Genomic DNA, 230,686 nt, shown 5'->3' on the forward strand with positions numbered 1-230,686 from the left:
GAATGGCACTTGGAGCAGTCGTCCACTCACCATTGGATACAATACATTCCTCTGATCCATCTGCGTATTTCATATGCAGTTCCAACAACAATGCGGACGTTGAACCAAATATCTCCCGTTCTTTGTTCCAGCCAAGATATCCCCGATACCAGCCATCTCCAAGATATGCGCCCAATATATTCTGTCCATTTTGAAGCAAGTGGGTAACATCATAGGTTTGATATTGTAATCGCTTACGATAAGAAGTCCAGCCAGGTGTAAAATAATCTTCTCCTACTCTTGAGTTGTTGATGTGCAACTCGTATAATCCAAGTGCTGTCACATATATTCTGGCAGACGTAACAAGTTGTTTCACATTAAACTGCTTGCGCATACGCGGGCATGACGTATCTCCATCATCTGATGCTTGAGCTGTGATCCATTCTGCTTGCCACTTGTTATGACGATCCATAAGTCCCATCTCGAAATAAGCCGTTTCGGACCAGTCTGAATCACTTCCTGCATCATCCCATGCGCGAATCCGGTAATAGTATCGCGTTTGCGGAGAAGGCTGAAAATGGTTTAGTTCCACATGTATGGATTGATCACTGCTTATCTCGCCAGAATCCCATGTAATCCCTTCAAAATCTTTCGTTAGGGAGAGTTGTACCTGGTAAGCGGATTGCATACAGTTCCGCCGATCGGACTGCAACTGCCAGCTTAATCTCGGTGATTTTACATCGAGGCCTATCGGGTTGACTCTATATTCACAGCGAAGGTGACTAACGTTGAACATTAGCAGATCGTCCTTTCCATCTTGGCTTCCCATTCGGGGTTACGATATAATTATATCGATCCTGCTGTCGTAAATACCCGGTGATCCGGACTATTTCATCCGGTGATTCAGCCATCTATGCGAGGAGGTTGCCTGTGGATTCATCTGTACAACTTATGAAAAGCGAATACTTTCTGCATAATCATCTGCAACTTTTTGTCAATCGTTGCTCTGAAGATTTTATGCTCCCTTTTCACGCACATGATTTTATTGAGTATAGCTATGTTGCTGAAGGAAAGGGCTTTCATCATATCGGTGAAGATGTCATTCCCGTGAAGAAAGGCATGCTGTTTGTCATTCCTGTTGGCGTTCCTCATGTCTTTCGTCCTGCGAGCACAAACGTGACCGAGCATCCGCTAATTATCTATAATTGTCTGTTTAATGCTGAGTTGATCAACACGCTGACAGCCATCATTCAGGAGAAAGAAATCATTCAACATCTGATGGACTTGGCACAAAATCAGGTTCCTTATATATCCATTGTGGATCGCAACGATCAGATGGAAGAACTAATGGTGAAGCTGTATCGTGAATCCTCCGTTCATGGAATCGGCTCGTCTACCATGTTATACACCTTGGTAAGCCAGTTGGTATTGATGACCTATAGACAACTGTATCAAAAGGATCAGGATGAAGAGAATCATTCCACTGGGTTTGATTACATCCTTCACTATATCAAGGAACACGTAAGCAATCGTATTCGGATGTCTGATCTGGTACGCATATCAGGCTGGAGCGAAAAGCAGATTGGGCGAATGTTTCTGCGGCATACCGGACAGACCTTTAGCGGCCACCTGCAACATCTACGCATACAAAAAAGCTGCGAAATTCTAAAGAATTCACAGCACAAAGTCAGCCTGATTGCCGAGCTGGTCGGATATCGGGATATGGATTCATTCTATGCCGCATTCAAAAAAATAACAGGCGAAACACCTCTCGCCTATCGCAAAAAATCCAGAGCACTTCACTCTGGACGATAAGATTACCTACCTTTTAGACACCAACAACCTGTAACATTTCATCTATGTATGCCTTGGCTTCTTTCCATGAAGACATCAACGGAAAGTTGTATCGCTCACGCTCCTGTATATTCCACGGATGCGGGATACAGATAACCTTTTTGCCATCCTCATGCGCGGGAAACAGATTATGTGCTCCATCATCAATGAGCAGATCGAATCCGAGCAAGTTTTTTCGTTTGCATGTAATAAACTGTTCAGCGGTTATAAAAGGCATGTGCTGCTGAAGCCAGTTCCACTTCTCAACCACTGTTTTTGGCTCTGCTGCTGTCACGACAATGACATCATAGGCATCGTTCAGCTTTCGCATCTCATCTACAACATATTCGTCGTATAATTCCAATTCCTCGAACAGACCCGGCCGACCATAAAATACATCGTGCGTGCTCTCTGGATGACGCAAATGGGACGTATCCCAATGAATCATATCCTCATACCGCAACGGATGGGTCGGGAAGTTAAGGTTGTTGTGATATATAGCCCGCTTGACCAGATGACATATCGTGTCATCCATATCTACAGCAATAATAGGCTTCTTCATGGTTATCCCTCCCCCAATACGATCACAGTATACCATCCAGTATGTTATGAAGTCATCCCTTTTACCTTGAAGTGCCATTAGCGTGGATGAAAATCCTGCGAGATGATATTAAAAAGGCACCCCGATGGCGTAACACTAGCTATGCCTGGGGTGCCTTTTTAGATTAATTTATTCCAAGTTTTCGCCATTGGAGGCAATGACTTTTTGGTACCAACCAAAGCTTTTTTTCTTATACCGATTCAATGTGCCTTGTCCGTTGTCGTCCTGATCCACGTAGATCACGCCATAACGCTTGGACATTTCCGAAGTGGATGCGCTGATGATATCAATCGCTCCCCAGTTGGTATAGCCCATGAGGTCCACACCATCCATAATGGCTTCTTTCATTTGTGTAATGTGTTTTCTCAGATAATCAATCCGGTAATCATCGTTAATGGAACCATCTGCTTCAACGGTATCTTTCGCGCCAAGTCCATTCTCCACCACAAATAATGGCAATTGGTAACGATCATACAACTCTTTCAATGCTACACGCAGACCAATCGGATCAAGCTGCCAGCCCCACTCCGTACGCTCCAAATTTGGGTTCTTAATCGTGCTGTACAGGTTGCCTCCAGTCACTCCATATTCTTCTGGATTTACTGCGGACACCAAGGATGTGTAATAACTGAATGAGATGAAGTCAACTGTGTGCTCACGCAGGATCTGCTCATCCCCCGGTTCCATGGCAATGGTAATCCCGTTCTCTGCCCAGTACCGAGCCATGAATGTTGGGTAACTACCACGAACTTGTACATCCGTATGCAGCAGGTTCAGCTGGTTATCGATCTGTGCTTGCAGCACATCCTCTGGCTTCGATGTCGCCGGGTAGTGAATCATGCGTGCAAGCATACATCCGATCTGGAAGTTCGGGTTAATCTGACGTGCTTTTTCCGTTACCAGGCTGCTGGCTACAAATTGATGATGAAGTGCCTGATAGGAAGCCTGCATCGTGTTCTCCACCCGGTCTTCAATAATACCTCCGCCTGTGAACGGTTCAATAATGGTCGTGTTAATCTCATTAAACGTCAACCAGTATTTTACCTTGTCCTTATACCGATTCATCACGGTTTCTGCATATCTTACAAAATGTCCAATCACTTCGCGGCCTGCCCAGCCGTTATATTTCAGTACAAGTGCCATCGGCATCTCATAGTGCGAGAGTGTTACGAGAGGTTCGATATCGTATTTACGGAGTTCATCGAACACTTCGTCATAGAAGCGCAGTCCCTCTTCATTTGGCTCGGCATCATAACCATTCGGAAAAATGCGCGGCCAGTTGATGGACAGACGAAATGTTTTGAAGCCCAGTTCAGCGAACAGCGCAATATCCTCTTTGAAACGGTGGTAGAAATCAATCCCATAACGCTTCGGATAACCTTCCGCACTGTGATGTGCCATTGCTTTCTCAACCGTTGCACTCGTAACATGCATCAGTTCTCTAAGGTTCGTGTAGTCCTTTTTCTCAAAATAAGGAACCATGTCGGCTGTCGACCAACCTTTGCCGCCAGCGTCGAATCCACCCTCAGCCTGATTAGCGGCAATAGCGCCGCCCCATAGAAAACCTTCCGGAAACCCTTGTCGATGAATCATCCGTATCTCTCCTTCTTTTGTTGAATTTGGCTATTAGTCCCAAGACGATTAGATTTCAGCTTTCAAAACGTCTTCACCCATCGTGATATCGCCCAATTTCACCGGTAGAACCTGCTTGTAATCTGCCGTATTGGTAACAACCATAGCCGTTGTAATGTCGTATTCTTTGGCAATCTCGGCCAGTTCAAATGTGAGTAACTTGTCTCCGGCTTGTACACGTGCTCCTGTAGCCACATGTGCATCGAAGTACTGTCCACGCAGCTTCACCGTGTTGATTCCGACATGAATCAGCAATTCCATTCCGTTATCACTGCGGACAACGATCGCATGTTTCGTTTTGAACACATTCATGATCGTACCCGTCACTGGAGATAGCAATTCGCCCACCGTAGGAACAAATGCCACACCTTTACCCATCAATTCATCACCGAATGTTGGATCATTGACTTCTTTGAGCGGAATGGATTTACCTGTCATTGGTGCAACGGCTACCGCATTACTCGTTGGTGTTGGAGCGCCCATGTCGTCCACGTTTACACTTGCCGCATCGCTCGAAGGTGTTGTCGCTGCCGCAGAAGAAGCGCCTGGTGAGAATTGAGCCAATGCCTCAGCGTCTCCTTCTTCTTCCTTAATACCGAATATCGTAGACATAATCGTACCTACAACAAATGCAAGAATCATACCGCCAAAGGAATACCAGAACGTTTGACCGATCAGGGAAGGAAGTCCTGGGAGACCACCGTTACCTGCAAGTACGTATGCTTTGGCGCCAAAAGCAAGGGCGAAGCCGCCACCAACTGCGCTACCAATCATCGCTGCGGCAAATGGTTTTTTATACTTCATGTTAACCCCGTACATCGCCGGCTCCGTTACACCCATGAGTGCCGTGAAGCTCGTTGATAATGCCACGGTTTTGAGTTTTTTATCTTTTGCCCGGAAGAATACACCAAGAGTTGCACCAGCCTGACCCATATTGGAGATAAAGGTCAATGGCAAGAATTTATCGAAGCCCAGTGTAGCGATATTACTCAAGATGATCGGCACAAGTGCATAGTGCATTCCTGTCATAATAATGAGCGCCATTGCGCCGCCTAGTACGATACCTGCAATCAATCCACCTTCATTCAGCAGCCAGTTGATGCCGCCAGACAATCCGCTACCTACAAATGTACCCAATGGACCGATCGCAATCAGTGTCACCGGAACCATCACAAGCAAGGTAATCAAAGGCACAAGCAATAGCTTGAGTGCAGCAGGGATAACACGGTCAACCCATTTCTCAACATAGGACATCAACCATACAGCGAGTAAAATTGGAATAACCGATGAAGCATAACTTACAGCCGTAACCGGAATTCCCAAGAATCCAACCGATTCACCGCTAGATAGCAATGCTGTCATGTCTGGGTACATTAATGCCGTACCTAGTGCAATGGCAACAAACGGATTACTGCCGAATTTGCGAGCAGCGCTGACTGCAATCAGTAAGGGCAGGTAGTGGAATACGCCGTCACCAATGGCTGAGAGAATACGGTACGTATCTGTTCCAGCGGACATCCAACCTATGGACACGAATAGTGCCAGTAACCCTTTGAGCATACCTGCCGCTGTAATCGCCGGAAGCATAGGGGCGAAGACACCTGCGATGGTCTCAAAAATATTCAGAATGACATTTTTACTTTTTTCCGGCTTAGGCTGTTTACTTTCCGTACTTTGCTGGATCGCTGGATGTTCCTTCACCATGGCGTCGAATACTTTCGACACATCATTACCGATAATGACCTGAAATTGATCACCAGAAATATTCGTACCCATGACTTTATCCAGTTTATTGAGTGAACCGTTATCGACTTTATCGTTGTCTTTCAGATCAAAACGTAAACGTGTAACACAGTGATACACTGAATTAATATTTTTGGTTCCCCCAACGGCTTTGATGATTTCCTGCGCCGCTTCCTGATGTTTCATGATGTTTTCCTCCTCATTTTTCCAATAAAAAATACCCGAATGAATATAGCGCAAAAATGTGGCGCCATCTCATTCGGGTATTGCCTGATTGAACAGTAACAAGCCCATGGGATATCCAGTTGTAATTTCATTCTATTGCGTGGACTTTAAGCATCCCGCTTGGTTTTCATCAGACGTTCCAGATGGAGCGTTAGATATAACTGCTCCGAGTGAGTCATGTCATACTGATAATTCTTATGGATAAAAGTCTCGATCTTGCCAATACATTTGAAAGTCTCCGGATAGTTTTTCCGAACCACTTCATACAGATACTCCTCGGCATCATCATGTGAAGAATGCGTAATGACACGCTGACAAAAATATTTCAAATGGGTGATGAAGCGGAAATAATTGACGCTATCTTCATCCAATTCGATATTGAAGTGATATTTGATGATATTCATAATCTCTTGCAGCAGCTGCATGAGATGAGTGACATCATTCATGGAATCATTCACTTCCGCATTGATGAAATGTAGTGCAATATTACAGATTTCATCTTTGGGGAACTCAATATCCAGTCTTTCCTTCAGTAAGGTCAGTGCTTCTCTGGCCACATCATACTCTGCCTTATAGAAGTGCTGAACTTCCCAAGAAAGTGGATTGCGAGTGATCATTCCTTTTTCCAAGCGTTGAACAGCAAAATGAATGTGATCCGACAGCGAGACATAGATCCCGTCACTGATGGTTTTGTTCAATTGTGTTCGTGCGAGTGTCACAATATCATCTGTTGCCTGCAGAATCTCAATCGGCACTTCAGCTACAATGGATTTAAATTTCTCATAGATCGATGTATCCTGAAGCCGAAATACCTTCTCAATCCGCTCCTCATCAATCTCATCGCCTGCTTTGAACTTGAATCCGATACCCCGGCCGAGGATCAGTAGTTCCTGATTTTTGTCATCCACGGTACTGACAATATTGTTATTAAATATCTGTTTAATAATCATTCTGGACCCACCTGGTTTTTTTTGAGGAATAAAAAAGGGCAAAACCAAAATAGAAATAATAAAATCATTTCCATAGTGGTTTTGCCCGCATTACCGGTAACAAGCCTCGGATCTAATTTATCATAACCTGAAAACGGTGTCAACCACAAATACTGCCAATGCTATGCCACCTCATGATCTTATCGGAGTCATGTCCCTATGATCCATGTTTAAGGTACATATGTCTAATGATTCACATGTTGCTGCACATTCAAACAACGTCACTCAAACCAATCATTGTATTAATTGAACAAACGAAAGGCCCTTCTCTCGAAGGGCCTTTCATCATTACTGGAACGTCACATTAATCTGTACAATCTCCGAACGACTGCTTGTACGAATTGGAGGTCCCCAGAAGCCAAATCCTGAGGTTACGATGGAGTGCATGGAACCCTTTTGCAGATAACCCCAATCATTCTCATAAATCGCTTGAGTGATGAACTGAGCCGGCGCAATCTGTCCACGGTGGGTGTGACCGGATACCACCAGGTCTACATTGTTCTGTTCCGCTATATCCAGATCATACGGCTGATGATCCATCATAAGTACCGGCTGGCTTAAGTCGGTATCTTGCATTAATGTGGCTACTTCTGCACGATCCTTCTCTGTCCGGTCTTTCCGCCCAATGAGGGTGATCTTGTCATCCAGTACAATCTTGTCATCATACAAAACTTGCATATTGCTCTTCTCCAGCGCAGCGATCAGATCTTCAATCGGACCATCGAACTTGTCGTGGTTCCCGAGAGAAGCATAGACACCATATGGAGCCTGAATTTCACTGATAATATCCGCAATTCCGCTATTCAGATACATATCCAGATTATCATCAATAATATCTCCCGGATACAGCACCAGATCCGGCTTCAGCGCATTAATCTCCTCCACCATGCGTTTGGCATGTGCAGGACCAGATAGAAGTCCGAAGTGCATATCGGCAGCCATGACAATGTTAAGCTTGTCTACACCTTCTACTTTTTTGTCAATCTGGATATCATACGTTCTCACTACCGGGCTGTAGGCGTTGAAAATTCCATAACCCATTGTGGAAACTAACAGCACCAGCGTAACAACACCCGCCCATTTCTGTGTGTGATGTCTAGGAATACGGGTTAATTTCAACAACCACATCGTAAGGTGAACGACGGGCAAGATCAGCAATAACAACGAGAAGATCGCCAGCCAGTAAGAACCGATGATACTGAGAAACGAAATACTTCCAAACACACGTGCCAAAATGAAGGAAACCGCAAGGAATACAAGCGCTATAATATAAAACCATCGAAATCTGGCGGACACAACTGGTTTCATCCAACTCCAACCGCTCCAGCCTATGTAGAACACTAATAAACCGTATATTACCAAAAATAATATACCCACTAATACAAACATGCCCGGTCTAACCTCCACGTTAATAAGTTGTATGCTGAATTTTTATTACGGATGTAGTTCCGTCTGAACAAGTATAACGTAGTTGAAGGGTCAGATCATCTGTTTGCCCACCCCAGATTCGTACATTTTATTACAATTTGATGATATTTAATTTTAAGCAATTCATTGTCTACTCGCCTGATTACATTTTTCATGGAATGAGTATCAAAAATGTCTGGTCTGGTTACACAACGTTCAATGTAAGTTTCGTTCAACCATAATCTTTAAAAGACTTCTCAAGCTCTATCTCGACGGTTTTTTTTCAAAGAAATAACACTAATCACTTTCATCATGAAAACCTATTTTTTTGGGCCGAATATAAAACAGCGGAAATTGTAGCATTTACTACGATTCCGCTGTTTAATTCTGCTACAAGAATCTTCTCGTGGCTTATTCTTTTATCTCAGCATGGGCTACAATTACAGCGCGACCAAGGGTGTGTCCAAACATGTTAAATCCCAGAAATGCTGGAGTGGCTTCAGCACCAACGCCGATATCTTCTACATCTAGTGCGTGGACTACGAAATAATAACGATGAGCTCCATGCCCTACAGGAGGAGCTGCACCAATAAATCTCGCAGCACGCGCATCGTTTGGAAGTTGATACGCTCCATTTGGCAAATTCGTTCCGTCAGGCGTACCTGCATTTCTTGGCAAATGGGTTACATTCGCCGGAATATTAACAACTGCCCAGTGCCAAAAACCAGACCCTGTTGGTGCGTCTGGATCATATACAGTTACTGCAAAGCTTTTTGTTCCTTCAGGTGCACCCTCCCAGGACAATTCTGGCGAAACATCCTCACCACCAGGAATACCAAAAATACCGGATAAGTGCATGCTTGAGATCGAATGCTCATTTGTAATATCTGAACTTTTTAAAATAAACTCCTGAGTTTCAGGGATTCTCTCGAACGGATTATTCATAAGAAAAACCTCTCTATCATTAATATATTATTATTTAACTTCTGAAGAAGCTTCGATAACCGCTCTTCCCAAGGTATGACTAAGCATGTTGAATCCAAGAAATGCTGGCGTATCCTCCGCTTTCACTCCAATATCTTCTACGTCCAAAGCATGTACAACAATGTAGTATCGATGAGGGCCATCTCCTGCTGGAGGAGCAGCTCCAATATAACGTGCGGCACGAGCATCGTTCGGCAACTGCATTGCCCCTTTAGGTAACTTTTCTCCACCTTCATCTCCAGCACCCGTTGGAATTGAAGTTACATCCGCTGGAATATTAACTACAGCCCAATGCCAGAATCCTGAACCTGTTGGTGCATCTGGATCATACATCGTCACTGCAAAACTTTTTGTCCCTTCGGGAGCACCCGACCAAGTGAGTTCAGGAGAAGAATCCTTTCCGCCTTCCACTCCAAATATTGCAGACATTTGGTCCCCTTTCAGAACAAGATCATCACCGATATTTGAACTTTTTACATCAAAAGCAGCGACTTGAGGCATCCGGTAAAATGGATCATTTTTAGACTCTGATGCTTGAGCTTGTTCTGCAGTTTGCTTAACTTCACTTGCTGCATTTGTATTCGTTGCGGTCTCAGGCTCTTGCGCCTGACTGCAAGCCGACAGTAATACTACTCCTGTCAGTAACAATAATCCCCATGCTTTCTTCATTAGAATTGCTCCTTTCTTGACACCGTACAATTTTTAAAATTTAAGACACAGTCGATTTTATACTACATAATATAATTTGTAAATATAATCGATTATTACATTTTTGATTATTTCTCTTCTTATTAGTGAATTCCCTTAGATAAATTGCATTTTGTTCAAGTAATTTGGTAATGTTAAAGTATTATCCATAGATCCATGAGCTTTTATCTAAAGAAAGATTAACTGATTTCATAAAGGATGGTTATTATTTATGGCTAGGAGAAACGGCTCTTCCACACTTAGTGAAAATGTTCTACAACAGCTTCGATCAGAGATTCTTTCCGGCAATCTCCCTCCTGGGAAGCCCCTTAAGGCATCAGAATTATCTGGGATCTTCGAAGTTTCTATTGCTGTAATACGCGAAGCTTTAACTAGATTAGCTGAACAAGGATTGATTGTATCCTTACCCAACTTGGGTTTCAGCGTCAAAACGATTTCTACAACAGAACTGCAAAATCTGATTGAGTTTCGTATTCTTAATGAAGGCGCTGCTTTGGCTTCCGCTATTGAACATGGCGACATTCATTGGGAATCCACCATTATTGGGGCTTACCATAAACTGAGTCAAACTCCTCAATATGTATCTGAAAACCCCACCCAAATTAACATGCAGTGGACTGAATTACACCGAGAATTTCACCAAAGCATTTTGTCTGCATGCCCCAATCCTTTTCTTACTGATCTTTGTGTTCGTCTGTGGGATATTAGTGAACTTTACAGGCATTGGTCTATCACAAGGGATCTGAACCGAAACGTTGACGACGAACACAAAGCGTTGATGGATGCCATTATTGCCCGAAATACATCCGAAGCACTAGAGCTTCATAAACAACACATTCATGTAACTGCGGACGTCTTGATCAAAGAACAAAATTAAATCCACAATAAAAAGAAGCTCTTGTCAGAATGGACAAGAGCTTCTTTTTATTCCAACCATTTTTTATACTAATTTGTTCTGAAGAGTCCCCAGACCCTCAATACTCACTTCAACTTCATCACCAGCTTTTAACCAAACCTGTTTATCTTCAGAGTAACCAAGAATAACGCCTTCAGGTGTTCCCGTAAAGATTAAATCTCCCGGTTTCAGAGTCATATACTGAGAAATGTAAGATACTAAGTACGCACAATCAAAAATCATATTCTTGGTATTCGCCAACTGACGAACTTCACCATTGACCTTACAACTGATTTCAAGGTTGGATGGATCTACTTCATCCGCTGTGACAAGGTAGGGACCAACTGGAGCGAACTGATCTAACGATTTTCCGAGGAACCACTGACCCGTAAGTAACTGAAGATCTCTCGCGGACAAATCATTTCCGACACTATATCCAAACACATATGATAATGCTTCTTCTTGGGAAACGTTTTTAGCTTCTTTACCGATGACCAATACCATCTCTGCTTCATAATCATATTTTTGAGCCGTTTCTGGTAGTTTTACAACTTCGTTGTGTGCAGCAAGTGCGTTATTAAATTTACTGAAAAGAACAGGTGACTTAGGGACTTCCATTTTGGCTTCTTGAATATGCGGCATATAGTTCAAACCTACACAGATCAATTTTTCTGGCTGTTCTACCACTGGAAGAATATGAAGGCTGGATTCTTGCAAATAGAAGGAAGCTTCTTTCTGCTCATGTGCCTGATTAACAAGGATTTGCAGAGAATCTAGTGCTCTTTGTCCTTGATTAATCACTTCTTGCATTGTATTAGGAACAGCCACATTCAAGGATTGACTTGCTTTGCTTACATCAAGGACTCCTCGAGAAGTCACTACACCTATTTGGGATTGTTGATCTTGTTGAAAATGAATGAGTTTCATAATTATAACTTCCTCTCGAGATCATTTAATGATTCGTGCACTGACAGACATGTTGTACAGCTCCATCTACTAGCCTTCGGACAATGTCAACTTCAGCGTCATTGCGTGGAGCATAAATCAGCAGATAAGTATCTGGTAAACCCAATATAGGAGAACCTGAAAGGGAATGGCGCTCTCCCCAACCTTTCCTAATCACTTCTGATGCATCAGTAGGACTAAAAACCATATGCATGGAAGAGTCATCTGGATGAATATGAGCTATTTCGCCACATGTGATTTCACTAACGGGATGTCCTTTAACCTCTTCACGTAAAGTAATAGCATCATTACGCTTTTCATAATAACTCTTCACAAAATGAATTGTAGTGGGATGATCTTTTACATAATCATCAAAGGTTCGTTGCAGCAATTGTCTTACCTCTTGATTGGGTCTTTGATCCAACTGTCTGTGTGGTACAGGATGAATTCCGATCTTTGGCCGATTCCCCTCTCGGTATGGCAATTCACCAATACGTATGGAGTCTTCCGAACTTCCAATTCGATCCTGATAAATATCCAGTGTGAATGGATCACGTTTCTTCAATCGGTAGTATGAAACTAACAACCAACCGTACAGATTGTAAGGTACCCCTCCCTTGCCTAAAGCCTTCCATGTTTTGTAGTCTTTCGTGACCCATGCAATTAAAATGATGACCACTGCAACAATGATTAGAATATACATAAAAACGACTAACCTCCCTTCACAAAATCGATTATATATTAAATAATCGATTTTGTGAACGTTAAAATTTTTCATTACTTTTATAAATCATCTCCGTTTGTTGAAATCACATCTTTATACCAGTAATAACTCTCTTTACGCACCCTTTTTAACTCTTTTTCTTCGTGCTCATCACGGTCTACATATACCAGACCGTATCTTTTTTTAAAGCCATTGCTAGAGCTAACAATATCCATAAAAGCCCACATGTTATACCCAATAACAGGAATACCCTCAGAAATTGCTGTTCGCATCTGACCAATATGATCTTTGAGATATTGAATACGGTAAACATCATCAATCTTTCCTTCAGCATCGAGAACATCAGCCGTACCAAGTCCATTCTCAGTCACCATAAGAGGCAAATGATAACGATCATATAAGTCGCGGAATGATTTTCTGAATCCAATTGGATCAATTTGCCAGTTATACTCGGTAGCATCTAAATATTCATTGGGAACATATTCAAAATAACCAGGAAGTACAGGGTTCAAAATACTGGTATAATCAGATTTAGTTTCCGGTGAACAGTAACGAGCTGAGAAGCTGACGTAATAATTGAAACCGATGAAATCTGGAGATCCTGCTTTTAAAATTTCCTCATCGCCGTCTTGAACTTGCGGAAGCCATCCTTGTTGTTTGAGATAATGCTTGTAGTAAGCAGGGTATTCACCAAAGACATACGTGTCTGTTAAATAGTGATTTAGTAAACGATCCGAGTCCTGAGCTGCCAGTACATCTTCCGGACGTGAAGTTGCTGGATAGGCAGGCAAATAGGCAAAGGCTGGTCCAATTTTCGCCTGTGGACACAGCTCATGACATGCAACCACCGCTTTCGCAGAAGCCAAAAACATATGATAATTCATTTGATGACGCAATCTCTCTTTCATATGGCCAGACTCTAGATGTTGCAGACCTAATAATTTGTCTTTTCGAATCATCAGGTTTTGTTCGTTAATTGGAAGCCAGTACTTCACTCGGTCCCCGAATTGATGGAGTAGTGTACGCGCATATCTGTCAAAATCATCAACACTCTTTCGGGACTGCCAGCCGTTATATTGATCAATGAGGGCTTGAGGCATATCAAAATGATACATAGTGACTATAGGCTCAATGCCATTTTCCAAAAGTGTATTAATTACATCATCATAAAATTTAATTCCTTCGGTGTTAGGCAGTTCATCGTTTCCATTGGGAAAAATGCGAGTCCAAGCGATAGAAAATCGATAAGATTTTAGGCCAAGCTCCGCCATAAGCTGAATGTCCTGTTTGTATTTATGATAAAAATCACTTGCAACTTTGGTGTCCGCATACTGATCCGAATGTTTGAATGAGGCAACATCCGCAACAGAAAGTCCTTTTCCGTCATGTGCATAACCTCCCTCAACCTGAAAAGCAGACGTTGCAGCTCCCCACAAAAAATTGGTTGGAAAAGTCTTTTTATCGTTTAAGTCCATTATTGTACGTCCTCCTGCTTTTCATTAGATATTTTGATAAGCGCATCATTCGCTTGCACTTCTCCATGGGAGATCACATCGATTGTGGGATAATTAAAGCTGTTTGTCACAATAAGCATCGTCGTTGTATCGAACCCTGCCTCACTGATCTTCTCCAACTCGCATTGAACCAGCAAATCACCGTGTTTGATGATATCGCCTTCCTTGATATGCACATTGAAATATTTACCTTTTAACTTCACTGTACCAATACCAATATGAATCAGAAGCTCAACACCTTCATTGTTCCTGATTCCAATCGCATGTCCACCAGAATGGACTGAAACAATCTCGCCATCACACGGTGCATATATGGATCCTAAGTTGGGAATAATCGCACCACCTTTACCTAATGCTTCAGAAGCGAATGCTTCGTCATTCACTTCGGTTAGAGGTATAAAAGTACCACTTACAGGAGCATCAATAATGACCTCTTGAAAGGAAATTGTTCCCGCTTCGGCTGGATTTTCGAGCAACTCTTCCGGGATATCGTCATCCATTTTGAATTTCCATAACAAAGTTACCCCGAGTGCCATTAGAAATGCAGCAGCAATTGAAATAATGACGCCTACGAATCCAGGTCCAAAAAAGATAGGTAATGTCATCAGTCCAGGAACTGCAGCCGCATACGCTTTGGAACCTGCAATTCCGACGATAATTCCACCTATAGACCCGCTAACAACTGCGATAAACATAGGTACCTTATACTTTAAGTTAAAGCCATATATAGCGGGTTCAGTTATACCCAGAGAAGCAGCTAAAGATGCTGTCGTTGCAACCGATTTCATTTTCTTGTTTTTAAGCTTCAAAGCTACACCTAAAGCTGCGCCCGATTGAGCTAGATTTGCCGGTGCCGCAAACGCAAAAATGGTTGTGTACCCTAACATGGCAATGTCATTTAAACCAATTGGCACTAGAACTTTGTGCAAACCGAACATAACCAAGATGGTCCACCCACCCCCTACAAACAAACCTGCAATCAGTGGGCTTACCTCGTACATGTAATTATACCCTGACGAAACCACATCACCTACATAAATGCCGAATGGCCCAAATATTAAAAGTGTTAGAGGTACGATGACACTTAAACTAATCGCGGGAATTAGTAAAAGTTTTAGCACATCGGGGATAATCCGAGTTAACAAGCGTTCCAGATAGGACAGCACCCAAATAGCAATAATACTCGGTATAACCGTTGAAGCGTATGTGCCGCTTAATACAGGTATGGAAAGAAAGGTCAGAGGTTCACCACTCGCCATAAAAGTAACTAAACCAGGATAGAGTAGCGACAAACCGATGATGACGGAAACCATCTGATTTGTCCCGAATTTTTTAGATGCTGTAATAGCAAGTACTACAGGAAGAAAATAAAACACACTATCCGAGGCAGCATTCAGAATTTGATAAGTTCCGGTGGTCTTTTGGAGCAGCTCCGTTTGAGTCAGAATTAACAAAATCCCTTTGATAATACCTGCACCAGCTAAAACACCGATAATTGGTGAAAAAATGGAGGAGACCACATCTATTGCTCTCTCTAGAATGGAACCTTTGGAGCTGGAATTTTCAGAAGATCCTGCTCCGTCACCTAGTGAAGTTTGTTCCATAATCTCTTTATAGACTTCTCCAACGACATTACCAACCACAACTTGAAACTGCCCCGCAGTTTCAACCACCGTTAATACTCCAGGAAGCTTAGTTAATTCCGATTTTCTAACAATCGACCGCTCTTTGAGAGTAAAGCGCAATCTTGTTGCACAATGGATCAACGAATTGATGTTAGATTCCCCACCAACCAATTCTATGATTTCTTTTGCCATTTCCTTTTTGTTCTTCAATGTGAGCTCACCCCTGCTTGTCCATGATGTACATTGCAAAAAATATCCGCATTTGAAACCGCTTCCCCCTCTCCAAATTGATTCTATTACAAATAATCGATTATGTAAATAAAAATCGTTTATTTACTAACTTCTATTTTTTTTCTATCTAAAAATGCACACTTTATCTGCTTTTAATCACAATTACTATACATGTTTTCGTCTTCAAAACTCTTCAAAAACAAAAAAAAGCACCTCCGCAACTCCCCCTTAATTAAAGGAAAAGTAACGAAGGTGCTCTTATTTAATTTACTCGTTTGTGTCCATCCACTGGAAGTGGAATGAACCTTCTTTGTCCACACGTTTGAAGGTGTGAGCACCGAAGTAGTCACGTTGTGCTTGCAGCAAGTTTGCTGGCAAACGCTCTGTACGGTAGCTGTCGTAGTAAGAAAGAGCGCTGGAGAAGCCTGGTACCGGAATACCTTGTTTTACAGCAGCTGCTATAACTTCACGCCATGCACCTTGATAAGACTCAACGATGTTTTGGAAATATGGATCAAGCAGCAGGTTTTTCAGAGCTGCATCTTTGTCATATGCTTCTTTGATGTTTTGCAGGAATTGTGAACGGATGATACATCCGCCACGGAAGATCATGGCAATGTTGCCGTATTTCAGATCCCAGCCATACTCGTCGGAAGCTGCACGCATTTGTGCAAATCCTTGTGCGTAAGATACGATTTTACTTGCAAACAATGCTTTACGAACGTTCTCGATGAACGCTTTTTTATCGCCAGAGAATGCTTCAGTTGCTGGTCCACTGAGGATTTTGCTTGCTGCTACTCGCTCGTCTTTCATCGCAGACAGGAAACGGGAGAATACAGATTCTGTGATCATGGACAATGGGACGCCGAGATCCAGCGCGCTTTGGCTCGTCCATTTACCAGTTCCTTTTTGTCCAGCAGCGTCAAGAATAACGTCAACCATCGGTTTGCCGGTTTCTGGATCATATTTGGAGAAGATGTCTGCCGTGATTTCGATCAGGTAGCTGTCCAGCTCCCCTTGATTCCACTCTGTGAAGATTTCATGCAATTCTTCAACGGAAACGTTCAATACGGATTTGAGCAAGTGGTACGCTTCACCAATCAACTGCATATCTCCGTACTCGATACCATTATGCACCATTTTTACATAGTGTCCGGCACCATCTGGTCCGATATATGTGCTACAAGCATCATCGCCCACTTTGGCGGAGATTGCTGTAAGGATCGGTTCTACCAATTGATAAGCACTTTCCTGACCGCCTGGCATGATTGCCGGGCCTTTCAGTGCGCCTTCTTCACCACCGGATACACCTGCTCCGATGAAGCGGAAACCTTTTTCTTCCAGCTCTTTACTGCGACGTTGTGTATCAGGGAAGTAAGCATTACCTCCATCAATAATAATGTCGCCTTGATCCAGATGAGGAAGCAGTTGTTCAATCGTTGCATCTGTTGCTTTACCTGCTTGTACCATAATCAAAATTTTACGCGGAGACTCCAGGGATTCCACGAATTCTTCAATAGTGAACGCACCTGTCAGGTTTTTACCTTCTGCTTCTTTCAGAAGATCATGGGTTTTCTCTGGGGAACGGTTAAATACCGATACCGAGAACCCTTTACTTTCAATATTCAAAGCCAGGTTTTTACCCATTACTGCCAATCCAATAACACCGATCTGTTGTTTACTCATTATGTCCTCCCAATGCTCCATGATTTATATAATTCTATTGTAAGTTGAAACGAATAAATGTTCAGTGATTATTGTACTGTTTTTTTCCAGTCCGCTGCAAATTTGTCCATACCTTGATCTGTAAGTGGGTGTTTGGAGATTTGTTCAATAACGGAGAATGGAACAGTCGCGATATGCGCTCCCGCCATTGCTACACGTGTAACGTGATCCGGATGTCTTACGGAAGCCGCAATAATCTGTGCATCCAGGTTATGTGTACGGAACAACTCAGCAATTTTGGTAACCAATTGTACGCCATCCTCAGAGATATCATCAAGACGTCCCAGGAATGGAGATACATATGTCGCACCAGCACGAGCAGCCAGAAGCGCCTGGTTCACAGTGAAGATCAACGTTACGTTGGTTTTCACGCCTTTTTTGGTCAAGTAACGGCAAGCTTCAAGTCCTGCAAGTGTCATTGGCAATTTGATCGTAATATTTTTGTCGCTATTGTTTATTTTGATCAATTCGTTTGCTTGTGCAATCATATCTTCAGCAGTAAGGGCATCTGGTGTCACTTCCGCAGATACGGACTCCACTTCAGGTACCAAACGCAAGATTTCTTCAATACGATCTTCGAATTTCACGCCTTCTTTGGCTACCAAAGATGGGTTTGTTGTTACACCAGACAATACACCGATTTTGTATGCTTTCTGGATGTCTTCCACGTTAGCTGTATCGATAAAAAATTTCATGATTTAATTACCTCCAGATATATTTTTTATTATGGTTTAGAGATTCGCATTAACCGCCAAGGGCATGCTATTTGTAACTACAGACTCCTGATCCGCCGGCTCATCAAACCACCAGTGGTGACCATCTTCTTCAAGCATAGCATCTGATTCAGCTGGTCCATAGCTTCCTGCAGGATACAGGTGAAGTGGTAGCAGATTTTCCTGGAATGCATCCAGAATGGGTTGCACCCATGCCCATGACAATTCTACTTCATCCCAGTGGGCAAAGAAAGTTGGATCTCCCAGCAAAGCATCACGAATCAGATTCTCGTAAGCTTCCGCAAGGTCACCTTTATCCGGAGAAAGATCGATATGAACCGGTTTGAATTCACCTTTATTCTCTGGATCACTTGCATTCAGTTGCAATGTCATGCTCTGATCTGGACTCATCTCAATGACGAGCAGGTTGGGCTTGGAACCCTTGTTTTTCAGCACATTCGTCTGTCCTGAAGGTTCTTTGAATTCAATGACGATACGTGTTGATTTCTCCTTCATTCTTTTACCCGTACGAATGTAAAACGGAACACCGCGCCAGAAGAAATCATCGATTTGCAATTTGGCAGCAATGAATGTGTCATTCATCGTATTCTCCGCTACACCCGGTTCAGCAGCATAAGCATTGACTGGTTGGCCTTGAATGTTGCCTTCTGCATACTGCCCACGAATGATGCTTGCGCCCACGGTTTGCTTTTGTAACGGCTGGATCGATTCCATGATGTGCTTTTTCTTCAATCCAACTTTTTCGGAAGAACTGTTGTATGGAAGCTGAATCGCCATCATCATAAGCAGTTGCAGCATATGATTCTGGAACATGTCTCGCACTGCGCCTACATGATCATAATAGGATGCACGTTCTTCGACACCTACAGTCTCATTAGCCGTAATTTGCACATTGGAGATGTAACGGTTGTTCCATAACGCCTTCATGATTGGGTTACTCTGATGTAACGTCTCCAGGCGCTGTACCATCGGTTTGCCCAAATAGTGGTCAATCCGATAAATCTCTTCCTCCGTGAACGATTCGCTTAATTTGCGATTGAGGTCTCGGGCCGACGGCAGATCGTGACCAAATGGTTTCTCAATGACGAGACGCTTCCAGCCCTCTGTTGAACCCAGCCCACTTTGTTGAATGTTCTCGGCAATCGGTTCGAAGAATTCCGGACCAACCGAGAGATAAAACAAGCGATTGGACGGAATGCCAAGTTCAGCTTCTCTTTGTTCAACTAATCCCAACAGCTTTATATAATCTTCCTTATGGCTTATATTCAATACACTGTAGCGAAAAGCTTTCACAAATGACTTCACAACTTCAGGATCAGCCTGGCGTCTGGAAAATTCATTTAATGATTTTTCCACTTGTGCCTGAAAGAATTCATCAGACCACTCTCTACGCCCCAGACCAATCAATGAGAAGGTTTCAGGAAGCTTCTGCTCAAGATATAAGTTATATAAGGCAGGATATATTTTTCTTTTGGCTAAATCGCCAGTGGCACCAAATAAAACAATGGTAGTTGGTTCCATCTCACCGTTCTCCTTCCAAGTAACTCTGGTTTCTTTGTTGTAGTTACACTATAATACGTTTTATAGCCATACAAGTAATTAATATATTTCACAGGAGCTATAGACAACATCTATGACAACAAATTATGAACTATATAAAGTCTTTTATTGGGCGGCCAAAACGGGAAGTTTGACACAGGCTGCGAAAGCACTGTATATCACTCAACCCAGCGTCAGTCATGCCATTAAGCAATTGGAAGAGAGCTTTGGTCTTACCCTGTTTTATCGGAACTCCAAGGGTGTAGCCTTGACACAGGAAGGTGCCAGTCTGTACTCCTATATTGAACAATCCCAGATTCTGATCTCGCTTGCGGAAGAAAAAATGGCCGCCCTGAAGAATCTGGACAATGGTGAACTCCGGATTGGTGGCAGTGACTCCCTGTTCAAGCATTACATGCTGGCGTATCTGGAGGAATTCCACACCCTGTATCCTAACATCAAGCTACATCTGAGTCATGGAACCACGCCGGAAGTCATTACCTTTCTAAAAGAAGGCAAGATCGATCTCGGTGTTGTTCGGATGCCCATTGTTGATCCGCAGCTCGAAGTCAGAGAAAGCATTCAGTTGAAAGACTGTTTTGTAGCCGGAGAACGCTATGCTCAGCTGAAGGGTAAAGTCATGACACTTGAGATGCTCCTAGAGCATCAACTGATCCTCTTCTCCCGGAACAGCCGGGTTCGTATGGCTATAACCGAGTTGTTTAACAGCTATAATTACACGTTGAAGCCTGAGATTGAGGTCGGTAGCGTTGATCTGTTGATTGAGTTTGCGCGTCGAGGACTGGGTATTTCCTATGTGACACGAGAATTCATCTCTAAAGAGCTGGAGGAAGGCTCCCTCTTCGAGATTCAGCTTGATGTTCCACTCCCCCCTTCCCATGTGGGGATTATGACCAAGCGCAATATGCCGATTTCTTTGGCTGCCAACCGCTTTATGGATCTTATTTTCCAATCCTGATTAGTTACCATGTCAAAAAGTACAACGAAGAGCCCCACCATCCCGTTATGGATGATGAGGCTCTTTGGCCTGCATAATATTTAGTTTTTCTAACGATTAGTGACTGACCAGATAGGACGCGTCCAATATAAGGGCAACCTTACCATTTCCAAGGATCGTTGCGCCAGAAAGATGGTTCATCGCGCCCAGATACGTACCAAGTGTCTTAATAACGACTTCCTGATTTCCTATGATCTCATCTACTGCGTAAGCTGCAATTTTATCGACAGAGCGCACAATCACCAGAGGAATGGTTTTGGATTTGCGTTCCGTTCGTGGATAGTTCAATTTATCACACAGGCGGTGAAAGGGTACAATGCGTCCATGGTTCAGGATCGCCTGTTGCCCCTGGATCATCTGAATATCTTCAGGTGAAATCCGAACAATCTCGGACACGTTGTACATCGGCACGATCAGAACACGCCCCGATACTTTGACTAACAGACCTTTAATAATCGCCAAAGTGAGCGGTAGACGAATCGTAAACGTAGTACCCACACCAACCTCCGTATCAATATCAATAATGCCGTTCAGTCGCCCGATCTGGCTGCGCACAATGTCCATTCCAACGCCGCGACCTGATACTTCACTAACAGAAGAAGCTGTGGAGAAACCGGGCTCAAATATGAGATGTACAGCCTCCTGTGTTGATAGGCGCGCAGCCTGTTCCTCACTAATAATGCCTTTGCTCAAGGCGGAAGCCTTGATCTTATCCCCATCAATACCTTTGCCGTCATCCGAATACCGGATGACAACATGATTCTCTTCATGGAATGATGTTAAGGTAATACGTCCCTTGGACGGCTTGCCCGACTCTCCACGAACCTCTGCGCTTTCAATACCATGATCTGCACTATTGCGAATGAGATGGATCAGTGGGTCACTCAATTCTTCAATAATCATCCGGTCAAGCTCAGTCTCTCCACCTTGAATAACCAATTCCAGATCTTTACCCAGCTTCTGCGAAAGGTCCCGAACCAACCTCGGGAAGCGACTGAATAGTTGGTCAATGGGTAACATCCGGGTCTTCATTACACCGTCTTGGAGCTCCTTGATAACGCTGCCCATATGATCGGATACACCACTAATACTCTGAATCAGTGAAGAAGACTCCTTACGCGCACCCGACGCACTCAGATCTGCAAGGGATGTCTGATCAATTAACAGTTCACCGACCAAATTCATCAAATGGTCCAGACGTTCAACACTCACACGAACTGTAGGTTGAGCAGCTTTCGCTTTCTCTTCCGGGCCAGATGTAGCCACGGTAGGCAAGCTTGGTTTTGTCTGCTCTGGTTCATTCATTAATTCAGGTTGTGCAGAAGCCGCTGCAACCTCATTGGATTCCAGCATATATGGATGAATCTCCAGCGTATGAATATCCGAGTCTGTAGACAATTCTGTCTCAAGCTGCTGAGCGTCCTTCGAAGTTGCCGTGATGATGATGAACTGACTGTAATGATCATCTTCATTCTGCGCGCCCGGCTGGATCTCCATGAGAGAAGTTGTAACAACCGTCCCACATATGTCTTCAATGCGTTGGCGCAAAATATGATATCTGGCCGCCTTCATCATACACTTATGCTCAAGCACAATGTGAATGGATAACAGGTGCTTTCCTGACTCAACAGCAACCTGTGCAACATTTGCCTCCGCTGGTTGCAATTGAGGTGCTGCAAGTTTCCCAACTACTGCCGGGGTTTGAATTAGATCCTTAATTTCTCGTACGACCGCTCGAAAGTCTGCATAGGCTTCTCCACGGATATACTGATCACGAAGCACCTTCATGGCGTCCAAAGAGCGGAATAACGTATCAATTAACTCGGAAGTCATCTCGGGTTTTTTCTCCCGAACCCATTCAAGGGCATACTCCACCTCATGAGTGAGGTCGCTTAATTCACGAAAATCCATTGTCGATGCCGATCCCTTGATGGTATGCGCTGCCCGGAACAGCGTTTGAACCAGTTCAACAGAAGGCGAAAGCTCCAACGCCAGCAAAGACTGATCCATCCGTTCCAGTTGATCATTCAGTTCTTCGATAAAGATGTCACGGTAGGCAGACAAATCCATCATTCGTATATACCTCCCTAACCGCCCAATATTTCGTCCAGTTTCAAAATGCCCACAAGCTTGTCTTCCTGTTGACCCACGCCATGGAAAAAGTCTTCACGGTTACGACCGTAACCCCCGGTTGGTGGATGTATTTCCGAATATGTGGTTACCTTGTTCACTCGATCCACAATCAGGCCAATATATTCATCCTGATACCGAACTACGATAATTCGTGTTGTTCTGGTATCCGGTTCATCCGTCATACCCAGCAGGTTGCGCAGACTCATCACACATACAACCTTGCCCCGCAGATTAACTACCCCTTTAATCTCCGGACGGCTAAATGGGATATCTGTAATGCTTAGCATTTTAATAATCTCGTGAATCTCTTCGATTCGAATGGCGCAAGTCTCTGAACCTACAGACAGCTCAATATATTGTTCTTTCTGAAGTGAAGACATCGATTCACCCTCAATTCAATTTGTTTTAATGGGTTTTGAAGGCAGCCGCAGATTTCGCCAGCTCTTCCGCCAGTTGTGCCAAAGACTGACAGGTTGCCGCAGTCTCTTCTGATGCAGCCGCGGATTCTTCACTGGAAGCCGAGATGGCTTCAACAGAACTCATTACTTCTGCCGCTTGCGCCGCCTCTTCCTCACATGCAGCTGCAATTTCGTTTACTTTCTGGGAGGAGTTATTGACCATATCAATGATCTGATCAAACGCCTGTCCAGTCATGGAAGACTGCTCAACACTGGCCGCTACTGCCTGCACACTCTGTCTCGTATTTTCCTGCATCGCTTTGATAATGGCTGTAATTTCTTTCGTCGCCTCGCCGCTTCGTTCTGCAAGCTTCCGGACTTCATCTGCTACTACGGCGAATCCTCGTCCTTGTTCTCCCGCACGTGCCGCTTCAATTGCTGCATTCAGCGCAAGCAGGTTGGTCTGCTCAGCAATATCGTCAATCACTTCAATGATGTCGCCAATCTTACGGGAATCATCTTCAAGCTTGGTCATTTTCGTATTAACAGCTTGCATGCCTTCCAGAGAAGTCTGTACAACAAGCCCACCTTCACGGGCAGTCTTCACAGTATCATTGGACAATTCAGCAGCTTCTTCCGCACTAGCAGCAACAGAGTTAATGGCAAGTGAGAGCTCCTTGAACAATTCGGAGATGTTTCCTGCCTCGCTGGATTGGCTTGTGCTGGTACTTGCTATTTCCTGTGTGCTGGCTGAGATCTGTTCCGAAGAAGCAGCAACACTTTGGGAGTTCAACACGATATTGTTGATTAACTCTTTCAGGTTGTCGACCATACGATTCAGTGCTGCTGCCAGTTGACCCACTTCATCTTTACTAGAGATGTCTGACTTAAGTGCCAGATTTCCCCCGGCGACTTCCTTAGCCAGAACCAACATGGACATGAGTGGTTTTGAAATCGAGCGAGAGATCATGTAACCAATGAGGATACTGAAGAGTACAGACAGAATCACAAGAATAATGGTTACTGCAAAAGAAGTTGTATAGGCTTCTTCAGACTTCGTGTTTGCCTGCTCTGCCAGGGTTACATTAAGGTTTACCAAATCAGAGAGTGTTTTTACCACCTCATCACCCGGAGGTTTCAATGTTGATTTGAGGAATGTAATGAAAGCTGCATCATCATTAGATAACGCCATAGTGACGCCTTGATCAAATAGTTTCATATAACTGTCATACTGGGTATCTAACTTACGAAGCAATTCCGTTTCTTCCGGGGTAGTAGCAAGAGGACGATACGTAGCAATTCGCTCCTCCATGGATTGACGAATTGTAGCCATATTTTCCGTAACTCTGGTCTGTTCTGCTGCTACAGTTTCAAAATTCAAATCTCGCACGTTAACTCGCAATCTCTGATAATCAACCTGAGCTGAGGACAGTTCTCTAACCGAGATCAGATTATTGTTATACATCTCTTGCATTCGTTCATTCGTACTTCTCAATGTTACTACCGAGTAGACGCCAAGTGACGCGAGGATTATCGACACAATTAAAAATGCCGAGATAATCTTTGTTGCTGTTTTCAAGTTTCCAAACCACTTCATGTAATCTCCTCCTAGGCATCGTAGTGTCCAGTTATGTATATAACGCTTGGCAAACCCTTCTCTTGGTCGCGCTCCAGACAACTTACGATTTATTTCGACATAAATATAATAAAACTGAATAGAAGATTTTTATTTATATGAATTTGCGTTATTATGAATTTTTATTTAAGATATAAAGAATCTACTTTTTTATGATTTATATACTTTTTACCTATATAATTGTTTTTTAACATTACATATCTACGCATAACAAAACAATTAGCATCAACTTGCATATACATCTACATACAAATTTTCATGTAATATGGTATTCTTAAATTTACATAAGAAACTATATAGTTCTTACGTCTAACACATACATATTTCTTGTAAAAAAATATATGTATCAAAACATTCCACTTCCAAATTACAAGACTTAAGTCTATTAAATACTCACATATAATGAGTCCATTTTCCTACAAAAAAACCAAACCCGAATCAACAAAGTTTGGTTTGAAGCAAAAAAACACACCTCAATTTAACATATAAACCATTTAAAACTAATTTTCATGTGTTATATAATTGTTCCAGTTCCACTAAGCGGTCTTTAATCCTATGCGGAATAATACCAAACAGGTTATCCCACGTCATGAACATCTCCGGTCTTAATATATATTCTTCAAACTCCATGGTAGGAACGAACGCTTTGGTCTTTAGATAACGCTCCACCTGAGCATCGATCTGTTCATTCGTTTCAAAATAACCTTGAAACAACTCATTCACAAGCAGCCCATCACATCCAGCATCTGAACCCGCTGCACTATACAGGTTAGGCAATAACTCAAATACAACCGGAAGCGGTGAGAAAGCATGTTTGCCGGGCTGCGAGTACAGACATACATGATGCCCAACCATATTAACCCGTTCCTTCAATAATCCGCGCAGAACCTTACCATGAAAACTCGCTTCACAGTCTACTACCTCTCCGTTATGACCCACATATATCCATACATGCTCCATTTCGTACAGATGTCCAATCTCATAATCCCACCAAATTGCATATTCAATCACGTATTGAACGACCTCGCTTGGAAACGCAATTTCCCTTCTGAACGATGGTGAAGGCCCGGATTGAAGCAACACAGAAATACCAACAAAATCAGGATAAAAGGGCTCTGCTCTGTCAAACATCAAAATAGGTGCATAACTCATTGCAGTTTCAAGTGTTTCCATCTCTGACATGTTCATTAAGGAGTCCTCCGTTTTCATTGGATATTCATACTATACTAACAGAGAACGCAAGGCACTGACTCAGGTATTTTGAATTTTTTTCTAATATAATGCTACCCCCTCCATGGACTTCATACGATAATGATTACATCGGCACATCAAAAAGCCTGCAACTGTTATTCCCCAGTTACAGGCTCTGTACTTATATAATGATAAATAAGGAATTTTGAATTAAGACTTCTGCTTATCGGATGGTGACACTGGCGTCTTGGAAGGTGAAGTCGATTGATCAGAAACCTCCGTATCACATCCTATTGGAGGGCCCAGAATGGCATCATTTTTAATGGACGCAACGGCTCTGGCATACGCCTCTTCATCCAAGCAGTACGCGCGGTGAGCCACCTCCGGTGGTGTAGCTGCCAAGAAATCCGCTCCAAACACAATATCAGGGGTTGGTTGATCAAAGATCGTTAATACATATACATCATCTGTCTCAGCAACAAACCAGTGAAACCAACCTTTCGGAAATACCACAACTTGACCTGGTTTCAGGCGATATGTCAATCGTTCACGCGTAAACGGATTGAAGACTGACGCTGTAATTTCACCGCTGATAACTACAACCATCTCCGTGACATTGGTGTGCCAGTGTGGCTGTACAATAATTCCTTTGCTTAAGTACACGTTGAAGAAACCATTGGCAATGGTCGGCAGCTGTTCTCCAAACAACTGGGTTACATAGTTGCGTGAATCCCTCTGATAATTGACAACCGCATTGGAATCGGCAGCTAGTGGAGCATTTGGGGCTTGCAAAATCGGATTCATCATACGATCATTTCTCCTCCTTGAGCATACATCTCATTGTTGTACTGTATGCCGGAGAGTAGAAAGATAATACCGTTGACTTGTTATACATTCTTTTCATCCGAAACTGCAGGTTTCATGAATCATGTCTTAAAGAGTTAGACTTGGCCAGGGAATCTGCCTCCAGCTGCGATGCCTTGGGGTGATATGCGATCAATCTGCTTCATCTCATCATCCGTAAGCGAAACTTCTAACGCGCCTAAGTTTTCGTGAACTCTTTCCAGGTTGCGAGTCCCCGGGATCGGAACGATATGCTCTCCCTTTCCAAGTAACCAGGCCAGAGCAAGTTGAGAAACGGTGCATCCTTTTTGCTTAGCCATCTCTTGGATCAATCCAACAACCTCCAGATTTTTCTGAAAGTTCTCACCTTGGAAACGCGGATAGTGACGACGATAATCATCTTCCGCCAAATCGTCTATAGATCGGATCTGACCAGTCAGGAAGCCACGTCCCAATGGGCTGTATGGGACCAAGCCGATGTTCAATTCATGCAGGACAGGCATAATCTCATCCTCAAGTTCCCGACTCCACAATGAATATTCTGTCTGCAACGCTGTAATCGGATGAACAGCATGTGCACGCCGAATGATCTCTACTGGCGCCTCGGACAAACCAATATATCGGATCTTTCCCTGTTGAACCAGATCGGCAAGTGTGCCTACCGTCTCTTCAATGGGGGTGTTCGGATCAGGACGATGTTGATAATATAGATCAATATAATCCATTCCCAGGTTGTAGAGACTCGCATCTACTGACTTTTTAATGTAGGCCGGATCTCCCTTGGGGCCCTGCGTGTGCGTAATACCGAATTTGGTGGCAACAACAACGTCGGATCTTCGACCTTGAAGCGCACGACCAAGCAGTTTTTCATTTCCTCCAAATCGCTGTTTTTCATACTCTCCGTACAGATCCGCCGTATCAAACATGGTGACTCCTGCGTCCAGTGCACCCTGAATGGTATGTACCGATTCGTCATTATCCGGCATCATCATCACACCCAGGCCGAGCCCAGATATACGTAATTTGTCTTTGCCTAACGTTCTTGTCTTGAGCATGTGGCTTCCTCTTTTCATCTTAAAATAGAAACGATAAATAGCTACGAGTGAGCTTAAGTTCATTCTATTTTAATACTGAGACACCAACCACACTCCGTGTATGCTAGTAAAGAAATTACTAGTCTAGTCAACCTTCTACATAAGAACAGGGACGTAAATACAACAATGAATGCCCGATTGGCTGTTCAGATTATTCATGGAAAAGATATCGTACGCATGTACAACACCATCTGCCCGTTCCGTCGTTTCAAGCAGAACACGATTGACTTGTTTTAATTCGACTTGGTGCAGGTTCCAGATCGTTCGGAAGTCCACACTTTCTTCACTCAGTTGTTTCACGATGCTGCCAAATCCGGGGTCACTCGGATACTTATCATAATACGTACGAAAGACAGCTACCGAGTGCCGTGCGAATTCATCCCAATTGTGCATGCGCTCCTTCAGCGTTTCATCCAAGAATAAAATCCGCATCAATAGACGCTCATTCATATTCATCGACGAGAACTTAAAGAGGTTCGTATCCGCTGCTTCATTCCAGGCAAGCACCTCAGAGCGTTCATTGGTAATAAAGGAAGGATGAGTCAACTGACTAATAATACTCTGCCAACCTGGGTCCAGTTGTGAATACGATGCAAGGAATTCATGTTCCGCATTCGGGTCCCATAAGTCAAACAGATGACTCTTCTCTTCCGGGGTTAACCGGAGCGCGTTCGCTATGCTTTGTATTACTTCTCGTGAAGCTGCCAACTCCCTACCTTGTTCAAGCCATGTGTAGTACGTTGCGCTGACACCAGCCAATACCGCTACTTCTTCCCGCCTTAGTCCCGGTGTTCTTCGCTGTCCATAAGATCCTGACAATCCAACTTGTTCCGGTTGAATGCGGCTTCTACGTGATTTCAAAAACTCACCCAGTTTTTTGCTACGGCTCATACCTGCATCCATAGACATCGTTCCTTTTTATAAAAGTATTCAGGCCTATTCGACTCTATCCCAAAATGGTAGTCTCTGAATGACTTGGATATAATCCATTTATTGTTAGTTCTTCAGAATACCTGATTTACAAGTAGCTTAGCATCAAATGGTGCAGAACGAAAATACAAGCAGTGTTTGAAGGAAATTCGTCAATTAAGTCAACTAGAGCAGATGCAGCAGAATTAGGAACTGCGTCAAGATGATTCGGTAGAAGTTAATCACGAGGAATTATATGAGGTATTTGACGTTTGAAAGATTTCTAGGGATTTCACCATTAAACCGTTGTTTACGCAAAAAGGGCCCTGTTATCAAAAGTGCAGGACCCTTTTTTTGTATGAATACAATTTCTTTCACGATATGTCCGCCGGCCTCAAGTGTCATAACTAACCAGATAATGATGAAGTTCCGTGTTATAACACCCGATACTGTGCTCAATTAATCTGCCTTCTCCGTCGAAGGAGTTACGAAGGCGCTTTAGCACATGCGTTCCCAGGGAGATCTTCAGTAGTTGGCATACTTCAGGAGTTGCTGGCTCTACAAAGAAACGGTCTTTGAAGTTCTCCAGCAAAATGTCGTTCTCCTCCAGTGATTCATAGAGCGATTGGATGTCTCCATTGATTTCCTCCTTGCCTCCGCCGGGCAATGCAGCTGCTGCCAAGAAGTGTATCAGATGAATATAAGGTTGTCCGTTAAGAATGTAGAGTCTTTCAATCCGCTGACAATATGGCCCGTAGAGATCATACTCCTCCGTACCAGTATCATTGGTCAGTAACCGGGAATTCAGAACTTTCTTTTCCAGCTTATGACCCTCTTCTACGAGCAGTTCCGTAAACCGTTTGCCCTTTGAGAGCTTCTGATGAGAGGTATTGCGCATTACAATTGTACCGACTCCACTTTTCTTCTGCACATAGCCTTCCTGGGACAGCTCTTGGACCGCACCGCGGACTGTCATTTTACTGACCCCGAATTCCTTCTCCAGCTGTGGTTCGGAGGGAATGATGCTTCCGAGAGGATATACGCCATGTAGAATCCGATCTTTGAGAATTTTTTGGATTTGCTGATATAAAGGACCTTGCTTGCGCTTTAGGGACACTCACTGTTCACTACCTTTCAACATCTGAGGTACGGTCCGACAGCGCTCGGAGTACTTCATTCTCGGTAAAAAGCGCTGTATCACCTTGTGTGGTATGGGCCAGCATCGCTGCCGCCACCGCCATATTAACCGTATGTTCCTGTGGATATCGCTGCAATTCCCCATGGATGATGGCGCTGGCAAACACATCGCCGGCACCAATCCGGTCGTATACCGGGAACGTCAGCTTGCGGGAAAATACGAACGTACCTTGATGATAGATATATCCTGTCAAGGAATGCGTATGGTCCGCGTTGATCTCACGGTGGGTTCCTGCTACCGTTCCGATTCCGAAGCGCTGTGCAACTTCAGGAATCGCTTGCTTCATCCGTGTCATTCTATCATATTCTTCGGTACCGATGCCAAGAATGCCCTTCGCATCCATCTCATTCATCAGCACCAGATCTGCCAACCCCAGCATTTCTTCATAATGCGGGCGGGCCTTGACATAGCCATCCGGCCCCCATAACGCAGGACGGTAATTACAATCAAAGACAACCTTGCCTCCAGCATTCTTCACTTCCTCCGCAAGCTGTTTCATCTGCTTGCGCACGCCATCATTCATAGCCAGCGTAATGCCACATAAATGAAGCACGTCGATCCGGGACGCAAGATCTCTCATATCATAATTGGCCGCACCCGCAGTATTGAAACTGCTGCCCAGCCGGTCTGTGTAAGTGACTCTGCCTGGGCGGGCTCCAAAGCCATTCTCCAGAAAATACATCCCAAGGTGTTTACCGCCCTGTCTAATAAGAGAGGTATCCACCCCAAGCTTGCGCAGATAAGCGATAGCCGCTTCGCCCACCGGAGTTTCCGGCAAAGTCGTAATAAGAGCACCGTTATGGCCGTATCTGGCTAGTGCTGCCGTTACATTCACCCCGCTGCCGGAAAAAGAATACTCCAGCCTGCTGCTCTGGACCAGCGTTTCGTATCCCGGAACCTGCAGCCGCATCATCACTTCGCCAAAAGCAGCAACCCTATGCATACTGGTCCACCAGCGATTTCATTATTTCGAGCAATCTGCGGACATCCTGTACGTTGGTATTCCCGGTCTGTGACTCAATAATTGAAGAATACACATGTGGTATAACTTGAGGTACACCCGCCTGTAGTGCAATCTCTAGAATGGGTCCAAAGTTGTCCAGGTCAATTCCACCTGTGGGCTCCAGAGCAAAACTCGCTTCCCCACAAGCCTTGGCAACCGCACGGTACTCCTCCTCCAACTTCAATCCCTGCATCGGATAATATTTGAGCGCGTTCCCTCCCATGTCACGAACCAGTGCAATGGCGGCATGAACTGGAACAATGGCCTGCGGAGTGGTTACTGAACTAACGGGGCCAGTCGATATATTCACATAGCCTGGTTGCCCGCACGGAGATACCAGGCAGTTAATCCAACTATCTTTAGGTCCCAGATTGGCACGGGTTGCCCCCACTGCCGGGAATACCTGATTGATATGGCTTCCCGGATAGCTCGCGGCAATCTCCGCCACAACTGCAGCCTGACGACTGTCTCCAGCTCCGAGTCCGATGGATACTGCATCTTGAATCGCTTGACCATATTCAGTCATGGCCATTACAGCTTCCTCCAACGTAGCATAGTTTTTGGAGAGCACACCAACAAGTACATAACCTTCCGCAGCCTCGTACACATCTCTAGCGTTCCCGATACTTCCTGCCAGTACATTTATTGCGGCTCTATTCTTATACAGGCACTGCTGAATATGACTCATTCTGGTTTGCCTCCCACGATTTCATGTATTCTGCTGACGATGACCTGCAAATCATCCCCTTGCAGCGACCTTGGATCAATATCGAAATAACCCTGCTTGACGCCATAGTCTCGGGTATATACCGCAATAACACCTTCACGCAGCTGGTCATTCACTTTCTTTGCATCCACCCCAGCAAGAGAGGAATCAATCTGGACACGCCCTCGGAAAATCAATCTGCCGGCTTCATCCTGCACAATGCGGACCGAAACACCAGGAAGTTCACCAAGTGGCTGAAGAGCCTCCAGCTTCTGTTTCTCTCGTTCACTATGGTCCGCTTTGTCCTGGTATTCCTCCAAAGCTTGAAGTAACCCAAAGATGGTCTCTTTGCCAACCTTCATACTGCGGCCGATCCCGTGAAGTTGTACCTGTAACCACTCCACATATTTCTTTTTGCCGGCGACAATACCGGAAGTAGGGCCTTCAATAGCTTTTGACCCACTATAAATGGCCAGATCCGAAAATTGGACATATTTGCGCAGATCCTCTTCCGCTGCCGCATCCACAATCAGCGGCACCCCTCTGCGCTGTGCCACCTCCCAGGCCTCTTCCACTGAAATCATGTTTTTCTGCACAGTGTGATGAGATTTAACATAAAGAATGGCTGCCGTGTTTTCACCGATCGCCTGATCGATATGCTCCTTGCGGCCTTCATTCGCATATCCAACTTCCACTACCCGGCCACCTCCAAGGAATACCATGGTTTCTACTGGCGCTCCATATTGCACATTATGGCCCTTTAGCATAATAATTTCATTTTTCAATACCGGCTCCTGATGCAAACGAAGGCTGATACGCGGATTTCCGGCGGTCACAATGGCCGCTACCGAAAGCGCAATACCGCTGGATGCAGAGTTCACCACAACTGCGCTTTCCGAGCCAAGAAACTGTGTAATATATTCTCCGGATTTGTTCACAAGATCGGCCATTTCCACGTACCGCTGTCCGCCCTGTTTCATCGCATCCATGACTGAATCCGTTGGTGCAGAAACGCCAAGGATGCTCATTCTTCCACTGGCATTAATAACACGCTTCAATCCATATTTAGCCTGTAGTGAGTGACCCATTAGCAAAGACTCCTTTAACCTCAATATAGTGTTGTGTGACCCGGACATCTCCTTCCGAGTCCTCAAGCTGCTTTTCGCCTGCTTCCAGGGAAAACAAAGTCAGGTTTGCCTGCTGTCCAACCCTGATCTTCCCGAGCTCCGGCTTACCGAGCCACTCCGCTGGACTTCTTGTAACCGCGCGAATGACCTCTTCCAGACTGTAGCCGAGGTACAGAAATTTTGTCAGTACATTCGACATACTGTATACCGGACCATTCATACGGTTGCCTCGGTAAATGTCCGTACTGATTGTATTCAGCGTAATGCCTGCAGCCTTGGCCTGTTCTGCAATTCGGAAGGAGAAGCTCGCTGTACCATGTCCCACATCCAGATGAACTCCCCGAGCAGCCGCGTCCAGTAATTCTTGCAGCGGTGTGCCGTCCGGATGAAACAGATTGTTGGACTTGCCGTTAAGGTAATGGGTGATTACATCGCCAGACTGTAATAACTCCAGCACATCCGAGATCGCGGGCGGAGCAGAACCGATGTGAACCATGAGCGGAAGTTTTGTTTCTTCCGAGAGTGTGCGTGCGAGCTTGAGCGGTTGTATCCCGCTGTCTTTGACGACACTTTCGCTGATGCGGGCTTTCAGACCAACAATGAAATCAGGATAAGCCGCTACCGCCTTCAAGACCTTGGCCCGGTCAATCCATTCCAGCTGTGACAGTTCATCCGTCCGTTCGAGTCCGATCCTTGAAATATTCAACAGAGCAAATACTTGTGTAACAGCCTGTAGTCTTGCGGTATAAAAAGCTCCTATTCGGTCTGCACCGCAGCTTCCGGCATCTACAAGCGTTGTTACCCCCTGCTTCACACCAATTTCGTCGATATTATCGCCATAGGGGTCAAGATCCTGGACGGCATGCACATGCAGATCAATCCACCCACTGGACGCATATAACCCTGAACAATCCAACACATTTTCTCCTTCAGCTTGGCCTGGCGGTGTTATGGCGGTGATGATCCCGTCCTGAATGGTGATATCCACGATCCGCCCGTCAACAAGCTGCAAATTGCGCAGCACATTCTCTGTGCCCACTCATCCCATCTCCTTTTTCAACCACGGTATACAGGCAAATTCCAAAAAATGATTCATGACATGAGATCTGTATTTCCAAATCGTTAAAATAAGCCTGATGAGCTACTTCACTTCAAAGATTATAATGTTATAATGTTTATACTAGCACAAGTGTAATCCAGAAGAGAACAGCGATTTTCAATTCAAAATCCGAATATTTTAACACTGGAGGGACTGCTTCATGGCAAATTCCGCATTCAAGCCATCCTTGCTCGACAGATTCAGGCTCAGCTGGAATCATTTCAAATCAAGGCTTCTGCTGAAATATGCCTTTTCTTACATTCTCATATTTCTTATCCCTCTGACAGGTGTAACTATTTTTGTGTATGAAAACGCTGTCAAAGGATTACGTGTTGAGATTGAACAATCAAATGTCAATCAACTTAACCAGGTGAAGAGCACTATAGATAACCGGATGAATGAACTTCAGGAAATAGCGGGGAGAATCGCCTATGACAAACACCTGACCCCTTATATGGTAAAGCACCCCTATTACAGCTTGGAGGCGATTCAAGCGCTGGCCAATTACAAAGCTAGCAGCAGCATTGCAGAGGATCTGCTTCTCTATTTCCATAATGATTCCCACATCTATTCGCACCGCGGTTTGGCTAATCTTGATGTCACCTTTGCTAGCCTTTATCAGTTCGAACATTGGAATCTGCAAGAATTGCGGCAGGACTTAAATGAAACTAGACAGCCGCTGGTCCGTCCCGCTGAGAACGTGAAGGTTAATTCCCGAATGGAGCCGATGCTCGTCATGCTTGTGCCTGTTAAACCTAATGACCCCTTTCCATATGGGACCGTTGTATATTTAATGAAAGAATCCAACCTTACCGGGGTCATGGATTCGATTTTGAGTGATTTTTCAGGAAGCAGTTATATATTCAGTCCCTCCGGACAGGTGTTGACCGCGAACAGCCATGGCATCAGCCTTCCACAGAACGAAATTGAGAACTTAGCTACACTTGCGCCTGGTATCCATAATTTGAAGATGGACGGAGAACAATACTCCGTTGTTTCTGTTCAATCGGAAGAAAATGGCTGGACCTATGTAACCACCATGCCAAGCTTCCAATTCTTCAGCCGTGTCGCCCATGTCCAGACTCTGATCCTGATCGTCTTCTGCATTACTGTCATTACCGGTATAGCTGCTGCGCTGTTGCTAGCCAAACGGCAGTACCATCCAATCAGAGATTTGATGGACAAGATGAGAGGCAACGGCGATGATGCTTCCAAGCTCCACAATGAATGGGAATGGATACGACAGACCCTACACAATTACAGTGCGAAAATTGATTTTCAGGAGCCCTTCGTACGTAATCAGTGCATGCTGCTGTTACTCAAGCACGGCAAGCCGGATGATCCTGAGATCGAACAAATGATTCTGAGCGCCGGATTCCGGCATCCTCAAGGACAAGGCCTCTATTTCTCGGCTATATTGTCTTGGGATGATACTTTGCTTGGCGACAAGTGCTGGCAGGAACGCCTTCTGTTGCAGGATATACTTAGCAATGTATGTCTACCAGGCACCGGTGCTCAGATCTTCGGCGTTGAATTCTCGGTCAAAGAGCAGTTTGCTCTGATAATTTCACTTCCCGGTGATGTGGAGAAGCCGATTCAAAACCAATTGGAAGAGGTAATTGAAGCCATTCAATTGGTAATCCGCGAGCATTCGCAGCTATCTCTGAGTATCGGTGTCGGCACGGCATACGGGGACTTGGCCCGTCTTAACCAATCCTTCATTGAAGCTGCTACAGCTCTGGAGCACCGGATCATCCAACACAGCGGTCAGGTAACTTATTTCGAACAGCTTGCAGAGCTGAACCCTTCTGCTTCCGAGAGCTTCTGGATTCCACGCAAATCCATGCTGAAACTGGAGCAGAGCCTTAAGCAGGGCAACGAATCAGTAACCGTGCAACTGATTACCGAAACCATTCATATGATCAAAAATGAGCCATTACAGGTTCACCTGCTGCGCTGCATCTGTTTCGATCTGCTAAACGCTTTTCTACGCACCGCCTCCGAGCTTGGTATGAACGAGGTGTTCGCCAATATGTCAGAATTGACTGCCTTTGAAACACTCGAAGAGCTGGAGAGTCGTTTGCTCTGTCTGGCTGCTGACATTTGCGCGCAGGTGGAGCTGAATACGAAGACAAGCGAGTCAACATTAATGGATGATATTCTGGTTTACGTGGATCAACAGTTTGCAGACTACACACTCAGCCTAGAGCATGTGGCACTTAAGTTTGCCATTTCAACTTCATATTTAAGCCGGAGCTTCAAAGAGAAGACCGGCCGCAATTTCTCACAATATATCTGGCAGCGGCGTGTAGATGAAGTCATGCGGCTCCTGGAGAACACTAGCGCACCCCTCAAAGAAATTATCGAACAGGTCGGTTACATGGATGCGCCGAATTTCATCCGCAAGTTCAAAAAAGAAATCGGTTTGACACCAGGTCAGTATCGCAAGGAACATGCCCTGAGAGCAGCCACTATTAAAGGACCTGTTTAAGTTAGTGGAGCTTCCGCCTTTTCTGCACTACATTTTTATATTAAAAGATACGCTTCATCTAAGGTTTATTTTGCTTAGCTACTGCCCTTCCTGGAGGATGTGCTCTACCAGTTCGTCCAGCGGAACTGTTGCAAGAGCAATCGCCGTATCTGTTACCCCATAATAGATATAGAGCAGTCCATCTTTGACCACATTTCCAGTCGGAAAGATGACATTTGGGATCTGGAACCCAAATTTCTCATAATACATCTCTGGCTCCATAATAAAATGATGCGTTCGGGCAATGATTTTCTCCGGTTGCTCCAAATCCAGCAGCATGGCTCCCACACGGTAGACAATGTCCTCATCGACGCCATGATAGAGCACCAGCCAGCCCTTGTCCGTACGAATCGGAGGCGTTGAGCCGCCAATCTTCCTTGATTCCCAGGAGAAGTTCTGGGCGGTAGCAAGCAGCTTGGGCTCTTCCCAGTTCACGAGATCCTCGGAGTAGGTAATCCACATGGCCGCCTTATCCGTACCGTAGGCTTCTCCTACATATTCCTCAGGGCGGCGCAACAGTACGAATTTGCCACCTATTTTCTCAGGGAACAGAATGTTGTCCCGGTCATTAATATCAAGAGGTGTCGTGTCCGCCACATACTCCCAATCCAGCAGATTATCTGATTTCAATATGGAGGACCGGGTTAGCCAATGTCCCGCCTCGTCCCCCCACCCGTCCGGATATTCCGGAATAGAGCGAAGGGGGACACCTGCCCCGGTAGGGTAATAACTCATGGCACAGGGACGAAGGGCGTAGTTTAGATAGAAGGTTCCGTCGATTTTGACAATCCGCGGATCCTGCACACTACCATAAGGGAATCCCAGCATGTCTGGCGTCACAATGGGCTCATCCTTCACGTGCGTAAAGTTCACCCCGTCTTCACTTTCTAGCAGACCCAAATAATTTTTGCATGGAGTTAGGGAACCCGCGGTACGCTCAATCATATAAAATTTGTCGTTATCGATGATAACCGCCGGGTTGAAAACCGTAACCTTACGCCATTCATAATCGCCCGGCACAACAATGGGATTATTCGGATGTCTCGTAATTTGCATGTCTATTCCTCCTGCATCTGCATGAACGTTCAGGGACGCGTTTCCGCATGGACCTGATTAGTTGGATTTCCAACGATCATAGGCAGCCTGATTGATTTCAACCATACGCTCTCCGCCCATTTTCTTGACTGTCGCCACATAATTGTCCCAGCCCGTAAGCGGCTCCGCTCCAGTGATGAATTTCGCCTCCATCTGATTCACATATGTCTTCAAATCAGAATTCAGGCCACTGATTTCGGTCTGCTCTTCCACGGTAAGGAACAGGGTCGGAAACGGAATCCGTGCGCCTTTATCGAGAAGCTTCTGCTTGGTCTCCTCTTCTACCCATAGGTCAAAGTCTGTCTTCAGCCCCTTATTAATATCATCCATGGACAGGGTTGGAGCGGGAATGCCGTAGTTAGGTGTCAGAGTTGCCCGATAATCTTCCATTTCCTTACCGTCCGGTACTGGCAAGTAACGTTTGACCCGATTCTCTTTGTCTGTGTACTCCCAGAGAGTGCCCTCTGGACCTTTATTAAAGAACATGGCACCTTCATAGGAATAAAGATAATCCACCCAGCGCATAGAGGCTTCAGGCGCAGGATTACTCTGCGTAATAGCAAAGGCACCGCTTGTAATCCCCCTGTTCTTTGCAATCGCTGGGGCAGCAACTGATTCACTGTGGACAGGTGCAAACATGGGATCTGCCGTCGAAGGCTCTCCACCTTTGCTCATGTAGGCATGCCAGTCCGAAAAGAGGGCGATTTGATTGTTCTGTGCTTTGGCCTTTTTTTGCTCCGCTGTTTGTGAGAAGCTCTCATGATCCAGCAGGTCTTCAGACCACAGTCGGTTCATATAGGTCAAATATTCCTTGTAGCCTTCTTCAAGCGGTGTGTAATGCACCTTGTCCGCATCGTCCACGTAAATTTCTTCTTCATAAATGCCGAAGGCACCCAACAGCCATGTACGGATATCGCGGAGATTCGCAGCGGGTGTAGTCACCGAGGAGATCGGAATTTCATCAGCTATGCCATTACCGTTGGGATCTTCCTCTTTCACACGTTTCAGATAGGTATACAGCTCCTCTGTCGTTTCGGGGAGTTTATCGATATTCAGCGCCTTTAGGAAGTCTCCGTTATACCACATCGGATTGCGGTACCAGTGCTGGCTAAGTTCTACTACTGGCAAGGAATAGATATGCCCGTCCGGTGCAGTTATCGATTTGCGGACATCCGGATTATCCTCCAACAGCGCCTTGAAATTCGGAGCATACTCTTCAATCAGATCCTCCAGTGGAATGAGGATACCCTGCTCTCCGTAATTCATCTGCTCTGCAGTTGTCAAACCGGCAGCATAGAGGATATTCGGGTAATCTCCACTGGCGAGCACCAGATTTTTCTTCGTTTCGAAGCTATCCTTCGGTGCGTTCTTGTATTCCAGTTTAATACCGGTCTTCTCTTGCATCTGCTGAAGCACAGCCATGTTCTCCCAGTTCTGAATCCCTACATCTGGCGCCATAAGCGACAAAGTAACGGGTTCATTAACAATCGGGAAACCTTCATTGTTCACAGCAACTTTTCCGAGATTGTTGTTCGCTTCACCTTCGTTTGTACTGCTGCAGCCTGCCAATAATGTAATAACTAAAGCCGAAGATAACAGAAGCTTCCATGACCTACGTGTGGTTGGCATTTATAATTCCTCCCTTGATTTCATCACATTTTAGCTGTTTAACCTTTAACAGAGCCTATCATGACCCCTTGGACAAAGTAACGCTGCAGGAACGGATAAATTGCCACGATGGGCAGTGTGGAGACAACAATGACTCCATATTTAATCAGGGATGCCGTTTCTGCCTTATTATTCATGGCGGTCGCCACCTCGCCGTTGATGGAAGAGCCCGTCGTTTCCGCTGTCATTTCCTGAAGAACAAGGATCTGACGCAGAACCATCTGCAGCGGATACTTCGCTTCATCATTTAGATAGATCAGAGACGGGAAGTAGCTGTTCCAGTGGCTAACCCCATAGAACAAGGCCATAACGGCTACAATCGGTGCTGACAGCGGTAGAACAATGCGAATGAACAGCTTTAGATTCGTACAGCCGTCAATATGCGCTGCTTCCTGAAGTTCTTTCGGAATGGTCGTCTGGAAAAAGGTACGGGCTACGACGATATTCCAGACCGAAGCGGCCACTGGCAGGACCAATGCCCACATGCTGTTCATGAGTCCAAGATTCTTGACCAGCAGATACGTCGGCACGATTCCGCCGCTGAAGAACATCGTGAATAGAATGAGGCCCATGAACAATTGGCGCCCGACAAAATCAGATCTGCTGAGCGCATACGAGGCTGGAAGAGTGACGGCGAGATTGAGCAGAGTGCCCACCACTGTGTAGATAATGGTGTTCCAGTAACCACTCCATATCTTTGGGTTCTCAAACACAAGCTTGTATCCATCCAGTGTTACATTTTTCGGAAACAACCACATCGCTCCCGAATTGACGTCCTGCGGCGAACTGATTGAAGCGCTGAGAATATAGATGAGCGGATAGAGAACAACCAACATTGCCAGACCCAGATAAATATAAGTGCTGATCAGGAAAAGCTTGTCCCCCCGAGATTCTTTCATCGCAGTAACCAAAGACTTCAACTCCTTTCTACCAGAGGCTGTTCTCACTGGTGCGTTTGGCGATCTGGTTGACCGTAACAAGCAAAATAACGTTGACAACCGAATTGAACAATCCAACAGCCGTTGAGAAGCTATACTGAGCGTTCACCAATCCGGCGCGATATACATAGGTGGAAATTACATCGGATGCTTCCATATTGAGTGAATTCTGCAGCAGCAGAATCTTCTCGAAACCAAGACCCAGTATATTACCCATATTCAAGATCAGCATGATCGTAATCGTGGGTAATATCGTCGGCAGATTGATATGTAGCACCCGTTTCATTCGGCTTGCTCCATCCATAATGGCTGCTTCATGAAGCTGGGGATCTACGCCTGACAAGGCTGCGAGATAAATAATGGTTCCCCACCCGGTGCTCTGCCAGACGCCGGAGAATACATATACCGTCTTAAACCATGCGGGATCAGTCAAAAATTGTGCTGGTTCAAGACCAATGAATTCGATGAACCGGACAATCATTCCGCTTGAGGGTGATAAAAAGGTAATGATCATACCTGCCATGACAACTACAGAAATGAAATGGGGTGCATAGGTGACCGTCTGGACCGATTTCTTGAACGGGCCGTTGCGGACTTCATTAAAGGCCAGCGCCAATATGATAGGCAACGGAAATCCGATGGCAAGTTCATAGAAGCTGATACTGAATGTGTTCCAGAGCAGATCCCAGAAAAAATAAGAATTGAAGAACCGTTCAAAATGGTCAAAACCAACCCATTCGCTGCCTGTAATTCCTTTTGAAGGTACGAAATTCTTAAAAGCAATCTGAATGCCGTACATCGGGCCATAATGAAAAATAAGGAAATACAACAACGCGGGAAGCATGAACAGATAAAGCTCCCAGTTTTTCCAAATTCTCTTGCCAAGGGAGTTCTTCTTCAATGAAGGATTTACGGATACTACTGTGTGACTCTCCTTCACTCTCTCACTCCTTTCTATGTCTTTCATTACCTACGGTTATGTTGCTGCTTTGCATTCTTGCTGACTCTCTTTTGGTAACGCTTACAATCCAAAGTATAGAGAAACGAAGATGACACGGTAAATATGTAGGTTCTGCATTGTCACGATAGGCTGTGTAAAACCGCGCTACTGCGGTACTTTTCGTTTAGCCCTGATGTGGATGGTTGCAGATGGAGCAAGGCTGTAAATATGTGAGTTACGAACCTCCTCCTCGTTGCAAAAGAAACATATTGTGATCACCGAGCAAGAATTCAAACGTTTGTTATGAGTAGCTGATCATACTTTGATAAAAAAAGCTGTTGCGGAGGACGTTACGTCACAATCTACAATGAAAAAAATGTGATAAAGGAGTTTTCATTATGTCTGAGACCCATGCAAAGGAACATTACAAAATACTGTTGATCGCATTACTAACGCAATCAGCTTTTCTATTTATTGGATTTATTTTTATTGGGTTTTTCAAATGGGGAGGAATATTACCATTTATAGCTTCCTTATTCATACCGAACAAGATTAGTTTATTATCCGTAATCATCATTGGTCTTATTGCCAGTTTTTTTATTACTACGATTGTCCTAATTACATTTATCAGAACAAGAACAGAACTCCCTAAAACCGAAGGGTCAGATATGATTAAAAAAATAATGATCCAACCAAGTGGTATAGCTTTAACGGCGATAGGTGGTATATTTGAAGAATTCTTTTTTAGAGGTGTGCTGATCGGATTATTTATTGGATACTCTTTGTTCGTGGATTGGCTCGTCATTCTAATAAGCACTATTTTGTTCTGGATAATACATGTTCCTCAATATAAAGGAGCTACCGGTGTCCTTATCGTTGTGTTTGTAAATGGTTTGATTTTTGCACTGCTCTTTTATTTTACCGGATCGTTAATTCCCCCAATCCTTGCACATGTCCTTTATAATATTTCTATTGGAATTATTCTGGCACGAAAATACAAGAACTGATTATTTGAAGAGAGGGACGTTAGATGCAATTAACAGTGAGTAAATTTGCAAAGCTGGCGGGCACAACAGTTCGTACGTTAAGACATTATCGACAACTTGGCATATTGGTTCCCTCACAAAAGAACGAAAATGATCATCATGTATATATAAATGAGGATTTTAAAAGGCTGCATGAAATTCAATTGTTGCAAAGTCTAGGACTTTCATTAAACGAGATTAAAGCCGGTATGGATAATCCGCAATATTCTTTTGATGAAATCATTAGAGTTCAAGAACAATCGCTTAAACAAAGGAGAAAAGCTATTGATTGTTCTTTAGCATTAATTAAACGAATAAAACGGTTAAAGGAAAAAGATCAATTCAATGAATTAAACTCAGAATTGCTCATGCTACTTATGAACTCGATGCGTGTTGAGGAGGACCAAAAAAAGCTACTTCGAAAGTATGTTTCTGCGGATATTATTGAAAAGGTGTTCCCAGAGGATATCTCTAAGCAAACTTACTTGGATGAACAATTATTCAATTTGGTATTGCTTGTCCATAGAGCTACCCTACACGATCTTAAACCAGATCATCCTTCCATACAGCAACAGTTGAAGGATATCATTACAAATACCCAATTAAATCAACTGATTCTCCATGACGAAGAAAAGAACGAAGAACTTTATATAAACGTAAAACCCTATGAGTCGTTGATCCCTAAGCATACCATGGATTTTTTGACAGAGGCATTTGAGGTATTAAATACGAAGAAAAGTTCTTCTCTATAGGATCTTGATAACGACCAATACAACTCTAATCATTGCATCATTCATGAAGTACCAACTCCTTTCACCCAGCCTAAACATCTCGAGCTGTACCCAGAGACGGTTCGACAAATGCAAATAGAACGAAGCAGAAAACACTCTGCTTCGTCCCGTTCAAACAATCGGTATGGCAAGTTTTCCTCCCGTTCATTGAATAGAAAACACTTCTTTTTTCAACAATTCTTCTGGCGTCTGCCCTATCACATCACTGTGAAAATAATCGCGTATAACGCCGTCTTGAAGATAGTTAGCGATCGACACCATAATCATTCCTTGATCCAGTGCCAGATAAGCTTTTGCGAGTTCTCCCGTTTCAACATTAACTGAGTCATAGAACCCATACTTGCCAAACATTTTGAATTTCTTTAAAGCTTTAATATTCTTTTGAACCGCTTCAGGGGCATAATCGAGGGCAAGGAATGTTGCGTGTGCTGTAACCGTTGCTCCATCTTTATAACCTGAGGTCCCTAACGGCGTTGCTGCAAACTCACTGTAACCTGTCGGCGTTGCAGAAGGTGAAAACCCCCATGCGGCATACCCTTTTTCTTTGGCATATTCGATCTGCAATTCAACATGACGCTGGTTGTTCAATCCCAAAGCTTGAGTACCTAAGTCTTTTTCCTTTATAACCATACCGGGCATAAGAGCTTCAAACATACTGCCTCCCCAACTTGGCACGAACTTTTTATCCTTGTATACATAACTTCCTTCAAACACATCCACTCCATCGTACTTAACGGATTTGCCTTGAGGAATCTGAGCTTGCCAATCCCATTCTTGAGGTAATGTGCGATACATCTTCCACCAATGCTCTTGGGGAACATCACCTTTCCCAATGGCAATATAGCTGCCTACACGTGGTTCCGTGTAAAACATTCCATAATGGTGATCCGTCAGTGCACCTTTAGCCACATCATAGCCTCCGCGGAATTGACCGACTTCAGGATCATATAACGGAGTATAATTCATATTTTCGACCAACTCGCTTGTTGCCCCATGAAGTTCTTCATAGGCTTGCCCAACAACAATTAAACCAGCGGATAACCAGCCATTATCGACTTGGGATATAAATTGTCCCCAATCTTTCTTCACTGTACCGTCATCTGTGTTATACCAGTTATAAAATAGGCCGTTCCACTTTTCTAACTTTTCGAGGGAATTGATAGTCGTTTGCAGGCGATGTACTGCTTCTTTCTTCGAAATGATACCCAATTGTTGCGCTGAAACGGTGCTCATCATATACATGGCGATGTTCGTGGGCGAGGTACGTTTAGCTTCTTCTGTCCCTTTTTCAGTGAGCCGAACTTCATCGTAAGTCAAGCCAGTGTTCTGATCCGTATAATCCTCAAAATACGAATAGGTTTTATATGCAATCGCTTTCAATTCTGCTCGAAATCCAATTAAATTGCTTGATTCACCTGCTGAGGCCATCGGAGTTAAAGCTAGATTAGCGAACAGACAAAAAGTTAAAATGAAGCTGAATAGTTTTACTTTTTTCATGATGTTCTCCCTTCAAATGAATTCGAAACGTTTCGTGTATATGTTATCATAAATTTCCCATTTCCGTAAACAAGAAAATAAAGCGCTTACAAATTCTACATATATTATGGATCAACGATAGATATTAACTCGAAACGTTTCATTATTGATGCAACACGAGAGTAGTACACGCAGGATAATATGACGTATTAGTCCATATGAAGGTCTGTTATATTCTAAATTGAAAAGAAAAAAGCCCGACTCCATAGGAATCAGGCTTAATCCTTTTCTCGTATCCACTCTGAACCGTTCTATGTTGCTACAACCGTTGTTCCACAATACTCGCAGTCCGTTGATTGCTTGGGAAGCACTTTTGCCTTCGCCCCGCACCCCGGGCAACTTACTGAAACTGGCCTTTGTGGCTCTTCTACTTTTTCTTCGACCCTTACTTCAGTGTTTTCCTTGTCTGAAAAATTGATCTCTGTATAGTTAATTGTATTATGACTGCTGTAACTCACAGTGTTGCTATTGTAGCTTGAATACGTATGCGAATTCGCATTCTCGCGATCAAGATGACCCCCATAATCTCCCCCATAAAACTTTCGTTCAGGGACATGCTTTTTCTTAACACGTTTTTTCCTAAGCAATTTAATACCCCAATATAAAAATAAAAATTCAACGATAATAACTCCAGCCATAGCAATGAGATTTTTAGTACCTATGAAATTATTTGCATTAAACATGGCGATCGGGATCGCAATGGCATATAACATGAAAAAGAGTCCAAATAACTTCCTTAACAACACCATTCCTCCTATGCAGTTTACGAGATCCTCATCGTTGTTCCGCAATACTCACAATCCGCAGACGAAGTAAGATATACCCTTACCTTGGCTCCACACCCTGAACAATTCACGGCTACAGTTTCTTGAGGGGCCTCGTCATATTTCTCATGATGCTGATCTTCGTAAAATTGCTTATCATTAGAATTATAATGATCGTAATGCTGGTATGGATCAGTCTTAGACTGAGATTTAGGTCGACCACACATTTTTATGCCCGTAACAAGTACGATAACCCCAGGGATAAAAAGAATAATCGTACTGATAATGGCCGTTTCTGTTCCTTCGGATATTAATATTAAAGATAACAGGATCGTCACGGACGAAAGGATAATGAATAAAATGCCAAAAAATTTCTTCACCGCGTTTCCTCCTGCAATTTATGATTTACTTATCAAGATCTGTTGATTGCGTTCTTTCAGCCGGAACCTTAGCTGGGATAGTTGCGAAGCAATACGTTCACTATTTACCAATTCCCCTGCTTCGTACTGATTTGCAAGTTCACTGTTCATCAATTCAATGTCCATCAAGATCTGGCGGTCATTTTTCTCAAGGGAATCCGGTGTGATCGGGTCACTATACTTCACCAGTTCAATTAATGATTGAACGGTTTTCCGCTCCTCTTCCACAGTTAGAACGGGATGTTGCATCATGGTGTGAAGCAATTGCTGTAACGCTTTTTCGATTAAATGTAAATCTTCGATTTTAGTCTGTTCATTTGCTTCATGACTTCGCAGACTGTGAATGTAGATCATAATGATTCCACATAAAATAGTTGCGATCGCAAACGTTACTGTATGCAACAATACAAACCAGCGAAGCGCATGATCTGCTGAACCTGTCAACAACGTATAGATCATCACACAAATCAAATAACTAACCAACACTACACCTAACGCTGTGTAACCTGGAACAAACCGTTTAAACCGATCCATATTTTGCATGATGAACCGTGCGTAGATCCAAATAGCCGTAATGGCTACATAAGAAGCCACGAGGTTCATCCAAAAAGATAACGATATTAGCGCATGATTAAACAAAGTAAAAGAAACGATTGTCGATACGAGCATGCATATTAAATAGATGACATCCAAAATCAGGAGATTGCTGCGTTTTACCATCACTATGCCTGTCCTCCTTCTTGCAGATTGTTTCCGCAATCAAGACAGAACTTCTGGCCGGGTTTTACTTCGTGTTGGCACCGACTGCATTTCAAGCTTAAACTTGTGCCACAGTTGCCACAGAATTTGGTATGACCGGAATTCATATGGTTACAGTTCGGGCATGGGCTAGGCATCGGTTGATGACATTGAATACATTCCAATGCGTCCTCAGCATTATCCGCTCCACAGGATGGACACGCATGGTATTTGTCACCACAGTTAGGACAGAATTTGGTTCCCTTTGGCAAAGCATGTCCACAATTATTACAATCTGTTGTTACTGCGGATTTTTCGGCTAATGAATTGCCGCATTTGCTGCAAAAAGAGCTGTTCTCCTGGTTCGGATGATTACACTGTTTACATATGCTTACCGCAGGCGTCTCCTTAGTCGACATCACTTTAGACATCTGGGACATCTCGCTACTGAAAGAACCACCCAGTCCAACCCCCATACCCATACCAAGTCCTGCGCCCATGATGTCTGACTGCATGCTTCCTTCATTTTTGGCTGCACCTTCCAGCGTATCAAACGAACGTTCTTGCTGATATGTGTACCCAATAATATCCATCTCAGCTTTGCGCGCCAACGCTTCTCTTAATCGAATAACGGAAGGATCTTCTTCGGGCAGATTGACGTTGTGAATATACAGGTTGATCAGCTCAATACCAAACTCTTCGAAAGTAGAAGCTATTGTGTCTGCGAAATGCCTTGAAATCTCGGCGATATAGGCATTGATCTCCAAAACACTAACTTTTCTATGTATTAGATAGGATGACAACATCGAGTTAATATTCATGATAATTAGCCCGCGGAAGTAATTAATCATATTAGCTTGGTTAAACTCAGGCAGTGTGCCCACAAGCTTGACCAAAAACTTTCGTGAATCCGAAATTTTAATTCCCATTTGTCCAAATGTTCTTACGGGAACTATAATATTATACTTGGGATCCTGGATCTGAATCGGATTCGCTGTTCCCCATTTAACGTCTAATGCGCTAACCTGATTGACATACCAGACTTCTGCTGCAAAAGGTGACTTTCCTCCAAACGGAAGGTTAACGAGTCGGTTCAAGATCGGGATATTCGCAGTACTCAGCGTATGCCTTCCTGGTCCAAACATGTCAAGCGCTCTTCCATCCTTAAAAAGAATTGCTTGTTGAGATTGATTCACAATCAACTGGGTCCATGTTCCCAACTCAGTCTCGGGATGTTTCCAAGCAAACACATCAGGTGAGCCATCATACTTAATTACGTCAATAATCGCCATGTTCAATTCCTCAATTCAGTATTAGATTACTATAATTTGATAAAAACACTCTTGCTAAAACACTGATTCTACACTATTTCCTATATTAAAAAGCTATAATGATCTTTCATTAACTTGTTTTCATGTTTAGGCATTGATATTTTACCATTTCTAACCTTATTACGCACTAGCATAGTTCATTTTTCATACGAAAATTTTCCTATATTAACATGTTCATAATAGTAAAGAACCTCTTCCATTATGATCATAGGAAAGAGGTTCATGGAATTCTCGTGTTACTCCATCTAATTCAGGATATCCTCTATAGCTGTATCTGGATTTAACATGAACTCTTCTAAGGTAGCTATCGTTCCATGTTCTTGATGTTCAATATCCGCATATCCCATCATTTTTTTGCTCGGATTCCAGACAATCAGGATATGTGAGTATTGATCGATATCCGAGGAAATACGCAGTAGCTTCTGTCTGCCCATTTTCATCTCTACGGTATCGATCAGATGAAAGAATTCTATATATCGGATGCCTGATTCACTATCTGGCAAGTCTATTCTTCGGGGTCCACTAGTTAGAAAATCAATAAGTTGCTGCGGAAGTTTATAAGACTTTAATGCATGCAATTTGTTGCTCATATCATGAAATTCTTGAGGTTCATGCCCCTTTAGGTATTCAGCCATTTCTTCATTTTTCTGACTCACTGCAATCGTGTACGCTCGCTCTCCATCCTTCTCCTGAATGGTCACATCTGCTCCCTGGTCCACCAGATAACGAACCATCTTCATGTTATTAAGTCTTGCAGCTACCGTGAGAGGTGTCGCCTTATACGGGTATACCATATCCGGTTCATTGTAATTGACATCCACTCCTTGATTCAGCAAGTACTGAATTGTCTTCATATCGTGATCAGCTACCGCTTTGCGCAACGTTTTGCCTCCATATTTACGAATATCCAACCCCAGTTCATTCAGCACGGTCATATTATTTTTGTTACCATAGTAGGCTTCATCATATGCACTGGATTTGACCCGATTAAGTCCATTTAACTTGGCACCTTGCTGGTACAGGTATCGCACCATTTCTTCTCCACAATATCTAACTGCCTTCAGGATCGCCGAATTATTTTTGACATTCAGATTAACTCCATGCTCGACCAACAACTTAACCACTTCCAGCTGATTGCAGATTAAGGCAAGGTCGAGCGGCGTTAATGCTATGTATTTACTGAGCGTAATCTCTTCCTCAAGATCCATGCCCTGCTTAACGAATTGCTCTACAGTACCGGTGTCTCCCTCATATATTGCCCTAGCTTGATCAGGAAGCGTTTCGAACGATCCTTGATTTCCGATTTTGAACAAAGATGTACCCTCCTTATGTTTAATTACTTTTACATTACAATCAGCCTTGTTTTCATACTCCTAGCTATCAGTATACCTGCAACAATTTGAATAATTAATGACAGAACAGACAATCTCCAATCTAGAAGTATCAAAAGAGGAGAAAAGATCAGGCTGAGTTTAAGAGATGATTCTAATTTCCCTCTAATATATAACTCACCATTCTTCCAGACTACAACAACCGCGAATAAAAACATTACACTTAGCGAAGTTGTTACAAAACTAGTTCCTAAAAATAATCTGTTCCATACACTGTTCTCTAATAAGGCAAGCAATAGGAACCCTATAGTAACAAAGAACAACAAAAAAATAAGTAAAATGGGTTTCAAGGGTCTGTATAAACGAAGAATGGAGTCAAAATCATCGCCCGAAACATCCTGAGATTCTATTTTATTTCTTTGGCTATCTAACTTCCTAATTTCAATTTTCATAAAACTCATAATCGTTACTAGGTTGGCAACATCTTGCCTAGTGTAATACTCTCTTATCAAAGCGCGTATATCTTCGGAAAAGTAAGAACTACACTCACCAAATTTATCGTATAAGTTCTGAAGCACTCCTACATTGGCGGGTTGAGCTAAAATACTAGCTATGGCAGCCTCAACTTTAATGTATGAATCCATCCGCTTCTGAATCCTCGTCAGTTTATTTTGATTATCTCTTTCAATCAAGACTTTAAACTCTTTATAAAGCCAGATAATAGCTGTACAAACAATAGTGGTAACGATTGAGAATTCAGGATTTGCCTTAAAATAAGTCAGTAACTGTTGAAGCATGATATACCACCCTTACTTCTGAAATATACTACTCACATGATGAACTCGCAGCTTTTACAAGCTGATTTTTCAAGCAAAACATTTACGCTTGTTGAGCCCTACCTCAGGAGTATGCTAAGATAATGGACACCTATTTCTACAAAATTCAAAATTCTATTACAAATCAACCGTACAGAAAGGACACTATGAATCCTTCATTACTGTCATCCAAGTTACAACAGATCATTCCACCGCTGGATCTGCGAAGCTGCCTCGTCAGTGTACGCGGTGAGCTTATGTACGAACACTACCGCAACCAAGAGGCTGCGACCGATATTGCAAAAATCAATTCCTGTACCAAGAGTGTGGTATCCGCACTCATCTGTATAGCGATGGATAAAGGCTTGTTGCCAGAGGCATCAGCCCCAATCTCTACCTTTTTCCCACAGTTGACATCCGATCCTGACCCGCGTAAGCCAGCAATCACACTGGAACAACTACTCACCATGACAGCTGGATTCAACTGGGATGAGTTCGGCGGGCAGAATTCATTTCCTCGCATGACCCGCACCGATCATTGGGTGGATTTTGCGTTGGAACAACGGTTAAGTCATGTACCGGGTACACATATGGAGTACAACTCAGGAGTATCACAGATCCTATCCGCTATTCTGATGCAAAATGTAGGTATGAACGTAGCCGCGTTCGCAGAACGTTATCTTTTCGACCCACTGGGAATTAAGGACTATGAATGGGAAAGTGACCCACAAGGTGTTCATACTGGCGGATTCGGTATGAAGATGTTGCCCGCAGATCTGCTGAAATTCGGCCAGCTCTTTTTACAGCAAGGGATGTGGGAGGGTGAATCTCTCATTTCTAGTCATCTCGTTACCCGTTCAACGCAGCCATTCATTACAGTCAGCCCACCTAATTACGGCAGTTATGCTTGGCATTGGTGGGTCGATGTCTATCCGAATGAAAGGTCTGTTGCCGAAGATATTGCTGCTGAGAACGACAGACCCAACCTCCATTATTATTACGCGCGAGGATTTGGTGGTCAGTATGTATATATTGTCCCTGAGCTGGAACTTGTTACGGTGTTAACCAATGACAAACGAAAGAAAGAGAAACCTCCACTGGATGTTTTCCCTCGATTAATCGCCCCTGAGCTATGGAAAATGCTATAAATGCAGGCCGCTCTTGTATGTTGTTCGACCCATGGTTAGACCAATGAACCCCCAACCTATGAAGGCTTAACCAGCCCATAGGCTGAGGGTTTATTCGTCATACGAATGCCTCTTCGATGGCAACCGTGATTGGATACGGACCAGACTCTTGATTCGAGAGCACAACCAGTTGTAGATCATAGTCCGGATACACGGAAGACATGAACGACACTCCTGGATCAAACCCCATGACATGAAATTTGAAAATGTCTTCCTCTTTGAGGTCAATCCAGATACCTTGCCCATAATACTCTTCATCCTCTTGATGAGCATGTGGAGTTAATAACTGCCGTGTTGTGTCAGCATTCAACAATTGGTGACCCAGCAAAGCATCCCAAAATCGAACCATATCCGGCGCTGTAACATAGGCTCCACCATCTGATCCACCTTTGACAGGAATGGAGAACATATTGGTGTTCCAAGAGCCATCTTCATGATCGATATATCCTAAAGCGGTGTTTCGCGGAAGCTGATCTGTTAAGAAATAACCGGAGTCCTTCATGCCACAAGGTTTGAAAATGTGCTCTTCCACATAATCTGTAAACGACAGTCCTGAATGTTGTTCCACAATAAGCCCCAGCACAATGAACCCCGCATTGTTGTAGTGAAAACATTCACCCGGAGCAGACTTCATCGGCAGCTGCTGAAACATGGGCAGAAAGTCACTTAATCGCCGCATCGCGTAGACGGGTCTCTCTTTCCACAATTCCGAAAAGTCTTCCATCACTTCTTCATCAAAATAATCTGGAATACCCGACGTATGTGTTAACAATTGATGAATGGTAATTCCTTCGTCCCACAGCGGAAATTCCACATTCAACACATCTGTAAGCTTGGAATCAGCAGATAACTTACCCGCTTCAATGAGCTGGCATATACTCACTGCCGTGAAGATCTTACATCCTGATGCAATACCGAACCGTGTATCCACCTGATTGGCAAGCTCTTCACTGCGATTCGCATAACCACGTTTCATATTCAAAAGGGTTTTCCCGCCTTGTTGGAGTAATACAACACCCGAAAAATTCACGCGTTCCATGGCTTCTTCTATTTTCGTTGTCAGCTCTAATACATTCAACATTTTGTTGTTCACCTACTTGTCTATGTATTCATTACATTCTCATTCTTAATTCTTCGTTATATCATCCTGCATACCTGCCAAATTTCCATAAAAAAGAAGAGTTACCCCCTTATAAAAGGAAATATCCCTTCTTCATACAAGGTAAGACTAAGTTGAACAAAGTATACCTAAATGCTGTTCAATCACTTGTTCCACTCGTTTTATACCTTGGACTTCCTGCACTACTCTTCATATCACGGAGAGACCTCGTATTTATCAGATAATATAGTGTGGCATAGATTGTGATGATAAACGTGCCAAAGAACAGGCAAAATGCAAGAGACGGGCGGCTTACACTTTCGTGCATCAGCTCAATCAGCGTCTTGCGATTCGTCAGTGCATCCCAGCTATTCAGTCGATATACACGTCCAAGCAATACTCCATAACTTCCCAAAGCACAGCCTGCGAGTACAAAGATCCAAGATGCCCAGCGTCCGATTCGGTGATAGATCACTTCCTGAAGCTGATACATGGACAAGAAGCCAAGCAGGAGCCCCGTCCAGACAAACATTAAAACAACACTCAAGTCGTACCAATAGGTGTAGTCCACTCCATTTCCACCATAATACCGGGAACTTCTCGCTGTCAGATGAACCAAATCCGTAACAATGTAAGAAGAGTTGGGGAAAAATAATAACCACAGCAGCCCACTTGCGACTGCAAGCCATGCGGCACCTTTCCATTTCACATCAGATAGCAGATAGGATGCATAGGAGAACACAAAAGGAATCCAGCCCAAAAACAGATTCCAGATCAGGAAGCGGAAATAACGCTGATCCAGCCAATCTGCGGCTACATAGTACAAGCCCAGCGTTACGGCTGTGACCATACAAAGGAAAATAAATATGCGAATATAGTTCAGTTTTCTCAATGATTCTGACCTCACTTGATAAGATTTCATTTCATTGCCGAAAAGCGATGAATTCTTCCTTATTCTTTTCAACACGTAAATTCAATCCACAGTTATCCTACTACACCCCAATCGGTCTCCTTCAACTTAATCTCGATCAAACCTGTTCCTATTTGTGCTTACGCTTTTATCCATACGTATTACATAATTTCACTACTCTCCAAGCATACTAGAATCATACCATTTACCAAAGGAGAATCAAATTACCAATGAATCCAAATTCGATGAACCCTCAAAATGCAATGCAGCACAGCTTGAATACAAATCCAAATATCAGCCCTAACATGAATCATGGCGGTCATGAGATGTTCGATGTACACGAGATTTTGTCCTCCACCATTAACGTGCTGGATCAATATATGATCTTCCGTTCATTCGTGCAAAGCCAGGAACTGATTGGCATTCTGGACCGGCAGTATAACTTCATTTTATCCCAGTACAATCTGACAGCAGAGTGTTTTGCATCCGGACAGAAGCCTCATCAAGAGACGGCAACCTACATGATCCCCAACATCGTACCGCCAGTATATGGCCTTAAGCCATCAGCACCGAAAAAGCCAAACCAGAGCCTGGCTGATGTAAAGGATGCCGGGATTAGCGGTCATATGCTTGGACTCATTAAATCACATGCGAGTCTGCTCGGCATGTCCTGCAGCGAGATCACGAACGGAACGGTTCGCCGTGTCATCGCTTCACAGATCCAGCATTTTATCGAAATGGCTTATGAAATTTTCATGTTCCAGAATAAAAACGCGTATTATCAAGTGCCTCAACTCACTGCAAGTGATACACAACAGATGCTTCAGGCATACATCCCAGCAACCGGAGCACCTCAGATGCCTAACAGCAATAAACCACTTCATTAAGTTAGAACATAAAGTCTGAAGACCCAGAACAGTCTCTTCAACCCATTTGGGTTTTAGGGGCTGTTTTTTGCTTATTTACAATCATTTTCCTACTGATGACCCTTGATTCGGTTACCAGAAACTGGTTTAATCAATGACAAACCCGTACTTAGTCAACTTACGGATCATACATATAGAATACGGTGAAATGCCGTTATACGAGAATTCAAATGGCTTTTTCTTATTTATAGGGAGGTATACGAATGAGATGGAAGCAACCTGCTAAACTTGGTTTACTGGCTATGGCTCTCGGCTGTACTGCCATCGGCTCAACACTTGTGACCTCAACAACACTGGCTGCACCCGTTCCGGCTTCCAAAGCGGTGTATCATCAATTCCAAACGTATCGAACGGAAGCAGCGAAATCTACAGCAAGTGTGGCTAAAGCACGTAAATACCTGATGAATCATATCGACAAAGTCGGTCCTTGGCAGGCAACATTAATGACGCTGCAACTGGAGAATATGCAGAATATGAAGCTGGCGGATATGGATCACCAAATGTATACGGAACAGTTTCAACAAGCCCTATCTCAAGCCCATGAACAACTTGGTTACGAACAGAAGCTTACATATAGTCGTCTGCTGCAAGAAATTAAAGATCCGTCAGTGAGGAAGGTTCTGCAAGAAGCATCTGATCTCGGATTCAAACTGGAAACCAGTGAAGGCTTGTATTACCCTATCATCAATTATGAGATCTACCAAAAGTTCAAACCGTTTGTTAAGGCTGATATCGCTGCATACATCGATATTATGGCTAGCGAATCCAATCAAATGACAACTGCAGATGCTGGCATTATCATCTCTTGGAATGAATTAATTCAGCGTATATTGGAGAAAGAGGCCTTTCTGAACAACTTCCCGAATTCCAATCGCACCTCAACAGTGAAGCAGTGGTTATTTGTAGAATATCTGTTTTACGGAAGTGACAACACGCCTGTATATGATTGGTACACGGATGAAGAAATCCGCACCATGGACCCTGAGGTGAAAAAAGCTTACGAGAAAGCTTTGGCTAAGCGGGAGCCCAATACGGAGAGTGTTCTTCTCGATACCATGGAAAAGATTTTGCAGGTTCTGAATCAGAACAATGATGAGCTTACACCTGAAGTCCGAGCAATTATTGAAACTGTTCAACAACAATTTGCCCTTGATTAACCAGGATCGAGAAAAGCCAAATACAAATGCAGAAAAGCGGCACACCTTCTGAACGAGGTTGCCGCCTTTTTGCATTACATACCACACCTTACGTTTGGATCAAAGTGTTGAATCGTGTATTGATGTAAGTTTGTTCGGATTAACGACGAGATAAATGCCCTCAATCCGCTCTCCTGAAGGGTCCAACGCCAAACAGAGCACCTCGGACAATTGTCCTTCTTTCATCAATGCAAGTTGAAGTTCACCATTCATCCACATCGGTACCCATTCTCTTTCACGCAATCGTGTAAGGACCCGCCGTGAGGTCAGAAGGGCAAGCACGCCTTTGTGAACGCTCATCGTTCTCATCACAGTATGCACAACGCCACCGCCATCTGCTGTAAATACAGGCTGATCTGCCAGTAACTCGAGCATCGCAGCGACATCATAACGAAGGAAAGCCGTTGTAAAACGGCTGATTAATTCACCCTTCGCTATCATATCGGCATCACTCTGCTCGATTGGTGGAAGTTTTTCCGGCAAGTTCCGTCTGGCGCGGCTAAAGATTTGACGACAGTTACTCTCCGTTTTGCCCAGCCAATCCGCTATTTCAGAATAGTCATACCGGAAAGCTTCACGAAGTACAAAAACAGCCCGTTCAACAGGCGAGAGCCGCTCCAACAAGACCAGATAGGCATAGGAAATCATCTCTTTCTTCTGCATCGTTTCCTCTGGTATGTTTCCCGCCTTACTGTCTGCTATCGGTTCCGGAAGCCACTCTCCAACATAATTTTCCCTCTGGTTGCGGGCAGAATTGAGCAGGTTCAAACTTCGGTTCACCACGAGTCTGGCGATATAAGACTTCGGATTACGAATATCTTGATTAGCATTGCTCTGAATCCCCGCAAAACAATCTTGAACCATATCTTCAGCTTCTACCACACTGCCGAGCATGCGATAAGCGATTGAAAATGCATAATTTTTATACCGTATATACAGCTCACCAACATCCAGAGAAGACACTTCTGGTTCATTGGCGTGGAGATTGGAATTCATAAGAATGGCCTCCTCTGGCATGGTGCATGTATTTTAGTTAAAACAGCCCGGATACATCCCTGTTGTAATCGCAATCCGGTTCCAGTTGTTAATTGTGTTAATGGCCAGGATCAGATCCACCAGTTCGGCTTCACTGAAATGTTCACGAACCTTATTATACAACGCTAGGGGTACACCATGTTCCGAGATACGGGTCACTGCCTCAGCCAGCTCCAGCATAACACGTTCTTGATCCGTGAAGAAAGACACTTCACGCCACACACTCAGCAATAGAATATGATCCGCATAATTACCCAGTTTCATCAGATCTTTGGCATGCATATCTAGACAAAAGGCACAGCCATTGATCTGGGACACACGGATTTTTAACAACTCATACAATACTTTATTTTCGAATTGCCCGGATATATACTGCTCCATCGCCATCATCGCTTTAAAAGCGCCTGGACTCACTGCTCTGTAGTTGGTTCTTAAATTCATTTCATTCGCCTCCATCATTTGGTTTACATACTGTAGACAAACGACGGCCGGGATCTGTGACATACTTTACGAAAATCTTTTTATTCCCACAAGCCTACAGATAACATATGATGTAAAGCAAACTCGAAAATTTCCGTGTTCATGTACGGTTTTTGCTGTACCGTTTGTGATTTCAACCAAAAATAGGTTGGATATATTGATACTTTGACTATAAGAGTAGTAACATACGGCTAATAAAGTTAACTTTTCTAACATAATAAAGAGAAATGTTTATTCATATTGGTAAGGAGTGTTTTTACTATGATAACTTCCAACGCAAACCCTAATACGTCCGAATTGCCTAGAGGTTGTACATTCACCGCTGAAGACTGGCATGTATTATCACAATATTGGTATCCGGTAGCACAAGCTAACGAAGTAACAGACAAACCACTTGCTGCTCAATTACTCGATGTGAAGCTGGTTCTCTATCGTAGTAATGATCAGGTTGTCGTAGCCAAGGATCTTTGTTTCCACCGCGGGGCCCCACTTAGCAAAGGCTGGGTAGAAAATGGTGAGATTGTCTGCCCTTATCACGGCTTCCGTTATAATTGTGAGGGTAAATGTACCGCAGTACCTGCACACCCAAGCTCCAAGATCTCGCCTAAGCTCAAACTTATTGTGTATCCCGCAGTTGAACGTTATGGTTTAATCTGGACCACTTTGGCGGGAACGGAAGAACAGATCCCCTCCTTCCCTGGATGGAATGATCCGGAATATATCAATATTTTGCCACCCAACTTTGATATTGCCGGTTCTTCTGGGCGACAAATGGAGGGATTCCTCGATGTATCCCATTTTGCCTATGTGCATACGGAAACGTTTGGTGACAAAAACAACACAGAAGTCCCTCAATACAAAGTGAAACGTGAAGGTAATGAGTTACTGGCCGAGTATTGGAGTACGGTGAGCAACTATGGCAAAGGGCAAGATCTTGTTGCTCCAGAAGGTTTCCAATGGTTGCGTGAGTTTCGGGTATTCCCGCCTTTTGCGGCTTCGCTGACGGTACATTTCCCAGGAGACGACAAGCTGAATATTCTGAATTGTGCTTCGCCGATCTCTGCTCGGTATACCCGTCTATTCTGTCCAATCACACGCAATTTTGACAAAGACGCTCCTATTGAAGACACAATCAAGTTTAATTTGCAGGTATTCGAAGAAGATCGCGAGATGGTCGAGTCACAGAAACCGGAGGATCTGCCCCTTGATCTGCATGCCGAGGCCCACATTCCCGCTGACCGTACTTCAATTGCTTATCGGCAATTATTAACGGAAATTGGTTTGGGACGAAATTACACATCGTAAGTAGATGTCTCAGATTCTTTAGATTTCTGGGCACGCTTTTAATCCTTGATTAAGACGCTACGATTCGTTAGCGCCTCATGCTTAGCTCTAAACACGGCTTTCCGCAAGTATGAAGACACCCTTTTTCAAGACAAAGAAACGTTCGCCAAGGAACGCTTCTTTGTCTATACCTTATTTAACTGAAGTACCTATGTGTACTATATAAACTTTGCTTAATAAACCGTCATCTTCCCTCTTGATTATTGGTATTCACAGGAAGCTCTCTATAATACGGACAACCCGGTTCGTGGATGATACGTGGATCGACCCAAGTACCCCAGTATGGAAGACGGTTTACGTAAGGTTGCATATTGGGCTGAGTATTTGGCGGCATGTTTGGTTGCATGTTGGGCTGAGCATTGGGCTGCATGTTTGGTTGTACATTAGGCATTACGTACGGCTGATGATTCACATTCGGAGCACTGTTAGAGATAGGGGCAGTGGACGTCATACAATCTGCCGGCGGGCCAATAATCACTGTTTTTTGAATGGGGGCCAGCGCTTCTTGAACTTTTTTCTCGTCCAGACAGTACGTATAAGCCAGAAGTTTGGCAGGTGTAAGTCGCAAGATGTCTGAACCAAATATCGCTTCAGGCACGGGTGCATCGAAGATCGCCAGTAAATGCGTATGATCTGCAGTAGCCACTTCATAATGCCACCAGCCTTGAGGTACATTCGCCACTTGCCCCGGAGTAATTGGGAAATGAAGCAACTCATTGGTGAACGGATTGATGAGGGACACAACGGCAGAACCGCTGATGCAATATACCAGTTCGGTCGCATTCTGATGAATATGTGGTTCAACCACATTGCCTGTGTTAAGGAAAATATCCAGTAAGGAAGTATTGCCCAGTGTGTTTAACTGGTTGATGGAGAGAGAGTTAATATAGTTGTCCTCATCCTTCTTGAATAACGGATTGTTGCTTAAATCGTAAGTAAATTGGGTGGTTGGTAAAGTATAATCCATGGTTGAGGTTGCCAAAATAAAACGCCTGCCCTTCGCTCTCGGTTTAGGTCATAACCTATATATCAGCTTATGCCCAGTGCCCAGAGACGTGAGCCCATTTCTGCCAAGTTTTTATCGCATAACAAATATCCCTGACTCAGATACACGGAGCAGGGATATTTGGCTATTATAATTCTTTTTCGTCGGAGATGTCCTCCCAACTGATCCCTAATGGAGTACTGTCCAGATTTACACTCTGAAGCCATGTCATCCGCTTGACTATGTCCGGCATTCCTTCGATTAAACTATTCGTTATACTCAGATACCGCAGTTTCTTCAACTGCTCCAGTTCGGGTGGGATTTCACGAATGCCAGAGTAACTTATATCCAGACTCACAAGTTCACTCAATTCGCCAATCTCGGCCGGAATATGTTTCAGACCCAGATCCGACTTCTCCTTCGGCTTCCACCCGGTAGGAACATGATAAGAACTACCGCAATAAATTCTAAGCTCTCGAAGTTGTTTCAATTTTCCAATGTCTTGGTGAATGCCTTCCAAATCCGCTGTCATGATCTCCAATTCTTCCAATGATGTCAGTTCAAAAAGGGCTGGAGGAAGCGTATATACATCCTGCTCAAAAATCGTCAAACGTTTCAAATGTGTCAATTCCCGAATTCGTTCCGGAATCTCTTTCAAGAAATGTGAACTAATATTCAGCACATCAGCCTGATGCATGATGGCATCGTCCAACAGTCGATGAATATCTCTCTGACGATCTAACTCGAAGAACAAGCCTGGAATACGCTCCATTAGCTCAATTGCTTCTTCTTGTGTAATGTGCATGCCATACATATGCTCATGAGCAACCGTGTAGAAGTAATCGCTCCCATCCTCTTTCAGAAAACAAAGATCATCCGGCAATGACGGATATAACCAGTCATGAAAGCGATTGGCTTCCTCCTTAAGGACCTGCCCGGAATCAGGCGTGCACCGATATATGTAATAGATGCCCTCTGAGTACATCGCGCCGCTTTGCATCATCATTTCTTCCATCGTACTCTTTTCAATCAGATACGGCTCAAGTCTTTGTAACACTTTGGCAACCCTCTCAGGTGTGTCTCCCTCAACATACTTTCGGTCAACCAACATAAAACGATCTGTCTTCTCGATCAATTCGTCAATCAACAGTTCATAGGCAGTTCCACTTGGATCGGTGTGAAAAGCTACAGCTACCATAGGTTCCTCCTCATGACTCTATATTGATTAATCTTCAATCTTCTGTATCACCTGCAACCATTGTGGCATAGGCTGATATCATCAATCCAGTTATTGGAGGCTTGTTACATGGCATACGGCCCTGGTTCAGTATCATCCCCGCAACCTGCGGGTTATCCTTACCCTTATTATCCACCACCACCGGCACCCTACCCTTACCCTTATCCCTATCCATACCCGCCCGTCGTTCCTGTTCCACTGCCATTTCCGATTGGTGGTCCTTGGTGGCATGGTGGCTATCCCGGCGGTGGTTACCCCGGTGGACACCCTGGTCATTTCCCAGGAGGTGGCTATCCCGGCGGACCTCACGGCGGTCCAGGTGGTCCAGGTGGACACGGAGGACCTCCAGGCGGAGGATTTCACGGACATCGTTTCTTTCAGTGGTAAACATGTGATTCATTCAAAGTCCAGGTTCAGATCAGATGAGAAGCTGCTTCAGCAGCTTCTTTATTCATCTAGAGCTATCCTCTAATCGTTTAGACTTAATATGTGATCTCATCCCTCACCTTCAGATTTCGGTTCGACATGCTGAGGAGATCTGTGAAGGTAGGGGTTAGATAATAGACAAAATCAGGATCATGCACGTACATAATAATCTGCCCATACGTCCCCTCTTCCGTTGGATCGAAATCGAGCATCAGATATAATGAACCTCCTGCGATCGTTGCAAATGGAATCCATGGTTTATGGAACAGGTATGGCTTGATCTCCGGGTCCAACTGACTGATCTCTTCCGCAGAATAATACTCTTCCAGCCTCTCATCCACTTCACAGAAATATTGTTTGGTCTCTCGAATCTCTTCCAATGACATCAGATAAAATGGCGTACAATGCCCAGCCTCAGCATCACCCGGGTACAGCACATGCAACCCGTAGCCACTGCCATCTTTGCCTTTGTAAAAAGCACGAAAATCAGCAGGCAATCTAATTCCATACTCCTTTTCGAACAAATCGAGACTTTCTTCGTATGCCCCATCCCGATGCTGATACTCTTCAAACAATTGGCGAATCTCTTGATCCTGTATTTTTTCATCAAGCAATCGATTCAGCTCGTCCATAAGTACGTTTAATGTTACATTCGACTCCGGTTTCACTAGGCCTCCCCTTTCTTAGCTACGCCATTCCCTTCTTGCACATATTGATGATATTCCCAGAATGCTTCTTCCTCTCCACCACCCTCGATCAGGATCATGACTGCGTAAGATAACAAATTAAGCCATTGTTCCATCAACACTACCTGCTCGTCCGAGATGAGATTGTTTCTGCGGAGCATGCCCTCGGGTTCAACAGCCCAGGCCCGTGCCATGTGAGTAATTCCCCATAGACAAGCCATGACTTCCCGATCCAGTGTAGGCCGCGCAAGTTCTGGTGCCAGAACCCGTAATATCTCCATCAATTCATGAAAATTCTCCTCAATCAAATGTCCGCGAAAGGGACGCAGACTGCCAGTAAAACCGTTCTGCATCTTGGGATGACTCAGATCATCATAGGAAAAAGCATGACATTTTAATAACATTACAGCCTCTTCACGTTCCATACATTCACCCCTAACCAGCTCATCATGCTACCTCACCAGCGCAGAGGTTCTTCTCCACGCCACAATACATACCGCTCTAACTCACGTAGTGTACCTGTGCCGATCCCATACTCGTCCATCTCGTTGGAATGAAGATTGAGCACATGCAACATGCCACCATAGGTACCTACTGCCAACTTGGACTGCTCAGGGGATACAGCCAGAGAATAGATCGTACTGCCCACAAAATGACGCCATACTTCCTCACCCTCGCCATTCACACAGTACAGGTAACCATATGCATCTCCAAGCACCATGCCCGCCTCTATTTCCACTGCCGCATACACACGTGCATTCTCATCCATGACTGGCCAGTCTTCCTTCGTTTCGTTACCTGGTATATCTTCCAGCGGAACCTGTATCGTGACCCCATTATAGAAATGACATGCGTTAAACCACACGCTCTGCTTAGCACTCATGAATGCGGCATAATGAGGGTAACTCGATTCCGGATAGAGGGAGTAAGTTTTGTTCACCTGACGGTCCATCACCATATGATTGCTCCCTTGGCTACCATAGGCAATCCATCGGCCATCCCGAGATACCGCTGCATGTCCCATATCTATCTGTGTATCCTCTAACTCATACTCTTCGATCTCTGCCAGATCGGGATGAAGCAAGGTCACCTCAGCTTGTGTGACCAGATATATCCCATATCGTGATTGTATGAGTAGTGCTCTGCCTGCATCCATAGGGATAAGTCCCTCAAGTGTCCGTTCGGGATGCTCACAGTCCGCAAGCGATTCGATCCGAGGAAAGGAAGACTGTATCCGGGCTTGAATATCCTCCCAACGATATGTTGCCAACTCCTGTCCTTCCAACCTGCGATCAGGCTGACGGATGACGCGAATCCCATCCGGTCCTGCAAGCGCATAGTCCAATCCGTCTGATGAACACCCTGCAAAAGTATACGAAGGAATCAACTGCCATCCGTGCTGATCCATCGTATAGACCTGACCCTTCTCCGTGAAGATACCCGTATTACATACACACGTTTCCTCATTCAGATAACCTACAACTTTGACCGCTTGCATGGAAGACTGAAAGGCCTCGCTCAATGGCCATGTTGCTGCGGGCAGCTCACGTCGGAGCACCTCCAAGTCACCGTGGAGATTGGCTTGTCTCACCATATGGAGCACTTTAGTACTCATTCCGCTTCTGGAGTCTCCCTCCAGCTCGGCTTCGTCTGGTTGCTCTCCCTCCATGCTTCTCCTTACAAATGCATTGACATCCCTTGCATAACGCTTGCCTTCATTGCGCCATTGTTCCGCGATGTCTTCCTTTAACCAACTCATCTGTTCCCCTCCACCCTAACCTATTCATATGCCGTGCAATGATGTGCTTGCAAAAACAGACTGATATCGTTATCTGTGGCCTCTTCAGTACCGCTTTTTTCTTCATAAAATAAGGCAACTTCTCTCCCCGTTGCATAGTTAAAACGTACGTATCCGCCCATTGACGCCATAAACAGCTTGCACATGTATTCATTCTCCAACACAGCGTCCCACTCGTATTCCGTTTTACACTTCTCCGCCAGAGCCTTCATTGAAATTCCCTGTTCCAGACCTGTAAAGTGGTAAAACGTATGTTTCCGCAGCTCATTCCACGGTTCATAGTATCGAGGCGTTATCGGTGTATCCTGATGGTAATACCCACAATAGATCCGATCCAGCGTTTTGCCAAATTCAGTCTCCGAGCATGTCCATAAGGTGATATTCTCATCATGACGCGGTAGCCATAACAGCCCTTCAACTTCCGGATGAACAGCAAGGAAATCTCCATCTACAGAACTACCGATGGTAATGCACTGCTCAAGTTGATGCTGACTTATAGGCGATTCATCCGTATGTATCCAAAAATCATATTCAACAAAAGGCTTCAACACTTCCGGGTCCGGTCTTTGCACATTCATCCAGCCCGTGTATGTGCCTTCCCCATATTGTTCAATCCAGTTACAGTATGACAAAGGTAGTGAGATGGCATGCTGTTGTTCAAAGTGATCCAGTTCCTCTGCTGGAACCGGCTTAAGTGCACGGGATACGATATACATTGTTTTGGCATCTCCCATCTCAATTTGGTTCATTCGTTACAGATCTAAGCCAGTTCTTCCTGTACAATGTCAGTCCAGACCCCTTTACGATTCAGAATACGAATGGCAAAGGCATCATATCCATCACGTTTGACCTGATCAAAATGCATGCGCTCTCCCGTAATCAGTTCATATGCACCATTTTCATCTACATCTTCGCCGAACTCTTCATCCCAAGGCACATTGTAGTAGGCCGTCAATTCCACTTCAAAGATGTCCTCTCCTTCAACATCCAGATAAGGGCGAAGAGGTCTGTCACGTAGTGTTTCTTCCGAATAGGTCTCACATAACATGGCATCATATCCGTGCTTGGCGGCATCAATGAGCAGATAACGTTCACCTGTGACGGTATGCTCCGCATATACAAGAAGCGGTGTCGAATCATGCCAGGTAATCAGATCATCTTCCGTCAAGTCACCATAATAAAAAATATGGAATTTATCATGACCATCACTCGTTAGAAGCTTGCCTTTCCACTCCACTTCCTCGGACTTAACGTCCTCTTCTTTTCTTGTCAAACCTTCCAGATATACAGGTCCGTGTTGTACACCATACTCATTCATCATCTCGCCTCCGATTTGTTCATTCGAATAGTAACTACTTTGTGCTCCTCATCCACCGTCAGTTTCACATCGATGTTTAGCTTGTCACGGAATAGCGCCGTAATATTGATATAAGGATCGCGAGCAGCTTCGCTGCCACTCCCACTGGTACGGCTCATTCCCTGATGAATTATGGACTTCACCAATTCGTTATCCGCTTTGCCAGTATTATCGTAGGTATAGACGATCTGCCCATCCTGATCATACAGATTTAAGACCGTTGAGAAGTCATTGGCATTCTCGTACTTTCTCTCTGTCTGCACGTAGTTATGGTCCGTATGTTCATAGTTCACAGTACCATCCAGATATGGATTGTCCCCACCGGGCTTCACTTCATACTCCCGATAGGCCAGATTAAACAGGTATTGGATATGACTCATATCAATCCGGTAATAAAACTGACGGTTATCCTCTTGTTTATCCATCGCTGCAAAACTGTTAATCAGCGGCCAGGCTGCATAGGACTTGCCATTCACATCAACCGCGAGAGCATAGTCAGATAAAACTGTCTGTTTTTGAAATACACCATAAGTCTGTAAAATAAAATAAGCTGGAATCATCAACATACCCAGAATGATTGCAAAAATAGTTAATTTCAATCGTAGTTTCATGTTTTACTCTCCCTTGCAGCGTTAACGCTTCATCTTCGCTTTCAGTCTCATCCAGTCTTGTGCTGAAGCTTCGACAGTGTACGAACAACCACATCCCTGTTCTTCGCATCCTTAATATAAGCTGGGATACTGTGTGAAGCTGTTTTTAAAGGCATATTTCCAGGTTTTTCACGCAGATCTGCGGAAATATATGCGATGAGATAATTTAAGTGCTCCCGATTCACTGCCCATATTATTTTTCCTCTGAACTCATCCAGGAAGTATAACTCCAACCCGAATACAGGATCTTTCCCTGCACGAATCTCGGAAAAACACCTGCCGTACATCGGCTTCGCATGTAATTCAACCTGATTAACAGAACCACAATGTGGACATTCCACATGCGATGATCGGTGGGACGTCTTCTTCTCGTCTGTGACCTCCACGTTAAACCAACGTTCACATACAGCACAATTCCCCTTGGCTCTATATTGATACACTGGTTCTTCAAGAGCTTGAGCGTAGCATTCAAAACACTTCCATCCCAGTTGATTGTTCCGTTGTTCTATAGATGCGTGCCCACCGCATTGGGGACATTTCACATCAACCTGCTCGCCCCGACGAAGTACCGCATAGAAACTGTACTTATACGCACCTTCATCTTCGAAACGTTTCATTCCGTATCCACCCTTCCTTCTGTAACTAAGATATACACAGCCTGAAAATACGTAACATTTACCAATCCATCTCTCTAAAATTATATGTAACTCCGTTCCTCAGCACAAGAATGGAAGCCAGATTGTTGAAAATGGCTCTAATAAGACATACCCAAGTGTGTGCCCCGTCACACCAGCTCCTGCCTCAATAACGTAATCTATAACTAAATAAATACTGGATTGAAAGTATACCTGCTTTTTATATTGTGAAAAACATCACTTAGCAAAGGTTGTGCACCTATGTTTTCCTTCATTAATGTATATAAATGGTCACTCCTATTCGCCATATTCACTGCAACTCTCTCTCACTGTAGTTCCACCGATACGATTAAACCTGTTCACAACGATGAAGTCTCCTCCTCTGCGGCCAGTCAACCCCCGGTGGACCCAATCATTCGTAGAGAAGGAACTACGGTATATATTGAAATGACGGCTCAGGTTACAGACATCGAAATCTCCGAGGGTGTGATCTACAACGCCTGGACATTTAATGGTACTGTTCCGGGACCCGTCCTGCGAGTGACCGAGGGGGATACCTTGGTGTTCACACTAAAAAATAAAGATTCCAGCTTGCCTCACTCCATGGATTTTCACGCGGTACATGCCGCTCCCAGCAGCAAATTTATAGATGTTATGCCAGGCGAGAAAGGAACGTTCACCTATCCAACCTCCTCGCCCGGTGTATTCATGTATCACTGTGGAACCAAACCAGTGCTGGCCCATATTGCGAACGGCATGTATGGCATGATTATTGTGGAGCCCAAGGCTGGATACCCTTCCGATCACTTGGTTGATCGTGAGTATACCCTGGTTCAAAGTGAATGGTATAAAGAGCATGATTACGAAGCTTTTTTGAACGAAGAACCTGAATATGTCGTATTTAACGGCAATGATTATGGATTGACCAAGCATCCCCTGCTAGCCAAAGTTGGCGATACCGTGCGGATCTATGTCAGCAATGCCGGGCCCAATGAAGTCTCATCCTTCCACGTTGTAGGTACAATTATGGACCGTGTATATACCGATGGGAATCCACGCAATATCCAGTATGGAATACAGACGGTTATGCTTCCTGCAAGTGGTGGAGCTGTCGTGGAGTTTACCGTGACCGAAGAAGGCGATTATGCGATCGTAACCCACCAGTTCAATCATGTAGCCAAAGGAGCTGCTGCTGTTCTGCGTGTGACCAAGGATGGTAAAGATCATGGTGGATTCGCCATGTCTCACTAAAGACATAACAATAGGTAATGGCTGTACCCATCCTGAACATTTCGAGGTGATTATATGATGATCTGTGCGCACGAAGCGAAGGATACCTGTTTCTCCAAAGTATCTCTGTTCCAGCATCTGGATGAATCCGAAGCTGCATTGCTGAGCTCCCTTCTGCATACCCGCCGATATAACAAAGGTGAGATGGTTGTCCAGGAGGGCGAACGCTCAGATACGCTTTATGTGATTCATCAGGGATGTGTAAAGTTATCCAAATATAATGAAAATGGCAAAGAACATATTATCCGGTTTCTGTTTCCTGGAGATTTCTTCGGACAAGATTCCCTGTTACACCAAAAACCACATGCCGCGAACGCCGAAGTTCTGGAGCCTTCAGCCATCTGCTCCATCGCCAAGCATGATTTTGACCGGTTACTTGAACATGATCCAAAGCTTGTTTATCATTTCCTGCTTGCCATTTCCAACCTTCTGCGTGAAACCGATGAATGGAACTGCTCGCTTAGTGCCATGACAACGGAACAGAAGATTGCCAAGCTGCTTCTGTTCTTCCACAACCGAAATCATGCAAGGCATGAGATCCGTTTGCCTGTCTTCAAAAAAGACATGGCTCTATTGCTTGGTATCACACCAGAGACGCTTAGTCGTAAACTCGCCATGATGCAAGCGCAGGGGCTTCTTCAGGTTACAGGGAACTGTATTCTTATTCTTCAATTGGAACAGCTCAGGGAAAGAATTGAACCGCCAGCGTTAAGCCAATGAACGTGGTAAGCAAGCTTGCAGGTGCGAGCAGTCTGTTTATGCCAAAAAGAGTATCCGTACAGAAGGGCTTCTGTTCGGATACTCTTTCGTATGGTCCAGTTATTCAGATATCCAACAACAGCGACACAAGCAGTCCCATGGATGCAATCAATCCCACTACTGGCCCGCCCTCTTCAAAGGCTTCCGGCATCATTGTTGAGCAGATCATGGCAATAATTCCGCCACCTGCAAATGCACCAATCGCTGCACCCATCTCTTTGGGAAGCTGCTCCAGAAACAGATAGCCCCCCAGTGCCGCAAGAGCAGAGATCAACAGGACACTCAGCCACATCAGCATGATTTTACCTCGACTGTACTTGCCCTGTAGCCCAACCGTACTGGACAGACCTTCAGGGATGTTGCTGACAAAGATCGATACCACCAGGACTACACTGACACCGTTGCCAGCTAGCAAGCTGGCTCCAAGCATGATGGATTCCGGGATCGCATCCATTACCGTTCCTGCAAAGATTCCAAGGCCGCTTTGATTGGAGTCTCCCGACTTTGCCGAACGTTTACGCCCTGCCCCTCCCTTTGCAGAGACGAGCAGGTCAAACAGCGTATACACAACAGCCCCCGCTGTAAATCCAATGGCTGTGGGTATAATACCTCCATCATTCAGCGCATCTCCGAGAAGTTCAAAGGTTGCAGCACCAATTAATGTTCCTGTTCCAAATGCCATGATCCAGCCAATGATTCGTTTGGGAATCTTCACAAACAATGCTGCGAGTGCGCCAATGACTACCGCTGAGGCAGAGATGCCGCCCCACATGAATGCAGTCCACATCCGGGTCGACCCCTCTCTTGTTCAATCATATTCTAGCTTCTATCATTCCATTAACCCTGGTTGAACAATCAAAAACAGTGATGTGGCTTTACGGTGATCTATATCACCTGATGTGTTTAAAAATCACGCTATGATAAAATGATGTCGTAGTTCAGAAATATGAGCACAGAGAGGAGAGATTCTCATGAGTAGGGTAAACAAAGATAACACAGCGGAGTTTCTGCAACAGTTCCCCATCTTCCAGGATCTTAGCCCCGAGGAATTAAAGCAAGTCGAAGACATCGCCATTTCCAGAAGCATTCAGAAGAAATCGGTTATTTTCAGCGAAGGAAGCGAAAAAGAAGCTGTTTTTTTCATACGTACCGGCATTGTAAAGGCCTACAAAACCGATGAGAACGGGCATGAACAGATCGTCTCTTTCCTCAAAACAGGAGATATGTTCCCACACACCGGTTTTTTTAACGCGCACCCCTACCCGGCTACTGCGGAAGCAATTACCCCTACCGAGCTACTTGCCATACCTGTGCGGCTTTTCGAACGATTAATGTTGAGTACACCCTCCATTGCGATCAAAATTATGCGTGTGCTCGGTGATAAAATACGAGAATTGCAGGATAAGTTACAGGTGCTCTCTGGTCAGGATGTGCGCAATCGTGTGCTTTCCTTCCTTCTCATGCTCGCAGAGCAGCACGGACACAAACATGAAGAACATATTGTCATCAATCTGCCCATGACCCATCAGGAGTTTGCCAATTCCATTGGTACAACCAGGGAAACAGCAAATCGGCTTTTGAACCAGCTTACAAAAGAGAATCTGCTCGAAGTAGATCGCAACCGGATTATCATTCATGATTTGCAAGCTTTGAAGCAGCAAAGGGATACTTGATCTCCCTGCACCCAGGCTACTTTGTTTTTGGCCCACACTCTAACAATAAAACTGTGTTTGCACAAAACGACCTTAGCGCCCGTAACCCACGTTAAGGTCTCTTTGCGTATGCAGAATCCCGTCATATAAGGCGAGACAATGACATTGCAAATATGTGAGCAGGCTCACACAGATCCCTCTTCACATTTCCTATAATCAAATTGCAACACCACACTATCCCTAATTGGAGGAATGACACATGAACACATACACAGCAACCATTAATGCCACGGAGTATGCACCGCATTTGAAACATAAAGTGATTTTCGAAACGTTTGATCAGTTGCGACCACAGGAATCCATGCTGCTCATTAACGATCACGATCCAAAGCCACTTCGATTCCAGTTCCAGTCCACACATCCGGATGGTTTCAACTGGGAATATATTGAGCAGGGCCCTACAACCTTCCAGGTCAAAATCAGCAAACTATAGATTGGAGCTGAACCGCGATGGCGCACGTTGAAATCATTGATGATACTACACTTCGCATCACGCTACGGCTGGAAGATGCCATAACCATGGTGAAGATGGCACAGCGTGAACAGGCCGAATATGCGCAAGAGATTATTACCATTTACGAAAAAATGCCGGTGTTCGAATATACTCATTTCTGTTTTTACGCCTATGACAGTGCAAGACTATTTGAACAGATGCTCAGCATAGACCCCAAATCTTATCTGTCCTTCTCCCTCAGTGCGCCGGATTCATTCTTCTATGCACTGTACGGTGGGATGGCCGGCCTGTATGAATCATCTCTACAGTTAGTACAGCAGACGGCTGGAACTGGAGCAGGATTGGATGTGAACGCACATGTATCCATCTGATGTTCATGTTGTTGAATTGGATGTGCGTCCTCATCTGAGTAACAAGGTGGAGCCGTTTCAGCTGATTATGGACACGGTCAAAGGCCTTCAGCGTGACGATGTGTTTGTACTGCACGCTCCATTCAAGCCAACACCTCTGCTCGGTATTCTCAAGCTGAAAGGATACTCCAGCACATCGGAACGAAAGGCTTCAGATCACTGGGTCACCACGTTTGTGCACAAAAAAAATAAAACCGGTGCAAAGGCAATTTCTGCAATGGTTTTATCTGGATCAGAAGTTAATTTAGAACCTGATTCAGATGAAGAATCAGCTTCATGCCATGGACATCCAGAGGAGCAACCTGCTGCATTTAAAAACCTAGAATCTCTACAGGCTCCCACCATTATACTGGACAATCGCGGATTGGAACCGCCACAACCCATGGTGAGAACACTCGCAGCTCTGGATCGTTGCAAGTCTGGGGAAGTCGTGCTGATCCACAATGACCGTGTACCTGTATTCCTGATTGAAGAGTTGAATAATCTCGGTTGCACCTACACGGTTGAAGATCAAACCGATGGCACAGCCAAAGTGAGAATTGAAAAAGGGTAAGGAGGCGAAAGCCATGTCCAGGTTGCCGTTTCTTTTTATCATCACGGGCATCTTTGGATTTGTAATGTATCATGTCTTCTCCCTGCTCTCGCTGACAGGCTGGCTTGGTGATGAACTCAGAGGACCCGAAGGCTGGTTTCATGCTCATTTGTTTGTGCTTGGATGGGCAACGATGCTGGCTATGGGTGCGATATATCAGTTGATACATGTTATTTTGCAATCCAATATCTATAGTCTGTTTCTCGGTTATTGTCATTATTTCTTGTTCAGTATCGGTATCTTGGGCATGTTATATGGCTTCATTCATGCTGATGTCATCTGGATTGCCGGTTCTGCTGCACTCGCGCTCTCTGGCATTCTGTTGTTCGGATGGAATATGGCTATTACCCTCTTCCGAGCTTCACAATGGAATCCGGTAACGATCAGCGCAGCTTGTTCCTGTCTTTATCTGGTTCTTACCGGGTTGTCCGGTATGCTGATGGGTCTGAATTTTGCCTTTGGTGATTGGAATGGCTTGCATGAACGCTTGTTCGGCGCACACATCTGGATGGGTACACTCGGCTGGTTTGGCATGTTAATTACCGGTTTTAGTTACAAAATGCTGCCCATGTTCTACCTGTCCCACAATTATTCCATTCGATTACAGAAAGTGGTCCTAGTTCTGTGGAACGCAGCGGTAATCACAGGCGTTGTTGCATTTCTCACTGGGCTCAAGGGAGGTTGGCTCTGGTTCGCGCTACTTCTCCTTACCGCAGCCTTACTCGTCTATGTGTATCACTTGGAGCAAATTCAGGAGAAACGACACAAAAGCAACCCAGGTCCAGGCATTCGCTGGTCTGTGTATGTAAGCCGTGCATTTGCCGCATATGCTGTCGCCCTACTGATCTATTCCGCACAAGGGACTGAACTGCTGCTCCATCCACGTGTTGTTCTGTTGTCTGGATGGATATATCTCGGGGGCTGGGTGTCTCTCACCATACTAGGCTATGCCTCCAAAATCGTGCCTTTTCTGTGGTGGACCCACAAATATGGCAAGCAGGCAGGCAGACCCGGAACACCGCTGATGGCAGGTATGCTGAGTGAACGGTATGTCAATTGGGGTATGCTCGCCATGGTGGCTGGAAGCCTGCTGCTTGTCAGTGGAATTCTGATTAATCTGGCGGAGGTCATGATGGTTGGTGGAACGATTTTGTCTCTTGTCTCCATCGTTTATATCGCAAATATTGCTTTGGTATTCAGACGTTAAAATTATGAAATCGATCGGAGCGTGGAAAAGGTGGAACAAACGACGCATTTACTCGAATGTCTCAAGGAAGTGTATGACCCTGAATTAGGTGTCAATATCGTTGACTTGGGTCTGGTGTATGAAGTAAGAGAAGAACCTGAACGAGTACATGTGCGGATGACACTGACTACACCAGGTTGTCCGCTGCACGATACCATCGTTGGTGCGGTGAAGTGGGTTTTGCAGGAAAATACGGGCAAGACTGATATTGATGTTCAAGTCGTGTGGGAGCCACAGTGGTCTCCACAGCGGATGTCGAATGAAGCCAAGGAAATGCTGGGATACTTCTAGGCCGAATGACGATAGACCGGATGAATGAACAAGTTGCTGACGGAATATGAAAAAGCATACCTGATATCTGATGTTCTCTCAGACCCAGGTATGCTTTTTGTTTTGCGAAGGATTGACTTGCACTGGATCGTCTCCTACGAAATGGCCTTGTCGGACACATGCAGTGATTTTTGGATAAAAAAATAAATAAGGAAACTCCAGAATAGAGTTCCCCCTTATATTCGTGCCGATCAGTGAATCATTGTATCTATTCCATGATTTTGGATCTTAGATGTCCTTTGCATACGATGCTGCTGGCACTTTATTTAACACCACGAACAAACGAACTTCCTGTTCTCCTGTATTACGGAATGCGAACTCTACCTCGCCGCCGCAATGGATTACATCCTCTTGATTCACCACTTGTTCTTCACCATCCAGAATAAGTGTGCCTGTGCCTTCGACCACCAGCAGAATAACGTCTGTGCCCGGATGTTGATGGACGGGAAGCTCTTGTCCTGGCAGAAAATGAAGGACAAAGGTCACTCCCCCACCCTGTTGGAATAATACCCGTTTCGTAAAACGATCCTCGCTGAATGTTTTGACTTCTTGCAATGACGTAATACTCATGATTAATCTTCCTCCTCGATAATATAATCTGTGAATACATTCATCTTATCGCAAGAAAGCCCGCATTTCCTTGATCTGAATCAAGGAATGCAGGCAATGAACAAATCATGGTCGATCCTTACGACCCTTTGTTTTTAAGATGGTTACACCATCATTTTGCGCAGAGAAGCGATATATCTCGAACGTATAACGATGAAATAAAACGTCTGTGCAAGTACAAAGGCACCAAATACAGTCAACACCGGCATCGTATAATTGGTAATACCGAATTCAGTAAGAAATGGCTTAACCACGACCAACGTTTCAATGATAGCTACCCCGATCGGTAAAAAGAACAGAATAGCAATCTGAACGGTGGATGATCGTTTCATCTCCTGGAAACTGAGACCCATTTTCGAAAGAGAATGCACCATCTTTCCATCCGCTTCAAGATCGGTATGCAGTCTGAAATACAGAAAGCTTGCGGAAGAGATGGAGAAGATCAATCCGATAAATATGCCCAAGAAGGTAAATAGTGCTGTCCCCTGTCTGAATCTTTCAAAATCACCGTACCGTGTACTCAGATATCCGGAGTAATTCTCATCCGAAGCATTATCGCTTCGAATGGTATCTGCGGACGAAAGTAACTGATCGCTAACCATGGCTTCCGAGGAGTGCCGGTCAGGTACTGCATGACCCCAGGCAGGAATCTGATACAGAACTTTGCCAGATAACCTATTTTCATGGACCTGTTGTGTGATCTCTTCAAACTTCTCATCCGGGAGGACAACTACACCTGTTGAATAGATTAAGGTTGCAAACCTTGGCTCCACATCTGTAGCTGTAACTCTTGCTTGCATTGGGCCAGCTTCTAGATTCAAGGTCAATGTGTCTCCTTCCGAAAAATTGCGAAACCTGTTGCGATCGATCTGAGCCTGATCCTTCTCATTCCGGGAATCTACGAACAATGCTGAATTTGAATCCAATTGGAATGTCTCTTTTCCTAGAATTGTATTGAATCGGTTGTAGTGACTAAGTGGCATAACCGAGACAGCACTCTGATCCGCATCCGACCAGAAGTACTCCAGATACATTTGCTGATAATCCAAGCCTGCGGCTTCAAGTGCTGAATTAATAGCGCTCATATCCATTTGATCCGTAGGTGTGTACACATTGTACTGGATTGCAAAATCGTTATTGGTAAATTGCTCCCGGTTCTCTTGATCCAGTGACAAAATCACAACTGCACTCATCGAAGCAATCGCAATGACCACGGTCACCATAAAGAGCATGCGAGCATTATCCTTCATTTTGTAACTCATCTCTGAGATCCATAACAGACGAGTACCATGCCATACCGTTTTACGATTACGCTTTAATACCCGTATAATGAGCACGGAAAGTTGTGAGTAGAAAAAATACGTCCCCGCGATGCCTGTTACTGCTGCGAGTAAGATCGTACCGCCGCTCAATTTACTGCGGAGTACTACAAATCCGATTGTAAGTAATGTCAGGCCCAGAAGTGAGAAGAACCACGAAGCTTTGGGTTCTTTTTTAGGTTTGCTGGTCCCTGTCAAAAGCTCTAACGTCCGTTTGTTTCCGATAAATATCAATGTGAAAAGTGAAATGCAGAAAAATAATAACAGAAATGCCCCGATGGTAATCAGAATCGCTTTCACCGGAAAATAGAAGGGCAGATCATCCATCCCGATAAAACGAGTGGTTAACATCAGGAACAGCTTCGACAACAACATGCCTCCGCCGATACCCGCAATAATGGAAAGACAGCCGATCAACATATTTTCCAATATAATTAATTTCCGAATCTGTCCAGGCTCCGCACCAAGTATGGTTAGAATGCCAAACTCCTTGTTCCGTGATTTGAGAAAAGCACTGATGGAATACATGACAAAGAAAAATGCAAACACATATACAATGATCGAAGCCACCTGCATCCCCATAGCAGTTGTGTCACCCATCGGCAACTCTGTCACATACGGATGATAGATGAACACTGCATAAGCGAAGAAAATCATGACCATAAACACACTGCTTAGAAAAAAAGCAATATACGCTCGCCCATTACGGCGAATGTTATTAAACGCGAACTGAGGAAAGCTCATGTGAATTCCCTCCCCAGAAGGATAACGTATCAATGATCCGCTGGAAGAACGTCTGCCGATTATCTCCGCGGTGTACCTCCGCTGCCAGTTTCCCGTCCTTGATAAATACGATTCGATTGCAATAACTTGCTGCAAGGGGATCGTGTGTCACCAGCATAATGGTCGTTTTCTCATGCTGATTAATCTGTTCAAGCGACTCCATGACAGCCTGAGATGAAGTAGAATCCAATGCGCCCGTAGGTTCATCCGCCAATACAATTGAAGGCATATTGATCATGGATCTCGCAATGGCTGTGCGCTGTCGCTGACCGCCCGAGATTTCGTACACTCGTTTGTCCAGAATATGATCAATCCCAAGCTTGGTTGTAATGCGTTGTAGTCTACTCTCCATCTCCTTCAGTTTGACCTTGTCCAGTGTCAATGGAAGTACAATATTCTCGGCAACCGTCAGCGTGTCCAACAGATTGAAATCCTGAAAGACAAACCCGAGTTCCCGACGCCGGAACATGGCAAGTTCTTTCTTTTTCATATCAAACGGGTTCATGCCATTAATCAGCACCTTGCCTGAGCTGGGTTCATCAATGGTTGAGACCATGTTTAACAATGTGGTTTTGCCACTGCCGGACGGGCCCATAATGCCCACAAACTCACCTTGCTTGATTGTCAGATGAATATCACTAAGGGCTTGAGTCTGCACTTTGCCCTGATATACCTTGCTTAGTGCTGATACTTGTAACATTTCCATGTGTATTCCCCTCCGAATCTATTACTCTTTATATGTTAATCCTATTCTTATCCTAACTGACCTTCCGTAACGGTGCTATCGAATTACCTTAAACTTTCCTTACAGTACGTTTAAGGTTCTGTTCCCCTGCCTCCATAACTTTGGTGTCTATATAAAAAAAACACCTCACCCACGGCTGTGGGCAAAGCGCTCTTTACTGCGGAACTTTCGTATGAACCCAGCTGAATCTAACCAATGTTCCCTTATTCAGCTCTGAAAATAACTCTACCCGGTTATCCAGGCGTGCACTAATCTCACGAACCAGATATAATCCCATTCCCGTAGATTCATGGTATTGCCTGCCGCGTTCACCTGTAAAATAGGGATTGAACACACGATGAATATCCTCGGACGAGATGCCGATTCCCTCATCCTGAATATCCAGGATTGTACGCTCTTCCTGTTTATAGCCGGTAATGATCACTTTTTTGCCTGATTTGCTATCGGAATAGTTCACCGCATTGGTCAGGATCTGGGTGAACATGAACCGCAGCCACTTGGAATCACTATAGATCTTAAGATCTTCCTCCATGCGGATATCCGGCTTAATACCTCTGCGTATAAACAAACGTCGGTTCTCTGCAATGCTGCTCCGAAGTACCTCTTGCAGAGACAGCAGCTCCACACGAAAATCTCCTTCGAACTGTTCAAGCCGGGATGAATGTAAGACCATTTCAAGTCCTTTACGCATTTTATCCAGCTCATCCTGAATGCTGCCAGCCGTCTCATCTTCCACGTCTTCCAAGGTCAGTTGGATAATAGACAACGGTGTCTTCATCTGATGAACCCAGCGATTCATAAATACCACCTGCTGTTCCTTGCTAGTACGTAACTGACCCATCTCGTTCTGCCGATTACGCTCCAGTTCGTGTAACAATTCCTGGATAGCCTCAGCCACAACCGAATTTCCAAGGGTCTGAAAAGACTCGTTTACCCATTTACGTGGTTGTTGAAGTAGATGATAATACGCTTGTAGCTGGAAGTAACGTACGACCAGATAGACCAGTAACACAACGGTACTAATCAGCATGCCATAGAGGATAATTTTCATCGGACGATCTTCACCAGAGAGCCAATATACACACGGAACAAGCAGCATCTGCAGCACATAAAATCCAACTAACATCTGGTGGTCTTTCAGAAAAAGTTTCATTTCCCTTGTCCTTGTGCAGAAGCGCCCAGATCCAACACGCGATAACCCGCTCCGCGAACCGTCTCCAAAATCTCTTCTGCTCCCAGTTCCTTCAACTTCCGACGTACACGTGTAATATAGACATTCAACGTATTATCATCAATAAAATGCTGATCTTCCCACATCTGTTCTAGCAATTTTTCCCGGCTGACCACTCGACCTGCCTTCACCATCAGCGCTTGCACCAGTATCGCTTCCTTCTGAGTCAGTTCTGTAGAGCGTTCATCATATTCCAATACGAATCGCTCAGGATAGAGAATCATGGGACCGTTATTCACTTTCACTTCCTGCTGCACAGCAGCGTAAGAACCATAGGCTCTGCGCAGCTGACTGCGGACTTTAGCAAGCACAACTTCATATTGAAAAGGTTTTGTAATATAATCATCCGCTCCATGTTCCAATGCCATAATCTGATCCATGCCGCTATCCCGAGCAGATATGAATAAAATGGGACATATGGAATGTGTACGTATCTGTCTGCACCAATAGTAGCCATCATATTGAGGCAAGTTCACATCCATCAGCACAAGATCCGGTTCCATCTTCACGAACTCATCCAATACATGACGAAAATCACCGGTGACCTGTACCTGGAATCCATTTCGGTTCAGATAAGCCGCCAGCAATCCTGCAAGCTTGGCATCATCTTCAACCAACAATATCGATTGCATCGTTAACCCTCTTTCCGTTTCCTGACGTCAATGTATCACATCTAGTTACCCATTTTAGTTGGAAACGGCTTGGAAATAAAGGGTCAGACTATGAGACGCCCCCTTCTCTCTGCCAAACCAATGATAGCCTCCACCCCTGAGTTGAACTCAAGAAAGTCCTGCTCAACCCCATCGCTGAAAATAACTCCGTCCTCCGGCATCTGGGATACAATGTGCAATGGTTGCTTCGAATGGATCTGTCCAAACACCAGGTTGGCCGCAGTCGTTCGGCTTGGAAAAGGTTCACGTACTGAGAAATACAAGTACGGCGCATCCCAGTTAAAATGATTCAGCTCCTGCCTGCTTCCATGAATGGATGAGGATGCTACAGCAACCTCATCTTCCGAATTCATGTTCTGCCACGCCGCCGATCCTACAATTCCAGTGGCCCCGGCCAGCACACTTTTGAACCAACCTGTCGATCCCATGCCTGTAGATACAATGATACCGCTGGAGGATTGTTGTTCTACGGATGTACCCAAACGCACTTCATAACGTGCCGATACATGTGTCTTCCGACCAATGAACAGATCGTTGACACCATATAGATACTGTCCATCATTGAGTTCCACTTTGGCGAGAGTGACTTCTTTCAAAGTCCGTTGCTTTCGAATGACATCAGGAACAATGAAGCTTAGATCCTCCACAGTAAAAGGTAATAACACCCCGTCCCACCGCATCGGGTCCGGGTTCACGCCAATGAGCGGCTGCTCGGTTACGTATTTGAGGGTATTGGCTACAAGCCCATCCTGTCCAACCACAACCACAATATCCTGCTCTCCAAAAATAAAGTTCGGCACATGTTCCCGATCAATGGTCTGTACACGACCCAATTGCCCCAGTTGCTGCTGCGCCTGCTGCACAGATAACCGATAACGACGGTCTTCCTCCATATAATCACTGAAGTCGGCGCCCAGACGTTCAATATAAAACTGAGCTTGCTGCACCGTATTATATCGAACTACCAACTCTTCCAGTCGGGTCCGACGCTTAACGAGAATGAGCTTGTGCTCGCTCATTCGATCGTCCGGCGCAGCCTGATGACGTACTGATCTCCCTGCTTGCTCTGTCTGCTCTCTTCTTCCTAATCTCATCGCCCTCTACCTCCCTGATCTCTGCCCGGCGCGGGAGACATCAACCCCTGCAACAGATCCGGCGAGATATTAAGCTGTCCGATCTTGCCTGCATTTTCAGCCAGTTCCTGGAATGCAAGTGCGATCAGCTTATCGGAATTCATACCCATGTTTGCCATCGCTTGTAGTACACTCGGCTGTACATGTTGCAACGAATTCATCACGGCAGCGATCTCATACGCTTTGGCATCGGCTTCCGCATTGTGATTGGCAATGGTTAACTCAATTAACTGCTGCTTGCGTTCCTCCATCGCTGTATTGAACTGAAGCTGCTCCTGCTCCATCTCGTTTTGTTTCTGTTTCACCGAGCGTTCTGCATGCAGTTGGGTCTCACGAATTTGCTGTTTCTTTGTCTCCACGGCAATTTCGGTGTTCAGTTCGTTCTCCTTCACTCGTCTCTCCTGTTCAATCGATGCATTGCGACGCACATACAGCGCTTCATCAGCCTGACGCAAAATCTCTTCCCGCGCTTGTGCTTCCAATGCACGCATCGTCTCTTTATTGGGCAGAATGGCCAAGATGGATAGACTCATCAGCTCAACGCCCAGTTTCTCCAACTCTTCACTCTGCACAACTTCGCGTTTCATGCTGCTTGCCAGCCGTTCACTGGATTGAATGGCCTCCTTCAACGGCATTTTCTCCAGATATTTCTTAGTTAGTACTTTCGCTGTGGTGATTACCCGTTGATCCAGTTTGCCGGGGTCGTCGGAAATATACCGATTCTTGCGCAAATTGTACGTGTAATTCAGGCTCTGTGTTATTTTCAAATAATCTACAATGCGATAGCTCAGTTGTCCCTGCACTGTAACGGTCTGATAGTCCGCCGTAATCTCTTCGAACATGAATGGTACATCCACCGAGGACACGGGCAGCACCACTACCGATGTGGTCGGCTCATAATAATAGAAGGACAATCCCACGCCTTGACGTTGTACCTTACCATTTTTCACCTTCATGACATATTCACTGGGTTGAAACTTCGCAAATCGGAATCCAAACATGGCTCATTCCTCATTTCTTAATATTGTCGTTTTGATATTATCGAAATGATAACAAATGAATTTGATATTGTCAATACGACATTAACAAATGATTCATATGCCTATGTGGCGAAAAGCATTAAGTTCTAAACCTCTTCTTTTCCGCAAAACAAAGAGACCGAATCAGTTGATTCGATCTCCTTACCTGCTTTGTTATTTTCTAATACAGTCGTTCCATCAATCTGGCTACCGCAACAGCCCCTTGTGCACGGTTCGCCGTTTCTTTCGGAGCAAACGTGCCATCAGGCATGCCATTCAGCAGTCCAAGTTGCTGCATCAAGTCTACAGCCTCTTTGGCGTATGGCGCGATCTCGTCGTTGTCTGCAAACACCATATTTCCTTGTACAGAATGGGTCGCATGCTCACGCTGCACAACCTGAAGAGCTCTATTCAGCATAACGGCCATATCTTCTCGTGAAATCCGTTCGTTGGCCCCGAAGCTTCCATCCGCTCGGCCTTGAATAATGTTCATTTCAATGCCAAGTCGTACTGAATCCGCATACCACTGCTCTTCCTTCACATCCGTTGGGAGCGAAATGGATGCATCGGACTGGCGTGCATCACCAATGCCTTTAATAATCATTTGCAAAAATTGTGCTCTGGTCAGTTCACCTTGCGGGGCAAAACGAGTTGCGCTCATCCCCGTAATGATTCCCTTACCGTAGAGGTTCTGCACTTCTTGGAGAGCCCAATTATAATTTTGCAAATCATGTAGTGGCACGTCAACTTCTGCTATGACAAAACTGCCGGATTCCAGCGGTTTGAACGTCATCGTTTTTGTCTTGTCATCGTACTTGGAATACGTAACAGGTTTCATTTCTCCACTTGGAGATATGGAATGTACGATCATAACCACATCATTCAGCTTAGGCTGCTCTACACTGGATAGAGCAACTTCAATAGCTCTGTTTGTCCATGATATTGGCTTATTGTTCATTAATAAATTCACATCAACAACCGTATGATGACCGATTGCTGCTTTTTGAGATGTGGATAGTGCATCTGTTGATCCTTTTGCCACTACAATGTCGAACGTTCCCGCAGTCTCTGCAATGGTTAGCTGCAGTGATTTTAGAGGAACACGAACGGTAGTCTGTCCTACGACTACATCCAGAGATTTTACTTCCTCGGAACGAACCCATGCTGCCAATTGACTTGCAGCCAATTGGAATGTAACTGTGTTGGCTGTATTAGGAACATCTGCAATCAACTTCAATGTACGATTTCCTGCATCCGTGGACTGCAGTGCCTGAGTTAATTGGGATGCATCCGGACGAATCGAATACTTGTCATCCCCGGTTGCTGTTCCTTTTATTGTTATTGAACCCTTCTCTGGTGCAGTGCCCGATCCAACGGGTGGGGTTACAACCGGATTACCCGTCGAAGGAGCTGTGCCCGGGTTGGAAGGTTGTGAAGGTACACTTGGTTGGGATGGCTGACCAGGGCCAGGTGTGCTATCTTGACGCACAAGCTTACTCACAGCATCTTGTAACGACCGATCCGCATTGCTTACATCTTGCGTTGAAGATTCAACATCCAGCATGAACGCCTTCGCTTCAGAAAGCGCCTTACTGAATACATTCCAGCTTGAAGTCGTGTAATCCGTTTGTTTTAATTTCTCAGCGTTATCTACAGTAAATTGCAGTGCAGATTTGTCCGCCGGGAACGTACCGTAGGCTTCAAATTCCATGAATCCTACCCATGTAGGACCTGCTGTAATCGTTACGCGAATATAACGTCCCTCCGTGCCTTCTGGAAGAACATGGCTAGGTGCGGTCGATACAACCACATCATTTGTGGTGTCCACTACTTTCACAAAATTTTGGTTATCATTGGACACTTCAATCTTGTATTTGATGCCGCCACTCCACATCGACATCTCGATCTTGCGAAGGTTAGCAACCTGTCCCAAATCCACTTGCCACCAGCGATCAATACTATTATCTGTTCCCCATGAAGTGTTTGGATTGTTGTCAATCGCACCTTCAGGTGAGTTGGCTTGATTGCCTCCAGTTCCTGCACTGCTTGAAGCCGTTGCCGTTTTACCCGTTGTGAGAGCCTCCAGAGAGACCAGATTAGTAAAGGCCTGTTTCAACGTACTCAGTGCTGAATTCACTTCAGACTGGACAACAGCTTGATTATCTCGGACCTGAATCGCTGCCTGCAAAGATTGTTGCAATACAGACCAGCTCCGGCGTGTATAGGAAGATTCGTTCTGCTGCTGCATTTGTTGAATGTACTGGTGAAGTTGTGTTTTGTCCACATTGGATAGACCTTGAATCGCATCATCTAAACGTTTAACCGCTGTATTCGCATCCGTCTGTGTTGCTCTTGGATCATCCAAGACCTGCTCAGCGCCTTCCAGCGCTTTGGTCAACACCGCCCAAGTGGCCGCAGACCAATCAGCCTGCTGATACGTACGCCCTTCTGCTAATTTGGCTCGAAGCTCGTCAAGCTGCGGAGGGATAACCTGCATTTGCTGCATCACATGTTCTAATGCCGTTGTCGCTGCATCTGTATCTGCTTGAGTCACGCCACCCGGCGTGTATGCCTGTTGGTATATTGCATTCGCTGAGGAGATTGCCGGAGCCAGAGTACCCCAGCTTTCAGGAATAAAATCAGTCTCGACTAATGATTCGGCTCGTGCAAGCGCCGCAGCCAGTTGTTGGCGGTCTGCCGGCAGAAGATTTAATCCGCGTTTGTACACATCAAGGGACCATAATGCTCTGCCTTCATACGAATGGCCGCCGTTAGCCGGAAATTCATCGTAGTCAAACATCGCTTGGTTCTCCCATGCATTGCCTTCAGATGCAATCCAGCCTACACCGGCCGGAATCCATGCTGGCTCCCAGTAGAAGAAACCAGCACCATGATTATTCGGCACATTTGCAATCATGTCCATAATGCCGGCGATGGCATCATATTGACCTTGAACGGTTGCGGGGAAGTCTGCTCCCCCTACATGAAGCGCTTCGTCCGACCCGATGATGTTTCCATGCGCGTCCCCGTTTTTGTAGGAAAACGGATAGGACGTCTCGGCGATAATGACATCTTTGCCAAACTCGGCTGACACTTCATTCATCGTATTCTGTACATCCGCAAACGTCCCATGCCAGAATGGGTAATATGACAGTCCGATAATGTCATAGTCCAGTCCGCCTTTACTTAACTCTCCAAAGTACCATTTGAACATATCCGCCTTGCCGCCTTCAGCCAGATGGATCATGATCTTCACCTTATCCGCGTTATTGGTGATCTCTCCTTCTACTGCACGTACAGCATCAATTCCACTTTTAAGCAATGCAACATTTTTCTCGAAATCGACGTCACTGCTCAAGCCGTTCAGAACACCACTGTTGATCTCATTACCGATCTGCACCATATCTGGCATGGCGCCCTTTGCTTTCATCTCTCCCACAACTTCAACCGTATAATTGTATACGGCTTGCTTCAACTCTTCGTGGGAAAGACCTTCCCAAGCTTTGGGACGAAGCTGCTGACCCGGGTGCGCCCACTCATCCGAATAGTGGAAGTCCAACAGGATTTTCATACCTTTTTCCTTCACCCGCGTAGCCAAACGAATGACATCTTCCTTATCGTTGTAGCCCCCTGATTTCTGTGGATCATTCCACAGACGAAGACGCACGTAATTAACACCGCGATCCTTGAGAATATCGAGCAAATCACGCTCTGTTCCGTTGCTGTCCACGTATTTTCCGCCTTTGTCCTCAATGGCAGTCAATGTGGAAATATCGACACCTCTAACATAGTCTTCACGATATCCCTCAACAATTACAGTGGCCTCCGGTTGAACAGGAGCTCCATACACTTCACCCGTTACGGTAAAGCTGCCCGCATGTGCGTACTCTGAAGGGCTGATACTATTCCATTCCACTGGAACAGAACCCGACTTTTCGATCAGATACTGCGCTGTCACTTTTGTCGGTAGAACGGGAGCAACCCCAGCCACTGTTTTGACCTGTATAGCATCATAGGCCGTAATGGTTGACGGATCAATTTCTTCCTCTTCGCCCCAGACTTTAATCTCGGATATCCCTGGCCACCAATTTGGTCCCGCATAGTACGGAATCGTGACCTTCACATACTGAACCGATGTATTGGTCTGGAATTCCTCACTGGCAACAGTCTGTTTTGTTTCGTTAGTCGTTTTGTCTACTAAAGTTGACCAGTTACTTCCGTCAGTTGATACTTCAATCAAATATTTTATAACTTGGTCTTTGTCCTTCCAAGTCAACTCCGCTCCGGAAAGCTCATATGGCGTACCTAGGTCTATGGTCAACCAATGAGGATTGCTTTCAGAAGATGGTGAGCTCGCACTCCAGTGAGTACTCCCATTGCCATCCACCGCCTTTTCTTTTTGCCCCCCATTCAATAGATCTTCCTCACTTACCGTAACTGCCTTGTTAAGTGCCACGTTCACTTTCGCTTCTTCCGCAGCCGCTGGACGAACCATCAGTCCCAGATCACAGAACAGCATCAGTAAGACCAGACAACCACTTATGTACCTTTTGTTCACTCTTGATCTCCCCCTTTTTGTGTTTGATTGTGCATGGATCAATGAATGTGATGAATCCTCCTCATTGTAAGCGCTTAATAGCGGTGGATAACACGGCATTTTCCAAAGGAAACAGCAGTTATTTTAACAATATGATCGCGGATAAGTTACATTTGATCTATGTGTGGTTGTCATAATAGTGAAAAAATCAACAAAGAAGTTTATGTTTCAATACAAATTTTTCGTTATTTTAATCTTAATTATAAAGCAAAAAAACCATTATCTTGTAATAGATAACAGTCAGTTTACCTACTCTATTTTCTTCATTAAAATTATTTTGTCTTCTGCTCTTTTATAGAAACCACATAAAATATTGTCAAAATTAAAACTAGTACATTCACTCGGTCCATTGAACATAAGCATCTTGAAGTTGGTACACAGGAACATACAGTCCACCTGACTCGATCCAATGAGGAACCGTATTATCCTAAAATATAGAACGTTTAAATCTCTTTAAATCTTTCTACATAATAAGTCTATCCAGAATCTACGCCACATCTGAACCACACGGGACTACCATCGTTAATCCACGAGGAATCACTTCAATATCCATTAGCCCAGTAGTATGCATTTCACCATCAATCCCAACTTTTGCTATGTCATCACCAAATTGAGTAATTCTTAAACGCTTTGTCTTAAAATACAACACATCTGAACGGCCAAGATGATTTCCATTTTTAATATCTAACAGAAGTTGCAAGGTATTGAACCATGATTTTTTTTGAATGACAAGCACATGAAGGTGACCGTCATCCATTTTAGCACCCGGAACGATGCCCTCAATTCCGCCAATAATCGCTGATTTTGAAACCAGATAGAGTAGTGCATCATGTTCTTGTTCTGTATGGTCACATTCAATCTTAATATGTGTTCCCGATAATATTTGGGGGAGTTTAGGTAGAGCAGACAAATAATAAGCCTTATCTCCTATCACGTTTTTCAGGGTCTGATTGGTTGTATAGCTAATGGAATTCATTGCACCACCTGCCACAACGTAATGAAAATATTCTTCTCCAGCCAACCCGATATCAATCTTCTTGGTCGCTCCTTTTTCTAGCATTCTCGTGAATCCTTCATAGGATCGTGGTAATTTCAACGCGTTTCCAAAATCATTAACTGTACCTGTCGGCAGGTATGCTAAGGGTATATCTAGACCCAGATTTTTAATCGTGTTTATTGCATAATGCAGGGTTCCATCTCCTCCCGCAACAACTAAAGAATCACATTCTTCAAAAAATGAAGCTCCTAAATTATGATTTTCTTTACTTGTGTAAAAGATATCACGATCATTTAAAGCGTATCTCTTCTTCATATACTCTATAACTGAAGCCTTTGTTTTATATGCTTTATGCTGCCCAGAAACGGGATTTACAATCATTTTTGGTTTCATCACTGGAATGCTCCCTCTCCATGAATTACTTCAATTTATGATTTAATTTTATATTCATTACGAACGGTCAACATCGTACATAAGGGCGGATCTGATCCAGCCCTTTCGGGTATCTGTGGATAGGAGGAGCATGAAGAATGACAAAGTTGGTCTCTCTTTGCTTTTCTTTGAGCTTCCACTCTGTTTCGTTTGCTTAACCACCAAGTTTTGTATAAAAATCTATCGTTAGTGTGAAATTTCATTTTTCTATTTCTTCAATTTTTATATGTAGTAAACAACAGTAAATAATAAATCTTCTTCGGATTTTTTCATTTTGATCTGAGCAAATGATGCAGAGTTCCCTAAAGGGCAGAAATGATCTGCCTCTTCGAACGATGTTACAATTTTTTTTCAATTGTAATATATGTGTAAGCTAATCATTTTAATTTGGTAGTTGGCATAGCGAAGCATGAAAGTAACTTAAGAATTGAGAGGAGAATAATGATGAAGAATACTACGATGAGAATGTTGACGGCGAGTTTGACAGCTTTGACCATTATGACCGTTGCTGTAGGTTGTGGAAATAATACAGATCCAACCCCTGCCCAAGTTGAGGAGAATGTGAGTTCAGACGAATCTGCGGTCAGTATTTCTGATTCCTATGACAATACTGAAGAACTTGCGGTTAAATTCCCAATTATTAACTCAACACCAATTGAGTCTGAGATGGAAAAGAATATACAAAATAGACTCCTAAATGGTTTTGAAAACTGGAATAGAGGATATGAGGCATGGGAAACCTGGGGGGACATTCTTTATACAGAGGGCTCTCTCTATAACGTCCACGGCGTGAAACTCACATTGAAGGAATATCAGGCTGCTATGGATGCACAGCTAAAGTCTACCGATATTCAGATGGGTAACTTCAACAATATGATCATTAACGATGATTGGGCAGCAATTCGATATGACATCTCGTCGACTGCCCGAGGCAGCCAGCAATCTTCCGATGGAAGTGTAATGGAGTTTGTCCATTTCAAAGATTATGGTAATCCGCTCGGAACTCGAGTTGTTGAAGGCTGGGCCGGTACAAAGGGAGCAGATTTTGACGCATTGACCCATTCTCAAACGGATGAAGCGAAGGCGGCACAACAAGCTGCATTAGATGAGATCGTTAACACCAAGATCCCCAACACTACAGATCTCGAAACCAAATATCCTGTTACTTATCCGACAACGGTTGATACCGATATGGGTAAAAAAATTCAAAGCGCCATTTATAGCGATTTTGATAGATGGAACCAAGGTTTTGATGCTTGGAGTGACTGGGCCGATACGTACTATAGTAGCGATCTGAAATATCACACTAATGCAGAGACTATGACTCTCGATGAGTACAAGGATTCCGTCAAGAATTATGCCGCAGCGACCGAGGTCAAACGTATTCGTTTTGATAATATGCTTATCAGCGGTGACTGGGCAGCCATTCACTATAGAATAACGAATGAGGACACGAAGACAGGGGAAAAGACTGCTGGGGACGTCATGCAGTTTTTACACTTTGCCGAAGAGAATAACAGCCTAAAAGTTGTTGAAACCTGGACGAAGTGACTCAGGTGGTTATGAGAGCACTAAACACAGACGAGGAGTATCCAGCAATGGGTGCTCCTATATGTATTTAAGAATGTAGCTGTGATCATCAGCTTACTTGTTTAATCCGATAATGATATGCGTTTATAGAAATACCTAAAGTAAATACATAGGATAAAATGTACATCCACATGATTAACACAATTACATTGGCAAAATCCCCGTATAAATCACTGTATTGGTTATTAAAATGATTAAGGTAATATGAGTAAGCAAATGTTGAAATCACCCATACAATGCTAGTAAAAAGTGCTCCGATATTGGAGTACTTTCCAGGGATTCGATATCTAGGTGTTACCATATACACAATTTTAATCGTGAGAAACAAAAACAGTAAAACGACAGGCCACCTCAAAATAGTGATCAACAGCTTTGTTATTTCATTCATGTCATGAAGTAAATCGAAATGCAAAATAATACTACTATAGCTATACACCAACAAGGTAAATATGATTATAATCACCAACATGATCGTCAGCAGAAGTGCTTTTAATCGACGAAGAAAATAGTTTCGATGTTTAAAACCAAATAAAGTGTCCGAACAGACAAGCACTGCATGCATTCCGTTAGAAGCCAAAATAAATGCAAAGACCATCCAGACGCCACTATGAAGCGTGAGCCCTTTCTCAGTATAAGGAACCAGCATTTCAAATACAGACGTTGGAAGTATTCCTTTTAACGATTCTAGAATATCAATGATCGGAAATTTCAAATAGGATGATGTGTAACTAATCAGAATTAAAATTGGAATTAGGGATAACACGAAAAAAAGTGTAAGATGCCCCGGGAGTAAACGCAACTCAGGGACGACGATCTGCTTGACTTTATTCCAGTATGGAGCGCATTTTTCTTGAATATGTATGTAGGTTTCTTTAATTGCAAATCATCTCCTTTATATACGATTATCATATATCAATATCCCAAGACTTGCATCAACGATAAAATAGGCGCTTTAAAATAAATACCTATAGCAAAATAGGTCATTGTCCAAAGCAGCGCACTTGTATAGGTAAAAAGAGCAAATTTCTTGAAATGAATCTCACTCATTCCAATCAGCAAAGGCATGACATAGCGCACCACCGGGATAAACATTCCAATGAACATTGCTTGATTACCCTTTCTCCTCAACAAAGACTCCGCCTTTAAAAAATAGCGATTGTTTAACCATCTTTTTTTAAATTTATGGCTAAAAAACCTTCCCATGATATAGGAAGTTGTGATTGCAGTCAATAAGCCTGTTAAAATGGCGCTGTACGTCGCCCAATAAATGACTACTCCCGTATGGCTTAAAATGGATCCAGATAAAATAATGACTTCATTAGGTATGGGAATCCCAAAAGGACCCAGTGAAAAAGCCAAGAAGAAAAATACATATCCGTATTGATTAACAAGTTCTAATAAAGTATCACTAATCATTATCGTGTAATACCTTCAATACGAATGTGGATCTGATCTGGAGAAATACCCGTCATATGATTCACCGCTTCAAATATGCTGGACTGTAATTCACGGCTGACATAGTGGATTTTCACTCCGTAAGTGACAACAATTCTAAGCTCAATAATTAACTTTGAGTTCGAGAAGGTAACCGATACTCCCTTATGCATTTTTTTCCCACTCACGTGTTTAATTAGGCTGTCTACGGCTCCTGTTGACAACAATATTATTCGAGATTCTAATCTTGCAACTCCTGAAACAATTGTTGTAATCGCCTGCTCCAAAACATTTATCTTCCCTATATCTGTCTGTATAATCAATTGTAATGTCTCCTTTAAAACAATTTTGTATTGGTATACATTCATTTTATCTTGAATAAGAAATTAACGTAATGTACCTTGGGGCAAAGAGGTATTGTACTTTTGGGCACATGCTCTTCATATCTGAGGAGCAAACACAAAGGCAAAGGGAGACATCGATACTGATGTCTCCCTTTGCCTTTGTCCTGTATCATAAAATAGTTGTTTGCAATCACCCATTTTAACTCTCATTTCTCCTGATTGCTGTAGTCATCAGGTAACTGTAATAAGTAGCTATTCGAGAGGTCAAGTAAACGCTGGGCGGCCAAGAATTGAGATGCAGTAGATCCACCTTCAACGATCCTATTATTGCTTAGTTCATAATGTACTCCATCGGCATATTGATTACCTGGCATATATAATATTTTATCATTAATAAATGAACCATCAGGTAGAAAGTGTCTTAACGGAATCAAATTACGCTCTTGATTGAACAGATCTTCACCTAAAACCAGTTGATCTCCCAGAGGAATTCCCAACAGATTGGCTACCGTTGGTAGAATATCAATTTGTCCACCTATCGTATTAATTACAGGAGGAAGCTGCCCTGAAGGCGAATGCACAATGAAGGGGATGTTCATCATATCTGTGTATCCATAGTTATGACCTAACAAGGAGTTCATCAGTTCTTTTTCTTCTCCTGTAAGATTAGTCATTGGTATCCCCTGGTGATCTCCATAAAATACGACCACACTGTTATTCCATAGTCCAGACTCTATCAGCTCATCAAGAAACTGACCCAGCGCAACATCTGCATAATTTTGAGCCTGAATATAGTCACCAATCAATGTATCCTGGAAACGCTCAGGAAGCTTCATTTTAGCCTTTTCTTCAGGCAAGTGATAGGGATGATGTGCACTCATGGATATGACCATGGCATAGAAAGGTTGATCCTGCTTATCCAACATGGACAATTCAGCAGATGTTTTGGCGTACAAAACTTCATCCGATGCACCAAAAGCAATAGGATCATCTTCTCCGAAAAAAACTTCATCATAATAACGTTCAAAACCAATGGCACGATATAATCGATTACGATTCCAGAAATCCACACTATTGGTGTGGAACGTCGCTGTATCATAACCATTTTCCTTCAGTAAGTGCGGTAGACTTGGAAGCTGTTTATCCATATATTTGGATGAGGTTGCTGGTTCATCCTTAGGTACGTAAAAGGAGGTGTTTACGACGAACTCGGCATCCGAGGTTGTCCCCTGTCCAGCATTCGTATAGAAATAAGGGAAGTACGTATTATTCTTAATCAACTGATTTAGATGAGGTGTAATCTCTTGCCCATCCATTTTGAGGTCGATCAAAAAGTTTTGAAAGGATTCCATCTGTACGAGTATTAAATTCATTCCTTTATTAATTCCATGAAACTTTGGTTCGTCTTGAAGTGGAGGAATTCCCTTGGTTTCATTAATTGCTTCTTGGGAGATATCATCAGGAGCTATAAGCACGTCCTTCTCCATACGATCGGCAACAACCTTATATACTTCATAATTAAGAATCCCCATACTCTTCGCTTTATTGATCTCATTCAGACTAGCATGAACCGGCCAGATATTGAATACACATAAAACGATAGATCCGCTAATCGTACAAGTTAACACCTTATGACTCATACGTGAAGCACGATCCTTCCAGATTGAACCATACTTAGGTAAGATAATTAGAACTAGAAATAAGGCAATATCAACAAACAAAAATAAATAATAGGGTGTAAGTAGAGATAATGCGCTCTCTCCGACATGAGTAACCTTTTTGGCTTGTTTAAGTGAATGATATGTAGCGATAACACCGTAATATTTATAGTACATGATGACTGCAAAATATATTAAAGTCATGCAGAAATTTAAAAGCACATAGTATAAGATCTTCCTCTTGGCTGCAAACCATTCAATTAGGCTGAACACCAGGATAAAAAAAGGAAGCTCTGTTTGAACGATAGTCCAATTCGTTCCATCATGAAATACAACGGACCATGCGACTATACTTTTCAACAGGAGAATAAAACTAAACAAACACAAATTTTCATAGGATCGATGTTGTAAGCTAATGTCCGCGCCTTCATTTCGTTTGTACATACCATTCATCCTCTAAAATTATTAAAAAGGAGAAGGAGCAGCACCTCCCTCCCCTACAACGTAATCAATCTTTTAGAATAGAAAAACGAGATTAACCTCTCGACAAAACATTGGATGGCAGGTTTCATCATGAAACCTGCCATCTTTGATTTACACCTCTGCTCTATTTATAGGCTCTGGAAATAGATCATGCTGATTCGCACGTTTCTGATGACGTTCTTCAACGATTTCCATTACCTTTTCCCCCTCAACATCCAAGTTCGGAAGAAGACGATCTAACCATTTCGGCAAGTACCAAGCCGATTTACCCATAAGCATCATCACACCCGGGACAATAAATAGACGAACAATAAAGGCATCAAACAATACACCAAAGAGTAGGGCAAAACTCATAACCTTAATACTTGGATCATTTGTCATCATAAACCCTGCAAATACGGATATCATGATCAACCCAGCAGTTGTAACTACGCCCCCACTATGCTTAATTCCTGCGAGTACAGATTGTTTGGCATCACCATGCTTTTTGAAGTCCTCACGCATACGACTAACCAAAAACACTTCATAGTCCATAGCCAGTCCAAACAGGATTCCCACAACCATTATTGGTAAGAAGTTAAGCACAAGTGATTGTCCACTGAAACCAAAGAGATTTTGGAAATGTCCATCCTGAACAACGTAGGTAATAAATCCCATCGTAGCTCCGAGTGAGAGAACAAAACCGAGTACTGCTTTAATTGGAACCAAGATGGAGCGAAACACCATGACTAGCAGGATAAAGGCCAAACTAACGATTATGATACAGAACTTAGGTAAGGCTTCGTTCAGTTTTTGAGAGATATCAATATTAATTGCCGTACTGCCCGTTATTTGTAGTTCCACATGGTTCTGACGTTCAATCTCAGGAATATGACTGCGAATTGTTTTTACCAGTTCCACCGTTTCCACATCAGCGTGCCCCGTAGCTGGAATAATGTTAATCAAAGATACCTTTCCGGATGCGCCTGTAACCGGATCGGCAACCACCCCAATGTTCGGATAGGTTTTAAGTTGTTCCACTGTTTTTGCCACATTAGCCTCAGCTTCAGCACTTCCATCCGTTTTGACAAGAATCATCAGAGGATTGTGGTATCCTACGCCATATGCTTCAGATAACAAATCGTATGCTCGTCGTTCCGTCATACTGGTTGATTTTAATCCATCATCCATAGTCCCTGTTTCCATGTGTAGAAAGGGTACCGATATCGTGGAGAGAAGAACCAATCCTAGAATCACTGTGATCCAAGGTCGTCCTGTAACCAATCTACCCCATAGATTTTCTCGGGACTGATTTAATTTCTTAGAATCCTTTATCGGCTTAACTTTGATCTTTCCGCCCATTACGTCAAGAACGGCCGGCACTGTAATTACTGCAATTAGTACAGCTACAAAAATACAAAGTGCAGCAGCTACTCCCATGGCTGTGAGAAAAGGAATCCCAACAACTGCCATACCTGCAAGTCCAATAATTACGGTTACTCCTGCAAAAACAACTGCACTACCTGCTGTACCATTAGCTATAGCAATAGCCTCTCTTTTCTCAAAACCTTTTGCACGTTCTTGACGATATCTTGAAATAATAAATAGTGCATAATCAATACCCACTGCAAGTCCAATCATACTTGCCAATGACAATGCAAAGGAAGGTGTATCCAGGAAATTAGATCCCAGAATGATTAGCATTACACCCGTTCCAAGACCAATGACTGCGGTTAGAATCGGTATGATTCCAGTTAGGACAGATCCGAAAGCAATGGAAAGTATAACTAACGCAATTAGAATACCAATGCCTTCTGTAGCTCCACCAATCTCCATCTTTACATAACCTGAGCCAGTGAGCTCAGCTTGCAGTCCGGCATTCCGTAAATCATCTGCAGCATGAATTACATATTCTTTAGACGTCTCACTAACATCACCATCAGCCTTGTTATAAGAGACTGTCGCATAAGCGATCGTGCCATCGGTGTTCATTGATTCATTATCATATGGGCCAGACACTTCAGTTACAGCAGGATCTTTGGATATGCTCTGAAGTTGTTTTTCAATCAGTTGTTTCACCTTTTCAGATGATAATGTTTCGTTTGCGGGCGCCTTGAGCACCAGCTGAATTGCTTTACTACTATCTATCATTGAAGGAAACTCCTGATACATCTGTCCCATCGTTTCAATTGATTCTAACCCGGGTATCGTAGTTTCTTCAGTAAGCTTTGGCCCCATCCCCATTGCTACCATTGAGGTAATTAACATCACCATTATTGTTCCGATGATTACCTTAATACGGTTCTTGGCAGACCAAAATCCCAGTCTGTATAACATTTTTGCCATGTCAGTATCGTCTCCTCTGCTCTATCTCTTAAATATAATCTTATTTTATAATTAGTTTGGATTAGCAACATCGTCCCAATGGGCATTCAATTCTGCCCTTTGGGGAAAGATGTAACACGCTCATATTTTCTTTTGTGGATACCATCTACATCATATGCAATAAATGTAACTAAATAGATGACAACGTAAAAAGCATGCAGGTAGGTACTCTGCATGCTGGTTAGCGTTGATTAACATTTATAGTTTCAGAATACCTCGATCCAGCGCAGTTGCTACTGCCTGTGATCGAGAATCTACCCCCAATTTATTGTATATATTCGTTAGATGAGCTTTGACTGTTCGTTCTCCAATATTCATATCGAATGCGATTTCTTTGCTTTTATAGCCTTTAGCCACGCATTGCAAAATGTAGCTTTCTTTATCGCTCAACAGTTTGACATCTTCCTTGACCTCTTGTTGCGATTTTAATTTAGCGGCCATCACTCGCTCTAGCATCTCCTCAGATAAAAGCATTTCCCCTCGCATTGCAGAATCAATGCTTCTGAACAAGCTTTCTCTGCTTGTGTCTTTTAACAAATACCCTTTGGCTCCCAAAGCCAACCCGTTAATCATCATTTCATCCTCATTATACGTAGTCAGGATAATAATAGGGATCGTAAGACCTATTTTCTTAAATTCCTTCATCGTTTCAAGTCCACTCAGAACAGGCATATTCAGATCCATTAAAATGATGTCAGGCTGAAGCTTCTCAACGTTCTCAAGCGCATCCTGGCCATTTACGGCTTCCCCTACGACTTGATATTTTTCGCTGGTCTCTAATATGAGCTTCAGCCCTTCACGCACTACAAAATGATCGTCCACCAACATAATTTTATAAGGGCTCATGCTGACCTCCTTCATGAATTGTCATTGACATCGTTATAGTTGTACCTTCTAGTGTGCTTTCGATCTTAATCTGTCCACCAATCAATCTTGCTCGCTCATGGATTCCAAGTAACCCGTAGTGACCTGGTTCCTTTCCGATCCCATCAGGATTGAATCCTTTTCCATTATCTGATATTTCGATCTGAAGTTGATTGTTCGAGACGATAACACTGACTTTTACTACATTTGCTTTGGCATGGCGTGCAACATTCGTCAACACTTCTCTGATGATATGCAGACTATGTTCCATCACAACTCTGGATAGTAGCTGATACAGTTGTACATGGCAGTCTACCTGAATGCCCGTGGAATGTCTGAAGTGTCTCACCTCATCTTCAATCGCTTCCTTAAAATCGATATCAGGTGCTGATTTAGTTCTAAGGTCATCTATTGCCCTACGTGCTTCAGCCAGTGTTCTACGTGCTTGCTGCATGGATTGAATGATAATGTTATGAGCCTTCTCTGTGTTCCCCTGCATTATGTGTGCATTAGAAGCTTCCAATTGCATAATTAGACCCGCGACTCCTTGAGCAAGAGTATCATGTAAGTCCCTAGCCATTCGCTGCCGTTCATTGGACAATGTAAGTTCTTCGACTTTTTGATGAGCCACTTGCAATTCATTCAAAAACTTTTGCAATCTGACTCGTTCATGTACTTGACGAAAAAATAGGATTCCATAAGCGATTACGATAATTAACATCATCACAAACATTGGAATGAATACTATCAGTTCCTTGGTATCTCCCACGGTTAAGGCAGAATCAAAAAATATAATAACACTGATTAAAGCTATAAATATCACCCTGCTAATTCGAAAAGAAAAACCTAAACTTTGAGCAATGAGTACGGGGAGCAACCCAACTAACACTGCCTGATAACTTCCGGGGAAAAGGATAGCGCACAAGTAAATTAAAATCCCTTGTATTCCGAAATAAAACCAAAAATGTCTTTGGTTAACCCGATAAGAAAACCAATGCAATGCGGCGTGGAGAATAAATAGTCCCGTGAATACCAAACTGCTAATCACTCTAGGATCATCCAGAAACTGAAGCGTAACAGATCCTGCGTATACAAAGATTAACCAGATCAAGATGGGCTTTCTTGTTTCAAATAGTTCATGTATAGTCTCAAGTTTATTCTTATTAGTAACAACCATAAAAGTTCACCTCAGTTCCAATATGTACAATGATTTTTTAAAATTTTTCAATAAAAGCTTATATTCCCTTTTTTGGGTATATGGTTAACGACTTATCCGATACTTATGCTAAAGATTTGTAAAAGCGCGAAAGAGAGTTAATTCAGTTATTACCTCATCTTAATGTTATCTCCCCCTCCTTTGCATCGTACAAATGGGTATGTCTGATTGCCCTTTTGGGCAAAAATGCTCACTCGTATCTCACTAAATACAGTGAAGCACTCCAGATATTAGAGTACTTCACATACATTAGCTGACCTCTAGATGAATTCCCGTAACCCCTTCTGTTTTTTTGGCCTGATTCACAATAATCGGCCGCTTCTTGTTGTCATTATACACTAACGTTTCTACGTTAGTTTAATGTGCACTGGTCCAATGTCCCACAAAACTATACTTACATGAGTGTTAGGTTCGTCATCAATAAAATCCAAATCTCGTAGTTTCACAGCATCTTAAATTTTCATTCATATGACAACCATATGACAACGCACACTATAAGAATCACACTTTTTGTAAGAAACAAAAAAATCTGTCCGTGCACCGGAATGCGGATGCAGAACAGATTTTTAGGTATATGATCGTTGCTATACTTATTTGGAGAGTTTTAATTCAAGCTGTACCTGAATATCATTTTCTGTCGAAAGCACAACCGAGTGCGGATTTTCCATTCCGAAATCTTCGAAGGTTACCATCGATGTCGCTGACAACAAAACTTCGTTATTCTCATAAGCCGCTTTTGCATCAAAAGTGACTTCTTTTTCAATACCTCTAACGGTTAAAGTACCCTTCATCTTGATATCAACCGTTTGACCGACAGGCCATTCTGCAGGTACCCCTTCAAATGAAGTCGCTGTAAATGTTGCTTGCGGATATGTAGCAATGTCGAAGAAATCCGCTTGCTTCACGTGACCATCACGCTGTCCATTCCCGGAATCAATTCCATCCATCTCGATCTGTCCTTCTGCTTTCATCTGAGCAGCATCGTCTACATTAATAGTCCAATTGCCTGTTACCTGCTCGTCCACAAAGTTAACGGTCTCCTGCGAAGTAGTTACAGAGAAGTATACTTTGGAACCTTCACTAATGCTCCAGTCTCCGTTCAATTGCTCTGCTCCCGCAGTTTCATTGGCTACAGCCGTTCCTGTGCTGTCTACCGTAGTTGTGGAAGTCGCTGTGCTCGCAGGAATCACCTGCTCAATCTCCACGTTGTTCCCCAAATAGCTATTGCTGAGATAGTATCCACCGCCACCGATTACGACAACAGCCGCTACACCTGTTATGAGCCATGCTTTTGCTTTCTTGTTCATCTCTATTTCCTCCAGTACATCATTGTATAAGTTGGTTGTTGAATGGATCATATCAATTGAATGTGTCAGGAAGAAGTCAAGAAAAGACAAGGCCCATATTTTTTCGAATCCGTAATACAGGATTGGCTTTACGCTCTGGCTCATGTAAAATCAGTACAAGTTTATGAAATGAAAGGAGAACGCTTTTCTTGAAATCCATACTTATCGTCGAGGATGAACAAGCTATTGCACGAGTACTGGCTGCTTATCTGAGAAAAGCAGAATTCGAAGTTCATCATGCAGCAGATGGACCGACTGCACTTAGCCTTTTTGATACCGTAACGCCTTCCCTTGTATTACTTGATGTGATGCTGCCAGGAATGGATGGATGGGATCTGCTGCGGATTATTCGTGAAAAAAGTGCTTGTCCCGTGATCATGCTAACCGCACTGGATGACATTTCAGACCGTCTTAACGGATTGAATGCCGGTGCTGACGATTATATGAGCAAACCTTTTGTACCGGAAGAAGTGGTCGCCAGAGTTAATGCGGTGTTGCGCCGTAATCCACATTGGACCTCAGGCGGCGAAGAGAAACGTTCCTTTGGAAATCTCGTCATTGATCTTGCTGCCAAGCAGGTGCTGCTGAACGGTGCAGAAGTTGCACTCACACCTCGTGACCTCTCATTACTGTTCTTCCTGTCCGATTATCCGAATCGTACGTTTACCAGGGATCACCTTATTGAACAGGTATGGGGGATGGACTATGATGGCAGTGACCGTGCTGTGGATCTATCGATTAAACGACTACGTCAAGCCCTCTCCCACTGGTCGCCAGAGACAGGAGAAATTCGGACGTTGCGAGGAATGGGGTATCAATTTTGGATCGCCAACTGAAGCAGAAGAAACCGAAACGAACGATATCCATTCTGTCACACTGGACACTGCGATATTTTCTGATTTTATGTATTGGTTTCACAATTATTGTGGCTGGGGCACTCTACTGGATTCGAACAACTTCCATTGAGAAAAGCCTCAAAACTGCAGAACTGCTGGGTCTGGAGATCGCAGATCATGTGACCAGTGAAAATAATATGCTACGGGTTCCACCCGATCTGGACAGACTGGTAACCAAGCGAGAGAAACTATTTAATACAGATCATTATTTTTGTGTGATGATCTTGGACAACAACAATCAATTGATTTTTTCCCAGCCTAAAATGGAGCAAAAAGATGTACAATATCGACTGTCAGACGACTATCTTGAACCGCGAAACAACAAATATGCAGGTGTAACGGTCAACATATCCGAGGGCGATCAAACCTTGGGTAAAGTGTGGGTCATGCAGTCCAAACAATCCATTACATTTGGTCCAGAGACCATATGGCTCGTGGCTCTAATCCTCGGAGGACTAATCCTCTGTGGATGGTTCACAATCTATCTCCTGTCCAATAAGTTATCCAGACCTATTCGTCAGGTAGCCTATGCAGCTGAACAGATTCGAGGTGGCAATTATGATGTGAGTCTTGACTTGAATACACGAGAGCGTGAGATCAATGAACTTGTTAATTCATTCCGCGATATGGCCTCTCGTCTCCAACAACTTGAAGAATGGCGCACACTTTCGCTGGCAGGGGTAAGTCATGAACTCAAGACACCGGTAACTTCCATCAAGGGGCTCGTAATGGCAGTACGTGACGATGTTGTAAGTCCACAGGAAGGAAAAGAATTTTTGGATATCGCTTTGAAGGAATCTGAACGCATGGAGCGTATGGTCGCAGATTTGCTGGATTATAACGCCATGGCAGCAGGAAGTGTTACGGTTCGCAAGGAACGGACGGATCTGAAGCTGTTGGTTGGTGAGATCATCTATCAGTGGAAGATTGCGTATGAGGATAAAATGCCAGAGGTTCAGCTGCACACCCCTCCAGTCAACTTCTTTACCATGGGGGATGCTCTCCGCATTCAGCAGATCATTGTTAATTTGCTCAATAATGCACTTCATGCCACAGCTCCTGAACAAAAGGCTGTCTTCGATATTTATCTACGCGCAGAAGAACAGATGTTATACGTTGATGTCAAGGACAACGGCACAGGCATCGCGTCCGAAGATCAACCCAAGATCTTCGAACGCTTCTATCGTGGAGAGCTCAAGAAACGTCGTAACCGCGGCCTGGGTCTAGGCTTAACATATAGCCGGTTACTCGCTCAGGAACAAGGCGGTGAACTGACACTTCTCTCCAGTAGTCCGGAAGGCAGCACGTTCAGATTGAGCCTGCCACGCTGGACTGCAAGTCAAGAAGCCGTGAATACGGAAAAAGCATACGGAGCAGCCGTTAAAGTGTAACGCAGCATGCTAACACTACAAATAGCCCAGGATTCCACTCAGGAGACTGGGCTATTTGAGCGTTTTTACAGTCAACACTCTAATACACGTGGCCTATATTCATCGTAAGCATCCGAGATCAGTTGCTTATGAAGTGTACTGCTGGCAATGATCGCTTTCCGTTTTGCTTTCAAAACGATCTGCTCTATATCCGCATAGCTGCACCCCGCCAAGTGTTCACATATGTAATCTTCCAGCCGGGTCTCCTGTTCAAATGCCCCCACCAACTTGCTGATATACAATCTGCGACTTGAATCATCAGGCATACCATAGGTCATCTTCGTATCAAAACGCCGCCATATGGCATGATCCAGTTGGGTTTCCAGGTTCGTTGCAGCCACCAGAATACTGTCTCCATCGAATTCGTCCAGACACTGCAACAACGTATTGACGACACGAGCCATCTCTTTCACTTCATCATTGCTCTCACGCGTCCGACCTATGGCATCAAATTCATCTAGAAATAACACACAGGGATTCATTCGTGCATATTCGAATAACTTGCGTACATTACTGCCCGTCTCCCCAAGGTGGCTATGAATGATCGCATCTAATCTCACGAGTACCAGTGGCAAATCAAGCCGCTCTGCCAGATGTGATGCCGTTAATGTTTTTCCTGTACCAGGTGGCCCGAACATGACCATTTTATTGGGGATGGACACATCATGCTCTCTGAATTTCTCTTTCATGCCCAGAATGGTGATGAATTCATTAATGATACGCTCATTTTCAGCGGAAAATACAATATGCTGGGCTTTGCGCCTACACTCTTTGGGTGTGTAAAAAGCAGCCATATCGATCCCTTTTGCTCGTGGAATCCGGTTCATATGGTTCATTTTGCTCATGTAACAAATGCTCCTTCACTTATAGTTTCAGTCCGTGATTCAAGTTATATAGAATCCAATAGACTTTAATCGTAATTATTACTATTAAATAATAACATACTAATGCCTTTTTGCAAGTCTAACCAAAGCACGTCCACTATTCTGCCACAGAAGGTAGTCATTGGTTGCAAGCTTCAATAAAATTTGCTATTCTAAATATGCATCGTTGTGTATAACGCAAAAAAAGCCCTCCAATTTTCGTGAGAGCAAAAATTTTCCATATTCGCAAGCGGCAACTTGCTACATCTGGATTCTTTATACCAACGAATGTAATCCAATTAAAGTGAGGTTAACAATCATGGCAAAAGACGTATTGTGTGAAGTTAATTCCTGTCGTCACTGGGCTCAAGAGAACAAATGTAATGCTTCTTCAATCTACATCGTAAGCCACAGTTCCAAAGAAGCAAGTCAGTCTGCTGAAACAGACTGTAAGACTTTTGAAGTAAAATAAGTAATCTCTTGTAATTCCCTAAAGGAGCCCTTACCGGTTCCTTTTTTCTTTGTCTATTGTAACAAGAATGATAATTATTATCAAGCCCTAATCTGTAAAAATCCTTCTCACCTCTTAAATGCACATTGGACAGATCACCTACGTACACTACGTAAGAAGTCAATCTGCCCATGAACGATTAGAACCAAGAGGTGAATAACAATGCCTGTTAAAAGTGGCACACAGTATCGTGAACGAATTGATGCACAATCCGTCCCTTGCTGGTACAAAGGTAACCTTATTACTGGAAAACGCTCTGAACATGTAGCATTTGCTGGTTTAATGGAGACTCAGATGTACATGTATGATCTGCAATCTGACCCTAAATTTACGGAAACGATGACGTATGCCTCTCCGGCCGATGGAAAACCTGTGGGCATATCCTTCCTTCCCCCAACCAGTGCCGACGACCTCCGCAAACGACGGGAAGGGATGAATATCTGGGCAAATGTCCATCATGGCTTTCTTGGACGCTCACCCGATTACATGAATACAGCCATCATGTCCTTTTACACAGGTGCCGATCTTCTGAACGAATTGTCTCCCCAATATGCAGAAAATCTCAAAAATTATTATGCCTACTGCCGTGATCATGATATTACGCTATCTCATGCCTTCATTCAGCCTTATGCCAGCAAAATGTCAGGGCAATTGGATGCCACTGAGGATGCTATTGCCGCAAAAGTCGTAGATCGTACCGAAGAAGGTCTCATTATTAGCGGAGCATTTATGATGGCTACACAAGCGGCCACTTCGGATGAGATTTTTGTCTATCCGTCACCTTCTCCTGCCCCATTTGATGACGAAAATCCATTTGCTTTCTCTTTTGCTGTCCCCAATGATCTTCCAGGAATCAGTCTGGTATGCAGGGATACCTATGCAGCCGAATCTCACACCAACTATCCACTGAGTTCCAGATATGAAGAAATGGACAATATCGTTATCTTTGACCGGGTACTCGTTCCACATGAACGAATATTTTTTGCAGGAAGTGAGGAGATGTCCTCACGTCTCTTCAGTGGTAGTAACTTTCATATTCACGCAGGTCATCAGGTATTGTGTCGTTATATTGCCAAGACGGAATTTGTCCTCGGTACAATTCAGCTTCTCACGGATACTCTCGATCTGAATACGGAAGCACATGTTATTGAGAAAACTGCACGTCTGTTCGCAGGTCTTGAATCATTAAAAGCATTGGCTTTGGCTGCGGAGGCAGGTGCGATACCAGATGGAAGAGGATTTGTATTACCTGCACCCAAACCATTGATGGCAGCCAATCTTCTTTTCCCGAAACTTTATCCTGAGATGATTGAAACTCTGCAACTTTTGGGTTCGAGTGGGGTAATTATGATCCCTCAGGAAGAAGAGTTTCAATCCGATATCGCCCCTTCATTGAATATCTATCTGAAAGGGAACGATATGGCTTCTTATGAACGCAACGCTCTGTTCCGTCTGATCTGGGAACTTGGGGCTGGATCGTTCGGAGGCAGACAGACTCAATTCGAACGATTCTTTTTTGGCAATGTCCTTACCGTATCCAATCGATTATACTCCGTATATAACAAAGATCAGACAAATCGTAAGCTCGTTCGTGATTTTCTAACCAATACCAGCAAATAAGAGAACCAAAGATTCATTTTATACCAGATGGTCATAGACCGTCATCAGTTCAGAGGCCGGTCTGCTTGCATCGACATCCCGCAATCCAGGCTGGTCTCCGTAACCGATATGGAATACACCTAACACCTTCTCTGCACTTGTCAAACCCATCAGATTCATAAATACAGGATGTTGTTGATAATCATTGATCTTCCAGACAGCATTCAACCCCTGTTCCGCAGCCAGAATACTGAAACGTTTGCTCCAGGCTTTAGCCGCCAGAAGATTATCCTCACGGGCATTCACAGGCGCTACCACAACCAGATGGGTAGGGATCGCTTCCGTGTACTGATATGTAGCCCACTCGCCGTAACGATCAGCCAGATGGGGTGGATAGCTCTGTCTGACCGCTTCCAAATATAGCTGTCGCCCTTCGCCTGCAAACAACATAAACCTCCAAGGTTCTGAACTCATCACATATAATGAAGGATCTGCTTCATCAAGCAACTTTCGTATAACCGATTGGGGTACTGGCAACGGACTGAATTCACAAGTTCCTGCACGTCTCTTGCTACTGCTTATATCTTGACTTAGACCAGTAGACATGGCAACTTTCCCTCCTCTATCTGCATGATATATCGTTATCCTTCAACCGCCTTCACATCAACCATGTTTTCTTCGGTTCAACGGCTTCCGTTCTCCAGCGATCTACCTCTTCGTGTATGCGCACTTTATCACGCGTTGTAAACTGTTCTGACTCCACCACTTCTGCTTGCGGCATGCTATCACGTATCAAGTGAATGTAGTCCATGGAACGAATCAGAGACTGGCGTCCAGGGATGTACCTAATTTTGCGTCCTTCCAACAAGCAGTATATCTCGATCATCCCCGGTAATTTTCCGAAAGCTTCCCAGCAGAATGCACTGACCATATGCTGAAACGCCTCAACTACGTTCGGATCATGGACAACCATATATTTCTGAATAAGCAGCGAATCCCATCCTTCTGGTTGCCAGGCCGCCTGAAATATCATCGACAAATGCATGGATAATGAAGGTAACTCCGTTCTCCACTGTTCAAATAGAATGGCTGGATGCTTCAGATCATCGTTCATTGCAATGGCGAGTGACAATTCATCCGTGATCTTGCTCTTCACATCCCAGTAATGGAGTACCGATTCGAAACCATCTGTCTTTCTGGGCCACCACTTCTCAAGTAAATACTGTACGGGTACTTCTTTGCGAACATCGGGGTCCAGGCTATAAAAGGCATTAACCGCATGGCTCACCGCATATTGTACACGGTGCCTCCATTGCAGTGGAGGACGCTGCTCAGACACGGGTTCAGGGCGGATGAACCGGTCTGGGCTGCGCAGCATTTCTTCCAATCTGTAATCTTCAAGCAAGCGGACAGGAAGGTCATTCCTTCCGACCGGCATCGCCGCCTGAATATTATGTCTTAACATGATCTTTAGGACACCTGTAATCCGGCAGCAGCAAAGCGTTTGCCAAAGTCACGGCATGAATCCTTCTCCTGCTCAAGCGGACTGTATTCTATTTTTAACATCTCTGGAGAAACCTCCGCCCCACGCTCTTGCAGCTTGGCAGCAGCGAGATCAACTGCACCACAGAACTGCTCATACGAGGTATCACCACTTCCGAACACCGCGGCTCTCTTCCCGCTCAAGTCAAGCTCATCTAGCTCTTCATAGAAATCCAGGAATTCATCTGGCAACTCCCCGTCTCCCCAAGTGTAGACGCCAATCATGAATCCGTCATAGTCCAATACATCGGATGCATTACAATCCGTTACGGATTTCAGATCTGCCTCGTGTCCTCCCTGTGTAATTCCTTCCACAATCAGTTCTGCAATTTCTTCTGTATTTCCCGTCATGCTCGCATAAGCCACTAACAATTTAGCCATCTATTTTTCCCTCACTTTAATTGGATCATGTTAATATTCTCTCCGAAGAAAGAATGAATTTGAATTAACAAAATCATATGTGATAATGATTATCATTGTCAAATTAAATTTTGATTATCTCTGTTTTTCAATATATGGCGCACATTGGATTTCAACACAGCTAAACATCCTTCACCCTTTTAAGGTCCGATGTCATACCTTCCTCCAATGATCCCGTCCCCCAACTGGCGTACAAGCCCTTTTTTGTTGTACAATAGTATCCAAATGACTTTTGAAGGATGGATAAATCATTATGTACGTAGCTAAGAATTGGAAGGACTATGAAGTAATCGATACAGGAGGCGGCGAGAAACTGGAGCGTTGGGGAGATGTGATTTTACGCAGACCCGATCCACAGATTATTTGGCCCCTTGAGCAAGAAACCAATGAATGGCGTCAAGTGCATGGTCACTATCATCGCAGCTCTTCCGGTGGCGGTAACTGGGATATGAAAAAGCCCATTCCCGAGCGCTGGACGATCGGATACGAAAACCTGAAATTCCACATTAAACCTACTAGCTTCAAGCATACTGGCCTGTTCCCTGAACAAGCTGCCAACTGGAGCTGGATGATGGATAAAATCTCCAATGCAGGCCGTCCGATTTCTGTCTTGAACCTGTTTGCCTATACAGGCGGTGCAACGGTAGCCGCAGCTTACGCAGGCGCTTCTGTCGTGCATGTGGATGCAGCTAAAGGCATGGTTCAATGGGCCAAGGAAAATGTTCAATTATCCGGACTGGCTGATCGCCCTGTTCGTTTTATTACAGATGATGTATTCAAATTCGTACAACGGGAGCAACGACGTGGAAATCGTTATGACGCCATTATCATGGACCCTCCTTCTTATGGCCGTGGCCCGAATGGAGAGACATGGAAACTGGAAGAGAACCTTTATCCATTCTTGAAATCATGTATGACAATCCTGTCGGATAATCCATTATTCATGCTGGTTAACTCCTACACCACGGGTATCTCCTCCACGGTTCTGCGTAACATGTTAACCATGACAATGTCTGCTCAGTACGGTGGTGACATTACTGCAGGTGAAATCGGGCTGCCGATCACACGCAGTGGTCTTGATCTGCCTTGTGGTATTCTGGGCCGTTGGGAGTCCTAATCATGTCAGAACATCGGCGTGATCATGATGCAATTCCGATTCTGTTTGAAGACAACCATCTATTAGGCATTACGAAGCCGGTCAATGTACCTACCCAGGAAGATGCATCAGGTGATCCGGATTTGCTCACATTGCTGAAGCAAGATCTGAAAGAACGATATAATAAACCCGGCAATGTCTATCTCGGGTTAATACACCGACTTGATCGTCCTGTTGGAGGGGCAATGATCTTTGCCAAGACATCCAAGGCAGCTTCGAGATTGTCCGAGACAGTGCGGGGACGTCATTTCCGTAAAATATATGCGGCTGTTGTACATGGCAAGTTGCCTGCACAGCAGGGAACGTTAAAACATACGCTCCTGAAGGATGCACGCACGAATACTGTTACGGTTGTACCTAAGGGTACAGCTGGTGGTAAGGATGCCGTTCTCGATTACCGCGTTATTGGGGAGACAGACCGTTACAGCCTCGTCCATATCGAACTGCACACCGGCAGATCTCATCAGATTCGGGTGCAAATGAAAGAAGTCGGCTGTCCTCTGTACGGGGATCAGAAGTACGGTGCAAGCGTGAATAAACCCGGGCAACAGATTGCGCTATGGTCTGTGATTGCAGCCTTCCCCCATCCAGTTACCAAGGAAGAAGTCATTCTGCAATCCTTGCCTGCAAGAGAATTTCCCTGGGCAGAATGGCCTGCTGCAGTGTACCAAAAAGCTTTTGAACAACCTCTATAAGTACACAGGATAAGGTTAGATCTGTCCATATCACGTGTCGTTCAGATTCTGTATCTGACGACACGTTTTTTAATATTTCCAGCTATATGCCTAACATACAGAGAGGAGACATTTTGATGACCCCGTTTACCAAACAAGTCATTGCGATTATTGCGGCGATTCCTGAAGGTAAAGTGATGACTTACGGTCAGATTGCAGCCCATGCCGGTAGTCCAAGAGCCGCGAGACAAGTCGTACGAATCCTCCACTCGATGAGCCGCAAGGAACGTCTGCCCTGGCACCGTGTCGTCAACGCAAAAGGCGAAATCTCCATACCGGATGAACACTCGCGCATGATGCAGGAAACAGAACTGATTAGCGAAGGTGTGGAGTTCCAACTAAACGGAACCATTAATCTCAAACGGTTCGGACATGAGCCCGATCCTGTATTTCTTATCGATCCAACGATCCAGCCCGAATAAGATTCCTCTCTCCATATTTCAGCACACCAAAAAAGAGAACTCAGGCAGTTAGGGGCTTACCCCTTTTCAACTGCTAGAGTTCTCTTTTTTTAGCTTTTATCTGATATTTGTTATGCGGTAGCCGTCGCTTTTTCCTGTTCTACAGTAACAGGTTCAACAGCTGGTTTCGTTTTACGAATAAAGAACGCCATAATTAAAGCAACCACGGTCATTCCGGTAGCCACGATGAATGCATAGTTAACACCATATATTGTTGCATCTGCTGTAGCAGCTATCATCGCTGTCTTATCAGTAGGATCAACCTGACCCGCAGCCACTGCATCGGCCAGATGTGTTTTGAGCTTGCTGCTCATGATGGTAACGAGAATGGCTGTACCGATCGCTCCGGCAACCGTACGCAATGTGTTGGACATCGCAGTACCATGCGCGTTCAGACGTTGAGGCAGTTGATTCAGACCTGCTGTCTGGATCGGCATCATCAGCATCGACATACCGAACATACGAGCTGTGTAGATAAACATCATGTAACCGTAAGTCGTGTCGATGGCCAGACGACTCAGTCCAAATGTTGTAATCGCCGTAATGGCAAGACCTGCAACTGAAAGCCAGCGAGCGCCTACCTTATCAAATATGCGACCTGTGATCGGAGACATGATCCCCATCAATATCGCACCAGGCATCATCAGAAGTCCCGATTCAATCGGTGAGAAACCACGAATGTTTTGCAGGAAAATTGGAAGCAGGATCATACCTGCAAACATCGCCATCGTCACAAGCATATTAATGATTGTCGTTAAAGAATACATATTGTACTTGAAAATACGGAATTCAAGGAGCGGATGATCTGTTGTCAATTGACGAATAACGAACAGAATCAGGGAAATCGCACCTACGACGAGACATCCAATGACAATTGCACTGCCCCATCCATCAGTACCCGCATCACTAAATCCGTAAAGCAAACTACCAAAACCAAGTGTAGATAAAATAACGCCTGGATAATCCAGTTTAGGTCTGGACTGGCGTGTTACGTTTTTGACAAAAGCAATACCAATTGCCGTTGCAATAATAGAGAATGGCAAGATGATGTAGAACAATAATCTCCAGGAATAGTGCTCAACTACATAACCTGAAAGTGTAGGCCCAATCGCAGGAGCCAGAATCATCGCGATCCCCATGGTTCCCATGGCCTGACCACGTTTCTCAATCGGGAAGATGGTCAGGAATACAACGGTCATCAGAGGCATCAGGATACCTGCACCCGCAGCCTGAATGACACGACCCACCATCAGAATCGTAAAGGTTGGACTAAGACCACAGACTAACGTCCCTATGGTAAAGAGAGTCATGGCTGTAATGAAAATTTGACGAGTTGAAAATTTCGCAATCAGATATGCCGTAACCGGAATAAGTACACCGTTGACGAGCATGTAACCCGTGGTTAACCATTGGGCTTTGTTTGCATTGATCGCGAGGTCTTCCATAATTTTAGGAAGAGCTACGTTCATCAGGGTTTGGTTCAGGAATGCCACAAAGGCACCAATTAACAATGCCGCTACAATCGGGCCTTTCTTGATGTTGTCCATCGCGGAGGATGGAGCTGCAGCAGTAGTCGTGCTCATATGTTGTTCATCTCTCTTCCTTGTAACTTTTCAATCATTTGACTATGAATTCTAAGTAGGTGCTCAAGGTCTTCCTTCGATATATCCAGAATGGGTGACACTCTCTCCATCCAAAGATGGTGGGTTTCCTGTTGGGCCTGCTCCCCTTTATCCGTGATCTGAAGTTTAACGGATCGGCGGTCAGCATCAGAACGTGTCCGAACGATATACTCGCCCTTGACGAGCCGCTCCACAACAGCACTCATGGAACTGCTACCCATATGGCATAGCTCAGCTACTTCGTTGATGCCGATGGAAGGACGCTCCCTCAGGATGGATAACACCATAAACTGAATCGAAGTCAACTCGATCTCCTTGTTTTCATTCCAGAATGCTCGAAAAAGCATTTGATTCACTTGGCGGAACGAATTGATAATATAGAATACTTCATACGTATCAGTCATTGTTTCACCCTTTTACTTATGGAATATAATATTTCGTACACGAAATATCAGGGGAACAATTATTTATTATAACAAAAATATTTACATAGTCAACTCTTTACATATGAAATCACAAAATAATATTGGGGCATACTAAACTATGTGATTTCCTTGCCCCTTCCTCAACTAACCTGGACACAATGTGTATCATATGTAATTTGTAAATAAAATAACCATAGGGCTCCTGCACGAAACGAGCAGGTACTCCTATGGTTACTCAGAAGAATCAGCATTGTATTATACCGAAGTGGATAATGCAGGCTCTTTCGTTTTAGGTGTTGTCATTTTGCCTAACAGATATACCAGCAATTGTTGATTGTGCATCGATATGTTACTGAGAACAGAGTTCATGAATTCATTGCGGATGGTAATCCCCCGCTCTGTTTCCATTCTTCCTTTATCGGAAAGAGAAACCCAGACAATGCGTCGATCCTGATTATCCCGATTCCTGCGAATCAGATCATTCTTTTCCATCCGATCGAGCAGCATGGTTACGGCAGCTGGCGTAGTCGCCAGATAAGGAATCAGATCCGAAGGTTTCATCTTCTGATGATCCTCAAGCACCTCCAGAACAGCTAGCTGAGCCTCCGTCAATGAGGGGGCCAGCTCTTGATCCATATGCAGTTTATAATCTTTGGTTAGTCTGGACCAGCACTTGGCAAAATCGGAATTATACATCTTGCATCGCTCCTCTCTGCAACCGGTTATCACTTCACCTGCTTAAGTTTTCGCCCTCCAAAGCCGCATTCCTGCTGCCTTTTTTCATTTTCCTAGCGATCGACCGTAATCGACGAAGGTTGTTAAACTTCGCATGGATGTGCTCTTCTAATCCGCCTTCGAACAACAAAAAAAGACTCTTCGCATGACAGGATTAGCTGCGCTGCGAAAAGTCTTTTATGCTTACTCTTTATCAAGTTGATGCTGGCTGATTCTCATTGAAGTCCCTCAGAAGTTCAACGATCTCGTCCTGTTTATCCACAGGAACGAGCAGTTTGCCAATATGTTTGCGTTCCGTAATCGGAACACCTTCCGAAGAGATCGGATGCACGTGGCCTTCCTTGGTCATGACAGTGATGTTGCGTTGCTCTTTGCAATAAAAAGCGCCAACAATACGACTGCCATTCGGTTTCACGCGTTTGCCTTCCTTGAACTCGAATGTGGCAAGTCCCTTGCCTCCACGACTCTGCACAGCATAATCCAGCAGTAATGAACGTTTACCATATCCCAAATCGGACAACACGGCAACTTCACCTTCATCTCCTGCAACCCATAGGGCGGATACAACTTCATCTGTATCTCTCAACTGAATGCCACGAACACCACCGGATACACGTCCCATTGGATTGACCTCATCCTCACGGAAACGAATCGCCATGGCTTCTTTTGTAATCAACATAATATCTTGCTCACCCGTACTCAGATGTACAGATAACACTTCATCGTCCTTACCCACTTTACAAGCTGCAACTGCTCCGGAACGTTTGGTAACGTAATCCTTCAGTTCCGTCCGCTTCACCTGTCCTCTTCGTGTAACGAAGACCAGACTGTGATTCGGCTCTTCAAAGGATTTCACAGCAAGCACACTTGCAATACGGTCGTCTTTCGCAAGAGGAATGACGTTCACAATGGCTGTGCCCGGGTCTTTCCACTTGAACTCAGGTACCTGATGAACAGGTAACAGGAAATACTGACCTTTCCTCGTAAAGACAAGCAGATTCTCAAGCGTATTTACTTCCAGAACCTGAGCGATATAATCGCCGTCTTTTACACCACTTCCGCTCCGTTCACCACCAGAACGTGTAAAGGACTGCATGCCTGTACGTTTCACGTATCCTTCTTTGGATAACGTTACAAATACATCTTCTGCATTCACAAGTACTTCGAGATTAACCTTGAGTTCTTCCACTTCACCCTGGATCGCAGAACGACGGTCTATACCGTATTTCTCACGAATCTCCATCAATTCCTTGCGGATGACTCCGATAAGCTTGCGGTCACTATCCAGAATGGATCGTAATTGCGCAATCTTTTTCATCAGATCACCAAGTTCCTTCTCCAGAGAATTAATCTCCAGATTCGTCAAACGGTACAATTGCAAAGTAAGGATGGAATCCGCTTGACGTTCCGTGAATCCAAACATCCACATCAGGTTATTTTGAGCATCCTGCCGATTCTTGGACGCTTTGATTGCTGCAATGACCTCGTCAAGGATGTTAAGAGCTTTAACCAAGCCCTCCAGCACATGTGCACGGTCTTCCGCTTTCTCCAGCTCAAACCGGGTACGGAATGTGACAACTTCCCGCTGATGGGCAATGTAAGCCTCCAGAATTGATTTCAATCCCATTTGCTGTGGTGCTTTATTCACAATCGCAACCATATTGAAGTTATAAGTGACCTGAAGGTCGGTTTTCTTCAGCAAATAAGCCAAAATACCTTGTGCGTCAGCTTCTTTTTTCAGCTCAACCACGATCCGCAGCCCTTCACGTCCGCTCTCATCACGCACTTCGGCAATACCTTCGACCTTTTTCTCAAGTCTAATGTTCTCCATCGCTGTAACCAGACGCGACTTCACGACTTGATAAGGAATTTCGGTAATGACAATTTGCTGTTTGCCACCGCGCATGTTTTCAATCTCGGTTTTGGACCGGATATAGATCCGTCCCTTACCTGTGCGATAAGCATCCAGAATGCCGTCACCGCCCATAATCAATCCGCCTGTTGGAAAGTCAGGACCCTTCATGAACATCATGATCTCGTCCAGCTCAATTGACGGTTTCTCCATCACAGCGATCGAAGCATCAATGACTTCACGCAAATTGTGTGGAGGAATCTCCGTTGCAAATCCGGAGGAAATACCGCTGACACCATTAACCAGCAAGTTCGGATAACGGGATGGCAATACAACCGGTTCTTTGGCCGTATTATCAAAATTATCCTTAAACAGAACCGTCCGTTTCTCGATATCGCGAAGCATCTCCATCGCGATGGGCGACAAACGGGCCTCCGTATACCGCATCGCCGCTGCCGGGTCATCATCCTGTGATCCCCAGTTACCATGACCGTCCACGAGCATATGGCCCATTTTCCATGGTTGAGCCATCCGTACCATTCCCTCATAGATGGAGGAGTCACCATGTGGATGATAATTACCCATTACGTCCCCAACGGTTTTGGCAGACTTGCGGTAAGTCTTGTCAGGCGTATTACCTGAATCGTACATGGCGTACAGAATACGTCGTTGTACTGGCTTCAATCCATCCCGGACGTCCGGAATGGCTCGATCTTGAATAATATATTTGGAGTAGCGACCGAAACGGTCCCCTACGACCTCTTCGAGAAAGGCCGGCATAAATTGTTCTGATGGACTCATTCCAAGCACCTTCTATTCTTCGTACTCTGTAAAGTCGACGTTCTCTACAATCCAGCGTTTCCGCGGATCAACCTTATCACCCATGAGCGTAGATACACGACGTTCTGCTTTTGCTGCATCAACAATCTGTACCTTCAGCATCGCACGAGTTTCCGGATTCATTGTTGTCTCCCACAGTTGATCCGGATTCATCTCACCAAGACCTTTATAACGTTGAAGCTCAACATTATTACCGAATTCCTTCATATAATTCGCCAGTTCTTCATCCGTCCATGCATATCGAACACTCGCGAGCTTACCAGACTTACGAGTAAGTTTGTACAATGGCGGCTGAGCAATATATACTTTGCCTGCATCAATTAAAGGCTTCATATAACGATAAAAGAAGGTCAGCAATAGCACTTGAATATGTGCGCCGTCCGTATCCGCATCGGTCATAATGATAATTTTGGAATAATTGCTGTCTTCAACTGCAAATTCGGTTCCTATGCCCGCCCCGATCGCCGCGGTTATGGCGCGGTACTCTTCATTTTTAAGAATGTCCGCCAGCTTCGATTTTTCCGGATTGAGCGGTTTTCCCTTGAGGGGCAGAATCGCCTGAATCTTCGAGTCGCGTCCCTGTTTGGCAGAACCACCCGCGGAATCACCTTCGACAATAAACAACTCATTTCGGGTAAAATCCTTTGATTGCGCCGGCGTCAACTTGCCGTTCAGGTTGGAACTTTCACTGCGTTTCTTGCCTGTACGCATATCATCACGTGCTTTGCGAGCTGCTTCTCTGGCTCTGGAGGCTTGCACCGCTTTGCGAATTAACGTTTGCGCTACCTGCGGGTTTTCTTCCAGGAACCGCTGGATATTCTCGGACACGACCGAATCCACAGCACTCCGCGCGGTTGCGCTACCAAGCTGATCCTTCGTCTGACCTACGAACTCAACCTCTGACATTTTGACACTGATGACGGCCATCATGCCTTCACGCAGATCATTACCTTCGAGGTTTTTATCTTTTTCCTTGATCATGCTGGTACGCCGTGCGTAATCATTCATTACACGGGTATACGCAGCCCTGAATCCGGTCTCATGAGTACCGCCACCCCGAGTAGGGATCGAGTTCACGAACGAAGCCAGTGTCTCTGTATAACCCGCGTTATACTGGATTGCCACTTCGACTTCAATGTCATCCTTCTCCGCATAGAAGTGAATAACATCATGCAACACATCTTTATTTTCGTTAAGAAAAGCAACAAACTGGCTTGCTCCACCTTCATACATGTATTCATCCTGATTGCCCGAACGTTCGTCCTTGAGCACAATTTTCAAACCTGAATTCAGAAAAGCAATCTCCTGAAGGCGTTCTGCCAATGTATCATAATTAAATTGAATGCCATTCTGGAACACCCGAATATCCGGTTTGAATGTCACTTTCGTACCTGTCCGATTGGTATTGCCCAACACTTCGAGACCGGAGACCGGTTCACCGACATGTTCAATCCCTTTTTTGTCCTTCCAATACTCGAATCGCTGACGATGAATCTTGCCATCACGGAAAATCTCGACTTCAAGCCACTCGGACAATGCGTTTGTAACTGACGCACCTACACCGTGCAAACCGCCTGATTTTTTGTATCCTGATCCACCGAACTTTCCGCCTGCGTGCAAAATCGTAAACACGACCTGGGGAGTAGGAATCCCTGTTTTATGTATACCTGTCGGAATTCCCCTTCCGTTATCCTGAACCGTAATAGAACCGTCCTTATGCAGCGTGATATCGATTTTGGAGCAGAATTTGGCGAGATGTTCGTCGACAGCGTTGTCGACAATTTCCCATACCAAATGATGTAAACCCGAAGTGCTGGTGCTGCCGATGTACATGCCCGGCCGTTTCCGTACTGCTACCAGCCCTTCAAGTACTTGAATGTCGTCCGCGTCGTAGCCTGAAGACCCCTGTCCTCCGCCTGTCGAACCTGCCGACATATCGATTTGCTCGACCATTCATGCTCCCCCTTCTTAACTTGCAACTAAAAAAATGCTTAAAATGCAAACAGATGTTTTCTTATCCTTGTCCATTTTAATTCAAGATATCCCGTTTCGTAAAGACAAGGAATGACACAATGAGTGAAGCAACGCCCCAAACACTAAGCACAATAAGAGAAAAACCTAAATTCATACCCTCGATTGGCGGTAATCCACCTGACAAATAATCAGGAAGTTCGAGGTTAACCATGAACAGATATTTCGCTGTTTGCCAAGATGCAGCCATACTCGTCAAGATAGTTCCTGCAATCAGAGCGGCCATCATAATCACGATACTTGCAGCTGTACTTCGCACAAGTACGGATACCATAAATGCAAGCATAGCCACGATTACACTCACAAACCAGATCAGTCCTGCCTGCATAAGCATATACAGCCACTGGTCTACAGCATGCACTGCCGACATATCTACATCTGTTCCCACAACTTTGAATCCTGTAAAGATTGGCATGTTGAAGCCTTTGTACCCAAAGACCGCACCCGATATGACGTAACATATAATGTAGGCTGATACCACGATGATCGAAACAAACATAATCAGTGTAATTAATTTGCTCAGAAGCACTTTCCAGCGCCTAACCGGACGCGTTAAAAGCATTTTAATCGTACCTGTGGTACGTTCACCTGAAACAAGATCTGAAGCAATGGCCATGATTAACAGTGGAATAAACAATCCTACTGCATTGTTCATGAACTCCCGTGTAAAGGTAACACCACCCGGTTCTTTGGGATTGATGTCATTTTCGAGATAATACTGCATCTGCTGGATATACACGGTTCTATATTTCTTGTACTCTTCTGGCACGCGATCGCTCCCGAGAGAGTTTTGATTGTCTGTAATGGCCTGTTGCAGTTCAAGCCGCCAATCGCCTCCGAATTTGTCACGATTATTCTCCGCAGATTTCATCTGGGCATACGTAAACATCGGTACCAGGATCGCAAGTACAATAAATATAATATAAAGCCGTTTTTTCTTCACCATCTTAATCGTTTCATTGCGAATCAGCGGCATGATATTACTCAATGGATTCACCTTCTGTCATTTTTAAGAATAGTTGTTCGAGCGTAGGCTGAATCCGCTGTACCCCTTCAACCTGTACACCAGCTTGAACCATCTGCTGTACCATATCAGGAATTCGATCTTCGTGCATCTCGGCAACCACAGCGTTGGGACCAAGACCCGCAACAATGGTATCATCCATTACATCCGCAGGTCGACTTACCAGAGCAATGCCTGCATCCAGTAACATCTTTTTGCCTTGCTCCAGTGGTGAAATATGCCATATGGCCAACTTGGAATGGTCTTCAATCAGTTCGCTTACGCCTCCAACAGCAAGCACACGCCCCGCACTGATAATCGCCACTCTGTCACAGAGAAGCTGGATCTCGCTTAACAAGTGACTGCTGACAAATACAGCCATGCCTTCACTCGCAAGTTGTTTAATAAAGACCCGAAGTTCCTTAATTCCTTTTGGATCAAGACCATTCGTCGGTTCATCCAGAATGAGCAGACGAGGCCGCCCAAGTAGCGCTTGTGCAATACCGAGCCGCTGACGCATACCAAGGGAGTAGGTTCTGACTTTATCGTGAATACGCTGATCCAATCGTACAATATCCACAACTTCCTGGATACGATCATTGTCCACTCCCGGTTGCATGCGAGCAAAATGTTCCAGGTTCTCCCATCCGGTCAGATAGGTATATACCTCAGGATTTTCAACAATGGAGCCTACATACTTCAAAGCGCGCTCAGGGTCCCGATTCACATCATAACCACAGACTTTAATTTTCCCTTCTGTCGGTTTGATCAGGTCCACGAGCATCCGTATTGTTGTTGTTTTCCCAGCACCGTTAGGACCGAGAAATCCAAAGATTTCACCGGGTTTCACGTCAAATGTAACGTCTTTAATGATCCACTTGCGCCCGATCCGCTTCTTCAGATGCTGTACAGACAGGACGGAATCATACTGCTGCTCTGCCATTTATTTTCCGCTCCCTTCTGCCGGTGTATCCGCCTGGAATTCCTGTGCAATCCGAACTGCAATTTGCTCATAACCTTGGCCGTTTGGATGAAAATGATCTGACGAGAGATACTCCCCCAGATGATTTTCAAATAAATCGAATGTAGGGACAAGTGTCATCTTATCCTCATTGTTTAAAATAGCCAGTGCAGCATCGTTCCAAGCGGCAACAACCGCATTCCCTGGCTTCTCCAATTCTTTCACATCACCAAATGGATTGTACAACCCTATGTACGCAATCTGTGCATCGGGATTGATTTCTTTGACTTTCTTCAAAATCTCTTGAAGGCGTTTTGACGTTTCCGGTAAAGCCGCTGCCAGCTGCTCTGCTGTTGGCGGATCTTCCCCCTGTAGAACTTGCCCTCCCTGGAACAGATCATTCGCGCCAATGGATAGCAAAATAAAATTGGACTGCTGTAGGACGTAACGCACCCCTTGCTCATCGAGTTTTTCCAATAAAGCATCCGTTCTCAACCCGTTTACACCCAGATTATTTAGAACCTGAACATCATATCCTTTATCTTTAAGCAAGTTCCCTGCACGTCTCACAAAACCAAGTCCCTCATCATCCCCCGTACCTCTTGCCAAGGAATCACCGATGACGGCCATCCGAATCTTGCCATCTTCCACTACGGCCGGTTCACCTTCCTTATCCTTAGATGGAGCAGTTGCCTCCTGGCCTGTAGTTAACGCTGAATCTCCCTCGGGGAAAATCACGTCTTTTATAGCGTATCCAAATCCAAATAACAACAGCAAGGTTGCCAAGATGGATACTGTACTGACGGTTCTCCAGATCCATGGTGCTGAATCAAGGCTTTTTTTCTTTTTCATCATCACATCTCCGCTCATGTACACCAGTCTGGGTGCTTAATAATTTATAATGACTTTACATCAAGGCGTGTCTGAAAATCCGCTTACTTCGGAGTTTTCAAGACACGCCTTGATGATGCTATTCCTAAATAACATAAATGTTCTGTCGTTAATTTGCAAATTTTGCCGCTACATTCGCAGAATTCATTTTCTATATGTCATTTAACGGAAAAAAGGTTATGCCATACACAGATTTCAACTGTGCTGGCATAACCTTTTGATATACAAATTTTTATTTACTTCATTATAATTACTTATTTACCGATAAACTCTTGAGCCCAGTATCCGTTGTAGAACCCTACACCGATATGTGTAAAGTTTTTGCTCAGAATATTGGCACGGTGTCCTGCACTATTCATCCAGGCTGTTACAACTTCCTGAGGTGTTTTTTGTCCTTTGGCAATGTTCTCACCTGCATAGCTGTAAGTTACTCCGAATTGTTTCATCATATCAAACGGAGAACCATACGTCGGTGACTGGTGATCAAAATAGTTATTGTTGCTCATATCTTTTACTTTGGCTACAGCTACTTTGTCCAGAAGAGCATCTGAAGTCAGTGCGCTCAGACCTGCTTTGGCACGCTCAGCGTTCACAAGCTTTACAACTTGCGTAGCAAAGTCGGATTGTGTGCTTTCGCTGCCATTATTACTTGTATTGTTACCGGTATTACCTGTGTTTGAAGAATCTTTAGCTGGCGTGGTTGCCGGTTTTTCTTCTTGTGTTGGTTGTGCTGGTTTAGCCGGTTGCTCAGGCTTAGTTGTCGGCTGAGTTGGCTTTGTAGTCGGCTCAGCAGGTTTGGTTGGTTGATCAGGCTGCGTAGCAGGCTTCTCTACAATTTGTCCCTCGGATACAGTGTATCCGTTTTGTTTGAGCCACTGTTCGATATATGCTTTCAGGCTGTCTGTACTTGTAATTTTATACGTTGTGGTAGTCTTATATGTTGAATCTGCAGCAGACGCGGAAGCAGGAAGCATTACACCTACGGCCAGTACGGCTGTCAGACTACTCGTTACGACAGTTTTCATCCATTTCTTTTTCAAATTCATTCATCTCCTTAAAATTAGTTATTACAACTTTGTAATTAATACTCTAGCAGTATATCAATTCAACAGGAGATTGTGAACCTATAAAATATGGAAAAGTAACTTTTTTGTCATTTTTTAGCCATAAAAAAAAGACATTCAGACTAACAAAGCTAGTCGAATGTCGCTTCACCATTTATTTATCAGTCACTACACCAGAACATGCAGATCAGGATATCATGAGAATTTAATGTTGTAGGAAAGACCTTTTTATACTATAGAAGAACCTTACTGAACCGATAGCCTCTCTTCTGGAAACCAATGTGCTCATAAAAAGAGTACGTTGTTGAAGTCACTTCACGGTTCGCACCCGTGACAAACAGCTGTTTACCACCTTGCTGTCTGCCCCAATCTTCGGCTCGAGCCATCAGACGACGGCCAATACCACCACCACGATGTTCTTGACCTACAATCAGGGAAGTAATTTGTGCGGCAGGTTCTGGATAGGCATGACTTTGCACACATTGCAAGCCAATCACACCAATAATTTGTTCATCCACTTCGGCAACAAGCATGCATGCGTTTGGATTGGTTTCCAAACATTCAATGCGTTCTTTCATGACATTAGCTGTTGTCGGATAGCTGACCTCTCGCATCAATCCTGTTACCGCTTCAGCATCTCGCAGTTCACACTCTCGGATCATCAGTACAGGGGCCTCAACATTATTGGACATGATTTACCTCCACTTTCAGCATATTAGCGGCTTGCACCGCTGTTTTACGAGCTTCTTCCACATCTTGGCCAGCACTTAGCGCTACAGCCATTCGGCGTCCTACCTTCGTCTCAGGTTTGCCAAATACACGAATCTGAGTACGAGGAAGAGCCAGTGCTTCTTCAATCCCGCCTACAGTAAAGTCAGATGTTTCATCATTAGCTTTCAGCGTTGCTGAAGCTCCCGGTGTCAACAGATGTACACCTGTGACCGGAAAACCAAGAATTGCACGTACATGCAGCGCAAACTCGGAACTGTCTTGCGTCACCATTGTAACCATACCTGTGTCGTGCGGACGAGGAGATACCTCGCTGAACACAACACCATCCGATGTTAGGAACAATTCCACTCCAAACAGTCCATAGCCGCCAAGTTCATCCGTAACGGATTTGGCAATATGACAAGCCTGTTTCCATTGCTCAGGCGTCATTGCATGAGGCTGCCACGATTCGACATAATCCCCATCCTTTTGAATATGGCCAATCGGAGGACAAAATACGGTGCCTGATACAGACCTGACGGTAAGTAATGTAATCTCACTATCAAATTGCACAAAGCTCTCCACGATGACACGAAAGGATTTGCCACGAGCTCCCGAAAGAGCAATGTTCCAGCAATCCTCCACATCCCCCGGTGTACGGCATACACTCTGCCCTTTGCCGGAAGAACTCATCAATGGTTTAATGACACAAGGTGTGCCAAGCTCACGTACGGCTTCCTGAAGTTGTTCCAGGTTGTCCGCAAAAAGGTAATCAGCTGTCGGAAGTTTCAATTGTTCGGCTGCAAGACGACGGATGCCTTCGCGATCCATCGTTAGACGTGCAGCACGGGCAGTAGGTACTACACAAAATCCCTCTTCCTCAAGCTCCAGTAAAGCTTCTGTTGCAATAGCTTCAATCTCAGGTACGATGTAATGAGGTTTTTCTTTACGGATCAATTGTTTCAAAGCTTCGGCATCCAGCATGTCGATGCAATAAGACCGGTGCGCGACCTGCATTGCAGGTGCGTTCTCATAACGATCAACAGCGATCGTCTCTACTCCCAGTCGTTGGGCCTCAATAACGACCTCTTTTCCCAATTCTCCACTGCCTAATAGCAGCATTTTTTTGGCTTGAGCCGTAAAAGGAGCACCCCACATGTTCTTTCCAATCCTCCCAAAGAGAAATCTTCTATATATCTGTCTCTCTATTTTCGGGGTTTTGGTTAAAGATTGCAAGAGTGCTCCCTATTTTTCTTGTGAATTTTACAAGATTTTTTGTGTTTTTTCGATCAAATTTTACAATTACCGCTCACAGAATCGATACTCTTTCCATTCCTCCCAGAATTAAGGAAAAGTTAAAAGGGAAGATTTTAATATTTCAGAGAATCGGGGTGCACAAACAAATCCCAAAATTAAAATCTTGGGATTTGTCGATTTTTTTCTCTGAAAATTTCATTATGTGAGGAAACGTAAGCCATCTTGGGTGCGTCTGGAGTCATGTATTGCTTCGCACTATTGACTGCAACAATCGCATCATTAAAGGCTCCGGCAATGAGTCTGACTTTGCTCTCGTGGGTCGAACAGTCCCCTGCTGCAAAAACACCTGGAAGACTCGTCTGTGCATCGTGGCTCATTCGAACCATTCCATCGTCCATCTTCAGCCCACAACTGGCCAGATCACTTAGATTGCTTTTATATCCGTGACTAACAACGACTTCATCCACTTCCAACACGACATTGGCCTGACTTTCCATATGCGTAATCACAACCTGCTGGATTCGCTTACCATTATTATGAAGCTGCGTGATGCTGTATGGTGTTCTCACATCCGTTATATTGTTCATCTCACTGACATTTCGTTCCATTGCACGGAACTCATTATTCCGGTGAATTACAACTACACTGCGAGCAAGTTGAGCAAGTTCAATTGCCCAGTCTACTGCACTGTTGCCTCCACCCGAAATGAGTACACGCTTCCCGGAAAAATGTTCTGGATTTTGCACGGTGTAATGAAGATTCTCTTGCTCATATTCAATCGGCTCCTGAAGCTCCAGCTTCTGAATCTCTGCGATACCACGGCCTACTGCAACAATGATCGTACGAGTATAATGTATCTCTCCTCCAGTGGTATACATCCTCCATATTCCGTTATCCATTCGAGTGAACCTTTCCACTTTACAATTCAATTCTACCGTCGGGTTAAACGTATTGGCCTGCTGAACAAGCCACTCGATCAACTTCGAACATTTCATAGGCGGCAGACCGCCTACATCCCAAATTGTTTTTTCAGAATAGGTGTGCAGAAAACCACCAAGCTGGTCTTTACCTTCAATGATCTTTACTTTCATATCACGCATCCCTGCATAAAAAGCCGCATACATACCGGCAGGTCCGCCTCCAATGATGGTTACATCGTAGATATCTTCTTCATTCATCTTGAACACACCCTGTTAATTTAGTTATGAATTAGAGAGATTCTGGTAACATACGGTTTGCCTTATTTATTTTTTTCTTCAAAAGCAGTTACAATATCATCAATGACATATTCGTCGGCAAGCGGGGACATTCCCAGATTGAACCATTCCTTGCCACCCACCATGTAAACATGGTTCTGCTTAAATGCTTTCAGATTTTTCCATAACGATGACGATAACATATCTTCAAATTTCTTTTTAATTTCCGGATTAGTATCATCATCCAGCTGAACGATCAGATGATCTGCGTCGTATTCAGGCAGTACTTCCAAGGATATGGACATGGCCGTTTGATCTTTCGGGAAATTAGGAAGTGGTTTCATTCCCAATCGTTTGTGGACAAAGTTTCCTCGGTCAAGATTCTCTCCATGCAGTACAATTTCTTTTTCCATCACTCTAATGTAGAGAACAGTCTCTTCACCAATCAACTTATGCAATTTGTCAGCAGCTATCTTCTCCTTAGCGACCAAATCCTGAATAACCTTTTCTGCCTGCTCTTCTTTATCCAGAATTTTGGCCATATCCCGCAGTTCATCACGCCAATCATCACGCTGTGGTAAAAGTACGGTAGGTGCAATCAGCGTAAGCTGATCATAATCCTTTTTGGACCACCAGTCAGGAGCGATAATTAAATCCGGAGCTGCCTCCATGAGGGCTTCAAAATTAGGTGTTCTTCCGATTCCCATTTTCATCGTGTTTGCGAACGGTTCCTGTAAGTAAGAAGGAAACTCCTCATGATAGTTCTGTACAGCAATGGGTACGATCCCAAGTGAATATAAAAATTCTGGATATACCACAGACAGACCCACTATTTTTTGTGGGTTTATCGGGATTTCAATCTCTCCCATTTCCGTGTTCACTTTCTTCACCTGACTTGCTTCTGCCGCTGAAGAATTGGCGGTACCCGCTTCTTGTCCTTCACTCGTGGACGCTCCTTTACCTGCTGCCCCGCAAGCCGAAATAACGAGCATCAACATCATTGCACATATGAAGGTTAACCATCTGAATCTCATTCTGTATGTACCCCCTATAGGTCATTAATATATGACAATGTCTAATCAATAATAATTATCATTATCACTACGATATAGGAGTAGTATAATCAAATATGTTCAGGCATGATATTGACTATTCAGACTTTTTGCCATGGACGATCTTGCCATAACTTTAATATTTCATCCAACATAAGCTCATGGGTAAACGCCGTGTAGTCCAGCAGGACGCTCGACAAAAGGACATCTATTACGCCATTCTGTATCGCCAACAGCTCAAGCCACTCTTCAGACTTACGCACAACAGACCATGTCAGCCTGGATGTCTCATCATCACCGACAATCAGTAATATTCTTTCAATGTTAAGAACAGACAACTCCTTAATGCTCACTGTTCCCCGTTCCCAATAAGTTTCAATTCCTTCGGGACCATCCATTTGCATATCAATGTAAAAAACGGAAGCAATGCTCCTTGGGCCTAACACTCGCAACTCTTCGCCACAAAATTTGAGTACAACTAGCTTGTCTTTTCGTATGGAATCCGCAAGCTGATTCTTTATGACCGTTACTTTCTCTTCATATCTTTGAAGCCATACCTCTGCAATATCAGACCTGTCCAAAAAACTTGCAACAACTCTCAAATGCTCTCTCCAATCCCCTTTTTCCCACGGGAGGTCACACACAGGAGCAATGGAATGAAGCTGACTTTGCAAAACCTCAGACTCCGTCCCAATCGTAATAATATAGTCAGGCTTAACTAATCGAAGCTGTTCCAGCCAGGTGGTCTCACTCTCAGCAAGTGGCATAACTTTGTCCGTTTCATATTTACGTCTATAATAATATGTCCATGGATGACTTGCGGGCGCGGCACATGGAATGATCTGCAATGCAAGCAATATACCAATGCTCAGGGAATGAACCGCTGCAATTTTTTGTTTGCTATTACGTATAAACGCTGCCGGTGGAACGCCGGAGATTTGCTTGAATTTACGCCGGAAATACGTCTCATCCTGGTACCCCACGTACGATGCCACATCCTTGAGTCGATAACTGTGATCATTTCTCATTAAGATCTGGGCTTGTTTCATTCGATATAGCGTTAAATAGTCGACTGGACTGTAGCCATACCTTTTCTTGAATAAACGCATGAAGTGTCGAGGGCTCATTCGTGCCACATTTGCTAATTCCTCAATAGTTAATCTCTTGGAATAATTCTGCTCCATGTAGGCTTTAACATGTTCAATCGGTGAAGCCAGATCCGTCTTTTCTGCACAGGCCACGTCGTAAAACAGGGTATACAACAGTTCCTGAAAACGTATCTGACCATAGTACCTTTGCAAGCCATCCTTCTTCATTGTGTGGTGGTAAATCATCTGACAGATCACGCCAACGGCAATGGGAGAAGATGAGCTGACCTCGCCATTCACTTCATTACGTAAAAGTTGCTTCATCATATCAAGGGCTGTCCCACCCTCCTGCTCCAGTGCGTACATGACATCAAAACTCATGTGATACACGCCTCGTTCATCCAACGAATGCACATTTGCCTCAATCAACTGCCCTGGAAAACCTATGTACAGTCCGCCTGCTTTCAATTCAATGAAAGTCCCATCTATCTTTAACCAACCTTGGCCACTCGCTACAAATAATAACATGTAAGTTTCAATAAAGTGTTTCCTCAGAAGCCACTCCGTCGCAGGATCAGTCGTATAATTCACCTGAATGAGCCTAAAATTCATATGATCCAGGTGATCAAAATGTTTTGAATCTATTTCGTTGTTGTCCATCTGCATTGATCTCCCTCCAGACTTAAACGATTATGCTGATTTGATTCTTTAAAACATAACATACCACACGAACTAAAGATAAAAAAAACACTCCGGCTATCCTTAACCTGTCTTCAATAAATAAAATGCACTTATTATTGAGGATCAGGCTAAAGAACGCCAGAGTATTATACGTTCATATGCGCTCAGACACTTTAAAGGCGTCTGAAGGTCTTATTACAAAAATCTGTATTGAGCTTCTATTAATCCATTATAGACGCCTTGTTTTTGGATAAGCTGCTCATGGTTGCCCTCTTCTTTAATTTCACCATGATCCAGGACAATAATGTTATCTGCATTCCGGATGGTGGAGAGACGGTGAGCGACCATAAAGGACGTTCTTCCCTGCAACAATACCTTCAGTGCTTCCTGGATTTTAAGCTCTGTCTCGGTATCAATGCTGGCAGTAGCTTCATCCAGAATCAATATGCGAGGATCGGCAAGCAGCGCACGGGCAAAGGATAACAATTGCCGTTGTCCCATGGATAATACGTTTCCTCGTTCTTCCACTTCGGTATCATATCCGCCAGGCAGCTTCATAATGAACTCATGCGCATTGACTGCTTTGGCGGCCTCTTCCACTTCTTCATTCGTTGCATCCAATCGTCCAAATCGAATATTGTCACGAATCGTACCCGAGAAGATGAAGGTATCCTGCAAGACAATACTGATCTGGCTGCGCAAACTCTCTACCGTTACATCCCGCACATCCTGTCCGTCAATGGTGAGACGTCCACCGGATATATCATAGAAACGACTGATCAGGTTGATGATCGTACTTTTACCTGAACCGGTATGACCAACGAGTGCAATTGATTGTCCCGCAGCCGCCGAGAAGCTGATTCCTTTCAGCGCCTGTCTGCCCTTCTCGTATTCGAACACCACGTTTTCGAATGCGATATCTCCTTTAATAGAAGGAAGTGGCTTGGCACCTGGTTTATCCGCAATACTTGGTTTTTCATCCATGAATTCGAAGATACGCTCCGATGATGCCATCGCAACCAATAGCTGATTGTACATCTGTCCCAGACGGTTGATCGGGTCCCAGAAGTTGCCGACATAGTTGGCAAAAGCGACAAGTAATCCTACGGTCAACTGACCATCCTGAATCAGATAGGCACCAAACCAGAAGAGGATTAATGTCCCGAATCCGCCGGTAATCTCGATCAGTGGTCCGAAGCCCTGGTTCATCGCTGATGCTTTATCCCATGACTTTTTGCTGGACAGATTCATGTTGTCAAAGTATTTCATGTTCTCTTTTTCCTGTGTATACGCCTGAGTCACTCGAATCCCTTGAATGGATTCATTCAAGTGAGAGTTAATCCGGGAATTCTTCATGCGAACATCCTGCCAGGCACGACGGATCAGCACCCGCAGTTTGGTCGAGATGATAAACATGATCGGCACCGTAATGATTACGGCAAGACCCAGTTTCCAGTTAATCAACAGCAAGATCACAATGATGCCGAGCAGCTGCACGCAGTCGATCATGACGTTAACTGCACCGTTCGTGAACAGATCCTGCAGGGAGTTAATATCATTCGTCACACGCACCAGTACGGAACCTGCCGGTCTTTTGTCAAAAAAGTTAAAGGACAGCTTCTGGATATGCTTGAACAGATCCGAGCGAAGATCATAAATAACGCGCTGTCCAATAATGTTGGTCAATTTGATCCGGTACGTATTGGCAGCCCACTGAATGAGATACAACACGAATATGGAGCCTGCGATAAGATACAGCATCGTCATACTTGGCAGCCCTGTTGCCGGTGCGATGGCCCGGTCAATCGCCAGACTGATCAGAAAAGGTACGGATAATTTCGTAATGGTACCCAGAATCATCATTAGAATAACGAGTGGCAACAGTTGTTTCGCATAAGGTTTCATGTATGCAAATAAACGTCCGAATTCTTTCCAGTTAAACGGTTTTTCAATAATTTCATCATCCTGATACACAAATCGTTCATTCAGTTTCTTCTCGGAGGCCCCTTTGGCCTCGCGCCTGTCTGCTATCGTCTCGGCACTCATGAATTCACCTGCTCCCCAGCCTCCCGCTTACCGCGGGCAATATAATCTGCGTATTGAATCTTATAAACATCCTGGTATGGTCCAGGTACTTCAATAAGTTCGGTATGTTTGCCACGTTGTACCACGCGACCTTCATCCAGCACCAGAATCTCATCTGCATGTCTTAGTGAAGATATCCGGTGTGCAATAATAAATGTCGTTCTGCCGCGCATGACTTCCTGGAAACCGGATTGAATCTCATGTTCCGTCTCCATATCCACGGCGCTGGTTGCATCATCGAGTACCAGGATTTTCGGATTTTTCAGCAAAGCCCTTGCGATCGCAATCCGCTGTTTCTGTCCACCCGATAATCCCATGCCGCGTTCACCAACCACCGTGTCATATCCGTCGGGGAACTCCATAATGAAGTCATGAGCCTTGGCCAGCTTGGCTGCACGGATAATCTCATCCATGGTGACATTCTTAAGTCCGTAGGAAATATTATTGCGAATGCTGGATGAGAACAGGAATGTTTCCTGGAAAACAGAAGCGATCTGACTCCGCAAACTGCGAATGCCTATATCTTTGATGTTTTTGCCATCCAGCTTAATCGTACCCGAGTTGACGTTATATGCACGCATCAGAAGCTGAATGATCGTCGATTTACCTGACCCTGTGCCCCCGAGGAAACCGATTACAGAACCGGGTGCAGCATCAAAATTAATATCGGTTACCGCTGGCATTTTGTTGCCGTAGGCAAAGGTAACGGAATCAAATGTCACATGACCATTCACTTGGTCTGCTTCCACAATGACCGGATCTTGCGTTTCTTCCACATCCACTGGCGTATTAAGCAGTTCGAGCACCCGTTCACCTGAAGCTTTCGATTGCGTATAGTTGTTGATATGGAACCCCAGATTCCACATTGGACCGATTATGTACCAGATCAAACTGAAAAAGGCAACGAGTTCACCAAGTGTCAGCGTATTCTGTATAACCATTCTTCCACCGATTACCAGCAACAGCACGATGCTCACCGAAGCAAGAATCTCCATGATCGGAAAATAGTGACTCCACAATGTTGCGGCATGAATCTGATTCGTCTTGTAACGCTCATTGCGTGTGGAGAACTTCTCCACTTCATAAGGCTCACGTGCAAAGGATTTTACCGTACGCACGCCAGTAATATTCTCCTGTACCGCTGTCGTCAGTGAACTGAGCGCCAGCCGCATCTCCTGAAACGCAGGGTGAATTTTGGATTCGAATCTCAGCGCAACGAAGGCAAGTAATGGGATGCATATGAGCGTGAACAGTGTAAGCTGCCAACTCATGGTCATCATCATGATTGCGCCGAATACGACCATCAATACCATGTTGAGAATCTGGGCGAAACCAAATCCGATAAAGTTACGGATGGCTTCCAAATCTCCCGTGAGGCGGGACATCAGATCACCTGTCTTGGCCGTATCATAATAACGGAAGGATAAAAATTGAAGCTTTTCATAACATGCGTTACGAAGTCTGTACGCCAGGAAGTTACCCAAGCGTCCTCCAAAAAAGCCATGTAAAAACTGCATTCCTGCTTTTAAAATCACTACACCTAACACAGTTAAGGCAATTATGGGAACGTCTTCAAAAGTGCGCGGAACAATAACATCATCAATCAGTATCCTCAGCATGTACGGATACACCAACCCAAGTGCGGTCGCTAAGGCGAGGAACAAGATTGATACAAATAAATACGTTCGCTTTTCCCAAAAAAAGATTTGCAGTTGCCTAAGAACATCCATGTTTCTCCTCCTCTTATGTCGTTCAAAAATACTATGAACATTTATGAAGTTTATCACCGTACCCCATTCGCGGCAAAGCGAATAACAGACCATATTCTGCCTGCTTTCAGCTTATTGACGCATTAATGAAGGTAAATACCCACCTTTCAATCAAATGTTTGAATATTCTCTTTATTTCAGGTTGTTCGTACCAAAAAAAGGCTCCCTATATGCCTTTTCGGCAGGGGCCTTTTTAGGTTGATTTTCGCAACATTTTCAATGTGTTGCTGTATCATTCATTTTGTTTTACAAAGACTTCCAGAGAATACGCGTTATGCCGCGATTCTAACGGTGTTCAATCTGTTCCAGTTGGTTGGACAAGCTGGTCCATTGCTCCGCAGGAATTCCGCTCTCCAGTGTATCTTGAATTCCGCTCACCGCCTCGTCCAGACGTTCTTCCAACTGACGGGATTGGTGTTGCAATGACTGACTGAGCTGGTTGTCATAAAACTGAATCAGTTTGTCTTGCGCAGCAGGAAGAACTTCAATGATCATCTGTTTGAGGACCGGATCAATCGCCTCTTGTAACCGCTGACGCCCATCCCCTTCGAAGAACTGTTTCGGATTGCGGAAATAATTCAAATAGCTTTTCCATCCAGACGGTTCTTCCAGACGGACTTCTTCAAGCACAGGTGTACTCCAGCGTTCGGTCAGTGGCAGTGACACATCCACCCCACCTGATAACTGTCTGACGTCACCTATACAATCTGTAACTTGTTTTGTCAGCCAAGTCTGACCTGTCTGTTCAAGTCTGAGGGTTGTCGCAAGCAGTTCCTGCTCCAGTTCAATGGCAATCATACGCAACAGTTCACGTCCACAGGCTGCAAAAGCCGCCTTCAGATTGCCCCGATCCTCCCGAAGTACGGATGGATGGAAGGCTTCTGCCATGAATAGGCCTAGGCGGTAGGCAAGTCGCTGCCGTACATGGAAGAGCAGTTCTGCTGTTTCCTGTGAAAGTTCTTCCTTCATGGATCGTGCTGCAAGTTGCTGGATACGCTGGCGTGATTGTCCCTGGATCGTCTCCAGTTCATTCCGCCGCTGCTGCAAAGCTTCCTCTCCCTGAGCCGCATCCTCCGCGCGTTTCTTCAGCCGCTGAATGACACGTGCCATCTCTTCGGAAGCTCCACCTACGGCAAGATCCGCTAATTCTCTGCCTGCAAATTGGTTGAACTCTTCTTCAAAACGGATAAAACCGGATTGCTCAAGCAGCTTCGAATCGCCTTCCATTTTGCCTTCCATCGCCAGTATGCTGGATACCGGGAAGAGTCGTGGTGCACGAATTCCGTTACTGCGCAATTGGGTGCTCACATGATCGAGAACCTGCTCCAATTCTTCTTCAGAGGAAGAAAGGTCGCTGGCATTCACAACAAAGAACATCTGATCCATGGCAGAACTATCCTTGACACGTCCCAACTGATTCAGGAACTGCCGATCTCCTTGTGAGAAAGCATGGTTATAATATGTTACAAAAATGAGGGCATCCGCATTCTTCATATAATTGAAGGTTACACCCGTATGACGAGCATTCACGGAGTCCGCTCCTGGTGTGTCTACCAATACAATGCCTTGTTCAGTCACATCGCAACTGTAGTACAGATCAATACTGTCTACAAAACAGGACTTCTTCTCGTTTGCGACAAAATTACGGTAACCCTCCAGATCCACCAGTACATCCTGGCCCAACTGGTCCGCTGTTTCTTCCCAGCCGGCTGCTGCCGCCTGCAAAAAGCTGTAATGCGGGCGCCCCGCCGGATGCACATCCTGTGGCGAGAGGGAACGTACTCGCTTCTGCCACTCGGTTCCAGGCTCACCCAGTCCAAGCAAACGGAAGGAATAGGCGAGGTCTTCCTGGAAGGCGTCCCGGGTCTTCATGCGGACCCGGGCTGTTCCATGCTCCGCGCCCCCGGCAGGAGCCATGATCCGGTTAATCGCCGCTGTTGTTGGATGCGGCGAGACGGGTAGTACAGCTTCGCCCAGCAACGCGTTGGCGAAGGAGGATTTGCCGGCGCTGAACGCTCCGAACAGCGCGAGTGTGAACGTGCCGCCCGCAAGCGAAGCCGCGCGTGCACGCAGATCCCGTACCGCCGACCCCATGGCGGGGTACGGCTCTACCAGCGCAGCAGCGGCTTCAAGCCGTGCAGCTGCTGCGTCCAGGCGTCGGCGGCGTTCAGCGCCAGCCGCCGCCGTTGGCCCTGGCACCGCCGCCGCGACTGCGCGCTGCGCTGGCGGTGCCTCTGGCGTCTGTGGCTGCGCAGCCACAGACGCTGACGTGCCCGCATGCGGACCGGGAGCTTCGCCCGGTCCAGGCACCGCGGGCACGCGCGGGCCCTTCACCTCCGGCAATAGCCCGGAGGGGAGGGGGCCCGCATCAGGCAGCAGGCTGCGCAGCCCTGCTGCCTCTGCGGCGGCGCTGCGCTGGAGCGCCGTGTAGCGCGCCGCCGCCGCGGATTGCGCCAGCAGCGCTGCGCGGCTGGCGTCCAGCGCCTGGAGCGCGGCTTCGCCTCGCGCACCCAGCGCTTCAAGCATGCGGTCGGCCAGCATCATGGCCGACCTGCGATAGCGGGCCTCAATCTCGCCCCGCACATCTTTACTGAACTGAATCACATACTCGGGAGATACCTCTGCACTGGCACTGCGTTTCATCTCCAATAGTGCTTCATCCACAGCAGGAAGCTCCGTATTGAGCGCCTGCTCCCACTCCGCTCCCCATATCTGATGGGATTCACCCAGCTGCCTAAGCATCGTACGAATATGTACTTCCACTTGTCCGGAAGCCTGATCCTGTAATAAACGCACCAGTTCAGAAACACGGCGTTGTTTCTCCTGCTCGGTTTTGCCGCCTGAGAACAATAAGCCTACCCTGAAACCCGGTTTGCGGCTCTCCAAATAGGCAGCAGCCGACGCGCGAATATCCGCAGGAGTAAGATTTGCATTCGCCAGAAGAGGCTCAAGCTCTGCCCGGAATTTCTCACGCACTCGCGAAGGCCCGGTACGAATGTCTTCTGCTTGTTGATCGAGAAGCTCCAGCTCCCGTTCCAAGCGTTCAATTCCTTCCTTACCACCGATCTCATCCAGCAGAGATTGTTCTTCATCCTCACGTTTCTCCGCTTCTCTCGTCAGGTGCTGCTCCGTTACATGACTAGCCGAACTTGCCAAACTGTGCGTAATTAACGCTTCCTTTTCTTGCATCATGTGTCCAATGAGTTCCGGCAGCATATCCCACTGGTTGTAGCGATGCTCCTTGTCGCGGAGGGAAGTAAACAACAGTCCGTCATATCTAACTTCCCAGGCTGCAAATATAGCTTCGACCCCTTCGGTATATTGTTCAAAAGAAAGCTCACGTTCCCGATGCTTGTCGATCTGGTTCACGATCAAAAACAAGGGTTTGCCCCAATCCGACAAACTTTTGGCAAATGAAAGGTTCGTCTCGGACTGGACATGATTATAGTCCATGACATAGAAGACCACATCCGCCAGATGGAGCGCGGAATGGGTCGCAAGACTGTGCCCACGATCTGTAGAATCCACACCGGGTGTATCCAACAGAACAGCATCATCTTTCAGCAAGGGAATATCACCCCATACCTCAATGGAGCTGTACGCTCCCCCATTTTTGCAATACGCCTCCAATTCCTCTGGAGAAACTTCAAGTGTTCCTGCTCCATTGTCAGCGCTTACGTTTGGCGTAGTATAAATCAGCGCTCTCGGCTTACCATTACGTATGGATACCACATTCGCACTTGTTGGCACGGGACTTGAAGGCAGCACCCGCTTACCGCACAAACTGTTGATGAGACTCGATTTGCCTGCAGAGAAATGACCACAGAACGCAATCGTCAGATGTTTCGTTTCCGCCTTGCTGATTAAATCCGTTAAAGCCTGTACAGCCGTATGGTCCCCTGTCTGCTCCATCGCTTCACGCAGCGGAAGCAGAGGTTTGGCCATTTCTTTTGGGTAATCTGTTCTGGACATGACTGGCCTTCCCCCTGGCTCCTCTAATTTGACATCCGTTTCGATGTCTATCTCTTTTACAACATTTATTTTAACATTATCAAGTTTGAATTTGAACGATTGAATGGAATATACCTGAACTATCCTATATATACAAATGCAAATATAAGAAAAACGTTGATCAACGTATTTTCACAGAAGACAGAACGTGTTTAGTGATTGCTATTCTTGCAATTACCGAATTGTTCAGGTGCGCTGTGAACATATAAATCTATAAAAAAATAAAACCGAACAAGTCGGTTTTATCTGTCAGACGTTCTATACTCAGTATTTAGCATACTGCTTACTCTTTAATACAACAGAACCCAATTGTGTAATCACTACTTAGGAAACTGCGTTCTCCATGGAAGGAAGCAAGATTTCAAATACTTGTCCATGCTGAAGAATTGTAATGTCTCTGCCTTTGTCTCTCATAACCACAACTTCTGGTTTAACGGACATACGCTCCAGGTAATGTTCAGGCACGTCGCCAGAATGGCTTACTGTGATGCCTTCTACTTCTTTTTCTTCATTCTCCGCCATTTCCTGTTCAACGATTTGTTCAAAAATATCGGAGAAGGCCTCAAAATTGTCAGTGTACACGGAAATGCATTTCATGATTATTCATCCTTTTCTGCTCATTAATTTATTTTTCGTTTTCGGGTGGTGACACGTTCCTTATCTTTCCTGATTTGGGACGTTTTCATACGTTTTTTCCCTTCCCTGCATATGTCCAACAATGGACAGATATGACACGCAGGGTTCTGTGCCTTGCAATGGTAGCGTCCAAAAAATATAAACCGGTGGTGAGTTAGTGTCCACTCATCCCGGGGTACGCGCTTCATTAGTTTCTTTTCGACTTCAAGTACGGAGTCATCCCAACCTGCAAGTGCCAGCCGCTTGGATACACGTTCAACATGAGTATCTACAGCAATTGCCGGTACTCCAAACGCATTGGAAACAACTACATTCGCGGTTTTCCGCCCGACACCTGGTAGCGTCACAAGCTGATCATGTTCCTGCGGTACATCACCGCCATACTGCTCTATTAAAATTCGGCACATGTTCTGAATATGCTTGGCCTTGTTCCGATACAAACCGATTCGCCGAATATCCTGTTCCAACTCTTCGAGAGGAACCGCCAGATAATCTGCTGGGCTTTTGTACTTCTGAAACAAATCTGCGGTTACCTTGTTCACCGTTTCATCGGTGCACTGGGCAGACAAAAGGACAGCTACCGTCAATTCAAATGCATTGCTGTGATTTAATTCGCAATGTGCATCAGGAAACATTGCTTCCATCGTTTCGAGTATATGCCTAACCGTCGCTGCATTCATGAAGAGCTACCTCCCACAAAATGACTCCACTCTGCGGAGCCTTACTTCGAAGCTTCATCCGAATACTTTGCGGGGACCTCAAAAAGCTTGCAAAAAAAACGTCTTGATGCGGGAAAGATCCCGTATCAAGACGGTCATTCTTTTGATCCTCGAAAAGAAACGATTACTGTTTTTGAATCTCCATAATCACATTGTTCAGGAGATACAATACAATATTATCATTATCTCTGAGAGATTGCACGCTTAAAGTATTGTCACCCTGGTGAACAAATACACTTGATCCGAGTGCAAAACGATAGTTTGTGTCTGCTGTCGTTTCCCGTTTAACCAAAATCTGGTTACCCACACCATCATAAGACCAGAATTGTTTGCTCATGACAGTTAGTACTCTGAAGCGTGTTGAATTATCCGTATCTTTTGTCATTTCAACACGATCACCGACCGTAAGACTAGTCAGCGAAGTTAACGTAGAGCCAGATTTTACGACTTTAACCGAACCGCTAACAGGCACGGTTTCAGTCTGGCCGTTAAACTGCTTGAGTGTTACGGATGAAGCATCCACTGCTGTAACTTCAGCCAGCGTACGCTTCACGACTTGAACCGCTTTTGGCGTAACTCCTTCAAATGTTACATTAATCAGGTTGCCTGCTGTCAGCTGTGAAGGCGTGATCGTCTGACCACTCTCTCCTGTCAGTACCGCTTGATCCACGTAGAACTGACTTGTCAACAGATCTGATTTTACTCGAATACGACTATTTGCTTCCAAGGCAACCACTTCGAATTGAGCCACAGTGTTCAGTGCAATCTTCTGCACTACATCCTGATTTGCTCCAAGTGTTATGGTAACTTTGTCACCAATCTTCAGATCTCCCAGACTTGCGCCGGATTTATTATACATCTCGACTGTAGGAACCGTAGAATAAGGCACTGTAATCGTCTGATTACCGGACAACAAACTGATTTTCTTGCCAGAAGTATCAATGTTACTGATTGTACCTTCATACTTGTAAATCACTTTAACGGACAATGCACGTGTTCCCACATATGTCAGATCCAATTTTCGACCATCGTTTAAGAGTGACTCCAGACCAGCCAGTGTAGGTTTGGTCGTATTATAATCCAGCTTTGTTTTCTCATCCAATGTAAATACAAACGGTTTTTTGTTGTTGTCCAGCACGGTAAGTACCTTTGTTTTACTATTGTAAGACACAACTGTTACCCCGTTCATAGGTTCCATTTGGCGTCCAATGACCTGAATACGCGTTACCTGGTCATCAGCGTTTAATGTCAGCTCCACCTGATCCCCGTTTGTAGCATCCGTGATGAGATCATTCAGCGTTGCATCCTGAATGCCATTGATAATGACTTCCGGCTTTTCAGTCAGCAGTTTCGCCTCCAGTGAACCTCCTTCACGTTTGAACGTTAACGTGGATTGGTTACCACCGATCTCAACCAGTGTTCCGCGCACAGATTGCTCCACACCTTGAGTTAATACGATCGTTTGCAGAACACTGTCCTTAACGGTGTATTTTACAGCACTGCCGGCTTTCAGATCAGCCACTGACAGGATACGGTTCTGATATGTGATAAGCAGATTGTCATTGTAAGCAAACTGCTCGGTAGCACCCGCTGCATTGACAAGTTTAATGGTTTTGCCAGAAGTAGATACTTCAGCAACTACGCCATTGTCACTCTTGTTCACAATGCCGGATTTCACACGGATTGCGACTGTTTTTTTGTCAGCCGAGAACGTCTCACGCTGTACTTCGATGACACTATCTGCCGTAATATCGGACAGTTTGATTGCATTACCATTCTGATCGATGAATGCCGTTGCCTCATCATAACTGTACGTTTCGTAATTCTCGCCCACAAAAATACCAATCTTATTGCCAGACAATGAACGTGCAAATGTACCTTCAACGCTTTCCACCTGTGGTGTAGCATCAACGACTTCCACATAGGAAGCCCCGCCAGCCGAACCCACAACCATAACTTTCGTATATAGTTTCACATCTGTGGATGAAGCACGCGTCTCACTGTCTTTCGTAAAGTAAGGCGTACTGCTGTTCACTGCGAAGTTAACGGCTTTGCCGTCCACAACCAGCGTGATCTGCCCATCTTTCAATCCAGTTACATAACCCGTAGAAGTGTTCGGATACTTCGTATCCGTTAACGATTCGCCACGACTGAAGAAGGTAGCGAGTTGAGCACGGGTTACGGAACCAGTTGGATTGAATTTGTTGCCTTCCACACCTTTGGCCAGATCCAGGCTAACAGCCAGATTGACATAACCTTTACCACTTTCAGAGATATCTGCATTATCAGCAAATCCGGTAGATTGATTGTTTTGTGCCTTTGCTTCCGCATCCTTGTCCAATGAGCGGATTAACAATTTCGTAATCCATTCCCGTGAAGCCGGCTTTTGCCCCCATGATGTCTTGGATACATCCACAGTTGATTCTTCCGTCTTGTCAATCAGTCCCAGTTGAAGTGCCAGCGCGACATATGGCTTGAAATAATTTCCCACTTCCATGTTTGTCGGTAATGCCGCAGCCGTGTCGGTACTCAACTGGCCCTCTTGATTCATAAAACGGATTGCCATTGTTACAGCTTCTTGCTGTGTTACCGCGTCTCCTGGACGGAACAGGCCGTTGTTACCGAGAAGAATGCCTTGATATGCCAGTTTGTACACATGTTTCTCAGCCCAGTATCCGACCTTGATGTCACTGAACAAACCAGTTGGTGCAGCCGTATTCGTTATTGCAGCTGTCTGACCCTGCCCCGTTTCTGTTGATTCTGCTGCCATGGCAGCTCCGCCGGCGCTAAGGGCCATCATGCCTGCAAGCACGGCTGATACTACTTTTTTAGAGTGTGATGGATTGTTATATTTAAAAGTCACCTATGATTCCCCTCTCATGTAAAACGACCCATATTCCGTGGATTCACGGTACAACAGCCTGCTGTACAGCCTATTCGGATCTTGTCATTGGATGTTCAAGATCCACATGGCCCATCAGACTCTCAGTCTGTTGACCATCCACCAGTAAATCAAGTGATTTTACTTCATCAAACTGGAAGAACGTTTGTTTCAGAGCATCCATGGCAAAGACTTCCCCGCCTGCTCCAAGACGTGCCGTATCTGGCATATGAATATCCAGCGTAAGAGCTCCATCCTTGAACTGAACAGATTTCAATTCAATTTCTTTAGACCACAGTGGAACAAGTTTATTGTCTTTGCTCTGTTGCAGTGATTCAAAGGCAGCCTTATATTTGGCATCATCCGATGCGTATGAAATCTCTGCCGAAGCTTTGTGCAACTCCAGTTCTTCTTCATCCGTATAGAATACAGTGATCGTTTTCTTTTCATTAGTTTCGGAAGTTGTTGGCGTGTCCGTAGACGTTTCGCTTGGCGGAGTGGTTGTAGTTGTAGTCGTTCCCTCCGAACTGCCTTCCGTGGATTCTGTTGGTGTTGTGTTCTCTTCTGGTTCAGCAGTTACCGGTTCGGTAATTGTTTCGCCTTCAACCTCGGTCACATTGTTTTCCGTTCCCGCGCCTTGCGTCTGATTCGGAGCAGCTGTTGGCTTGCTTCCACATCCAGCAGCAACTGCCATAACCGTTACCAGCAAGGCTGCAATCCATATTTTCTTGTTCATTCTAACTCCGCCTCCTCAACATAAGGGCTTGTCCCTTATTTAATTCCCAGATACTCCTTGATTCCTGCAACAATCCCTTTGGCAACACTGTTCTGGAAACTTTCCGTGAAGAGGGCTGCTTCGTCGCTCTTATTGCTAAGGAATCCACCTTCCAGCAGAACTGCTGGCATTGTCGTTTCACGGGTAACATGGAGACTTGCCGTTTTCACTCCGCGATCTTTCAGTCCGGAAGACTGTAAGAGATACTTGTGCATCACTGTAGCAAGTGCTTTGCTGTTGGAGCGTGTATAGAATGTCTCTACACCGTTCGCAGCAGCAGGGCCACTGTTAGCATGAATGGAGATGAAGATGTCCGCTTTTATGTCTTGTGCAATCTTCACACGTTCTTTTAATGCCAAAAATGTATCATCGCTGCGCGTTAACACAACGTCAATTTTGGATTCTTTTTTCAACAAGGCTTCCACTTTCAGAGCCATTGCCAGATTGAAGTCTTTTTCACGTTTCCCCGTTACACCAATTGCCCCTGGATCCTGATCTCCGTGACCTGCATCGATAACGACAACTTTTTTGCCATTATTCCCAACGGGAGGAGCAGGTGTACCACTTTGATTGTCGAGGTTAATCATAACCAGTCCGGAATCATTTTGCACACTGTACCCTTTTGAACTGGACAGATCGATTACAAAACGAATTGTAGATGGACTGTTGCTGTATAACGAATAACGAATCTTCGACACATCCGGATAGCCGCTAACGACGAGTTGTCCATTCTGGTTGCTGTCTAGAGCCTGTCCTTCACTGAATGAATCAGCAAATGCGGTATTCGGCAAGTCTATAACGATTCGATCTGGTCCTGTCATCGTGAAGACGTTCGGCTTCGTACTCCCGCTTGTTGCTATCATGAGGCGGTTGTCGCTGAAGCTGATGCCGTTCACCAGTACAAGACCTTCCTGATCCGATCCTCCGCCTTCATTGCCAGAGTTCGGAGGTGTGGTTGTCCCGTTTCCGGAACCTGAATTCTGGGTAACTAATGTTACCGTCTTCGTGGTATTGTTCCAACCCACCTTAAGACCCATTTCCTCACCAATAAATCGGAGAGGTACGAGCGTAGTACCATTTTTAACGAGTGGCGGGGCATCCAGGTTTACGTTACTGCCGTTCACCGTTGCCGTCTTCTGTCCAACAATCATCTGCATGGCAGTGTTGTCTTTGCTGATAGTCACCGTTTGCGTTTGCTGCTTCCACTCCACGCTATATCCAAGATTTTCGGACACAACCCGGATCGGAACCATCACCTTGCTGTTGATAATTTCCGCTTTTGCATCCGATGGCTGTACGATTTCTTTTCCGTCTAGGATAATTTTCGTGTCTGTTGCTGCGTGACTATAGCCCGGGAATACGAGCCCAAAGACAAATAACAGTACCAAAAAACCGAACTTCTTCATCCTTCACCCCTACCATTCTCATATTTTTTTGCCGCATGTTGTCATTTTCCAACTCCGACTGACCGTTTGGGCATTACCAGACACCTATTAGACGCCCCTCGCTCTCAAAAGTTGCGAATATATTCCAACATAACAGAAAAAAAACGTTGTCAGATCAAGCTTTTTTTACATTTTAATGTCTCATTTTTTCCTTATTTATCAAATATACATCTCTAAACAACGTACTAGCCTAACCTGCATAATTACGCACAATTCATTTTAGAGTCCCAAAAATTCAACAATTCCGTCCACAATCGCCTGAGCACATTTCTCCTGGTATTCTTCTGTGAGCATGACTGCTTCATCTGAAGGATTACTTAAAAAACCTAATTCAAGTAACACAGCAGGCATGGTTGTTTCACGGGTCACATGTAGACTAGCCGTTTTAACCCCACGATCCTTGAGTCCTGTTATCGGCAAGACATATTTGTGAAGAGTATCAGCCAAGGTCTTGCTTTCCTTGCGACTGTATAGCGTTTCAACGCCGTTAGGTACGGGTGTTGTGAATTTGTTTCCATGAATGGACACAAAAACATCTGCCTTATTCAATTCAGCAATATCCACTCGCTGTTTGAGTGAAAGCTCTGTATCATCCTGGCGTGTAATGACTGTTTGAATATTTGGGTATTGTTGAAGGATCGCCTGTACCTTCAGCCCTACAACCAAATTGAAATCCTTCTCATAAGTTCCTGACAAACTTACTGCACCTGATTGACGACCACCATGTCCTGGATCAATGACCACAACGGTTTTGCCATCATTCGTAGGTACTGCCGGTTGGCTTGTGGGTTCTCCATTCGTTGCTGTCAGGTCAACAAGCAAGACATTGTTGTCTCCAACAGACCATTTGGCTGTAGCCGTCTGATTCAGATCCAGAACGACACGCACGGTAGAAGGCGATTTACTGAACATGGCATACCTGACTTTGGAAACTAATGATGAATCCGTAACTATAATCTGTCCACTGCCATCCGCGTTAGAGGCTTGTCCCTGAATGAATTCCTGAGAGAATGTAGCTGCAGGTAGATCAACTATAATACGGTCTGGCCCGCCTATACTGGATACTTTGGGACTGATATTCCCGTTTGTTGCTACAATCAACCGATCTCCGCTGAAGGTGATCCCTTGAAGCTCTGTCAGACCATCCGGGACGGGAGCCTCGATGGGGTCACTGTCACCTTCGGTTCCGACTACGGGAGGAACACTAAATAGGCTTACTGTCTTGGTTCCATTGTCCCAACCAACACGCAGACCCATGCCTTCCCCGACAAAGCGTAACGGAACAAGCGTCGTTCCCTGTTTGATCAGTGGAGGCGAATCCAGATTCACCACGTTTCCATTCACTGTAGCTGCATCTTTGCCAGCCGTCATTTGAATTGTGCTGTTTCCTTTTTGAACTTGGACTGACTGAGTTGCCTTCTCCCACTTCACCTTATAACCCAGATTCTCCGATACAATTCGAATCGGAACCATGACCGTCTTTCCGATATTTTCGGCAGGTGCTCCCGTCTGCTGGTTAATGGTTACACCGTCGAGTACAATCGAGGTTGTCGTGTCTGCATGGGCCATGACTGGAAATAAACATAGGAACAGAAGAAAAACGATTGCTGCCGACCATTTTTTCATACCTCATCCACCATTCTTTTTGTCTTTTGAACATCCGACCTGATTCTCTGCAGCGTAACATCAATGGCGCTATGTAACCTTCCATAATCTACTAATCAGTTTATCAGATATTGTCCCTTCATCCGGTTACAACGTTGTCATATTCAGTCGGAAATAAGATAAAAATGCAGATCACAATCAAGAACATCATCTCTTTTACATGAATGTGTATCGATTTCGTATCCATGATGTCATATATTGAAGATATTACGTGTTGAAGTATTCAATCGAGAAAGATCGGGAGTTCTATGTATAGATGATTCATTAAGATATTTTAGCTTCTGAAATTATAAAAAAAGCTTCTGTCTCATCCATAGGAAACAAGGTTCCTTTGGCGAGACAGAAGCTTTCTGCTGTACGCTAATCTAGCGATTAACCGAATAGTTTAGCCGCATGGCGTTGCTCATACGCAGCGATTTCGTCATCATGTTGAAGAGTGAGACCAATATCATCCAGTCCTTGCAAAAGGAATTGACGACGATGCTCATCCAGATCAAAATCGATATGCAGTCCGTATGCATCGGTAATCGTTTTGTTTTCCAGATTTACATTCATCTCATAGCCTTCATGTGTCGCTGTACGTTGGAACAAGTCTTCCACTTGCTCTTCTGACAACTTGATTGGCAAGATCCCGTTCTTAAAGCAGTTATTATAGAAGATATCTGCAAAAGATGGAGCGATGACACAACGGAATCCATAGTCCATAATTGCCCATGGCGCATGCTCACGGGAAGATCCACAGCCAAAGTTGGCACGTGAGATCAGGATGGATGCCCCTTCATAACGAGGTTTGTTCATTTCGAAGGAGGCATTATTGTTACCCTCTTCATCAAAACGCCATTCGTAGAACAAAAATTGTCCAAATCCCGTACGTTCAATCCGTTTCAGGAACTGTTTCGGAATGATTGCGTCTGTATCTACATTGACCCGGTCTACCGGTGCAACGATGCCTTGTAATGTTTTGAATTCTTCCATATTAAACGTTCTCCCTTCTGTCTGTTATAGATTAGATCGCTGCTTCCGTTTTGAAATTCCAATCCCGTACGTCCACAAAGTGACCCTTAACCGCTGCTGCTGCTGCCATTGCTGGAGATACCAGATGTGTACGTCCTCCGCGTCCTTGACGTCCTTCGAAGTTACGGTTGGACGTTGAAGCACAACGTTGTCCTGGCTTCAATACATCCGGGTTCATCGCCAGACACATGCTGCATCCCGCATCACGCCATTCAAATCCGGCTTCCGTAAAGATTTTATCCAAACCTTCTTGTTCTGCTTGGATTTTAACTCGTCCTGAGCCTGGTACAACAATTGCTGTAACCTGACTGGATACCGTGTGACCTTTAGCCACTTTTGCAGCTGCACGCAGATCTTCGATCCGACCATTGGTGCAAGAACCGATAAATACATAATCAATTGGAATCTCGGCAATTGGTGTTCCCGGCTCAAGTCCCATATATTCAAGCGCTTTTTCAGCCGCTTTACGTTCGTTTTCTGTAGGCAATTCAGCCGGAACAGGAACTTTCGAAGAAATGTCTGTTCCCATACCAGGGCTTGTTCCCCAAGTTACTTGTGGAATCAATGTTTCGACATCGATTTCAACCACATGGTCGAACTCCGCACCTTCATCGGTTACAAGCTGTTTCCAACCTTCTACAGCTTCATCGAACTTCGCACCCGCTGGTACGTATTCACGTCCACGCAGATATTCAAATGTTGTTTCATCCGGAGCGATCAATCCTGCTCTTGCTCCACCTTCGATGGACATGTTGCAGACCGTCATACGCTCTTCCATGCTCAATTCACGGATGGATTCACCCGTGTACTCAATAACATAACCTGTTGCAAAGTCTGTACCGTATTTGCTGATGACTGCGAGGATCATATCCTTCGCGGTTACACCCGGGTTACGTTTGCCGACAAAACGAACTTCCATCGTTTTGGCTTTCGCTTGTTGCAAACATTGCGTTGCCATAACGTGTTCAACTTCACTTGTTCCGATTCCGAATGCCAGTGCGCCAAACGCACCGTGTGTGGACGTATGACTGTCACCACATACAATCGTTTTACCTGGGTGAGTCAGACCAAGTTCAGGTCCCATAACGTGCACAACGCCTTGATCAACCGTGTCCAGATCATACAACTTCACGCCGAAATCACGACAGTTTTGCGAAAGGGTATCAATTTGTTGTTTGGAGATTGGATCTGTAATGTTGAAGCGGTCTTTGGTTGGAACGTTGTGGTCCATTGTTGCAAATGTCAGCTCAGGGCGACGAACTTTACGTCCACTCAAACGAAGTCCTTCAAATGCTTGCGGAGAAGTTACTTCGTGCACCAGATGCAGATCGATATACAGAATGCTTGGTTTGCCTTCTTCTTGATGAATTACGTGATTTTCCCAAATTTTCTCAAACATCGTTTTTTTACTCATCATTTTCACCTCATCATAAGTTCGGTCCTTGGAAGAGCCTCTGTTTTTCTTTAAAAAGTGAAGCTCTTGAATGACATAAATATATCACCCCGTCCTTCATTGTTCCAAGATATAATATCTATAGATGTAATAGGTTTAACCTATAATAAAAGAAAGGCAAATAAACCACTGCTCATCGCAGAGGTTTCAATTGATAACAATTATCATTATCATGTAAGTCTTATAGTACGTTCCCGCTTCGTCGCTGTCAATGTTTTTATACAAAATAAAGAAGCCGCCTCTTAATAATTGAGTTTACCAGTAGTTCCGGTAATAAGAATGATTTCTTTATCTGTAGTGATATAATGGTGGCATAACGAAAGGAATGACCAATGACGATGGAATTCAGACAACTTCAATATACGCTGCAAATTGCGGCCGAACGCAATTTCTCCAGGGCAGCAGAAAAACTGCATATTGCTCAACCTTCATTAAGCCAGCAATTATCCAAATTAGAAAAAGAATTGGGAGTACTGCTGTTTCAGCGTAATACGAGTACCGTAGAGTTAACCCATGCAGGTGTTACGTTTGTGGAGCAAGCCCAGAAGATCGTAGATGCTATGGAGTTATTACGTCAGGAAATGTCAGACATCTCCCAGCTTCGCAAAGGTAAAGTCGTTGTGGGCAGCATGCCGATCACCGGCTCACACCTGCTCCCACACGTGCTTCCTGCATTCCAACAAGCGTACCCCGAGATTGAAGTCACCTTGTTGGAAGACTCCGGACTTACGCTTGAGAAATTGACAGCAAGCGGCAAAGCTGATCTTAGCCTCTTATCACTTCCTTTACAAGAACCAAGCTTGTCTTATGTAACTATTGGCGAAGAACGGATTGATCTAGCGGTTCCCCCGAATCACCCTCTGGCACGCAGGGCAGATCCGGATAATCCGCTTCCTGTGCGCATTGAAGAGCTTCGGGATGAGCCATTTGTTGTATTGAAAAAAGGACAAGGTTTCCGCAAACTTACATTTGATCTCTGTGAGCAGGCTGGTTTTGATCCCCAAGTTGTGTTCGAGAGCACAAATATTGAAACCGTTCAGTCACTGGTCGCCACAGGGATGGGGATTACACTTGTTCCACGCTTTATTGCCCGTGCGCCGCGCAGTGAATTCGTACCCGTGTATGTGCCGCTTGCTGAGCCAACGCCCAGCAGAACACTTGTTGTGGCTTACCGGCAAGGCAGAGTACTGTCGAAGGCAGCCGAAGCGTTCATCCATACGTTTCAACAAACGGTGGCCGAATTGTCCAAGGGAGACTAAGGAATTTCTCCTAGGGGTATGGAGACATATAACACAGACCAAAACAAAGGCTTGACCCTAATGGGCCAAGCCTTTGTCATATACTCGTTTCCCGCATAAGCAGGATAGAGTTCTTACAACGCAATCACAGTAACTGGTTAGAGTACAATGTTGCTTGTTAAGTTGTTTAGCTTTCATGATAATTTATAATGTTAATGTAGAAACGTACATAAGAAAACTTCATGTGTGACGGTTTATTTTCGCAAATTATGATCGCTTGTCAGCCTGTTTTGCTGATTCATTACACGGCCTTCGTCCTGAACAGTTGAATCAGGCGGTGATAGCCCTCCTGCTCCATTCTCTAAGAATGCCCTTAAGTGATCTTCCCTTGTGTTATCCTGTTCCAGTCTCCTGAGCGTATCTTTCACATGGTTGTCCATTGATTGATCATCTCCTTGGTAACGGGATAGTTATCATTACCCGCACGCTGGAAGAATAAACACTTTTTCTGCAGAATTTATTTCATTTTTTTATTTATCACCAAAATAAACGCCAGGTCGACGGTCTTCAAACACGGGAATACGTCCGCGAACCTCATCTACCAGGGAAGGGCGAATGATTCCGGTCACGATCTCTTCCCCTTCGCCACCTTCAGCCACAATCTCACCCCATGGATCAATGATGAGGGAATGTCCGAAAAACTCGGTGTCCCCCCCTTTTCCCACACGGTTACAGGCGATCACATACATCTGATTCTCAATCGCTCTTGCCGTAAGCAATGTACGCCAGTGATGCAGACGAGGATTCGGCCATTCGGCCGGTACAATCAATGCCTTGGCACCATTTAAAGCAAGGGTCCGAGCAAGCTCCGGAAACCGGATGTCGTAACAGATCGAAGCACCCGCTGTAAGACCATTTTGCAATTCAAAAATTTCAGGTTCCGCACCAGGCTCTAAATATTTCTCCTCGTCCATCAGACGGAACAAATGTAATTTATCGTATCGCGTTACCTGTTTTCCTTCACGATCATACGCGTACATTGTATTGTATATTTGACCATCCCGTTTCTCGGCAATGGAACCGCCAACGATGGAAATTTGATGTTTTTGAGCAAAAGCGGACAGCCATTCCCGAGATTTCTGGCCTTCCGGGTCAGCGAGTTCATGAATTTGCGTCAACGCGTATCCGGTATTCCACATTTCAGGTAGCACAGCCAGCCCCAGGTCCGGATATTGTTCTACCGCACGTTCAAGCAACGACTGCATATGTTTATGATTAGCCTCAGGGTCTCCGAGCTGGATATCCCCCTGAATCAGAGCTACACGCATTTCTCCCTGTTGTTGTTCTGTCATGACAAGCACTCCTCTGAACCGTAATACCTGCTATCATAGCTTGATCCTCTTGAAGACTGCAAGCCTGTTTTTGTTATGAACTTGCACACAATAACTCAGGCAGCAGGGTCAACAATCGATCGCTTGTGAGCGCATCACCCATGTTCCAGATCGACTCCTCCACAGCATACACCCGTCTATTCTGCACAGCCGGAAGGGCTTGCCAACTGGAACTTTTCATCAGCATCTCGGTAGCCTTTCTTGCCACGACTTCCTCAGGCAGCATAACAAATACATGATCCCCCGCATACTGTCGTACCGCTTCTGCTGAAATTTCCTTATAGGCCCTGCCCGCCGCAAGTGCTTCCTTCACTTTGGTAACCGGCCTGAACCCCATTGGATGGTATAACAATGGCGCCAGCCCGATATTGCCCATAACAAATAATCGTGCACCTCGATGGAATGTAAATACGGATGCTGTTTCCCCTTCTTCAATCGCTGTATGGATCTTCACCCACATCTGCTCAGTACGCTCCGCATAGGAGGTTAGCCACTGTTCAGCCTGAGGTTGTTTGCCAAACCAGTTGCCCAAACCACGCATTCGCTCGTCAACATGGCATGTGAATTGTAAGCGAGTGTTGGTGCAATGTGGGAAAGTTGTTCATACTGCTGTTCATTGTTACTATCAAAAATTATCAGATCCGGATTCATGACAACAGCTGCTTCCACTTTAACCGGAGCAACCGCGTCATAAGTCTGATCTCCCAGCACCGGAATACCCAGCATCAGCAGATCTCCCGCGGAATCTCCGTAATACATAATTCGCTCCGGATTTACAGGAATATTCACTTCATGACCCATCCAGTCCTGTACCAACGTCTGCTGCTGAATAGATCTGTCATATTGACGAGGAGATAATCCAGTCATTTGGCGAAAACGCCTGCTGAAATAATACTCATCCTTAAACCCCACGCGGCTTGCGATATCCCGAAGAGGCTCATCCGATTTGCGGAGCCATTCCTTGGCATGTTTAATGCGTACGTGGTTTACATAATCAAGTGGCTTGTGACCTGTAAGTTGTCTGAATAGAATTGTATACTGCACAGGTCTGATCTCTGCAAGACGGGCCAGTTTCTGTACAGTGATTTCTTCAGTATAATGGTCGTCCACATACTGAATTGTACTGCGTAGCCTTGCTTCCATACTCTGCTCCTTCTTTGGAGAAGTGTACCGGGTAATAATTATCTCCATCCATTTTTGGAACTGTGCATTCAGATGACTGTACTCGGCGTCTGTTTTATAGTTCCGAATGACATACATCTGTTCCAATAGCCCACTTAACGGAGCATATGGATAGCCATTCAACTGGTTTCTGTGTGCAAATACAGGGCGGGTATAGAGCTCTGGATCGCTCGTCAACACATGAATAACATCAAAGCTCATCACGATATATTTCAATTCCGAATCCTTGCGATGTTCAATCTGGTAGCCTTCTCCCGGAGAAAGTGGATAAACAAATCCCGTAGTAAACGGATACTGTTCATCTCCAATATATAACCGTCCCTCTCCTTCTTCGCAGATCAGGAACGCATGTTTCTCGCAATCAACTTCTAGCATCACCTGTTCAGGTGGCTCAATTCGTCGTACCAGATGATCCAGCCGAAACATGAATGCTGAAAAGAACAACGCTCCCCCATCGGCATCCAGCGCCTGCATGTCGGTTCACCTCGTCTTTCTAAAATGAGAATGATTATCAATCGTTCTGTATGGTCTGATTATAAGCGAGTGATGGTTAATAATCCAGCTATGACTTTAATCAGCAAAAAAGAGCGCTCAACGAAAAGTTGAAGGCTCCTTTTACTTTTTAATCAACATACTTAAAGGTATTACTGGTGCCTTACTGGCTCATCACCAATTATTGGATCATCTGTTTAGGCAGCTCTTGTAACAGCCACTCCCTGGAAAGGGCATCACTTGAAGCTTTTACGATATCAAAACGATATACTTTTCCTTCCTTCACCGCAGGCAGGTTCTTCCAGATTGAACTATCCAGCAATTCCTTGGTGGATTGCTTGGCATCATCGGTCACAGGGTCCAGAATAAATATCCGATCACCGGCAATTTCAGATAATTTTTCGGTCGAAATCTCTACGAATCCCATGTCTTGATCCAATACTTTCTGAATTTCCGCGGTTGGCTTCAGTCCGTCCTTACCATATAACAACTGTGGCAATCCTGCACCTGCCATGACAAACATACGATTCCCGGGATACATGGTGAATACCGAAGCCGTCTCCCCTTCTTTCAAGCCGTTCTCATGCAGTTGCTTCCACATCGCATCTGTTGCTTGTTGATGCTTCGTAATCCAATCCTCCGCTTCTTGCTTCTTGTTCAACAAGTCGCCAAGGATACGCAACCGATCTTCTATTGACCCGAATGAGTCAAAAGTAACCGTGGGTGCAACTTTCGCAATCTGATCATATTGCGCCTCATCACTGTTGGAGAAGATGATCAAATCGGGATTCAAGGCTAACGCCTTTTCCACACTAATCGGAAATCCTACATCTTCTGCCTGAGCAACCTGATCATCGTATACGGTTCCCTCCTGATGCAGTATGCCTACTGGTACAACACCTAGCGCGAGCAGGTCCCCGGTAACTTCTCCATGATAGATGACTCGCTTCGGATTTACAGGAACCTCAACCTCATGGCCAGTCCAATCTTTGAATACCCGGGTCTCACCCTCATTCGTTGTCTCTTCCGTTGCAGTTTGTTCCTGATTGGTTGCCTTTCCTTCAGCCTGAGTTTCTGTGGCTGCTTTGGAATCCTCTGCGCCAGCAGCAGGTGTTGCAGCCTGATTTCCACAAGCCAGCATCAACACGGATAACCACGTAATCGTAAATAATACTGCCGTATTTCGTATGCCCTTTTTCATTGCTGTTTCTCCCCCTGTATCATGTGCATAGTGCAATATAATTTAATGATATTGATTATCATTATCGGATATTATCATAAAACATGGCTCCTCTCAGCTCAATGGACAAAACGAAATGAGCACTTTCAATTTTGTACAATCTCCCGCTCTTGGCACCTATGTACTGCATAATCAAGTGTATTTCCCTCTATACAGCTCGGGATTGGCGTGATAAATTAATGAGAACTATTTGCCATTTTTAATAACCGGAGTGATGAAGCTAATGACCCATTCAGATCATATAACTGCTCGTTCAGCATTTACGATACCGACTTCTGATGTAATGACACAGCTGCCAACGCAATTTTTTGCTACCCTTGTTCAAAATGTAAATCGTGAAATCGCAAGTGGACATGATGTGATTAATCTGGGTCAGGGGAACCCGGATACACCTACACCGCCCCATATTGTGAAATCACTGCAAGAGTCGGCTGACAATCCCCTCTACCACAAATACTCCCCTTTTAGAGGGTACTCTTTCCTGAAGGAAGCGGTCACCAAACGTTATAAGGAAGATTACAATGTTGATCTGGACCCCGAGACTGAAGTAGCCATTCTGTTCGGAGGCAAAACAGGACTGGTTCAGTTACCTCAGGTTTTGCTTAACCCCGGTGACACTGTTCTCGTTCCCGATCCAGGCTATCCGGATTACTGGTCTGGTGTTGCACTCGCGAAAGCACACATGTCATTTATGCCTTTGCTGGAGTCCAATGCATTCCTGCCGGATTATGAAGCAGTTACAGCCGAAGATCGGGAGAAGGCCAAGCTGATGTTCCTCAACTATCCCAACAATCCAACGTCGGCAACGGCTCCACTGTCGTTCTACGAAGATACGGTTAAATTCGCCATTCAAAATCAAATCGTCGTTGCAAGCGACTTTGCTTACGGTGCGATTGGATTTGACGGACATCGTCCAGTAAGTTTCTTACAAGCCCCTGGTGCCAAAGAAGTGGGCATTGAGTTCTATACGTTATCCAAAACGTACAATATGGCTGGATGGCGCGTTGGATTCGCGCTGGGTAATGCGGAGATCGTCTCTAAAATCAATCTGCTGCAGGATCATATCTATGTCAGTCTTTTCGGTGGGATACAAGCTGCGGCAACGGAAGCACTTACTGGATCTCAGGAATGTGTCACTTCGCTGGTTTCACGTTACGAATCCCGTCGTAATGCGTTCTATGACGCTCTTTCTTCGATTGGCTGGCAAGCTTCGAAACCGGCAGGTTCATTCTTCAGCTGGTTACCTGTACCTGCAGGTTATACCTCTGCTTCATTTGCAGACTTGTTACTGCAGGAAGCCAAGGTGGCAGTCGCCCCAGGTGTCGGTTTTGGTTCACATGGTGAAGGCTATGTCCGCGCAGGACTGCTCAGTGATGAAAACCGATTACGCGAAGCTGTGGAACGGATTGGCAAGCTGAACTTATTCAAGTAATTTACAGGACGATAACCCCTTTGCATATGCCAAGTTTCCATGGTATGTTATAAGAAATATTGAACGAAACGTGATGACGGGACCAGTAAGAGAATATCAGTCGTGCCCAGAGAGTAAATTCCACCCTGCTGAAAGAATTTACCGCGGCTCTTCTCTGAAACCTACCCCTGAGCGGCCTGTTACGTACAGGACAGTGCCTTCTGTTACAGGGCATGAAGCCGGATGATTTAATCATCAATAAAGGTGGTACCGCGGAAGTAACGAACTTTCGTCCTTTTTAACTAAAGGGCGGGAGTTTTTTTTGTACCCGCTTAAGCCTCACACAAAATCACTTATTAATCATGTTTAAGGAAGTGAAACCATGACTTCACGTATTGTAGTTAAGATTGGAAGCAGCTCGCTTACCACGGAAGAAGGCGGTCTGGATCGCAGTTCGATCACCTTTTTTGCCGGAGAAATTGCAGCCTTGGCTGACCAGGGTCATGAGGTGCTCTTGGTTACCTCTGGAGCAGTGGCGGCAGGTTTCCGGGAGATCGGTTACCCTCAGCGGCCCAAACTGCTGCATGAGAAACAAGCTGCAGCAGCCGTTGGGCAAGCATTGCTGATGCAGGCATATCAACAGGCTTTTGCAGCGCACCGCGTTACTACGGCACAAATTCTGTTAACCCGCACAGACTTTCACAGTCGTAAACGTATGGGTAATGCGGGAATGACCGTAGAAGAGCTGCTCAAACAGCGAGTGATTCCGATATTCAATGAAAATGATACGGTCTCCGTAGACGAATTGAAGTTTGGTGATAACGATCTATTGTCCGCGTTGGTGGCGAACCTGGTAAAAGCACAACATCTGATCATTCTAACGGATACCAACGGGCTGTACACCGCCGATCCACGTAAAGATCCATCAGCCATTCGTTACGACCGCATCCCTGAAATAACGGCTGAGATTTATGCGTTTGCCGGCGGTTCAGGATCATCGGTTGGTACAGGCGGAATGCGATCCAAAGTTGATGCGGCCAAGGTAGCAACCCGTGGTGGTGTCCCTGTATTTGTAGGAAGTGTGAAAGAACCTGGAGATATGCAACAGGCCGTGGACGGAACGGGCAAAGGAACCTATTTTGAGACACGACTCGCTTCGTTATCCCGTAAAAAGCAATGGCTTGGCTTCATGTCCACTCCGCTCGGTACAATTGTTGTGGATGCTGGGGCCGAAGAGGCTCTTGTGCATGGTGGGCATAGTCTGCTGCCTGTAGGGGTCAAAAAGGTGCTGGGAACATTCCACGCCGGAGACGTCGTAGAGGTCATTGGAATGGATGAAACCTTGCTTGGTCGCGGTATTGTCAATTATGATGATGACCAACTTCGACTCATTGCCGGACTTCCCAGTGGCGAAGTGATGAAACAGCTTGCCAGTATCCACAGACTTGAGGTTATTCATAGAGACGAGTGGATTACGTTAAAATAGACATGGAGCTATACATTGGTCGAAAAAAAACTCAACTATATATGAGGAGGAATTACGATGAGTGAAGTGAGAGAAAAAGCCAGCAAAGCTCAGGCTACGGTTACACAGCTGAACCGATTGAATACAGATCAGAAAAATGCGGCCCTTCGTGTTATGGCCGATGCATTGATCACGGAGTCGGAATCAATCATCACAGCAAACGCTGAAGATCTCGAACGAGGCAGAGCACAAGGCACGCCGGAATCGATGCTGGATCGACTCGCACTTAATAAGGAACGGATCGCAGGCATTGCCGAAGGACTGCGTCAGATTGCAGGTCTGCCTGATCCTGTCGGTGAGGTATTGGAGACATTCACGCGCCCCAACGGATTGCATGTTGAAAAGTTAAGAGTGCCTATTGGTCTAATCGGTATCATCTACGAAGCTCGTCCCAATGTCACTGTAGACGCAGCCGGATTATGTCTCAAAACAGGTAATGCAGTGCTTCTGCGCGGTGGCTCCTCTGCCCTGTCCTCCAATCGCAAAATTGTAGAGGTTCTGCATCATGCACTGGCAACGACAGCCATGCCTGCTGATGCTTTGCAACTGGTTGAAGATGCGGATCGTGCTTCCGTAGATGAAATGCTCAAGTTGAACGGACTGCTGGATGTCATCATTCCACGCGGCGGGGCCTCCCTCATCCGTAATGTGGTTGCCAATGCGACCGTACCTGTTATTGAGACCGGTGCAGGCATCTGTCATACCTATGTGGATGAATCAGCTGATCCCGTCATGGCAGCCGAAATTGCCATCAACGCCAAGGCACAACGCCCATCCGTGTGTAACTCCATGGAGACTTTATTGCTGCATGCCGCATACGCGGAAGAGCATCTTCCTGCTCTTGCCGAGCAATTCCGTGAGGCGAGTGTGGTCTTGAAAGGTTGCGACACGGTGCGCCGTCTTGTCCCTACCGCCCTTGAGGCAACCGAGGAAGACTATGCGACCGAGTACAACGATTATATTTTAAATATCCGTGTGGTTGAGAACCTGGACGAAGCCATGCAGCACATCGCACATTACGGAACCAAACATTCCGAGTGTATCGTAACCCGGGATACAGCCCATGCAGAACGCTTCATGCATGATGTGGATGCAGCAGCAGTCTATCACAATGCCTCCACACGTTTCACGGACGGGTTCGAATTTGGTTATGGAGCAGAGATTGGCATCAGTACCCAAAAACTGCATGCACGTGGACCAATGGGGCTGCCAGCACTGACATCAACCAAATATCGTATTACAGGCAATGGACAGATTCGTCAATAATATCCCAGCACCAGTTATATAGGAGGAACGATTAATATGAGTCAAGAGCAACAGACGTTACTACAACAGAAGATTACTTTCCACGGAGCAGGCGCGATGGCGGAAGCCATCGTGCGCGGACTCATCTCCCGCCTTGTCGTTCGTCCTCAGGATATTACGATGCTGAACCGCAGCAACCAGAAACGTCAGGAGGAGCTCAGCACCCGTTATGCTGTACATACCGGAACTGCCTCGCAATCCTTGGATCATCTCGCTTCCACTCCGGTCATTGTACTCTGTATGAAACCCAAAGATGCTGCCGCAGCGCTGCGCGAACTGGGTCCGCTGTTATCACCTGATCAATTGATCGTGTCTGTCATTGCCGGATTATCGATCCGCACGATGCAATCCTTGCTTGGACGTAAACAGCCTATTGCCAGAACCATGCCGAATACATCCAGTACCATCGGGCTTGGTGCAACCGGACTTGCCTTCTCTGCGGAAATTACGGATGAGCAGCGCAGTACGGTGATGACCATGTTTGAAGCGGTCGGAATCGTAACCATTGTACCTGAGGATAAACTCGAAGTACTCACTGGGATTTCCGGAAGCGGCCCTGCTTATGTATACTATTTAATGGAGGCCATGATTGCCGCGGGCATTCGTGGTGGCTTATCCAGTCAGCAATCTCGTGATCTCACTGTTCAGACGGTGCTCGGCGCGTCACGCATGGTACAGCAAACCGGTATGGAGCCGATGAAGCTTCGCAGTGATGTGACATCCCCGGGAGGGGCAACACAAGCAGCACTGAAGACGCTGGACGAAGGTGATTTCTTTGAAAATGTAATCGCAGCCGTCAACCGCTGTGCAGAGCGCTCACGGGAGATGGGAGCTGCTTTGGAAGGGGATTTAAAAAATGAATAACATGTGCACAGCCACATATCGTCTGCATGATGATCATGCAGACTTCCGCAAGAAGGCCGAGTCCATCGCGATCGGCATGACCGTGGGCAGCTGGACGGAGTTACCACAAGCTCAACGTGAAGCGATGCAGAAGCATCTGGGTGAAGTCATAAGCGTAGAAGTACATGAAGCTGATGGAATGGCTGCGGGTGAGCGTTACGCTGACATTACCATCGGCTATCCTGATATCAACTTTAGCCGTGATATCCCTGCCCTGCTCGTAACGGTCTTTGGCAAAATCTCAATGGATGGCCGAATCAAATTGACAAAGCTTGGTTTCTCGGATGGCTTCCTCCGTGCATTCCCGGGACCCAAGTTTGGACTGAATGGTGTTCGTGATCTGCTTGGTGTACATGATCGTCCGTTGTTAATGAGTATCTTCAAATCCGTCATCGGGCTGAACGCTGATGAACTGCGTGAACAGTTTATCCGTCAGGCACTTGGTGGCGTGGATCTGATCAAAGACGATGAAATTCTGTTCGAGAACAAATTAACACCTATCGAAAAAAGAGTCGAGGTCTGCATCAAAGCTGCCGAACAGGCACGCCAAGAGACAGGCAAGAAGCTACTGTATGCAACCAATCTCACAGGACCTACATCTCGTCTGAAAGAGCAGGCTGAACGTGCCATCGGTGCTGGAGCCAATGCCTTGTTGTTCAACGTGTTGTCCTACGGGTATGATGTCCTGCATGAACTCAGCAGTGATCCTGATATTAATGTGCCAATTATGGCTCACCCTGCACTTGCAGGAGCATTGTATCCTTCACCACATTACGGCATCTCGGCTTCGGTTGTACTTGGCCAGTTGATGCGTCTTGCGGGTGCCGATCTGGTGCTCTTCCCTTCTCCTTATGGATCGGTAACGATGCCGAAGGAAGAAAATATGGCAATCACAGAACAATTACTGACAGCTGATCTGCCTGTAAGATCCAGTATGCCAGTACCATCAGCCGGTATCCATCCAGGCCTAGTACCGCTTATTTTGCGAGACTTTGGGACAGATGTTATCGTTAATGCTGGTGGTGGTATTCATGGGCATCCTATGGGAACTGAAGCAGGCGGACGTGCATTCCTGCAAGCGATTGAGGCGGCTCAGCGTTCCATTCCACTCGCTGAATATGCAATCGATCATCCAGAACTGAAAAGCGCACTGGACCTGTGGGGTGGCGAACGATGAGAAGTGATAAAAAAACCGTCATCTTCTGTGACTTTGACGGTACAATTACCCTCTCGGACAATATTGTCGCGATTATGAAACATTTCAAGCCTGAGGGCATTGAAGCAATTATGAAAGATACGATTGAGCAGAACATCTCGCTGCGTGAAGGGGTTGGAGCCATGTTCGCTCTGTTGCCTGCATCGCAAAAAGATGAAATTGTCGAATTCGTACTTGGACAAGCCGGCATCCGTGAAGGGTTCAGCGAATTTCTTGACTATGTTCGCGGCGAAGGGATTGAATTCAATGTAACCAGCGGTGGTATGGACTTCTTTATCGAACCCTTACTCGCGCCCTTCGATATCCCGCAGGATCATGTCTATTGTAACGGCGCTGACTTCTCCGGTGAAACCATCCGGATTGAATGGCCGCATCCCTGCCAGCCTCCTTGTGAGAACGGTTGCGGAATGTGTAAAACGACCGTGATTCGTACATTCCCGGCAGAACAATACAATCGAATCCTCATTGGAGACAGTCTGACAGATTTTGAGGGTGCAAAGATTGCCGATCTCGTCTACTCCCGCTCCATTTTGACGGATAAATGTATTGAACTTGGTGTGGACCATGTGCCATTCGCTACCTTTTACGATATCATCGAAGATATGAAACAGAAGCAAACACAAGGAGTGCTGTAAACGATGGGCTTTGAAAAGATTACATTGGAACACAAACGTCAGGTCCTTGAAGAACTGGCTGATATTAAAGCGTTGTTCGCCAGCCGTAACTGGTTCCCGGGTACAAGTGGTAACTTGTCGATGCGTGTAGGAGATTTTGACCCGGAGCAATTTTATTTTGCGGTTACCGCCTCTGGCAAAGACAAATCTCTTCGCACACCGGAAGACTTCCTTTTTGTGGACAAACATGGCAAAGCAATTGAGACAACAACGTTGAAACCAAGTGCCGAGACGTTGATTCACTGCGAAATCTATCGTTTGACCGGCTGCGGTGCTGTATTCCACGTGCATACCGTGTTTAACAATCTGATTAGTGAATTCTTTGGAGCAGAGGGTCAAGTGCCGATTCAGGGCATCGAACTGATTAAGGCTTTCAACATCTGGGAAGAAAATGCCGAGATTCGTGTCCCTGTCTTGCCTAACTTTGCCGACATCCCATCCATTGCTAAGTTGGTGCCGGATGTTCTGGATGCCAATGTGCCAGGAATCTTGCTTCGTAATCATGGCATATATGCGTGGGGCAAAGATGCTTTTGAAGCAAAACGTCACCTGGAAGCTTTCGAATTCCTATTCGAAGTGATGTACCGTCAACTTCTGCTGAAGGGTGCTACGAAATAGCAATCATTCATCTTGAAATCTAAAAAACACGCCAAAGGCTGAATTTTCACAGTCCTTGGCGTGTTTCTATGTTGTGGGATGATATGGAATAGAAAATTCCTTTGTCATCGCAGCGTCAGTAAAATCATCTTTGATCCACTTCGATTACAACTTACAGCCGATCATTCCGATCCTTGAATAAAAAGAGGCTATCCACTTCTTCGTCATTCCGATGAACCGCATGATTGGTGCCTGTTCCCCGTTGCTTGCCGAACAGCAGCTTCAAGCCGCCAAAAATGAGCAGCAAGGAAACAATAACGGTGTTCAAATAGGAACGAATCTCATACGTCATAAATGCATTAGGGAAGAGCTCATTCAGCTGTGGAATGACAAGACGGATCGTCAGGTAATATAGACCCAGCGCGGCAATCCCGAATCCAATCAGTCGCTGATGGCGGGCCCAATCCTTGAAGATCGGCTGATCGATCAATGGCTCGCGTCCATAGCGGCTGGAACACTGTAGCCCGTCAAAGAAGCTGTAGAACCAGATTAACGGTATCATGAAAAGGAACACGGATAGGTGTAGCAGGTCCAGAACATAAATGCTGCCCAGGAATAGGAACATCAATTGCATGCCTCTTTTTTGCAAACCCAGATATAGATGACCCGCACCTGGAAAAGCAGATAAAAGGGTTGCCAGCACTTTACTGCGTCGTCCAGCTACTCTGCCCATCTCCAATTCTTCGAATAACGTCCGATCCTGCAGTACCTCTCCAGCCTGCTTACGGTGGACATGCTGCACCGCATCAAACATGCAGTATACCCATATTACAGGCAGAATGAGCAAGAACATTAAAAACACCGATTCATTGGTGATTGAAGCTACAAACACCATCATGGCAAAGGAACCAAAAAACGCCATCAGGAAGGACAACCCGCGATGCAACAATCCCAGATGAAGATGTCCCAATCCAGGAACAAATGAAAGTAAAATGGTGAAGAATCGTTCACCCTCACTGCCTTTTTGATACATGGGCTGACCATATCCACCCTCATGGTGACTATATTCACTACCTGGATGCTGATGCTGCTCATCTTCAGGTTCCATAGGCCCTTGTTGACCCATGTATGCTCCCTGGTATGCTGCTCCTTGTTGTGGCCCATAGTGCGCCGCGTATCCCCTGTAGTGAGCATCCCGGGCAATAGGTGCACGGAGCAGAACAATAATCATGTCTAGCATACTGATCCCCCAGAAGAAAGCCGAAAAAATGGCACCAATAATCAATAAATCATGTTCAGCAAGCAGCATTGCCAGCATGAATGAACCAACAGCTGTTCCAAAAAAAAGCAATGGATAGATTACAGCTCTTGCCGGCCTACCCCAATACATAAAACCAAGACCGGGTATCAGGTTTAATAGAAATGCGAGTAATTTATTACGATCTGAGTGCACAGTCGTCATCCTTTCTTTTCAGGCAATGTGAAACCATTTATGGTTTAGGCTTGAGGTTATCCAGCCATGAAGTGGCTGCCTCCGTCCATTTCTCCGTAAAAGACCCTCTGTGGTCGCCATCCTGAAACTTGTGATAAGGTGCTACCTTGTCAAAAAGTCCAGACGAGAGGAAGATCAATGTCAAACAGGCCGCTACCGCGTAATGGAACACTTTATGTTCAAGCCAGCGCCGGTTTCGTCCAGCACGGGATTTGCGTTGTGCCTTGGAGGAGTGAATCCCCTCAATCCGATGCATGACTGAATCTGCAAACCCTGTCGGGTCAGGCAACGAGGGCAGTTCTCCATGGATGCCGAGTGCTTCCAGATAGCTGTCCATCGCATCCGGGTCTTCCATCAGAAGCTGCTCCATTCGACTCGCTTGAGTTTCACTCATATAGCCTTCAATATAATCCGTCCATTGCTCAGCGGTATACTTTTCCTGTTTACTCACGCCATTCATCCTCCTTCCAATGTTTTCGAATCCACTGCCGGGCACGATACAAGCGGGATTCCACAGTTTTCACAGCCACCTGTGCATCGCTGGCAATCTGCTCATAATTTTTTTCGCTTAGATAATACGCAGTGATAATGTCACGGTGCTGAGCAGGCAACTGATTGATCCGTTCGCGAAGTTTGTCCTGACGTTCCTCACGAACGAGACGGGTAAGAACGTCTTCATCCCGTCCGGGCATGTTTATTATTTTTTCTTCTCCACCCAGATCCTCGGCCGTTCGTCTGCCCAGCTTACGTTTGGCATCAATCGCTTTGTGAAAGGCAATTCGGGTTAACCACGTTTTGAAACCTTCGGAACGGTAGTCGGGGAGAGACTTATACATCTGTATGAACGCCTCCTGAGCTGCATCCTGTGCTTCCTGATCGTTCCTGAGTACGGAATAGGCAACATGGTATACATGCTGGCTATACTTATCAATCAGAGTACGCATCTGCGATGTATCTCCTTGACGGATTTGTTCGATTACGCGCGCTTCATCAATAACTCTCCCCTCCTCTCCAATACAATAGACGACAGCTTGTGTGTTTACCCCTGCGTGATCCATCAAATTTTTGTATAACAAAGTGAAATCATTGCCTGAAAGGTCGATGTCGCTGATCACTCACCCAATTCATAATTCAAAAAAAGACAGGCACAGAATGACTTCTGGCCTGTCTCTTGTTCTTGCCCACACCTGAATTAACGTCCACCATTACGAAACCGCTGCGTGTATGCCTTCGCATCTTGAACGGTCTTGACACGATTACGGCTCCACTCAAGCAGTATTCGATCGATATACCGGAAATGTACTTTACCTGCAAAAACCGCTTCCTTCAGAGCCATTAGAATCAATTCCTCTTGGTAACGGTCCTGATCCAACCAGCTGGATATCGTCTCACACTCCATTGGAGAGAGCGGACGTCCAAATTCTTTTTCAAAGATGGAGAACATGTTCCGTTCTTCCTCTTCTTTTTGAACACTGTTCGAATCTTGGCGTGCTGCACTGCTGCTCAGCTGCTCCGCACGCAATGCGGCTACTTCTTCCGCAGTGCACTTTGCAAGCTTGGCATAGAGTCCATGTAAGTCATATCGTTCGTACTGGATGTCATGTTCCTCGTCACGATGCTCGTCAATAGCGATATATCCATCCCTCATCAGACGTTGCAACATTCTGGCAATGCCTTCAGGTGCAAGTCCCATACGCCCCGCAAGCTCTTCAAGCGTCGGAAACTCATTGAACTCCGCCTGACGGAACCCTAGGAGTTGAATCAGAAGAAGCACTTCTGCATCTGATAGGCCAAGCTGGTGATAATAACGTAACAAGGCATAAGGCAGATGGGCTGTGCCCGAAGTCATGCCATAAGCTGCCCCATCCAACCAGGCTTTGGATGTGGTATCTTCCATAGACGGTCCTCGGTTAAGCATTAAGGGTACAGACGATAGAGCATACGTGGGAATGCGATTGTTTCACGCACATGATCCAATCCACAGATCCATGCTACCGTCCGCTCCAATCCCAGACCGAAACCGGAGTGAGGAACCGATCCGTATTTACGTAAATCCAGGTACCATTGGTAAGCTTCATCCGAGAGATTGTGCTCCTCAAAACGTTGTTGCATCAATTCCGGATCATCAATACGCTGAGAACCGCCAATAATCTCTCCGTAGCCTTCAGGTGCAATCATATCAGCACAAAGAACAACTTCTGGACGATTTGGATCTGGTTTCATATAGAAAGCTTTGATTCCTGCAGGGTAATGCGTGATAAAGACTGGTGTATTGTACTTCTCGGCAATGGCTGTTTCGTGCGGTGCACCGAAGTCTTCTCCCCAAGGAATATCAAAGCCTTGTCCATGCAGGAATTCAATCGCTTCATCATACGTAATTCGCGGGAATGGCGCTACGATGCCTTCGAGTTTGGATACATCACGACCGATGGATTCCAGTTCTGCACGGCAGTTTTTCACCACGGATTGAACAACATGAGCGATAAATTTCTCTTGTACGCGCAGACTTTCCTCGTGATCTACAAATGCCATTTCCGGCTCAATCATCCAGAATTCAATCAGATGGCGACGTGTTTTGGATTTCTCAGCACGGAATGTAGGACCAAAGGAATATACTTTGCCCAGCGCCATAGCTGCTGCTTCCATATACAATTGACCACTTTGCGTCAGATAAGCATCTTCATCAAAGTATTTGATGTGGAACAGGTTTGTCGTTCCTTCCGCAGACGACGGTGTCAAAATCGGAGGATCAACTTGTGTGAATCCGTTACCATCAAAGAACTGCTGAACAGCACGAATAATCTCTGCACGAATCACCATAACCGCACGTTGCTTCGTAGAACGGAGCCACAGATGACGATGGTCCATCAAGAAATCAACACCATGCTCTTTAGGCGTGATTGGATAGTTTTCAGTCAGATGTATAATTTCGACCCCAGTCACAGTCATCTCGTAACCGGACGCACTGCGAGGTTCTTCACGAATAATCCCTGTAACATACAAAGAACTTTCTTGAGTCAGGCTCTTCGCATTGTTCCAGATCTCTTCGCTAACTTCACTTTTTACAACAACCCCTTGAATATATCCGGTTCCATCACGCAACTGCAAAAACTGAATTTTGCCGCTGGAACGTTTGTTGTTAATCCAGGCACCGATCGTTACGGTCTCGCCCACATGCTCGTTCACATTACGAATTACACAATTCGTATTCATGCCATATCTCCCCTTGGTTCCTGAAATTTGAAAATGCAGCGGACAGGCTGTTGCCTGTCCTCTGCACTTCCTTGCCACTCTATATTTACTTTACAGTTAGATTACTTAGAATTCAATACGATTCGATGCGTATCGCGCGCAATGACCAATTCTTCATTTGTTGGAACAACGAGAACATCCACTTTCGAGTTCGCTGTTGTGATGCGACGCGGCTCACCAGAACGGACTGCGTTCAGGGCTTCGTCCAGCTCAACGCCAAGATACGTAAGTTGCTCACATACTTTTTGGCGAAGAACAACGGAATTCTCACCTACACCAGCTGTGAAGACAATCACGTCTACACCGTTCATTGCAGCTGCATATGATCCGATGTATTTACGCAGACGGTATTCGTACATTTCAAAAGCGAGCGTGGAGTTCGCATCGCCATTCTCCATACCTTCTGTAATCTCACGCATGTCGCTGCTGATTCCGGAGATTGCAAGCAATCCACTGTGTTTGTTCAACATGGAGTTCACTTCGCTTACGCTCAGTTCTTCCTTGTTCATGACATAAGGTACGATGGCTGGGTCAAGGTCACCCGAACGCGTTCCCATCATCAGTCCCTCTAGTGGAGTCATACCCATCGAAGTATCAACGGATACGCCACCTTTAACTGCTGTTACACTACCACCGTTACCGACGTGACAAGTGATGATTTTCAGATCTTCCACTGGACGATCCAGATATTCAGCAGCTGCCTTGCTTACGAAATCATGGGAAGTACCATGTGCGCCGTAGCGACGTACTTTATATTTTTTGTAAAGTACACGCGGAATAGCATACAGATATGCTTTTTCCGGCATCGTTTGATGGAACGCTGTATCGAAGACCATTACCTGAGGCACACCTGGCATATTTAATTCAGCCGCACGAATCCCCATCATTGCTGCAGGGTTATGAAGTGGAGCCAAGTCGAACAAACGACGAATTTCAGCTTTGGCAGCATCATCTACCAATGCAGATTCTTTAAATGCTTCACCACCGTGAACAACACGGTGTCCAACAGCTTGAATTTCATTTACAGAATCCAGTACACCATTTTCTTTATGAGTCAAAATATCAATGACTTTACGGATTGCTGTTGTATGCTCCAGAATCTCACTAACTTCTGTAACATCCTCACGGCCTGTCGGTTTGTGTGTCAGAATGGAGGAATCCATTCCGATCCGCTCTACTAGACCTTTAGCCAGGACAGATTCGTCCGTCATATTATACAGTTGATATTTGAGCGAGGAACTCCCCGCATTAATTACGAGTACTTTCACAGTCGGTCACCATCCTTGTCGTACTTGAAGAATCCTTCGCCTGTTTTGACACCCAGGTGTCCTGCACGCACCATTTTCTTCAGGACCGTAGAAGGACGATATTTCAATTCTCCGAATTCACGGAACATTCTTTCGAGTGCAGCTTCAACAGAGTCCAATCCGAAACGGTCAGCCATTTCGAGTGGTCCATGTTGGAAGTTGTATCCGATACGCATTGCATCATCGATATCTTCAGCAGATGCAACACCTTCCTGTAATACATGCAACGCTTCGTTAATCAACAGACAGATCAAGCGGGAAGTTACGAATCCAGGTGATTCATAGATCATGACTCCTTTTTTATCTGCCACTTCTTCAACAAAACGTCTGGTCTCTTCGAATGTTGAATCCGACGTTTTCAGTCCACGAATAATCTCTACAAGATCAACCCGGGATACCGGGTGAATAAAGTGCATACCAATAACACGCTCTGGGTATTTGGTCGAGCTTGCAAGCTCGGTCAAACTCAGCGTGGATGTATTACTTGCCAGAATGACATTGCTTGGGCAAACTTGGTCCAGTTGGCTGAATACTGCTTTTTTCGCATCCAGATCCTCTGAAATCGTCTCAATGACCATATCGCAAGTTCCAAGTTCAGCTAAATGAGCTACCTTGGTAATACGGGAAAGAATCAATTTCTTCTCCGCTTTTGTAATCGCCCATTTCTCCAGTTGTTTATCCAGGTTCGTTTCGATCATGTCATAGGCATGATCCAGTTTTTGTGTTGTGTGCTCCACGAGAAGCACATCAAGTCCTTTGGCTGCGAGCATTTGGGAAATACCTTGCCCCATCGTACCGCCGCCGACAACTCCTATTTTTTTGAAAAACATGGTTCTGCTCCATCCTTTCGGTTCTCTATTTCTCTATTGTACCCTGTTCGCCGAAAATTACAAATTTCGACCCAACATATAATAATATCTTAGCACGAGTGAAATGTAAAAAAAAATAACCAGCATAAAGAAATTATGCTGGTAAACGGGCACTGTCACGAAATTGACAACGAAATTGTTCGCCGGACAAAACTTCCTCTCGAATCAGGATGTCGAGTGAATTGTCGAAAATTGTCCGTTGCTCTTCAAGTAAGCGCTTCGTCTGTTCCATGAGTTCTTGCAATATTAATTTATTCTCTCGCATGAGCTCCTCGGTGGTAACCATATCCATGTTCACAATCCCAAGAGAAGTCAATCCGGAAGCCATCATCGTTTGCACGACATTGGTTGCTTGATCAAAGTCATTGCGCGAACCCGTAGAACGCCCACCGTAATACATTTCCTCTGCAGCAGCTCCTCCAAGTGCAATCATGATCTGCTCTTCAAGAAAACGCTTCGTATAAAGGAACTGTTCCTGTTGCGGGTTATGACGCACATATCCCAGCGCCTGTCCACGCGGACTGAGTGCCACCTGGCTTACACTGCCCGGACGAACAAGTTCAGCCATAATGGCGTGTCCCAATTCATGAATGGCAACCCTTTTCTTCTCTTCCACACTGGACTCACGGTCTGTTTTCTCGCCCATCATAACTTTATCAATAGCCAGAGACAAGTGCCGTTGTTCTATGTGTAACAGCCCATCCCGCATGGCATATATCGCTGCTTCATTCATCACACTTTCAAGCTGCGCACCGGAGAAACCATACGATTCTTCCGCAGTCTTCTCCAGATTCACTTCCTTCATCAGAGGTTTATTCACCGCATGCAATTCCAGAATATGCTTTCTACCCTTCTTGTCAGGCAAGTCCACTTGAATGTGGCGGTCAAAACGTCCTGGACGTGTCAGGGCGCTATCCAGCATTTCCTTGCGGTTTGTTGCAGCAATAACCAGTATTCTTGGGGTATCGGAAGAATAAATTCCATCCATTTCCGTCAAGAGCTGGTTCAGCGTCTGATCATACTCCCGCTGTTGTCCACCTTCACGTTTCCCCCCGATGACATCGATCTCATCGATAAATATAATAGCATTTTCTTTATTTTCCTTGGTGGCACGGGTTCTCGCATCCTTGAACAAATCCCGAATTCTGCTGGCACCAACACCAACATACATTTCCACAAACTCACTGCCCGATGCAGCAACGAAAACAGAATCGGTGTAATGCGCAGCCGCTTTGGCCATCAACGTTTTCCCTGTCCCTGGAGGGCCTGTCAGCAAGATCCCTTTTAACGGGCGAATCCCGAACTTGCGAATTTCTTCATGTTTGATGAGAAAGTCCAGTGCTTCACGCAATTCTTGCTTGGCACTGTCCTGACCACCAATTTCTTCAAAAGTAAGCTTGGAAGGACCTTTTTTCTTCCGTTTACGCTCCTGTGCAGCGCCTACGGTAATCCCGCCACGCATTTGCATCATGAACAACAAAGCTCCAACAAACACCGCTGCAATTAGAATCGGAACAATATTAACACCAGTAAAAGCAAGAAAAATAATCAACACGGGGACAAATCCAATGGCAATTTCTTTGGTCCACTTAGGCATTAGGCCACACTCCTATCTGACCGGGCACACGCGGCAGAATAATAAACTTGCTGGCATCTCCATCTCTGAGACTAACATATACATTGTTGTCATCCATCGCTGTATTTACCTTTATTCCATTCGTAGCCATCTTGGACAATGTTGGTGTGATCTCGGTGTACTGTTTGTTCTCCATCGCCTGAGCTACGGTAAACATCGCATCACCCCACCAGCTTTCCAGTGCTTCACTGGAATGATCTACAACATCCAACTTTAATGAGCGAGTTCCAATCAAGGTCTGTCCTTCTTTGTGAATATATTGTACCAGTCTGCCCAAATCAACATCAGGTTGCAGATCCAGTTTCAATTGTACGTCATTGCGGTTAATAGTTAATTGAACGTCATTGACTCCATCGTACTGGGTAACCATCTTTTCAATCGGATTCTGCAGAGCCACCTGACGATACACAAACCAACCTCCAAACAACACAACGGCTGAAATGACGGCAGTTAAAGCAATAGGCAATACTTTTAGCTTCAAGTGAATTACCCCTCCCAGATTTTGGCCTAACTTACTGGCCTATTGGTATATACGAATATGTGCACATTGACTCCTGCGAGAATTTCGACAGGTTTATTTGTTATGAATGTAACTTTGAGTACATAACTGAGTATATCACATCGTATATACAATTTCGAAGGCGAAAATATGAATAAATTATTAATTTTAACTATTTAAATCAAAACTGTTCACAGGCAACACAAAGAACCGGTTCAGTCGGATATCCGTCTGCCGGTTCTTTCACTTCTATGATTCTCTAGCTAAGTTACTCTATTTGTTCTAGCTGTTCGGGAGTGTGTAAACCAAGTCTACCTGTTCTCCATTGCTAAAACGATAAAACCGATAGTGGTTATGCGTACCGTCTTTATAATACACTTGCCACACATATATTCCATTCACAACTCCGGGCATGATTCGTTTAATCTCACCGGCTGGAACTTCGGAACTAAAGCGATTGCGTATCTGTGCTTCGGACATGCCATTCTGCAGCAGTTCACTGTGTATAGCGTTAGCACCTGTAGCAGGTTGATTGTTTGCATCGAATTTAACCCAGACCATAACATCCTGGTTATCCTTGTTTTTGCCGAGCAGGGTCCAGTAGATGTTGTCAGAGCCTTCTTTATCTCCCCAGATGTACTTACGCAATTCATCATAAGATGTAATGCCCAGTTGCTCCTGTGCTGCCTGTATGGCGAGCGCTTCTTCCTTACGCTGGTCCTGTGTGACATACACGTAATAACGCTGAAGTCCAAACAGAATCAGAACCAGTGCAAGCAGCGAAATCCATATCCACTTCTTTTTTTTCTTCAAAAGCCGAACTTCCTTTCCTTATGATGCTCCGCAATGCAATTAACGAGCAAGCAAACCATCAAATGCCAATTGAGACTCACGCAAAATGCGCTCTTCATCCAGCGTCAGACATTCGCCATGTTTAACCACTTGTTTCCCATCTACCCATACGTGCTCCACATCTTTGGCAGAGGCTGAATAGATCGTATGCGAGATCAGGTCTGTATGTGGGTAGAAGTGTGCCTGTTCAATGTCCAAGGCGATGAAATCAGCCTTCATGCCTACCTGAAGCGCTCCGGTATTGTTCAGGAAGATGGATTTAGCACCATACGAAGTTCCGAGTAGTAACGCTTCGCCCGCTGGCACGGCAGTCGGATCACCAGACACACCTTTGTGGATCAATGCAGCCAGTCTCATTTCTTCAAACATATCCAGGTTGTTGTTGCTTGCCGGTCCGTCGGTTCCGAGTGATACGGTAACTCCCGCTTTCAGTAACGCAGGTACCCGCGCAACACCGGAAGCGAGTTTCAGGTTACTTCCCGGGTTATGCGATACAGCCACATCATGGCGGGCCAAAATTTCAATCTCTTCATCATTTAGATGCACCGCATGTGCTACCAGGGATGGACGGGAGAAAAAGCCCAGTTTCTCCAGATGTGCCACAGGACGCAGTCCATAGTCTGTAACGTTCTGCTCCACTTCACGAAGCGTTTCCGACATATGTGTATGCAGAGGAAGGTTAAGATCATTTGCGACCTGTACAAGCTTCTCTATGTAGTCAGGAGGGCATGTATATGGTGCGTGTGGCGAGATTACGGTTGTGATGCGGCCATCTGCCTGTCCATTCCACTCACGCGCAAACGCTGCCGACTCCTCCAGCTTCCGCAATTGCTCTTCTTCCGAGCACAACCCGATTACACCACGTGCCAGTGCTGCTCTAACGCCGGATTGTTCCACAACTTTGGCAACCTGATCCATGTGATCATACATATCCAGGAAAGCTGTAGTTCCGCCTTTCAACATTTCAAGCACGGATAGCGAAGTTCCCCAATATACGTCTTGTGAAGTCATTTTTGCTTCCATCGGCCACATTTTTTCCTGCAACCATACTTGTAACGCAAGATCGTCCCCGTGTCCTCTGAGCAACGACATCGCTGCATGACCATGCGTATTGATCAGACCCGGCAGGAAGAACAATCCTTTTCCATCCACTTTGGTACAATTTTCGTCTCCATCCGGCAATGTCTCACCAATATGCACAATCTTGTCATTCTCGACAACCATGTATCCATGAACCACGTTCCATGTCGTGCCTTCATTAACGGCAAATTTGCCGTTGTGAATTACCCATCTATTTGTTGTCATCTTCCTCGTCGTCCTTTCCAGTCTCCAAGTAATAGGCCAAACTAAGCAGATCCGTTGTAAAGTCAGCATGGTGAATGCGGATATGTGGCGGTGTTTTTAGAATGGTTGGTGCAAAATTAAGAATCGCTTCGATTCCCGATTCAATAAGTTGATCGGCTACATTTTGAGCTTCCGTATCCGGAACTGTAATAATCCCGATGCGGATGTTATCCGTCTTAACCGCTTCCGTCAATTCATTCATTGGTTTTACCGTCAAACTGTTGATTTGACTACCAATCTTCGGTCCATATGCATCGAATACAGCAACAATCTTCATGTTGTCTTTCAGATATGCGTTGTAGTTGGACAAGGCCTGTCCGAGGTTACCCGCACCTACCAGAGCTACATTAATTTGCTGATCAATTTTGAGAATGTGACGAATTTTCTCGATCAAATAGGATACATCATACCCGATCCCTTTACGACCAAAATCACCGAAGTAAGCCAGGTCTTTTCGAATTTGGGCCGGATTCAGATCCAGCCTCTGTCCAAGCTCTTGAGAAGAAACAGTAGCCACCTCACGCTGATGCAACTCGTTCAAATAGCGCAAGTATACAGGCAGACGTCGTACCACCGCTTCCGAAATTTTATCCGATTTCATTCTTGCTCCCCCTTACCAATGCCACGATAAAATAGTAGATGAAAAGATGAGCATTCTGTATAAACTCAAAGATAGACGTGACATTTTATACAGAATGCTCTTTGTAATTTAGGTTATAAGTTCTTACGTGCAACTGCTTTAATCGGATACGGAAATATCTAATAAAGTTTAACGCCAAACGATAGTGTCATGCAATGATATAACGAACAAAGTTAACCATTATCCTTGTTCATTAACAGGTTTTTCTAGCCACTCGGTAATTCGGGGAACCATCTGCTCCGTGAGCATATGCTCCATTTTGGGACCAGGTAATGAATATAAAAAGAATTTGCCATAGTACGCTTCGATCACACGTGTATCATAAACAATGACAATACCTCTGTCCTTCGCTGTTCGCACCAATCGGCCAAATCCTTGCTTGAAACGAATGACCGCTTGCGGCACAGACAGTTTCATGAATGGATTTTTCTTTTGCTCCTGGAGCAATTCACTCTTGGCTTCCACCAACGGATGATTCGGCGGCTGGAAAGGCAGGCGCACAATAGCGAGACAGGTCAGGGCTTCTCCCGGGATATCTACACCCTCCCAGAAGCTGCTTGTACCCAGAAGTACCGTAGCTTTGGCATCTTGGAACCTGCGAGTCAGCTTGGAGCGGCTTCCACTGTCCACACCTTGGCCCAACAACGAGATGTCGTTACCTGACAGTGCCTCCTTCAGCGGATCATAGACCTGGCGCAGCATCTTGTATGAAGTAAACAGAACCATCATGCGTCCACGGGTGGCAATTGCGGTCTCTGCGAGTGATTGCACCAGCATATTGACAAAGTGCGCATCACCCACACTGCCTTTCACACTCGGGAAATCACGCGGAATCACTAGAAGTGCCTGATCGCGATAATTAAAAGGTGATGGCAGCATCGACGTTAACAGCCGATTATTTTCAGAGGCTTCCTGTAAGCCAAGCTGCTCAATCATGAACTGGAATGACTTATCTACAGAGAGCGTAGCCGATGTAAGCACAACACTTTTCTTTTTATCAAAGAACAAATCCTTCAGTTGTGCACTGACATCGACAGGTACGGCGTACAGTTGAAGAGATTTACTGCGGAACTGACCGCTGGCTTCCATCCAGTACACCGTTTTGGCATCATCCATACGCATGAAGAATCGCAGATTCTCCTTCAATGTGGTCAGATCTTTCAGCAGTCCTGTAATGTCCGTAATCAGACTATCCGATTGATAATCATCCTGATCCTCTTTCACCTCAAGCAGCAATTTGTCCCCTTTGCGAACCAAATCGCCCAGAGTCACATAGATCTGGTTCTCCAGATCCTGCAACTCCTGCCATTTCGCAGGTTTCTGAGATGCCTTCAGGCGCAGGGAAAATTGCCCTGTCTCTCCCGGTGAAGCATCACTTCGTTCAGGCAAAAGACCGAACAGGGCATCGCTCATACGATCCCACAGTTCCTTAACCTCGACAGCTAGCGGGAACATCTGATCTACCATGGAGCCCCATTGCACCGAATTTTCATGCCCGGATAACTGCGAACGAAGCATAGGCAGTTGTCCATTACGACTGTCTTTAAACAGACGGGTCAGGGTATGAACCAACGTGAAATATTTCATATGCATTCCAAGATGTTTACCCGCTACATCTTCCAGATGATGGGCCTCATCGATCACAAGACTCTCATAGGCTGGCAACAACTGATGTGCTGCTTTGACATCCGTAAACAATTTGGAGTGATTGGTTATTACGATATCAGACAACCCGGCCTCATGTTTGGCGCGATGATAGAAACATTTGCGGAACCATGGGCAGGATCTTCCCAGACAGGACTCGGATTCGCTCTGTACCGTCTCCCAGAAGTCGCCTCCGCGTCCGCTAAGGTTAAGCTCCTCATCATCTCCAGTTTCAGTCTGTGTGAGCCACACGATCATCTGAGCGGCTGTGAAATAATCCTCTTTGGGCGTGGCGAATTCACGTTTATTGATTTTGTGTTCAAATTTGCGCAGGCACAGGTAATGTCCACGTCCTTTGAAGACAGCAGCCTTAAACGGAAACGGAACCACTTGGGTCAGCATCGGAATATCTCGCTCTCTCAATTGCTCCTGCAAATTGATCGTATGCGTGCTGACCATGACTTTCTGTTCTTGTTTCACACTTTCGTATATCGCTGGCAGCAGATAACCCAGAGATTTACCGGTACCTGTTCCAGCTTCGATCAAGAGATGTTTCTCTTCATCCAAGGCTTGCCTTACACTGCTGAACATCTGGGTCTGCGCTTCACGCTCTTCGTAATGATCCAGCGTATCCTTCAGGTTCTCCCGAACCTGGTCCATAAACTGTTCGAAGCTTACACCATCGAGGGGGTTACCTTCCCGCTCATCACGTGGTGCACCAATATCGGTCCAATCACTTACATTAAGAGCAAGCTGCCGATAATAGGTATGTCCGTCCAGATCCTGAATCGGCTCTGCTTCCTTCTCACTGCGCATCCCGTCCAAGAACCAACCCAAGTCACTGTCCTCTGGTGCGAACAGGTCACTGAGCCGTTGAATCGTTATGAGCGGTAATTCCTTTAACTCATCCAGACACTTGAGCAGCACATAGGCTGTCGCCAGTGCGTCACTGTCGGCCTGGTGAGGGCGATCATGTTGAAATCCAAATTCAGAAGACACATAACCGAGTTGATAAGAACCCAGTGATGGGAACGTAATCTTCAGAAAATCAATGGTATCCAGAATACGGCCAGTGAACGGCAGATAACCGCAACGGTCAAGAGCATTCTGCAAAAAGTGAAAATCAAAAGCGACGTTGTGTCCAACAAGCACCACATCGTTAAGCAGCGGAACCATCTCCATCATCATCTCTTCGAGTGATGGAGCGTCCGCCACATCTTCATCGGTAATACCCGTTAGCCCCGAGATAAACGGGGGAATCGGGACACCAGGGTTCACATAAGAACTATATATTTGAGTTATGCTGAAGTCATGATCTATGATGGCAAGTCCGGCTTGTATAATCTCACCGTCGGACTGCGTGCCGGTTGTTTCGAAATCCAATACGGCAAATTTCATTGCAATATACGGTCCCTTCCATTCCAGTCTATGTTACAGCATAGCAAAAAAAAGGGGATTTGAAAATTAACTGACAAAAAAGCGGTGTCCCCGCCGCTATGCCAAAGGAGGGAACACCGTTTTTTTTGTCGCCGAATTCCCGCTTAATGAAGGGTCGTCAGCTGATTAGCATATTGCAATTTTCCCCTGTTCAACCTGCAAGCTTCCATGTTGTACAGCGGTTCGGTCAATGTCGGGTCATACTGAAGGGCCTGTGCAAAGAGGGAACATGCAGCCTCCGGGTTCGCAAGCTTGGCTTGAATACAGCCCAGAGCGTTACATACAAGCCCTTTCAAGCGAGGTGAGCCCTTAAGATACATGATCTGCTGCAAATGTGTCCCGGCTTCAGCGATTTGTTCCAGATTCAGATATGCGAGTGCCAAGTAAAAACGAGTTAATGCACTCTCCGGATGGTCGGTCACAACCCGGGAGAACTGCAAAATCGCCTGCGGATACATCTGTAATTTGAAATACCCTTGTCCTCGACTGAAACATTCCAGATGGAGTTCAGGCAGAGCGGTGACAGCTTCCTGTTCCGGTTCAAGGGACGCAGGCTTATCCATCTCCCGTTCCCTCACCTGGCTCATCTTTTCTTCAAACATCAGCCATTCATCCAACATTCCGTCACTCATCCGCTTAAGCAAGTTCCACTTTTGCAGCAATTCTTGTTTGTTCAGACCTTCAGCGGAAGGATAGCTCTTGATAATTTCATCTAACATGTCGTTCATTTCTGCGAAAACATGCTGGAACATCGTTGCATCCCCACCCTTGAAAAAATGGATTAGTGCAGTGACCTGTAATCATTTTTTGCTTCAAGGGCCGATTTCATTCTCCTTACCAGTCGATTACATAATTGTTGCGTGAACTTCCTGCTTCATGGTTTGTACAGGTTTATTCTGTCCATCTACAAACACAACGGTTGGTTTGTGAGTATTTGCCTCTTCTTGCGACATCATGGCATAAGAAATGATAATGACATTGTCTCCAGGCTGCACCAGACGAGCAGCTGCGCCGTTTAGACAGATGACCCCGCTTCCGCGCGGTCCTGGAATCACATAAGTTTCCAGACGTGCACCATTGTTGTTGTTCACAATCTGCACTTTCTCGTTTTCCATCAAGTCGGATGTTTCCATCAAGTCTTCATCTATGGTAATGCTACCCACATAGTTCAAGTTGGCTTCCGTTACCGTAGCCCGGTGAATTTTGGATTTCATGAGTGTTCTAAACATGGGACAGCACCTCCGATTTTTGCAACCTTATATTGTCAATCAATCTTGTTTTTCCGAATTTCACCGCAAGTGCAATGAGCAGATCGTCACGTCCTTGAACTTCTTCCTGATCTGCGAGCGGCTCCAGACTTGGAAAAGCCTGAATCTCAGCATAGTCGATCACTGCAAGCGATGAGGTTGCAATCTGCTCGCGCAGAATACGACGGATATCTGCGGCGTTCCTAGCTATCCCTGTATCTACAGCTTCCTGGGCTGTGCGCAGTGCTTTCGACAGAATTAATGCCTGTGTACGCTGCTCCGAGCTAAGATAGACATTACGTGAACTAAGAGCAAGACCATCCTCTTCGCGAACAATCGGACAGGGAACAATTTCTACAGGCATATTCAAATCATTCACCATCTGTTGAATAACCGCAACCTGCTGAGCGTCTTTCATACCAAAAAAAGCACGCTGTGGCTGTACGATGTTGAAAAGCTTCGAAACTACCGTCGTTACTCCGTTAAAATGTCCTGGTCTGGAAGCGCCACATAAGCGCTCAGTCAATTTTGACACAGATACCATTGTCTGCGTTGCCTGTGGATACATCTCTTCAACTGAGGGAATAAATACGATATCCACTCCTTGTGAGCGTGCTGTTTCCACATCTCTGGCTTCATCCCGCGGATAGCTGTCAAAATCTTCATTAGGACCAAATTGAATTGGATTAACGAATATACTTAATACCACGATATCGCTCTGTTGTCTGGCTGCTTGCATCAAGCTTGCATGACCTTGATGTAGATACCCCATTGTCGGTACCAGACCTACAACGGACGCATTGGATCGAATCGCTTGACGCTTCAAGCTTAGCTCCTGTCTTAACTCTGCGATTGTCCGTAATACTTTCATGAGTTACTTCCCACCTTTTCCTTGCGTTGTCCATACAATTGATCCAGAACACCATCCGCAGCATTAAATACATGCTCTTCGGCCGGGAACGAACGATCTTTAACTTCTTTCACGTAAGCTTCGATGCTGGTTCTGATTAATGTACCCACATCTCCATAGGTTTTGACAAAACGTTTTGGCGTATACGGGGAGGCGTATTGAACCACATCGTGGAATACCAGTACCTGTCCGTCACAGCCCCGTCCTGCACCAATCCCAATGGTAGGGATCGACAGTTCCTCCGAGATCGCCCGTGCAACTTCTTCCGTAACCAGTTCAAGCACGATGCCAAATGCACCAGCAGCTTCCAAGGCTTTGGCTTCGTCCATCAAACGTTTCGCATCCGCTGCATCCTTGCCCTGAATGCGATATCCACCAATTTGATTGACCGATTGAGGTGTCAGCCCGATATGTCCAAGAACAGGCACACCTGCTTGCACAACGGCTCTGACGGTGTCCGCAATCTCCACCCCGCCTTCCATCTTAACCGCATGGGCATGCCCCTCTTGCATCAGTCGACGTACACCCTTAAGCGTCTCATCCACGCTACCATGATAAGTCATAAAAGGCATATCAGCCACGATAAACGTCTTCTCAGCCCCGCGTACGACGGAACGTGTATGGTACACCATATCGTCGATGGTCACCGGAAGTGTTGAGTTATAACCCAGCACTACATTGCCGAGTGAATCACCAACTAGAATCAGATCAATTCCTGCTTCCTCTGCGAGGAGCGCTGTAGGATAATCGTAAGCCGTGATCATCGTAAGCGGCACGCCATCCTGCTTATATTTTTTCATTTTCACAATATTCATCGCTTGTTTGTTTGCCATTTTCTCTCATGGCTCCTTTCTTCTTTTCAAATAAAACGCAACAAAAAAACCTTTTAGTTTTCCACTAAAAAGTCCCGAAAAGTCAAAAAAGAGTCACTTGCGATCGTCCCTTCTGTCTCGGTCCTCTTCGGCTCAGAGCAGAATCCAACAACTCACTTAAACGTATTTCATTCTTGCACTGCGATCTGCTTACATCAAACACATCAAAGCAGAACAAAGGTTACTGTTACGGGAGTGCAATTCGGTCTGCATTAGCCGATATCGCCTCACGAAGACAGTATACCAAAGTTCTGCTCAAACTTCACGTCTTATGTTCATTTTCCCAGTAAAATTCGACATATTGTTTACGATTTCCAGGAAATCTCACCAGAGATGACGTGTACTTGTTCTCCATCGTGTTTTTCCACAAGGAGTGCTCCTGAAGGGGCCAGACCGATTGCTGTCCCTTCAATAACACCCTGAGGATTCGTCACTGTAATCTCTCGATTTATCGATACGGACAAGGCCTCCCATAGAGCTGAGATCACACCGAATCCTTCTTTTTGATACAAAAAATATAACTGTTCCAGCTCGGTTAAAATGGCAGCCGTGAGCTTGGTACGATCAACAGGTTGCCCCGTCTCCATCTTGAGTGAAGTAGCTATAGCTGTCAGATCTTCCGGATAATCCTCGGGATCAAAATTCACATCAACGCCTATACCTGCAATACAGTATCTGACTTCATGATCTTCCACCGTGGATTCAAGCAATATGCCACATACCTTGCGTCCATCAATCATCAGATCATTGGGCCATTTGATGCCTGCATCAGTGCCTGTACAAGCTCGAACGGCACGACATACAGCCACTCCTGTTAATAAAGTAAGCTGCGGCGTATGCTGAAGTGGTAGATCAGGGCGCAACAGGATACTCATCCATATTCCTTTTCCCGGGGGAGAGAACCACTGGCGACCAAAACGTCCTCGTCCTCCTGTTTGTTCTTCCGCAATGACCACAGCACCTTCAGCTTGCCCCTGTTCAGCCAGCTTCAGAACATCCCCTTGTGTAGACAAGGTCGAGGTTAACAGAACAGCCTTACGGCCGAATACGGCCGTATCCAGCGCCAATTGGAGGGCAGTTGCGTCAATGCTGTCCGGCTTCGTGACCAGACGATATCCTTTGCGGGATACAGCTTCAAACTCATACCCCATGTCCCGCAACTTGTTCACATGTTTCCACACAGCAGTCCGACTGATGGACAGATGACGGCTAATCTCTTCACCCGATACAAACCGTCCTTCTGCATCTAATAACATATGTAACAGATCTTCATGCTTGGTCATCTTCAACCACCCGCTTCACTTCTGCACTTAGTGCTTCATGCTGATTCGATATCGTTCCAATCGCCGTTTCTCTTAACAAATGTTTCATCAGTTGACCCAGCCAAGGCCCGCCTTTGCGCTGCAGCATTTGTAATACTTGTTCACCTGTGATGTGCAATTCTTTTAAATCATGCACAGGGATTGATTGACTCCATTCGACTGCCATTTCTTGAACCAAAACAACCTGCATTTCTGCCTGTTCGGTCTGATTCCGCCACCCTGCTGGCAGTAGAGACTGTATGCGAAGCCAATCATTAGTAGCCTGAACACCACAAGCCAGTACAGTAACAATCCAATCGGAACGGAGACTAACCGTATCCTTCTGCTCCTGAACGGAAGTATAAATCAACTGCTCCACCTGAAGGACCCCTGATATACGAGAACGATGTTCATTAGAGAATGTCCACTGACGTAATAATACGTCTGCTTCGTCCTTGCTATAACCGCCAGCAAGCAGAATGAGTGACCAACGGAGCAACACATGCTCACCTGACAGCTGTTCCAGATTAGATAACAACGTCTTGTTGAATCGGGCCGAGCTTACCGGCGCTTTGACATGTGCAAGCGCATTACTTCTGTATAACAGTTCCAACCCTCTTAATGGATGCGGCCCAGACATCATTTTTACCATCTCGGTCCGTACCCGTTCCATTGCAATATGTTGAAGCAGGTCTTTCTGCCTTACAAGACCCTTCCACGTGTTGTGGGCAATTTTAAAATCAAATACCGAAGCAAATCGCACACAACGGAGCATCCGCAGTGCATCTTCACCAAACCGTTCCATCGCAGAACCTACACATCTGACTCGCTCTTCCTTAATATCTGCCTGTCCATCAAACGGGTCAACGATTGCTCCAGTGACGTCCATCGCAAGAGCGTTCATTGTGAAGTCACGCCGCTGTAAATCTTCCTTGATATCCTGAACAAATTGAACTGCAGCAGGTCTGCGATTATCCTGATAGTCGGATTCTGTTCGAAACGTGGTCACTTCAAAGTAATAAGCGCCTGAACGCACGGTAATTGTCCCATGTTGCAAACCTGTAGGAATGCAATCGTCGAACAATTCCATGACTTGCTGGGGAGAAGCAGATGTCGTGATATCCATATCGTCTACAACACGTTCCAACAATTCATCACGAACACAACCACCTACCCAATATGCCTTGTAGCCATGTTTGTTTAAAGTTGTGAGTACATTCTCACTTTGAATTGCCATTTCACGATCAACCTGTGTCCATTGAACCACCACATATCACCTCTTCTCTTGCCTGTTGTGGTATGCACAGTATAATTACGTCAAAAAATTGATTAACCGCAAACCGGCTTCAAGTTCGGAACTTCCCTTCCCAACACCCGGTAATAAATCTGCTCGTATTCATGCCGAATGGCATCATTGCAAAAGTCATGATGTGCGCGCTGAAGACACGCTTCCCTGAACTCCGCAGCCAAACGATCGTCCGTTAACAAACGGACGGTGTTCTCGGCCATGGATTGTGTATCCCCAATGGCGGATAAGAATCCCGTCTTGCCATGTAAGACCAGTTCCGGAATTCCTCCAGCCTGTGAACCGATCGTGGGTACGCCGCAAGCCATTGCTTCGAGCGCCACAAGTCCGAAACTTTCCTTCTCCGATGGAAGCATCAACACGTCAGCCATGGAGATCACTTGGGCAATATCATCCTGCTTACCAAGGAAATGAACCTTATCATTTAAGCCGAGATCATTAATCTTCCATTGCATCTTCGGCAAATCGGGCCCTTCTCCTACAAATAACAGTTTTGCCGGAACCTGCTCCTGTACCTGACGGAAGACCTCTACCACATCCTGAGTTCTCTTCACCGGTCGGAAGTTGGAAATGTGCATTAATATTTTTTCTTCAGGCGCAGCAAAGTCTCTTCGCAGACTGGCAGCATCCCGTGGATAATATATTCGTTTGTCAATAAAATTATAGGTTAAATCAATTGGACGTTGAATATCCAGCAATTCGACCGTTTCCCGAATCAAATCTTGTGATACAGCAGTAACCGCATCACTTTCATTGATGGCAAGTCGAATCAGATCCTTCAGAGATTCATCCTGAGCCAGAACCGTAATATCCGTTCCATGTAACGTGGTAACTACTTTCAAGCCGTCCCCTACCATCTGTTTCGCGAGAAAGGCGCATACGGCGTGTGGCACTGCATAATGAACATGCAGCAGATCCAGCTGCTGTGACTTAGCCACCTGGGCCATCTTCGTTGCCAGTGACAGATCATACGGAGGGTAACGGAAAACATAATAATCATTTACTTCAACTTCGTGATAAAAAATATTTTTCTGGAACGTACCCAGTCTGAACGGGATACTGTTGGCAATAAAATGAACCTGATGCCCCTGTTCGGCAAGCAATTTGCCCAGCTCCGTTGCGACAACGCCAGACCCTCCGAGGGACGGATAACAGGTGATGCCGATTTTTAACTTTTGATCCATCCGGTGGACGCTCCTTTGATCTCCCGCTTCATGCAGGTTGATATAATGCAACGGAATAATGAAACAAATCGTCTCATTAATACGTAGAAAATGAAATCGTTTATTGGGCACTCGGGCCAAATTGATGAACCACGTAAGGCGTAATTGTAGCAAATCCTTCTGCAAACGGGATGAGACTTCGTTGTCCGAGCAACGAATCACGGGCTCTTACACGTTCAATGTACCCCTGATTCAATGGCGTCGAGACCGCTCCGTCTCCCAGTTCGAATTGGGAACGATAAGAGAGCAATGAAGTTTCTTTTTGCTCATAGTGTTCCGTAATATCTACAATCAAATCCGTAGGTCCAATGTCATTAATAAAGTAAAAATAAAGTTCCTTCACCTGCACGGCAGGCATATCTGGCATGTAGTTCCGAAGCTTGGCATTAAAAACAGCCTCCTGCACAAGCTTACTGCAATTGACATGATCCGGATGACGATCTTCCCAATAGGGAGCAAATACCATCCGAGGGGCATGATGGCGGATCTCAGCCGTTACTGCCTGTACATGTTCTGGAGTAAGATACAACCCACGATCAGGAAGCCCCAGATTCGTTCGACACGAAAGACCGAGGACGCGGGAGGCTTGCTCCGCTTCCTCGGTTCTGCGCTCTACTGTTCCGTTGGAGGACATCTCAGCACGAGTCAGATCACACACGCCTACTTTCAAGCCAGCAGCGGTATGTTTGGCAATCGTTCCACCCATACCAATCTCCGCATCATCCGCATGAGCTCCAAAGATGAGAATATCCAGACTCATTCGGAATCACCTGAATTCAATCCAGCCTCCGGCTTGTATTTATGTACCAGCTCTCTCCAGGCAAAATCGCCACGATCCAGTGCCTTAACCAGAATCTCAGCGGTTGCGATATTCGTGGCAAGTGGAATTCCCTGCACATCACAAAGACGTAACAATGCATTGATATCTGGCTCGTGAGGTTGTGCCATCAGTGGATCTCGCAGGAATATAATCAGATCCATCTCATTTTGAGCAACCAGAGCTCCAATCTGCTGATCTCCGCCCAATGGGCCTGATTCAAATCGATGAATCTTCAGAGAGGTTCCTTCCATAATACGAAGGCCTGTGGTTCCTGTAGAATACAATTGATGGTCCGTAAAAACAGGCTCATATGCTGTCACGAAATTAACCATCTCTTCTTTTTTACGATCATGGGCGATAAATGCTATTTTCAACATGACAATCTCCTTTTAGTCGATAAAGTGGTCAAATCCGTAGATCATTCCTGTATATTCCATAACCTTTTGCACACCAATCTTAACACCAGGCATATAACCTGCGCGCTCGTAGGAGTCATGCCGAATTTTGAGTGACTGTCCATAGTCTCCGAAAACAACTTCCTGCTGTGCGAATACACCAGGCAAACGTACACTGTGAATTCGGAAGCCGTTGTAATAACCGCCACGTGATCCTTCGATCGTTTCTTCCTCATTTGGGTTACCCTGGCGAAGTTCTTCCCGATTGGCAGCAATCAGTTCAGCCGTTTTGATCGCTGTTCCGGAAGGAGCATCCAGCTTCTGATCCCCGTGATATTCGATAATCTCCACATTCGGCATATGTTTGGCAGCCTGTGCTGCGAATCGCATCATCAAAATGGCACCGATCGAGAAGTTAGGGGCAATAAGCCCTCCAATTCCTTTGTCCTGGCATTGCTTGTCCAACTGTTCAATCTGCTCCGGCGTAAAGCCGGTAACACCCATGACAGGTCTAACCCCATGACGAATCGCGATCTCGGTATGTGCAAATGCATATTGCGGCACTGTAAAATCAACCATAACCTGAGGTTTTGTTTCGGCAAACGCCATTTCGATATCATCAGTCACCAGCACTCCACACTCCGGCAAACCAACAAGGGTTCCTGCATCCGTGCCTGCCCCGGAGCGGTTGACAGCCGCTGCAAGCTCCAATTCCGGGTCCTGAAGTACCAATTTCACAACTTCACGGCCCATTCGGCCAGCCGCTCCGATCACGGCAACTCTAATTACTTCACTCATATTGACTGCATCTCCTCGCTATGTTGGATCATATCGTTGAATCCATTTCAACTCAAAAGAATCTTTGCAAAATGAATTCTTATTGAATGGATTTCATACGTTGCTTGATTTCCTGTAACATCTGATGCAGCTGCCCATTCTGCGGGTCCAGCAAAATTGCCTCACGCAGCACCTTAATGGCATAGTCAAATTCATTCAAATCACTGTAAGCCAGCGCAAGCATAACATGAGCTTCCACGGAGAGCGGATCAAGTTTGACCGCTTCTTGCAGAAGCGTTGACGCTTCCACATAGCGCTCCTGTGTTGCAATACCCGCCTGCTCCAACAGCAACTTCGCTCTGGAGATCAATTGTTTCGCTTCCAACGTCTGCAGATGTAAAATATACTCTTCTGTTCCTGGCGACAATTCAACCGCCTTACGCGCATATTCAAGCGCCGGAACCAGATGTTTGCTGCGGGCGTGGGTAATGGAACAGCGATAATATAACTCCGCATGTTTGGGATGAGCGTGAATGGCTGACTCGAACCAACGAATCGCCTGCTCAAAATCATTTTGCAATATACAGCGGTAAGCCTGCTGCATATATTCTTCCGGTTTCATCATTAAGCTGACCCTCCCCGATCGGGTGATGGTACAGCATATGTAATCTACGCCTAATCGGTGTTTTTGGGAGTCCACCGATTGGCATCGCGGGTGTTAAATTTATGCATGACTTTGTCGTGTGCCTCAGCTAGATCAATGCCGAGTGAGTTCGCAAAACAAATCGTGATAAATAAAATATCTCCAAGCTCAAGTTCAATGGAATTGGCCGCTTCGGAAGATTTCTTTGGCTTCTCGCCAAACTCATGATTCACTTCCCTGGCAAGCTCCCCAACCTCTTCAGACATCCGGGCCAACATGGCCAGAGGACTGAAATACCCCTCCTTGAACTGGGAGATATACTGATCAACCTCACGCTGCATTTCTGCGATGCTTTTCTCCATGAGAACGGATTCTCCTTTTGAAATGATGTCGTATTTGTTCCTAATAATATCAGTTATTTAGATTCACTTCCACCATCATCAGCGACAAATCATTTTTAAAGAATCAATAAACAGGTATACTAGGATGGGAATGATTGCTTCTTCATTCTAATTTATATACAGCGAGGGATCTTATGAGCACTGCCAAAACCTGGGTTCAAGTTAAACTGGTACTCCCCATCCTGTTGGGTACAGCCTTATATGCCTTTGGGCTCCTCTATTTTATTATCCCTAACCAGCTTATGGAAGGTGGCCTCACCGGGGTTACCGTGCTGATTAATTATGCTTTCGGCATCTCACCTTCTCTAACGACCTTGATTCTTAATGTTCCCCTATTTCTGATCGGGCTCAAAATTTTGGGCGGCAGACAGATGATTTATACAGGTATCGGAATCGGGGCTTTGACCGTTTTTCTATGGTTGTTTGAAAAGTTGATTCATCTGGGCTGGATTGAACCATTACATACCGAGAATGACTTGCTGTTAGCTGCACTATATGCAGGTGTCACCCTTGGAGCCGGTCTTGGCATCGTATTTCGTTGGGGTGGAACGACGGGCGGTTCAGACATCATTGCTCGTATTCTCAATCGCAAGTATGGGTGGAGTATGGGACGAGTATTACTGGGCATCGATTTTGTTATTATCGGGCTCTCTCTCATCTACATCCCCAAAGAAAAAATCCTGTATACGCTCGTAGCTGTATTCATTGCTTCCAAAGTCATCGACTTTATTCAGGAAGGTGCATATTCTGCCCGGGCATTTATGATCATTAGTGACCATGCACCCGAGATTGCGGACCAGATCACACGGGATATGGATCGTGGCGTTACCCTCATTCCAGCCATTGGCGCATACTCTAAACAGGCCAAACACATGGCCTACTGTGTGATCTCCAGGCAAGAGTTCCGGCGTCTGCAGACTATTGTACGTTCCATAGACCCCAGAGCTTTTGTCATCATCAGCGATGTTCACGATGTACATGGAGAAGGTTTCAAAGAAAGCTGACATGCTGTAGAAACTACAAAAAGACCTCTTTTCACATGAAGAGCCGTTACCGTGGCTGTTTATGCGAAAGAGGTCTTTTTTTATAATAAATATACCACGATCAAGTTTATATCCAATTAGCGCCGAAAAGGAAAAATCCCCTGCTGCTGTGCACGATATTTACGATATCCGGCGTAACTTAGCGTCGCCACAATGACCGAACTTATCAGCAGCCCGGCTGCCCTCCGATCAGGGCCTTGTACAAACGGTACAAAGGCACTCTCGTCCTTCTCGCGACCAAATAACTGGTTCACCAGCTCCTCCCCGTGGCCCACCATGCTCTTTAACTGAGCCAGATCAGGCTGCTTTGCAGCGGTAAGCCCTTTGGTATGAGATAACCAAGCGTCCATCTGAGCAATTTCATACGGTTCACGTCGAATCAGAGCGGCTGGACGTATTGTCTCATAATGCTCCTCCAAAACGGTGTAACGATTTGCCAGCACAGCCGCAGTTTGCCCTTGATCTGTAGCAACGGATAAAGCATCCAGATCGTTTTTCACGATTTTATAATACTGAAGCCATAAAGGCTTGGTTGGATTCGCGAGACTATCTGCTGCAAGTCTGAGTTTGGCAGAGGACTGCTGAAGAGAAGCATCGTCATTTTTCACCTTCACAACGGCTTGTTTCACTTCAACTATGGTTTCGGATAAGGCGTGAATGCCTTCGACTGTCGTTTGTCCCTCAAAGGAGATATGCTCCAGACTTTTACTGATACGCAGAATGCTTCCTCGCACTTCTTCAATATTGTTCTCTAGTGCCTGACGATACAAAATGGCTGCTTCTTCATTAAGTTGTGCAATTGAATTGCTAGTGGACACTTGCTGATCCGAAATCGAATTCAGTCCATCACTTTGCGCGGATACACGATATGCTAAGTTCGTCCAAAGCAGCAGAGCCATGAACGATACCACCAATAAGCCGGTTTTGATCCCAAACGTTCTCTTCATGGACATCCCTCCCACCACCAATGTATGGCGGGGGACAACTCGTTAGAACAAGCAGAAGAGGATTCCGTAGCTACTGGATTTGTGACATAGAAAAAGCCGCTAAAATAGCGACTCTTCATGAGACTGTTATTCACTCCCCAAAGTATGAGCTCAGGTACGTCTTGCCTGTCTTAAGGCTAGCCACGCGCACAGAATGCTCACCAGTGTCAGTCCGAATGTGAAATTACGCACACCATCTACATGATCATAGAGGGAGGCGGGTAACCAAGGGTAAATATCATATGTATAATCCATTGTATCGTTCAACAGCGTCCAGAGACCTGCAATGACAAGGGCAGCCCATCGGAAGCCGAAAAAGCGTACATATATAAGAGCTTCAATCGCCATTGCACTATGCGAAGCAATCAACATCCAGTCTTGCCAGTGCTGTGTGCCACCTTGCATCCAGCCAGCGAAAATAATGGATACGGCCCACACGCCATATTTCACAGATGTGACCACAGCAAGCGCCTGAATCACATGTCCGATCCGTTGGATAACGATGGACCGTGGTGGGTACAAGATCCATAGCAACGCTAAAGTAAAAAACAAACTCGCTGTTGGACTATCAGGCACAAATACGATCTGCCACACCGGTTGCTCAGCCAGCGTCAATTTCATTTGCTCTCCGTACCAGATGTATCCGTATACCGTTCCTACCGCATTACACCAAAATAATAGCCACAGGAAATAACGATTGGTCAGAAACTCCCTGCTCCAGAAATACGATAAAGCCACATTCCCTGCCCCTTCCTTCATCATATATTGCGCACATACAGGTCCAAAAAACACTTCAAAAAAACCTGACCGCATAAACGATCAGGTTTCATTGGTTATTTCAATTTTACTGTTCTGCTTTCTGTTTCGCAAGCCATTCGGTCAGATGAGTAATCTCTTCATCCGTTACACCTTGAGCAATAGCATTATTGTACTGAGGAGGCATCTCGTTGTAGCCTTCTTTGATAATGGTCAGAATCTCTTCCTGGCTGTGCTTGTCACCCACACCTCGAAGTGAAGGTCCACTTGCCCCCTTCATATCAGCCGCATGGCAACCAATACACCCAGCCTTCTTGTACGTTTCCATTGCAGGATCATCCTGTTCCACGATCGCAACTTCTTCTTGCTGTCCAGGCGCATTGGAAACTGGAGGGAGCCCCTGTTCACGCCTCTCCAGCGCTTCTTCTTCACGTTGAATATGTTCAGGCTTCTGTCCACTTGCTTCCAACTCATGCTCGTAGTGTGTCCACGCTACATTCGTCAGATAGAATACAGAAATGACCGACAGAATCATCAGTGATGAAGCAATGGGGCGCTTATAGAAACGCCGCTCCTTACCTGTGTCCAGAAATGGTGCCAGCAGCAACGCTCCAAAAGCGACCCCGCTGACCCCCAGTACCCCGAGCAACACGTAATCGCCCGATGCGTATGGATACTTCAAGTACTGATACAGAAAAAGGAAGTACCAGTCCGGCATGGGTATAACGGATGCGCTTGGATTGGCCGGATACCCCAAAGGTGCAGGTTCTGAGATCGTTAGTACCAAAATCCCCACCAATACAACGACACCAACCATCCATTCTTTCAGCAGGAAGTTAGGAATAAAGGCTTCTGATTTGCCGGGATACGCCGTGTAATCAGGCGGGGTAATGAATCCCGCACCTTTACGAACCCGTGAATCACCGACAAAGATAACCTTTTCCTCATCATGCTTCTTATGTCCGTGAGCCATTGCGATTCCTCCCTTCTTTCGTTTATAGTGGTCCCGAAATGCCCTGTCTGCGGATCATGATAAAGTGTCCGACCAGAAGCACCAGAAGCACAGCGGGGAGGAAGAATACGTGCAGGGCAAAGAATCGGGTTAGTGTCTGTGCACCAACAATCGTACCGCCTTGCAGGAATTCTTTAATAATTGGTCCCAACCAAGGAACCGTATTGGCAATCTCCAGTGTTACTTTTGTTGCGAAATAGGCTTTGTTATCCCATGGCAACAAGTACCCTGTCAGACCCAGGCCCAACATGACGAAAAAGATCAGCATGCCGACAACCCAGTTCATTTCACGCGGTGCCTTGTAAGAGCCTGTAAAGAACACACGCATCGTATGTAAGAACATCATTACGATAACCAGACTGGCTCCCCAGTGGTGCATGCCGCGAACAATTTGGCCGAAGGCTACTTTGGTCTGCAAATACTCCACACTTGCGTAGGCATTGATAATATCAGGTACGTAATACATGGTCAGGAACATGCCTGACAGAATCTGAATAACAGTAATAAAGAACGTCAATCCACCAAAGCAGTACACGAATGCGGAAAAGTGATGAGCCGGATTTACATGCTCTGGAACTTCATGATCCGCAACGTCCCGCCATATTGGCGTGATATCGAGACGCTCGTCAATCCAGTCATAGACATTTTTAAACATCTGCGTTCACGCCTCCTAATTCACTCGGGTGTTCGGAACAATGTCGCCCAGATATACCCAACCCTGCTCTTCCTTGACTACGTACTCATCCAGCGGTTTGGGGGCTACGGCAAGATTCTTCCCTTCCTTGTCATAGTGCGCGCCATGGCAGGGGCAATGATACTCGTCAGGGTACTGTTTGTCACTATTCCAGCCTACTGTACATCCCAGATGTTTACAGATAGGTGAAAGTGCATAAATTTTTCCCTGCTCGTCTTTGCGAATCCACGCCACTAACGATGCATTACTCAGATACCAACCATCCTGTTGTTTAAGTTCAAAGGTGAATTCTTGAGGCTCATTCGTAATTTTGCTGATTTCAGCTACTTTGACAGAGGTGCCTTCTCCCTTATGTTGCAAAATCGGGTCCACCGCAAAACGGACCATAGGAAGGATTGCACCGGCGGCCATGTAGGCTGTAGCTCCACCAAGCGTGTAGGTCAAAAACTGCCTGCGTGACATCTCCATGCGGCTTGGCAATTTCAATGAAGCTTCGTGGTGGTCATGCTCACTGCTCATACTGTCTCCAACCCCCTTTTTCAGCCAACTCTCTCAACCGTTTTCATTTTCATAAATTCCACGACTTACTAGAACATACATAATCATATAGTAGCCCTAGAACACCGTCAAGAATTTGTCACACATTTTTAAGGTTCATTTGTAAGCGTTATTAAAAAAATGTTGTAAAATTGTCACATTTGTCGCCAAAAACTATTTTTTCCACAACTCTCGTATCTTTTCCCCTACAAATCTCGCAATGCCCTCTTCTCCGACCTCATGAGTTAATACGGACCGACTCAAAACCAGATCAGCAGAAGGAATTTCCACCTCATTTAATTGACCATCTGATGACATAATAACCACATATTTGAATCCTGAAGACTTAAGCTGTGAAGACAAGGAATTTAATGTCATTGACAATTCCGGATTAGCATAGTGAAAGGCTGGATAAGTCATGATTCTCCCTTTGAAAGGAATTTCGACCAGATCCAGAAAATCTCTCAGCCGCTCCAATGCCTCGGTAACTTCAACCGGCGACTGCTCACCGCTAAGAGCTGTATATGGAATAAGGCATGTATCCAGATAGAGTTGCAGTTCAGCCCAGCTGTCTTGAGTCATCTCACTGAATTTCAATTCCCTATATCCCCTCTCTATCCATTTTATTCCCATATTATATATGACCATTTCTTATAAATCCAGACATTCATTTCGTAATTTCACATATCAAAAAAGGAAACACGCATATGCGCATTCCCTTTTATCTCAGAAAGGAACTATTTTGCCCATCAGTTTATGGTCCTCAGTTCATCCGTCAGACTCCGGAAAGCTACTTCGTCTCCGGTAGCTAACGCTTTATCGATTTCCAAATAGAGCTTCTCGCTGCGCTGTTTGCGAAGCGCTTCGTCCCACACCATCTCAGCTGCTAGCCCCAACATGACTTCATACGTAACTTTCATTTTATCCAATAGGATGCACCTCCAAAACGGATTTAAGAGCTCCTATATTCTTTTCCTTTGGTGACATAACCCAGTGAAGTTCTGGACATCCGCTCCAGATCAGCATCAGTCAACTCACGTATCACTTTGGCAGGTGTCCCCAAAGCAAGAGTATAGGGCGGAATTTTACTATTCTCAGTAACAACAGAACCGGCTCCAATCAGCGTATATTCCCCAATGTCTGCTCCATTCAGCAGAATGGCTCCCATGCCGATTAATGATCCTGTTCCAATACGACAACCATGAATGATCGCTGTGTGTCCTACGGAAACATCATCTCCCACAATTAAAGGTTGATCCGTATTGACATGCCCAACAACATTATCTTGAATATTACAGCGCTTTCCAATGACAATAGGAGCCAAATCAGCCCGCAGGACCGCATTGAACCAGACGGAAGACTCTTCTCCCATTCTCAAATCACCAATTAGTTTCGCACCTTCAGCTATATATACCGAAGAGTGTAACTGAGGTTGTAGGCCCTTGTATGGAATTATCATTATTATCACTCCTTAATTTGGGAGTGATTTTAGCAACTTGTCCTTCACTTGTCAAACATAATAGGTGTAACGTCTCCTGAAATGGAGCGACAGGATGCAGCAAGACGTGAACCCCAAGCTGTCATTTGTATCGTCCGACCTTCCTCATGTTCCCCAATTCGGACCATGCCAAGATGCAACATCATTTTAACAATTCTGTTATCATAGATGGCCTCCGCCGTATCATAATAGAACGGCTGAATGAATGGACCGATCTGACGAAACAGCGACTCGGCGGTCGACCATTCCAAGGCACATTCGCCTGTCCAATACACAATAGAGGACAGATTGGGAATAGCACCTTTATACAATCTTAACCAAAACCTAAATAGCTGTATCATTTCGGCCGTTTTCTCAGCCCCCAGCTTGTCTTCTCCGGTTGGTGACAGCTTCAGCATGCCTTGCTCCTCACGAACCAGCCGGTGGTGAAATGCATAGTCGTAGAGAAGTGCAAAACGATCCGGGTAATCCTTAAATGAACGACCATATCCGAATCTCCAGCCACCTTTGCCCACCAATTCCTCACTAATGTGTAGATGCTCCATAATCTGCTGTTGAGAGCGCCGGTACATCATGCCCTCAGCGTTAAGGGCAATTTCGTGCTGCTGGACAAACTGTAAGAACAACTTGAGATCATCCGCTAAGAGATGATACTCATCCCGATACATGGGCGGTTCCGTTGTTTTGGTGATCCCTGCTCGCAGATGTGTGGATAACACATCCCTGAATCTTAATTTCAGATCCTGTGGCACCTGATACAAATACCTGGTCTGCTGCGTTGTCCCATTGAACAACCATCCACTCTTATTGAAGCGAACGATGAGATCACGTGGACTGGCGCCTGCCTCACTCTCCTTTTTGTCCATCGATTGACGGGCTATGGCAATGAGTTCTTCCATACCATAATACTGGCGAGGATCAAACAACAAGTTGTTCAAAAAGCGCTGATCTGCTTGATTCAGTTGTCGTACCTGCTGCTCAAAAAAGGGTCTGCTGCCCAATGTAGTGAGAATACTCTGGATGAGTTCATGTTTGGAGTTGGGTTTGCATTCACATTGGTAATAGTCTGCAATTCGATTAAGCTGGCCAATATCGGCAAAAGTAAGCATATCCGCTAGATTCATGGGTCCATCGCCTCGCCCGTTAACTACTTCGGCTGCTGATTCGGAGCCTGAAATAGTTTGGTTTTGTAAACATCGTTGACGGAATTCCCATAATCTAAACCTCTTTTTGGAAATCTTTTATGTTTGAATCAATTTCATAATATCTTTAGTGAATTATGAAATTAATTGTTAATCATACTATGCCCCAAGTCGGCCAATCAGAAGAAAAATGAGAGGTTTGAAATCATATAAAGGCTATATTCCCCCTAAAATACAAAAAAACAACCCAAGTTGGATTACTCAGGTTGTTTTGCTGTGTCCAAAGACAGATGTCGTGTGCAATTATATAACAGCGGACTCCAGTCATCACGTTCCTTTTCCAGGATCGTCAGTGACAGGTTTCCAATCCGCTGCGTATACCGATCTTTAAACAAGGCTGATAACAGGTTGGCCAGAAAAGCTCCGTGAGTGACAATGAGTACGTTTTGGTCCGAATAGGCAGACCATAGATCTTCCAGAAACGCCATTGCACGAAGCTGGATATCCGCAATCTTCTCCTGTCCCAAGTCCAATGTCTCCCAGGATTGGCCCCAACGGGCAACCCGCTCTTCTGACGTCAGACCTTCAATCTGACCAAAAGCCCTTTCTTTCAACCGTGCGTCCGGCTCAAGCATAGGTACATTTAACAGTTTGGAGATAATCTCCCCTGTTTCCTGTGCCCGCGATAATCCACTTGTGATGATATGGTCCCACTGGTAATCTTCAGTCAACAGACGTCTTCCCAGTCGCTCAGCCTGTTCACGACCTTCCCCATTCAGAGGTATATCAGTCTGCCCCTGTATACGGCCTGCCGCATTCCAGTCTGTAAGACCGTGACGAATAAGCCCGATTCGCACTTTCATCCCTCATTTCTCCACACGGCGAACGAAAGGTTATTACCTATGCACTCGCACTTTGTTTACGTTTATTCGTTGTTCGATGCATACGGCCAAGAGAAAATAACGCCATTCCAATTGCAAGTAAAGACAGGGCCATCCAATACTGCGGATAAGCAGGTCCCATACTCACTACAAAAGGTTCGATAATGCTTCCTCTATCCGCTCCAGTCATGTCGTACTGATATAATCCAGATGACGAAGGTGCGCTTCCGGCAACTCCTGTCTCCAGAATACCCGTAGCAACAACTTTGGTTTGCTCAGCTTCTGACACATCTGGCTTAAACATTGCCATGTACAGAAAGCTGCATAAAAAAATAGCCAGGAACGCGGCAATCCACAAAGACATATGCTTGCGGATCGCAGCAGAGAAACGATTAACCTTTGCCTCCTCCGGCAATAACCATGGAGACTCCGCATAAATCCGGTCCATAACGTTACGGTTCACTCTCTCTGCCTGTTGTTCTGTCACTGGAATCGGGATGCTGTGCAGCAAGATCTGGGCTTCTTCCCAAACCTCAAACTGCTCGGAGCAGTCTTCACAACCAGCGAGATGAGCATGAAATGCAATCCGCTGAGGATGATTCTCCGGCAAGTCCCAGACCAGTGCAAACAGTTCCTGGGCATCATTGCAATTCATCGGTTCTTCATCCCTTCATATGGCTCGTACACCGGTTCGAAGAAATAAGGTTCCAATTGAGTTTTTACGCTTGATCTTGCTCTGAATAATAGCGATTTCACAGAACTGACGCTCTGCCCAAGAATATTCGCAATCTCCTGGTAGTCTAGTTGATCATACTCGCGGAGTATAATCGCAGAACGTTGCTTCTCCGGCAAGTTGTTAATCGCATCTCTAACCAGCATCACCCGCTCGCTGCGCAGTACAGCATACTCCGGTGCATTCTCCGAAGGAGCAACGGGAACAATCCCGCTCTCTTCAAGTGGGACATTTCCGCTGCGCTGTTTGCGAAGCTCACTCAGTACCGTATTTCTCGCAATGGTATATAACCAAGTTGAGAATGAGGCATCCACCTCACGGAAAGAGTGCAGACTGCGGAACGCCTTATAGAAAGTCTCAGAACAGAGATCTTCCGCAAGCAGCTCCATATTGGAACTTTTCAACATATGATATACGAAAGCCAGTATTTTACGCTGATAACGACTCATCAGCTCGGAATATAACTCCAGGTTACCTTCCTTGATCTCTCGAATCAACTGGGAATCCGTCATTTGAGTGCGACCCCTCCTCGCCCATCCATGTGCTTCTCCCCGTTCGACTCTATCCATGTATTACCGAACAGGCACAAAAAAGTTGCGGTTTTCACCGCATATAAACAGCGTTCAGCGCCATAACTGGCCTTCCCGCCAAATTCCCCTATGTAATGGCAATTTCCCCAACGTTTCTACATTAACAGTATTTATTGTACAACGGTCTGCATCATCCTGGCAAATCCATTGCTGTCCACAGAACCCGACCTGTCATTCATATGCAGTCATTTTCACGTTCATGACTTCATTTAGAGCCTTTTTGGTAAGCCTTTCATATATAGACGGACGAAGTGCTAAAAAGGTTACAAAAATGTGATATTTTTTTGATTTCAGGCCCTCAAAAAAAGGAGTTATTATCCTGAATTACCGAAAGATATAATTAATTCAAACAATTTTATTTAAAGTGTTGACAGAATGAAAACGTATACATATAATAAGGGTACAGTATGGTTTCTCTCCACTCCTATCCAATAACTGTATTGCTCCACGTGAGCAATGGCCGCTTTTGTAAGCGGTCTTTTTTTTGTCTTCAAAAAGGAATTACCTCTAGTTTAGAGGTTAATATTTGCATTCATCTTTTATATATCGCCCTCTTTGATTTCTGAGGAAATTCATATAACAACTCCAATGCAACTCCACAAAAAAAGAGGGCTTTCGCCCCCTTTCTCGTCTTATACCCACACTTGATAGCCTAAGGAATCCAACAATGTCTTGGCTCGTTCCATATCCTCTTCCTGACGGAAAGACAGACGCATGATGCCCGGCACATCCACCCGGTTTTCGATAATCTCCAAGTTGCTCAGGTTAATGTCATTCGCCCCAAGCTCAGTTGCGATCTTACCAATCATACCCGGAGCATCCTGGACATCGGTGTACAGATCAAATAACGGTGAGATCATGCCTTTGCGTCGTTCGGGCAATACACTGCGGAACTCACGGGCCTGACGGAATGCTTCCTCTATGCCATCACCGTTCTTATGTTCCAGCATATCCGTAAAGGCCGTCATTTGGCTATTCCAGTCCTTAAGCAAGCCCATTAGGACATCACGGTTGCTAAGCAAGATATCTCTCCATACAATTGCATCACTGGACGCAATCCGGGTAATATCCCGGAAACCACCTGCAGCCAGCATTTTATACAGCGGATTTGACTCATTATATTCACGCACCTGATTGACCAGCGCAACAGCAATAACATGTGGCAAATGACTAATCGCACCCACGATGTCATCGTGCAGCAGAGGCTCCACACGCACGATCTGTGCGCGCGTATAGGCAAGCAGCTCCGACAACCTGCTGTAAGCTTCTTCAGGTACTTGCTCTGAAGGGGTTAAGACATAATATGCATTCTCAAACAACACGGCTGAGGCCGCATCCACGCCTGCACGCTCCGACCCTGCCATAGGATGACCACCAATGAAGTAAGCGTCAGTCAGCCGCACATGCTCGGCACAAGCGGCAATGGAAGCCTTGGTGCTTCCTACATCCGTGATGATACATCCTTTCTTCAATGGCAGCCTGGAAAGCTTCTCGAAATAGGACTCAAGCAAACCTACGGGAACGCATAAAAAAATAAAGTCGGCATCCTCTACCGCTTCTTCCAGTGAGAGCGTAGCATCATCCACTACACCGCTCGCTATGTACTTGTCCTTCAGTTCATCCAAGTGGGCATAGCCCATCACGGTTACACCTGGCTTGCCTTTGAAGCAGAGCGCAAGTGAACCGCCGATGAGTCCTACACCAATCATTGCAATTTTTAGTTTCATGGGTCCTCACTCTTTCATCGCCAGTATTAAGGGCTTGCTACCGCCTTCTCAGCCAGCGTGTTCTCCAGTGCCGTGACAAATGCACGGTTCTGTTCTGATGTTCCGACGGACACACGAATGTAAGTTGGGTATACGTGGAATCCTGGGCGAACGATAATGCCTTGTTTCAGCAAGGATTGGAACGCCGTTGCCGAAGGCATGTTCAGATCAACCATAATGAAATTACCTTGTGAAGGGAAATACGACAATCCGAGCCGTGTAAATTCATTTTGCAGGAAATCCCGATCCGTTGCATTCCGCTTCGCGCACTCTTGAACAAAATCCTGATCCAGTAGTGCAGCGGTTGCCGCAACCTGTGCAAATCGCGAAGTGTTAAACGGCTCACGTACACGGTTAATCAAATCAATAATTTCGGGACGTGCGATGCCGTATCCGATCCGGAGCGAAGCCAAACCATAAATTTTGGAGAATGTCCGCAGAATGACCAAGTTCGGATACCGTTCGATCAATGGTATGCTTTGCGGATATGCTTCATCGGTTACGAATTCATAATAAGCTTCGTCCAGTACAACCATCACATGAGCAGGTACACGGTCCATAAAGGCTGTAAGTTCCTGCTCAGAGATAATCGTACCTGTCGGATTATTTGGATTACACACCCAGACCGCTTTCGTTTTGTCGTTGATTTGCGCAAGCATCGCGCTCAGATCATGCGTTCCATCTTTAAGAGGCACTTCGATGGTAACGGCTCCTTCAATATCGGCATTGCTTTTGTATACGGAGAATGTCTGATCTGCCATGATGGTCTCGTCACCCGGCAAGAAGAAAGCTCTCGTGATCAAAGCAATAATCTCATCAGAACCACAACCAAATATTAAGTTGTTCCGTTTAATACCAAGATGCTTGGCAAGAACTCCCGTCAGCTCAACCGAGCTACCGTCTGGGTATATGCTTATGTTAGACATTTCTCTCGTAATGGCTTCCAGGGCGGCAGGAGAACTGCCGTATGGGTTTTCGTTGGAGGCCAGTTTGATGACTTGTTCAAGCCCCAGTTCACGTTTCACTTCTTCAATCGGTTTGCCCGGTTGGTACACAGGCAGATTGACAATCTGGGATTTCGGTTTCAACCCGACCGCCTCCTGTTATTGAAATAATGTTAGACACGAATGAGCGTGCACCTCATGTGTCCAAGGGATGTACTTTCAAGACAACTCTATCCCTTCAATTGTGCCACAAAGTTGCGAATTTGCAACAGCCCCTCTGCACGCGTGTCCGGATTTCCAAGCAGAGGGATCGCTTCTTCCACCTGACGAACGATGGCACTACCTACAACAACGCCATCGCAGATGCGGGAGAAATGTTCCACCTGCTCATGACTAGAAATACCGAAACCTACCGCTACAGGGACGTCTGTCAGACTTTTCACCGTCTCAATGAAGCTTTCTACGCCATCAAAGAAAGAAGCTCTCTCTCCGGTTACTCCAAGGGAAGATACACAATAGATAAAGCCACTTGCTCCATTCACAATCCGCTCAATCCGTGCATTAGATGTAGGTGCAACAAGTGGCACCAGATGTACTCCCGCGCGATTAGCACGTTGTCGCATCTCTTCCGCTTCCTCAATTGGCAAGTCCGGAATGATCATGCCACTAATATCGTGTTTGATCAATTCTTCAAAGAATACATCCAACCCGGTCTGCAAGACCGGATTATAATAGGTGAACAGCACAAACGGCAATTTCACGCCTGCCTTACGAGCTTTTGCTGCGGTTTCCATAACCGTACGAATGGTAATCTGGCTTTTCAGCGCACGTTCGGAAGCACGCTGAATGACGGGACCATCTGCAAGTGGATCGGAATAAGGAACACCCAATTCCAAAATATCCGCTCCGGCCTGCTCAAGCTCCTTGATGATATCGATCGTTGTATCCACATCCGGGTCTCCCACGGTTAAGAATGGAATAAGTGCCGTTCGGTTCTGTTGCTTCAATTGCTGGAAGGTCTGGTCCATCAGATTCATCCCAAGTCGCCTCCCGTGTATTTCATGATCGATTCAACGTCCTTGTCTCCACGTCCCGACAGACAAATGACTACAATATCATCTGCTGTGAGTTCAGGCGCCAGTTTGACAACTTGGGCAACCGCATGTGCAGACTCCAGAGCAGGAATAATTCCTTCCGTCCGACATAGGAGTTGCAGAGCATCAAGTGCTTCCTGATCCGTGATCGGTACATATTTTGCCCGTTCAATATCCTTGAGATAGGAATGCTCCGGACCAACACCCGGATAATCAAGTCCGGCCGAGATGGAATGTGCTGGCTGAACCTGTCCATACTCATCCTGCAACAGGTAACTCATAGATCCCTGGAACACACCATGCGTACCTTTGGTCATCGTCGCAGCGTGATACTCGGTATCGACCCCTTTGCCTGCGGCTTCAACGCCAACAAGCTTCACATCCTGGTCACCGATAAATGGATAGAACATGCCGATTGCATTACTTCCTCCACCGACAGCTGCTACAATTACATCCGGCAAACGTCCTTCGATCTCCTGAATCTGACGACGGGTCTCATCACCAATCACTCGTTGGAAATTCCGTACCATCATCGGATATGGATGAGGTCCAACCACTGATCCAAGCACATAGAACGTATCCTCCACATTGCTGACCCAGTAGCGAAGCGCTTCATTACCAGCATCCTTCAGTGTCCGTGTTCCGGACGTAACCGGAATTACTTCTGCTCCGAGCAGCTTCATCCGAAATACGTTTAACTGCTGACGCTCTGTATCTTCTTCGCCCATAAATACTTTGCATTCCAGTCCAAGCAATGCGGCTACAGTTGCCGTTGCAACGCCGTGTTGACCTGCACCCGTTTCGGCAATAACTTTCTTTTTGCCCATCCGTTTGGCAAGCAGACCTTGTCCAATGGCGTTATTAATTTTGTGCGCGCCTGTATGATTGAGATCTTCACGTTTCAGATAAATTTTCGGTCCGCCCAATCGGTGTGACAATTGCTCTGCATGATACAATGGGGTTTCACGTCCAGAATACTCGCTCAGCAGATAATTCAGTTCCTTGTTGAATTCCTCATCTTCAGAGAAGTGGCTGTATGCCTCCTCCAACTCAATAAGTGCGTTCATTAGTGTCTCAGGTACAAAGCGGCCTCCGAAGTGACCGAAACGCCCGTGTTGATCCGGCAATTGATGTGTCATGCCTGCTTCACCCTTTCTACGAATGCTGTAATTTTGGCAATATCCTTCACACCTTCAGTCTCAACGCCACTGGATACATCGACGCCGAAAGGTGCATATGTCTGTATTAATTGCTGTACATTGTCCGGCTGCAAACCTCCTGCAACGAACAGAGAGATTTCGCGACTTTTCGCCCATTCCGCATAGGCAGGAATTCGCTCCCAGGCAAATGTTTTCCCGGAGCCCCCTCCATATAGAGGATCATGGGTATCGAGCAATATCGCATCAACGAATTTATCGTAAGCATCAAGAGCCCTTATGGCTACATCATCAGCTTCCGGACCCGTTTCATCTTTGGGAAAAGAAAAAACCTTGAATACTTCGGCATTCCACCGCTGCTTGACCTGATGGCAGAATTCCGCAGTCTCCTGTCCGTGTAGCTGAATAACATCCAGGTGAGCAATCTCCATAATGTGTTCAAGCTCTTCCAGCGTAGGATTCACAAATACACCCGCAAGTTTAGGCCGATCATAGGCAGACCATTCAAACAACACCGTTCTTAATACAGCAGCCTGCTCGGGTTCGATTCGGCGGCGTGATTTGGCAAAAACAACACCAATGTAATCCACAGGCAAGTTTATCATCGATTTTAGCACTTCAACGTCCTGAAGTCCACATATTTTTACGGCCGCTGGCAGCGGGTTTCTCCGTTCAGACATACTGTCACCTGTGCCATCGTGTATGGAAGTATTCATCATTTGGGTCCCATCAGATCATATACAGCCGCCTCGACATCATCCTTGCGCATGAGATGCTCACCTACGAGAATACCATGAACACCGGCCTGGATCAGCGGCACTGTTGATTCTGGTCCGTCAATACCACTTTCGCTAATCAAAGTGACCCCACTTGGAATCAATTCCATCAACTCCAGTGTCGTGCTCAGACTGGTTTCGAATGTTTTCAAATTACGGTTATTAATGCCCACAAGTCTTGCCTGCGGAATCTCCAATACCTGCTCCAGTTCTGTTCGATCGTGAACTTCAATCAAGGCATCCAGTCCCAAACTTTTGGCAAATTCCAGATATTGACGAATCTGTTCAGGTGTCAGAATGCTGGCAATCAGCAGGATCGCATCCGCACCCAGCAATCTTGCCTCGGCAATCTGTCGCTCATCTATAATAAAATCCTTGCGTAATAACGGAATATTCACCGCTTGATGGATCGCCTGCAAGTACTCGTTGCTCCCTTGAAAATACGACACATCCGTTAATACGGAGATGCAGTCTGCACCTGCTCGCTCATAAGCAGCAGCAATCTCTACCGGATGAAAATCCGGGCGAATTAACCCTTTGGATGGTGAAGCCTTCTTCACTTCAGCAATAAGGCCGAGTTTGCGATTACGTCTGCTTGATAATGCTTGTTCAAATCCCCGGGTTGCGGGTAGTTGTTCGATTTTTTGGATAGCCTCATCCATGCGAAATGTCTGTGCCAATACTTCTACTTCTTTATGTTTGGTTGCAACGATTCGATCAAGATACATGACTGTACGCCTCCGTTGTATGAATTAACTGTTCAAGCTTCCCGGCAGCTTTGCCTGAATCTACCGCTTCAGCAGCAAGTGTGACCCCTTCAGCAATGCTATCTGCAAGGCCGGATACGTAGATGCATGCTCCAGCGTTCAACAGTACGACATCACGGTAGGCACTCTGCTCACCCTGGAAGATCCTCTTAATAATTTCGGCATTCTGTACCGCATCTCCTCCAAGCACCGCTTCGAGCGGATGCAGAGACAAGCCCATATCACGTGGATCAATATCGTAGGTGTGCACTTCACCATTGCGAAGTTCAGATACCTGAGTTGGCGCCGAGATACTGATTTCATCCAAACCATCATGACTGGCCACGACCAACGCTCTTTTGAGACCAAGACGATTCAGCACTTCAGCGATCATCGGCGTCCGGGAACGATCATACAGACCAAGCAATTGGCGATCTGCTCCCGCAGGATTGGTTAAGGGTCCGAGCATATTGAAAATGGTACGCACACCCAGCTCTTTTCTCGGTCCTGCCGCATGTCGCATGGAAGGGTGATATACTTGGGCAAAACAGAAGCAAATTCCGATATCATCCAGACATTGTCTGGCCTGTTCCCCGTTCAGATGGATATTTACACCGAGTGCCTCTAATACATCTGCACTACCTGCTTTGCCTGAAGCTGAACGGTTGCCATGTTTGGCGACCCGAACCGAGACGGCGGAAGCAATAATGGCAGATGCCGTGGAAATATTGAATTTATGAATTCCCGATCCGCCTGTTCCACAAGTGTCCAACAAGCCGCTGCCATCCGTGAGAATCCGTCCGCCTTGACCACGCATCGCTTCAGCAAAACCGGTGATCTCATCCACCGTTTCGCCCTTCATACGCAGCGCTATTAACAAACCTCCGATTTGAGCCGGCGTTGCCTCACCTCTCATAATCGAATACATCAAATCTCGCGCTTCGGCTTGCTCCAGATGGCTGCCCTCCAAAATCTTCGCTAATCCATTCTTCATGCCATTCTCGCGAGTCATCTCAGTAATCGGGGTTACAGGGTTTTCATTCATAATCGGGTTTATGTTCATCTCCGGTCTCTCCTCTCTCAGTTTTTAACGGCCGCTGGTGTGACAAAGTAATCTGCATTTGCCAATCTCAACGTGCTGTCCTTTTCTTTGGCAGGAAACATGGCTTCTGCTGTTCGAATCGCCTTAAGCAATGCTTTGGCTTTGTTAACCGTTTCTACATATTCATTCTCAGGCACTGAATCCCACACGATGCCTGCTCCGGCCTGTACATATGCTTTTCCTTTTTTGAAAATAATCGTACGAATCGTAATACAGGAGTCCATGTTACCCGAGAAACCGAGGTATCCAATCGCTCCGGCGTATGCACCGCGTGCCTCTTTCTCCAGTTCCGCGATGATCTCCATTGCACGAAGTTTCGGTGCACCCGATACGGTACCCGCTGGCAAGCATGAGAGGAACGCATCGAAGAAATCCTTATCATCTCTTAGCTCGCCCGTAACGTTGGATACCATGTGCATCACGTGAGAATACCGTTCAATCTCCATGAACATGTCACACTTCACACTGCCGAAGCTGGATACCCGACCCAGATCGTTACGGCCCAAATCAACCAGCATGAGATGCTCCGCACGTTCCTTCTCATCCTGGAGCAGATCAGCAGCGAGTGCACGATCTTCCGCTTCGGTTGCCCCCCGTGGACGTGTTCCCGCAATCGGACGTGTCTCCACACGATTTCCGTCCACCTTGACCAGTGCTTCAGGCGAAGTGCCGACGATAATTTCATCATCCATTTTGAGGTAGTACATATAAGGTGATGGATTCAGGGTCCGAAGCACGCGATACACGTGAAGCGGAGAAACCTCTGTATCAATGTGAAAACGCTGGGATAATACCACTTGAAAAATATCACCTGCGCGAATGTACTCTTTGGCTTGCTCTACATTACCTATGAATTGTTCCTTCGTAAGGTTGGAGCGAATATCTCCCAGCTCCACGTCTCCCGGAATGGAACGCGGATTCAGGTTTTCCCCTGGTCCTTGCTGCTGCAATCGTTCAGCGGCCTGCTCCAGCTTCTCCGAAGTCACCGCATACGCTTGCCGTATCTCATCATCCGTTGCACCATCCTTGACGTGTACATTACCGACGAGCAACATCTGCTGCTTCACATGGTCGAACACGATAATCTGGTCACAGAACATAAAACGGATGTCATCCATATTCAGATCATCCAGCGCGTGGGCTGGAAGCTTCTCATAATAGGACAGCAGATCATATCCGAAGAAACCAATTGCCCCGCCTGTGAATGGTGGCAGTTCATCATCTTTGGGGCTGCGGTACTTACGCAACAGTGCTTTCAGTTCTTCAATCGGTTTGCCTGGCAATTCACGAGTCTGTCCCGCTTCTTCCACTACAATCCGGCCCTTCTTGGCCGAAATCATTAGAAACGGATCTGTACCGATGAACGAGTATCTCGCCCATTGGATTCCTCCCTCTACACTTTCCAACAGGAATGCCCGGTCGTTGTCAGCAAAACGGCGGAATATTCGAATCGGAGTCTCCATATCTGCCAAAATCCGTTTGACTACCGGAATCAGATTATACTCATTTGACATTTTCAGTACTTGATTAACGTTTGGCGTTATCATCAAATCACGTCCTTTCAGATTTAGGTAAGTTCAACTAAAGAGGTTACACTGAGCACTCCGATGACTGAACAACCTTCCGATCGCTGTTATCCCCAGATTTTTTGATTCCCTTTCTAAAGGGAAAATCCGGGGATAAAGGCGAACGCTTCGCTTCTTCACGTTATTTCTGTCCTCTTCGTTATCGTGTAAAATATTAGTTGAACTTATAGGGGAAGAAGAAACAATTCAATATACAATGAAAAAACCTCTACCATCAGGTAGAGGTTTGGTTATAAGCTGTATTCAACAGGGTGATGCTTCATAAATAACAAGTCCCTATACTTCGCTCTCGGATTATTACAGGTCTCTGGATTGATGCATGTTACATCATCCAATGCGGGAAAATAAATCAGTTATAACACATCAACTACTCATTCCAATATTTCGTAAAATATGGGAGAGTACATGTTTGTGTTGTACCGATATATATCTACACAAAAGGTGTCCTACGACACATTTGCTGCTTCCCTGTTCCTGTTACAACTTCCGTAGCACGACGTACCGTGAATCAGTTGACCGGTTTCTGTTGCCCCGGTTACCACCCACTGGACTCTGCTATATACTCCACTAGCTCAGCTGCTCTCAGCTCAATCTCTACTCTACTCAACTGGTTCTCACTATACATCATTATGATCGGTTTGACAACCTGCTTCTTTAAGATCCAGAAGGTGCTGCCAGATCCGGACGCAATGCCTGTGCACCGTTCAGATACACATGATGGATTTCGTTCTGAGCTTTGTTTGTATTGACATGTACCATGAATCGAATGCATTGTGCCAATGCACCTTTAACTGGAACTTCCAGCGCACACATCAGTGGTACGAGTTCCCAACCATCCAGTTGGCGGATAGCTTTTGCCGGGAAAGCAGCATCCAGATCCCCAGTTAACGTAATCCACACACTACAGATATCTTCCGGTTGGATCTCATTGCGATCCACGATCTCCTGCAGCAATACAGCCGTTTCTTTCAAAATCTGTTCTTCGTTGTTCTGCGTGACTGTTGTAGCCCCGCGAATTCCCCGTGTGACCATTGCTGTTATTCTCCCTTCCTGAGCATTTCAATGACGTCCCGAACTGTCGACACAGGTACGTCCTTCACAATTCTTGCAGCCCCAATCCGATCAGGAATGATGAACACCATATGACCTTCACGGAATTTTTTGTCATGCATCATCGCTTCCATTAATGCATCCGTGTCCAGATGAGCAGGCATCGTTGTTGGAAGGCGAAGTGAACGCAACATGCGGACCGTATCTTCATACAGCCCTGCTGGCGCACCAAGCTTCTCACCAAGCAATGCCGATCCAGCCATACCGATGGAAATTGCTTCTCCGTGCAGGAATTCTCCATAACCGGCAATCGCTTCAATGGCATGACCAATCGTATGTCCAAGGTTCAACAATGCACGTTCTCCATTTTCACGTTCGTCTCTGGATACGATCTCTGCCTTGATACCACACCCGCGCTCCAAGCCGTATCCCAGTGCTTCGGGATTGAGCGCTAGCAACTCCTCTGCATGTTCCTCACACCAGTGTGCAAAAGCCGCATCACGGATCAGCCCGTGCTTCAGCATCTCTGACAAACCTGCCGAAACATCTCGTGGCGGCAAGGATTGAAGTGTGTCCACATCGTAGAGTACCAGCTCGGGCTGGTGGAATGCACCGATCATATTTTTGGCCAGCGGATGATTGACAGCCACCTTGCCACCTACGCTGCTGTCATGCGCCAAAATCGTTGTAGGTACTTGAACAAACTTGATTCCACGCATATATGTAGCAGCAACAAAGCCTGCCAGATCACCTACGACACCACCACCTAGGGCCAGAATCGCAGAACTCCGATCCAGTTTGCCTTCGATCGCGACGGTCATCATATCCTGATACACCGAAAGGGATTTCGATGTTTCACCAGAGGGTACAACCGCCGATACGACTGTATAACCAGCCGTACGCAGCGTTTGCTCCAAACCTGACAAGTATTTGGGAGCCACATTTTCATCTGTAATGATGAGTAAGGGACTTTTTTTGGTTAGGCCATATTGCTCAAAATATTGAGGGGCTTGTGCCAATAGGCCGCTACCAATCAGAATCGGATATGAGCGTTCCTCCAACTGTACCGTCAGCTGACGCATATTAGTAATTCTCCAGTTGAGCGTTATAGTTAGCAACATTAGCACGGATCTCTTCCATGGAATCCCCGCCGAATTTCTCTAGGAATGCCTTGGCAATTTCCCACGCTACAACATGCTCCATCACAACACTTGCTGCTGGTACAGCACAAGCGTCCGAGCGCTCAACCTGAGCCGTAAATGCTTCTTTCGTATCAATGTCCACACTTTGCAGTGGCTTATACAACGTTGGGATTGGCTTCATCACACCGCGTACAACCACTGGCATACCGTTCGTCATCCCGCCTTCGAATCCGCCCAGACGGTTGGTTGCCCGGTGGTAGCCGCGTTCATCCGTATGCATGATTTCATCATGCACCTGTGAACCACGAATGACTCCGGCTTCGAATCCGATACCAATCTCTACACCTTTGAATGCATTAATGGACATTACGCCTTGAGCGATTCGCGCATCCAGCTTGCGATCGTATTGAACATAGCTACCCAGACCAATTGGCACCCCTTCAACGATACATTCCACGATTCCTCCGATGGAATCGCCTTCTTGTTTAATCTGGTCGATGTAGGCTTCCATCTTCTTCTCTGTCTCAGCATCTGTGACACGTACAGAGGAAGCTTCTGTCACTGCGATCAGTTCATCAATCGGAAGGTCCTGATATGGAGCTTCGATCTCTCCAATACGAAGTACACGTCCAGCTACCTTGATTCCAAATTCAGCCAGGAATTGACGTGCAATGGCACCACATGCCACACGTACTGTTGTTTCACGTGCACTGGAGCGCTCCAATACGTTACGCAAGTCTTTGAGATTATACTTGAGTCCACCGTTCAGATCAGCATGTCCGGGACGAGGACGATGAACGCGACGTTTCTCTTCGTCACTGCCTTCGATCGGCTCAATATTCATAATATTCTGCCAATGTTTCCAGTCATTATTTTGAACAACCAGCGCTACCGGAGCACCTGTTGTATATCCGTGACGGATCCCACCAACGAAATTCGCCTGATCCTTCTCGATCTGCATCCGGCGCCCACGACCATACCCCTTTTGGCGGCGGTGAAGCTGGAAATTCAGTTCTTCAAAATCAATCGTCAAATTACTTGGCAATCCTTCAATAATAGCGGTCAGTTGGGGTCCGTGCGTCTCCCCTGCGGTTAAATAGCGTAAACTCATAATACGTTCCCCCTTTAAACTGTTAAACTTCACATTGCTAAAATCCCATAATTTCTTTGCTTATTATAGTATAGCTGACCGGCTTTGACAAGAAAGTCGGCTCTTTCTTGTACTTGGTATACAAATAACCGCCTGAACACATGTACATGTGCTTCAGACGGCTGAACAACCATTATCATTATTTTTTCCGATAGAAAAATGTTTCTGCTGTCTCCAGACCATATTGTCCCGGGGAGAAGATCTGCTCCGTACTGCCCACAAATAAGATACCGCCTGGACGTAAACTTGCTGCAAATTTGTGATACAACAGGTTTTTGGCTTCCTCGGTAAAATAGATCATGACATTTCGGCACACAATCAGATCGTACCCATCGTCAAAACGGTCCACCAGCAAATTTTGTTTCATGAACTTGATCGAATTTTTGAGTTGCTCATCAATACGGTACACCAGGCCATCCTGCTTGAAGTAACGGTTCGCCGTTTCCTTTGGCACATCCTTAAGTGAGCGTTCCATATAACGCCCTTCTTTGGCTTTGGCCAATGCACCTTCATCCAGATCACTTGCCGTAATCGAGCTGTCCTTCAAAATGCCCATCGTGTCCAAAATCATGGCAAGTGTGTATGGTTCTTCACCTGTTGAACAGGCTGCACTCCAGACTTTGACACGACGCTTGGACCCTAGCAGTTCAGGCAGGATCTCGTCCCGCAGCACTTCCCAACGATTGGGATTACGCCAGAATTCAGACACGTTAATGGTCATGCGATCAAGGAACTCGTAAAACAATGATTTATCTTTCTGCATAGCATCAAAAAAGTTAGAAAATGTATGAAACCCGTTTTTGTTGCGAAGTGTGGTCAGCCTTCTTTTCATCTGGCCTTCCTTGTATTGAGCAAGATCAATGCCTGTGCTCTCTTTGATTTTACGAATGAATCCGGTGTAATCCGGGTCTAGTAGTTGTTCTTGCTCCAGCATCGTGTATCACCCTTTTGGCTAATAATTACAACCAGGCTGCGATGCTCTTGTCGTATACCACCAATTCATCTGAAGCAAAGAAATTGGCTGCTTCACGGGAAGCACTTTCCGGTGAATCTGCCCCATGAATCAGATTATGTGGTGTGTGGCTGGCGAAGTCTCCGCGAATGGTACCCGGAGCTGCTTCCTTCACATTGGTTTTTCCGATGACGATGCGCGCAAGCGCCACAATATCGTCCCCTTCCCACACCATGGCAAATACAGGCCCAGATGTGATAAAACGAACCAAATCATCGAAAAACGGTTTGCCCTCATGTTCAGCATAATGGCGTTTTGCCTGTTCCTCAGACATCTGCACCAATTTGCCTGCCACCAACTTAAATCCTTTGTCTTCCAGACGGCTAATAATTCGACCGATCAATCCACGCTGCACACCATCCGGCTTCACCATCAAAAATGTACGATCCATCAGCTCACTCCTCACTCACGGTTCAAAGTTAATCACTATGTAAACGCAATCCCTCTGATTGTAACATACATGTCCAAATCCTCCCAATGAGGAATATCACAAGTCTGTTCATCTTTGGGTATGAGCGATCTGAGAGTTGAAGGTCATACAAAGTTTAATGCGTACGTTTAACCACAAAATGAGCGATGTCACGCAGGTTTTTGGTCGTCTTGATGTTAGGTAGCTGATCGAGAGCATCGAGCGCTTTCTTCATATATCGGTCAGCAAGGGCTTCTGCTTTAGCGATTCCTTGACTTTGGCGAATCATTCCAATTGCATCCGATGCACTTGCCCGTCCTTCTTCATGCTGTACACGGGAAATCTCCTTAAGCAAAGGTTCCCGCAGATCGGATTCTTCTAGGGCATAAAGTACAGGAAGAGTAATATTTCCTTGCTTCATATCACTGCCTGGTGGCTTACCAAGTTGTTTCTCGGTACCTACCAGATCCAGTACATCATCTTGAATCTGGAAAGCCATCCCCACATTGTATCCGTATGTATACAGCAGGGAAGATACATGCTCAGGCGCGCGTGTGGCCAATGCGCCTAACTGACAGCTAACCGCAATCAGAAGTGCTGTTTTACGGCGAATCCGCAGCAGATAGTTACGAACACTTTGTCCCGTATTGAAAAAGTCGCGAATTTGCTCCATTTCACCAATGGACATCTGTACCATGGCTTTGGCAAGAATACGATGAATAGCTGGATCGGATAATCCGGCAGTCATCTCAAGTGCCTTACCGTAGATATAGTCTCCTGTGTACATGGCAATCCGATTATCCCATTTTGACTTCACCGTGGGTTTGCCTCGGCGTGTCTCCGCATTATCAATCACATCATCGTGAACGAGCGATGCGGAATGAATCAGTTCCAACGGAACCGCAACCAGCTTCAGACGTTCAATGTCATATGTACCAAATTTCCCGCCAAGTAATACAAAAACGGGCCGCAACCGTTTTCCTCCTGCTTTGAGCAAATGAAGCGACGTTTCACTCAGCAGCTTCTGTTCTCCTCGAACACTGCGATAGAGCTCTTTCTCAATGTAATCCATGTCCTTTTTTAACAACCCGAAAATATCCAATAGTTTCATTCGTTCACCCGTATCAGCGTATTGTCAGTCCACAAATCCATGCTTACCTTCCCCTCCAGCAAGTCGGGCCTGCAGGCATTACGAAAAACCCGTCTTACCGTTCTTGCTTGTGTTTTTCCATAAAGATCTAACGTATTCTTCTTCACCGAATGTCATGGCCGACACCCGGGAATTAAACTCTGCGACTTGTTCTGAAACAAAATACAGAAGTTGCCGGAGCATGGGTCAAGACTGTGGTTCATGAAGACTTACCATCAGCACTCACCAATACCCCGGGATTCGGGGGACAAATAAACCGAGCAACACCTTGGCAAAAAACGCCTTGTATCGGACTCAGTCATTATCCCCGTTCATCCGGTTCTCCCCATCTTGTAAAAAGTTGATGTGGGATGCGCAAACTATCCAGCACTTTTCCCACCAAAAACAGAATCAACTCATCCATAGTCTGAGGTTTGTAATAAAAAGCAGGCATAGCCGGTATCATACGCACACCAAGACGTGAAAGCTTCAGCATGTTCTCCAGATGGATTGCATGAAGAGGCGTCTCACGTGGTACGAGGATCAATGTTCTTCCCTCTTTCAACATCACATCAGCTGCACGGGACATCAGATTATCCGAGGATCCCTGCGCAATGGACGAAAGAGTTCCCATAGAACATGGCATGATAATCATGCCGTCGGCCAGATAAGAACCACTTGCAATGGAGGCCCCTATATCACTCACAGGATGATAGATCAGAGAACCGGCACGGTTGCCGAATTTTTCTTCCAGCACCACATCCCGATTCGTCACATCCCAGTCCATTTCTTCTTTCAATACACGCCACCCTGCATTGGATATGACCAGATGAACGTTATATTCCAAATCAAGCAGCGTTTCAATTAATCGAATGCCATATATACTGCCACTCGCTCCGGTAATTCCGACAACCAGTCTTTTATTGTCCGGTTGCTGTACCATTTATTTCACCGCCAGATCAATCAGAGTAAACGTAAATACGATTATACTAAGCAAACTGTTCATGGTAAAAAACGCCGTTTGAACACGGCTCATATCATTAGGCGATACAATATAGTGTTGATAGAACAGAATTCCATACGTCACCAACATGCCTGCGCCATACCACCAGCTCAGATCTGTCATCAACAATAATGCAAGAAAACCAATTGCAGTAATCACATGGAAGAACTTAGCGATCTGCAAGGATTTAACCAGGCCAAAACGGGAAGGTATGGAGTGAAGACCCTCTCCCTGATCAAATTCCAGATCCTGACATGCATAGATAATATCAAAGCCCGCTGTCCAGAACACAATCGTAACGTACAGCACAATCGCTGTCCAATCCATCGTGCCTGTTACAGCTACCCAGCCACCAAGTGGTGCCAAACCAATCGTCATTCCGAGAACGACGTGGCATAACCATGTGAATCGTTTGGTGTACGAATACAGTACCAACATAAACACAGCAATAGGCAACAGCTGCATGGACAATACATTAAGATTGGATGAGGCCCAGAATAACAATATAAATGAGATAATGACAAATATAACAACTTCCCCATTTTTCAAAAGCCCTGCCGGGATGGCTCTCATCGCAGTACGGGGGTTTTTACCATCAATCGCTTGGTCAATAATCCGGTTCAAACCGAATGCTGCACTACGTGCACCGACCATCGCAAGCAATACCCACATGATCTGCATCCAGCTTGGGAAGGTATCATCCACTACCATGGAGCCTAGAATGGCCCCCATAAATGCAAAGGGTAAAGCAAAAAGCGTATGTTCAATCTTGATCATTTCTAAAAAGATGCGAATTTTCCTAAACATGCTGATTCTCCTTGGTTCCAATATGCAATGCCGCGATACCTCCGGTTAGAGGGTAGGCCTGCACTTCTTGTAATCCTGTTTCTGCAAAAATGTCCGCCAGTTCCTTCCTTCCGGGAAAAATCGCCAGAGAGTCGGGCAGCCATTTGTACTGCTCAAAACTTTTAGCAAACACTTTGGCAAGATTCGGTAAAACCTTCTCAAAATAAAAATAATAAATGCCTTTGAACGGCTGCCATGTTGGCTTGGACAATTCCAGACACACAACCATACCGCCCGGTTTGACCACACGTTTCATTTCAGATAACACCTGTCTGAGATCCGGTACATTGCGAAGCCCGAACCCGATTGTCACATAATCAAATGAATTGTCTTCAAAAGGAAGTGACATGGCGTTTCCCTGTGTCAGGGTAATCTGATTCTGACGTTGCACCGCATTGATCTTCGTCTGGCCGACCTCCAGCATGTTGCTGCTGAAATCAAGTCCGTGCATGTGCCCTGTTTCACTTGCTTCTGCCATAGCAAGCGTCCAGTCACACGTGCCGCAGCACAAATCAAGACCGGTGTCGCCTTTGGACATATTCATCTTTTTCATGGTGAATTTGCGCCAAGCCTTATGCCTGCGGAAACTTAGAATATCATTCATGACATCATATTTTCCGGCTATGCTCTGAAAAACCGAATGGACATATTCTTCTTTCGGTTTGGTCTCTCCGCTCCCCATTCGTCTGTCTCCCCCTCAATCTTCCCTTACTGCCGCATGTGAAGGCTGCAAATATGCCAAGTAAGGCTCAAGAATCGCATGGATCTCATGCAAGCCCATTCGCCCTTCCTCGTCTTGCAACAACACTTGAATGCGGTGTGTACAATCGCGAAGCTTGTCCAGCAAAACTTCACCAACCCTATGCTTCAGCATCATAGCGTTCCATGCACGTACATCCGGTTCAGATTGACGCAGCACAGTGCGCTCATCGTCATTACCATGCTCGTATATGTGCCAGTATGCATAGCTGTGGAGATATTGTCTTTCGTCATTCATCCGCTTCAGTTCTTCCACGATCGTTTCGCAGGAGCTGAATTCGGTCAACAGGCTGTTCCATAGTGATTCTTCGTTATCTCGAATCATGCCTGTAAATGAAAGAAACAGCTGCATTCTCAGCTGTACCGTTTCACGCAAGTATTCATCAGCCGAAACGAGAAGCTTCTTCATCCGTTCATACAGCGTCATCTTGCGTGCGTTCACTTCGGATACAGCACCACTGAGTTTGCCGATCATTTCAATTCTGCCCGCTTGGGCAAGCAATTGATAAAAACGGCTACTTAAATAATCTCCGGCGAGTACATTCAACTGGCGTGAACGCATCTCCTGCTCTCTCCGCTCACCGGAAATGGTATCGATTCGATCATGCGTATCCATGGCCAACTGAACGAGCGAAGTTGCAAGAGCATATAACTCTTGATGCACCTTTTCGTCTGTGCGGCCCACAAATACCTGCAGCAGACGTGCTCGGCTATCCGGAAATGATGGGATTTCCGTATGTTGTCGAATCATGTCGTAATCCGTATATTTCTTTGCTAGTTGGGGTACGCGATATGAATTCATTCTCAGCCTCCGAGCCTTAACATTGTTAAACCATTTCTGCACTACAATCTTATATATTATAGCATATGTTGATCGGGCACGCACTGAATCCTGCTATTCTATTACCCCTGACTTGTCATTTCGAATTGCTTCTTCCAGAGTTCGGTTTCCATCAAATGAAACCAGTCCTTCAATTCCTCTGAAAAGGCCGCACTTTTCCAGTTCCGTAATGTGTCAATCGCATACAGGGGCCACTCACCACGCCGAATATCAGCAGCAAGCAACAGATGTCGTTTATGCATCCATTCATCCTCTGCCATCACACGCAACAGCACCTGATCCACGTTATCCAGAGTACGAAAGCCCAGATCCGCCACAGCTGCCATGTTCTCATAGATTTCAGTGTAACTTGTACCTGTTCCTTTTACTTTGAGGTCCAGTGTCAAAATGGACTGTTTCCATTCCACTCTTGCGATGGGTGTGGATAGTTGCATGGAGCTTAGCACATCAACCAGATTGTCATTCGTTAGCTGAACAGGATGATGTGATGCAGAGGCAGGTTGTACGTTTTCCCCGCCCCAGGTACGCATATGTAAGGTTTGTATCGCAACAAGCAGAAAGACTGCCGCAACCGTTGCCAGCATTGAAGCAGTAACAATCATCCGCGGATTCATATACGCCTCCCTGCCTTTACCTGTTAGTGTAGTCTGTCCGGTAAAGGCTCATACCTCATTGTACAATGAAAAAAAGCAGGCTATGCCTGCAATCTTCATTTGATTGTATTCAATCTGTACATTACTCCGATTCAATCTGTCCATGCTTGGTAATCAGCGTGGCTTTGCCCCGGATTTTAATAGCTGAGGTATGGGTGGTAAATTGGGCAAACATCACTTCACCCTTGTCCAATTTCTCGGTGTGGTGAAAACGTGTATCCTGACCTCGGGTTAATCCGATCACCTGGACACCATTTTCCTCTGCCTTAATTACAATATAATCATTGCCGGTTGGATGATCCATCACGCATGTCCCCTTCTTAAGTTCGATAGCGTTAATGATGATTAAGATTGTTTCATTTGTCAACCTGCGCCTTATACGAATGCACCGCAAGAATCAGCTACCCCCGGGTCATACTACAGTTGTACCCCCACAGAAAGGAGAATCTACATGAAGTACACCCCTGCCGCACTTACAGACGAGCATATTCATCAGTTAAAAGAAATTGAACAGCATCTGTCTGCAGCTGCTGGCGAAGAACTGATTCTCGTTGCTTATACCGGGCAACCGGATGATCCTGAGCACTCGGATAGCCGCAAGAATCATCGTTAAAGGGCAAAAGAAAAGGCCGTGAACAAGTCACGGTCTTTTTGTCGACATATGGAATATGTAGAAATCTTATTTAATTCCGTCTTTGAGCGCTTTACCTGGTTTGAATGCAGGAATTTTGCTCGCAGGAATTTCGATTTCTTCACCTGTTTGCGGGTTGCGTCCTTTACGTGCGGAGCGCTCGCGAACTTCGAAGTTCCCAAAACCAACCAATTGTACTTTATCTCCGCTTTGAAGAGCCTCAGAGATTGCTTCGAATACGGCATCAACCGCTTTCGTTACATCTTTTTTGGACAATTCAGTCGCTTCAGATACGTGTGTAATCAAGTCTGATTTGTTCATTTGTTTTTCACCTCCTGTATCAATGTCCTGAATGTTATACTGTGTTTCCGTTTTATAGCGAAATATACGTTCATACGCAAAAAATCTACGTACATCTTGAGCGATGAACACAAATCTCCGCTTGCGGTCAACAGTCATTTTCGGCAGAATGTCGTCTGAAACCACGGGCATTTCAGACGCCGAACAAATTTCATACTAATACAGACAGCCCACAATTTCAAGTCCGGTTGCGGTTTAAGACGTAAAATGTAACCGCCAGGGCAAGCACGAGAACTCCACCTTTTACAATATCATGCGTGAAATACTGTACGTTCATCATCGTTAACCCGTTCACAAGAACACCAATCAGAACCGAACCGATGAAGGTTCCGATGACATTCGGTTTACCCGCGCCGAACACAGAGAAACCGACAAACACTGCCGCTACGGATTCCATTAACAACGGTGATCCCGCATCGATTTGCCCAGATCCTACTTTGGAAGCATAGATGATACCACCGATTGCTGCAAACACTCCAGCGGCCACATAGGCGAGTGTACGCACCTTTTTCACCTTGATTCCAGACAATCGTGCAGCTTCCTCATTACCGCCTGTAATGTACATCTGGCGCCCATATTTCGTATACGTCAAAAAGATATGCACACCTATTACCGCAATAAGCAGCAGGATAACCGATATAGGCATCCCCAGCCATTTACCCTGCCCTATAAGCAGGAAGGTCGAGTCCATCTCGCCCGCAGCTTTGCTCCCATCAGGGAACTGCATATGATTGTAAATGGTATATCCCTGTGCATACGTTTTGTGAATACCTCCGATGATGTACATCGTGGCGAGGGTTGCCAGCAAATCCGGAATACGCAATTTTACAATGAGCAAAGCGTTCAACAAACCAATAACAGCACCGATAATTAGTGGCACGATAATGACGATTGCTAGCGGTTGTTGATACCATATCATTAACGAAGCCGTCACGACGGTGGTCAATGAAACAGTCGCCCCTACAGAGAGATCAAATCCATCAACAATGAGAGATAACGTAACACCTATCGCTACAAACGTGACGATTGAAATCGAGCCCAAAATATCGGTCAAGTTACTGTACGTAAAGAAATAAGGCAATTTAATGCCGAAAAATGCGATAACTCCTATAATAACTATAATTGCTCCGTAACGGAACGCAAAATCCAGTGATTTATCCTTCATGATTGCACCTCTTGTCCACCGCTTGCATAGTATAGCAGCTGTTCTTGATTAGTCTCGCCTCGTTTGAACTCTTTCACGATAACACCCTCGCACATGACAGCGATTCGGTCGCCAATTCCCATGCCTTCATCCAGTTCACAGGTGAAATAGATGACGCCCTTGCCGGCTAAAGCCAGTTCGTTGATAATGCGGAAAATGTCACTTTTTGCCCCGATATCTACGCCTTTGGTTGGCTCATCAAATATAAATACATCTGCATCCGCGTTAAGCCATTTGCCAATGGCTACCTTCTGCTGATTACCACCGCTTAGATATTTCACTTCCTGCTTCACTGACGATGTTTTGATTCCAAGCTGTTTCACCAATGACTCAGCATTCAGACGTTCCCGTTTGCGGCTTACGAAACCTAATGTACTGAGACGGCTAAGCAAAGGCAGACTTAGATTCCGTTCCACGTTCTCCTGAATCAGGATTCCTTGTTTACGTCGCTCCTCCGGTACAGAAACAATCCCCAGAGCCGCCGCATCCGCAGGCTGAGACAGACGAAGATTACGGTTGTTAAGCCGGATCTCCCCTCCCTCCAGCCGATCTGCACCAATCAGCAAACGAGAGCTTTCCGTTTTACCCGCGCCTACCAGGCCAACCACAGCGAGAACTTCACCTCGGCGTACAGAGAGGTCAACACCTTTGACTTTCACTCCACGACGAAGCCCACGAGCTTCCAACAGCATCTCCCCCACGGGGGCTTCCGTCTTCGGAAACTCTTCTTCAAATGGTTTGCCTAACATCTGAGTAACCAAATCGTTGATTGTCAGTCCCTTTGCTTCGCCGGTAAATACATGTTGCCCATCCCTCATAACCGTAACGCGATCACAGTGACCCGTCACTTCAGCAAGACGATGGGTTATGAAAATGCAGGCTACGCCCCGTTCCTTCAAAAGATGAACAATCCGGAAAAATGCATCCGTTTCTTCCTGACTCAGCGGTGCAGTAGGTTCGTCAAAAATGATGACCTTGGCATCCTGAATCAAAATCCGCGCCAGCAGTATCATCTGTTTTTCTGCAAGCGTCAGATCAGCCACTTTTTGGTGAACGGATATGTCCGCCCCTAATTGCTTCAATGCCTCAATCGCACGCTGTTGCAGCTTCCGTGGACTTTTCCACCACCCCCCGGCAGGTGAAGCCAACTGATCCAACATAATGTTCTCCGCAGCCGTCAGCTGTGGCACCAGTGCCGCATCCACTTCCTGATAGACACAGTGAATCCCGCTTGCCTTCGCGTCTCCCGGAGAACTTAAATGAAGCGCTTGTCCACTCAGCTGAATCGTCCCCTGATCCAATGGATAAGCACCAGACAAAATTTTCATTAACGTACTCTTACCGGCACCATTGGCACCCAGCAGTGCATGAATCTCTCCGCCTTTTACAGAGAAATCCACATCCTTCAGTGCAGGTATGCCTGAAAACTGCTTGTGGATGTGTTCCATTTGAAGCAGAATCGGTGCAGTGCTCATGATGTTAACCTCCAATCGTTCCCTTCCGGGAGCATCCCTTTTTTCATCCAGGCCATACATATCTTCATTATGTTTGAAAAAAGCGCGCCTTGCGGCGCGCTTCCTATACGCTGCTTATTTAGCAGTAATTCCGTATTCGCTCATCCAGTCCTTGATTCCTTGTGTGCTTCCACCCCATCCTTCAACGAACTCTGACAGCTCCGAAGTGGAGATTTGTTGATCTGGCAGAGCTTCACGTTGAACATAGACCGGGTTAAGCACAACTGAATCTTCTGTCTCGTCCCCGTTCAGTTTCTGATAAGCATAACGGACTTGGACGCGACCAATATCCGTTGGATCAACAGCAGCAGAAGCAACCCAAGGATTTTTCGGGTCCTGAATCATTTGCAGATCCTCGTCACTCATATCGATACCATACACTTTGATCTCGTCACGTCCAGCTTGTTGAATTGCGCGCGCTGCACCTTTGGCGAATTCATCCCATGCAGTCCATACAGCTGTAATCTCACCTTTTGGATATTGCTTGAGAATAGCTTCCATTTTGGCTTGAGTATCCAGCGCCGGATTCTGTGCGGAACCAAATGTAGCTATTTCCTTGATGTCCGGATTTGCTTTCATGAATTCACCGTATGCAATCTGACGACGTTCCATCGGTGCGAAACCAGCTACCCATACTTTCACAATATTTCCTTGTCCATTGATATCTTTTTTCATTTGCTCCAGTGTGAGCTCAGCCATCTTCTGGTCATCCTGTGACAGGACTGTAGCTCCCGGTACAGTAATGGCTGCGTCGAATACAACCACGGGAATGTTCTGTTCTACTGCCTTCTTCACGCCTGGCTCTAATAGGGAATCGCCGTGATCCGTAAGAATGGCATCGAATTTCTGGTTAATTGCGCTATCAAGCAAAGATACCATCTTTGCTTTGTCATTATCGGCAACAAACGTCGTCAGTTCGCCACCGAATTTTTCGATTTCTTGTTTGACTCCTTGTACATATTGCTGCGAGAAGGTACCTGTATTAAATTCCATAATAAGTGCAATTCTTTTACCGCTTAGAGGGCCTGTAACTGCTTCCGTTTTCGGCGTATCAGCTGATTCACCTGAAGCTGGAGTTGCTGCCGGTTCTTTTTTAATTCCGCAAGCGGACAGTGCCAATGTAAATACCAATAACACACTCAACCATACCCATTTTATCTCTTTTCTTTTCATCTCTGTCTCCCCCTGTCCACTCTCTGTGATCTCGATCACAATAGTTGAATATTAATATAACGGCTAATCCCTAGTATGTAAATGGGTTTTAGCAATTTAAAGCTAAAAATCGCTAAGTTTTTTTGAAAGCACTATCCTTCCCATCCATTTCATCCAAAATAAAGAAATCACATAAAAAAGACCGCGAGGGGATTTCCCCTTACGGTCTTTTGATGTCTTACAGAATGATAGCGATCAAGCCACCTGAACCTTCGTTAATGATTCTTCCCAGCGTCTCTTGCAGTTTGTATCTTGCATTATCCGGCATCATGGCAATCTTGCCCTGAATCCCTTCTCGCACGATAGAGTGCAGCGAACGGCCGAACATATCTGAATCCCATACCTTGATCGGATCGTTCTCGAAGTCCTGCATCAGGTATCTCACCAGTTCCTCACTTTGCTTCTCCGTACCGATAATTGGAGCGAACTCCGATTCCACATCAACCCGGATCATATGAATGGACGGTGCCGTAGCTTTCAGGCGTACGCCAAATTTGGTGCCCTGACGAATGAGCTCAGGTTCATCCAGAGCCATCTCGGCGAGAGATGGAGCAGCAATGCCGTATCCGGTCGTTTTGACCATTTCCAGCGCTTCTGCGAAGCGATCGTATTCTCTCTTCGCATGTGAGAACTCCTGCATCAATTGCAGCAGATGATCCTTGCCGCGAATCTCGATGCCAACCACTTCTACGAGAATCTGATCATACAGCTCATCCGGCGCATACAGGTCAATTTCAGCTACACCCTGCCCCATGTTCATACCACTCAGGCCTGCGCGATCAATGAATTCATATTCCATGAACTGAGCGACAACCCGATCCACATCGCGAAGTCTGCGAATATCCTTCACGGTATCCCGTACAGAATTTTCGTAGTTGCTTCGCAGCCAGTGAGTCTCGTTCAGCACCATAACCCAGCTCGGCAGGTTTACATTCACTTCATGCACAGGGAACTCATAGAGCACTTCACGAAGTACACCCGTCACATCATCTTCAGTCATTGTGGCTGCACTGAGTGTCATCACCGGAATGTCGTATTTGGCAGCAAGTTCACTACGCAATTGCAGGGCTTCTTCACTACGTGGGCGAGTGGAGTTGATGACCAAGACAAATGGTTTACCGACTTCTTTCAATTCCGCAATAACCCGTTCTTCGGATTCCACATAGGAACTGCGGGCAATTTCGGCAATTGTGCCGTCTGTTGTGACCACAACACCCAGTGTGGAATGCTCCTGAATGACTTTGCGAGTCCCAATCTCGGCGGCTTCCTGGAACGGAATTGGCTCTTCGAACCAAGGCGTGGAGATCATGCGCGGACCATTTTCATCCTCGTACCCCTTGGCTCCTTCCACCGCGTAACCCACACAATCCACAAGGCGTACATTGACATCAAGCCCTTCGGCCACCTTGATCTGAACTGCGTTATTCGGTACAAATTTTGGTTCGGTTGTCATGATGGTTTTGCCTGCTGCACTTTGTGGAAGTTCATCCACTGCACGGGCACGATCGGCCTCGCTTGCGATGTTGGGCAATACGATCGTTTCCATGAATCGTTTAATAAATGTTGATTTTCCCGTCCGGACTGCGCCGACAACCCCGAGATAAATATCCCCTCCGGTCCGCTCAGCTATGTCCTTAAAAATGTCCACTTTCTCCAATGAAATCCCCTCCCTAAATTACTCCGAAGGAAAAATGCTAAAGAGCATCCGCTTCGTTTTTTCAATCAGAAGACTGAAATCCCTGCAACGGTAGAGCCGCCTTTGTGAGTGCCCGGAAGTCGTCCGCCGCCGAACGTTGCATTCTGATGAAACCGGCGAGAGCGGCGTTAACTCGTACATGCAATTGGACTAGTATCATCTTATGTATCCGTATGCGGCAATATGACGCGTATTTTTGTTTTTTTATCTTATGGTGATGACATTAGGAGAATCCCCCGATCTCGGACTGCGCGTCTTTATTTCAATCTACTTTATGTGATCCATGAAGTTTTTATGACGGTTATTGCTCATACGGACAAAAGAAAAAAGAGATATTCCTGATTTGGAATATCTCTTTTTGAACCCTTAGAGGCATGGGGTGGCATACAGTTAGATCATATGAATGGCAACCAGACTTATTTTGTTGGCTGTGCCACTGGTGCATTATTTTGCCAAGTGTATAAAACAGATTTTACAGGTACGAAGTAGGAGTGTTCCAACAGAAGATCCCGAACATCATCCGTCTCTGCTGGAGACACATCAGACTTTTCCACTGCCTGCATAATGTCAAAAGCATAATCTACATAGACTTTGCCTTCGTCATCCATCATAAAAGGTAATGCCTGACCCGAATACACACTATTCAATGTAGTGGAAGGAGTTCCTGCCTGTGCAGCCTGATCCATATTCACAGCATATAACCCCGGATACAATTCTTCCCCGCTTGGCAGCTTATTGTTATGTACGGATTTATATTGATTAACCATTCGCTGCACATCGTTGACTTTCTGAACGGTCAGGAGGTCCATCACTTTAACGGTGGGATTCACTTCTTCATCCTGAATAAGGAAGTAAGCGCTACCACCGCTTTCAAAAGCGGTTCCCGGTATTTCATCCAGATACCCCAGCTGCTTCAACTTGGGCAGATCCACTCTGAATTTTTCATATTTTGGCGTTTCCATATCTGCATTGAGGATGGGTAAAATCCCCTCATCTTGCTGGAATGCCTCTACCGCACTCTGGATACGGCTCACGCTTTCCCGATAGGCTATTTTAGGGTCCGAATTGCTCTGCGATGGATACATACAACCACTTGCTGTAAAAGCAAACAACAGGAATAACAGCAGACCGCTCATCTGATGCGTCAGACGGTGCCGTCCGCTTCCTTCAACACCTTTTGGCTTGTTCCTAATCATTCGTGTCCTCCTAGAATAACGCTTATCTCAGAACCAGTCGTCTTCCTGTTGCTGACGTTCCAGTTGTTTCCGTATGGCTGCCTTCAGCGGGTCCTCCGGAACATGAACCGATAGAGAACCACACACCTTGGCCTGACAGGACAGTCTTGTACCTGCTTCCAACAATGAACCCAACTTGCGCTTTTCTGCATCCGTTGGCGGATACAGTTCCGCCCGATATTCTTCGCCTACGTTCACCTTGCACATCAAGCAAGCAGCTTTACCATCACATCGGGTCGTAATCTTCACTCCCGCTCGTCGTGCTGCATGCAGAAGTGTCGCCCCTGGTTTAAGCACGATCGATTTGTTCATGGGTAAAAAAGTAACCTTGTAGTCCATTATATTCCTCCCTACTGTGACCAGGCAAAGCCAACAAGTTCTTCCACTTCGGCTCTAAAGCGGCTTGTCCATACATTCTGTTGACTTAAAAGCATCATTATAGGTTGATGGGCATGTGGTTGCTGACGCATCTGTGATGCAATGGGTACATAACGATCTTCTCGACCTCGCAGCATATTAAACAACAGCTCATGCGCAAGCGGCATCAGTCGCAGGGGATATGAACCCACTTGTGCTACTGGTGCATGCGGAGCAAGTACATGTTCAATATCGATGCGGTACCAACTTTTGCGAGCCCATATTTCGAAGCCACCAACCAGTTCCAGCGCACATTCACCAACCTGATAGTGGCTTAGCAGAGAAGCATAAGGTCCAGTTTTATCCACTGTGGGCTCGTCAAGCATTTCCCCTGGAGCACTACGGTGAAGTTCCTTAGCAGCAGCAACATCCGCATAAATATCAATATCTCTGGGAGCCTGTTGCAACTCTACCCCCTGAAGCAGCAACCCACAGCTTCCTCCAAGCAACCATGTCTGTGGCTGTGTGTTCCAGGCTTTGGCCGTTTCCAGCAAAGCCGCGTGTAATTCCGGATAACGCTCTGTCCGACCCTCCGTATCATGCGGCCCCATAGGCTCACACTCCCCTCATCCGTGTTCATTGTGTCAGTTCTTATGATGTGCTTATGCGGATGTTAACCTTCAGGCATAGGAAATCAGGTCAGAGAAGCGATTCCACCGAAAAAGCCAATCAGCATAATCAAAAATGCAATGAAGGAAAGAATCCCTCGTACAATACCTTTTGTTTTGGCACGAGCAAACGTAATCAGGAATACAGATAGTCCCATAATGAGGATGGCGACCAATGACAGCCACATCTTGTCCATTGCGCTCATAATCCAGCAATCTCCCCTTCAGTCCGATATTCATCACTGACACTGTGACAATTGCAACCATTATAACACGAAATTCAGCGCAACTTTCCAAAAAAAAGACAAAAAAGCAAGCCGACAGGAGCCGACTCGTCTTTTTGTCTTACTGGATCACCTGCACATGCAGGCGTGATCTATTATTTTTTCATCATCATTTTCATTAACGATTCCATACTGCTCGGATTCAATCCGCTTTTCTTGACCGCACTCACAATATCCTTAACCGTATCCTCAGATACCGGAACTTTCGCCATGGCGGATACTTGTTTGATCAATTGGCGCAACTGAGCTTCATTTTGAATCGTCGTTGGTTTCACCGTGCTTGCCAATTTCTTGACGGCACCTTCTGTAATCGTTTTACCCGTTTTCTTGTTGATTGCATTCAGCGCATCTTTGGAAATGTTGTTACCCATTCGTCTCCCCTCCTCCGGCAATACTCATGTGTATAGTATGAGTCCGGAACAGAAAAGGTGAATAAGCTTCTCATTTCACAAATAGGTTTAGGCGGATTACAATCAGGAATGCCACTGCTCCCAGGTTTCAAGCTTCATGACTTCCATTTCAGTCTTCGGGTCACGTCCCATCAAGGCTTCAACTGCATCACGCGGCTGTCTCTCCTGGAATAAAACGTGATACAGCTGATCCGCAATCGGCATTTGCACACCGTATTTTTGCGAGATGAAATAGGCAGCTTGGGTAGTTCGAATGCCTTCTACCACCATGCCCATGGACTTCAGAACATCATCCAGCTTCTGTCCCTGGCCCAACATCGAACCTGCTCTCCAGTTCCGGCTATGCTGACTTGTAGCCGTTACAACCAGATCTCCGATTCCGGCAAGTCCCGAAAACGTTAGCGGATTCGCTCCCATCTCTACTCCAATACGTGTGATCTCTGCCAGACCACGTGTTAGCAAAGCGGCTTTGGCATTATCACCGAACTGAAGACCATCGGACATACCTGCACCAAGAGCAATAATGTTTTTGAATGCACCTGCCAGCTCAACACCGAGCATATCCCGATTCGTGTAAACCCGGAAATAGGCATTCATAAACAAAGCTTGAGCAGCCTCGGCAGATGACTTATCCAATGAAGCTACAACCACAGTAGTCGGACAACGCTTCACCACTTCTTCCGCATGGCTTGGGCCAGAAAGAACTACAACACGGCCTTCTTCACATTCAAGTTCTTCTGAAATGACTGTAGACATCCGTTTGAGGCTTTCTGTCTCAAAACCTTTGGTTGCATGAATGACTAACATCTCAGGCTTATAATAAGCCTTAAGCTGGTTCGTAACTGCACGCATGGCTGAAGAAGGCGCAACAATTAACACAGCTATAGCGCCTTCCACCGCTGCTTCCATATCACTTGTTGCCTGAATTCGTGGTGAAAGCTCCGCATCCGGTAGATAGCGAGCATTGGTGTGCTTGCTATTGATTTCGTTAGCCTGGTCTTCACCACGTGTCCACATCATCACGTCCAACTGATTGGCGGCAAGTACACTGGCCAGAGCTGTTCCCCAGCTCCCAGCAACCAGAACAGCAACTTTTTTAGACAACACGTTTACCCCCTCCAGGGTTTTTCGATCCCAATTTATTTTCCTGTCCTTTGGCGAGCTTCGCAATATTGGTACGATGTCTCCAGAACGCAAACAGACAAATAATCAGACTCCCCCAGAAGATATTCATTGAATATCCGGGTAATACCAGAATAAAGATGGGTGTAAATGCTACAAAAATCAGAGACCCCAATGAAACATACCGGGTCAATACAATAGACAGAATAGCGATCACCCCAGCACATAACGCAGGTAGGAAAGCAAGACTCACCAGAACACCAATGGCCGTGGCAATCCCTTTTCCTCCACGAAAATGGAAGTAAAGAGGCCAGTTATGTCCTGCGATGGCTGCTATACCACTGAGTGCAGGAATCCAGGCAGAACCGTTGCCGAGCCAGATTCCAATCCATACAGCTGCAACACCCTTAAGTACATCAAGTAACAGAACAGCAATAGCCGGTCCTTTACCCAATATACGCAACGTATTGGTAGCTCCTGCGTTTCCGCTTCCGTGCTGACGAATATCGATCCCCCGTATCGCTTTTGCAAGGAGGACACTAAAGCTGATCGAACCGAGCAGATAACTCAGCACAATCGCTGCGATTGGTAAAATCACACACTTCTCCCCTAACCTTCGTCGGACTTCCTCCGAGTAAATATACGGATTGGTGTACCTTCAAAGTTAAACGCTGCACGGATCTTGTTCTCCAGATAGCGCTCGTATGAGAAGTGCATCAATTCCGGATCGTTCACAAAAACAACCATGGTCGGTGGCTTAACGGCAACCTGAGTCACATAGTTGATTCTCATTCTCCGTCCTTTATCTGTTGGCGGAGGGTTAATAGCTACCGCATCCGATACGACATCGTTAAGCAGATGCGTCTGAACACGCAACGAGTGTTGTTCCGCCACATGTTTTACAACCGGCAATAATTTTTGTAAGCGTTGTTTTGTCAGGGCTGACAAAAATACGACTGGAGCATACGTCATAAACAGGAAGTGATCCCGAATTTTCGTCTCAAACTCTTTCATCGTTTTGTCATGCTTCTCGACTACATCCCATTTGTTCACGACAAACAAAGACGCTTTGCCCGCTTCAAATGCATATCCAGCAATATGCTTGTCCTGCTCAATAATGCCTTCTTCACCATTAATGACAATCAGAACGACATCTGCACGCTCAATCGCACGCATAGCACGCATTACACTGTATTTCTCAGTTGTTTCATATACTTTACCACGCTTACGCATACCTGCTGTATCAATCAGCACGTAACGTTGGCCGTCTTTTTCAAAAGGTGTATCAATCGCATCCCGGGTCGTTCCAGCCACATCACTTACAATGACACGCTCTTCCCCCAGAATAGCGTTCACCAGTGAAGATTTACCCACATTAGGACGTCCGATCAGAGCTACACGAATGACATCTTCGTCGTAAGTCTCTTCCTCAAGTTCTGGCAACTTCTCCACAATAGCATCAAGCAAATCACCTACACCTGTACCGTGACTTCCGGATACGCCGATGGGATCACCGAAACCGAATCCATAAAACTCATAAATGAGCTCACTTCGTCCGATATTATCCACTTTGTTAACCGCTACAACAATAGGCTTGCCTGAGCGGTATAGCATCTCTGCTACCTCTTCATCCGATTGCGTAATACCTGCTTTTGCATCACACATGAATACAATAACATCTGCTTCTTCAATAGCGAGCTCTGCTTGCATACGAATCGATTTTAAGATTACATCTTCACCATCAATTTCGATACCACCTGTATCAATAATACTAAATGGTTTACCGTTCCATTCACCGATTCCATATATACGGTCACGGGTAATGCCCGGCTTGTCTTCCACAATGGCCAGTCTGTCGCCGATGATCCGATTGAAAATGGTGGATTTACCCACGTTCGGTCGTCCGACAATTGCCACAACGGGTCTTGCCATACAGTCCACTCCTCCTGTCCATACTTACGATAATCATCATAGCAAAAAAGATAAGTCTTGGCTAACGTTTCATGCCAAATTACTTGCAATAAAAACAATCGGCGAACCCGCCTGGGGCTCGCCGATCTTGCTTTTATTATTCAGCAAAATATGCAGTATATAACTTAGAACCATGCATTGTTAACTTATTTGAATTTGCTGAGTTTGTCACCAAACAGTTCGCCGAGCGTAGTGCTCATACCTTGATTGTTCAAGGAAACGTTTGGATTGTTGATTTCTTCACGTGGAGCGTTGTTTCTTGCTGGACGCTCTGATTTTTGTGGTTGAGCAGGAGCTTCTTCAGTTTCTTTGATGCTCAAGCTTACACGTTGCTCAGAAGGGTTCATGTCCAAGATTTTAACTTGAACTTCTTGTCCTTCTTTCAGCACTTCATGAGGAGTGCCGATGTGTTTGTGGGAGATTTGTGAAATATGCACAAGTCCCTCAACACCAGGAGCGATTTCAACAAATGCACCGAAGTCGACCAGACGTTTTACAACACCTGTTACGATATCGCTGGAATTGAATTTCTCGCTTGCAGTTTCCCAAGGACCTGGTTGAACTGCTTTCATGCTCAGGCTGATTTTGCCTTTTTCAGGGTCAACTTTCAGCACTTTCACACTAACTTTATCGCCTTCAGACAGAACGTCGGATGGTTTTTCAACGTGTGTCCAAGCCAGCTCGGATACGTGAACCAAACCGTCAACTCCGCCCACATCAACAAAAGCGCCGAATTGAGTCAAACGTTGTACTGTACCTTCGATCACTTGACCTTCTTGCAAACCAGCCATAACCGTTGCTTTGTTTGCTTCGAATTCTTGCTCCAGTACGTCTTTTTGGGAAAGGATCACTTTGTTGTTCTCACGGTCGATCTCTTTCACTTTAACACGCAGTGTGCGTCCTTTGTAGTCGCTGAAGTCTTCAACGAAATGGCGTTCAACCATGGATGCCGGGATAAATCCACGCACGCCCACGTCTGCTACCAGACCGCCTTTAACAACATCACCTACAACAACTTCGAATACGTCTTGGTCTTCAAAATGCTTTTGCAATTGATCCCAAGCGTTTTCGCTGTCGATTGCACGTTTGGACAGAACGAGTTTTTCTTTCTCGTCGTCGATGCTAAGAACTTTAGCTTCAACTTCTTGTCCAACTTCTACTGCATCAGACGCGCTGTCCACATGTAATGAAGACAGTTCACGAATTGGAATGACACCGTCATATTTATATCCAATGCTCACATAGGCTTGGTTATCTTCCAATTTGACGATGGTTCCTTTTACGGTATCTCCTTTTTTCAAGGAAACGAATTGATCCAACTCATCTTGGGTTGCTTCTTGATTTTTCATTTCTTCCGACATGTCAAATACCCTCCTCAATTCAAAAACCCCATTATATTCAAACCTGCCTGTAGCAGAGTTCAAAACACTTTCATCACTGAGTACTCAAGCTTTAGTCTCCCTCAAAAATATGGAAACATGCACTCAGCTACCGACGAAGCCATTACTTGCTTGGCACGCCCGTTTGCACCATTTCGTTAATCTTGGACATAATCTTTTCAGTCGCCTTCTCCAGAGCTTCTCCGGAGGGGTCTTCCTTGAACTCGTCCAAACTTACTGGTGCTCCATATACAACTTTCATCTTACGAAAAACTTTGTAGTTACCGATAATAGCAGTAGGAATAACTGTAGCGCCACTACGGAGAGCAAAACTCGCTGCTCCTTTTTTGCCGATACCTCCATCATTGTGACGGCTTCCCGAGGGGAAGATCCCAAGCACTTGACCATCACGCAAAATATTGAGTGAGGTTTTGATGGATTCCTTGCTGACACCTCCACGTTTAACGGGGAAAGCGCCCACGGCTTTGATAATTCGGCCGAGTACCGGAATTTCAAACAATTCGCTTTTGGCCATGAAACGCACCTGACGGCGAATTTTGATACCAACAGTTGGAGGATCGAAATTACTAATATGATTGGAACATAAAAGTACGCCGCCTTCTTCCGGAATATTCTCCCGTCCAACGGCCTCCAAGCGGAAAAGAATGGTGTAAATGATCCGCAGTAATGTGCTGCAAAATGTGTAAATCATAGACCGATCTCTCCTCTGACCATTGTGCAATAAGATACGATTTTGTCAACCACTTCATGAATGTTCATCTTTGTTGTATCCAGGACGATAGCATCCTCAGCACAACGCAGTGGGGAAATTTCCCGATTCTCATCCAATCTGTCACGGGTGGCAATGTCTCGCTCCAGCTGTTGCAACGTCAGTCCTTCAGAGGGGTCCAGTTCTTTGAAGCGGCGAAGCGCACGCTCTTCCACACTGGCAGTCATAAAGATTTTCACTTCCGCATCGGGCAATACTGTCGTTCCGATATCGCGTCCATCCATAACGACGCCCTTGCGCAAAGCCATTTGCCGCTGAGTATCCACTAATTGCGTACGCAGCCCCTCGATTTGCGCATATCGGGACACGATTCCCGTCACTTCACGGGAGCGAATTTCCGAGGTTACTTCTTCCCCATTACAGAACACTTTCTGTCCGTCGGGATCCGGTTGTAAATCAATGACCAGCTTTTGGGCTTCCTGAAGTACCTGTGTCACTTCTTCTGGCGCAATATCTTTCCGAAGCATGTGCAAGGTTACCGCACGGTACATTGCGCCTGTATCGACGTATACATACGCGAGCGCCTCTGCAACCAATCGGGCCACCGTGCTTTTCCCGGCACCGGCAGGTCCGTCAATTGCAACGTTCATTTTCCCGTTCTCTGATGTGTTCTGGCTTGCCAACGGGGCATTCCTCCTCAAACGATAAACCTCAATAAAAAAACAGGCATTGCCTGCATCGTGAAAATTATACCACACTCTACACATGGATGCAAAAACAGACAAATCAGCGCTGCCCGTACTCATTCACCGTTTGCAATTGAACTGGCGTTCCTTCCAGACGGTCAATCGTGGTCAAATTCTTTTTGAAGCCTGGTACCAACAGCAGTAATTGATACACCACAAGCAGGATTAAAAGGCCTGTAATCAGAATCGTAACCCTTCGTTCCATTCGTCTGGAGAAAACATAATAAAGTCGTTCATATCTGCGGGTTGCATGACGATGATTCAAGACAATTCCTCCGTTTTTTACATTACAGTGCCCGCAGTTCCCTCTATTTATGCCACAACATTCCTATTTCGTGCGATAGTCCAGTTGCCGTTCGAAACAAAACTTGATAATTTTCTGGCGCTCCGAATCTGAGATCTGCACAAATTTCAGCATGCATAACTGTCTGCCGGTTTCCAGGGTTTTGATCCGCACAACTTCAGCTTCAAAATTCACATGTTCTATGATTGAATTCCGGTATGGAACAAGCAACCAGCATTTCAATTTTTGACCTTCAGCTATTGGAAACCCTGATTCGCCGTAGATGGACAATCCACCGCCACCAATATCTTCAGTCAATCCGACGGCACGGGTCAGATCTTCACTCTGGATGGCCAATTCGAGATTTGCATGAACACGAAGAAAGCTACGCCGTTGTATTTTGGATATATCGCTCGCAAGCGGTTTGCGTATACGAACAAGACGAACCACATCTTCTTCAAATCCTGTGACAAAGGTATTAAAATAATGTCTGACTCCATCTTCCGTAATGTATGAAATGGACAGTTCCTCTCCGAAAAAAAGTCTTTTCAGACGGCTGCTTCCTTGTTGCATTGGGACCTCAATCAGAAAACTGCTGTCATCCATATCTGCAATGCGTGATTTGTACTCTTTGTGTTCCTCTTTTTCATCTGCAGAAGCAATCTGGATGAATAAAATTTCATTTATTTTAGGAAACAAGCTGTTCACCGCCACTTTATGTATTTATCTTCGTATGTACAAGGACTATTATACCATGACCTTTCTCACATTGAACAAGAAAAAAACAGACCACATCGTGGTCTGCCGCAATTATTCGCTCAACTTAAAATTGAGATTATCCATCTTTTTATGAGGTTGCATTGACCGGTTTGATCTCTTCAACCGCTTCTTCTATTCCTGTATTCGCATTAATGTATATCCGGTAACGAGAACCATTAATTTTCCCTCCGAATTCATAACACAATACTTCTTTGCTGTAATCATTCTCAATCAGAGATTTTCGTACATAATTTTCTTCAAAGTCTGAGTTGAGCTTTTGACGTGCCTGTTGCTCCGTAAGTGTTGCTTTCGGAATTTTGCGCTTGTCATTATGTTCATAGACAAAGTCACTCGCCTGAAATCCGGTTACTTCTCCTGTATCCAGTCCTACACGAACTGACATTTTCTCAGGATAGATCAAGGTGTCCCCTTGCTTACGCACGTAAGTAAGGTTACCCAAATTACCAAATTCATCGTAATTGACGGCTTTCATATCTTTGTAGCCTTTATTCGTTAGAAATTGATCTGCTTTTGCCATGGCATCCTGACGAGATACTTTTTTGGTTCCAATCGGACGTGTATCACTATAAGAGATAAGCATCCCCCCATTACGGGTGAAATCCATCATCAGTTTGCCATTGTTGGCATGATCGACCGTCGCAGTATACGATTCCCAGTCCGTTCCTTTACCGTTTTCCTGCACCTTAATTTTGCTGCTGTCCGCATCAGAGAATTTTGCAGCCTTGCTCTGAATCTGTTCTTTGGTCACCGGCATGCCGTCCAGTTTCTTGACTGTTCGTTTGGCATAGATATTGGATACGGAAGGACCCCAATCCAGCTCCGGGTATTCCTGCACCTTTTTATTCACTGTACGAAAACCGTCAACAATCGTGTTATCCATGGATTGCTCTTGTGTTGCCATAGCAGTCTCCGCGTCCATCCAGCGCAAACGGTCCGTCAGCACTTTCTGCTGTACATCCTGCAGATTCTTGGTAATTTCGGATGAATTCTGATACAGCTTTTTCAAGTTGCCCATTTCCTTCTCACTGAGCGGCTCGTTCGTCAAGTCACGCATCGACGCCCGATAGGCAAAGTTGGAAATGCGAGAGAGGAATTCCTCTGTCTCGTTAAATGGCAACATGGTGAGTGGCAGCTGGTTAATCTCATTCTGTGCTTCACTGGTGAGTCGCCATACATTCATCAAACCTTTGCGGTGCATCCCCTGTGATGTGGAGTGAACCGCCAAGGTGTTGCCAATCTCCGAATGCAATTTATCCATATGAAAAGATAAATCGTGAAAGGCACGCTGATATTGATTCTCTGCCTTGATCAGAATCGCATTCTTCTCCTGATTCTCCTGATAGCCCCACACGAGCGCACCGACCAGCAGAACCGCAAATATCGGAAACATAACTGAACTTAAACGTTTATACATCGGTAGAGTCTCCTTTCTTCTAAACCACTACCTCTATTGTGGATCGAAGAAAGACCTCTTATGCATGCGATTTCCAGTCCTTACACAAGCAGGCTGCTGAAGTACCGTTAGGGTCCTGCTTTTAATTCAACTGAACCCCAGTTGCCATGCCCTCTTCTTCAATTTCGAACTGGTCTCTGTTATCACAGAGGCACTGCTTGAATCCCGTCTCAATTCGGCCCCGTTCTTTCTTGCCACGTAATGTAAAACGTTCACCACATTGTTTGCATCTGATTTTAATTTTAATTCTCATCACAGTTAATCTCCGTTTCTGTTGGTCATTCCCCGGAGTATATTTCGCAAAAATAAAAACACACCGGAGCCATAGGCGCAATATGCGCTTTATGTCCACCAGTGTGTCCGTATTTTTATAATTTAACCTCTTCCTCCCGCTTCACAAAACGAAAAGGAGAACGGTTATTGGCACGTGTGATTTTACCCATTGCCCCATACCACAGGCCCGCCATTAGCGGCGCTATAAACCATAACCAATAATTCACCATAGTGTTCATGATGACATCGTATAACGCATGCCAGAAAAAAGGTAACACAAGGGAAAGAACCAGGTACCACCGCTTTTTCTTGCCACCGATAAACTTGGCCTTGCCCATGTAATAACCCATGATTACCGCAAACATAGCGTGCCCTGATACAGGGAGCAACGCCCGGAGAAACATAGCTGAGACGGATGCATTCCCCGCAAAGGCATACAACACATTCTCAACTGTGGCAAATCCAAGCGAGACAGCAACTGCATATAAGATCCCGTCATACGGTTCATCAAATTCGGTGTGATTGTAGATGATATGATAAAGCACGAACCATTTGATGAATTCTTCCACGCCACCTGAGATCAGAATGGACTCAACATAAGGATTATCTCCGAGCCACATCATCATGCCACGCTGAATGATCATCACTGGCAATACCATGAGAATCCCCATAAGGAACACTCGCAATACCATATGAAGTGGCTCATAATCATAACGGTCTTTCAGGTAAAAGTATGTTAACAAGGCGAGACCCGGAGCAACTGCTGCCGCTAAGACCGAAAACAAAAGCACCGAAATTCCCTCCTCTGACTAAAGACGCGATTACAACTAGAGATTAATCCTGGCGTTTGAAGTGGGTGCAGATAACATCAATCGCTTGTGCAGGAATAACAACTTTACCATACTCTTCCATAACTGCCGGAGTCACTGAGGAGCCTTCACCAAATTCAGCAAGCAAGGCAATCAATGCCGCATGTTTGGTGGAATCAACCTCATCTGGCTCCAAATGCAAGAACCACTTGTCTTTATAAGAATAAAGTCTCCCAGCATCCGTAACATGCTGACGCAACATATGTGCAGCTTCAATGAGCACTTCAAAGTCCTTGAACGCATAGACGATGGAATCGCTTTGCTCGAGTGTAACTTCCATTTCATATACTTCTTCAGGAAGATCATCTTCATGACCTGAACCATATTGTTGCGGATCATATTTTCCACGTGTGACAATGACAACCATCCCTTGAGCGGGAAGTGCGAATACTTCGACAGCGAGTGGACCCGTGGCATCAAATCCAAGTTCGGAATAGGCCTGATCCATCATTTCAGTGAACAGTTCATGAACCTTAGGTATTTCCTGCCACATATCTTCTTTTTGTATTCCGCGCTCGCTCAGATCGTCAAAGGTCAGGAAAATCCGTATCTTATCGTGACTTAGTCGTTCTATTTTCATACAGGATCTCCCCTTTATAAGCAAGTCTTATAACAGATTATGAAGCACAAAACAATATGTGCTGAAAATAAATCTATGTAGTTATGTTATCATTTTATACCTCTAAATGCACGAAGTAAAATCGACAAAAAAGAATCATTCCACAGCCAATCAAGACTGTGGATGATTCTAATTGGAGGTTTTGGTTTATAAACCCGGTACTGTTGTGTTTGTTTGGCTTAAAATTTGCTCAACTTCATGCTTCACATCTGGATTAGTGCGAATAAAATCTTTGAGCATACTCATATTCGCTTCTTTTTCCTGCGGTGTGATTGCTCTTGCGCTCTTTGCCACTGGATTTTTGTGTGATTCACCATGTTGATTTTGCTTGCTTGTGAACCCATCCATACCCGGGAAAGTCATCTCCATCATCTTATGTTTTGCCTGATCCATCATGTTTCGTGATGAACCCGATGACATCATGGGCAATTTGCCTTTGGACAGCCATGA

At 45.3% G+C, this 230,686-nt stretch carries 218 protein-coding genes and 1 other annotated feature (2 of these 219 running past the window's edge); of the genes, 37 read left to right on the forward strand and 181 right to left on the reverse strand.

Translation table 11 applies throughout. The features are described 5' to 3' along the window. Positions 1 to 775 carry the beginning of a family 78 glycoside hydrolase catalytic domain gene (locus MKY85_RS18125; protein WP_342570456.1) on the reverse strand. Its footprint begins 1,946 nt before the window's first position, so the window shows 775 of its 2,721 coding nt (coding positions 1-775); the start codon lies at positions 773 to 775; its stop codon lies off the left edge, out of view. Positions 776 to 909: 134 nt separating this feature from the next. On the opposite strand from MKY85_RS18125, the gene MKY85_RS18130 reads away from it, so the two are divergent. After that, a complete protein-coding gene (locus MKY85_RS18130) occupies positions 910 to 1,794 on the forward strand; it encodes an AraC family transcriptional regulator (RefSeq protein ID WP_342570457.1) in 885 nt (294 codons plus the stop codon). A gap of 13 nt (positions 1,795 to 1,807) precedes the next feature. On the opposite strand, the gene MKY85_RS18135 is transcribed toward MKY85_RS18130, so the two are convergent. The 7 genes from MKY85_RS18135 to MKY85_RS18165 all read right to left on the reverse strand — a co-directional run bounded on the left by MKY85_RS18135 (position 1,808) and on the right by MKY85_RS18165 (position 10,062). Beyond that, complete coding sequence (locus MKY85_RS18135) at positions 1,808 to 2,374, reverse strand: hypothetical protein (RefSeq protein ID WP_342570458.1); 567 nt, start codon at positions 2,372 to 2,374, stop codon at positions 1,808 to 1,810. Positions 2,375 to 2,542: 168 nt separating this feature from the next. Further along, entirely contained in the window at positions 2,543 to 4,006 is a 1,464-nt protein-coding gene (ascB, locus tag MKY85_RS18140; RefSeq protein WP_339234832.1) for a 6-phospho-beta-glucosidase, read from the reverse strand. A 48-nt stretch (positions 4,007 to 4,054) separates the two neighbouring features. Beyond that, positions 4,055 to 5,974, reverse strand: coding sequence for a beta-glucoside-specific PTS transporter subunit IIABC (locus tag MKY85_RS18145; protein WP_342570459.1), 1,920 nt, complete (start codon positions 5,972 to 5,974; stop codon positions 4,055 to 4,057). A 146-nt stretch (positions 5,975 to 6,120) separates the two neighbouring features. Continuing rightward, a complete protein-coding gene (locus MKY85_RS18150) occupies positions 6,121 to 6,963 on the reverse strand; it encodes a PRD domain-containing protein (protein WP_339234836.1) in 843 nt (280 codons plus the stop codon). Between the two features lie 327 nt (positions 6,964 to 7,290). After that, positions 7,291 to 8,391: a metallophosphoesterase gene (locus MKY85_RS18155; protein ID WP_342570460.1), complete on the reverse strand. Its 1,101-nt coding sequence runs from the start codon at positions 8,389 to 8,391 to the stop codon at positions 7,291 to 7,293. 429 nt (positions 8,392 to 8,820) lie between these two features. Next, positions 8,821 to 9,354: a YbhB/YbcL family Raf kinase inhibitor-like protein gene (locus MKY85_RS18160; protein ID WP_342570461.1), complete on the reverse strand. Its 534-nt coding sequence runs from the start codon at positions 9,352 to 9,354 to the stop codon at positions 8,821 to 8,823. A 30-nt stretch (positions 9,355 to 9,384) separates the two neighbouring features. Beyond that, a complete protein-coding gene (locus MKY85_RS18165; protein WP_342570462.1) occupies positions 9,385 to 10,062 on the reverse strand; it encodes a YbhB/YbcL family Raf kinase inhibitor-like protein in 678 nt (225 codons plus the stop codon). A 250-nt stretch (positions 10,063 to 10,312) separates the two neighbouring features. Here MKY85_RS18165 and MKY85_RS18170 point away from each other — a divergent pair, with 250 nt between their 5' ends. After that, the gene (locus tag MKY85_RS18170) at positions 10,313 to 10,978 is read left to right on the forward strand and encodes a GntR family transcriptional regulator (protein WP_342570463.1); all 666 of its coding nucleotides are present in this window, start codon (positions 10,313 to 10,315) and stop codon (positions 10,976 to 10,978) included. 63 nt (positions 10,979 to 11,041) lie between these two features. On the opposite strand, the gene MKY85_RS18175 is transcribed toward MKY85_RS18170, so the two are convergent. The 7 genes from MKY85_RS18175 to zwf all read right to left on the reverse strand — a co-directional run bounded on the left by MKY85_RS18175 (position 11,042) and on the right by zwf (position 20,015). Continuing rightward, positions 11,042 to 11,923, reverse strand: a complete 882-nt coding sequence (locus tag MKY85_RS18175; protein ID WP_342570464.1) for a fumarylacetoacetate hydrolase family protein — start codon at positions 11,921 to 11,923, stop codon at positions 11,042 to 11,044. 25 nt (positions 11,924 to 11,948) lie between these two features. Further along, positions 11,949 to 12,644: a hypothetical protein gene (locus MKY85_RS18180; protein ID WP_342570465.1), complete on the reverse strand. Its 696-nt coding sequence runs from the start codon at positions 12,642 to 12,644 to the stop codon at positions 11,949 to 11,951. Positions 12,645 to 12,724: 80 nt separating this feature from the next. Beyond that, positions 12,725 to 14,140 (reverse strand): glycoside hydrolase family 1 protein, encoded by a 1,416-nt coding sequence (locus tag MKY85_RS18185; protein ID WP_342570466.1) that lies wholly within the window; start codon positions 14,138 to 14,140, stop codon positions 12,725 to 12,727. Continuing rightward, the gene (locus tag MKY85_RS18190) at positions 14,140 to 16,014 is read right to left on the reverse strand and encodes a beta-glucoside-specific PTS transporter subunit IIABC (RefSeq protein WP_342570467.1); all 1,875 of its coding nucleotides are present in this window, start codon (positions 16,012 to 16,014) and stop codon (positions 14,140 to 14,142) included. Before MKY85_RS18190 ends, MKY85_RS18185 begins: the two co-directional genes overlap by 1 nt. Before the next feature lie 288 nt (positions 16,015 to 16,302). Then, positions 16,303 to 17,721 (reverse strand): NADP-dependent phosphogluconate dehydrogenase, encoded by a 1,419-nt coding sequence (gndA, locus tag MKY85_RS18195; protein ID WP_339255977.1) that lies wholly within the window; start codon positions 17,719 to 17,721, stop codon positions 16,303 to 16,305. A gap of 68 nt (positions 17,722 to 17,789) precedes the next feature. Beyond that, positions 17,790 to 18,455 (reverse strand): fructose-6-phosphate aldolase, encoded by a 666-nt coding sequence (gene fsa, locus MKY85_RS18200; RefSeq protein WP_091020607.1) that lies wholly within the window; start codon positions 18,453 to 18,455, stop codon positions 17,790 to 17,792. A gap of 36 nt (positions 18,456 to 18,491) precedes the next feature. Next, a complete protein-coding gene (gene zwf / locus MKY85_RS18205; RefSeq protein WP_339234849.1) occupies positions 18,492 to 20,015 on the reverse strand; it encodes a glucose-6-phosphate dehydrogenase in 1,524 nt (507 codons plus the stop codon). Positions 20,016 to 20,127: 112 nt separating this feature from the next. On the opposite strand from zwf, the gene MKY85_RS18210 reads away from it, so the two are divergent. Continuing rightward, positions 20,128 to 21,012, forward strand: coding sequence for a LysR family transcriptional regulator (locus MKY85_RS18210; RefSeq protein WP_253438181.1), 885 nt, complete (start codon positions 20,128 to 20,130; stop codon positions 21,010 to 21,012). A gap of 96 nt (positions 21,013 to 21,108) precedes the next feature. Here the strand turns inward: MKY85_RS18210 and MKY85_RS18215 are convergent, their stop codons facing one another. From MKY85_RS18215 to MKY85_RS18270, 12 genes are all read right to left on the reverse strand, one after another. Next, positions 21,109 to 23,124: a chemotaxis protein CheA gene (locus MKY85_RS18215; protein WP_342570468.1), complete on the reverse strand. Its 2,016-nt coding sequence runs from the start codon at positions 23,122 to 23,124 to the stop codon at positions 21,109 to 21,111. 14 nt (positions 23,125 to 23,138) lie between these two features. Continuing rightward, a complete protein-coding gene (locus tag MKY85_RS18220; RefSeq protein ID WP_339234855.1) occupies positions 23,139 to 23,564 on the reverse strand; it encodes a chemotaxis protein CheW in 426 nt (141 codons plus the stop codon). A gap of 25 nt (positions 23,565 to 23,589) precedes the next feature. Further along, positions 23,590 to 25,179 (reverse strand): methyl-accepting chemotaxis protein, encoded by a 1,590-nt coding sequence (locus MKY85_RS18225; RefSeq protein WP_339234858.1) that lies wholly within the window; start codon positions 25,177 to 25,179, stop codon positions 23,590 to 23,592. 546 nt (positions 25,180 to 25,725) lie between these two features. Then, complete coding sequence (locus MKY85_RS18230) at positions 25,726 to 26,406, reverse strand: hypothetical protein (RefSeq protein WP_342570469.1); 681 nt, start codon at positions 26,404 to 26,406, stop codon at positions 25,726 to 25,728. Between the two features lie 213 nt (positions 26,407 to 26,619). Then, positions 26,620 to 27,216 carry a cupin domain-containing protein gene (locus tag MKY85_RS18235; RefSeq protein WP_342570470.1) on the reverse strand — a complete coding sequence of 199 codons (597 nt, stop codon included), beginning with the start codon at positions 27,214 to 27,216 and terminating at the stop codon, positions 26,620 to 26,622. Positions 27,217 to 27,350: 134 nt separating this feature from the next. Continuing rightward, positions 27,351 to 28,307: an aldo/keto reductase gene (locus tag MKY85_RS18240; protein WP_342570471.1), complete on the reverse strand. Its 957-nt coding sequence runs from the start codon at positions 28,305 to 28,307 to the stop codon at positions 27,351 to 27,353. A gap of 135 nt (positions 28,308 to 28,442) precedes the next feature. Continuing rightward, the gene (locus MKY85_RS18245; RefSeq protein WP_342570472.1) at positions 28,443 to 29,237 is read right to left on the reverse strand and encodes a helix-turn-helix transcriptional regulator; all 795 of its coding nucleotides are present in this window, start codon (positions 29,235 to 29,237) and stop codon (positions 28,443 to 28,445) included. 412 nt (positions 29,238 to 29,649) lie between these two features. Then, on the reverse strand, positions 29,650 to 30,372 hold the full coding sequence (locus MKY85_RS18250; RefSeq protein ID WP_339234869.1) for a GntR family transcriptional regulator: 723 nt from the start codon (positions 30,370 to 30,372) through the stop codon (positions 29,650 to 29,652). A gap of 10 nt (positions 30,373 to 30,382) precedes the next feature. After that, positions 30,383 to 31,396 (reverse strand): sugar kinase, encoded by a 1,014-nt coding sequence (locus tag MKY85_RS18255; RefSeq protein ID WP_339234871.1) that lies wholly within the window; start codon positions 31,394 to 31,396, stop codon positions 30,383 to 30,385. Beyond that, entirely contained in the window at positions 31,389 to 32,144 is a 756-nt protein-coding gene (locus tag MKY85_RS18260) for a KDGP aldolase family protein (RefSeq protein ID WP_342570473.1), read from the reverse strand. Before MKY85_RS18260 ends, MKY85_RS18255 begins: the two co-directional genes overlap by 8 nt. After that, a complete protein-coding gene (locus MKY85_RS18265; RefSeq protein ID WP_342570474.1) occupies positions 32,141 to 33,250 on the reverse strand; it encodes a DgaE family pyridoxal phosphate-dependent ammonia lyase in 1,110 nt (369 codons plus the stop codon). The genes MKY85_RS18260 and MKY85_RS18265 overlap by 4 nt, the downstream gene beginning before the upstream one ends. Beyond that, complete coding sequence (locus MKY85_RS18270; protein ID WP_339234879.1) at positions 33,228 to 34,328, reverse strand: amidohydrolase/deacetylase family metallohydrolase; 1,101 nt, start codon at positions 34,326 to 34,328, stop codon at positions 33,228 to 33,230. Before MKY85_RS18270 ends, MKY85_RS18265 begins: the two co-directional genes overlap by 23 nt. Before the next feature lie 220 nt (positions 34,329 to 34,548). On the opposite strand from MKY85_RS18270, the gene MKY85_RS18275 reads away from it, so the two are divergent. Continuing rightward, positions 34,549 to 36,879 (forward strand): helix-turn-helix domain-containing protein, encoded by a 2,331-nt coding sequence (locus MKY85_RS18275; protein ID WP_342570475.1) that lies wholly within the window; start codon positions 34,549 to 34,551, stop codon positions 36,877 to 36,879. Positions 36,880 to 36,957: 78 nt separating this feature from the next. Here MKY85_RS18275 and MKY85_RS18280 read toward each other — a convergent pair whose 3' ends face one another. The 4 genes from MKY85_RS18280 to MKY85_RS18295 are packed head-to-tail and all read right to left on the reverse strand — an operon-like array spanning position 36,958 to position 41,586. Continuing rightward, positions 36,958 to 37,974: a glycosidase gene (locus MKY85_RS18280; RefSeq protein WP_342570476.1), complete on the reverse strand. Its 1,017-nt coding sequence runs from the start codon at positions 37,972 to 37,974 to the stop codon at positions 36,958 to 36,960. A gap of 57 nt (positions 37,975 to 38,031) precedes the next feature. Beyond that, positions 38,032 to 39,642, reverse strand: a complete 1,611-nt coding sequence (locus tag MKY85_RS18285) for an extracellular solute-binding protein (protein WP_342570477.1) — start codon at positions 39,640 to 39,642, stop codon at positions 38,032 to 38,034. Positions 39,643 to 39,680: 38 nt separating this feature from the next. Next, on the reverse strand, positions 39,681 to 40,592 hold the full coding sequence (locus MKY85_RS18290; protein WP_091017811.1) for a carbohydrate ABC transporter permease: 912 nt from the start codon (positions 40,590 to 40,592) through the stop codon (positions 39,681 to 39,683). Between the two features lie 16 nt (positions 40,593 to 40,608). Next, positions 40,609 to 41,586 carry an ABC transporter permease subunit gene (locus tag MKY85_RS18295; RefSeq protein WP_339234889.1) on the reverse strand — a complete coding sequence of 326 codons (978 nt, stop codon included), beginning with the start codon at positions 41,584 to 41,586 and terminating at the stop codon, positions 40,609 to 40,611. A 371-nt stretch (positions 41,587 to 41,957) separates the two neighbouring features. On the opposite strand from MKY85_RS18295, the gene MKY85_RS18300 reads away from it, so the two are divergent. Both MKY85_RS18300 and MKY85_RS18305 read left to right on the forward strand, forming a co-directional pair. Next, entirely contained in the window at positions 41,958 to 42,566 is a 609-nt protein-coding gene (locus tag MKY85_RS18300; RefSeq protein ID WP_342570478.1) for a type II CAAX endopeptidase family protein, read from the forward strand. A gap of 23 nt (positions 42,567 to 42,589) precedes the next feature. Continuing rightward, the gene (locus MKY85_RS18305; protein ID WP_342570479.1) at positions 42,590 to 43,336 is read left to right on the forward strand and encodes a MerR family transcriptional regulator; all 747 of its coding nucleotides are present in this window, start codon (positions 42,590 to 42,592) and stop codon (positions 43,334 to 43,336) included. Positions 43,337 to 43,519: 183 nt separating this feature from the next. Here MKY85_RS18305 and MKY85_RS18310 read toward each other — a convergent pair whose 3' ends face one another. The 7 genes from MKY85_RS18310 to MKY85_RS18340 form a co-directional block, all read right to left on the reverse strand. After that, positions 43,520 to 44,872, reverse strand: coding sequence for a glucoamylase family protein (locus MKY85_RS18310; protein ID WP_339256006.1), 1,353 nt, complete (start codon positions 44,870 to 44,872; stop codon positions 43,520 to 43,522). A 290-nt stretch (positions 44,873 to 45,162) separates the two neighbouring features. Further along, positions 45,163 to 45,654 carry a hypothetical protein gene (locus tag MKY85_RS18315; protein ID WP_339256008.1) on the reverse strand — a complete coding sequence of 164 codons (492 nt, stop codon included), beginning with the start codon at positions 45,652 to 45,654 and terminating at the stop codon, positions 45,163 to 45,165. A gap of 20 nt (positions 45,655 to 45,674) precedes the next feature. Then, positions 45,675 to 46,055 (reverse strand): hypothetical protein, encoded by a 381-nt coding sequence (locus MKY85_RS18320; protein WP_342570480.1) that lies wholly within the window; start codon positions 46,053 to 46,055, stop codon positions 45,675 to 45,677. A gap of 18 nt (positions 46,056 to 46,073) precedes the next feature. Further along, a complete protein-coding gene (locus tag MKY85_RS18325) occupies positions 46,074 to 46,817 on the reverse strand; it encodes a hypothetical protein (protein ID WP_342570481.1) in 744 nt (247 codons plus the stop codon). After that, the gene (locus MKY85_RS18330; protein WP_339256014.1) at positions 46,817 to 48,124 is read right to left on the reverse strand and encodes an SPFH domain-containing protein; all 1,308 of its coding nucleotides are present in this window, start codon (positions 48,122 to 48,124) and stop codon (positions 46,817 to 46,819) included. The genes MKY85_RS18325 and MKY85_RS18330 overlap by 1 nt, the downstream gene beginning before the upstream one ends. Before the next feature lie 284 nt (positions 48,125 to 48,408). Beyond that, positions 48,409 to 49,476: an ankyrin repeat domain-containing protein gene (locus tag MKY85_RS18335; RefSeq protein WP_342570482.1), complete on the reverse strand. Its 1,068-nt coding sequence runs from the start codon at positions 49,474 to 49,476 to the stop codon at positions 48,409 to 48,411. Between the two features lie 29 nt (positions 49,477 to 49,505). After that, on the reverse strand, positions 49,506 to 50,291 hold the full coding sequence (locus tag MKY85_RS18340) for a hypothetical protein (RefSeq protein WP_342570483.1): 786 nt from the start codon (positions 50,289 to 50,291) through the stop codon (positions 49,506 to 49,508). Between the two features lie 185 nt (positions 50,292 to 50,476). Between MKY85_RS18340 and MKY85_RS18345 the strand changes: the two genes are divergently transcribed. Then, entirely contained in the window at positions 50,477 to 51,457 is a 981-nt protein-coding gene (locus tag MKY85_RS18345) for a serine hydrolase (protein ID WP_342570484.1), read from the forward strand. Between the two features lie 97 nt (positions 51,458 to 51,554). Here MKY85_RS18345 and MKY85_RS18350 read toward each other — a convergent pair whose 3' ends face one another. Both MKY85_RS18350 and MKY85_RS18355 read right to left on the reverse strand, forming a co-directional pair. After that, on the reverse strand, positions 51,555 to 52,577 hold the full coding sequence (locus MKY85_RS18350) for a serine hydrolase (RefSeq protein ID WP_342570485.1): 1,023 nt from the start codon (positions 52,575 to 52,577) through the stop codon (positions 51,555 to 51,557). Positions 52,578 to 52,755: 178 nt separating this feature from the next. Continuing rightward, entirely contained in the window at positions 52,756 to 53,487 is a 732-nt protein-coding gene (locus MKY85_RS18355) for a DUF1361 domain-containing protein (protein WP_342570486.1), read from the reverse strand. A 281-nt stretch (positions 53,488 to 53,768) separates the two neighbouring features. Here MKY85_RS18355 and MKY85_RS18360 point away from each other — a divergent pair, with 281 nt between their 5' ends. Continuing rightward, complete coding sequence (locus tag MKY85_RS18360; RefSeq protein ID WP_339261464.1) at positions 53,769 to 54,392, forward strand: spore coat protein; 624 nt, start codon at positions 53,769 to 53,771, stop codon at positions 54,390 to 54,392. A 242-nt stretch (positions 54,393 to 54,634) separates the two neighbouring features. Next, complete coding sequence (locus tag MKY85_RS18365; protein ID WP_342570487.1) at positions 54,635 to 55,588, forward strand: hypothetical protein; 954 nt, start codon at positions 54,635 to 54,637, stop codon at positions 55,586 to 55,588. A gap of 99 nt (positions 55,589 to 55,687) precedes the next feature. On the opposite strand, the gene MKY85_RS18370 is transcribed toward MKY85_RS18365, so the two are convergent. Both MKY85_RS18370 and MKY85_RS18375 read right to left on the reverse strand, forming a co-directional pair. After that, the gene (locus MKY85_RS18370; protein WP_342570488.1) at positions 55,688 to 56,623 is read right to left on the reverse strand and encodes a sigma-70 family RNA polymerase sigma factor; all 936 of its coding nucleotides are present in this window, start codon (positions 56,621 to 56,623) and stop codon (positions 55,688 to 55,690) included. 33 nt (positions 56,624 to 56,656) lie between these two features. Beyond that, on the reverse strand, positions 56,657 to 57,103 hold the full coding sequence (locus tag MKY85_RS18375; protein WP_342570489.1) for a carboxymuconolactone decarboxylase family protein: 447 nt from the start codon (positions 57,101 to 57,103) through the stop codon (positions 56,657 to 56,659). Positions 57,104 to 57,403: 300 nt separating this feature from the next. Here MKY85_RS18375 and MKY85_RS18380 point away from each other — a divergent pair, with 300 nt between their 5' ends. Continuing rightward, on the forward strand, positions 57,404 to 58,447 hold the full coding sequence (locus tag MKY85_RS18380; RefSeq protein WP_339234931.1) for an aromatic ring-hydroxylating dioxygenase subunit alpha: 1,044 nt from the start codon (positions 57,404 to 57,406) through the stop codon (positions 58,445 to 58,447). Positions 58,448 to 58,670: 223 nt separating this feature from the next. On the opposite strand, the gene MKY85_RS18385 is transcribed toward MKY85_RS18380, so the two are convergent. Continuing rightward, positions 58,671 to 59,468 (reverse strand): cupin domain-containing protein, encoded by a 798-nt coding sequence (locus MKY85_RS18385; protein WP_342570490.1) that lies wholly within the window; start codon positions 59,466 to 59,468, stop codon positions 58,671 to 58,673. A 151-nt stretch (positions 59,469 to 59,619) separates the two neighbouring features. After that, entirely contained in the window at positions 59,620 to 60,669 is a 1,050-nt protein-coding gene (locus MKY85_RS18390) for a leucine-rich repeat domain-containing protein (RefSeq protein ID WP_342570491.1), read from the reverse strand. Between the two features lie 108 nt (positions 60,670 to 60,777). Here MKY85_RS18390 and MKY85_RS18395 point away from each other — a divergent pair, with 108 nt between their 5' ends. Then, positions 60,778 to 61,095 (forward strand): hypothetical protein, encoded by a 318-nt coding sequence (locus tag MKY85_RS18395; RefSeq protein WP_339234942.1) that lies wholly within the window; start codon positions 60,778 to 60,780, stop codon positions 61,093 to 61,095. Between the two features lie 95 nt (positions 61,096 to 61,190). On the opposite strand, the gene MKY85_RS18400 is transcribed toward MKY85_RS18395, so the two are convergent. From MKY85_RS18400 to MKY85_RS18430, 7 genes are read right to left on the reverse strand one after another with little or no spacing between them, the layout of a single operon-like run. Further along, complete coding sequence (locus tag MKY85_RS18400) at positions 61,191 to 61,802, reverse strand: SMI1/KNR4 family protein (protein ID WP_339234945.1); 612 nt, start codon at positions 61,800 to 61,802, stop codon at positions 61,191 to 61,193. Then, entirely contained in the window at positions 61,802 to 62,245 is a 444-nt protein-coding gene (locus MKY85_RS18405) for a hypothetical protein (RefSeq protein ID WP_342570492.1), read from the reverse strand. Before MKY85_RS18405 ends, MKY85_RS18400 begins: the two co-directional genes overlap by 1 nt. Positions 62,246 to 62,277: 32 nt before the next feature. Further along, positions 62,278 to 63,579, reverse strand: a complete 1,302-nt coding sequence (locus MKY85_RS18410; RefSeq protein WP_339234952.1) for a hypothetical protein — start codon at positions 63,577 to 63,579, stop codon at positions 62,278 to 62,280. A 20-nt stretch (positions 63,580 to 63,599) separates the two neighbouring features. Further along, positions 63,600 to 64,334, reverse strand: a complete 735-nt coding sequence (locus tag MKY85_RS18415; protein ID WP_342570493.1) for a hypothetical protein — start codon at positions 64,332 to 64,334, stop codon at positions 63,600 to 63,602. Positions 64,335 to 64,378: 44 nt separating this feature from the next. Beyond that, a complete protein-coding gene (locus MKY85_RS18420) occupies positions 64,379 to 64,939 on the reverse strand; it encodes a hypothetical protein (protein ID WP_342570494.1) in 561 nt (186 codons plus the stop codon). Beyond that, a complete protein-coding gene (locus MKY85_RS18425; protein WP_339234959.1) occupies positions 64,936 to 65,586 on the reverse strand; it encodes a hypothetical protein in 651 nt (216 codons plus the stop codon). The genes MKY85_RS18420 and MKY85_RS18425 overlap by 4 nt, the downstream gene beginning before the upstream one ends. Before the next feature lie 47 nt (positions 65,587 to 65,633). Next, on the reverse strand, positions 65,634 to 66,242 hold the full coding sequence (locus MKY85_RS18430) for a hypothetical protein (protein WP_339234961.1): 609 nt from the start codon (positions 66,240 to 66,242) through the stop codon (positions 65,634 to 65,636). A gap of 279 nt (positions 66,243 to 66,521) precedes the next feature. Here MKY85_RS18430 and MKY85_RS18435 point away from each other — a divergent pair, with 279 nt between their 5' ends. Further along, complete coding sequence (locus MKY85_RS18435; RefSeq protein ID WP_342570495.1) at positions 66,522 to 67,511, forward strand: multicopper oxidase domain-containing protein; 990 nt, start codon at positions 66,522 to 66,524, stop codon at positions 67,509 to 67,511. 54 nt (positions 67,512 to 67,565) lie between these two features. Next, positions 67,566 to 68,270 (forward strand): Crp/Fnr family transcriptional regulator, encoded by a 705-nt coding sequence (locus tag MKY85_RS18440; protein ID WP_342570496.1) that lies wholly within the window; start codon positions 67,566 to 67,568, stop codon positions 68,268 to 68,270. Positions 68,271 to 68,373: 103 nt separating this feature from the next. Here the strand turns inward: MKY85_RS18440 and MKY85_RS18445 are convergent, their stop codons facing one another. Then, positions 68,374 to 69,096: a ZIP family metal transporter gene (locus tag MKY85_RS18445; protein WP_339234968.1), complete on the reverse strand. Its 723-nt coding sequence runs from the start codon at positions 69,094 to 69,096 to the stop codon at positions 68,374 to 68,376. A 184-nt stretch (positions 69,097 to 69,280) separates the two neighbouring features. Between MKY85_RS18445 and MKY85_RS18450 the strand changes: the two genes are divergently transcribed. From MKY85_RS18450 to MKY85_RS18475, 6 genes are all read left to right on the forward strand, one after another. Continuing rightward, positions 69,281 to 69,982, forward strand: a complete 702-nt coding sequence (locus MKY85_RS18450) for a Crp/Fnr family transcriptional regulator (RefSeq protein WP_339234970.1) — start codon at positions 69,281 to 69,283, stop codon at positions 69,980 to 69,982. 238 nt (positions 69,983 to 70,220) lie between these two features. Further along, on the forward strand, positions 70,221 to 70,454 hold the full coding sequence (locus tag MKY85_RS18455; protein WP_339234973.1) for a DUF2249 domain-containing protein: 234 nt from the start codon (positions 70,221 to 70,223) through the stop codon (positions 70,452 to 70,454). A gap of 17 nt (positions 70,455 to 70,471) precedes the next feature. Next, on the forward strand, positions 70,472 to 70,846 hold the full coding sequence (locus MKY85_RS18460; RefSeq protein ID WP_342570497.1) for a hypothetical protein: 375 nt from the start codon (positions 70,472 to 70,474) through the stop codon (positions 70,844 to 70,846). Continuing rightward, a complete protein-coding gene (locus MKY85_RS18465; protein ID WP_342570498.1) occupies positions 70,833 to 71,438 on the forward strand; it encodes a DUF2249 domain-containing protein in 606 nt (201 codons plus the stop codon). Before MKY85_RS18460 ends, MKY85_RS18465 begins: the two co-directional genes overlap by 14 nt. A gap of 13 nt (positions 71,439 to 71,451) precedes the next feature. Further along, positions 71,452 to 72,684: a hypothetical protein gene (locus tag MKY85_RS18470; protein WP_342570499.1), complete on the forward strand. Its 1,233-nt coding sequence runs from the start codon at positions 71,452 to 71,454 to the stop codon at positions 72,682 to 72,684. A 30-nt stretch (positions 72,685 to 72,714) separates the two neighbouring features. After that, positions 72,715 to 73,014 (forward strand): metal-sulfur cluster assembly factor, encoded by a 300-nt coding sequence (locus MKY85_RS18475; protein WP_339234983.1) that lies wholly within the window; start codon positions 72,715 to 72,717, stop codon positions 73,012 to 73,014. 267 nt (positions 73,015 to 73,281) lie between these two features. On the opposite strand, the gene MKY85_RS18480 is transcribed toward MKY85_RS18475, so the two are convergent. The 9 genes from MKY85_RS18480 to MKY85_RS18520 form a co-directional block, all read right to left on the reverse strand. Then, positions 73,282 to 73,623, reverse strand: a complete 342-nt coding sequence (locus MKY85_RS18480; RefSeq protein WP_339234985.1) for a cupin domain-containing protein — start codon at positions 73,621 to 73,623, stop codon at positions 73,282 to 73,284. A 143-nt stretch (positions 73,624 to 73,766) separates the two neighbouring features. After that, positions 73,767 to 75,725 carry an ABC transporter permease gene (locus MKY85_RS18485; protein WP_339256053.1) on the reverse strand — a complete coding sequence of 653 codons (1,959 nt, stop codon included), beginning with the start codon at positions 75,723 to 75,725 and terminating at the stop codon, positions 73,767 to 73,769. Next, the gene (locus MKY85_RS18490) at positions 75,700 to 76,470 is read right to left on the reverse strand and encodes an ABC transporter ATP-binding protein (RefSeq protein WP_342570500.1); all 771 of its coding nucleotides are present in this window, start codon (positions 76,468 to 76,470) and stop codon (positions 75,700 to 75,702) included. The genes MKY85_RS18485 and MKY85_RS18490 overlap by 26 nt, the downstream gene beginning before the upstream one ends. A gap of 193 nt (positions 76,471 to 76,663) precedes the next feature. After that, positions 76,664 to 77,662, reverse strand: coding sequence for a sensor histidine kinase (locus MKY85_RS18495; protein WP_342570501.1), 999 nt, complete (start codon positions 77,660 to 77,662; stop codon positions 76,664 to 76,666). Further along, positions 77,659 to 78,372 (reverse strand): response regulator transcription factor, encoded by a 714-nt coding sequence (locus MKY85_RS18500; protein ID WP_342570502.1) that lies wholly within the window; start codon positions 78,370 to 78,372, stop codon positions 77,659 to 77,661. Before MKY85_RS18500 ends, MKY85_RS18495 begins: the two co-directional genes overlap by 4 nt. 83 nt (positions 78,373 to 78,455) lie before the next feature. Then, positions 78,456 to 79,430 carry a sugar kinase gene (locus MKY85_RS18505; protein ID WP_342573419.1) on the reverse strand — a complete coding sequence of 325 codons (975 nt, stop codon included), beginning with the start codon at positions 79,428 to 79,430 and terminating at the stop codon, positions 78,456 to 78,458. 71 nt (positions 79,431 to 79,501) lie between these two features. Continuing rightward, a complete protein-coding gene (locus MKY85_RS18510) occupies positions 79,502 to 80,545 on the reverse strand; it encodes an SPFH domain-containing protein (RefSeq protein ID WP_342570503.1) in 1,044 nt (347 codons plus the stop codon). Positions 80,546 to 80,744: 199 nt separating this feature from the next. Next, positions 80,745 to 85,121 (reverse strand): glycosyl hydrolase 53 family protein, encoded by a 4,377-nt coding sequence (locus tag MKY85_RS18515; RefSeq protein ID WP_342570504.1) that lies wholly within the window; start codon positions 85,119 to 85,121, stop codon positions 80,745 to 80,747. A gap of 526 nt (positions 85,122 to 85,647) precedes the next feature. Then, positions 85,648 to 86,550 (reverse strand): YegS/Rv2252/BmrU family lipid kinase, encoded by a 903-nt coding sequence (locus MKY85_RS18520; RefSeq protein ID WP_339235001.1) that lies wholly within the window; start codon positions 86,548 to 86,550, stop codon positions 85,648 to 85,650. 480 nt (positions 86,551 to 87,030) lie between these two features. Between MKY85_RS18520 and MKY85_RS18525 the strand changes: the two genes are divergently transcribed. Then, entirely contained in the window at positions 87,031 to 88,140 is a 1,110-nt protein-coding gene (locus MKY85_RS18525; RefSeq protein WP_342570505.1) for a nuclear transport factor 2 family protein, read from the forward strand. A gap of 951 nt (positions 88,141 to 89,091) precedes the next feature. Here MKY85_RS18525 and MKY85_RS18530 read toward each other — a convergent pair. From MKY85_RS18530 to MKY85_RS18560, 7 genes are all read right to left on the reverse strand, one after another. Beyond that, entirely contained in the window at positions 89,092 to 89,595 is a 504-nt protein-coding gene (locus MKY85_RS18530) for a DedA family protein (RefSeq protein ID WP_342570506.1), read from the reverse strand. Continuing rightward, a complete protein-coding gene (locus MKY85_RS18535; protein WP_339235007.1) occupies positions 89,595 to 89,936 on the reverse strand; it encodes an Asp23/Gls24 family envelope stress response protein in 342 nt (113 codons plus the stop codon). The genes MKY85_RS18530 and MKY85_RS18535 overlap by 1 nt, the downstream gene beginning before the upstream one ends. A 227-nt stretch (positions 89,937 to 90,163) precedes the next feature. Further along, positions 90,164 to 91,597: an LTA synthase family protein gene (locus tag MKY85_RS18540; RefSeq protein ID WP_342570507.1), complete on the reverse strand. Its 1,434-nt coding sequence runs from the start codon at positions 91,595 to 91,597 to the stop codon at positions 90,164 to 90,166. Between the two features lie 612 nt (positions 91,598 to 92,209). After that, on the reverse strand, positions 92,210 to 94,423 hold the full coding sequence (locus tag MKY85_RS18545) for an MMPL family transporter (RefSeq protein ID WP_342570508.1): 2,214 nt from the start codon (positions 94,421 to 94,423) through the stop codon (positions 92,210 to 92,212). A gap of 237 nt (positions 94,424 to 94,660) precedes the next feature. After that, positions 94,661 to 95,308, reverse strand: a complete 648-nt coding sequence (locus MKY85_RS18550) for a response regulator transcription factor (protein ID WP_342570509.1) — start codon at positions 95,306 to 95,308, stop codon at positions 94,661 to 94,663. Further along, complete coding sequence (locus MKY85_RS18555; RefSeq protein WP_342570510.1) at positions 95,295 to 96,503, reverse strand: sensor histidine kinase; 1,209 nt, start codon at positions 96,501 to 96,503, stop codon at positions 95,295 to 95,297. The genes MKY85_RS18550 and MKY85_RS18555 overlap by 14 nt, the downstream gene beginning before the upstream one ends. Before the next feature lie 629 nt (positions 96,504 to 97,132). Beyond that, entirely contained in the window at positions 97,133 to 97,849 is a 717-nt protein-coding gene (locus tag MKY85_RS18560) for a YceI family protein (protein ID WP_342570511.1), read from the reverse strand. Between the two features lie 188 nt (positions 97,850 to 98,037). Between MKY85_RS18560 and MKY85_RS18565 the strand changes: the two genes are divergently transcribed. Beyond that, the gene (locus tag MKY85_RS18565; protein ID WP_342570512.1) at positions 98,038 to 98,724 is read left to right on the forward strand and encodes a response regulator transcription factor; all 687 of its coding nucleotides are present in this window, start codon (positions 98,038 to 98,040) and stop codon (positions 98,722 to 98,724) included. Further along, positions 98,709 to 100,175, forward strand: coding sequence for a HAMP domain-containing sensor histidine kinase (locus MKY85_RS18570; RefSeq protein ID WP_342570513.1), 1,467 nt, complete (start codon positions 98,709 to 98,711; stop codon positions 100,173 to 100,175). Before MKY85_RS18565 ends, MKY85_RS18570 begins: the two co-directional genes overlap by 16 nt. A 71-nt stretch (positions 100,176 to 100,246) precedes the next feature. Here MKY85_RS18570 and MKY85_RS18575 read toward each other — a convergent pair whose 3' ends face one another. Beyond that, positions 100,247 to 101,059 carry an ATP-binding protein gene (locus MKY85_RS18575; protein ID WP_342570514.1) on the reverse strand — a complete coding sequence of 271 codons (813 nt, stop codon included), beginning with the start codon at positions 101,057 to 101,059 and terminating at the stop codon, positions 100,247 to 100,249. Positions 101,060 to 101,396: 337 nt separating this feature from the next. On the opposite strand from MKY85_RS18575, the gene MKY85_RS18580 reads away from it, so the two are divergent. Continuing rightward, positions 101,397 to 101,549, forward strand: a complete 153-nt coding sequence (locus MKY85_RS18580; RefSeq protein WP_074095586.1) for a DUF1540 domain-containing protein — start codon at positions 101,397 to 101,399, stop codon at positions 101,547 to 101,549. A gap of 201 nt (positions 101,550 to 101,750) precedes the next feature. After that, the gene (locus MKY85_RS18585; RefSeq protein ID WP_339235030.1) at positions 101,751 to 103,208 is read left to right on the forward strand and encodes a 4-hydroxyphenylacetate 3-hydroxylase N-terminal domain-containing protein; all 1,458 of its coding nucleotides are present in this window, start codon (positions 101,751 to 101,753) and stop codon (positions 103,206 to 103,208) included. An 18-nt stretch (positions 103,209 to 103,226) separates the two neighbouring features. On the opposite strand, the gene MKY85_RS18590 is transcribed toward MKY85_RS18585, so the two are convergent. From MKY85_RS18590 to MKY85_RS18600, 3 genes are read right to left on the reverse strand one after another with little or no spacing between them, the layout of a single operon-like run. Beyond that, positions 103,227 to 103,793, reverse strand: a complete 567-nt coding sequence (locus MKY85_RS18590; RefSeq protein ID WP_342570515.1) for a nitroreductase family protein — start codon at positions 103,791 to 103,793, stop codon at positions 103,227 to 103,229. Positions 103,794 to 103,845: 52 nt separating this feature from the next. Continuing rightward, on the reverse strand, positions 103,846 to 104,652 hold the full coding sequence (locus MKY85_RS18595; RefSeq protein WP_339256069.1) for a hypothetical protein: 807 nt from the start codon (positions 104,650 to 104,652) through the stop codon (positions 103,846 to 103,848). Positions 104,653 to 104,657: 5 nt separating this feature from the next. Then, a complete protein-coding gene (locus MKY85_RS18600; protein ID WP_339235037.1) occupies positions 104,658 to 105,110 on the reverse strand; it encodes a flavodoxin in 453 nt (150 codons plus the stop codon). Positions 105,111 to 105,402: 292 nt separating this feature from the next. On the opposite strand from MKY85_RS18600, the gene MKY85_RS18605 reads away from it, so the two are divergent. The 3 genes from MKY85_RS18605 to MKY85_RS18615 all read left to right on the forward strand — a co-directional run bounded on the left by MKY85_RS18605 (position 105,403) and on the right by MKY85_RS18615 (position 107,461). Continuing rightward, positions 105,403 to 106,266: a class I SAM-dependent methyltransferase gene (locus MKY85_RS18605; protein ID WP_017687801.1), complete on the forward strand. Its 864-nt coding sequence runs from the start codon at positions 105,403 to 105,405 to the stop codon at positions 106,264 to 106,266. A gap of 2 nt (positions 106,267 to 106,268) precedes the next feature. Then, on the forward strand, positions 106,269 to 107,000 hold the full coding sequence (locus MKY85_RS18610; protein ID WP_342570516.1) for an RNA pseudouridine synthase: 732 nt from the start codon (positions 106,269 to 106,271) through the stop codon (positions 106,998 to 107,000). Between the two features lie 116 nt (positions 107,001 to 107,116). Further along, positions 107,117 to 107,461 carry an MGMT family protein gene (locus MKY85_RS18615; RefSeq protein WP_253438335.1) on the forward strand — a complete coding sequence of 115 codons (345 nt, stop codon included), beginning with the start codon at positions 107,117 to 107,119 and terminating at the stop codon, positions 107,459 to 107,461. Between the two features lie 110 nt (positions 107,462 to 107,571). On the opposite strand, the gene MKY85_RS18620 is transcribed toward MKY85_RS18615, so the two are convergent. The 25 genes from MKY85_RS18620 to leuC all read right to left on the reverse strand — a co-directional run bounded on the left by MKY85_RS18620 (position 107,572) and on the right by leuC (position 143,323). Further along, positions 107,572 to 109,083 (reverse strand): DHA2 family efflux MFS transporter permease subunit, encoded by a 1,512-nt coding sequence (locus tag MKY85_RS18620; protein ID WP_124116268.1) that lies wholly within the window; start codon positions 109,081 to 109,083, stop codon positions 107,572 to 107,574. Continuing rightward, positions 109,080 to 109,526, reverse strand: coding sequence for a MarR family transcriptional regulator (locus MKY85_RS18625; RefSeq protein ID WP_062835118.1), 447 nt, complete (start codon positions 109,524 to 109,526; stop codon positions 109,080 to 109,082). Before MKY85_RS18625 ends, MKY85_RS18620 begins: the two co-directional genes overlap by 4 nt. A gap of 276 nt (positions 109,527 to 109,802) precedes the next feature. Continuing rightward, complete coding sequence (locus MKY85_RS18630; RefSeq protein ID WP_253438342.1) at positions 109,803 to 110,243, reverse strand: MarR family winged helix-turn-helix transcriptional regulator; 441 nt, start codon at positions 110,241 to 110,243, stop codon at positions 109,803 to 109,805. Positions 110,244 to 110,475: 232 nt separating this feature from the next. Beyond that, on the reverse strand, positions 110,476 to 112,935 hold the full coding sequence (gyrA, locus tag MKY85_RS18635; protein ID WP_342570517.1) for a DNA gyrase subunit A: 2,460 nt from the start codon (positions 112,933 to 112,935) through the stop codon (positions 110,476 to 110,478). Between the two features lie 12 nt (positions 112,936 to 112,947). Next, on the reverse strand, positions 112,948 to 114,927 hold the full coding sequence (gene parE / locus MKY85_RS18640; protein WP_253438346.1) for a DNA topoisomerase IV subunit B: 1,980 nt from the start codon (positions 114,925 to 114,927) through the stop codon (positions 112,948 to 112,950). 76 nt (positions 114,928 to 115,003) lie between these two features. Continuing rightward, positions 115,004 to 115,993, reverse strand: a complete 990-nt coding sequence (locus MKY85_RS18645; RefSeq protein ID WP_253438348.1) for an ABC transporter permease — start codon at positions 115,991 to 115,993, stop codon at positions 115,004 to 115,006. Beyond that, positions 115,986 to 116,951: an ABC transporter ATP-binding protein gene (locus tag MKY85_RS18650; protein WP_342570518.1), complete on the reverse strand. Its 966-nt coding sequence runs from the start codon at positions 116,949 to 116,951 to the stop codon at positions 115,986 to 115,988. Before MKY85_RS18650 ends, MKY85_RS18645 begins: the two co-directional genes overlap by 8 nt. Continuing rightward, positions 116,952 to 117,824 (reverse strand): GDSL-type esterase/lipase family protein, encoded by an 873-nt coding sequence (locus tag MKY85_RS18655; protein ID WP_342570519.1) that lies wholly within the window; start codon positions 117,822 to 117,824, stop codon positions 116,952 to 116,954. 290 nt (positions 117,825 to 118,114) lie between these two features. Beyond that, a complete protein-coding gene (locus MKY85_RS18660; RefSeq protein WP_339307398.1) occupies positions 118,115 to 118,900 on the reverse strand; it encodes a CAP domain-containing protein in 786 nt (261 codons plus the stop codon). A gap of 257 nt (positions 118,901 to 119,157) precedes the next feature. Continuing rightward, positions 119,158 to 119,616, reverse strand: a complete 459-nt coding sequence (locus MKY85_RS18665; RefSeq protein WP_253438357.1) for a GNAT family N-acetyltransferase — start codon at positions 119,614 to 119,616, stop codon at positions 119,158 to 119,160. Then, entirely contained in the window at positions 119,606 to 120,793 is a 1,188-nt protein-coding gene (gene purT / locus MKY85_RS18670; protein WP_342570520.1) for a formate-dependent phosphoribosylglycinamide formyltransferase, read from the reverse strand. Before purT ends, MKY85_RS18665 begins: the two co-directional genes overlap by 11 nt. 254 nt (positions 120,794 to 121,047) lie before the next feature. Then, positions 121,048 to 122,070, reverse strand: coding sequence for an NAD(P)/FAD-dependent oxidoreductase (locus tag MKY85_RS18675; protein ID WP_342570521.1), 1,023 nt, complete (start codon positions 122,068 to 122,070; stop codon positions 121,048 to 121,050). A gap of 62 nt (positions 122,071 to 122,132) precedes the next feature. Next, positions 122,133 to 123,122 carry an ABC transporter substrate-binding protein gene (locus MKY85_RS18680; protein ID WP_342570522.1) on the reverse strand — a complete coding sequence of 330 codons (990 nt, stop codon included), beginning with the start codon at positions 123,120 to 123,122 and terminating at the stop codon, positions 122,133 to 122,135. Between the two features lie 119 nt (positions 123,123 to 123,241). After that, positions 123,242 to 124,888, reverse strand: a complete 1,647-nt coding sequence (locus MKY85_RS18685; RefSeq protein WP_342570523.1) for an AraC family transcriptional regulator — start codon at positions 124,886 to 124,888, stop codon at positions 123,242 to 123,244. Positions 124,889 to 125,104: 216 nt separating this feature from the next. Then, complete coding sequence (locus tag MKY85_RS18690) at positions 125,105 to 126,955, reverse strand: ABC transporter ATP-binding protein (RefSeq protein WP_339235068.1); 1,851 nt, start codon at positions 126,953 to 126,955, stop codon at positions 125,105 to 125,107. After that, positions 126,952 to 128,724 (reverse strand): ABC transporter ATP-binding protein, encoded by a 1,773-nt coding sequence (locus MKY85_RS18695; RefSeq protein WP_339235070.1) that lies wholly within the window; start codon positions 128,722 to 128,724, stop codon positions 126,952 to 126,954. Before MKY85_RS18695 ends, MKY85_RS18690 begins: the two co-directional genes overlap by 4 nt. Positions 128,725 to 129,048: 324 nt before the next feature. After that, on the reverse strand, positions 129,049 to 132,735 hold the full coding sequence (locus MKY85_RS18700) for a dynamin family protein (RefSeq protein ID WP_342570524.1): 3,687 nt from the start codon (positions 132,733 to 132,735) through the stop codon (positions 129,049 to 129,051). Between the two features lie 363 nt (positions 132,736 to 133,098). Further along, entirely contained in the window at positions 133,099 to 133,371 is a 273-nt protein-coding gene (locus MKY85_RS18705) for a hypothetical protein (protein WP_017687779.1), read from the reverse strand. 23 nt (positions 133,372 to 133,394) lie between these two features. Further along, on the reverse strand, positions 133,395 to 134,090 hold the full coding sequence (gene nth, locus MKY85_RS18710; protein ID WP_339235075.1) for an endonuclease III: 696 nt from the start codon (positions 134,088 to 134,090) through the stop codon (positions 133,395 to 133,397). A 163-nt stretch (positions 134,091 to 134,253) separates the two neighbouring features. After that, positions 134,254 to 136,992, reverse strand: coding sequence for an S-layer homology domain-containing protein (locus tag MKY85_RS18715; protein WP_342570525.1), 2,739 nt, complete (start codon positions 136,990 to 136,992; stop codon positions 134,254 to 134,256). A gap of 70 nt (positions 136,993 to 137,062) precedes the next feature. Next, positions 137,063 to 137,746: a GerMN domain-containing protein gene (locus tag MKY85_RS18720; protein ID WP_342570526.1), complete on the reverse strand. Its 684-nt coding sequence runs from the start codon at positions 137,744 to 137,746 to the stop codon at positions 137,063 to 137,065. Between the two features lie 35 nt (positions 137,747 to 137,781). After that, on the reverse strand, positions 137,782 to 139,191 hold the full coding sequence (locus MKY85_RS18725) for an N-acetylmuramoyl-L-alanine amidase family protein (RefSeq protein WP_342570527.1): 1,410 nt from the start codon (positions 139,189 to 139,191) through the stop codon (positions 137,782 to 137,784). Between the two features lie 258 nt (positions 139,192 to 139,449). Beyond that, positions 139,450 to 140,856, reverse strand: a complete 1,407-nt coding sequence (locus MKY85_RS18730) for an N-acetylmuramoyl-L-alanine amidase family protein (protein WP_342570528.1) — start codon at positions 140,854 to 140,856, stop codon at positions 139,450 to 139,452. A 411-nt stretch (positions 140,857 to 141,267) separates the two neighbouring features. Continuing rightward, positions 141,268 to 141,870: a 3-isopropylmalate dehydratase small subunit gene (gene leuD / locus MKY85_RS18735; RefSeq protein ID WP_091028995.1), complete on the reverse strand. Its 603-nt coding sequence runs from the start codon at positions 141,868 to 141,870 to the stop codon at positions 141,268 to 141,270. Between the two features lie 31 nt (positions 141,871 to 141,901). After that, the gene (gene leuC, locus MKY85_RS18740) at positions 141,902 to 143,323 is read right to left on the reverse strand and encodes a 3-isopropylmalate dehydratase large subunit (protein ID WP_342573420.1); all 1,422 of its coding nucleotides are present in this window, start codon (positions 143,321 to 143,323) and stop codon (positions 141,902 to 141,904) included. Positions 143,324 to 143,700: 377 nt separating this feature from the next. On the opposite strand from leuC, the gene MKY85_RS18745 reads away from it, so the two are divergent. Continuing rightward, on the forward strand, positions 143,701 to 144,621 hold the full coding sequence (locus MKY85_RS18745) for a LysR family transcriptional regulator (protein WP_339235087.1): 921 nt from the start codon (positions 143,701 to 143,703) through the stop codon (positions 144,619 to 144,621). A gap of 509 nt (positions 144,622 to 145,130) precedes the next feature. Here the strand turns inward: MKY85_RS18745 and MKY85_RS18750 are convergent. The 4 genes from MKY85_RS18750 to MKY85_RS18765 form a co-directional block, all read right to left on the reverse strand. Continuing rightward, entirely contained in the window at positions 145,131 to 145,952 is an 822-nt protein-coding gene (locus MKY85_RS18750) for a carbon-nitrogen family hydrolase (RefSeq protein ID WP_342570529.1), read from the reverse strand. Positions 145,953 to 146,025: 73 nt separating this feature from the next. Beyond that, on the reverse strand, positions 146,026 to 146,523 hold the full coding sequence (locus MKY85_RS18755) for an ABC transporter substrate-binding protein (RefSeq protein WP_342570530.1): 498 nt from the start codon (positions 146,521 to 146,523) through the stop codon (positions 146,026 to 146,028). Then, a complete protein-coding gene (locus MKY85_RS18760) occupies positions 146,478 to 147,647 on the reverse strand; it encodes an AraC family transcriptional regulator (RefSeq protein WP_342570531.1) in 1,170 nt (389 codons plus the stop codon). The genes MKY85_RS18755 and MKY85_RS18760 overlap by 46 nt, the downstream gene beginning before the upstream one ends. A gap of 199 nt (positions 147,648 to 147,846) precedes the next feature. Next, a complete protein-coding gene (locus tag MKY85_RS18765; protein ID WP_342570532.1) occupies positions 147,847 to 148,866 on the reverse strand; it encodes an ABC transporter substrate-binding protein in 1,020 nt (339 codons plus the stop codon). Between the two features lie 262 nt (positions 148,867 to 149,128). On the opposite strand from MKY85_RS18765, the gene MKY85_RS18770 reads away from it, so the two are divergent. From MKY85_RS18770 to MKY85_RS18800, 7 genes are all read left to right on the forward strand, one after another. Further along, positions 149,129 to 150,337 carry a pyridoxal phosphate-dependent aminotransferase gene (locus MKY85_RS18770; protein WP_342570533.1) on the forward strand — a complete coding sequence of 403 codons (1,209 nt, stop codon included), beginning with the start codon at positions 149,129 to 149,131 and terminating at the stop codon, positions 150,335 to 150,337. A gap of 64 nt (positions 150,338 to 150,401) precedes the next feature. Next, positions 150,402 to 150,616 (forward strand) — a binding site (T-box leader). Between the two features lie 82 nt (positions 150,617 to 150,698). Beyond that, positions 150,699 to 151,802, forward strand: a complete 1,104-nt coding sequence (gene proB / locus MKY85_RS18775) for a glutamate 5-kinase (protein WP_339235101.1) — start codon at positions 150,699 to 150,701, stop codon at positions 151,800 to 151,802. A 57-nt stretch (positions 151,803 to 151,859) separates the two neighbouring features. Then, positions 151,860 to 153,107, forward strand: coding sequence for a glutamate-5-semialdehyde dehydrogenase (locus MKY85_RS18780; protein ID WP_339235104.1), 1,248 nt, complete (start codon positions 151,860 to 151,862; stop codon positions 153,105 to 153,107). Positions 153,108 to 153,143: 36 nt separating this feature from the next. Further along, entirely contained in the window at positions 153,144 to 154,010 is an 867-nt protein-coding gene (gene proC, locus MKY85_RS18785; protein WP_339235107.1) for a pyrroline-5-carboxylate reductase, read from the forward strand. Next, positions 154,003 to 155,226: a 2,3-diketo-5-methylthiopentyl-1-phosphate enolase gene (locus MKY85_RS18790; RefSeq protein WP_339235110.1), complete on the forward strand. Its 1,224-nt coding sequence runs from the start codon at positions 154,003 to 154,005 to the stop codon at positions 155,224 to 155,226. The genes proC and MKY85_RS18790 overlap by 8 nt, the downstream gene beginning before the upstream one ends. Continuing rightward, the gene (locus tag MKY85_RS18795; protein WP_339235113.1) at positions 155,223 to 155,900 is read left to right on the forward strand and encodes a 2-hydroxy-3-keto-5-methylthiopentenyl-1-phosphate phosphatase; all 678 of its coding nucleotides are present in this window, start codon (positions 155,223 to 155,225) and stop codon (positions 155,898 to 155,900) included. Before MKY85_RS18790 ends, MKY85_RS18795 begins: the two co-directional genes overlap by 4 nt. Before the next feature lie 3 nt (positions 155,901 to 155,903). Next, on the forward strand, positions 155,904 to 156,557 hold the full coding sequence (locus tag MKY85_RS18800) for a methylthioribulose 1-phosphate dehydratase (protein WP_339235115.1): 654 nt from the start codon (positions 155,904 to 155,906) through the stop codon (positions 156,555 to 156,557). A 151-nt stretch (positions 156,558 to 156,708) separates the two neighbouring features. Here MKY85_RS18800 and MKY85_RS18805 read toward each other — a convergent pair whose 3' ends face one another. The 25 genes from MKY85_RS18805 to MKY85_RS18925 form a co-directional block, all read right to left on the reverse strand. After that, positions 156,709 to 157,989, reverse strand: a complete 1,281-nt coding sequence (locus tag MKY85_RS18805) for a multi-tm2 domain protein (RefSeq protein WP_342570534.1) — start codon at positions 157,987 to 157,989, stop codon at positions 156,709 to 156,711. A 37-nt stretch (positions 157,990 to 158,026) separates the two neighbouring features. Further along, complete coding sequence (locus MKY85_RS18810; protein ID WP_339235121.1) at positions 158,027 to 158,479, reverse strand: hypothetical protein; 453 nt, start codon at positions 158,477 to 158,479, stop codon at positions 158,027 to 158,029. Next, a complete protein-coding gene (locus tag MKY85_RS18815) occupies positions 158,472 to 158,972 on the reverse strand; it encodes a sigma-70 family RNA polymerase sigma factor (RefSeq protein WP_152416945.1) in 501 nt (166 codons plus the stop codon). Before MKY85_RS18815 ends, MKY85_RS18810 begins: the two co-directional genes overlap by 8 nt. Before the next feature lie 248 nt (positions 158,973 to 159,220). Then, positions 159,221 to 159,925: a DnaD domain-containing protein gene (locus tag MKY85_RS18820; protein ID WP_339256098.1), complete on the reverse strand. Its 705-nt coding sequence runs from the start codon at positions 159,923 to 159,925 to the stop codon at positions 159,221 to 159,223. Between the two features lie 20 nt (positions 159,926 to 159,945). Beyond that, positions 159,946 to 161,241, reverse strand: coding sequence for an asparagine--tRNA ligase (asnS, locus tag MKY85_RS18825; RefSeq protein ID WP_017687752.1), 1,296 nt, complete (start codon positions 161,239 to 161,241; stop codon positions 159,946 to 159,948). 101 nt (positions 161,242 to 161,342) lie between these two features. Then, complete coding sequence (locus tag MKY85_RS18830) at positions 161,343 to 162,548, reverse strand: acetate kinase (RefSeq protein ID WP_339235126.1); 1,206 nt, start codon at positions 162,546 to 162,548, stop codon at positions 161,343 to 161,345. After that, a complete protein-coding gene (locus MKY85_RS18835) occupies positions 162,545 to 163,417 on the reverse strand; it encodes a 3-hydroxyacyl-CoA dehydrogenase NAD-binding domain-containing protein (protein ID WP_253438508.1) in 873 nt (290 codons plus the stop codon). The genes MKY85_RS18830 and MKY85_RS18835 overlap by 4 nt, the downstream gene beginning before the upstream one ends. A gap of 133 nt (positions 163,418 to 163,550) precedes the next feature. Continuing rightward, on the reverse strand, positions 163,551 to 165,053 hold the full coding sequence (locus tag MKY85_RS18840; protein WP_339235130.1) for an AAA family ATPase: 1,503 nt from the start codon (positions 165,051 to 165,053) through the stop codon (positions 163,551 to 163,553). Further along, the gene (locus MKY85_RS18845; RefSeq protein WP_253438514.1) at positions 165,046 to 165,573 is read right to left on the reverse strand and encodes a hypothetical protein; all 528 of its coding nucleotides are present in this window, start codon (positions 165,571 to 165,573) and stop codon (positions 165,046 to 165,048) included. The genes MKY85_RS18840 and MKY85_RS18845 overlap by 8 nt, the downstream gene beginning before the upstream one ends. A 300-nt stretch (positions 165,574 to 165,873) precedes the next feature. After that, complete coding sequence (locus MKY85_RS18850; RefSeq protein ID WP_339235134.1) at positions 165,874 to 166,404, reverse strand: DUF5590 domain-containing protein; 531 nt, start codon at positions 166,402 to 166,404, stop codon at positions 165,874 to 165,876. Between the two features lie 39 nt (positions 166,405 to 166,443). Beyond that, positions 166,444 to 167,748 (reverse strand): amidohydrolase, encoded by a 1,305-nt coding sequence (locus tag MKY85_RS18855; RefSeq protein ID WP_253438520.1) that lies wholly within the window; start codon positions 167,746 to 167,748, stop codon positions 166,444 to 166,446. Next, positions 167,735 to 168,388 (reverse strand): redox-sensing transcriptional repressor Rex, encoded by a 654-nt coding sequence (locus MKY85_RS18860; protein WP_253438523.1) that lies wholly within the window; start codon positions 168,386 to 168,388, stop codon positions 167,735 to 167,737. The genes MKY85_RS18855 and MKY85_RS18860 overlap by 14 nt, the downstream gene beginning before the upstream one ends. Before the next feature lie 219 nt (positions 168,389 to 168,607). Then, on the reverse strand, positions 168,608 to 171,469 hold the full coding sequence (gene dinG / locus MKY85_RS18865; protein WP_342570535.1) for an ATP-dependent DNA helicase DinG: 2,862 nt from the start codon (positions 171,467 to 171,469) through the stop codon (positions 168,608 to 168,610). A 143-nt stretch (positions 171,470 to 171,612) separates the two neighbouring features. Next, positions 171,613 to 172,260, reverse strand: coding sequence for a hypothetical protein (locus MKY85_RS18870; RefSeq protein ID WP_339235142.1), 648 nt, complete (start codon positions 172,258 to 172,260; stop codon positions 171,613 to 171,615). A gap of 93 nt (positions 172,261 to 172,353) precedes the next feature. Next, on the reverse strand, positions 172,354 to 172,737 hold the full coding sequence (gene panD, locus MKY85_RS18875; RefSeq protein WP_017687742.1) for an aspartate 1-decarboxylase: 384 nt from the start codon (positions 172,735 to 172,737) through the stop codon (positions 172,354 to 172,356). Then, positions 172,730 to 173,626, reverse strand: a complete 897-nt coding sequence (gene panC / locus MKY85_RS18880; protein ID WP_342570536.1) for a pantoate--beta-alanine ligase — start codon at positions 173,624 to 173,626, stop codon at positions 172,730 to 172,732. Before panC ends, panD begins: the two co-directional genes overlap by 8 nt. Next, positions 173,623 to 174,498 carry a 3-methyl-2-oxobutanoate hydroxymethyltransferase gene (gene panB / locus MKY85_RS18885; RefSeq protein WP_339235148.1) on the reverse strand — a complete coding sequence of 292 codons (876 nt, stop codon included), beginning with the start codon at positions 174,496 to 174,498 and terminating at the stop codon, positions 173,623 to 173,625. Before panB ends, panC begins: the two co-directional genes overlap by 4 nt. Before the next feature lie 344 nt (positions 174,499 to 174,842). Continuing rightward, complete coding sequence (locus MKY85_RS18890) at positions 174,843 to 175,820, reverse strand: biotin--[acetyl-CoA-carboxylase] ligase (RefSeq protein ID WP_342570537.1); 978 nt, start codon at positions 175,818 to 175,820, stop codon at positions 174,843 to 174,845. Further along, positions 175,807 to 177,105 carry a CCA tRNA nucleotidyltransferase gene (locus tag MKY85_RS18895; RefSeq protein ID WP_342570538.1) on the reverse strand — a complete coding sequence of 433 codons (1,299 nt, stop codon included), beginning with the start codon at positions 177,103 to 177,105 and terminating at the stop codon, positions 175,807 to 175,809. The genes MKY85_RS18890 and MKY85_RS18895 overlap by 14 nt, the downstream gene beginning before the upstream one ends. Before the next feature lie 62 nt (positions 177,106 to 177,167). Further along, positions 177,168 to 178,328 (reverse strand): N-acetyl-alpha-D-glucosaminyl L-malate synthase BshA, encoded by a 1,161-nt coding sequence (gene bshA, locus MKY85_RS18900; RefSeq protein WP_342570539.1) that lies wholly within the window; start codon positions 178,326 to 178,328, stop codon positions 177,168 to 177,170. A gap of 100 nt (positions 178,329 to 178,428) precedes the next feature. Continuing rightward, entirely contained in the window at positions 178,429 to 179,127 is a 699-nt protein-coding gene (bshB1, locus tag MKY85_RS18905) for a bacillithiol biosynthesis deacetylase BshB1 (RefSeq protein WP_342570540.1), read from the reverse strand. Further along, positions 179,124 to 179,564, reverse strand: coding sequence for a methylglyoxal synthase (gene mgsA, locus MKY85_RS18910; RefSeq protein ID WP_017687735.1), 441 nt, complete (start codon positions 179,562 to 179,564; stop codon positions 179,124 to 179,126). Before mgsA ends, bshB1 begins: the two co-directional genes overlap by 4 nt. A gap of 12 nt (positions 179,565 to 179,576) precedes the next feature. Further along, positions 179,577 to 180,380: a 4-hydroxy-tetrahydrodipicolinate reductase gene (dapB, locus tag MKY85_RS18915; RefSeq protein WP_339235159.1), complete on the reverse strand. Its 804-nt coding sequence runs from the start codon at positions 180,378 to 180,380 to the stop codon at positions 179,577 to 179,579. A gap of 79 nt (positions 180,381 to 180,459) precedes the next feature. Further along, positions 180,460 to 180,984 (reverse strand): tetratricopeptide repeat protein, encoded by a 525-nt coding sequence (locus tag MKY85_RS18920; RefSeq protein WP_342570541.1) that lies wholly within the window; start codon positions 180,982 to 180,984, stop codon positions 180,460 to 180,462. A 50-nt stretch (positions 180,985 to 181,034) separates the two neighbouring features. Continuing rightward, positions 181,035 to 181,364, reverse strand: coding sequence for a nucleotide pyrophosphohydrolase (locus MKY85_RS18925; protein ID WP_017687732.1), 330 nt, complete (start codon positions 181,362 to 181,364; stop codon positions 181,035 to 181,037). A gap of 173 nt (positions 181,365 to 181,537) precedes the next feature. Between MKY85_RS18925 and MKY85_RS18930 the strand changes: the two genes are divergently transcribed. Beyond that, positions 181,538 to 182,407 (forward strand): YitT family protein, encoded by an 870-nt coding sequence (locus tag MKY85_RS18930; protein WP_253438555.1) that lies wholly within the window; start codon positions 181,538 to 181,540, stop codon positions 182,405 to 182,407. A gap of 116 nt (positions 182,408 to 182,523) precedes the next feature. Here MKY85_RS18930 and MKY85_RS18935 read toward each other — a convergent pair whose 3' ends face one another. From MKY85_RS18935 to mtrB, 32 genes are all read right to left on the reverse strand, one after another. Then, entirely contained in the window at positions 182,524 to 183,393 is an 870-nt protein-coding gene (locus MKY85_RS18935) for a sporulation protein YpjB (RefSeq protein ID WP_342570542.1), read from the reverse strand. 150 nt (positions 183,394 to 183,543) lie between these two features. After that, positions 183,544 to 184,170: a DUF1405 domain-containing protein gene (locus tag MKY85_RS18940; protein WP_342570543.1), complete on the reverse strand. Its 627-nt coding sequence runs from the start codon at positions 184,168 to 184,170 to the stop codon at positions 183,544 to 183,546. Positions 184,171 to 184,276: 106 nt separating this feature from the next. Then, complete coding sequence (locus MKY85_RS18945; protein ID WP_339235171.1) at positions 184,277 to 185,161, reverse strand: c-type cytochrome; 885 nt, start codon at positions 185,159 to 185,161, stop codon at positions 184,277 to 184,279. Positions 185,162 to 185,183: 22 nt separating this feature from the next. Then, complete coding sequence (locus MKY85_RS18950) at positions 185,184 to 185,855, reverse strand: cytochrome b6 (RefSeq protein WP_017687726.1); 672 nt, start codon at positions 185,853 to 185,855, stop codon at positions 185,184 to 185,186. Between the two features lie 15 nt (positions 185,856 to 185,870). After that, on the reverse strand, positions 185,871 to 186,413 hold the full coding sequence (locus tag MKY85_RS18955; protein ID WP_017687725.1) for a ubiquinol-cytochrome c reductase iron-sulfur subunit: 543 nt from the start codon (positions 186,411 to 186,413) through the stop codon (positions 185,871 to 185,873). Between the two features lie 192 nt (positions 186,414 to 186,605). Then, positions 186,606 to 187,028 carry a DUF2487 family protein gene (locus MKY85_RS18960; RefSeq protein WP_339235177.1) on the reverse strand — a complete coding sequence of 141 codons (423 nt, stop codon included), beginning with the start codon at positions 187,026 to 187,028 and terminating at the stop codon, positions 186,606 to 186,608. A gap of 152 nt (positions 187,029 to 187,180) precedes the next feature. After that, positions 187,181 to 187,360, reverse strand: coding sequence for an IDEAL domain-containing protein (locus tag MKY85_RS18965; RefSeq protein WP_017687723.1), 180 nt, complete (start codon positions 187,358 to 187,360; stop codon positions 187,181 to 187,183). A 23-nt stretch (positions 187,361 to 187,383) separates the two neighbouring features. Then, positions 187,384 to 187,890, reverse strand: a complete 507-nt coding sequence (locus MKY85_RS18970; RefSeq protein WP_339235180.1) for a gamma carbonic anhydrase family protein — start codon at positions 187,888 to 187,890, stop codon at positions 187,384 to 187,386. A 44-nt stretch (positions 187,891 to 187,934) separates the two neighbouring features. Next, positions 187,935 to 189,053, reverse strand: coding sequence for a hypothetical protein (locus MKY85_RS18975; protein WP_339256121.1), 1,119 nt, complete (start codon positions 189,051 to 189,053; stop codon positions 187,935 to 187,937). Between the two features lie 275 nt (positions 189,054 to 189,328). Beyond that, positions 189,329 to 189,928 (reverse strand): histidine phosphatase family protein, encoded by a 600-nt coding sequence (locus tag MKY85_RS18980; RefSeq protein ID WP_342573422.1) that lies wholly within the window; start codon positions 189,926 to 189,928, stop codon positions 189,329 to 189,331. A 43-nt stretch (positions 189,929 to 189,971) separates the two neighbouring features. Continuing rightward, the gene (locus MKY85_RS18985) at positions 189,972 to 190,607 is read right to left on the reverse strand and encodes a hypothetical protein (protein ID WP_339235188.1); all 636 of its coding nucleotides are present in this window, start codon (positions 190,605 to 190,607) and stop codon (positions 189,972 to 189,974) included. Then, positions 190,604 to 191,197 carry a sigma-70 family RNA polymerase sigma factor gene (locus tag MKY85_RS18990; RefSeq protein ID WP_062835180.1) on the reverse strand — a complete coding sequence of 198 codons (594 nt, stop codon included), beginning with the start codon at positions 191,195 to 191,197 and terminating at the stop codon, positions 190,604 to 190,606. Before MKY85_RS18990 ends, MKY85_RS18985 begins: the two co-directional genes overlap by 4 nt. A 710-nt stretch (positions 191,198 to 191,907) precedes the next feature. Beyond that, a complete protein-coding gene (locus MKY85_RS18995) occupies positions 191,908 to 193,002 on the reverse strand; it encodes a prephenate dehydrogenase (RefSeq protein WP_342570544.1) in 1,095 nt (364 codons plus the stop codon). Positions 193,003 to 193,028: 26 nt separating this feature from the next. Then, a complete protein-coding gene (gene hisC, locus MKY85_RS19000; RefSeq protein ID WP_342570545.1) occupies positions 193,029 to 194,129 on the reverse strand; it encodes a histidinol-phosphate transaminase in 1,101 nt (366 codons plus the stop codon). Positions 194,130 to 194,215: 86 nt separating this feature from the next. Next, a complete protein-coding gene (trpA, locus tag MKY85_RS19005; RefSeq protein WP_342570546.1) occupies positions 194,216 to 195,022 on the reverse strand; it encodes a tryptophan synthase subunit alpha in 807 nt (268 codons plus the stop codon). After that, positions 195,019 to 196,218 carry a tryptophan synthase subunit beta gene (gene trpB, locus MKY85_RS19010; RefSeq protein ID WP_342570547.1) on the reverse strand — a complete coding sequence of 400 codons (1,200 nt, stop codon included), beginning with the start codon at positions 196,216 to 196,218 and terminating at the stop codon, positions 195,019 to 195,021. Before trpB ends, trpA begins: the two co-directional genes overlap by 4 nt. Continuing rightward, entirely contained in the window at positions 196,215 to 196,916 is a 702-nt protein-coding gene (locus MKY85_RS19015; RefSeq protein WP_342570548.1) for a phosphoribosylanthranilate isomerase, read from the reverse strand. Before MKY85_RS19015 ends, trpB begins: the two co-directional genes overlap by 4 nt. A 35-nt stretch (positions 196,917 to 196,951) precedes the next feature. After that, on the reverse strand, positions 196,952 to 197,740 hold the full coding sequence (gene trpC / locus MKY85_RS19020; RefSeq protein ID WP_342570549.1) for an indole-3-glycerol phosphate synthase TrpC: 789 nt from the start codon (positions 197,738 to 197,740) through the stop codon (positions 196,952 to 196,954). Further along, complete coding sequence (gene trpD, locus MKY85_RS19025) at positions 197,730 to 198,770, reverse strand: anthranilate phosphoribosyltransferase (protein ID WP_342573424.1); 1,041 nt, start codon at positions 198,768 to 198,770, stop codon at positions 197,730 to 197,732. Before trpD ends, trpC begins: the two co-directional genes overlap by 11 nt. 68 nt (positions 198,771 to 198,838) lie before the next feature. Continuing rightward, on the reverse strand, positions 198,839 to 200,407 hold the full coding sequence (gene trpE, locus MKY85_RS19030) for an anthranilate synthase component I (protein ID WP_342570550.1): 1,569 nt from the start codon (positions 200,405 to 200,407) through the stop codon (positions 198,839 to 198,841). 693 nt (positions 200,408 to 201,100) lie between these two features. Then, complete coding sequence (gene aroH / locus MKY85_RS19035; RefSeq protein WP_253438600.1) at positions 201,101 to 201,478, reverse strand: chorismate mutase; 378 nt, start codon at positions 201,476 to 201,478, stop codon at positions 201,101 to 201,103. A 5-nt stretch (positions 201,479 to 201,483) separates the two neighbouring features. Next, positions 201,484 to 202,578, reverse strand: a complete 1,095-nt coding sequence (gene aroB, locus MKY85_RS19040) for a 3-dehydroquinate synthase (RefSeq protein ID WP_339235209.1) — start codon at positions 202,576 to 202,578, stop codon at positions 201,484 to 201,486. A 1-nt stretch (position 202,579) separates the two neighbouring features. Further along, positions 202,580 to 203,749: a chorismate synthase gene (aroC, locus tag MKY85_RS19045; protein WP_105599406.1), complete on the reverse strand. Its 1,170-nt coding sequence runs from the start codon at positions 203,747 to 203,749 to the stop codon at positions 202,580 to 202,582. A gap of 178 nt (positions 203,750 to 203,927) precedes the next feature. Then, on the reverse strand, positions 203,928 to 204,722 hold the full coding sequence (locus MKY85_RS19050) for a protein-glutamate O-methyltransferase CheR (protein ID WP_062835189.1): 795 nt from the start codon (positions 204,720 to 204,722) through the stop codon (positions 203,928 to 203,930). A 25-nt stretch (positions 204,723 to 204,747) separates the two neighbouring features. Then, positions 204,748 to 205,191 (reverse strand): nucleoside-diphosphate kinase, encoded by a 444-nt coding sequence (gene ndk, locus MKY85_RS19055; RefSeq protein WP_339235211.1) that lies wholly within the window; start codon positions 205,189 to 205,191, stop codon positions 204,748 to 204,750. Positions 205,192 to 205,345: 154 nt separating this feature from the next. After that, positions 205,346 to 206,320: a polyprenyl synthetase family protein gene (locus MKY85_RS19060; RefSeq protein WP_017687703.1), complete on the reverse strand. Its 975-nt coding sequence runs from the start codon at positions 206,318 to 206,320 to the stop codon at positions 205,346 to 205,348. A 340-nt stretch (positions 206,321 to 206,660) separates the two neighbouring features. Further along, a complete protein-coding gene (locus MKY85_RS19065) occupies positions 206,661 to 207,281 on the reverse strand; it encodes a UbiX family flavin prenyltransferase (protein ID WP_339235214.1) in 621 nt (206 codons plus the stop codon). After that, a complete protein-coding gene (locus MKY85_RS19070) occupies positions 207,282 to 208,148 on the reverse strand; it encodes a UbiA-like polyprenyltransferase (protein WP_339235216.1) in 867 nt (288 codons plus the stop codon). Then, positions 208,141 to 208,869: a demethylmenaquinone methyltransferase gene (locus MKY85_RS19075; RefSeq protein WP_339235218.1), complete on the reverse strand. Its 729-nt coding sequence runs from the start codon at positions 208,867 to 208,869 to the stop codon at positions 208,141 to 208,143. Before MKY85_RS19075 ends, MKY85_RS19070 begins: the two co-directional genes overlap by 8 nt. A gap of 15 nt (positions 208,870 to 208,884) precedes the next feature. Next, on the reverse strand, positions 208,885 to 209,748 hold the full coding sequence (locus MKY85_RS19080) for a heptaprenyl diphosphate synthase component 1 (protein WP_339235221.1): 864 nt from the start codon (positions 209,746 to 209,748) through the stop codon (positions 208,885 to 208,887). 101 nt (positions 209,749 to 209,849) lie between these two features. Then, positions 209,850 to 210,401, reverse strand: coding sequence for a hypothetical protein (locus tag MKY85_RS19085; RefSeq protein ID WP_339235223.1), 552 nt, complete (start codon positions 210,399 to 210,401; stop codon positions 209,850 to 209,852). A gap of 121 nt (positions 210,402 to 210,522) precedes the next feature. Next, positions 210,523 to 210,744, reverse strand: a complete 222-nt coding sequence (gene mtrB, locus MKY85_RS19090) for a trp RNA-binding attenuation protein MtrB (RefSeq protein ID WP_017687697.1) — start codon at positions 210,742 to 210,744, stop codon at positions 210,523 to 210,525. A gap of 147 nt (positions 210,745 to 210,891) precedes the next feature. Between mtrB and MKY85_RS19095 the strand changes: the two genes are divergently transcribed. After that, the gene (locus MKY85_RS19095; RefSeq protein ID WP_339235225.1) at positions 210,892 to 211,053 is read left to right on the forward strand and encodes a hypothetical protein; all 162 of its coding nucleotides are present in this window, start codon (positions 210,892 to 210,894) and stop codon (positions 211,051 to 211,053) included. Positions 211,054 to 211,119: 66 nt separating this feature from the next. Here the strand turns inward: MKY85_RS19095 and MKY85_RS19100 are convergent, their stop codons facing one another. The 23 genes from MKY85_RS19100 to MKY85_RS19210 all read right to left on the reverse strand — a co-directional run. After that, positions 211,120 to 211,392, reverse strand: a complete 273-nt coding sequence (locus MKY85_RS19100; RefSeq protein WP_024630670.1) for an HU family DNA-binding protein — start codon at positions 211,390 to 211,392, stop codon at positions 211,120 to 211,122. Positions 211,393 to 211,609: 217 nt separating this feature from the next. Next, positions 211,610 to 212,596: an ABC transporter permease gene (locus MKY85_RS19105; protein WP_339307316.1), complete on the reverse strand. Its 987-nt coding sequence runs from the start codon at positions 212,594 to 212,596 to the stop codon at positions 211,610 to 211,612. Further along, entirely contained in the window at positions 212,593 to 214,110 is a 1,518-nt protein-coding gene (locus MKY85_RS19110) for a sugar ABC transporter ATP-binding protein (RefSeq protein ID WP_339307314.1), read from the reverse strand. The genes MKY85_RS19105 and MKY85_RS19110 overlap by 4 nt, the downstream gene beginning before the upstream one ends. Before the next feature lie 114 nt (positions 214,111 to 214,224). Beyond that, entirely contained in the window at positions 214,225 to 215,322 is a 1,098-nt protein-coding gene (locus tag MKY85_RS19115) for a sugar ABC transporter substrate-binding protein (RefSeq protein ID WP_342570551.1), read from the reverse strand. 217 nt (positions 215,323 to 215,539) lie between these two features. After that, a complete protein-coding gene (gene spoIVA, locus MKY85_RS19120; protein WP_017687692.1) occupies positions 215,540 to 217,018 on the reverse strand; it encodes a stage IV sporulation protein A in 1,479 nt (492 codons plus the stop codon). A 455-nt stretch (positions 217,019 to 217,473) separates the two neighbouring features. Next, positions 217,474 to 218,253 carry a hypothetical protein gene (locus MKY85_RS19125; RefSeq protein ID WP_339256148.1) on the reverse strand — a complete coding sequence of 260 codons (780 nt, stop codon included), beginning with the start codon at positions 218,251 to 218,253 and terminating at the stop codon, positions 217,474 to 217,476. A gap of 27 nt (positions 218,254 to 218,280) precedes the next feature. Beyond that, on the reverse strand, positions 218,281 to 218,631 hold the full coding sequence (locus MKY85_RS19130) for a 2Fe-2S iron-sulfur cluster-binding protein (RefSeq protein WP_339256150.1): 351 nt from the start codon (positions 218,629 to 218,631) through the stop codon (positions 218,281 to 218,283). Positions 218,632 to 218,642: 11 nt separating this feature from the next. Then, the gene (locus tag MKY85_RS19135; protein ID WP_339235238.1) at positions 218,643 to 219,260 is read right to left on the reverse strand and encodes a hypothetical protein; all 618 of its coding nucleotides are present in this window, start codon (positions 219,258 to 219,260) and stop codon (positions 218,643 to 218,645) included. An 83-nt stretch (positions 219,261 to 219,343) separates the two neighbouring features. Further along, positions 219,344 to 219,523: a DUF2768 family protein gene (locus tag MKY85_RS19140; protein WP_278294380.1), complete on the reverse strand. Its 180-nt coding sequence runs from the start codon at positions 219,521 to 219,523 to the stop codon at positions 219,344 to 219,346. A 173-nt stretch (positions 219,524 to 219,696) separates the two neighbouring features. Continuing rightward, positions 219,697 to 219,972, reverse strand: coding sequence for a stage VI sporulation protein F (locus tag MKY85_RS19145; protein ID WP_017687687.1), 276 nt, complete (start codon positions 219,970 to 219,972; stop codon positions 219,697 to 219,699). A 102-nt stretch (positions 219,973 to 220,074) separates the two neighbouring features. Next, the gene (locus MKY85_RS19150) at positions 220,075 to 221,115 is read right to left on the reverse strand and encodes an NAD(P)H-dependent glycerol-3-phosphate dehydrogenase (RefSeq protein ID WP_339235240.1); all 1,041 of its coding nucleotides are present in this window, start codon (positions 221,113 to 221,115) and stop codon (positions 220,075 to 220,077) included. Continuing rightward, on the reverse strand, positions 221,108 to 221,731 hold the full coding sequence (plsY, locus tag MKY85_RS19155) for a glycerol-3-phosphate 1-O-acyltransferase PlsY (protein ID WP_339235242.1): 624 nt from the start codon (positions 221,729 to 221,731) through the stop codon (positions 221,108 to 221,110). The genes MKY85_RS19150 and plsY overlap by 8 nt, the downstream gene beginning before the upstream one ends. A gap of 11 nt (positions 221,732 to 221,742) precedes the next feature. Continuing rightward, a complete protein-coding gene (der, locus tag MKY85_RS19160) occupies positions 221,743 to 223,065 on the reverse strand; it encodes a ribosome biogenesis GTPase Der (RefSeq protein ID WP_253438644.1) in 1,323 nt (440 codons plus the stop codon). Positions 223,066 to 223,250: 185 nt separating this feature from the next. Then, the gene (gene rpsA, locus MKY85_RS19165; protein WP_062835205.1) at positions 223,251 to 224,465 is read right to left on the reverse strand and encodes a 30S ribosomal protein S1; all 1,215 of its coding nucleotides are present in this window, start codon (positions 224,463 to 224,465) and stop codon (positions 223,251 to 223,253) included. A gap of 142 nt (positions 224,466 to 224,607) precedes the next feature. Beyond that, positions 224,608 to 225,195 (reverse strand): lysophospholipid acyltransferase family protein, encoded by a 588-nt coding sequence (locus tag MKY85_RS19170; RefSeq protein ID WP_339235244.1) that lies wholly within the window; start codon positions 225,193 to 225,195, stop codon positions 224,608 to 224,610. After that, complete coding sequence (gene cmk, locus MKY85_RS19175; RefSeq protein ID WP_339235246.1) at positions 225,192 to 225,896, reverse strand: (d)CMP kinase; 705 nt, start codon at positions 225,894 to 225,896, stop codon at positions 225,192 to 225,194. The genes MKY85_RS19170 and cmk overlap by 4 nt, the downstream gene beginning before the upstream one ends. A gap of 103 nt (positions 225,897 to 225,999) precedes the next feature. After that, on the reverse strand, positions 226,000 to 226,224 hold the full coding sequence (locus MKY85_RS19180) for a hypothetical protein (RefSeq protein ID WP_342570552.1): 225 nt from the start codon (positions 226,222 to 226,224) through the stop codon (positions 226,000 to 226,002). A 63-nt stretch (positions 226,225 to 226,287) separates the two neighbouring features. After that, complete coding sequence (locus MKY85_RS19185; RefSeq protein WP_339235250.1) at positions 226,288 to 226,941, reverse strand: flagellar brake domain-containing protein; 654 nt, start codon at positions 226,939 to 226,941, stop codon at positions 226,288 to 226,290. A 148-nt stretch (positions 226,942 to 227,089) separates the two neighbouring features. After that, positions 227,090 to 228,436 carry a germination protein YpeB gene (gene ypeB, locus MKY85_RS19190; protein ID WP_339235252.1) on the reverse strand — a complete coding sequence of 449 codons (1,347 nt, stop codon included), beginning with the start codon at positions 228,434 to 228,436 and terminating at the stop codon, positions 227,090 to 227,092. A 121-nt stretch (positions 228,437 to 228,557) separates the two neighbouring features. Further along, positions 228,558 to 228,728, reverse strand: coding sequence for a hypothetical protein (locus MKY85_RS19195; protein WP_167350887.1), 171 nt, complete (start codon positions 228,726 to 228,728; stop codon positions 228,558 to 228,560). A 115-nt stretch (positions 228,729 to 228,843) separates the two neighbouring features. Then, a complete protein-coding gene (gene prsW / locus MKY85_RS19200; RefSeq protein WP_339235254.1) occupies positions 228,844 to 229,539 on the reverse strand; it encodes a glutamic-type intramembrane protease PrsW in 696 nt (231 codons plus the stop codon). A gap of 43 nt (positions 229,540 to 229,582) precedes the next feature. Continuing rightward, positions 229,583 to 230,197: a genetic competence negative regulator gene (locus tag MKY85_RS19205; protein ID WP_076209900.1), complete on the reverse strand. Its 615-nt coding sequence runs from the start codon at positions 230,195 to 230,197 to the stop codon at positions 229,583 to 229,585. Between the two features lie 186 nt (positions 230,198 to 230,383). Beyond that, positions 230,384 to 230,686: the 3' portion of a hypothetical protein gene (locus MKY85_RS19210; protein WP_339235257.1), read on the reverse strand. It continues 51 nt past the right edge of the window; the window shows 303 of its 354 coding nt (coding positions 52-354); its start codon lies beyond the right edge, outside the window; it ends in the stop codon at positions 230,384 to 230,386.

The sequence above is a fragment of the Paenibacillus sp. FSL R5-0749 genome, assembly GCF_038595085.1.
In the GTDB taxonomy this organism is placed as follows: Bacteria; Bacillota; Bacilli; order Paenibacillales; family Paenibacillaceae; genus Paenibacillus.

Excerpts from the sequence above, each read along its gene's own strand:
- MKY85_RS18135 (WP_342570458.1), bottom strand. The coding sequence starts at position 2,374 with ATGAAGAAGCCTATTATTGCTGTAGATATGGATGACACGATATGTCAT.
- ascB (WP_339234832.1), bottom strand. The coding sequence starts at position 4,006 with ATGATTCATCGACAAGGGTTTCCGGAAGGTTTTCTATGGGGCGGCGCT.
- MKY85_RS18145 (WP_342570459.1), bottom strand. The coding sequence starts at position 5,974 with ATGAAACATCAGGAAGCGGCGCAGGAAATCATCAAAGCCGTTGGGGGA.
- MKY85_RS18150 (WP_339234836.1), bottom strand. The coding sequence starts at position 6,963 with ATGATTATTAAACAGATATTTAATAACAATATTGTCAGTACCGTGGAT.
- MKY85_RS18155 (WP_342570460.1), bottom strand. The coding sequence starts at position 8,391 with ATGTTTGTATTAGTGGGTATATTATTTTTGGTAATATACGGTTTATTA.
- MKY85_RS18160 (WP_342570461.1), bottom strand. The coding sequence starts at position 9,354 with ATGAATAATCCGTTCGAGAGAATCCCTGAAACTCAGGAGTTTATTTTA.
- MKY85_RS18165 (WP_342570462.1), bottom strand. The coding sequence starts at position 10,062 with ATGAAGAAAGCATGGGGATTATTGTTACTGACAGGAGTAGTATTACTG.
- MKY85_RS18170 (WP_342570463.1), top strand. The coding sequence starts at position 10,313 with ATGGCTAGGAGAAACGGCTCTTCCACACTTAGTGAAAATGTTCTACAA.
- MKY85_RS18175 (WP_342570464.1), bottom strand. The coding sequence starts at position 11,923 with ATGAAACTCATTCATTTTCAACAAGATCAACAATCCCAAATAGGTGTA.
- MKY85_RS18180 (WP_342570465.1), bottom strand. The coding sequence starts at position 12,644 with ATGTATATTCTAATCATTGTTGCAGTGGTCATCATTTTAATTGCATGG.
- MKY85_RS18185 (WP_342570466.1), bottom strand. The coding sequence starts at position 14,140 with ATGGACTTAAACGATAAAAAGACTTTTCCAACCAATTTTTTGTGGGGA.
- gndA (WP_339255977.1), bottom strand. The coding sequence starts at position 17,721 with ATGAGTAAACAACAGATCGGTGTTATTGGATTGGCAGTAATGGGTAAA.
- fsa (WP_091020607.1), bottom strand. The coding sequence starts at position 18,455 with ATGAAATTTTTTATCGATACAGCTAACGTGGAAGACATCCAGAAAGCA.
- zwf (WP_339234849.1), bottom strand. The coding sequence starts at position 20,015 with ATGGAACCAACTACCATTGTTTTATTTGGTGCCACTGGCGATTTAGCC.
- MKY85_RS18210 (WP_253438181.1), top strand. The coding sequence starts at position 20,128 with ATGACAACAAATTATGAACTATATAAAGTCTTTTATTGGGCGGCCAAA.
- MKY85_RS18215 (WP_342570468.1), bottom strand. The coding sequence starts at position 23,124 with ATGATGGATTTGTCTGCCTACCGTGACATCTTTATCGAAGAACTGAAT.
- MKY85_RS18220 (WP_339234855.1), bottom strand. The coding sequence starts at position 23,564 with ATGTCTTCACTTCAGAAAGAACAATATATTGAGCTGTCTGTAGGTTCA.
- MKY85_RS18225 (WP_339234858.1), bottom strand. The coding sequence starts at position 25,179 with ATGAAGTGGTTTGGAAACTTGAAAACAGCAACAAAGATTATCTCGGCA.
- MKY85_RS18230 (WP_342570469.1), bottom strand. The coding sequence starts at position 26,406 with ATGAACATGTCAGAGATGGAAACACTTGAAACTGCAATGAGTTATGCA.
- MKY85_RS18235 (WP_342570470.1), bottom strand. The coding sequence starts at position 27,216 with ATGATGAATCCGATTTTGCAAGCCCCAAATGCTCCACTAGCTGCCGAT.
- MKY85_RS18240 (WP_342570471.1), bottom strand. The coding sequence starts at position 28,307 with ATGCTCAAGACAAGAACGTTAGGCAAAGACAAATTACGTATATCTGGG.
- MKY85_RS18245 (WP_342570472.1), bottom strand. The coding sequence starts at position 29,237 with ATGAGCCGTAGCAAAAAACTGGGTGAGTTTTTGAAATCACGTAGAAGC.
- MKY85_RS18255 (WP_339234871.1), bottom strand. The coding sequence starts at position 31,396 with ATGCATAGGGTTGCTGCTTTTGGCGAAGTGATGATGCGGCTGCAGGTT.
- MKY85_RS18260 (WP_342570473.1), bottom strand. The coding sequence starts at position 32,144 with ATGAGTCATATTCAGCAGTGCCTGTATAAGAATAGAGCCGCAATAAAT.
- MKY85_RS18265 (WP_342570474.1), bottom strand. The coding sequence starts at position 33,250 with ATGGGTCACTCACTACAGGCTAAATATGGATTGAAGCGTGTTATTAAT.
- MKY85_RS18275 (WP_342570475.1), top strand. The coding sequence starts at position 34,549 with ATGGCAAATTCCGCATTCAAGCCATCCTTGCTCGACAGATTCAGGCTC.
- MKY85_RS18280 (WP_342570476.1), bottom strand. The coding sequence starts at position 37,974 with ATGCAAATTACGAGACATCCGAATAATCCCATTGTTGTGCCGGGCGAT.
- MKY85_RS18285 (WP_342570477.1), bottom strand. The coding sequence starts at position 39,642 with ATGCCAACCACACGTAGGTCATGGAAGCTTCTGTTATCTTCGGCTTTA.
- MKY85_RS18295 (WP_339234889.1), bottom strand. The coding sequence starts at position 41,586 with ATGAAAGACATAGAAAGGAGTGAGAGAGTGAAGGAGAGTCACACAGTA.
- MKY85_RS18300 (WP_342570478.1), top strand. The coding sequence starts at position 41,958 with ATGTCTGAGACCCATGCAAAGGAACATTACAAAATACTGTTGATCGCA.
- MKY85_RS18305 (WP_342570479.1), top strand. The coding sequence starts at position 42,590 with ATGCAATTAACAGTGAGTAAATTTGCAAAGCTGGCGGGCACAACAGTT.
- MKY85_RS18310 (WP_339256006.1), bottom strand. The coding sequence starts at position 44,872 with ATGAAAAAAGTAAAACTATTCAGCTTCATTTTAACTTTTTGTCTGTTC.
- MKY85_RS18330 (WP_339256014.1), bottom strand. The coding sequence starts at position 48,124 with ATGGCGATTATTGACGTAATTAAGTATGATGGCTCACCTGATGTGTTT.
- MKY85_RS18340 (WP_342570483.1), bottom strand. The coding sequence starts at position 50,291 with ATGCTTCAACAGTTACTGACTTATTTTAAGGCAAATCCTGAATTCTCA.
- MKY85_RS18345 (WP_342570484.1), top strand. The coding sequence starts at position 50,477 with ATGAATCCTTCATTACTGTCATCCAAGTTACAACAGATCATTCCACCG.
- MKY85_RS18350 (WP_342570485.1), bottom strand. The coding sequence starts at position 52,577 with ATGTTGAATGTATTAGAGCTGACAACGAAAATAGAAGAAGCCATGGAA.
- MKY85_RS18360 (WP_339261464.1), top strand. The coding sequence starts at position 53,769 with ATGCAGCACAGCTTGAATACAAATCCAAATATCAGCCCTAACATGAAT.
- MKY85_RS18365 (WP_342570487.1), top strand. The coding sequence starts at position 54,635 with ATGAGATGGAAGCAACCTGCTAAACTTGGTTTACTGGCTATGGCTCTC.
- MKY85_RS18370 (WP_342570488.1), bottom strand. The coding sequence starts at position 56,623 with ATGAATTCCAATCTCCACGCCAATGAACCAGAAGTGTCTTCTCTGGAT.
- MKY85_RS18375 (WP_342570489.1), bottom strand. The coding sequence starts at position 57,103 with ATGAATTTAAGAACCAACTACAGAGCAGTGAGTCCAGGCGCTTTTAAA.
- MKY85_RS18380 (WP_339234931.1), top strand. The coding sequence starts at position 57,404 with ATGATAACTTCCAACGCAAACCCTAATACGTCCGAATTGCCTAGAGGT.
- MKY85_RS18390 (WP_342570491.1), bottom strand. The coding sequence starts at position 60,669 with ATGGTAGCTGTAGCTTTTCACACCGATCCAAGTGGAACTGCCTATGAA.
- MKY85_RS18395 (WP_339234942.1), top strand. The coding sequence starts at position 60,778 with ATGGCATACGGCCCTGGTTCAGTATCATCCCCGCAACCTGCGGGTTAT.
- MKY85_RS18405 (WP_342570492.1), bottom strand. The coding sequence starts at position 62,245 with ATGGAACGTGAAGAGGCTGTAATGTTATTAAAATGTCATGCTTTTTCC.
- MKY85_RS18410 (WP_339234952.1), bottom strand. The coding sequence starts at position 63,579 with ATGAGTTGGTTAAAGGAAGACATCGCGGAACAATGGCGCAATGAAGGC.
- MKY85_RS18415 (WP_342570493.1), bottom strand. The coding sequence starts at position 64,334 with ATGTATATCGTATCCCGTGCACTTAAGCCGGTTCCAGCAGAGGAACTG.
- MKY85_RS18420 (WP_342570494.1), bottom strand. The coding sequence starts at position 64,939 with ATGATGAATGAGTATGGTGTACAACACGGACCTGTATATCTGGAAGGT.
- MKY85_RS18425 (WP_339234959.1), bottom strand. The coding sequence starts at position 65,586 with ATGAAACTACGATTGAAATTAACTATTTTTGCAATCATTCTGGGTATG.
- MKY85_RS18430 (WP_339234961.1), bottom strand. The coding sequence starts at position 66,242 with ATGAAACGTTTCGAAGATGAAGGTGCGTATAAGTACAGTTTCTATGCG.
- MKY85_RS18435 (WP_342570495.1), top strand. The coding sequence starts at position 66,522 with ATGTTTTCCTTCATTAATGTATATAAATGGTCACTCCTATTCGCCATA.
- MKY85_RS18440 (WP_342570496.1), top strand. The coding sequence starts at position 67,566 with ATGATGATCTGTGCGCACGAAGCGAAGGATACCTGTTTCTCCAAAGTA.
- MKY85_RS18445 (WP_339234968.1), bottom strand. The coding sequence starts at position 69,096 with ATGTGGACTGCATTCATGTGGGGCGGCATCTCTGCCTCAGCGGTAGTC.
- MKY85_RS18450 (WP_339234970.1), top strand. The coding sequence starts at position 69,281 with ATGAGTAGGGTAAACAAAGATAACACAGCGGAGTTTCTGCAACAGTTC.
- MKY85_RS18455 (WP_339234973.1), top strand. The coding sequence starts at position 70,221 with ATGAACACATACACAGCAACCATTAATGCCACGGAGTATGCACCGCAT.
- MKY85_RS18460 (WP_342570497.1), top strand. The coding sequence starts at position 70,472 with ATGGCGCACGTTGAAATCATTGATGATACTACACTTCGCATCACGCTA.
- MKY85_RS18465 (WP_342570498.1), top strand. The coding sequence starts at position 70,833 with ATGTATCCATCTGATGTTCATGTTGTTGAATTGGATGTGCGTCCTCAT.
- MKY85_RS18470 (WP_342570499.1), top strand. The coding sequence starts at position 71,452 with ATGTCCAGGTTGCCGTTTCTTTTTATCATCACGGGCATCTTTGGATTT.
- MKY85_RS18480 (WP_339234985.1), bottom strand. The coding sequence starts at position 73,623 with ATGAGTATTACGTCATTGCAAGAAGTCAAAACATTCAGCGAGGATCGT.
- MKY85_RS18485 (WP_339256053.1), bottom strand. The coding sequence starts at position 75,725 with ATGAGCTTTCCTCAGTTCGCGTTTAATAACATTCGCCGTAATGGGCGA.
- MKY85_RS18490 (WP_342570500.1), bottom strand. The coding sequence starts at position 76,470 with ATGGAAATGTTACAAGTATCAGCACTAAGCAAGGTATATCAGGGCAAA.
- MKY85_RS18495 (WP_342570501.1), bottom strand. The coding sequence starts at position 77,662 with ATGAAACTTTTTCTGAAAGACCACCAGATGTTAGTTGGATTTTATGTG.
- MKY85_RS18500 (WP_342570502.1), bottom strand. The coding sequence starts at position 78,372 with ATGCAATCGATATTGTTGGTTGAAGATGATGCCAAGCTTGCAGGATTG.
- MKY85_RS18505 (WP_342573419.1), bottom strand. The coding sequence starts at position 79,430 with ATGAGCGAGCACAAGCTCATTCTCGTTAAGCGTCGGACCCGACTGGAA.
- MKY85_RS18510 (WP_342570503.1), bottom strand. The coding sequence starts at position 80,545 with ATGTTTGGATTCCGATTTGCGAAGTTTCAACCCAGTGAATATGTCATG.
- MKY85_RS18520 (WP_339235001.1), bottom strand. The coding sequence starts at position 86,550 with ATGAAACCAAAAATGATTGTAAATCCCGTTTCTGGGCAGCATAAAGCA.
- MKY85_RS18525 (WP_342570505.1), top strand. The coding sequence starts at position 87,031 with ATGATGAAGAATACTACGATGAGAATGTTGACGGCGAGTTTGACAGCT.
- MKY85_RS18530 (WP_342570506.1), bottom strand. The coding sequence starts at position 89,595 with ATGATTAGTGATACTTTATTAGAACTTGTTAATCAATACGGATATGTA.
- MKY85_RS18540 (WP_342570507.1), bottom strand. The coding sequence starts at position 91,597 with ATGAGTCATAAGGTGTTAACTTGTACGATTAGCGGATCTATCGTTTTA.
- MKY85_RS18545 (WP_342570508.1), bottom strand. The coding sequence starts at position 94,423 with ATGGCAAAAATGTTATACAGACTGGGATTTTGGTCTGCCAAGAACCGT.
- MKY85_RS18550 (WP_342570509.1), bottom strand. The coding sequence starts at position 95,308 with ATGAGCCCTTATAAAATTATGTTGGTGGACGATCATTTTGTAGTGCGT.
- MKY85_RS18555 (WP_342570510.1), bottom strand. The coding sequence starts at position 96,503 with ATGGTTGTTACTAATAAGAATAAACTTGAGACTATACATGAACTATTT.
- MKY85_RS18560 (WP_342570511.1), bottom strand. The coding sequence starts at position 97,849 with ATGAACAAGAAAGCAAAAGCATGGCTCATAACAGGTGTAGCGGCTGTT.
- MKY85_RS18575 (WP_342570514.1), bottom strand. The coding sequence starts at position 101,059 with ATGAGCAAAATGAACCATATGAACCGGATTCCACGAGCAAAAGGGATC.
- MKY85_RS18580 (WP_074095586.1), top strand. The coding sequence starts at position 101,397 with ATGGCAAAAGACGTATTGTGTGAAGTTAATTCCTGTCGTCACTGGGCT.
- MKY85_RS18585 (WP_339235030.1), top strand. The coding sequence starts at position 101,751 with ATGCCTGTTAAAAGTGGCACACAGTATCGTGAACGAATTGATGCACAA.
- MKY85_RS18590 (WP_342570515.1), bottom strand. The coding sequence starts at position 103,793 with ATGTCTACTGGTCTAAGTCAAGATATAAGCAGTAGCAAGAGACGTGCA.
- MKY85_RS18595 (WP_339256069.1), bottom strand. The coding sequence starts at position 104,652 with ATGTTAAGACATAATATTCAGGCGGCGATGCCGGTCGGAAGGAATGAC.
- MKY85_RS18600 (WP_339235037.1), bottom strand. The coding sequence starts at position 105,110 with ATGGCTAAATTGTTAGTGGCTTATGCGAGCATGACGGGAAATACAGAA.
- MKY85_RS18605 (WP_017687801.1), top strand. The coding sequence starts at position 105,403 with ATGTACGTAGCTAAGAATTGGAAGGACTATGAAGTAATCGATACAGGA.
- MKY85_RS18610 (WP_342570516.1), top strand. The coding sequence starts at position 106,269 with ATGTCAGAACATCGGCGTGATCATGATGCAATTCCGATTCTGTTTGAA.
- MKY85_RS18615 (WP_253438335.1), top strand. The coding sequence starts at position 107,117 with ATGACCCCGTTTACCAAACAAGTCATTGCGATTATTGCGGCGATTCCT.
- MKY85_RS18620 (WP_124116268.1), bottom strand. The coding sequence starts at position 109,083 with ATGAGCACGACTACTGCTGCAGCTCCATCCTCCGCGATGGACAACATC.
- MKY85_RS18625 (WP_062835118.1), bottom strand. The coding sequence starts at position 109,526 with ATGACTGATACGTATGAAGTATTCTATATTATCAATTCGTTCCGCCAA.
- MKY85_RS18630 (WP_253438342.1), bottom strand. The coding sequence starts at position 110,243 with ATGTATAATTCCGATTTTGCCAAGTGCTGGTCCAGACTAACCAAAGAT.
- gyrA (WP_342570517.1), bottom strand. The coding sequence starts at position 112,935 with ATGAGTCCATCAGAACAATTTATGCCGGCCTTTCTCGAAGAGGTCGTA.
- parE (WP_253438346.1), bottom strand. The coding sequence starts at position 114,927 with ATGGTCGAGCAAATCGATATGTCGGCAGGTTCGACAGGCGGAGGACAG.
- MKY85_RS18650 (WP_342570518.1), bottom strand. The coding sequence starts at position 116,951 with ATGGCAGAGCAGCAGTATGATTCCGTCCTGTCTGTACAGCATCTGAAG.
- MKY85_RS18655 (WP_342570519.1), bottom strand. The coding sequence starts at position 117,824 with ATGATGAAAAAGAAAAAAAGCCTTGATTCAGCACCATGGATCTGGAGA.
- MKY85_RS18665 (WP_253438357.1), bottom strand. The coding sequence starts at position 119,616 with ATGTCCAATAATGTTGAGGCCCCTGTACTGATGATCCGAGAGTGTGAA.
- purT (WP_342570520.1), bottom strand. The coding sequence starts at position 120,793 with ATGTGGGGTGCTCCTTTTACGGCTCAAGCCAAAAAAATGCTGCTATTA.
- MKY85_RS18675 (WP_342570521.1), bottom strand. The coding sequence starts at position 122,070 with ATGAATGAAGAAGATATCTACGATGTAACCATCATTGGAGGCGGACCT.
- MKY85_RS18680 (WP_342570522.1), bottom strand. The coding sequence starts at position 123,122 with ATGAGATTCAGATGGTTAACCTTCATATGTGCAATGATGTTGATGCTC.
- MKY85_RS18685 (WP_342570523.1), bottom strand. The coding sequence starts at position 124,888 with ATGGACAACAACGAAATAGATTCAAAACATTTTGATCACCTGGATCAT.
- MKY85_RS18690 (WP_339235068.1), bottom strand. The coding sequence starts at position 126,955 with ATGAGTGCCGAGACGATAGCAGACAGGCGCGAGGCCAAAGGGGCCTCC.
- MKY85_RS18695 (WP_339235070.1), bottom strand. The coding sequence starts at position 128,724 with ATGGATGTTCTTAGGCAACTGCAAATCTTTTTTTGGGAAAAGCGAACG.
- MKY85_RS18700 (WP_342570524.1), bottom strand. The coding sequence starts at position 132,735 with ATGTCCAGAACAGATTACCCAAAAGAAATGGCCAAACCTCTGCTTCCG.
- MKY85_RS18705 (WP_017687779.1), bottom strand. The coding sequence starts at position 133,371 with ATGAAATGCATTTCCGTGTACACTGACAATTTTGAGGCCTTCTCCGAT.
- nth (WP_339235075.1), bottom strand. The coding sequence starts at position 134,090 with ATGAATGCAGCGACGGTTAGGCATATACTCGAAACGATGGAAGCAATG.
- MKY85_RS18720 (WP_342570526.1), bottom strand. The coding sequence starts at position 137,746 with ATGAACAAGAAAATATGGATTGCAGCCTTGCTGGTAACGGTTATGGCA.
- MKY85_RS18725 (WP_342570527.1), bottom strand. The coding sequence starts at position 139,191 with ATGAAGAAGTTCGGTTTTTTGGTACTGTTATTTGTCTTTGGGCTCGTA.
- MKY85_RS18730 (WP_342570528.1), bottom strand. The coding sequence starts at position 140,856 with ATGAAAAAATGGTCGGCAGCAATCGTTTTTCTTCTGTTCCTATGTTTA.
- leuD (WP_091028995.1), bottom strand. The coding sequence starts at position 141,870 with ATGGAAGAATTCAAAACATTACAAGGCATCGTTGCACCGGTAGACCGG.
- leuC (WP_342573420.1), bottom strand. The coding sequence starts at position 143,323 with ATGAGTAAAAAAACGATGTTTGAGAAAATTTGGGAAAATCACGTAATT.
- MKY85_RS18745 (WP_339235087.1), top strand. The coding sequence starts at position 143,701 with ATGGAATTCAGACAACTTCAATATACGCTGCAAATTGCGGCCGAACGC.
- MKY85_RS18750 (WP_342570529.1), bottom strand. The coding sequence starts at position 145,952 with ATGACAGAACAACAACAGGGAGAAATGCGTGTAGCTCTGATTCAGGGG.
- MKY85_RS18760 (WP_342570531.1), bottom strand. The coding sequence starts at position 147,647 with ATGCAGGCGCTGGATGCCGATGGGGGAGCGTTGTTCTTTTCAGCATTC.
- MKY85_RS18765 (WP_342570532.1), bottom strand. The coding sequence starts at position 148,866 with ATGAAAAAGGGCATACGAAATACGGCAGTATTATTTACGATTACGTGG.
- MKY85_RS18770 (WP_342570533.1), top strand. The coding sequence starts at position 149,129 with ATGACCCATTCAGATCATATAACTGCTCGTTCAGCATTTACGATACCG.
- proB (WP_339235101.1), top strand. The coding sequence starts at position 150,699 with ATGACTTCACGTATTGTAGTTAAGATTGGAAGCAGCTCGCTTACCACG.
- MKY85_RS18780 (WP_339235104.1), top strand. The coding sequence starts at position 151,860 with ATGAGTGAAGTGAGAGAAAAAGCCAGCAAAGCTCAGGCTACGGTTACA.
- proC (WP_339235107.1), top strand. The coding sequence starts at position 153,144 with ATGAGTCAAGAGCAACAGACGTTACTACAACAGAAGATTACTTTCCAC.
- MKY85_RS18790 (WP_339235110.1), top strand. The coding sequence starts at position 154,003 with ATGAATAACATGTGCACAGCCACATATCGTCTGCATGATGATCATGCA.
- MKY85_RS18795 (WP_339235113.1), top strand. The coding sequence starts at position 155,223 with ATGAGAAGTGATAAAAAAACCGTCATCTTCTGTGACTTTGACGGTACA.
- MKY85_RS18800 (WP_339235115.1), top strand. The coding sequence starts at position 155,904 with ATGGGCTTTGAAAAGATTACATTGGAACACAAACGTCAGGTCCTTGAA.
- MKY85_RS18815 (WP_152416945.1), bottom strand. The coding sequence starts at position 158,972 with ATGCGTACTCTGATTGATAAGTATAGCCAGCATGTATACCATGTTGCC.
- MKY85_RS18820 (WP_339256098.1), bottom strand. The coding sequence starts at position 159,925 with ATGGAAGATACCACATCCAAAGCCTGGTTGGATGGGGCAGCTTATGGC.
- asnS (WP_017687752.1), bottom strand. The coding sequence starts at position 161,241 with ATGAATACGAATTGTGTAATTCGTAATGTGAACGAGCATGTGGGCGAG.
- MKY85_RS18835 (WP_253438508.1), bottom strand. The coding sequence starts at position 163,417 with ATGTTTTTCAAAAAAATAGGAGTTGTCGGCGGCGGTACGATGGGGCAA.
- MKY85_RS18840 (WP_339235130.1), bottom strand. The coding sequence starts at position 165,053 with ATGCCTAAGTGGACCAAAGAAATTGCCATTGGATTTGTCCCCGTGTTG.
- MKY85_RS18855 (WP_253438520.1), bottom strand. The coding sequence starts at position 167,748 with ATGACAACAAATAGATGGGTAATTCACAACGGCAAATTTGCCGTTAAT.
- MKY85_RS18860 (WP_253438523.1), bottom strand. The coding sequence starts at position 168,388 with ATGAAATCGGATAAAATTTCGGAAGCGGTGGTACGACGTCTGCCTGTA.
- dinG (WP_342570535.1), bottom strand. The coding sequence starts at position 171,469 with ATGAAATTTGCCGTATTGGATTTCGAAACAACCGGCACGCAGTCCGAC.
- MKY85_RS18870 (WP_339235142.1), bottom strand. The coding sequence starts at position 172,260 with ATGTTCCAGCATGTTTTCGCAGAAATGAACGACATGTTAGATGAAATT.
- panD (WP_017687742.1), bottom strand. The coding sequence starts at position 172,737 with ATGTTTAGAACACTCATGAAATCCAAAATTCACCGGGCTACGGTAACG.
- panC (WP_342570536.1), bottom strand. The coding sequence starts at position 173,626 with ATGAAAGTATTACGGACAATCGCAGAGTTAAGACAGGAGCTAAGCTTG.
- panB (WP_339235148.1), bottom strand. The coding sequence starts at position 174,498 with ATGGCAAACAAACAAGCGATGAATATTGTGAAAATGAAAAAATATAAG.
- MKY85_RS18890 (WP_342570537.1), bottom strand. The coding sequence starts at position 175,820 with ATGACCAAGCATGAAGATCTGTTACATATGTTATTAGATGCAGAAGGA.
- bshA (WP_342570539.1), bottom strand. The coding sequence starts at position 178,328 with ATGGATCAAAAGTTAAAAATCGGCATCACCTGTTATCCGTCCCTCGGA.
- bshB1 (WP_342570540.1), bottom strand. The coding sequence starts at position 179,127 with ATGAGTCTGGATATTCTCATCTTTGGAGCTCATGCGGATGATGCGGAG.
- mgsA (WP_017687735.1), bottom strand. The coding sequence starts at position 179,564 with ATGTTGAAAATAGCATTTATCGCCCATGATCGTAAAAAAGAAGAGATG.
- dapB (WP_339235159.1), bottom strand. The coding sequence starts at position 180,380 with ATGAGTGAAGTAATTAGAGTTGCCGTGATCGGAGCGGCTGGCCGAATG.
- MKY85_RS18920 (WP_342570541.1), bottom strand. The coding sequence starts at position 180,984 with ATGATGAAACCGGAAGAATATATGCAGCAGGCTTACCGCTGTATATTG.
- MKY85_RS18925 (WP_017687732.1), bottom strand. The coding sequence starts at position 181,364 with ATGGAGAAAAGCATCGCAGAAATGCAGCGTGAGGTTGATCAGTATATC.
- MKY85_RS18930 (WP_253438555.1), top strand. The coding sequence starts at position 181,538 with ATGAGCACTGCCAAAACCTGGGTTCAAGTTAAACTGGTACTCCCCATC.
- MKY85_RS18935 (WP_342570542.1), bottom strand. The coding sequence starts at position 183,393 with ATGAAGAGAACGTTTGGGATCAAAACCGGCTTATTGGTGGTATCGTTC.
- MKY85_RS18945 (WP_339235171.1), bottom strand. The coding sequence starts at position 185,161 with ATGGCTCACGGACATAAGAAGCATGATGAGGAAAAGGTTATCTTTGTC.
- MKY85_RS18950 (WP_017687726.1), bottom strand. The coding sequence starts at position 185,855 with ATGTTTAAAAATGTCTATGACTGGATTGACGAGCGTCTCGATATCACG.
- MKY85_RS18955 (WP_017687725.1), bottom strand. The coding sequence starts at position 186,413 with ATGAGCAGTGAGCATGACCACCACGAAGCTTCATTGAAATTGCCAAGC.
- MKY85_RS18970 (WP_339235180.1), bottom strand. The coding sequence starts at position 187,890 with ATGATAATTCCATACAAGGGCCTACAACCTCAGTTACACTCTTCGGTA.
- MKY85_RS18975 (WP_339256121.1), bottom strand. The coding sequence starts at position 189,053 with ATGAATCTAGCGGATATGCTTACTTTTGCCGATATTGGCCAGCTTAAT.
- MKY85_RS18985 (WP_339235188.1), bottom strand. The coding sequence starts at position 190,607 with ATGAATTGCAATGATGCCCAGGAACTGTTTGCACTGGTCTGGGACTTG.
- MKY85_RS18990 (WP_062835180.1), bottom strand. The coding sequence starts at position 191,197 with ATGACGGATTCCCAGTTGATTCGAGAGATCAAGGAAGGTAACCTGGAG.
- MKY85_RS18995 (WP_342570544.1), bottom strand. The coding sequence starts at position 193,002 with ATGAAACTAAAAATTGCAATGATTGGTGTAGGACTCATCGGCGGTTCA.
- trpA (WP_342570546.1), bottom strand. The coding sequence starts at position 195,022 with ATGAATCTGATGGACCAGACCTTCCAGCAATTGAAGCAACAGAACCGA.
- trpB (WP_342570547.1), bottom strand. The coding sequence starts at position 196,218 with ATGACACATCAATTGCCGGATCAACACGGGCGTTTCGGTCACTTCGGA.
- MKY85_RS19015 (WP_342570548.1), bottom strand. The coding sequence starts at position 196,916 with ATGTCTGAACGGAGAAACCCGCTGCCAGCGGCCGTAAAAATATGTGGA.
- trpC (WP_342570549.1), bottom strand. The coding sequence starts at position 197,740 with ATGTATCTTGATCGAATCGTTGCAACCAAACATAAAGAAGTAGAAGTA.
- trpD (WP_342573424.1), bottom strand. The coding sequence starts at position 198,770 with ATGACTCGCGAGAATGGCATGAAGAATGGATTAGCGAAGATTTTGGAG.
- trpE (WP_342570550.1), bottom strand. The coding sequence starts at position 200,407 with ATGATAACGCCAAACGTTAATCAAGTACTGAAAATGTCAAATGAGTAT.
- aroH (WP_253438600.1), bottom strand. The coding sequence starts at position 201,478 with ATGGTCACACGGGGAATTCGCGGGGCTACAACAGTCACGCAGAACAAC.
- aroB (WP_339235209.1), bottom strand. The coding sequence starts at position 202,578 with ATGCGTCAGCTGACGGTACAGTTGGAGGAACGCTCATATCCGATTCTG.
- aroC (WP_105599406.1), bottom strand. The coding sequence starts at position 203,749 with ATGAGTTTACGCTATTTAACCGCAGGGGAGACGCACGGACCCCAACTG.
- MKY85_RS19050 (WP_062835189.1), bottom strand. The coding sequence starts at position 204,722 with ATGCTGGAGCAAGAACAACTACTAGACCCGGATTACACCGGATTCATT.
- ndk (WP_339235211.1), bottom strand. The coding sequence starts at position 205,191 with ATGGATCGTACATTTTTGATGGTGAAGCCGGATGGTGTGCAGCGTGGA.
- MKY85_RS19060 (WP_017687703.1), bottom strand. The coding sequence starts at position 206,320 with ATGAAACTATTGGATATTTTCGGGTTGTTAAAAAAGGACATGGATTAC.
- MKY85_RS19065 (WP_339235214.1), bottom strand. The coding sequence starts at position 207,281 with ATGGTACAGCAACCGGACAATAAAAGACTGGTTGTCGGAATTACCGGA.
- MKY85_RS19070 (WP_339235216.1), bottom strand. The coding sequence starts at position 208,148 with ATGTTTAGGAAAATTCGCATCTTTTTAGAAATGATCAAGATTGAACAT.
- MKY85_RS19075 (WP_339235218.1), bottom strand. The coding sequence starts at position 208,869 with ATGGGGAGCGGAGAGACCAAACCGAAAGAAGAATATGTCCATTCGGTT.
- MKY85_RS19080 (WP_339235221.1), bottom strand. The coding sequence starts at position 209,748 with ATGAATTCATATCGCGTACCCCAACTAGCAAAGAAATATACGGATTAC.
- MKY85_RS19085 (WP_339235223.1), bottom strand. The coding sequence starts at position 210,401 with ATGAATCCGCGGATGATTGTTACTGCTTCAATGCTGGCAACGGTTGCG.
- mtrB (WP_017687697.1), bottom strand. The coding sequence starts at position 210,744 with ATGGATCATCCAACCGGCAATGATTATATTGTAATTAAGGCAGAGGAA.
- MKY85_RS19095 (WP_339235225.1), top strand. The coding sequence starts at position 210,892 with ATGAAGTACACCCCTGCCGCACTTACAGACGAGCATATTCATCAGTTA.
- MKY85_RS19100 (WP_024630670.1), bottom strand. The coding sequence starts at position 211,392 with ATGAACAAATCAGACTTGATTACACACGTATCTGAAGCGACTGAATTG.
- MKY85_RS19105 (WP_339307316.1), bottom strand. The coding sequence starts at position 212,596 with ATGAAGGATAAATCACTGGATTTTGCGTTCCGTTACGGAGCAATTATA.
- MKY85_RS19110 (WP_339307314.1), bottom strand. The coding sequence starts at position 214,110 with ATGAGCACTGCACCGATTCTGCTTCAAATGGAACACATCCACAAGCAG.
- MKY85_RS19115 (WP_342570551.1), bottom strand. The coding sequence starts at position 215,322 with ATGAAAAGAAAAGAGATAAAATGGGTATGGTTGAGTGTGTTATTGGTA.
- MKY85_RS19125 (WP_339256148.1), bottom strand. The coding sequence starts at position 218,253 with ATGATTAGGAACAAGCCAAAAGGTGTTGAAGGAAGCGGACGGCACCGT.
- MKY85_RS19130 (WP_339256150.1), bottom strand. The coding sequence starts at position 218,631 with ATGGACTACAAGGTTACTTTTTTACCCATGAACAAATCGATCGTGCTT.
- MKY85_RS19135 (WP_339235238.1), bottom strand. The coding sequence starts at position 219,260 with ATGGGGCCGCATGATACGGAGGGTCGGACAGAGCGTTATCCGGAATTA.
- MKY85_RS19140 (WP_278294380.1), bottom strand. The coding sequence starts at position 219,523 with ATGAGCGCAATGGACAAGATGTGGCTGTCATTGGTCGCCATCCTCATT.
- MKY85_RS19145 (WP_017687687.1), bottom strand. The coding sequence starts at position 219,972 with ATGGGTAACAACATTTCCAAAGATGCGCTGAATGCAATCAACAAGAAA.
- der (WP_253438644.1), bottom strand. The coding sequence starts at position 223,065 with ATGGCAAGACCCGTTGTGGCAATTGTCGGACGACCGAACGTGGGTAAA.
- rpsA (WP_062835205.1), bottom strand. The coding sequence starts at position 224,465 with ATGTCGGAAGAAATGAAAAATCAAGAAGCAACCCAAGATGAGTTGGAT.
- MKY85_RS19170 (WP_339235244.1), bottom strand. The coding sequence starts at position 225,195 with ATGATTTACACATTTTGCAGCACATTACTGCGGATCATTTACACCATT.
- ypeB (WP_339235252.1), bottom strand. The coding sequence starts at position 228,436 with ATGTATAAACGTTTAAGTTCAGTTATGTTTCCGATATTTGCGGTTCTG.
- MKY85_RS19195 (WP_167350887.1), bottom strand. The coding sequence starts at position 228,728 with ATGAGAATTAAAATTAAAATCAGATGCAAACAATGTGGTGAACGTTTT.
- MKY85_RS19205 (WP_076209900.1), bottom strand. The coding sequence starts at position 230,197 with ATGAAAATAGAACGACTAAGTCACGATAAGATACGGATTTTCCTGACC.